Origin of the sequence: Bradyrhizobium sp. 192 (genome assembly GCF_023100965.1) — a bacterium.
GTDB lineage: Bacteria > Pseudomonadota > Alphaproteobacteria > Rhizobiales > Xanthobacteraceae > Bradyrhizobium > Bradyrhizobium symbiodeficiens.
Genome location: NZ_CP064690.1, coordinates 1,028,759 through 1,251,261 on the forward strand (window position 1 = coordinate 1,028,759; position 222,503 = coordinate 1,251,261).

Annotated in this window: 226 protein-coding genes, 2 tRNA genes, 1 other RNA gene, 1 pseudogene and 1 riboswitch (2 of these 231 running past the window's edge); of the genes and pseudogenes, 141 read left to right on the top strand and 89 right to left on the bottom strand. The window is 65.1% G+C overall.

Features of this window, described 5'->3' with window-relative positions; translation table 11 throughout:
• The 4 genes in view from IVB24_RS04755 to IVB24_RS04770 are tightly spaced (each overlapping or abutting the next) and all read left to right on the top strand, a layout consistent with a single transcriptional unit that may run on beyond the window.
• Positions 1-628, top strand: the 3' portion of a protein-coding gene (locus tag IVB24_RS04755; RefSeq protein WP_140481542.1) for a branched-chain amino acid ABC transporter permease. The gene continues 290 nt to the left of window position 1, outside the view; the window shows 628 of its 918 coding nt (coding positions 291-918); its start codon lies beyond the left edge, outside the window; its stop codon occupies positions 626-628.
• A complete protein-coding gene (locus IVB24_RS04760; RefSeq protein ID WP_247772201.1) occupies positions 625-1,569 on the top strand; it encodes a branched-chain amino acid ABC transporter permease in 945 nt (314 codons plus the stop codon). Before IVB24_RS04755 ends, IVB24_RS04760 begins: the two co-directional genes overlap by 4 nt.
• On the top strand, positions 1,562-2,329 hold the full coding sequence (locus IVB24_RS04765) for an ABC transporter ATP-binding protein (protein WP_247772202.1): 768 nt from the start codon (positions 1,562-1,564) through the stop codon (positions 2,327-2,329). The genes IVB24_RS04760 and IVB24_RS04765 overlap by 8 nt, the downstream gene beginning before the upstream one ends.
• Positions 2,322-3,035, top strand: coding sequence for an ABC transporter ATP-binding protein (locus tag IVB24_RS04770; RefSeq protein WP_094977030.1), 714 nt, complete (start codon positions 2,322-2,324; stop codon positions 3,033-3,035). The genes IVB24_RS04765 and IVB24_RS04770 overlap by 8 nt, the downstream gene beginning before the upstream one ends.
• Positions 3,036-3,155: 120 nt before the next feature.
• On the opposite strand, the gene IVB24_RS04775 is transcribed toward IVB24_RS04770, so the two are convergent.
• Entirely contained in the window at positions 3,156-3,491 is a 336-nt protein-coding gene (locus IVB24_RS04775; RefSeq protein WP_247772203.1) for a hypothetical protein, read from the bottom strand.
• Between the two features lie 431 nt (positions 3,492-3,922).
• Between IVB24_RS04775 and IVB24_RS04780 the strand changes: the two genes are divergently transcribed.
• On the top strand, positions 3,923-4,372 hold the full coding sequence (locus IVB24_RS04780; protein WP_247772204.1) for a MarR family winged helix-turn-helix transcriptional regulator: 450 nt from the start codon (positions 3,923-3,925) through the stop codon (positions 4,370-4,372).
• 99 nt (positions 4,373-4,471) lie between these two features.
• On the top strand, positions 4,472-5,818 hold the full coding sequence (locus tag IVB24_RS04785) for an MFS transporter (RefSeq protein ID WP_247772205.1): 1,347 nt from the start codon (positions 4,472-4,474) through the stop codon (positions 5,816-5,818).
• Between the two features lie 10 nt (positions 5,819-5,828).
• Here the strand turns inward: IVB24_RS04785 and IVB24_RS04790 are convergent, their stop codons facing one another.
• Together IVB24_RS04790 and IVB24_RS04795 are read right to left on the bottom strand one after the other, a co-directional pair.
• The gene (locus IVB24_RS04790; RefSeq protein ID WP_247772206.1) at positions 5,829-7,265 is read right to left on the bottom strand and encodes a glutamine synthetase family protein; all 1,437 of its coding nucleotides are present in this window, start codon (positions 7,263-7,265) and stop codon (positions 5,829-5,831) included.
• Between the two features lie 130 nt (positions 7,266-7,395).
• Positions 7,396-8,754 carry an aromatic ring-hydroxylating dioxygenase subunit alpha gene (locus IVB24_RS04795; RefSeq protein WP_247772207.1) on the bottom strand — a complete coding sequence of 453 codons (1,359 nt, stop codon included), beginning with the start codon at positions 8,752-8,754 and terminating at the stop codon, positions 7,396-7,398.
• 112 nt (positions 8,755-8,866) lie between these two features.
• Between IVB24_RS04795 and IVB24_RS04800 the strand changes: the two genes are divergently transcribed.
• Positions 8,867-9,652 carry an IclR family transcriptional regulator C-terminal domain-containing protein gene (locus IVB24_RS04800; protein ID WP_247772208.1) on the top strand — a complete coding sequence of 262 codons (786 nt, stop codon included), beginning with the start codon at positions 8,867-8,869 and terminating at the stop codon, positions 9,650-9,652.
• Positions 9,653-9,713: 61 nt separating this feature from the next.
• Positions 9,714-11,450, top strand: coding sequence for a YbaL family putative K(+) efflux transporter (gene ybaL / locus IVB24_RS04805; protein WP_247772209.1), 1,737 nt, complete (start codon positions 9,714-9,716; stop codon positions 11,448-11,450).
• Between the two features lie 17 nt (positions 11,451-11,467).
• On the opposite strand, the gene IVB24_RS04810 is transcribed toward ybaL, so the two are convergent.
• The 5 genes from IVB24_RS04810 to IVB24_RS04830 form a co-directional block, all read right to left on the bottom strand.
• Positions 11,468-12,148 (bottom strand): transglutaminase family protein, encoded by a 681-nt coding sequence (locus tag IVB24_RS04810; protein WP_247772210.1) that lies wholly within the window; start codon positions 12,146-12,148, stop codon positions 11,468-11,470.
• A gap of 107 nt (positions 12,149-12,255) precedes the next feature.
• Positions 12,256-12,690, bottom strand: a complete 435-nt coding sequence (locus tag IVB24_RS04815) for a VOC family protein (protein WP_247772211.1) — start codon at positions 12,688-12,690, stop codon at positions 12,256-12,258.
• Positions 12,691-12,764: 74 nt separating this feature from the next.
• Positions 12,765-13,598: a helix-turn-helix domain-containing protein gene (locus IVB24_RS04820; protein WP_166476456.1), complete on the bottom strand. Its 834-nt coding sequence runs from the start codon at positions 13,596-13,598 to the stop codon at positions 12,765-12,767.
• 72 nt (positions 13,599-13,670) lie between these two features.
• A complete protein-coding gene (locus IVB24_RS04825; RefSeq protein ID WP_247772212.1) occupies positions 13,671-14,063 on the bottom strand; it encodes a group II truncated hemoglobin in 393 nt (130 codons plus the stop codon).
• 2 nt (positions 14,064-14,065) lie between these two features.
• Positions 14,066-14,974, bottom strand: a complete 909-nt coding sequence (locus IVB24_RS04830; protein WP_094976343.1) for a helix-turn-helix transcriptional regulator — start codon at positions 14,972-14,974, stop codon at positions 14,066-14,068.
• A gap of 136 nt (positions 14,975-15,110) precedes the next feature.
• Here IVB24_RS04830 and IVB24_RS04835 point away from each other — a divergent pair, with 136 nt between their 5' ends.
• The 4 genes from IVB24_RS04835 (at position 15,111) to boxB (ending at position 21,010) form a co-directional block, all read left to right on the top strand.
• Positions 15,111-16,652 carry a benzoate-CoA ligase family protein gene (locus IVB24_RS04835; protein ID WP_247772213.1) on the top strand — a complete coding sequence of 514 codons (1,542 nt, stop codon included), beginning with the start codon at positions 15,111-15,113 and terminating at the stop codon, positions 16,650-16,652.
• A 125-nt stretch (positions 16,653-16,777) separates the two neighbouring features.
• Positions 16,778-17,596 carry an alpha/beta hydrolase gene (locus IVB24_RS04840; protein ID WP_247772214.1) on the top strand — a complete coding sequence of 273 codons (819 nt, stop codon included), beginning with the start codon at positions 16,778-16,780 and terminating at the stop codon, positions 17,594-17,596.
• 168 nt (positions 17,597-17,764) lie between these two features.
• On the top strand, positions 17,765-19,453 hold the full coding sequence (gene boxC / locus IVB24_RS04845; RefSeq protein ID WP_247772215.1) for a 2,3-epoxybenzoyl-CoA dihydrolase: 1,689 nt from the start codon (positions 17,765-17,767) through the stop codon (positions 19,451-19,453).
• A 120-nt stretch (positions 19,454-19,573) separates the two neighbouring features.
• Positions 19,574-21,010, top strand: coding sequence for a benzoyl-CoA 2,3-epoxidase subunit BoxB (gene boxB, locus IVB24_RS04850; protein WP_247774282.1), 1,437 nt, complete (start codon positions 19,574-19,576; stop codon positions 21,008-21,010).
• Between the two features lie 78 nt (positions 21,011-21,088).
• On the opposite strand, the gene IVB24_RS04855 is transcribed toward boxB, so the two are convergent.
• Both IVB24_RS04855 and IVB24_RS04860 read right to left on the bottom strand, forming a co-directional pair.
• The gene (locus tag IVB24_RS04855) at positions 21,089-21,889 is read right to left on the bottom strand and encodes an SDR family oxidoreductase (RefSeq protein WP_094976350.1); all 801 of its coding nucleotides are present in this window, start codon (positions 21,887-21,889) and stop codon (positions 21,089-21,091) included.
• Positions 21,890-22,072: 183 nt separating this feature from the next.
• Complete coding sequence (locus IVB24_RS04860) at positions 22,073-23,131, bottom strand: polysaccharide deacetylase family protein (RefSeq protein WP_247772216.1); 1,059 nt, start codon at positions 23,129-23,131, stop codon at positions 22,073-22,075.
• A 164-nt stretch (positions 23,132-23,295) separates the two neighbouring features.
• Here IVB24_RS04860 and IVB24_RS04865 point away from each other — a divergent pair, with 164 nt between their 5' ends.
• The 10 genes from IVB24_RS04865 to phoB all read left to right on the top strand — a co-directional run bounded on the left by IVB24_RS04865 (position 23,296) and on the right by phoB (position 33,231).
• The gene (locus IVB24_RS04865; RefSeq protein WP_166476451.1) at positions 23,296-24,690 is read left to right on the top strand and encodes an OmpA family protein; all 1,395 of its coding nucleotides are present in this window, start codon (positions 23,296-23,298) and stop codon (positions 24,688-24,690) included.
• Positions 24,691-24,692: 2 nt separating this feature from the next.
• Positions 24,693-24,995, top strand: a complete 303-nt coding sequence (locus IVB24_RS04870) for a hypothetical protein (protein ID WP_247772217.1) — start codon at positions 24,693-24,695, stop codon at positions 24,993-24,995.
• A gap of 436 nt (positions 24,996-25,431) precedes the next feature.
• Positions 25,432-26,484, top strand: coding sequence for a lysylphosphatidylglycerol synthase domain-containing protein (locus tag IVB24_RS04875; RefSeq protein ID WP_094976354.1), 1,053 nt, complete (start codon positions 25,432-25,434; stop codon positions 26,482-26,484).
• A 28-nt stretch (positions 26,485-26,512) separates the two neighbouring features.
• Positions 26,513-27,811 carry an ATP-binding protein gene (locus IVB24_RS04880; RefSeq protein ID WP_247772218.1) on the top strand — a complete coding sequence of 433 codons (1,299 nt, stop codon included), beginning with the start codon at positions 26,513-26,515 and terminating at the stop codon, positions 27,809-27,811.
• Positions 27,812-27,956: 145 nt separating this feature from the next.
• Positions 27,957-28,970, top strand: a complete 1,014-nt coding sequence (pstS, locus tag IVB24_RS04885) for a phosphate ABC transporter substrate-binding protein PstS (protein ID WP_094977032.1) — start codon at positions 27,957-27,959, stop codon at positions 28,968-28,970.
• A 138-nt stretch (positions 28,971-29,108) separates the two neighbouring features.
• Positions 29,109-30,098 carry a phosphate ABC transporter permease subunit PstC gene (gene pstC / locus IVB24_RS04890; protein ID WP_162308790.1) on the top strand — a complete coding sequence of 330 codons (990 nt, stop codon included), beginning with the start codon at positions 29,109-29,111 and terminating at the stop codon, positions 30,096-30,098.
• Between the two features lie 4 nt (positions 30,099-30,102).
• A complete protein-coding gene (gene pstA, locus IVB24_RS04895; RefSeq protein ID WP_094976357.1) occupies positions 30,103-30,954 on the top strand; it encodes a phosphate ABC transporter permease PstA in 852 nt (283 codons plus the stop codon).
• Positions 30,951-31,772 (top strand): phosphate ABC transporter ATP-binding protein PstB, encoded by an 822-nt coding sequence (pstB, locus tag IVB24_RS04900; RefSeq protein WP_140481525.1) that lies wholly within the window; start codon positions 30,951-30,953, stop codon positions 31,770-31,772. Before pstA ends, pstB begins: the two co-directional genes overlap by 4 nt.
• Positions 31,773-31,783: 11 nt before the next feature.
• A complete protein-coding gene (phoU, locus tag IVB24_RS04905; RefSeq protein WP_094976359.1) occupies positions 31,784-32,500 on the top strand; it encodes a phosphate signaling complex protein PhoU in 717 nt (238 codons plus the stop codon).
• A gap of 23 nt (positions 32,501-32,523) precedes the next feature.
• The gene (gene phoB, locus IVB24_RS04910; protein ID WP_247772219.1) at positions 32,524-33,231 is read left to right on the top strand and encodes a phosphate regulon transcriptional regulator PhoB; all 708 of its coding nucleotides are present in this window, start codon (positions 32,524-32,526) and stop codon (positions 33,229-33,231) included.
• 267 nt (positions 33,232-33,498) lie between these two features.
• Here the strand turns inward: phoB and IVB24_RS04915 are convergent, their stop codons facing one another.
• Positions 33,499-34,011 (bottom strand): GcrA family cell cycle regulator, encoded by a 513-nt coding sequence (locus IVB24_RS04915; RefSeq protein WP_094976361.1) that lies wholly within the window; start codon positions 34,009-34,011, stop codon positions 33,499-33,501.
• A gap of 454 nt (positions 34,012-34,465) precedes the next feature.
• On the opposite strand from IVB24_RS04915, the gene IVB24_RS04920 reads away from it, so the two are divergent.
• The 3 genes from IVB24_RS04920 (at position 34,466) to IVB24_RS04930 (ending at position 37,801) form a co-directional block, all read left to right on the top strand.
• Entirely contained in the window at positions 34,466-35,674 is a 1,209-nt protein-coding gene (locus IVB24_RS04920; RefSeq protein ID WP_247772220.1) for an aspartate aminotransferase family protein, read from the top strand.
• The gene (gene argF / locus IVB24_RS04925; protein WP_247772221.1) at positions 35,674-36,609 is read left to right on the top strand and encodes an ornithine carbamoyltransferase; all 936 of its coding nucleotides are present in this window, start codon (positions 35,674-35,676) and stop codon (positions 36,607-36,609) included. The genes IVB24_RS04920 and argF overlap by 1 nt, the downstream gene beginning before the upstream one ends.
• Before the next feature lie 172 nt (positions 36,610-36,781).
• Positions 36,782-37,801: an Hsp33 family molecular chaperone gene (locus IVB24_RS04930; protein WP_094976364.1), complete on the top strand. Its 1,020-nt coding sequence runs from the start codon at positions 36,782-36,784 to the stop codon at positions 37,799-37,801.
• Between the two features lie 1,185 nt (positions 37,802-38,986).
• Here IVB24_RS04930 and apaG read toward each other — a convergent pair.
• On the bottom strand, positions 38,987-39,379 hold the full coding sequence (gene apaG / locus IVB24_RS04935; protein WP_247774283.1) for a Co2+/Mg2+ efflux protein ApaG: 393 nt from the start codon (positions 39,377-39,379) through the stop codon (positions 38,987-38,989).
• 213 nt (positions 39,380-39,592) lie between these two features.
• Here apaG and IVB24_RS04940 point away from each other — a divergent pair, with 213 nt between their 5' ends.
• Genes IVB24_RS04940 through IVB24_RS04950 form a run of 3 tightly spaced genes read left to right on the top strand, consistent with a single transcriptional unit; the run spans position 39,593 to position 42,678 of the window.
• Complete coding sequence (locus IVB24_RS04940) at positions 39,593-40,903, top strand: OpgC domain-containing protein (RefSeq protein ID WP_166467829.1); 1,311 nt, start codon at positions 39,593-39,595, stop codon at positions 40,901-40,903.
• The gene (locus IVB24_RS04945) at positions 40,903-41,679 is read left to right on the top strand and encodes an SGNH/GDSL hydrolase family protein (protein WP_247772222.1); all 777 of its coding nucleotides are present in this window, start codon (positions 40,903-40,905) and stop codon (positions 41,677-41,679) included. The genes IVB24_RS04940 and IVB24_RS04945 overlap by 1 nt, the downstream gene beginning before the upstream one ends.
• 12 nt (positions 41,680-41,691) lie before the next feature.
• Positions 41,692-42,678 carry an SGNH/GDSL hydrolase family protein gene (locus IVB24_RS04950; RefSeq protein ID WP_247772223.1) on the top strand — a complete coding sequence of 329 codons (987 nt, stop codon included), beginning with the start codon at positions 41,692-41,694 and terminating at the stop codon, positions 42,676-42,678.
• A 126-nt stretch (positions 42,679-42,804) separates the two neighbouring features.
• Here the strand turns inward: IVB24_RS04950 and IVB24_RS04955 are convergent, their stop codons facing one another.
• Positions 42,805-43,992 (bottom strand): O-succinylhomoserine sulfhydrylase, encoded by a 1,188-nt coding sequence (locus tag IVB24_RS04955; protein WP_101635093.1) that lies wholly within the window; start codon positions 43,990-43,992, stop codon positions 42,805-42,807.
• A gap of 74 nt (positions 43,993-44,066) precedes the next feature.
• Positions 44,067-44,146: riboswitch (SAM riboswitch) on the bottom strand.
• 110 nt (positions 44,147-44,256) lie between these two features.
• Here IVB24_RS04955 and IVB24_RS04960 point away from each other — a divergent pair.
• The 4 genes from IVB24_RS04960 (at position 44,257) to IVB24_RS04975 (ending at position 48,635) form a co-directional block, all read left to right on the top strand.
• Positions 44,257-45,363 (top strand): 2'-deoxycytidine 5'-triphosphate deaminase, encoded by a 1,107-nt coding sequence (locus IVB24_RS04960; protein WP_162308789.1) that lies wholly within the window; start codon positions 44,257-44,259, stop codon positions 45,361-45,363.
• Between the two features lie 80 nt (positions 45,364-45,443).
• On the top strand, positions 45,444-45,860 hold the full coding sequence (locus tag IVB24_RS04965) for a PAS domain S-box protein (protein WP_247772224.1): 417 nt from the start codon (positions 45,444-45,446) through the stop codon (positions 45,858-45,860).
• Between the two features lie 107 nt (positions 45,861-45,967).
• The gene (locus IVB24_RS04970) at positions 45,968-47,020 is read left to right on the top strand and encodes a hypothetical protein (protein ID WP_247772225.1); all 1,053 of its coding nucleotides are present in this window, start codon (positions 45,968-45,970) and stop codon (positions 47,018-47,020) included.
• A gap of 169 nt (positions 47,021-47,189) precedes the next feature.
• Positions 47,190-48,635, top strand: coding sequence for an MATE family efflux transporter (locus IVB24_RS04975; protein ID WP_094976371.1), 1,446 nt, complete (start codon positions 47,190-47,192; stop codon positions 48,633-48,635).
• Here the strand turns inward: IVB24_RS04975 and IVB24_RS04980 are convergent.
• From IVB24_RS04980 to IVB24_RS05005, 6 genes are all read right to left on the bottom strand, one after another.
• Positions 48,632-49,126 (bottom strand): hypothetical protein, encoded by a 495-nt coding sequence (locus IVB24_RS04980; protein ID WP_247772226.1) that lies wholly within the window; start codon positions 49,124-49,126, stop codon positions 48,632-48,634. The genes IVB24_RS04975 and IVB24_RS04980 overlap by 4 nt on opposite strands.
• 128 nt (positions 49,127-49,254) lie before the next feature.
• The gene (locus IVB24_RS04985; RefSeq protein ID WP_166467835.1) at positions 49,255-49,656 is read right to left on the bottom strand and encodes an SRPBCC family protein; all 402 of its coding nucleotides are present in this window, start codon (positions 49,654-49,656) and stop codon (positions 49,255-49,257) included.
• Between the two features lie 138 nt (positions 49,657-49,794).
• Positions 49,795-50,154, bottom strand: a complete 360-nt coding sequence (locus tag IVB24_RS04990) for a VOC family protein (protein ID WP_162406858.1) — start codon at positions 50,152-50,154, stop codon at positions 49,795-49,797.
• Positions 50,155-50,258: 104 nt separating this feature from the next.
• Positions 50,259-50,618: a hypothetical protein gene (locus IVB24_RS04995; protein ID WP_140481513.1), complete on the bottom strand. Its 360-nt coding sequence runs from the start codon at positions 50,616-50,618 to the stop codon at positions 50,259-50,261.
• Positions 50,619-50,749: 131 nt separating this feature from the next.
• Positions 50,750-51,589: an AraC family transcriptional regulator gene (locus IVB24_RS05000; RefSeq protein WP_247772227.1), complete on the bottom strand. Its 840-nt coding sequence runs from the start codon at positions 51,587-51,589 to the stop codon at positions 50,750-50,752.
• Between the two features lie 9 nt (positions 51,590-51,598).
• Positions 51,599-52,177: a methylated-DNA--[protein]-cysteine S-methyltransferase gene (locus IVB24_RS05005; RefSeq protein WP_166467837.1), complete on the bottom strand. Its 579-nt coding sequence runs from the start codon at positions 52,175-52,177 to the stop codon at positions 51,599-51,601.
• A gap of 175 nt (positions 52,178-52,352) precedes the next feature.
• Between IVB24_RS05005 and IVB24_RS05010 the strand changes: the two genes are divergently transcribed.
• Positions 52,353-52,426, top strand: a tRNA-Gly gene (locus tag IVB24_RS05010).
• A gap of 133 nt (positions 52,427-52,559) precedes the next feature.
• On the opposite strand, the gene IVB24_RS05015 is transcribed toward IVB24_RS05010, so the two are convergent.
• Entirely contained in the window at positions 52,560-53,264 is a 705-nt protein-coding gene (locus tag IVB24_RS05015) for a PRC-barrel domain-containing protein (RefSeq protein WP_244621113.1), read from the bottom strand.
• A gap of 360 nt (positions 53,265-53,624) precedes the next feature.
• Here IVB24_RS05015 and IVB24_RS05020 point away from each other — a divergent pair, with 360 nt between their 5' ends.
• The 8 genes from IVB24_RS05020 (at position 53,625) to IVB24_RS05055 (ending at position 62,330) form a co-directional block, all read left to right on the top strand.
• The gene (locus IVB24_RS05020; RefSeq protein WP_247772228.1) at positions 53,625-54,665 is read left to right on the top strand and encodes a LacI family DNA-binding transcriptional regulator; all 1,041 of its coding nucleotides are present in this window, start codon (positions 53,625-53,627) and stop codon (positions 54,663-54,665) included.
• Between the two features lie 67 nt (positions 54,666-54,732).
• Positions 54,733-56,187, top strand: coding sequence for a xylulokinase (gene xylB, locus IVB24_RS05025; RefSeq protein ID WP_247772229.1), 1,455 nt, complete (start codon positions 54,733-54,735; stop codon positions 56,185-56,187).
• Positions 56,188-57,510, top strand: a complete 1,323-nt coding sequence (gene xylA / locus IVB24_RS05030) for a xylose isomerase (RefSeq protein ID WP_247772230.1) — start codon at positions 56,188-56,190, stop codon at positions 57,508-57,510.
• Positions 57,511-57,522: 12 nt separating this feature from the next.
• Positions 57,523-58,281: an ATP-binding cassette domain-containing protein gene (locus tag IVB24_RS05035; RefSeq protein ID WP_094976380.1), complete on the top strand. Its 759-nt coding sequence runs from the start codon at positions 57,523-57,525 to the stop codon at positions 58,279-58,281.
• Positions 58,281-59,363, top strand: a complete 1,083-nt coding sequence (locus IVB24_RS05040) for an ABC transporter permease (protein WP_247772231.1) — start codon at positions 58,281-58,283, stop codon at positions 59,361-59,363. Before IVB24_RS05035 ends, IVB24_RS05040 begins: the two co-directional genes overlap by 1 nt.
• Positions 59,364-59,457: 94 nt before the next feature.
• Positions 59,458-60,390 carry a sugar-binding protein gene (locus IVB24_RS05045; RefSeq protein WP_166476437.1) on the top strand — a complete coding sequence of 311 codons (933 nt, stop codon included), beginning with the start codon at positions 59,458-59,460 and terminating at the stop codon, positions 60,388-60,390.
• Positions 60,391-60,497: 107 nt separating this feature from the next.
• Complete coding sequence (locus IVB24_RS05050; RefSeq protein ID WP_247772232.1) at positions 60,498-61,475, top strand: aldo/keto reductase; 978 nt, start codon at positions 60,498-60,500, stop codon at positions 61,473-61,475.
• Positions 61,476-61,478: 3 nt separating this feature from the next.
• Complete coding sequence (locus IVB24_RS05055; protein ID WP_247772233.1) at positions 61,479-62,330, top strand: amidohydrolase family protein; 852 nt, start codon at positions 61,479-61,481, stop codon at positions 62,328-62,330.
• 21 nt (positions 62,331-62,351) lie between these two features.
• On the opposite strand, the gene IVB24_RS05060 is transcribed toward IVB24_RS05055, so the two are convergent.
• Both IVB24_RS05060 and IVB24_RS05065 read right to left on the bottom strand, forming a co-directional pair.
• Positions 62,352-63,581 carry an ABC transporter substrate-binding protein gene (locus IVB24_RS05060; protein ID WP_162308784.1) on the bottom strand — a complete coding sequence of 410 codons (1,230 nt, stop codon included), beginning with the start codon at positions 63,579-63,581 and terminating at the stop codon, positions 62,352-62,354.
• Between the two features lie 115 nt (positions 63,582-63,696).
• Positions 63,697-64,623: a methyltransferase domain-containing protein gene (locus IVB24_RS05065; protein WP_247772234.1), complete on the bottom strand. Its 927-nt coding sequence runs from the start codon at positions 64,621-64,623 to the stop codon at positions 63,697-63,699.
• 134 nt (positions 64,624-64,757) lie between these two features.
• Here IVB24_RS05065 and IVB24_RS05070 point away from each other — a divergent pair, with 134 nt between their 5' ends.
• The 5 genes from IVB24_RS05070 (at position 64,758) to IVB24_RS05090 (ending at position 70,148) form a co-directional block, all read left to right on the top strand.
• Positions 64,758-65,795: a ligase-associated DNA damage response exonuclease gene (locus IVB24_RS05070; RefSeq protein WP_247772235.1), complete on the top strand. Its 1,038-nt coding sequence runs from the start codon at positions 64,758-64,760 to the stop codon at positions 65,793-65,795.
• Complete coding sequence (locus tag IVB24_RS05075; protein WP_247772236.1) at positions 65,792-67,444, top strand: cisplatin damage response ATP-dependent DNA ligase; 1,653 nt, start codon at positions 65,792-65,794, stop codon at positions 67,442-67,444. The genes IVB24_RS05070 and IVB24_RS05075 overlap by 4 nt, the downstream gene beginning before the upstream one ends.
• A 314-nt stretch (positions 67,445-67,758) precedes the next feature.
• A complete protein-coding gene (locus tag IVB24_RS05080; protein ID WP_018320831.1) occupies positions 67,759-68,064 on the top strand; it encodes a DUF6460 domain-containing protein in 306 nt (101 codons plus the stop codon).
• Between the two features lie 21 nt (positions 68,065-68,085).
• Positions 68,086-68,820: an MBL fold metallo-hydrolase gene (locus tag IVB24_RS05085; protein ID WP_247772237.1), complete on the top strand. Its 735-nt coding sequence runs from the start codon at positions 68,086-68,088 to the stop codon at positions 68,818-68,820.
• Positions 68,821-68,822: 2 nt separating this feature from the next.
• Positions 68,823-70,148, top strand: a complete 1,326-nt coding sequence (locus IVB24_RS05090) for an MATE family efflux transporter (protein ID WP_247772238.1) — start codon at positions 68,823-68,825, stop codon at positions 70,146-70,148.
• Between the two features lie 91 nt (positions 70,149-70,239).
• Here IVB24_RS05090 and IVB24_RS05095 read toward each other — a convergent pair whose 3' ends face one another.
• Complete coding sequence (locus IVB24_RS05095; protein ID WP_247772239.1) at positions 70,240-71,337, bottom strand: quinone-dependent dihydroorotate dehydrogenase; 1,098 nt, start codon at positions 71,335-71,337, stop codon at positions 70,240-70,242.
• On the bottom strand, positions 71,334-71,678 hold the full coding sequence (locus tag IVB24_RS05100) for a DUF952 domain-containing protein (RefSeq protein ID WP_247772240.1): 345 nt from the start codon (positions 71,676-71,678) through the stop codon (positions 71,334-71,336). Before IVB24_RS05100 ends, IVB24_RS05095 begins: the two co-directional genes overlap by 4 nt.
• Positions 71,679-71,869: 191 nt before the next feature.
• Here IVB24_RS05100 and IVB24_RS05105 point away from each other — a divergent pair, with 191 nt between their 5' ends.
• Positions 71,870-72,523: a helix-turn-helix transcriptional regulator gene (locus tag IVB24_RS05105; protein ID WP_247772241.1), complete on the top strand. Its 654-nt coding sequence runs from the start codon at positions 71,870-71,872 to the stop codon at positions 72,521-72,523.
• 120 nt (positions 72,524-72,643) lie between these two features.
• A complete protein-coding gene (locus IVB24_RS05110) occupies positions 72,644-73,396 on the top strand; it encodes a carbonic anhydrase family protein (RefSeq protein ID WP_247772242.1) in 753 nt (250 codons plus the stop codon).
• Between the two features lie 111 nt (positions 73,397-73,507).
• Here IVB24_RS05110 and IVB24_RS05115 read toward each other — a convergent pair whose 3' ends face one another.
• From IVB24_RS05115 to IVB24_RS05135, 5 genes are all read right to left on the bottom strand, one after another.
• Positions 73,508-75,151 carry a lysine--tRNA ligase gene (locus IVB24_RS05115; protein WP_140481496.1) on the bottom strand — a complete coding sequence of 548 codons (1,644 nt, stop codon included), beginning with the start codon at positions 75,149-75,151 and terminating at the stop codon, positions 73,508-73,510.
• Positions 75,152-75,337: 186 nt separating this feature from the next.
• Positions 75,338-76,285 (bottom strand): transporter substrate-binding domain-containing protein, encoded by a 948-nt coding sequence (locus IVB24_RS05120; RefSeq protein WP_247772243.1) that lies wholly within the window; start codon positions 76,283-76,285, stop codon positions 75,338-75,340.
• Positions 76,286-76,489: 204 nt separating this feature from the next.
• Positions 76,490-77,080 (bottom strand): SCO family protein, encoded by a 591-nt coding sequence (locus IVB24_RS05125; protein WP_094976395.1) that lies wholly within the window; start codon positions 77,078-77,080, stop codon positions 76,490-76,492.
• A 24-nt stretch (positions 77,081-77,104) separates the two neighbouring features.
• A complete protein-coding gene (locus IVB24_RS05130; RefSeq protein WP_028140870.1) occupies positions 77,105-77,299 on the bottom strand; it encodes a hypothetical protein in 195 nt (64 codons plus the stop codon).
• A gap of 118 nt (positions 77,300-77,417) precedes the next feature.
• On the bottom strand, positions 77,418-77,936 hold the full coding sequence (locus IVB24_RS05135; protein WP_094976396.1) for a hypothetical protein: 519 nt from the start codon (positions 77,934-77,936) through the stop codon (positions 77,418-77,420).
• 262 nt (positions 77,937-78,198) lie between these two features.
• On the opposite strand from IVB24_RS05135, the gene IVB24_RS05140 reads away from it, so the two are divergent.
• The 6 genes from IVB24_RS05140 to IVB24_RS05165 all read left to right on the top strand — a co-directional run bounded on the left by IVB24_RS05140 (position 78,199) and on the right by IVB24_RS05165 (position 84,788).
• Positions 78,199-79,857, top strand: coding sequence for an FAD-binding dehydrogenase (locus tag IVB24_RS05140; protein ID WP_247772244.1), 1,659 nt, complete (start codon positions 78,199-78,201; stop codon positions 79,855-79,857).
• Positions 79,858-79,975: 118 nt separating this feature from the next.
• Positions 79,976-80,326 carry a RidA family protein gene (locus tag IVB24_RS05145; protein WP_094893138.1) on the top strand — a complete coding sequence of 117 codons (351 nt, stop codon included), beginning with the start codon at positions 79,976-79,978 and terminating at the stop codon, positions 80,324-80,326.
• A 156-nt stretch (positions 80,327-80,482) separates the two neighbouring features.
• On the top strand, positions 80,483-80,830 hold the full coding sequence (locus IVB24_RS05150) for a nuclear transport factor 2 family protein (RefSeq protein ID WP_247772245.1): 348 nt from the start codon (positions 80,483-80,485) through the stop codon (positions 80,828-80,830).
• 96 nt (positions 80,831-80,926) lie between these two features.
• Positions 80,927-83,524: a ligase-associated DNA damage response DEXH box helicase gene (locus IVB24_RS05155; RefSeq protein ID WP_247772246.1), complete on the top strand. Its 2,598-nt coding sequence runs from the start codon at positions 80,927-80,929 to the stop codon at positions 83,522-83,524.
• 42 nt (positions 83,525-83,566) lie between these two features.
• On the top strand, positions 83,567-84,238 hold the full coding sequence (pdeM, locus tag IVB24_RS05160; RefSeq protein ID WP_247772247.1) for a ligase-associated DNA damage response endonuclease PdeM: 672 nt from the start codon (positions 83,567-83,569) through the stop codon (positions 84,236-84,238).
• 118 nt (positions 84,239-84,356) lie between these two features.
• Positions 84,357-84,788 (top strand): hypothetical protein, encoded by a 432-nt coding sequence (locus IVB24_RS05165; protein WP_094976401.1) that lies wholly within the window; start codon positions 84,357-84,359, stop codon positions 84,786-84,788.
• A 156-nt stretch (positions 84,789-84,944) separates the two neighbouring features.
• On the opposite strand, the gene IVB24_RS05170 is transcribed toward IVB24_RS05165, so the two are convergent.
• Together IVB24_RS05170 and pyrE are read right to left on the bottom strand one after the other, a co-directional pair.
• Positions 84,945-85,715: a DUF2865 domain-containing protein gene (locus tag IVB24_RS05170; protein ID WP_247772248.1), complete on the bottom strand. Its 771-nt coding sequence runs from the start codon at positions 85,713-85,715 to the stop codon at positions 84,945-84,947.
• Between the two features lie 259 nt (positions 85,716-85,974).
• Positions 85,975-86,538 carry an orotate phosphoribosyltransferase gene (gene pyrE / locus IVB24_RS05175; protein WP_008136514.1) on the bottom strand — a complete coding sequence of 188 codons (564 nt, stop codon included), beginning with the start codon at positions 86,536-86,538 and terminating at the stop codon, positions 85,975-85,977.
• Positions 86,539-86,711: 173 nt separating this feature from the next.
• Here pyrE and IVB24_RS05180 point away from each other — a divergent pair, with 173 nt between their 5' ends.
• Positions 86,712-87,338: a glutathione S-transferase family protein gene (locus IVB24_RS05180; protein WP_247772249.1), complete on the top strand. Its 627-nt coding sequence runs from the start codon at positions 86,712-86,714 to the stop codon at positions 87,336-87,338.
• A gap of 50 nt (positions 87,339-87,388) precedes the next feature.
• On the opposite strand, the gene IVB24_RS05185 is transcribed toward IVB24_RS05180, so the two are convergent.
• The 3 genes from IVB24_RS05185 to IVB24_RS05195 all read right to left on the bottom strand — a co-directional run bounded on the left by IVB24_RS05185 (position 87,389) and on the right by IVB24_RS05195 (position 92,601).
• On the bottom strand, positions 87,389-88,024 hold the full coding sequence (locus tag IVB24_RS05185; protein ID WP_094976402.1) for a LysE family translocator: 636 nt from the start codon (positions 88,022-88,024) through the stop codon (positions 87,389-87,391).
• 220 nt (positions 88,025-88,244) lie between these two features.
• Positions 88,245-91,316, bottom strand: coding sequence for a DNA polymerase I (polA, locus tag IVB24_RS05190; RefSeq protein WP_247772250.1), 3,072 nt, complete (start codon positions 91,314-91,316; stop codon positions 88,245-88,247).
• A gap of 217 nt (positions 91,317-91,533) precedes the next feature.
• On the bottom strand, positions 91,534-92,601 hold the full coding sequence (locus tag IVB24_RS05195; protein WP_247772251.1) for an acyltransferase family protein: 1,068 nt from the start codon (positions 92,599-92,601) through the stop codon (positions 91,534-91,536).
• 194 nt (positions 92,602-92,795) lie between these two features.
• Between IVB24_RS05195 and IVB24_RS05200 the strand changes: the two genes are divergently transcribed.
• The 4 genes from IVB24_RS05200 (at position 92,796) to IVB24_RS05215 (ending at position 99,015) form a co-directional block, all read left to right on the top strand.
• A complete protein-coding gene (locus tag IVB24_RS05200) occupies positions 92,796-94,112 on the top strand; it encodes a UDP-glucose/GDP-mannose dehydrogenase family protein (protein ID WP_140481486.1) in 1,317 nt (438 codons plus the stop codon).
• A gap of 109 nt (positions 94,113-94,221) precedes the next feature.
• Positions 94,222-96,696, top strand: coding sequence for an ATP-dependent helicase HrpB (gene hrpB / locus IVB24_RS05205; RefSeq protein ID WP_247772252.1), 2,475 nt, complete (start codon positions 94,222-94,224; stop codon positions 96,694-96,696).
• A gap of 119 nt (positions 96,697-96,815) precedes the next feature.
• The gene (locus tag IVB24_RS05210) at positions 96,816-97,328 is read left to right on the top strand and encodes a TIGR02281 family clan AA aspartic protease (RefSeq protein ID WP_247772253.1); all 513 of its coding nucleotides are present in this window, start codon (positions 96,816-96,818) and stop codon (positions 97,326-97,328) included.
• Between the two features lie 187 nt (positions 97,329-97,515).
• On the top strand, positions 97,516-99,015 hold the full coding sequence (locus IVB24_RS05215) for a phosphomannomutase/phosphoglucomutase (protein WP_094976407.1): 1,500 nt from the start codon (positions 97,516-97,518) through the stop codon (positions 99,013-99,015).
• Positions 99,016-99,027: 12 nt separating this feature from the next.
• Here the strand turns inward: IVB24_RS05215 and IVB24_RS05220 are convergent, their stop codons facing one another.
• The 3 genes from IVB24_RS05220 to IVB24_RS05230 all read right to left on the bottom strand — a co-directional run bounded on the left by IVB24_RS05220 (position 99,028) and on the right by IVB24_RS05230 (position 100,484).
• Positions 99,028-99,867, bottom strand: a complete 840-nt coding sequence (locus tag IVB24_RS05220) for a sterol desaturase family protein (protein ID WP_140481484.1) — start codon at positions 99,865-99,867, stop codon at positions 99,028-99,030.
• A 9-nt stretch (positions 99,868-99,876) separates the two neighbouring features.
• The gene (locus IVB24_RS05225) at positions 99,877-100,188 is read right to left on the bottom strand and encodes a cysteine rich repeat-containing protein (protein WP_247772254.1); all 312 of its coding nucleotides are present in this window, start codon (positions 100,186-100,188) and stop codon (positions 99,877-99,879) included.
• Positions 100,189-100,262: 74 nt separating this feature from the next.
• Positions 100,263-100,484 carry a hypothetical protein gene (locus IVB24_RS05230; RefSeq protein WP_166467866.1) on the bottom strand — a complete coding sequence of 74 codons (222 nt, stop codon included), beginning with the start codon at positions 100,482-100,484 and terminating at the stop codon, positions 100,263-100,265.
• Between the two features lie 183 nt (positions 100,485-100,667).
• Here IVB24_RS05230 and IVB24_RS05235 point away from each other — a divergent pair, with 183 nt between their 5' ends.
• Both IVB24_RS05235 and IVB24_RS05240 read left to right on the top strand, forming a co-directional pair.
• Positions 100,668-101,390 carry a response regulator transcription factor gene (locus tag IVB24_RS05235; protein WP_094976409.1) on the top strand — a complete coding sequence of 241 codons (723 nt, stop codon included), beginning with the start codon at positions 100,668-100,670 and terminating at the stop codon, positions 101,388-101,390.
• Positions 101,390-102,739, top strand: a complete 1,350-nt coding sequence (locus IVB24_RS05240) for an ATP-binding protein (RefSeq protein ID WP_247772255.1) — start codon at positions 101,390-101,392, stop codon at positions 102,737-102,739. The genes IVB24_RS05235 and IVB24_RS05240 overlap by 1 nt, the downstream gene beginning before the upstream one ends.
• Positions 102,740-102,804: 65 nt before the next feature.
• Here the strand turns inward: IVB24_RS05240 and IVB24_RS05245 are convergent, their stop codons facing one another.
• From IVB24_RS05245 to IVB24_RS05285, 9 genes are all read right to left on the bottom strand, one after another.
• The gene (locus IVB24_RS05245) at positions 102,805-103,314 is read right to left on the bottom strand and encodes an Lrp/AsnC family transcriptional regulator (RefSeq protein ID WP_247772256.1); all 510 of its coding nucleotides are present in this window, start codon (positions 103,312-103,314) and stop codon (positions 102,805-102,807) included.
• Between the two features lie 97 nt (positions 103,315-103,411).
• On the bottom strand, positions 103,412-104,335 hold the full coding sequence (locus tag IVB24_RS05250; protein ID WP_247772257.1) for a sugar kinase: 924 nt from the start codon (positions 104,333-104,335) through the stop codon (positions 103,412-103,414).
• A gap of 6 nt (positions 104,336-104,341) precedes the next feature.
• Positions 104,342-105,280: an NAD(+) diphosphatase gene (gene nudC, locus IVB24_RS05255; protein ID WP_247772258.1), complete on the bottom strand. Its 939-nt coding sequence runs from the start codon at positions 105,278-105,280 to the stop codon at positions 104,342-104,344.
• Positions 105,281-105,290: 10 nt separating this feature from the next.
• Entirely contained in the window at positions 105,291-105,710 is a 420-nt protein-coding gene (locus IVB24_RS05260) for an HIT family protein (RefSeq protein WP_162406844.1), read from the bottom strand.
• A 256-nt stretch (positions 105,711-105,966) separates the two neighbouring features.
• The gene (locus IVB24_RS05265; RefSeq protein WP_247772259.1) at positions 105,967-107,094 is read right to left on the bottom strand and encodes a muconate cycloisomerase family protein; all 1,128 of its coding nucleotides are present in this window, start codon (positions 107,092-107,094) and stop codon (positions 105,967-105,969) included.
• Positions 107,091-107,846: an SDR family oxidoreductase gene (locus tag IVB24_RS05270; RefSeq protein WP_247772260.1), complete on the bottom strand. Its 756-nt coding sequence runs from the start codon at positions 107,844-107,846 to the stop codon at positions 107,091-107,093. The genes IVB24_RS05265 and IVB24_RS05270 overlap by 4 nt, the downstream gene beginning before the upstream one ends.
• Complete coding sequence (locus tag IVB24_RS05275; protein WP_094976417.1) at positions 107,846-108,640, bottom strand: amino acid ABC transporter ATP-binding protein; 795 nt, start codon at positions 108,638-108,640, stop codon at positions 107,846-107,848. Before IVB24_RS05275 ends, IVB24_RS05270 begins: the two co-directional genes overlap by 1 nt.
• On the bottom strand, positions 108,637-109,299 hold the full coding sequence (locus IVB24_RS05280) for an amino acid ABC transporter permease (RefSeq protein WP_247774284.1): 663 nt from the start codon (positions 109,297-109,299) through the stop codon (positions 108,637-108,639). The genes IVB24_RS05275 and IVB24_RS05280 overlap by 4 nt, the downstream gene beginning before the upstream one ends.
• 190 nt (positions 109,300-109,489) lie before the next feature.
• Positions 109,490-110,335 carry a transporter substrate-binding domain-containing protein gene (locus IVB24_RS05285; protein WP_094976419.1) on the bottom strand — a complete coding sequence of 282 codons (846 nt, stop codon included), beginning with the start codon at positions 110,333-110,335 and terminating at the stop codon, positions 109,490-109,492.
• 182 nt (positions 110,336-110,517) lie between these two features.
• On the opposite strand from IVB24_RS05285, the gene ffs reads away from it, so the two are divergent.
• The 5 genes from ffs (at position 110,518) to IVB24_RS05310 (ending at position 113,962) form a co-directional block, all read left to right on the top strand.
• Positions 110,518-110,614: signal recognition particle sRNA small type (gene ffs / locus IVB24_RS05290), an RNA gene on the top strand.
• A 94-nt stretch (positions 110,615-110,708) separates the two neighbouring features.
• Positions 110,709-112,544, top strand: a complete 1,836-nt coding sequence (locus tag IVB24_RS05295) for a DNA polymerase III subunit gamma/tau (protein ID WP_247772261.1) — start codon at positions 110,709-110,711, stop codon at positions 112,542-112,544.
• Positions 112,545-112,572: 28 nt separating this feature from the next.
• Positions 112,573-112,893: a YbaB/EbfC family nucleoid-associated protein gene (locus IVB24_RS05300; RefSeq protein WP_092226848.1), complete on the top strand. Its 321-nt coding sequence runs from the start codon at positions 112,573-112,575 to the stop codon at positions 112,891-112,893.
• 1 nt (position 112,894) lies between these two features.
• Entirely contained in the window at positions 112,895-113,497 is a 603-nt protein-coding gene (recR, locus tag IVB24_RS05305; protein WP_247772262.1) for a recombination mediator RecR, read from the top strand.
• A 27-nt stretch (positions 113,498-113,524) separates the two neighbouring features.
• Positions 113,525-113,962 (top strand): hypothetical protein, encoded by a 438-nt coding sequence (locus tag IVB24_RS05310; RefSeq protein ID WP_247772263.1) that lies wholly within the window; start codon positions 113,525-113,527, stop codon positions 113,960-113,962.
• Between the two features lie 121 nt (positions 113,963-114,083).
• Here the strand turns inward: IVB24_RS05310 and IVB24_RS05315 are convergent, their stop codons facing one another.
• From IVB24_RS05315 to rmuC, 3 genes are all read right to left on the bottom strand, one after another.
• Entirely contained in the window at positions 114,084-115,463 is a 1,380-nt protein-coding gene (locus IVB24_RS05315; RefSeq protein WP_247772264.1) for an MFS transporter, read from the bottom strand.
• 160 nt (positions 115,464-115,623) lie between these two features.
• Positions 115,624-115,926, bottom strand: a complete 303-nt coding sequence (locus IVB24_RS05320) for a GIY-YIG nuclease family protein (protein ID WP_140481472.1) — start codon at positions 115,924-115,926, stop codon at positions 115,624-115,626.
• Between the two features lie 132 nt (positions 115,927-116,058).
• Positions 116,059-117,258 carry a DNA recombination protein RmuC gene (gene rmuC, locus IVB24_RS05325; protein WP_247772265.1) on the bottom strand — a complete coding sequence of 400 codons (1,200 nt, stop codon included), beginning with the start codon at positions 117,256-117,258 and terminating at the stop codon, positions 116,059-116,061.
• A gap of 171 nt (positions 117,259-117,429) precedes the next feature.
• Here rmuC and def point away from each other — a divergent pair, with 171 nt between their 5' ends.
• The 5 genes from def (at position 117,430) to IVB24_RS05350 (ending at position 121,667) form a co-directional block, all read left to right on the top strand.
• The gene (def, locus tag IVB24_RS05330; RefSeq protein ID WP_247772266.1) at positions 117,430-117,954 is read left to right on the top strand and encodes a peptide deformylase; all 525 of its coding nucleotides are present in this window, start codon (positions 117,430-117,432) and stop codon (positions 117,952-117,954) included.
• Between the two features lie 139 nt (positions 117,955-118,093).
• Entirely contained in the window at positions 118,094-119,029 is a 936-nt protein-coding gene (gene fmt, locus IVB24_RS05335; RefSeq protein WP_247772267.1) for a methionyl-tRNA formyltransferase, read from the top strand.
• A 122-nt stretch (positions 119,030-119,151) separates the two neighbouring features.
• Complete coding sequence (locus IVB24_RS05340; RefSeq protein ID WP_247770902.1) at positions 119,152-120,519, top strand: IS30 family transposase; 1,368 nt, start codon at positions 119,152-119,154, stop codon at positions 120,517-120,519.
• A 52-nt stretch (positions 120,520-120,571) separates the two neighbouring features.
• Complete coding sequence (gene truA / locus IVB24_RS05345) at positions 120,572-121,309, top strand: tRNA pseudouridine(38-40) synthase TruA (RefSeq protein WP_247772268.1); 738 nt, start codon at positions 120,572-120,574, stop codon at positions 121,307-121,309.
• Positions 121,310-121,331: 22 nt separating this feature from the next.
• Positions 121,332-121,667 carry a GIY-YIG nuclease family protein gene (locus IVB24_RS05350; RefSeq protein WP_247772269.1) on the top strand — a complete coding sequence of 112 codons (336 nt, stop codon included), beginning with the start codon at positions 121,332-121,334 and terminating at the stop codon, positions 121,665-121,667.
• A 137-nt stretch (positions 121,668-121,804) separates the two neighbouring features.
• Here IVB24_RS05350 and dapE read toward each other — a convergent pair whose 3' ends face one another.
• The 11 genes from dapE to rpmH all read right to left on the bottom strand — a co-directional run bounded on the left by dapE (position 121,805) and on the right by rpmH (position 131,324).
• The gene (gene dapE, locus IVB24_RS05355) at positions 121,805-122,971 is read right to left on the bottom strand and encodes a succinyl-diaminopimelate desuccinylase (RefSeq protein WP_247772270.1); all 1,167 of its coding nucleotides are present in this window, start codon (positions 122,969-122,971) and stop codon (positions 121,805-121,807) included.
• Complete coding sequence (locus tag IVB24_RS05360; RefSeq protein ID WP_247772271.1) at positions 122,968-123,618, bottom strand: DUF805 domain-containing protein; 651 nt, start codon at positions 123,616-123,618, stop codon at positions 122,968-122,970. The genes dapE and IVB24_RS05360 overlap by 4 nt, the downstream gene beginning before the upstream one ends.
• A 264-nt stretch (positions 123,619-123,882) precedes the next feature.
• Positions 123,883-124,728: a 2,3,4,5-tetrahydropyridine-2,6-dicarboxylate N-succinyltransferase gene (dapD, locus tag IVB24_RS05365; RefSeq protein WP_094976430.1), complete on the bottom strand. Its 846-nt coding sequence runs from the start codon at positions 124,726-124,728 to the stop codon at positions 123,883-123,885.
• Between the two features lie 187 nt (positions 124,729-124,915).
• Positions 124,916-125,611, bottom strand: coding sequence for a pyrimidine 5'-nucleotidase (locus IVB24_RS05370; protein ID WP_247772272.1), 696 nt, complete (start codon positions 125,609-125,611; stop codon positions 124,916-124,918).
• Positions 125,612-125,624: 13 nt separating this feature from the next.
• Positions 125,625-126,611 carry a DUF1036 domain-containing protein gene (locus IVB24_RS05375; RefSeq protein WP_247774043.1) on the bottom strand — a complete coding sequence of 329 codons (987 nt, stop codon included), beginning with the start codon at positions 126,609-126,611 and terminating at the stop codon, positions 125,625-125,627.
• 161 nt (positions 126,612-126,772) lie between these two features.
• On the bottom strand, positions 126,773-127,660 hold the full coding sequence (gene argB / locus IVB24_RS05380) for an acetylglutamate kinase (protein WP_247772273.1): 888 nt from the start codon (positions 127,658-127,660) through the stop codon (positions 126,773-126,775).
• A gap of 80 nt (positions 127,661-127,740) precedes the next feature.
• A complete protein-coding gene (locus tag IVB24_RS05385; RefSeq protein WP_247772274.1) occupies positions 127,741-128,112 on the bottom strand; it encodes a DUF423 domain-containing protein in 372 nt (123 codons plus the stop codon).
• Positions 128,112-128,765, bottom strand: coding sequence for a ribosome biogenesis GTP-binding protein YihA/YsxC (gene yihA / locus IVB24_RS05390; RefSeq protein ID WP_094976435.1), 654 nt, complete (start codon positions 128,763-128,765; stop codon positions 128,112-128,114). Before yihA ends, IVB24_RS05385 begins: the two co-directional genes overlap by 1 nt.
• 136 nt (positions 128,766-128,901) lie before the next feature.
• Complete coding sequence (yidC, locus tag IVB24_RS05395; RefSeq protein WP_247772275.1) at positions 128,902-130,749, bottom strand: membrane protein insertase YidC; 1,848 nt, start codon at positions 130,747-130,749, stop codon at positions 128,902-128,904.
• Positions 130,750-130,765: 16 nt separating this feature from the next.
• Positions 130,766-131,161 (bottom strand): ribonuclease P protein component, encoded by a 396-nt coding sequence (rnpA, locus tag IVB24_RS05400; protein WP_106947749.1) that lies wholly within the window; start codon positions 131,159-131,161, stop codon positions 130,766-130,768.
• Positions 131,162-131,189: 28 nt separating this feature from the next.
• Positions 131,190-131,324 (bottom strand): 50S ribosomal protein L34, encoded by a 135-nt coding sequence (gene rpmH, locus IVB24_RS05405; RefSeq protein WP_008542748.1) that lies wholly within the window; start codon positions 131,322-131,324, stop codon positions 131,190-131,192.
• A gap of 423 nt (positions 131,325-131,747) precedes the next feature.
• On the opposite strand from rpmH, the gene IVB24_RS05410 reads away from it, so the two are divergent.
• The 4 genes from IVB24_RS05410 to IVB24_RS05425 all read left to right on the top strand — a co-directional run bounded on the left by IVB24_RS05410 (position 131,748) and on the right by IVB24_RS05425 (position 134,980).
• Positions 131,748-133,190, top strand: a complete 1,443-nt coding sequence (locus IVB24_RS05410; protein ID WP_162308945.1) for a HAMP domain-containing sensor histidine kinase — start codon at positions 131,748-131,750, stop codon at positions 133,188-133,190.
• 251 nt (positions 133,191-133,441) lie between these two features.
• Positions 133,442-133,518: transfer RNA gene (locus tag IVB24_RS05415), tRNA-Arg, on the top strand.
• A gap of 83 nt (positions 133,519-133,601) precedes the next feature.
• Entirely contained in the window at positions 133,602-133,958 is a 357-nt protein-coding gene (gene queD, locus IVB24_RS05420) for a 6-carboxytetrahydropterin synthase QueD (protein WP_247772276.1), read from the top strand.
• A gap of 119 nt (positions 133,959-134,077) precedes the next feature.
• Complete coding sequence (locus IVB24_RS05425; protein WP_247772277.1) at positions 134,078-134,980, top strand: hypothetical protein; 903 nt, start codon at positions 134,078-134,080, stop codon at positions 134,978-134,980.
• 58 nt (positions 134,981-135,038) lie between these two features.
• Here IVB24_RS05425 and IVB24_RS05430 read toward each other — a convergent pair whose 3' ends face one another.
• Both IVB24_RS05430 and IVB24_RS05435 read right to left on the bottom strand, forming a co-directional pair.
• Entirely contained in the window at positions 135,039-135,830 is a 792-nt protein-coding gene (locus tag IVB24_RS05430) for a phytanoyl-CoA dioxygenase family protein (RefSeq protein ID WP_247772278.1), read from the bottom strand.
• Between the two features lie 231 nt (positions 135,831-136,061).
• Complete coding sequence (locus tag IVB24_RS05435) at positions 136,062-136,439, bottom strand: BA14K family protein (protein WP_094976442.1); 378 nt, start codon at positions 136,437-136,439, stop codon at positions 136,062-136,064.
• 293 nt (positions 136,440-136,732) lie between these two features.
• Between IVB24_RS05435 and IVB24_RS05440 the strand changes: the two genes are divergently transcribed.
• The gene (locus IVB24_RS05440) at positions 136,733-137,398 is read left to right on the top strand and encodes a class I SAM-dependent methyltransferase (protein ID WP_140481460.1); all 666 of its coding nucleotides are present in this window, start codon (positions 136,733-136,735) and stop codon (positions 137,396-137,398) included.
• A gap of 13 nt (positions 137,399-137,411) precedes the next feature.
• The gene (locus IVB24_RS05445; protein WP_247772279.1) at positions 137,412-138,455 is read left to right on the top strand and encodes a zinc-binding dehydrogenase; all 1,044 of its coding nucleotides are present in this window, start codon (positions 137,412-137,414) and stop codon (positions 138,453-138,455) included.
• Between the two features lie 77 nt (positions 138,456-138,532).
• Here the strand turns inward: IVB24_RS05445 and IVB24_RS05450 are convergent.
• A pseudogene (locus IVB24_RS05450) lies at positions 138,533-138,916 on the bottom strand (L,D-transpeptidase); the annotation flags it as partial.
• 222 nt (positions 138,917-139,138) lie between these two features.
• Between IVB24_RS05450 and IVB24_RS05455 the strand changes: the two are divergent.
• The 4 genes from IVB24_RS05455 (at position 139,139) to IVB24_RS05470 (ending at position 141,608) form a co-directional block, all read left to right on the top strand.
• Positions 139,139-139,681: a YeeE/YedE thiosulfate transporter family protein gene (locus IVB24_RS05455; protein WP_162308944.1), complete on the top strand. Its 543-nt coding sequence runs from the start codon at positions 139,139-139,141 to the stop codon at positions 139,679-139,681.
• A 10-nt stretch (positions 139,682-139,691) separates the two neighbouring features.
• Positions 139,692-140,243, top strand: a complete 552-nt coding sequence (locus IVB24_RS05460) for a YeeE/YedE thiosulfate transporter family protein (RefSeq protein WP_247772280.1) — start codon at positions 139,692-139,694, stop codon at positions 140,241-140,243.
• Positions 140,244-140,734: 491 nt separating this feature from the next.
• Positions 140,735-141,193 (top strand): DUF2892 domain-containing protein, encoded by a 459-nt coding sequence (locus tag IVB24_RS05465; RefSeq protein ID WP_166476395.1) that lies wholly within the window; start codon positions 140,735-140,737, stop codon positions 141,191-141,193.
• 31 nt (positions 141,194-141,224) lie between these two features.
• Entirely contained in the window at positions 141,225-141,608 is a 384-nt protein-coding gene (locus tag IVB24_RS05470; protein ID WP_247772281.1) for a DUF302 domain-containing protein, read from the top strand.
• 122 nt (positions 141,609-141,730) lie between these two features.
• On the opposite strand, the gene IVB24_RS05475 is transcribed toward IVB24_RS05470, so the two are convergent.
• From IVB24_RS05475 to dsbD, 3 genes are all read right to left on the bottom strand, one after another.
• Positions 141,731-142,426, bottom strand: a complete 696-nt coding sequence (locus IVB24_RS05475) for a L,D-transpeptidase (protein ID WP_247772282.1) — start codon at positions 142,424-142,426, stop codon at positions 141,731-141,733.
• Positions 142,427-142,512: 86 nt separating this feature from the next.
• Positions 142,513-143,148: a DsbA family protein gene (locus IVB24_RS05480; protein WP_247774044.1), complete on the bottom strand. Its 636-nt coding sequence runs from the start codon at positions 143,146-143,148 to the stop codon at positions 142,513-142,515.
• A gap of 40 nt (positions 143,149-143,188) precedes the next feature.
• A complete protein-coding gene (gene dsbD / locus IVB24_RS05485; protein WP_247772283.1) occupies positions 143,189-145,015 on the bottom strand; it encodes a protein-disulfide reductase DsbD in 1,827 nt (608 codons plus the stop codon).
• Between the two features lie 103 nt (positions 145,016-145,118).
• On the opposite strand from dsbD, the gene IVB24_RS05490 reads away from it, so the two are divergent.
• Positions 145,119-145,781, top strand: a complete 663-nt coding sequence (locus tag IVB24_RS05490) for a response regulator (RefSeq protein WP_247774045.1) — start codon at positions 145,119-145,121, stop codon at positions 145,779-145,781.
• Positions 145,778-147,091 carry an ATP-binding protein gene (locus IVB24_RS05495; RefSeq protein ID WP_140481451.1) on the top strand — a complete coding sequence of 438 codons (1,314 nt, stop codon included), beginning with the start codon at positions 145,778-145,780 and terminating at the stop codon, positions 147,089-147,091. The genes IVB24_RS05490 and IVB24_RS05495 overlap by 4 nt, the downstream gene beginning before the upstream one ends.
• 40 nt (positions 147,092-147,131) lie before the next feature.
• On the opposite strand, the gene IVB24_RS05500 is transcribed toward IVB24_RS05495, so the two are convergent.
• On the bottom strand, positions 147,132-148,016 hold the full coding sequence (locus tag IVB24_RS05500) for an MBL fold metallo-hydrolase (RefSeq protein WP_247772284.1): 885 nt from the start codon (positions 148,014-148,016) through the stop codon (positions 147,132-147,134).
• Positions 148,017-148,110: 94 nt separating this feature from the next.
• On the opposite strand from IVB24_RS05500, the gene IVB24_RS05505 reads away from it, so the two are divergent.
• From IVB24_RS05505 to IVB24_RS05540, 8 genes are all read left to right on the top strand, one after another.
• Positions 148,111-148,443 carry a metalloregulator ArsR/SmtB family transcription factor gene (locus tag IVB24_RS05505; protein ID WP_166467894.1) on the top strand — a complete coding sequence of 111 codons (333 nt, stop codon included), beginning with the start codon at positions 148,111-148,113 and terminating at the stop codon, positions 148,441-148,443.
• Between the two features lie 20 nt (positions 148,444-148,463).
• Complete coding sequence (locus tag IVB24_RS05510; protein ID WP_094976456.1) at positions 148,464-148,790, top strand: rhodanese-like domain-containing protein; 327 nt, start codon at positions 148,464-148,466, stop codon at positions 148,788-148,790.
• A 148-nt stretch (positions 148,791-148,938) separates the two neighbouring features.
• The gene (locus IVB24_RS05515; RefSeq protein WP_094977046.1) at positions 148,939-149,718 is read left to right on the top strand and encodes a sulfite exporter TauE/SafE family protein; all 780 of its coding nucleotides are present in this window, start codon (positions 148,939-148,941) and stop codon (positions 149,716-149,718) included.
• Between the two features lie 219 nt (positions 149,719-149,937).
• Entirely contained in the window at positions 149,938-152,115 is a 2,178-nt protein-coding gene (locus IVB24_RS05520; protein WP_247772285.1) for a GumC family protein, read from the top strand.
• A 2-nt stretch (positions 152,116-152,117) separates the two neighbouring features.
• Positions 152,118-153,260, top strand: a complete 1,143-nt coding sequence (locus tag IVB24_RS05525) for a cellulase family glycosylhydrolase (protein ID WP_247772286.1) — start codon at positions 152,118-152,120, stop codon at positions 153,258-153,260.
• Positions 153,261-153,343: 83 nt separating this feature from the next.
• On the top strand, positions 153,344-154,903 hold the full coding sequence (locus IVB24_RS05530) for a hypothetical protein (RefSeq protein ID WP_247772287.1): 1,560 nt from the start codon (positions 153,344-153,346) through the stop codon (positions 154,901-154,903).
• Positions 154,904-154,990: 87 nt separating this feature from the next.
• Complete coding sequence (locus IVB24_RS05535; RefSeq protein WP_094976459.1) at positions 154,991-155,209, top strand: hypothetical protein; 219 nt, start codon at positions 154,991-154,993, stop codon at positions 155,207-155,209.
• 10 nt (positions 155,210-155,219) lie between these two features.
• Positions 155,220-155,678, top strand: a complete 459-nt coding sequence (locus IVB24_RS05540; RefSeq protein ID WP_166467897.1) for a hypothetical protein — start codon at positions 155,220-155,222, stop codon at positions 155,676-155,678.
• Between the two features lie 51 nt (positions 155,679-155,729).
• On the opposite strand, the gene IVB24_RS05545 is transcribed toward IVB24_RS05540, so the two are convergent.
• On the bottom strand, positions 155,730-156,158 hold the full coding sequence (locus tag IVB24_RS05545; RefSeq protein ID WP_094976461.1) for a hypothetical protein: 429 nt from the start codon (positions 156,156-156,158) through the stop codon (positions 155,730-155,732).
• 43 nt (positions 156,159-156,201) lie between these two features.
• On the opposite strand from IVB24_RS05545, the gene IVB24_RS05550 reads away from it, so the two are divergent.
• Positions 156,202-156,480: a hypothetical protein gene (locus IVB24_RS05550; protein WP_247772288.1), complete on the top strand. Its 279-nt coding sequence runs from the start codon at positions 156,202-156,204 to the stop codon at positions 156,478-156,480.
• 113 nt (positions 156,481-156,593) lie between these two features.
• Here the strand turns inward: IVB24_RS05550 and IVB24_RS05555 are convergent, their stop codons facing one another.
• A complete protein-coding gene (locus tag IVB24_RS05555; RefSeq protein WP_247772289.1) occupies positions 156,594-157,130 on the bottom strand; it encodes a hypothetical protein in 537 nt (178 codons plus the stop codon).
• Between the two features lie 695 nt (positions 157,131-157,825).
• The gene (locus IVB24_RS05560; RefSeq protein ID WP_247772290.1) at positions 157,826-158,170 is read right to left on the bottom strand and encodes a DUF1236 domain-containing protein; all 345 of its coding nucleotides are present in this window, start codon (positions 158,168-158,170) and stop codon (positions 157,826-157,828) included.
• A gap of 401 nt (positions 158,171-158,571) precedes the next feature.
• On the opposite strand from IVB24_RS05560, the gene IVB24_RS05565 reads away from it, so the two are divergent.
• Positions 158,572-158,775, top strand: a complete 204-nt coding sequence (locus IVB24_RS05565; RefSeq protein ID WP_094976465.1) for a hypothetical protein — start codon at positions 158,572-158,574, stop codon at positions 158,773-158,775.
• A gap of 70 nt (positions 158,776-158,845) precedes the next feature.
• Here IVB24_RS05565 and IVB24_RS05570 read toward each other — a convergent pair whose 3' ends face one another.
• From IVB24_RS05570 to IVB24_RS05580, 3 genes are all read right to left on the bottom strand, one after another.
• Positions 158,846-159,307, bottom strand: a complete 462-nt coding sequence (locus IVB24_RS05570) for a DUF2846 domain-containing protein (protein ID WP_247772291.1) — start codon at positions 159,305-159,307, stop codon at positions 158,846-158,848.
• A 100-nt stretch (positions 159,308-159,407) separates the two neighbouring features.
• Positions 159,408-160,430 carry an LLM class flavin-dependent oxidoreductase gene (locus tag IVB24_RS05575; protein WP_247772292.1) on the bottom strand — a complete coding sequence of 341 codons (1,023 nt, stop codon included), beginning with the start codon at positions 160,428-160,430 and terminating at the stop codon, positions 159,408-159,410.
• Positions 160,431-160,460: 30 nt separating this feature from the next.
• Positions 160,461-161,390, bottom strand: coding sequence for a LysR family transcriptional regulator (locus IVB24_RS05580; RefSeq protein WP_247772293.1), 930 nt, complete (start codon positions 161,388-161,390; stop codon positions 160,461-160,463).
• Between the two features lie 105 nt (positions 161,391-161,495).
• Between IVB24_RS05580 and styA the strand changes: the two genes are divergently transcribed.
• Both styA and styB read left to right on the top strand, forming a co-directional pair.
• Positions 161,496-162,746 carry a styrene monooxygenase subunit StyA gene (gene styA / locus IVB24_RS05585; protein ID WP_247772294.1) on the top strand — a complete coding sequence of 417 codons (1,251 nt, stop codon included), beginning with the start codon at positions 161,496-161,498 and terminating at the stop codon, positions 162,744-162,746.
• A 24-nt stretch (positions 162,747-162,770) separates the two neighbouring features.
• On the top strand, positions 162,771-163,256 hold the full coding sequence (styB, locus tag IVB24_RS05590) for a styrene monooxygenase NADH-dependent flavin reductase subunit StyB (protein WP_247772295.1): 486 nt from the start codon (positions 162,771-162,773) through the stop codon (positions 163,254-163,256).
• 97 nt (positions 163,257-163,353) lie between these two features.
• On the opposite strand, the gene IVB24_RS05595 is transcribed toward styB, so the two are convergent.
• Positions 163,354-164,046 carry a GntR family transcriptional regulator gene (locus IVB24_RS05595; protein ID WP_247772296.1) on the bottom strand — a complete coding sequence of 231 codons (693 nt, stop codon included), beginning with the start codon at positions 164,044-164,046 and terminating at the stop codon, positions 163,354-163,356.
• 66 nt (positions 164,047-164,112) lie between these two features.
• Between IVB24_RS05595 and IVB24_RS05600 the strand changes: the two genes are divergently transcribed.
• The 5 genes from IVB24_RS05600 (at position 164,113) to IVB24_RS05620 (ending at position 168,068) form a co-directional block, all read left to right on the top strand.
• Positions 164,113-165,300: a cytochrome P450 gene (locus IVB24_RS05600; protein ID WP_247774046.1), complete on the top strand. Its 1,188-nt coding sequence runs from the start codon at positions 164,113-164,115 to the stop codon at positions 165,298-165,300.
• A gap of 28 nt (positions 165,301-165,328) precedes the next feature.
• On the top strand, positions 165,329-165,793 hold the full coding sequence (locus IVB24_RS05605) for an SRPBCC family protein (protein WP_247772297.1): 465 nt from the start codon (positions 165,329-165,331) through the stop codon (positions 165,791-165,793).
• Between the two features lie 132 nt (positions 165,794-165,925).
• Entirely contained in the window at positions 165,926-167,539 is a 1,614-nt protein-coding gene (locus IVB24_RS05610; RefSeq protein ID WP_247772298.1) for an NAD(P)/FAD-dependent oxidoreductase, read from the top strand.
• 13 nt (positions 167,540-167,552) lie between these two features.
• A complete protein-coding gene (locus IVB24_RS05615) occupies positions 167,553-167,768 on the top strand; it encodes a ferredoxin (RefSeq protein WP_247772299.1) in 216 nt (71 codons plus the stop codon).
• Between the two features lie 84 nt (positions 167,769-167,852).
• Complete coding sequence (locus IVB24_RS05620; protein WP_247774047.1) at positions 167,853-168,068, top strand: flavin reductase; 216 nt, start codon at positions 167,853-167,855, stop codon at positions 168,066-168,068.
• Here IVB24_RS05620 and IVB24_RS05625 read toward each other — a convergent pair.
• From IVB24_RS05625 to IVB24_RS05635, 3 genes are all read right to left on the bottom strand, one after another.
• Entirely contained in the window at positions 168,026-168,709 is a 684-nt protein-coding gene (locus IVB24_RS05625; RefSeq protein WP_247772301.1) for a class I SAM-dependent methyltransferase, read from the bottom strand. The genes IVB24_RS05620 and IVB24_RS05625 overlap by 43 nt on opposite strands.
• Before the next feature lie 26 nt (positions 168,710-168,735).
• Positions 168,736-169,194, bottom strand: coding sequence for an Rrf2 family transcriptional regulator (locus tag IVB24_RS05630; RefSeq protein ID WP_094976472.1), 459 nt, complete (start codon positions 169,192-169,194; stop codon positions 168,736-168,738).
• 130 nt (positions 169,195-169,324) lie between these two features.
• Positions 169,325-170,263, bottom strand: coding sequence for an acetamidase/formamidase family protein (locus IVB24_RS05635; protein WP_094976473.1), 939 nt, complete (start codon positions 170,261-170,263; stop codon positions 169,325-169,327).
• 144 nt (positions 170,264-170,407) lie between these two features.
• Here IVB24_RS05635 and IVB24_RS05640 point away from each other — a divergent pair, with 144 nt between their 5' ends.
• The 5 genes from IVB24_RS05640 (at position 170,408) to IVB24_RS05660 (ending at position 174,807) form a co-directional block, all read left to right on the top strand.
• The gene (locus tag IVB24_RS05640) at positions 170,408-170,812 is read left to right on the top strand and encodes a transposase (RefSeq protein WP_247772302.1); all 405 of its coding nucleotides are present in this window, start codon (positions 170,408-170,410) and stop codon (positions 170,810-170,812) included.
• Positions 170,813-171,121: 309 nt separating this feature from the next.
• Entirely contained in the window at positions 171,122-172,168 is a 1,047-nt protein-coding gene (locus IVB24_RS05645; protein ID WP_247772303.1) for an ABC transporter substrate-binding protein, read from the top strand.
• Positions 172,165-172,992, top strand: a complete 828-nt coding sequence (locus IVB24_RS05650; protein ID WP_247772304.1) for an ABC transporter ATP-binding protein — start codon at positions 172,165-172,167, stop codon at positions 172,990-172,992. Before IVB24_RS05645 ends, IVB24_RS05650 begins: the two co-directional genes overlap by 4 nt.
• Positions 172,993-173,012: 20 nt before the next feature.
• Entirely contained in the window at positions 173,013-173,840 is an 828-nt protein-coding gene (locus IVB24_RS05655; RefSeq protein ID WP_247774048.1) for an ABC transporter permease, read from the top strand.
• Positions 173,841-173,883: 43 nt separating this feature from the next.
• The gene (locus IVB24_RS05660; RefSeq protein WP_247772305.1) at positions 173,884-174,807 is read left to right on the top strand and encodes an acetamidase/formamidase family protein; all 924 of its coding nucleotides are present in this window, start codon (positions 173,884-173,886) and stop codon (positions 174,805-174,807) included.
• Between the two features lie 201 nt (positions 174,808-175,008).
• Here the strand turns inward: IVB24_RS05660 and IVB24_RS05665 are convergent, their stop codons facing one another.
• On the bottom strand, positions 175,009-177,030 hold the full coding sequence (locus tag IVB24_RS05665) for a YgiQ family radical SAM protein (RefSeq protein WP_247772306.1): 2,022 nt from the start codon (positions 177,028-177,030) through the stop codon (positions 175,009-175,011).
• A gap of 221 nt (positions 177,031-177,251) precedes the next feature.
• On the opposite strand from IVB24_RS05665, the gene IVB24_RS05670 reads away from it, so the two are divergent.
• From IVB24_RS05670 to IVB24_RS05680, 3 genes are all read left to right on the top strand, one after another.
• Positions 177,252-177,437 (top strand): hypothetical protein, encoded by a 186-nt coding sequence (locus tag IVB24_RS05670; protein ID WP_244607482.1) that lies wholly within the window; start codon positions 177,252-177,254, stop codon positions 177,435-177,437.
• Between the two features lie 107 nt (positions 177,438-177,544).
• Positions 177,545-178,450, top strand: a complete 906-nt coding sequence (locus IVB24_RS05675) for a DMT family transporter (RefSeq protein ID WP_247772308.1) — start codon at positions 177,545-177,547, stop codon at positions 178,448-178,450.
• A gap of 119 nt (positions 178,451-178,569) precedes the next feature.
• A complete protein-coding gene (locus tag IVB24_RS05680) occupies positions 178,570-178,734 on the top strand; it encodes a hypothetical protein (protein ID WP_162859503.1) in 165 nt (54 codons plus the stop codon).
• A gap of 6 nt (positions 178,735-178,740) precedes the next feature.
• Here the strand turns inward: IVB24_RS05680 and IVB24_RS05685 are convergent, their stop codons facing one another.
• Both IVB24_RS05685 and IVB24_RS05690 read right to left on the bottom strand, forming a co-directional pair.
• Positions 178,741-179,436 (bottom strand): GntR family transcriptional regulator, encoded by a 696-nt coding sequence (locus IVB24_RS05685; RefSeq protein ID WP_247772310.1) that lies wholly within the window; start codon positions 179,434-179,436, stop codon positions 178,741-178,743.
• A gap of 8 nt (positions 179,437-179,444) precedes the next feature.
• Positions 179,445-180,857: an FAD-binding oxidoreductase gene (locus IVB24_RS05690; protein ID WP_247772311.1), complete on the bottom strand. Its 1,413-nt coding sequence runs from the start codon at positions 180,855-180,857 to the stop codon at positions 179,445-179,447.
• A gap of 179 nt (positions 180,858-181,036) precedes the next feature.
• On the opposite strand from IVB24_RS05690, the gene IVB24_RS05695 reads away from it, so the two are divergent.
• The 11 genes from IVB24_RS05695 (at position 181,037) to IVB24_RS05745 (ending at position 196,389) form a co-directional block, all read left to right on the top strand.
• The gene (locus IVB24_RS05695) at positions 181,037-181,921 is read left to right on the top strand and encodes a dihydrodipicolinate synthase family protein (RefSeq protein ID WP_247772312.1); all 885 of its coding nucleotides are present in this window, start codon (positions 181,037-181,039) and stop codon (positions 181,919-181,921) included.
• Positions 181,922-182,127: 206 nt separating this feature from the next.
• Positions 182,128-184,452: a TonB-dependent siderophore receptor gene (locus IVB24_RS05700; protein ID WP_247772314.1), complete on the top strand. Its 2,325-nt coding sequence runs from the start codon at positions 182,128-182,130 to the stop codon at positions 184,450-184,452.
• Positions 184,453-184,454: 2 nt separating this feature from the next.
• Positions 184,455-185,639 (top strand): PepSY-associated TM helix domain-containing protein, encoded by a 1,185-nt coding sequence (locus IVB24_RS05705; RefSeq protein WP_247772316.1) that lies wholly within the window; start codon positions 184,455-184,457, stop codon positions 185,637-185,639.
• Between the two features lie 165 nt (positions 185,640-185,804).
• Entirely contained in the window at positions 185,805-187,088 is a 1,284-nt protein-coding gene (locus tag IVB24_RS05710) for a DUF1963 domain-containing protein (protein ID WP_247772317.1), read from the top strand.
• 96 nt (positions 187,089-187,184) lie between these two features.
• On the top strand, positions 187,185-188,417 hold the full coding sequence (locus tag IVB24_RS05715) for a rhodanese-like domain-containing protein (RefSeq protein ID WP_247772318.1): 1,233 nt from the start codon (positions 187,185-187,187) through the stop codon (positions 188,415-188,417).
• 213 nt (positions 188,418-188,630) lie between these two features.
• A complete protein-coding gene (serA, locus tag IVB24_RS05720; protein ID WP_247772319.1) occupies positions 188,631-189,875 on the top strand; it encodes a phosphoglycerate dehydrogenase in 1,245 nt (414 codons plus the stop codon).
• Between the two features lie 179 nt (positions 189,876-190,054).
• Positions 190,055-191,716 (top strand): tannase/feruloyl esterase family alpha/beta hydrolase, encoded by a 1,662-nt coding sequence (locus IVB24_RS05725; protein ID WP_247772320.1) that lies wholly within the window; start codon positions 190,055-190,057, stop codon positions 191,714-191,716.
• Between the two features lie 48 nt (positions 191,717-191,764).
• On the top strand, positions 191,765-192,229 hold the full coding sequence (locus IVB24_RS05730; protein WP_247772321.1) for a MarR family winged helix-turn-helix transcriptional regulator: 465 nt from the start codon (positions 191,765-191,767) through the stop codon (positions 192,227-192,229).
• A 12-nt stretch (positions 192,230-192,241) separates the two neighbouring features.
• Entirely contained in the window at positions 192,242-193,012 is a 771-nt protein-coding gene (locus IVB24_RS05735; protein WP_247772323.1) for an enoyl-CoA hydratase, read from the top strand.
• Between the two features lie 125 nt (positions 193,013-193,137).
• Complete coding sequence (locus tag IVB24_RS05740) at positions 193,138-195,219, top strand: methyl-accepting chemotaxis protein (RefSeq protein WP_247772324.1); 2,082 nt, start codon at positions 193,138-193,140, stop codon at positions 195,217-195,219.
• A 231-nt stretch (positions 195,220-195,450) separates the two neighbouring features.
• A complete protein-coding gene (locus IVB24_RS05745; protein WP_247772325.1) occupies positions 195,451-196,389 on the top strand; it encodes a dihydrodipicolinate synthase family protein in 939 nt (312 codons plus the stop codon).
• Positions 196,390-196,525: 136 nt separating this feature from the next.
• On the opposite strand, the gene IVB24_RS05750 is transcribed toward IVB24_RS05745, so the two are convergent.
• From IVB24_RS05750 to IVB24_RS05760, 3 genes are read right to left on the bottom strand one after another with little or no spacing between them, the layout of a single operon-like run.
• Positions 196,526-197,224 (bottom strand): DUF1045 domain-containing protein, encoded by a 699-nt coding sequence (locus tag IVB24_RS05750; protein WP_247772327.1) that lies wholly within the window; start codon positions 197,222-197,224, stop codon positions 196,526-196,528.
• Positions 197,225-197,242: 18 nt separating this feature from the next.
• Positions 197,243-198,436, bottom strand: a complete 1,194-nt coding sequence (locus IVB24_RS05755) for an alpha-D-ribose 1-methylphosphonate 5-triphosphate diphosphatase (RefSeq protein ID WP_247772328.1) — start codon at positions 198,434-198,436, stop codon at positions 197,243-197,245.
• Complete coding sequence (locus IVB24_RS05760; protein ID WP_247772329.1) at positions 198,433-199,092, bottom strand: chloramphenicol acetyltransferase; 660 nt, start codon at positions 199,090-199,092, stop codon at positions 198,433-198,435. The genes IVB24_RS05755 and IVB24_RS05760 overlap by 4 nt, the downstream gene beginning before the upstream one ends.
• Positions 199,093-199,264: 172 nt before the next feature.
• Here IVB24_RS05760 and phnC point away from each other — a divergent pair, with 172 nt between their 5' ends.
• The 4 genes from phnC to phnE (IVB24_RS05780) all read left to right on the top strand — a co-directional run bounded on the left by phnC (position 199,265) and on the right by phnE (IVB24_RS05780) (position 202,869).
• The gene (gene phnC, locus IVB24_RS05765; RefSeq protein WP_247772330.1) at positions 199,265-200,074 is read left to right on the top strand and encodes a phosphonate ABC transporter ATP-binding protein; all 810 of its coding nucleotides are present in this window, start codon (positions 199,265-199,267) and stop codon (positions 200,072-200,074) included.
• A 65-nt stretch (positions 200,075-200,139) separates the two neighbouring features.
• The gene (gene phnD, locus IVB24_RS05770; RefSeq protein WP_094976496.1) at positions 200,140-201,069 is read left to right on the top strand and encodes a phosphonate ABC transporter substrate-binding protein; all 930 of its coding nucleotides are present in this window, start codon (positions 200,140-200,142) and stop codon (positions 201,067-201,069) included.
• Positions 201,070-201,139: 70 nt separating this feature from the next.
• Entirely contained in the window at positions 201,140-202,024 is an 885-nt protein-coding gene (gene phnE, locus IVB24_RS05775; RefSeq protein ID WP_140481418.1) for a phosphonate ABC transporter, permease protein PhnE, read from the top strand.
• The gene (gene phnE, locus IVB24_RS05780; RefSeq protein ID WP_247772332.1) at positions 202,021-202,869 is read left to right on the top strand and encodes a phosphonate ABC transporter, permease protein PhnE; all 849 of its coding nucleotides are present in this window, start codon (positions 202,021-202,023) and stop codon (positions 202,867-202,869) included. The genes phnE (IVB24_RS05775) and phnE (IVB24_RS05780) overlap by 4 nt, the downstream gene beginning before the upstream one ends.
• A gap of 126 nt (positions 202,870-202,995) precedes the next feature.
• Here phnE (IVB24_RS05780) and phnF read toward each other — a convergent pair whose 3' ends face one another.
• Positions 202,996-203,727 (bottom strand): phosphonate metabolism transcriptional regulator PhnF, encoded by a 732-nt coding sequence (gene phnF, locus IVB24_RS05785; RefSeq protein WP_247772334.1) that lies wholly within the window; start codon positions 203,725-203,727, stop codon positions 202,996-202,998.
• Positions 203,728-203,844: 117 nt separating this feature from the next.
• On the opposite strand from phnF, the gene phnG reads away from it, so the two are divergent.
• Genes phnG through IVB24_RS05830 form a run of 9 tightly spaced genes read left to right on the top strand, consistent with a single transcriptional unit; the run spans position 203,845 to position 210,818 of the window.
• The gene (gene phnG, locus IVB24_RS05790) at positions 203,845-204,309 is read left to right on the top strand and encodes a phosphonate C-P lyase system protein PhnG (RefSeq protein ID WP_247772335.1); all 465 of its coding nucleotides are present in this window, start codon (positions 203,845-203,847) and stop codon (positions 204,307-204,309) included.
• A 4-nt stretch (positions 204,310-204,313) separates the two neighbouring features.
• Positions 204,314-204,922: a phosphonate C-P lyase system protein PhnH gene (gene phnH / locus IVB24_RS05795; RefSeq protein WP_247772336.1), complete on the top strand. Its 609-nt coding sequence runs from the start codon at positions 204,314-204,316 to the stop codon at positions 204,920-204,922.
• 4 nt (positions 204,923-204,926) lie between these two features.
• The gene (locus IVB24_RS05800; protein ID WP_247772337.1) at positions 204,927-206,030 is read left to right on the top strand and encodes a carbon-phosphorus lyase complex subunit PhnI; all 1,104 of its coding nucleotides are present in this window, start codon (positions 204,927-204,929) and stop codon (positions 206,028-206,030) included.
• Positions 206,027-206,917, top strand: coding sequence for an alpha-D-ribose 1-methylphosphonate 5-phosphate C-P-lyase PhnJ (locus IVB24_RS05805; RefSeq protein WP_247772338.1), 891 nt, complete (start codon positions 206,027-206,029; stop codon positions 206,915-206,917). Before IVB24_RS05800 ends, IVB24_RS05805 begins: the two co-directional genes overlap by 4 nt.
• Positions 206,910-207,701: a phosphonate C-P lyase system protein PhnK gene (gene phnK / locus IVB24_RS05810; RefSeq protein WP_247772339.1), complete on the top strand. Its 792-nt coding sequence runs from the start codon at positions 206,910-206,912 to the stop codon at positions 207,699-207,701. Before IVB24_RS05805 ends, phnK begins: the two co-directional genes overlap by 8 nt.
• 22 nt (positions 207,702-207,723) lie before the next feature.
• Entirely contained in the window at positions 207,724-208,422 is a 699-nt protein-coding gene (gene phnL, locus IVB24_RS05815) for a phosphonate C-P lyase system protein PhnL (RefSeq protein ID WP_247774049.1), read from the top strand.
• 11 nt (positions 208,423-208,433) lie between these two features.
• Positions 208,434-209,591: an alpha-D-ribose 1-methylphosphonate 5-triphosphate diphosphatase gene (locus IVB24_RS05820; protein ID WP_247772340.1), complete on the top strand. Its 1,158-nt coding sequence runs from the start codon at positions 208,434-208,436 to the stop codon at positions 209,589-209,591.
• Positions 209,588-210,184: a phosphonate metabolism protein/1,5-bisphosphokinase (PRPP-forming) PhnN gene (gene phnN / locus IVB24_RS05825; protein ID WP_247772341.1), complete on the top strand. Its 597-nt coding sequence runs from the start codon at positions 209,588-209,590 to the stop codon at positions 210,182-210,184. Before IVB24_RS05820 ends, phnN begins: the two co-directional genes overlap by 4 nt.
• 22 nt (positions 210,185-210,206) lie before the next feature.
• On the top strand, positions 210,207-210,818 hold the full coding sequence (locus tag IVB24_RS05830; protein ID WP_247772343.1) for a pyridoxamine 5'-phosphate oxidase family protein: 612 nt from the start codon (positions 210,207-210,209) through the stop codon (positions 210,816-210,818).
• 140 nt (positions 210,819-210,958) lie between these two features.
• Here IVB24_RS05830 and IVB24_RS05835 read toward each other — a convergent pair whose 3' ends face one another.
• The 4 genes from IVB24_RS05835 to IVB24_RS05850 form a co-directional block, all read right to left on the bottom strand.
• On the bottom strand, positions 210,959-211,690 hold the full coding sequence (locus IVB24_RS05835) for a 3-oxoacyl-ACP reductase family protein (protein WP_247772344.1): 732 nt from the start codon (positions 211,688-211,690) through the stop codon (positions 210,959-210,961).
• 167 nt (positions 211,691-211,857) lie between these two features.
• Positions 211,858-212,640 carry an alpha/beta hydrolase gene (locus tag IVB24_RS05840; protein ID WP_247772345.1) on the bottom strand — a complete coding sequence of 261 codons (783 nt, stop codon included), beginning with the start codon at positions 212,638-212,640 and terminating at the stop codon, positions 211,858-211,860.
• 4 nt (positions 212,641-212,644) lie between these two features.
• Complete coding sequence (locus IVB24_RS05845) at positions 212,645-213,940, bottom strand: O-acetylhomoserine aminocarboxypropyltransferase (protein ID WP_247772346.1); 1,296 nt, start codon at positions 213,938-213,940, stop codon at positions 212,645-212,647.
• Positions 213,941-214,055: 115 nt separating this feature from the next.
• Positions 214,056-214,847: an IclR family transcriptional regulator gene (locus tag IVB24_RS05850; protein ID WP_247772348.1), complete on the bottom strand. Its 792-nt coding sequence runs from the start codon at positions 214,845-214,847 to the stop codon at positions 214,056-214,058.
• Positions 214,848-214,975: 128 nt separating this feature from the next.
• Between IVB24_RS05850 and IVB24_RS05855 the strand changes: the two genes are divergently transcribed.
• Genes IVB24_RS05855 through IVB24_RS05880 form a run of 6 tightly spaced genes read left to right on the top strand, consistent with a single transcriptional unit; the run spans position 214,976 to position 219,580 of the window.
• Positions 214,976-215,941, top strand: coding sequence for a tripartite tricarboxylate transporter substrate binding protein (locus IVB24_RS05855; protein ID WP_247772349.1), 966 nt, complete (start codon positions 214,976-214,978; stop codon positions 215,939-215,941).
• Between the two features lie 3 nt (positions 215,942-215,944).
• The gene (locus tag IVB24_RS05860) at positions 215,945-216,562 is read left to right on the top strand and encodes a flavin reductase family protein (RefSeq protein WP_247772350.1); all 618 of its coding nucleotides are present in this window, start codon (positions 215,945-215,947) and stop codon (positions 216,560-216,562) included.
• A gap of 44 nt (positions 216,563-216,606) precedes the next feature.
• Positions 216,607-217,467, top strand: coding sequence for a fumarylacetoacetate hydrolase family protein (locus IVB24_RS05865; protein WP_247772352.1), 861 nt, complete (start codon positions 216,607-216,609; stop codon positions 217,465-217,467).
• A 3-nt stretch (positions 217,468-217,470) separates the two neighbouring features.
• Positions 217,471-218,274 carry a 2-oxo-hept-4-ene-1,7-dioate hydratase gene (gene hpaH / locus IVB24_RS05870; protein WP_247772353.1) on the top strand — a complete coding sequence of 268 codons (804 nt, stop codon included), beginning with the start codon at positions 217,471-217,473 and terminating at the stop codon, positions 218,272-218,274.
• Between the two features lie 25 nt (positions 218,275-218,299).
• Entirely contained in the window at positions 218,300-218,692 is a 393-nt protein-coding gene (locus IVB24_RS05875) for a RidA family protein (RefSeq protein ID WP_247772354.1), read from the top strand.
• A gap of 12 nt (positions 218,693-218,704) precedes the next feature.
• Positions 218,705-219,580 (top strand): amidohydrolase family protein, encoded by an 876-nt coding sequence (locus IVB24_RS05880; protein ID WP_247772355.1) that lies wholly within the window; start codon positions 218,705-218,707, stop codon positions 219,578-219,580.
• Positions 219,581-219,750: 170 nt separating this feature from the next.
• Here IVB24_RS05880 and IVB24_RS05885 read toward each other — a convergent pair whose 3' ends face one another.
• Positions 219,751-220,758: an LLM class flavin-dependent oxidoreductase gene (locus tag IVB24_RS05885; RefSeq protein WP_247772356.1), complete on the bottom strand. Its 1,008-nt coding sequence runs from the start codon at positions 220,756-220,758 to the stop codon at positions 219,751-219,753.
• Between the two features lie 426 nt (positions 220,759-221,184).
• Between IVB24_RS05885 and IVB24_RS05890 the strand changes: the two genes are divergently transcribed.
• The 3 genes from IVB24_RS05890 to IVB24_RS05900 form a co-directional block, all read left to right on the top strand.
• Positions 221,185-221,688, top strand: a complete 504-nt coding sequence (locus IVB24_RS05890) for a Twin-arginine translocation pathway signal (RefSeq protein WP_247772357.1) — start codon at positions 221,185-221,187, stop codon at positions 221,686-221,688.
• A gap of 12 nt (positions 221,689-221,700) precedes the next feature.
• On the top strand, positions 221,701-222,339 hold the full coding sequence (locus IVB24_RS05895) for a ferric reductase-like transmembrane domain-containing protein (protein ID WP_094976519.1): 639 nt from the start codon (positions 221,701-221,703) through the stop codon (positions 222,337-222,339).
• Between the two features lie 148 nt (positions 222,340-222,487).
• Positions 222,488-222,503, top strand: partial view of a cyclic nucleotide-binding domain-containing protein gene (locus IVB24_RS05900; RefSeq protein ID WP_166467942.1) — the start only. It continues 461 nt past the right edge of the window; only the first 16 of its 477 coding nucleotides appear in the window; it begins with the start codon at positions 222,488-222,490; its stop codon lies off the right edge, out of view.

Here is a 222,503-nt window from a genome sequence, read left to right on the forward strand (position 1 = left end):
AACCTTCGGGCTGATCCTGTTCTTCAACGAAGCCGTGCGGTTGATCTGGGGTCCGGCCGGCCTTGCGCTGCCGCTGCCGGCCTGGCTCACGGTGCCGGTGCCGATCCTGCCCGGCATTCACTATCCGGCCTATCGGCTCGCCATCATCGTGGTGGCGCTGCTGGTGGCGCTGCTGCTCTATCTCGGGGTGATGCGCACGCGCATCGGCATGCTGATCCGCGCCGGCGCCTCCAACCGCGAGATGATCGGCGCGCTCGGCATCAACATCAAGCTGCTCTACACGCTGGTGTTCGGCCTCGGCGCCGCGCTCGCCGGCCTCGCCGGGCTGATGCAGGCGCCGATCCTCACCGTGCAGATCGGCATGGGCGAGAACATCCTGATCCTCGCCTTCGTCATCATCGTGATCGGAGGCATCGGCTCGATCCGCGGCGCGTTCCTCGCCGCGATCTTCGTCGGCATGATCGACACGCTCGGCCGCGCCTTTCTGCCCAATCTGCTGCGGCAGGTGCTGAGCGGCGCCGCCGCCTCCACCGCCGCACCCGCATTGTCCTCCATGCTGATCTATCTGCTGATGGCGGTCGTGCTGGTGGTGCGGCCGGAGGGGCTGTTTCCGGCCAACCGTCGATGAAGAGTTTGACTGTGAGCAAGGCCGTCACGGCCCTGATGCTGGCCGGCCTCGTGCTGCTGCCGCTCTATTCGCAACTCTCCGGCAACATCTTCATCCTGACGCTGTTCACCCGCATCGTCATCCTGGCGCTGGCGGCCGCGAGTCTCAATCTCATCATGGGTTTCGGCGGCATGATGAGTTTCGGCCACGCCGCCTATCTCGGCATCGGCGGCTACGCGGTCGGCATGCTGGCGCAGGAAGGTGTCGGCTCAGGCTTCATCCAGTTTCCGGTCGCGCTCGCGGCTTCCGCAATCTACGGCCTCGTGATCGGCGCACTCAGCTTGCGCACCCGCGGCGTCTATTTCATCATGATCACGCTTGCCTTCGCGCAGATGGCCTATTACGTCGCCTCCGGCCTTGCCCGCTACGGCGGCGATGACGGCCTGACCGTCTACAAGCGCAGCGACTTCTCCGGGCTGATCGACCTCTCCAACCGCACGCAGTTCTATTATCTCTGCCTCGCCTGCCTGCTCGGTGTCATCTTCCTGATCTGGCGCATCGTCAATTCGCGCTTCGGCCTCGTCGTGCAGGGCTTGCGCTCCAACGAGCAGCGCATGCAGGCGATCGGCTTTCCCGCCAAGCGCTATAAGCTCGTCTGCTTCGTCATTTCAGGGACGATGTGCGGCCTCGCCGGCGCGCTGCTCGCCAACAACACCGATTTCGTCAGCCCGGCCGTGATGTACTGGACGCGCTCCGGCGACCTCATGGTGATGGTGATCCTGGGCGGCATGGGCACGCTGTTCGGCCCGGTCGTGGGCGCGGTGGTGTATCTGCTGCTGGAAGAGTTCCTGTCGCAGCTCACCGAATACTGGGCGCTGATCATGGGCCCGCTGCTGCTGTTGATCGTGCTGTTCGGACGCGGCGGCATCATGGGCTTGCTGGGGAGGATCGGCCGTGGCTGAACCCCTGCTCCGCGTCGAAAAGCTGGTGCGCCGATTCGGCGGCATCATCGCGACGGATAATGTCTCGCTCGACGTCGCGGCCGGAGAGCTGCACGCCATCATCGGCCCGAACGGCGCCGGCAAGACCACGCTGATCAGCCAGCTCACCGGGCATCTTGAGCCGCATTCCGGTAGCGTCTCGTTGGGCGGTCGCGACATCACCTATCTGCCGGCCCATCGCCGCTGCGCGCTCGGTCTTGCGCGTTCGTTCCAGATCACCTCGCTGCTGCTCGACTTCACCGCCGCCGACAACGTCGCGCTGGCGGCGCAGGCTCATGCCGGCACCTCGTTCCGCTTCTTTGCCAATGCGCGCAAGGAGCGATCCCTGCGCGATACCGCGCACGCCGCGCTCGATCGCGTCGGCCTGCTGCATCGTGCCGATGTCGTGGTGAACAGGCTCAGCCATGGCGAGCGCCGTGAGCTCGAGCTTGCGGTGGCGCTGGCGAGCAAGCCGAAGCTGCTGTTGCTCGACGAGCCGATGGCTGGGCTGGGGGTCACCGAATCCCAGCGCATGGTGAAGCTGCTCCAGGAGCTGCGCAAGGAAGTCTCGATCGTGCTGGTCGAGCACGACATGCCGGCGGTGTTCGCGCTGGCCGACCGCATCACGGTGCTGGTCTATGGCCGCGTCATCGCCTCGGGCGATCCGGCCGCGATCCGTGCCAACGAGGACGTCAAGCGCGCCTATCTCGGCGACCAGCACGTGGTGACGCATCATGGCTGACACGCTGCTCGAAGTCGACGGCATCGAGACCTGCTACGGCCTCTCCCAGGTGCTGTTCGGCCTGTCGCTGTCGATCAAGCCGGGCGAGATGGTCTCGCTGATGGGCCGCAACGGCATGGGCAAGACCACGACCATCCGCTCCATCATGGGCCTGACGCCGGCCCGCGCCGGCAGCATTCGTTTCGCGGGCGCCGAGGTCAGGCAGCTTCCGTCCTACAGGATCGCAAAGCTCGGCGTCGGTCTGGTCCCTGAAGGACGCCAGATCTTTCCGAACCTCACCGTGCGCGAAAATCTGGTCGCGGCCGCCGCCGACCGCTTCGGCAGCCCCAATCCCTGGACGCTGGCCGCGATCTACGTGATGTTTCCGCGCCTCGCCGAACGCGCCGCCAACATGGGCAACCAGCTCTCCGGCGGCGAGCAGCAGATGCTGGCGATCGGCCGCGCGCTGATGACCAACCCGAAACTGCTGATCCTGGACGAGGCGACCGAAGGCCTCGCGCCGCTGATCCGCGAAGAGATCTGGCACTGCCTGTCGCTGCTCAAGAGTCGGGGCCAGTCGATCCTGGTCGTCGACAAGAACGTCGACCACCTCGCCCGCATCTGCGATCGCCACACCATCATCGAGCGCGGCAGGACGGTATGGAGCGGCACGTCGGACGAACTGATGGCCGAGCCGGATCTGCAGCATAAATATCTGGGGATCTGAGCCCCGCTCTCTCCCCGTCATTGCGAGGAGCGAAGCGACGAAGCAATCCAGAATCCCTCCACCGGTACACTTCTTGATTGCTGCTACGCTCGCAATGGCGGAGGCGAGAGCCGTGTCCTCTCACCAATAAATCCCATGCCGATGCAATTCGCGAATCACGCGTGCTTCGGTGGACGGTCGACGGTGCTTCGGCTTGGTTGTTTCCGTGGTGCGGGTAGTCGGCGCGGCGGCTGTTGCGGCCGGCGCTGCCGCCACAGTTGAAGCAGGTGCGGTGGTCGCCGTCTGGACATTCGCCGGCGGCTGGGTCGCCTGCGGCGCGACCGCGGCGGTCGTCGCCGGCTGCTCGGGCATCTGTTGGGTTGCATTGGTCGCCGCGAGGCTAAGGCTCCGCGAGCCGCCGGCATAAGCTTGCGTCGTGAGCACCGACAGCGCGGCGATCAGAAACAGCTTGCGCATGAAACTCTCCGTGGTCCGGTCAATCCGTCTTACACAATCCGCAATGATGGGCGACTAGCGCACCATGCGAACCATCTCGATCTCGATCAGAGTGGTTCTGCAGGACAGGCGATAAATCAGGCCGAGCAATTGACTCCACATGACCGACTCCTTTGTTGATCATCAGAGGCAACGATGGACCCGGTGTCTTTCCTGCGTTTTTCATGCGGTGAGGAAAATGGCTTCGTTCGGGACGCAATGATGTCGCCGGAACAGGCGGGACGAAGTGGCCTCACGAGGGTGTGAGGTTCAGCAAAATGCCCCGGGGCGCAAAGGCCGCGGCCACGCACAAGCTCTGTCAGTTGACGCAACGCAATAATCGGGATATCCATGTATAAATACAGGGATATCCCGATATCGGGAGGTTGCCCTGACCATGCGTGCGTTGCCAAATGATCGAGCCAAATCGCTGTAACTGTGGGGCTTTGCGCAAGGCGTCGCGCCGGATGTCGCAGTTCTACGACTCCGCGTTGGAGGCTTCGGGCCTCCGTTCGACGCAGTTTGCGATTCTGGCCGAGATCAACCGCCGGGGGGATGCCGCTCCCTCGATCGGCCAGCTCGCCGATGCGCTCGTCATGGACCAATCGACCGTCGGGCAGAACCTGCGCCCGTTGCAACGTGATGGGCTGGTCGTGCTGGAGCAGGATGAGGCCGATCGCCGGAGCCGGCGGGTGATGCTGACGCCGACGGGCTCCGCGCGCCTCGATGCTGCGCGGCCGCTCTGGCGTGAGGCGCAGGAGAAATTCGAGACCGAGTTCGGCGCAGCTGCGGCGGCCGAACTGCGGAACGTCCTGGCCGGCATTGCCCGGAATACGTCGCTGGTCGTCGAAGAAAAGGCTTGAGCAATGAACAGTGTCGAACGCGGCACCTTCGCACGTGCGGCGCCGCCTGATCTTTCGGTATCGCCCGCGCCTCGCCGCCCGTCGGCTTCCCCAAACACGGTGCTGGCGATCGTGTGCGTAGGCATTTGCCTGGCCAATCTCGACCTCTTCATCGTCAACGTCGCTCTCCCCAGCATCGGGCAAGACTTCAAGGACGCTTCGCTCGACGACATGTCGTGGGTCCTGAACGGCTACGCGATCGCATACGCGGCGTTGCTGGTGTTCTTCGGCCGGCTGGCCGAACGCCACCGCAGGAACCTCAGCTTTCTGCTCGGCGTCGGCCTCTTTACCGTTGCCTCCGCAGCCTGTGCCGCCGCTAACGGTGTCGCAATGCTGACCGCGTTTCGCATCGTCCAGGCGGCGGGTGCCGCGCTGATGACGCCGACCTCGCTCGGATTGCTGCTGGCGGTGTTTGCCCCGGAGAAGCGCGGCAGCGCGGTACGCACCTGGACGGCGATTGGTGGTCTGGCCGCGGCCCTCGGGCCCGTCGTCGGCGGCATGCTCGTGACCGTCAACTGGCGCTGGATCTTTTTCGTCAACGTCCCGATCGGTCTTGCTGCCATGGTGATCGGCTGGTGGAAGCTTCCAGAGATTGAGGGCCATGACGCGCCACGCCCCAAATTCCTTGATGCAGTGCTGGTAACGGGCGGCATCGGTGCGCTCGTCTTCGCCATCGTCAAGGTCAGCGACTGGGGTTTGCGCGCGCCGTCCATCGGCTACAGCTTTGCAGTCGCCGCGATCCTGCTGGCCGTATTTGTCTGGCGCTGCTTCCGCACCGAAAATCCATTCGTAGATCCGGCGCTGTTTCGTATTCGCCAGTTCACCGGGGCCGCCCTGGTGATGGCGCCTTACTCGGCCGCGTTTGGCGCGATGCTGCTGTCGGTGGCCCTGTGGGAACAGACCGCGTGGGGATGGTCGGCGTTGCAGACGGGACTCGCGATCGCACCGGGGCCGCTGATGGTGCCTATCACGTCGCTGCTGTTCGCAAACCGGCTGATCGCGCGTTTCGGCGCCGCGCCCGTTGTCACAGCCGGGATCGTCGTCTTCGCCGCCGGTCTGGTTGCTTGGGCAACCCTGATCGGTCCCGAGCCGAGCATGGCGTTCGTGATCATGGGCATGATTCCGACCGGCATCGGTGTCGGATTGACCTTCCCGACCTTGATGGGCGTCAGCGCCGCCGGACTGCCCCCGTCATCCTTCGCGACGGGCTCCGGCGTGATCAACATGATCCGCCAGGCCTCGCTTGCGGTGGGCGTCGCGATCTTCGTCGCCATCATCGGTACGCCCACATCGTTGCCGGAGCGCCTCGTCGCATTTCAGCGCGGATGGTGGGTAATGGTCGCGATCGTCGCGCTGGGCCTTCTGCCGACCTACTTCTACCTCAGGCAGAAGCCGAAGGCGGCATAACCGAGCTCGATCAAAACACCTCGAAATACTCGCGGTGCTCCCAGTCGGTCACCTCGGACAGGAAGCGGTCGATCTCGGCGTTCTTGATGTGGGTGTAATAATCCACGAACTCAGGCCCGAACTTTTCGCGGAAGAACGGATCGTCCGTCAGTGCGCTGACTGCATCGCGCAGTGATTTCGGCAGCAGCGGCGCCTTGGTCTCATAGGGCGTGTCGGCGGACGGGCCGGGATCGAGCTTGCGGTCGACGCCGTCGAGGCCCGAGAGGATCTGCGAGGCCATGTAGAGATAGGGATTGGCGGCGGGCTCGCCGATGCGGTTCTCCAGGCGCGTGGCGGCATCATTGGCGCCGCCGAGCACGCGGATCATCACGCCGCGATTGTCGCGGCCCCAGATCGCGCGGTCCGGCGCCAGCGAATAGGAACGGTAGCGCTTGTAGCCGTTGATGGTCGGGGTCGTGAACAATGTCGAGGCGCGGGCGTGGTCGAGCAGGCCCGCGAGCCAGGCGCGGCCGAACGCGCTGAGCGGTTCGCCGCCGTCTTTAGCCATGAACTGGTTTTCGCTGCTCGCGCGGGAGACGATCGACTGATGCAGGTGCCAGCCGCTGGCGAACACGTTCGGCAGCTTCGGCCGGCACATGAAGGTGGCGTGGTAGCCGTGCCGGCGCGCGATCTGCTTCACGGCAGAACGAAACAGCACCATGTTGTCGGCGGGTTCGATTCCCTTTCGCGGCGCGAAGGTGAACTCGCACTGGCTCGGCCCGAACTCGACCTCGACCGAGCGCAAGGGCAGCCCGAGCGCGATGATGTCGCGCCGTAAAATCTCCAGCACCGGCTCCATCTGATCGAAGCGCTGCTCGGTGAGATATTGATAGCCGTGGCTGAGCAGGCTCACCGAGGGCGGCGTGCCCGGCTGTCCCGCATCTTCGGGCCGCATATGCGGATCGTCGAGCTTGAAGATGTGGAATTCGACCTCGAGCCCCGCGACGAAATCGTGGCCGCGGCTGGTGAGCTCGTCGAGCGCCTTGCGATAGAGCGAGCGCGTCGCGAACGGCACCGGGCGGCCGTCGGCAAAATAAAGGTCGCACAGCACCCAGCCTGTGGTCGGCGCCCACGGCAAGACGCGAAACGTGGTGGGGTCAGCGACCATCAGCACGTCGGCCGCGCCCTCCATCTCCTTCATGCCGAAGCCGCCGCCCGCGGTGAACACCGGAAATACCGTGCGGTGCGAGGTGTCCTTGGCCAGCATGGTGGTGGTGATGGAGCAGCCGCTCTCCAGCGAAGCGATTGCCTCCGAGGCGATGATGGTCTTGCCGCGCAGGATGCCGTGCTGGTCGGGGAAGGCGAGGCGGATGACTTCGAGGTTCTTCTCCTCGACGAGACGGCGCATGCGCGACGCGGCATCCCTCTGCTCATCCGACCACAGCGCTTGACGCGCGACGAAACTCACCTGGTTGCTCCCTCAACTGCCGTAGGGTGGGCAAAGCGAAGCGTGCCCACCGCGTCTATCATCCGAACGAAAGCATGGTGGGCACGGCGCGTTGCGCCTTTGCCCACCCTACGGGCTCCGAGCAAGAACGTCACTCCGCCGCCGTCAGCCGGTGCACGTTGTCCGCGATCTCCTTCGGTACCGGTGCGGCCCAAGGAGCGCCACGGCGGCGCTTGACGTCGACCTCCATCCAGTAGAGCTCCCAGCCCTGGGTCGGCCCGATGCCGTCCATGGTCGCCGGTCCCTGGATGCTGCGTGCCCTGCTCTCGTCGAGGAACAGCATCGGCTTCTCGCCGCCGCCGACCTTCTCGATCTCCTGCCGCAGCAGGCGGCGATATTGCACGATCGCCTTGTCGCTCGAACCGAGATGCTCCTGGGTGCGGTCCTGGATCGCGCCCATCGATTCCACCGCCCATTGGTCGTGCACGTTGATGTCGTTGCCCATGCCGGTATAGGTCGCGGTCTGCTGCTCGTGCGGATCGAACCCGTAATCGTTGCTTCGGTTCTTGCGCGATTTGTAATCCGGCAGCTCGTAGAGTTCGAGCCGCTGGTCGCGCATCTTCTGCTTGTCGACGGGGTTCGAATAGCTGGTGAAGATCGCGTACCAGTAGCAATTCTCGTCGTCGATCGGGACGTGCCACTGCGTAATCGTCATCTCCGTGCTCATGGGAATGACGAACGCATGCGGAAACAGCTGGTTGGTCACGCGCACATGGGTCCGCTCCTCGTCGATCTCGCGCAGCGCGATCAGGCGCATGCCGTATTCGGTGTGCTCGACATTGATGATCGGCCGGTCGTATTCGCGCAGGATCTTCGTCATCGGCAGGTCGGAGCCGGCGGAGGCGCCGCGGAATTGCTTGCCGTAGGCGGTGGAGGTGTCCTCATCCTCGAAGAAGCGGTGCAGGTAGGAGGCGTGCGCGGGATCGATGCCGACTTCAAGGGCCTGCAGCCAGTTGCAGGCCATGTGGCCCTTGAACGCAAAGGTGTGCGTGCCAGGGGCGACGAAACAATCGATCTCCGGGAATGAAGGCGGCGCGCCCTCGCCGAGATAGGCCCAGAGGATGCCGCTCTTTTCGACCACGGGATAGGAACGCTGCCTGATGTTCTGGCAGAGCTTTGAGTCCTTCGGCTCGGCCGGCGTCTCGATGCATTGGCCGGTGGCGTCGAACAGCCAGCCATGGAAGGCGCAGCGCAGGCCGCCATGCTCGAGCCGTCCGAAGGCGAGATCGGCGCCGCGATGCGCGCAATGGCGATCAATCAGGCCGTAGCGTCCGGTCTCGTCGCGGAACAGCACCAGGTTCTCGCCGAGCAGCTTGACGGGACGGATCGGTCGCTCGCCTTGCAGCTCATCCACCAGCGCCGCCGGCTGCCAGTAGCTCCGCATCAGCCTGCCGCAGGGATCCCTGGGACCGGTGCGGGTGATCAGGTCGTTCTGCTCCTGGCTCATCATGGCGGGGGCATCCTTGTGCGGAATAGCGCTTGTTCGCCTATTGAACGAATGTGCGAATTATGACATGCGTTGAACCGGCAGCAAGCACTATTTTGCAGGATTGTCCCCCGACATGCCCAAGCTGAAGCGGAGCGAGAACGACGAGCGTGCGACGGATTTCGTCGAGAGCCTCGATCGCGGCCTGCGCCTGCTGCAATGCTTCGGCACCAATGCAGGTCCGATGACGCTGAGCGATCTCGCGCGCGCCGCCGATCTGCCGCGCGCGACGGCCCGGCGCATGCTGTTCACGCTGCAGCGCGGCGGCTACGTCTCCGGCGACGGCAAGCTGTTCTCGCTGACGCCGCATGTGCTGACGCTGGCGGCGTCCTATCTGCGCTCCAACCAGCTCGTGACTGTCCTGCAACCGGTGCTCGATCGTGTCGCGATCGCGGCAAACGAAATCTCCTCGCTCGCGGTACTCGATGGCGACGATGTCGTCTTCGTCGCCCGCAGCAGTCCGGCGCGGATGTTTTCCGGTGGACTCGAAATCGGCTACCGGCTGCCCGCCTTCTGCACCTCGGTCGGCCGCGCCATGCTCGGCCAGCTCAATGATGCCGATCTCACGGCGCGCCTGAATAAGATGACGCGCGAGGCGTTGACGCCGCAAACCGAGACCAATCCCAAGACGCTGCTCTCGCGCATCGTCGCCGACCGCGCCCAGGGCTATTCGCTGGTCGATCGCGAGGCCGAGCCGCATTTCCGCTCGATCTCGGTTCCGGTGCGTCGTTACGACAATGTGATCGTGGCCGCGATCAACATGGGAGCCCATGTCGACCGCGTGCAGGCGCAGGAATTGATCGAGCGTTTCCTGCCGCTGCTGCGCGATGGCGCGGCATCCGTGAGCTCGCAATTGTTGTGAGTTGCGACCCGCGCGCACAGGTCGCGGTGCGCCAGCGTGCTCGCTGTGTCACAAGGCAAAAATGCCGCATGAAACACCTCTCATCGCCACTATCGTCGTCGGACTCGGACTAGCCTTCGTATTCGGAACCATTGCTCAGCGGTTCCGCATCCCCCCGCTGGTCGGATATCTCATCGCCGGAGTCGCGGTCGGTCCGTTCACGCCCGGCTTCGTTGCCGACCAGGCACTTGCCACCGAGCTCGCCGAGCTCGGCATCATCCTGCTGATGTTCGGCGTCGGCCTGCATTTCTCGCTGCAGGATTTGCTTTCGGTGCGGAAGATCGCCGTGCCCGGCGCCGTCGTGCAGATCGCGGCTGCGACATTGATGGGACTGGGCCTTGCATGGCTGATGGGCTGGAGCATCCCGGCAGGGCTCGTGTTCGGCCTTGCGCTATCGGTGGCGAGCACCGTCGTACTGCTTCGCGCGCTTCAGGAGCGCCGTCTGATGGAGACCGACCGCGGACGCATCGCCGTCGGCTGGCTGATCGTCGAGGACCTCGCGATGGTGCTCGTGCTGGTGCTGTTCCCCGCGATCGCGAGCCTTCAGGGCGGCGCCGAGGGCATACCCGCATTCGAGCCGCTCGCGGCGCAGGCCGGCTTCGGGCTCGCCGGCATCGTGGTGCTGACCCTCGTCAAGATCGTCGTGTTCATCGGCCTGATGCTCGTCGTGGGCCGCCGGGTGATCCCGTGGATCCTGCACTACATCGCCCATACCGGCTCGCGCGAATTGTTCCGTCTCGCCGTGCTCGCGATCGCGCTGTGCGTCGCATTCGGCGCGACCAAGCTGTTCGACGTCTCGCTGGCGCTCGGCGCGTTCTTCGCCGGCATGATGCTGCGGGAATCGCCGCTCAGCGCGCGCGCCGCGCAGGAATCGTTGCCGCTGCGCGATGCCTTTGCCGTGCTGTTCTTCGTCTCGGTCGGCATGATGTTCGATCCGATGAGCGTGGTCCGCGAGCCATGGCCGCTGCTTGCCACCCTCGCGATCATCATGCTGGGCAAATCGCTCGCGGCCTATTTGATCGTGGTCGTGTTCCGCCACCCTGTCGCCACGGCGCTGACGATCTCGGCGAGCCTGTCGCAGATCGGCGAGTTCTCCTTCATCCTGGCCGAGCTCGGCGTCGCCTCGCAGATCCTGCCCAAGGAGGGCCGCGACCTGATCATGGCGGGCGCGATCCTCTCCATCATGCTCAACCCGCTGATGTTCGCCGCCGCCACCTGGCTTGCGCCGCGTCTCGACCCGCGGCGCGAAGAGCCTGCGGTGACAGCCGCGGTCACCGAGGTGATCCGAACCACGGAATTGACGGATCATACCATCGTGATCGGCTATGGCCGCGTCGGTGCGCTCGTCGGTGATGCGCTGAAGCAGCGGCAGCTGCCGTTCCTCGTGGCCGAGGTCGGAGAGAGCCTGCTGGCGAAGCTGAAGCAGAGCGGCATCGAGACCGTCACGGGCAACGCTGCTCAGCCCGAAGTTTTCGGCGCCACCAATCCGTCACGGGCACGGCATCTCGTGATCGCGATCCCCGAAGCGTTCGAGGCGGGACAGATCGTGCAGCAAGCGCGCGCGGCCAATCCGGATATCCGCATCATCGCGCGGGCGCACGCGGATGCCGAGGTCGACCATCTCAAGGGGCTTGGGGCTGATGTCGTCATCATGGGCGAGCGGGAAATCGCGCGCGGCATGATCGAGGAGCTGGAGAGGAGGGTTCCGGATGCTGTCCAGCAAGATCGCCGCACGCTCGCGGTCGGTTCGGTCGTCTGACCACGGGGCACTTCGCCCTATCGCCCTTCCGCCTCGCGCTCCATGTCGCGTCCCGACAGATCCTCGCCCTGCATGTTGGCGTAATCGCGCGCCATCTCGCGCATCAGGAATTTCGCTGGCACGTCGTGATAGGTGCCGCGGTCGTTGACATATTGCATGTAGGCGCGCCCCTCCCCGTCGAAGGGATGCAGCAGCGCATCGGTGTGGCCGTCGAAATCGAGCGGCGCCACGCCGACCTTGGCGCAGAGCGTGTCGTTGAAGGTCGGCGTCGCCTTGCGCCAGGCGCCGTCGACATGGACTTCCGTGAAACCGTGCCAGGTAAAGATGTCGGTACCCATGCTCTGCCGCAGCTTTTCTGTCGTGAGATGGTTCTTCACGTCGGCGAATCCGACGCGCGCGGGAATGCCGTGGACGCGGCAGGCGGCGGCATAGAGCGAAGCCTTGCCGACGCAATAGCCTTGCCCGGCGGCAAGCACGCTCGAGGCGCGAAAGGTCTCGGCGATGCGCATGCTCACATAGGGGTTGTAACGGATGCCGTCGCGCACCGCCTTGTAGAGCCGGCTGGCCTTCTCGCGCGCGCTCGCATCCGCGCGCACGGCGTCAGCCGCGAATTGCTCCACGGCGGGGTGATCGCTGTCGATGTACTCGCCAGGATCGGTGTAGAGGCGGCGGATGGTGTCGGGAAGGGTGTCGGTCATGTCCGGAGCTTAGGGCCTTTTCCTTTCGAACGACACTGAAACCCGAAGGTCGATTTGGTTCAGAGCTTTCGCAGATCGGTCATCCACCGGATCGATACCGCGCCCGCTCAATCCGGCAGTGGCGTGTCTCCAACCTTGGGCCAGTAGGTCCCAAAGCTCCAAAGGCCGCCCTCGGGGTCGCGCGCGGAGAAATCGCGGCTGCCATAGTCGGTGTTGTAAGGCTCCAGTTCGATGCGGGCGCCGGCTGTCTTGACCTTCTCATAAAGCGCGTCGGGATCGTCAACGGCAAGATAGACGGCGTCCGTCCGGCGGCCGTCGACCTCTCCCACGCGCTTGGCGTAAGCATCGTCTCGTTGCGCACCCAGCATCAGGATCGAGGATCCCAACGCCAACTCGGCGTGGGCGACGATGCCGTCGCGCCGGTAGACAACGCGCTCACTGAATCCCAGAACGTCTTTCAGCCAGGTGATCATTGCCTCGGCGTCGTTGCAGCGCATCGTATGGAACAGGCGTGGCGCTTCTCTGTCGACTTGCAAACTCATGAAACTCTCCGGATTGCGAACGACCGAACCTTAGCCGGACGCTTCTGCGGGGGCTTGAACAAATGGGACCTTGTCTATCCCGCGGCGGCGCGGGCCAGGCGCGAGTCGGTGCCCTGTATCCGCGCCGCCCACGCGGTCGGCGTCTCGCCGCTGAAGATCCGGAAGTCGCGGGCCAGATGGGCTTGGTCGGCATAGCCGGCATCGATGGCGATGGATGCCCACCCCGTGCCGGTTCGGCTGCGCGCAAGGCCGCAGGCCCTGTGAAAGCGCAGCATCTGGGCCAAGGTCTTGGGCGCGACGCCGATCTCCTGCTGAAAGCGGCGTGCGAGATGCTTGCGGCTCCAGCCGACCTCGGTGGCAAGTGCGCCGATCCTCGATGTTCCCCCGCTGCGGCACAGTGCATCGAGAGCCGCAGCGATCGCCGGGGACGGTTCGTGCACGGCGCGTCGGTGAACGAAATCCTCGACGATCGCGAAGCGTTGTGGCCATTCCCGGGCATCAGCCACCATCTCGGCGAGCCTGCGGCCCTCGCGACCTAGGACATCGCCGAGATCGATCATTTGGGCCGTCAGGTCGGCCACTGCTCCGCCATGGAAGCGAAATGCGCCGAGCGGCGTGAAATCGATCTGAACGCAGGCGGCGCGGCCGTCGGATTCGATCTGCACCGGTCCTGGAAAAAGACCGGCTACAAAGCTCGGCTGGGCATCCCCACTGTTGGGCTCGCGGCCGAGCGCAATCCGGAATGGCGTTCCCAGACTGATGAGGAGCGGCAGTGCGAGTGGCGCTGCGTGCCGAAACGAGGCCAGACCCAGACCATTCTCGCGGTAGAACGAGATGCCGGAGACGATATGAGCGAGGTGTGGAGAAGCCGGCCTGTTGACGACATCGGGAACCGACAAAGCGTCCATCGGATATCTCACTGCTTGCGGTACAGCATAGCGCCGCTGCGGCGTCCGACCAACAGTGAGTTTAGTCGGCGATTAGCGGTTGCGCATCCAGTCGGCGAGGCCCGAGATCGCGCGATCGAGGTCCTGCCGCGCGGCGGCATCAGTCACCGTCTCCTCCATCGCGCCGCGCATGCAGAGCATCCACGCGTCGCGCTCGGCATCGCCGATGGCGAAGCCGAGGTGTCGCTGCCGCAATCTCGGATGGCCTTTCTCCGGGGAATAGAGCTTGGGCCCGCCGGTCCATTCGGTGAGATAGCGCTTCAAGACGTCCCTGATCAGGCCGAGATCGTCCGCATGCATCGCGCGGATCACCTTGGCTTCCGGCAAAGTTTCCATGCGGTCGTAGAAGCGGTCGACGAGGGCGTCGATCGTGGCGCGGCCGCCGATCCGCTCGAACATGGAGGTGGTAACGTCGGTGTCGGACATCTCTACAGCGCCACGCTGCGCAGCCCGAAGCTGCGGGCTTCGTTCTGCAGCACCGGGCGCACCGCATCGATCAGCCGCGCTGCTGCGGCATCGACGGAAAGACCCGCCGTATCCACCACAGCCGTCGCCCGCGCGTACAGCGGCTCGCGGCTCAGCAAAATGTTGCGCAGTTCGGCCATCGCGGAGCGATCGTCGGCCATCGGGCGCAGATCGCCCTGGCGACGGACGCGGGCCATGTGCTCCTCGGGCTCGGCCTTCAGCCAGATCGTGTAGAACGAGCTAAGGATCTGGTCGAAGGTCAAGGGCTCGGAGACGATGCCGCCGCCGGTCGCCAGCACCATCAGTTCGTTGCGGGCGAGCAGTTGTTGCAGCGCCGCCTGCTCCATGCGGCGAAAACCTTCCTGGCCGTAGAGCGCGATGATCTCGGCGACCGAGAGCCCGTTCTGCTGCTCGACCTCCTTGTTGAGCTCGACGAAGCTCCAGCCGACCTTCTTCGCCAAAATCTTGCCGAGTGTGGATTTGCCGGCGCCGCGCAGGCCGATCAGCGCGATGCCGCAGAACGGCGCGCGCCGCGGCGCGGTGGCGCTGCCGCCGGCGAGCAGATCTTTCGCCTGCGCGATCTGGGCAGGCGTGGCCTTGCGCAGGAGATCGCGAAACATCTGCCAGTCCGGCGTCGGATCGGCGCTTGGCAACAGATCCTCGAGATGCGCGCCCATCGCGTCGGAGACGCGGCGCAACAGCACGATTGAGACATTGCCCTTGCCGCTTTCGAGCTGCGCGATGTAGCGCTCCGAAATCCCCGACACCTTGGCGAGCACTTTGCGCGACATGCCGCGCAGTGCGCGCATGGTGCGCACCCGCTGGCCGAGCTGTTCGAGGAAATGGGATTCGGCGTCGGGACTGTCGGTCATGGTCCTTCTTTGCGGATGTCCTCTTGAAGGAAGTCCTTCGGCGCGCTTTAATGAAACATAGTGCCTGCTGGCATTGACAGCAAGCCGCCGCGGTGTCTTTCTATGAATTATAATTCTAAATTCGGGGGAGAAGTCCGTGAGCGAGGGATCCTACAACGCGGTGACCTGGCTGCTCGACCGTAACGTCAGGGAAGGCCGGGGCAACAAGCTGGCCTTCGACGACACCGTCTCGCGGCTCACCTATGGCGAGCTCCAGCAACAGAGCTGCCGCGCCGCCAACATGCTGCGCCGGCTCGGCGTCCGCCGCGAGGAGCGCGTGGCGATGATCATGCTCGATACGGTCGATTTCCCGGTGGTGTTCCTGGGCGCGATCCGCGCCGGCATCGTGCCGGTGCCGCTCAACACGCTGCTGACCGCGGACCAGTACGCCTACATCCTCGCCGACTGCCGCGCCCGCGTGCTGTTCGTCTCCGAGGCGCTTTATCCCGTCATCAAGGACGTCGTCGGCCGCATGCCCGATCTCGAGCATGTCGTGGTCTCCGGTGCCAAGCAGAACGGTCACAAGCAGCTCGCCGAAGAGCTCGCCGGCGAGAGCGATCAGTTCGCCACCGCCGCGACGCATCCGGACGAGCCGGCGTTCTGGCTCTACTCGTCCGGCTCGACCGGCATGCCCAAGGGCGTGCGTCATATCCATTCCAATTTGCAGGCGACCGCCGACACCTACGCCAAGCAGGTGCTCGGCATCCGCGAGAGCGACGTGTGTCTCTCCGCGGCCAAGCTGTTCTTCGCCTACGGGCTCGGCAACGCGTTGACTTTTCCGATGTCGGTCGGCGCCAGCGTGATCCTCAACAGCGAGCGGCCGACGCCGGCGCGCATGTTCGACCTGATGAACCGCTACAAGCCGTCGATCTTCTACGGCGTGCCGACCCTGTTCGCCGCGATGCTCAATGACGAGGCGATGAAGGCCGAGCGCGGCGGCGGCGCCTTGCGCATCTGCACCTCGGCCGGCGAGGCGCTGCCGGAATCCGTCGGCAACAGCTGGAAGTCGCGCTTCAGCGTCGACATTCTCGACGGCGTCGGCTCGACCGAGCTGCTGCACATCTTCCTGTCGAACGCGCCCGGCGACATCAAATACGGCTGCTCCGGCAAGCCCGTGCCGGGCTATGCGGTGCGGCTGGTCAACGAGGCCGGCCAGGACGTCGCCGACGGCGAGGTCGGTGAGCTCCTGGTCGATGCGCCCTCGGCTGGCGAGGGCTACTGGAATCAGCGCCACAAGAGCCGCCGCACCTTCGAGGGCCCGTGGACCCGCACCGGCGACAAATATGTGCGCGACGCGGAAGGCCGCTACACCTTCTGCGGCCGCGCCGACGACATGTTCAAGGTCTCCGGCATCTGGGTCTCGCCCTTCGAGGTCGAGAGCGCGCTGATCATCCATCCGGCCGTGCTGGAAGCCGCCGTCGTGCCCGAGGCCGATCCCGAAGGACTGTTGAAGCCGAAGGCCTTCGTCGTGCTGCGCCCGGGCGCGACCACTGTGGATCTGCAGGAGATGCTGAAGGAGCACGTCAAGCAGAAGATCGGCCCGTGGAAATATCCGCGCTGGATCGACGTGGTGGAGTCCTTGCCGAAGACGGCGACCGGAAAGATCCAGCGGTTCAAGCTGCGGGAAGGGGCGCAATAGTTGGCCACGTGCAACAGGCCGTCCTGGCCGGGCTTGACCCGGCCATCCACGCAGCCGCGGTTGACGAAAGACGTGGATGCCCGGGTCAAGCCCGGGCATGACGGCGGAGAGACAAGAGCAATAGCATGACCAATCTCACACCTACCGGCTTCCTCACCATCGGCAGCGCCAGCCTCGAATACAAATGGCTTGCGCCCGCATCCGCTGACGCGCCGACCATCGTCATGCTGCACGAAGGTCTCGGCTGCGTCGGCCTCTGGGGCGATTTCCCGGAGAAGCTGCAACAAGCGACCGGCGCCGGCATCTTTGCCTATTCGCGCGCGGGTTACGGACAGTCCAACCCGGTTACGTTGCCGCGGCCGCTCGACTACATGCAGCGCGAGGCGCTGGACGTGCTGCCGAAGCTGCTCGACGCGATCGGCTTCAGGTGCGGCCTGCTGCTCGGCCATTCCGACGGCGCCTCGATCGCGACGATCTACGCCGGCGCGCATCAGGATCATCGCCTGCAGGGCCTCGTGCTCCTCGCCCCGCATTTCATCGTCGAGGACATCTCGGTGACATCCATTGCCGCCATCAAGACGGCATTCGAGACCACCGACCTGAAGGCAAAGCTCGCGCGCTGGCACAAGGACGTCGACAACGCCTTCTACGGCTGGAACGGCGCCTGGCTCGATCCGAAATTCCGCGATTGGGACATCTCGGAATATCTCGCCTATATCCGCGTTCCCATGATGGTCCTGCAGGGGGCAGGCGACCAATATGGGACACTGCGTCAGGCCGCGATCGCGCAGGATGAGTGCTACTGCCCGGTCGATCTGACTGTCATTCCAGGCGTGGGCCATTCCCCGCATCGTGAAGCGTCGGGAGCGACGCTCGAAGCGATCGAGCAATTCGCAAAATCGGCCCTGCGCGACGATCAGGGACTTCAGGGGCGCGCGGCGTGAGCTTGCGGGGCGCTTCAGAAAGGCGCCGCCGGCATTTAGCGCTCAACGCGGGCGGTGTACGGATTCATGAAACAAAGTGCATGTAATGTCCGTTGAGAACTGGACTTGCTCAAAAATATGCACTATTGTGCATCTAACGGTACAACCAAGACAGCATAGGGATGGCCCATGGCCGGGGAAGATCGGCGCCTCGCAGGCGGCGCGACATTCATCGATTTCCAGACCGAACCCTCGCGCTACAAGCACTGGAAGCTCGCGGTCGAGGGTGACGTCGCGACGCTGACCATGGATGTCGACGAGAACGGCGGCCTGTTCGAGGGCTACCTGCTCAAGCTCAATTCCTACGATCTCGGCGTCGACATCGAGCTGGCGGATGCGGTGCAGCGGCTGCGCTTCGAGCATCCTGAAGTGAAGGTCGTGCTGCTGCGCTCGGCCAAGAACCGCGTGTTCTGCGCCGGCGCCAACATCCGCATGCTCGCGGGCTCGACGCACGCGCACAAGGTGAACTTCTGCAAGTTCACCAACGAGACCCGCAACGGCATGGAGGATTCGTCGGAGAATTCCGGCCAGCGTTTCATCACTGTGGTGAACGGCTCCGCGGCCGGCGGCGGCTATGAGCTGGCGCTCGCGACCGACCACATCATCCTCGCCGACGACGGCTCGTCCGCCGTCGCGCTGCCTGAAGTGCCGCTGCTCGCGGTGCTGCCGGGCACCGGCGGTCTCACCCGCGTCGTCGACAAGCGCAAGGTGCGCCGCGACCATGCCGACTTCTTCTGCACCATCGAGGAGGGCGTGAAGGGCAAGCGCGCCGTGCAGTGGCGCCTGGTCGACGAGATCGTGCCGAACAGCAAGCTCGAAGGCAAGATCGCCGAGCGCGCCAAGGAGTTCGCGGCCGCCTCGAAGCGCAAGGGCAGCGGCAAGGGCATTACGCTCTCCCCACTCAAGCGCGTCATCGACGAGACAAGCATCCGCTACGGCTTCGTCACGGTCGACATCGATCGCACGGCCCGCATCGCCACCATCTCGATCAAGGCACCGGAGGTCGCGCCGCCCGCGGACATCGACGGCATGATGGCGCTGGGCGCGTCGTTCTGGCCGCTCCAGGTCGCGCGCGAGCTCGACGACGCCATCCTGCATCTGCGCATCAACGAGCTCGAGATCGCCATGCTGGTGTTCAAGAGCCATGGCGAGCGCGCCCATGTGCTCGCGCACGATGCCTTCCTCGAAGCCAACAAGGCGCATTGGCTCGTCAACGAGATCCGCCACTACTGGAAGCGCGTGCTCAAGCGCATCGACGTCACCTCGCGCACGCTGGTGACGCTGGTCGAGCCCGGCTCCTGCTTCGCCGGCACGCTCGCCGAGCTCGTCTTCGCCGCCGACCGCTCCTACATGCTGATCGGCACGCGCCAGGGCGACAACCGCCCGCCGCCGTCGATCGAGCTCTCCGCGATGAATTTCGGTCCCTATCCGATGAGTCATGGCCTGACGCGGCTGGAGTCGCGCTTCCAGGCCGATCCCGCCGATGTGGAGCGCGCGGAAGCGACGATGGGCACCGCGCTCGACGCCGAGCAGGCCGAGGAGCTCGGCCTCGTCACCTTCGCGCTCGACGACATCGACTGGGACGACGAGGTCCGCGTGTTCCTGGAGGAACGCGCCAGCTTCTCGCCCGACAGCCTTACCGGCATGGAAGCGAGCCTTCGCTTCGTCGGCCCCGAGACGATGGAATCGAAAATCTTCTCGCGCCTGACCGCGTGGCAGAACTGGATCTTCCAGCGCCCCAACGCAGTCGGCGAAGAAGGCGCGCTGCGCCGCTACGGCAGCGGCCAGAAGCCGAAATTCGATATGACGCGGGTTTAGTGAGTAGGGAGTGGCGAATAGCGAATAGGGAATTCCATTCGCTACTCGCCATTCGCCGGCGACGATCAACGACAGCGATCACGTAAGCCAGTCCCCCACGGGAGGTCCCCCATGAACATCATGAACGTCGACTACTCGACCAAGATTCCAAACAACGTCAATCTCGCTGAAGACCGCCAGGTGCTGAAGGCGCTCGAAGGCTGGCATCCCGGCTACATGGATTGGTGGAGCGACATGGGGCCGGAAGGCTTTCAGGAGTCGCTGGTGTATCTGCGCACCGCCTATTCGGTCGATCCGCGCGGCTGGGCCAAGTTCGACTATGTCCGCATGCCCGACTATCGCTGGGGCATCCTGCTTGCGCCGCAGGAAGAGAACCGCGTCGTGCCGTTCGGCGAGCATTATGGCGAGCCGGCCTGGCAGGAAGTCCCGGGCGAGCATCGCGCCATGCTGCGCCGCCTGATCGTGATCCAGGGCGACACCGAGCCGGCTTCGGTCGAGCAGCAGCGCCATCTCGGCAAGACCGCGCCCTCGCTCTACGACATGCGCAATCTGTTCCAGGTCAATGTCGAGGAGGGCCGTCATCTCTGGGCAATGGTCTACCTGCTGCAGAAATATTTCGGTCGCGACGGACGCGAAGAGGCTGACGATTTGCTGCGCCGCCGCTCCGGCGATGCCGACGCGCCGCGCATGCTGGGCGCCTTCAACGAGGCGACGCCGGACTGGCTGTCCTTCTTCATGTTCACTTATTTCACCGACCGCGACGGCAAGATGCAGCTGCACAGCCTCGCGCAATCCGGCTTCGATCCGCTGTCGCGCACCTGCCGCTTCATGCTGACGGAAGAAGCGCACCACATGTTCGTCGGCGAGACCGGCATCACCCGCGTCGTGCAGCGCACTTGCGATGCGATGCGCGAGGCCGGCATCACCGATCCCACCGACATCGCCAAGGTCCGCGCGCTCGGGGTGATTGATCTTCCGACCATCCAGAAGAAGCTGAACCTGCACTACACGCTGTCGCTCGACCTGTTCGGCTCGGAGGTCTCGACCAACGCGGCCAACGCCTTCAACGCCGGCATCAAGGGCCGCTATCACGAGACCCAGATCGAGGACGATCACCAGCTCAAGAACGCCACCTATCCGGTGCTGAAGTTCATCGATGGCGAGATCAAGCTGGTCGACGAGCCGGCGCTGACCGCGCTCAACATGCGCCTGCGCGACGATTACAGCCAGGATTGCGTCAAGGGCCTGCTGCGCTGGAACAAGGTGATCTCGACCGCGGGCTACGACTTCCAGCTCAAGCTGCCGAACGTCGCCTTCCACCGCCACATCGGCGAGTTCAAGAGCATCCACGCGACGCCCGATGGCCTCCTGATCGACGATGCCACCTGGACGAAGCGCAAGGACGATTGGCTGCCCTCGATCGCCGACGGCGACTTCATCACCTCGCTGATGCAGCCCGTCACGGAGAGCGGCAAGTTCGCCTCCTGGATCTCGCCGCCGAAAGTCGGCATCGACAACAAGCCCGGTGATTTCGAGTACGTGAAGATCGAGTCGTAAGGGCGCTGGCGAGTGGTGGTTGGCGAGTAGCGAGTAGGTGAGCCACTCGCCATTCGCTACTCACCATTCGCGCTCCGCCTACCCCGCGATCTCCAGCCCCGCATTGGCGTACACCACGCCGCCATCCACCGCGATGGTGTTGCCGACCACGTAATCGCCCGCGCGCGAGGCGAGGTAGATCGCTAGCCCCGCCATGTCCTCGTCGGTCCCGATCCGCCGCGCCGGAATGCGCTTGGCGACCTCGTCCGAATGGTCGCGCGCGGCCCGGTTCATGTCGGACTTGAACGCGCCCGGCGCGATCGCGGTGACGTTGATGTTGTCCTTGATCAATTTCGTCGCCATCCGCCGCGTCAGATGGATTACGGCGGCCTTGCTGGCGGCGTAGGAATAGGTCTCGCCCGGATTGACGAAGATGCCGTCGACCGAGGCGATGTTGATCACCTTCGCCGGCCGTTCGTGCGAGGCCGCCGCGCGCAGCGGCTTGGCCAGCGCCTTGGTCAGGAAGAACAGCGACTTGACGTTGAGGTCCATCACCTTGTCCCAGCCGCTTTCAGGGAATTCGTCGAACTCGGCGCCCCAGGCCGCACCCGCATTGTTGACGAGGATGTCGAGCTTCGGCTCCAGCTTGATGATCTCGGAAGCGAGCCTGTCGCAGCCCTCGACGGTGGAGATGTCGATCGGCAGCGCGATGCATTCGCCGTCATATTGCGCGGTGAGCTCCTTGGCCGTGGCCTCGCACGGGCCGGCCTTGCGCGCGGTGATGTAGACCTTTGCGGCGCCGGCGCTGAGAAATCCCGCCGCGATCATCTTGCCGATGCCGCGCGAGCCGCCGGTCACCAGCGCGACGCGGCCTTTGAGCGAGAACAGATCGTTGAACATGGTGCCTCCCTTTGGTTTGGCGATGTTTTGGGCGGGCGGGGGAGGGGAGTCAAGGAAGAGGCTGCCAGCTCCGCCCTCATCCTGAGGAGCGCGTCAGCGCGTCTCGAAGGATGCGGGCGGCCATCCTTCGAGACGCGCTCCTTTGGAGCGCTCCTCAGGATGAGGGCGGAGTGTGCGGATGGATCAAGCCGCCGCGATCCGGCGGAAGCCGTTCCACATCGCGGTCGCGGCGCCCGAGGTCAGCACCGGCAGGATCCGCGCGTCCTGGTAGTTGCCGTTGAGCGAGACGCGCGGCAGGGCCGTCATGTGGGCGGCATTGTCGGCGAACAGCATGCCGGGCCGCGTCGTCACCGCGGTCTTGAAGCCCGCCGTTGCAGCGAGGCCGAATTCGCGTACGCCTGCGGCCTCGCGGTCGCCATAGGGATAGGCGAGATGCAGCACCGGACGATCCAGCGCCTGCTCGATCCGCGCGCGGCTCGTGGCGATCTCCTGCGCGGCGATGTCTTCGGCGAGCTTGGCGAGGTTGCAATGGCTGACGCTATGCGCGCCGATCGTGACCAGCGGATCGGCGGCAAAGCTCTTCAACTCGGCCCAGGACAGGCAGAGGCTGTGGCACAGCGCTGCCATGTCGACGTGGTGCGTCGCGCAGAGCGCCTCGATCTCCCGCTTGAGATCGTGCTCGCCGGGCAGCGCGCGCAACCAGTCGTGCAGGCGGTCGAACGCTACCTGCTTGGCCACAGCCGTCGTCGCATCGAGCCGCAGCGCGGAATGGCCGATCGTGACGTCGATCTGCTCGGCCTTGGCGATCACGGCCTCCAGCGCCGCCCACCACAGCCGCCCAGTGCCTTCGGCAAAATCGCTCGCGACATAGACCGCCAGAGGCGCGTCAAATTCGCGCATCACGGGCAGCGCGTAGTCGAGATTGTCGCGATAGCCATCGTCGAGGGTGAAGGCAGCGAAGCGGCGGTCGAACCGGCCCTGCACCAGCCGCTCATGCAGCTCGTCCATGCTGACGATGTCGATGTCTCGCGAGCGCAGATGGCACAGCGTCGCGCGCAGGAATTCGGGGGTGACTTCGAGATGCCGGTTCGGCTGGAACGCGGCCTCACGGGCCGGCCGCACGTGGTGCAGCATGAAAATGGCGCCGACGCCCGACAAAAGTGGGCGCAGCAGGTGGTGCGCCCCGCTGAAATAGAGTGCTCCCAGCCCGGCGCGGATGACGTTGTTACGCAGTTGTTTCATGACCCGCTGGCAGACTCTGGCATTCCGCCCGCAACTTACGGAAGAACCCTTGAAGAAAAAGTTAGTCGGATTGTCGGGCCGGCGCCTTCGGAAGGGCACCATTTCCGGTTTGACAGCCTGCCAAGGGTTTGTTTTGTCTCCGGTTCCAGAGTTCGGGTCGTCGAATGCAGAAGCTTTTTAGGTGGGCCAGCAAATGGTGGCTGGGGCTGATCCCCCTGGCCGTCATGTGGGGATTTGCGGCCTGGAATAATACCTTACCGGTCGAGGCCGACCTGTCGGCCCGCAGCTCGGCTGCTCTGAAGGATACCGTTCTGGACAAGACCCGGATCGCGGTCGATGGCCGCGACGTCAGCCTGGCCGCGGACGCCTTCTCCGAGGAGGGGCGCCGGGACGCCGTGATGGCGGTCGAGACCGTCCCCGGCGTGCGCCTGGTCGACGACCGGACCCGCCTTGTTCCCGAGGCCAAACCCTTCGTCTGGAACGCCGAGCGCGACGTGGTGCGGGTGACGCTGTCGGGCTCCGCGCCCTTGCCGTCGATGAAGGGCCGGCTGACCGAGGTGGCCCGCAAGGAGGTCGGCGGCGCCGAGGTGGCCGATCAGATGGGGCTGGCGCGCGGTGCGCCGCCGCGGTTCGAGGCCGCCGCGACGCTGTTGCTGGACCAGATCGGCAAGCTGAAGGACGGCAAGATCACGATCACGGACACCAAGGTCAATCTCTCGGGCATGGCGCGCGATCTCGGTGGCCGCGAGGCGATCGCGGCGGCGCTGAAGAACCTGCCCGAAGGCTTTTCGATCGCCGCCAACGACGTCAAGGCGCCGCCCTATATCTTCCAGGCCTACAAGGATCCCGTCGCCGCGACCGTGACGCTGACCGGCTACGTGCCCGATAACACCATCCACGCGGCGATCGCCACCAGCGCCGCGCGAAAATTCTTCACCGAGAAGGTCGTCGACAATCTCAAGGCCAGCGTCGGCGCGCCCGGCTCCTTCAACACGGCCGTGATCGCCGCACTCGGCGCGCTGTCGCGGCTGTCGACAGGCACGCTCGTGGTCTCCGACCGCGAGGTGAAGCTGTCGGGCGACGCGCTTTATGAGGCGGCCGCCAACGACATCCGCGCCGGCCTCGGCAAGGACTTCCCGAAGAACTGGCAGTACAAGCCGGAGATCACCGTGAAGCCCGCGGCAGGCCCTGTCGACGGCACCGTGTGCCAGCAATTGTTCACGGACCTTCTGGCCAAGGGCAAGATCCGCTTCGCGGCCAAGCGCGCCGACATCGATCCGGATTCCGCCGCCATCCTCGATCATCTGATCGAGACGGCGCTGCGCTGCCCCACCACCAATGTCGAGGTTGCCGGACATACCGACGCCGACGGCGAGGGCGGCTTCAACCGGGCTCTCTCGGAGAAGCGTGCGCAGGCGGTAATCGACTATCTGGTCAAGGCCGGCCTGCCCGCCAGCCGCTTCACCGCAGTCGGCCACGGCAGCACGCAGCCGGTCGCCGGCAACGACACCGATGACGGCAAGGCGCAGAACCGCCGCATCGAATTTCTGGTGAGGTGACGATGCCCTATCTCGTCTCGTTCCATCTGGGCTGGTTGATCGGCTCGCTGCTGCTGGGCTTTTGCATGGGCTGGATCTCGGTGGTCCAGCGCGGTAACGGCACCTCGAAGGTGACGGCGCGCTGGCTGGCCGCGCTTGCTGCCGGCCTGGTCGCGGCCTCGTTCGCACACGTCGTCCCCGGCCGCTTCGGCTACTGGCTCGATCTCGGCCTGATCATGTTCGCCTGCTACCTCATCGGCTGCACCATCGGTGCCTGGCTTCGCGACCGCGTGGTCTCGCGCAGCCAGCCTGAGGCCGTTCGGTGATTTTGCTGTGCAACGCGGGCACTGAGATCATCGGCAAACCGTGACCAAACGCTCATGTCGCCCCTCTTTCAACAGGCGCGCGCGGCCCATAGATTGACGTCAGCTTAAGCCATGACGGAACATTGTGCGGCCGAAATCATCAAAACTTCATGGCGCCTGCGCAGGATCGCCATGGAGATTCGCGTCAAGCCTGCCGCCGAAGGCGCCAAACCGTGCACCAGGAGCCCGCAACCCTGCCTAAAATATTGAATGCACGTGTTTTTGTTCGAATTGGCGAATTCCACTCCGCCCCAAAACACGCTAGTGGAGGGGCAGGGGGCATGCGCGATGCCGGAGCCGGCGGCAAGGGATCGTCGAGTGCCGTTCGTTGAGTGCCTGTGCGTCGTCTGCCTGTTCGCCGGCCACCCTGGCCGCTGAAGCGTTGTTCGAGGTCTAGATGCTGGAAGCCATACGCAGAGCGGTGTCGTTTCTGCGCCAGAAGCAAATCCTGCATAAGCTTGGCGTTGTGATCAGCGTCGCGGTCATCGGCATCGCTTGCTATGTGCTCTACCACATGCTGCGAGGCATCGATTTCAACGAAGTCCTCGAAGCGATCAAGAGCACCGAGCCGAGCCAGATTGCGCTGGCGGCGCTGTTCGTCACCGCGGGCTATTTCACCCTGACCTTCTACGACCTGTTCGCCGTGCGCGCGATCGGCCATGCCCATGTGCCCTATCGCATCAACGCGCTCGCGGCCTTCACCAGCTATTCGATCGGCCACAATGTCGGTGCATCCGTCTTCACCGGCGGCGCGGTGCGCTATCGCATCTATTCGGCCTACGGCCTGAACGCGATCGACGTCGCCAAGATCTGCTTCCTCGCCGGCCTGACCTTCTGGCTCGGCAATGCCGCCGTGCTCGGCCTCGGCATCGCCTATCATCCCGAGGCCGCCGCCTCGATCGACCAATTGCCGCCTTGGCTCAACCGGACGCTGGCCCTGATGATCATCGTCGGGCTGGTCGGCTACGTGGTCTGGGTCTGGACCCAGCCGCGCGTGGTCGGCCGCGGGCCCTGGACCGTGCAGCTGCCGGGCGGCCCGCTGACGCTGCTGCAGATCGCGATCGGCATCATTGATCTCGGTTTCTGCGCGCTCGCGATGTACGTGCTGGTTCCGGACGAGCCCAATCTCGGCTTCGTGGTGGTCGCGGTAATCTTCGTCTCGGCCACCCTGCTCGGCTTCGCCAGCCACTCGCCCGGCGGGCTCGGGGTGTTCGACGCCGCCATGCTGGTCGGCCTCTGGCAGATGGACCGCGAGGAGCTGCTCGGCGGCATGCTGCTGTTCCGCGTCCTCTATTATCTCTCGCCCTTCGTCATCTCTGTAATCTTGCTGACGTTTCGCGAAGTTATCATCGGCGCACGATCGAAGCGCCTGCAGCAGGCGGCGCTCAAGCTCGACCCCGGCCCGGCGCCTAAAGCCGCTTACGTGAGAGAGCGAAGCGACAAGTCTTAGGACCGGTCCTCCAGGAGAAGTCCGCCCGATGGCGATCGACGCCCCATCTTCTCCCTCCGCGCAGCCCTGGTCCGACCGGCTGCGGCATTCGACCGTGATCCTGATCGCCGCGGCGCTGGCGCTGTCCGTCGTGGTCTCGCTCGGCGAAATGTCGGCGCTTCATGCCGCGATCGTGTTCCTCTGCATCGCCGCTGCGGCCTTGATCCCGTGGCAGCTGCACGATCCCGCCGCGTCCCGCGACGAGGTCAGGCGCATCAACCCGGTCGAGAGCGCGGCGGTGGCGGCGGTCGTCGCCGGCATGCCGGATCCGGCAGTGCTGCTCGACCGCGCCGGCCGCGTCATCCACCTCAACGCCGCCGCCGCCCAGCTCGCGCCGGCGCTGCGCCGGAACGAGCTCGCCCAGTTCGCGCTGCGCTCACCGGAGATCATCACGGCGTTGCGCGAAGCGATCGCGACCACCGAGGCGCGGCGCGCGACCTATCTCGACCACGTCCCGGTCGATCGCTGGATGGAGCTCATGATCACGCCGGTGCCGGTGCCGACCAGCTTCGGCGGTGCCGACAAATGCATGCTGATGACCTTCCACGACCAGACGCCGCTGCGCCGGGTCGAGGAGATGCGCGCCGACTTCGTCGCCAATGCCAGCCACGAGCTGCGCACGCCGCTGGCTGCCCTGTCGGGCTTCATCGACACGCTGCAGGGCCAGGCCAAGGACGATCCCAAGGCGCGCGAGCGCTTCCTCGGCATCATGCACAACCAGGCCACCCGAATGGCGCGCCTGATCGACGACCTCTTGTCGCTGTCGCGGGTCGAGTTGTCGGCCCATGTCCGGCCCGACACGCTCGTCGACCTGTTGCCGATCATCCGCCAGGTCGCCGACGGGCTCGAGCCGCTGGCGAGCGAGCGCCAGGTCGAGGTCGAGATCCAGCTGCCGGAGGGGCCGGTGATGATCGCGGGCGACCGCGAGGAGCTGCTCCGCCTGTTCGAGAATCTGATCGAGAACGCGCTCAAATACGGCGCCTCCGGCGGTCGCGTCATCGTGTCGCTAACATCTGGCGCGGCCACTGATGGAACTCAGGAAATCCGGATCATGGTGCGCGATTTCGGCCCCGGCATCGCGCCCGAGCACCTGCCGCGGCTGACCGAGCGGTTCTACCGGGTGGACGTCGGCGACAGCCGCTCGCAGGGCGGCACCGGGCTCGGATTATCGCTGGTGAAACATATTCTTAACCGCCATCGCGGCCGGCTTTTGATCGAGAGCGTGCCCAAGCAGGGCGCCACCTTCACCGCCTGTTTTCCCCAGGCGAGGGGTCCGGCGGCGAGCTGAAAAACAAGCGATTACAATCGCTTAAGTGTGTCATCCGACTGTCACGAAACCTTCGTAAAAGCACAGCCGACCGCTCCTAAAGGGGGCGGCATGGGGAGCGCGATCGGGCGCGGATGGCGCTTCGCTCCCCTGTATGGAGACCAGCATGAATTTCCTCAAAACGATCGTCGCTGCCGGCATGGTCGCCGCTTCGACGACAGCGGCCTTTGCTGCCGACATCACCGGTGCCGGTGCGACCTTCCCGTTCCCGATCTATTCGAAGTGGGCTGACGCCTACAAGAAGGAGACCGGCAACGGCCTGAACTACCAGTCGATCGGTTCCGGCGGCGGCATCAAGCAGATCCAGGCCAAGACCGTGACCTTCGGCGCGACCGACATGCCGCTCAAGGCCGAGCAGCTCGAGAAGGACGGCCTCGTCCAGTGGCCGATGGTGATGGGCGCCATCGTTGCCGTGGTCAACCTCGAGGGCGTGAAGCCCGGCGAGATGGTGTTCGACGGCGAGACGCTGGCCAACGTCTATCTCGGCAAGATCACCAAGTGGGACGATCCGGCCATCAAGAAGCTCAATCCGAACGTGAAGCTGCCGTCGGAGGCGATCACCGTGGTCCGCCGCTCGGACGGGTCGGGCACCACCTTCAACTTCACCAACTACCTCTCCAAGGCCAGCGCGGACTGGAAGAGCAAGGTCGGTGAGGGCACCGCGGTCGAGTGGCCGGTCGGCGTCGGCGCCAAGGGCAACGAAGGCGTGTCGGGCAACATCGGCCAGACCAAGAACTCGATCGGCTACGTCGAGTACGCCTATGCCAAGCAGAACAAGCTGACCTACACCGGTCTCGTCAACAAGGCCGGCAAGACCGTGCAGCCGACCGTCGAAGCGTTCCAGGCGGCCGCCTCCAACGCCGACTGGGCCAAGGCTCCTGGCTACTACGTCATCCTGACCGACCAGCCCGGCGAGAAGTCCTGGCCGATCACGGCGGCGACCTTCATCCTCATGCACAAGGACGCCACCGACAAGGCGGCCTCGCAGGAAGCCATCAAGTTCTTCCGCTGGGCCTTCACGAAGGGCGACAAGGCGGCCGAGGAGCTCGACTACATCCCGATGCCGGACACCGTCGTCAAGCAGATCGAGAAGACCTGGGCTGCCGATATCAAGAGCTAAGGGCTCCTGTCCCGGGCATCACTCCGGGAGTTCGAAAAACCTCCGCTCCGGATCGGCCTTGCGCCGCGTCCGGAGCGCAAGACCACAACAACCGGCAACAAGCGTATATAACGGGTACAGGGGATCGGCGTGGCAGAAATGGCCGTTCAGAGCGATATCATCGACGACGCCGGACCGTATGATCGCGCCAAGGCCTTGGGCGCGTTCAAGCTCGGCGACGTCACCTTCTACTGGATCACGCGGCTGTCCGCGATCTCGGTGCTGCTGATCCTTGGCGGCATCATCATCTCGCTGATCGTCGGCGCGTTCCCGGCGATGAAGGAATTCGGCTTCTCCTTCCTGTGGACGCAGCGCTGGGCGCCGTCGGCCGATCCGCCGGTGCTCGGCGCGCTCGGGCCGATGTACGGCACGCTCGTCACCTCCTTCATCGCGATGCTGATCGCCATTCCCGTCGGTCTCGGCATTGCGATCTTCCTCACCGAGCTCTGCCCGCAATGGCTGCGCCGCCCGATCGGCATGGCGATCGAGCTGCTGGCCGGCATTCCCTCGATCATCTACGGCATGTGGGGCTTCTTCGTGCTCGGCCCGTTTCTGGCCAACAGCTTCCAGCCCTTCATGATCAAAATATTCGACGGCGTCCCGGTGCTCGGCGCGATCTTCGCGGGTCCGCCGTCCTATCTCAGCACGTTCAACGCCGCGCTGATTCTCGCCATCATGGTGCTGCCCTTCATCACCTCGATCTCGGTCGACGTGTTCAAGACGGTGCCGCCGGTGCTGAAGGAGGCCGCCTACGGCGTCGGCTGCACCACCTGGGAGGTCGTCCGCAGCGTGGTGATCCCCTACACCCGCGTCGGCATCATCGGCGGCGTCATGCTGGCGCTGGGCCGCGCGCTCGGCGAGACCATGGCGGTGACCTTCATCATCGGCAACTCGTTCCGCATCTCCTCGTCGATCTTCGCGCCGGGCACCACGATCTCGGCGGCGATCGCATCCGAGTTCGCCGAGAGCGACGGCCTGCACCAGTCCGGCCTGATCCTGCTCGGCCTGTTGCTGTTCGTGCTGACGTTCTTCGTGCTGGCCGCCGCGCGGCTGATGCTGATGCGGCTGGACAAGAAGGCGGGGAAGTAAGGTCATGGCCCTCAATCCGATCTATTCGCGTCGTCGCCGCACCGACATCGTCATCCGCGGGCTCTGCTTCGCCGCGGCGGTCTTCGGCGTCACCTGGCTCGCGCTGATCCTGGTCACGCTGCTCTACAACGGCCTTGCCGGCCTCAATCTCGAGCTCTTCGTCGCGGATACGCCGCCTCCGGGTTCGACCGAAGGCGGCCTGCGCAACGCGATCGTCGGCTCGGTCATCATGACGGTGATCGGCGTCGGCATCGGCGCGCCGCTCGGCCTGTTCGCCGGCACCTACCTCGCCGAATACGGCCGCAACGACCGCCTGACCTCGGTGATCCGCTTCATCAACGACATCCTGCTCTCGGCGCCCTCGATCATCATCGGCCTGTTCATCTACGGCGCGGTGGTGGTGCCGATGCGTGGCTTCTCCGCGATCGCGGGCAGCCTGGCGCTCGCGGTCATCGTGATCCCGGTCGTGCTGCGCACCACCGAGGACATGCTGCTGCTGGTGCCGAATCCGCTGCGCGAGGCGGCCTCGGCGCTGGGCCTGCCGCGTTCGCTGGTGATCAAGCGGATCGCCTATCGTGCGGCCCGGTCCGGCCTCATCACCGGCGTGCTGCTCGCCACCGCCCGCGTCGCCGGCGAGACCGCGCCGCTGCTGTTCACCGCGCTGTCGAACCAGTTCTTCAGCCTCGGCCTGAACAAGACGATGGCCAACCTGCCCGTCACCATCAACAACTTCGTGCAGAGCCCCTACGCCTACTGGAAGCAGTTGGCGTGGAGCGGCGCTCTGCTCATCACCCTGACCGTGCTTGCCCTGAACATTGGCGCGCGCATCCTTGGCGCCGAGAGGACCGCAAAATGAGTGATCTTTCCGTATCGATGAGCGCGTCCGGTGGCCTGCCGCACGCGCCGGTGCTGCCCGAGGCGCCCGCCAAGGTGACGGTGCGCAACCTCAACTTCTATTACGGCGAGCACCACGCGCTGAAGAACATCAACCTGACGCTCGGCGCCAACCGCGTCACGGCGTTCATCGGGCCGTCGGGCTGCGGCAAGTCCACCCTGCTGCGCATCTTCAACCGGATGTACGACCTCTATCCGGGCCAGCGCGCCACCGGCCAGCTGATGCTGGACCAGACCAACATCCTCGACCCCAAGCTCGACCTCAATCTGCTGCGCGCCCGGGTCGGCATGGTGTTCCAGAAGCCGACGCCGTTTCCGATGACGATCTACGAGAACATCGCTTTCGGCATCCGCCTCTACGAGAAGATCTCGAAGTCCGAGATGGACGACCGCGTCGAGAAGGCGCTGCGCGGCGGCGCCCTCTGGAACGAGGTCAAGGACAAGCTCAACGCTTCCGGCCTGTCGCTCTCCGGCGGCCAGCAGCAGCGCCTGTGCATCGCCCGCACCGTCGCGGTGCGCCCCGAAGTCATCCTGTTCGACGAGCCCTGCTCGGCGCTCGACCCGATCTCGACCGCCAAGGTCGAGGAGCTGATCCAGGAACTGTCCGAGAACTACACGATCGCGATCGTCACCCACAACATGCAGCAGGCCGCGCGCGTCTCCGACAAGACCGCCTTCATGTATCTCGGCGAGCTGATCGAGTTCGACGACACCAGCAAGATCTTCACGTCGCCGACTGACCGGCGCACGCAGGATTACATCACCGGCCGGTTCGGCTGAGGAGACGCGACATGGGTACCGAACATACCGCCAAGGCCTTCGACACCGACCTCCAGGAACTCACACGCCTGGTCGCCGAGATGGGCGGCATCGCCGAGCGCATGATCGTCGATTCCGTCGATGCGCTGATCCGCCGCGACGTCGCGCTCGGCCAGCGCGTCGTCACCATCGACGCCGATCTCGACGCGCTGCAGAAGCGCATCGAGGAACGCGCGGTGCTCACCATCGCCCGCCGTCAGCCGATGGCGGTGGATTTGCGCGAGATCGTCGGCGCGATGCGCGTCGCGACCGACCTCGAGCGCATCGGCGACCTCGCCAAGAACATGGGCAAGCGCGTCGCCGCGCTCGAGACCGACTTCCATCCGCTGAAACTGTTCCGCGGCCTCGAGCACATGACCGACCTCGTGCAGCAGCAGGTCAAGTCGGTGCTGGACGCCTATGCCGCCCACGATCTTCCGGCGGCGATGGCGGTGTGGAAGGGCGACGAGGAGGTCGATGCGATCTGCACCTCGCTGTTCCGCGAGCTCCTCACCTACATGATGGAGGATCCCCGCAATATCTCGTTCTGTATCCACCTGATGTTCTGCGCCAAGAACATCGAGCGGATCGGCGACCACGCCACCAACATCGCCGAGACCGTGTTCTACATGATCGAGGGCCAGGCGATCACCGACAAGCGGCCGAAGGGCGACATGACCACCTTCGCCACGGCGATCCCGAATACCTGAAGACTTTAAGGAGCGACGACACCATGGGCGCACGCATTATGGTGGTTGAGGACGAGGAAGCTCTCACCGAGCTGCTTCGCTACAACCTCGAAGGCGACGGCTATGACGTCGAGACGGTCATGCGCGGCGACGACGCCGACACCCGCCTCAAGGAGCACGTCCCCGATTTGATCGTGCTCGACTGGATGCTGCCGGGCCTGTCGGGCATCGAGCTGTGCCGGCGCCTGCGCACCCGGCCCGACACCAAGCAGCTGCCGATCATCATGCTCACCGCGCGCGGCGAGGAGAGCGAGCGGGTGCGGGGGCTTGCGACCGGCGCCGACGATTACATCGTCAAGCCGTTCTCGGTGCCGGAGCTCCTGGCGCGCGTGAAGGGCCTGCTGCGGCGCGCCAGCCCCGAGCGGCTCGCCACCGTGCTGGCCTATGGCGACATTGAGCTCGACCGCGACAAGCGCCGCGTGGCGCGCTCGGGCCGGCCGATCGATCTCGGCCCGACCGAATATCGCCTGCTGGAGTTCTTCCTGGAGCATCCCGGCCGCGTGTTCTCGCGCGAGCAGCTGCTCGACAGCGTCTGGGGCCGCGACATCTACATCGACGAGCGCACCGTCGACGTTCATATCGGCCGCCTGCGCAAGCTGCTCAATCTCGGCCGCGAGCAGGACCCGATCCGCACCGTTCGCGGCGCCGGCTACGCGCTGGACGATCGCTTCGCGAAGGCCGAGCAGGCGTAGGGGGTTGTGGGCTGCCATTTGGCGAGTTGTAGCCGCAATCTCAGCCGTCATCCCGGGGCGCGCGCAGCGCGAGCCCGGGATCTCCGCGCGAGCGCTTGCGCTCGTCGCGATAACCACAGGACGTAGTTTGGCGAAGACTCGGAGTGACCATCTCGCGCAACAACTGCGCCCTGTGGTTATGGATCCCCGCGTTCGCGGGGATGACACCGAGATTGTTGGACCGTCGTCGCGTGACAGCGCCGTCCTTAGTCAGCTAAATCCGCAAGCTCACCGCGGCCCCGGCTTAGGTGCTGCGCGCCGGCGATCGGCCGCCGGCTGATACGCCACGCGCGAGTGCTGGGCGCAGTAGGGCAGGCCGGACAGCGCCTTGCCGCCGCAGAAGAAGAAGTCCGGGCTGGAGGGATCGCCGACCGGCCAATGGCAGGTCGCCTCGTTCAGCTCGAGCAGCGACAGCCGCTGGCTCATCGGCACCACGTTGTCGTAGGTGACCGGCTCGGCCTCCACCTCGACCTCGAAGGCCTGGGCCAGCGCGGTGTTGCCGCGCGCGATGGGGCGGGTCACCCGCATCATGTGCTGTGCGGGGCGCGCCTTGCGCGGCCGGGGCGCGGCCGATGACGGGCTCTTTGCGCGGCCGGACAGACCGAGCCTGTGCACTTTGCCGATCACGGCATTGCGGGTCACATTGCCGAGCTCAGCTGCGATCTGGCTGGCCGAAAGTCCGGCCTCCCAGAGCTTTTTCAGCTGCTCGACGCGATCATCGGACCAGGTCAAAACCGTCATTGCACCCTTTCCCTCGTCGCGCGGCTGCCGTCCTGGCGCCCATGCGGCGATTGCTAAGCTTCGAAAAACCCGTGCCGCCAGAATCCCTTAAGGCTCGCCGGGCGCGACTGACGCCCGAACGTTTACGCCGGTACATGAGGACTCTTGAGATCAGAACCGCTGCACGAGATGTCGTATCTGACAATCCAAACGCTACAATATGGCGTGACTCCCGCGCAAGAGTCCGCCGACTCGCTTCCACATGTTCCGTGGTGAAATCCCGCAAAATCGGCACCGCAAGACTACGGATTCTGCGTTTCCCGAGGCTTTCCGGGCGGCATTGACACCCGTCTTGCCAGGCATAAGATAGTCCCGCGTGCCGCCCTTAAAAGGCGGCACGTTTCGTTTTCCGGGCCGGTGGATGGTGCGTTGCGCAATGCACGCGTCACATCGTCCGCAACATTCAAGTGACATCATGACGAACAGCGCAGCGCCGCATTTGCTCCCCGTTTTCGCGAGAGCCGACCTCGGCTTCGAGCGCGGTGAAGGCTGCTGGCTGATCGCGACCAATGGCGATCGCTATCTCGATTTCACCTCGGGCGTGGCCGTGAATGCGCTCGGCCATTGCCATCCGCATCTTATCAAGGCGCTGCAGGAGCAGGCGACGAAGCTCTGGCACATGTCGAACCTGTTCCAGAGCCCGGATGGCGAGAAGCTCGCCAACCGGCTCTGCCAGGAGAGCTTTGCGGACTTCGTGTTCTTCGGCAATTCGGGGGCCGAAGCGCTGGAGGGCGTGATCAAGCTGGTGCGCCACCATCACTTCTCCAAGGGACATCCGGAGCGCTATCGCATCATCACTTTCGAAGGCGCCTTCCACGGCCGCACGCTGGCGACGCTGGCTGCGACCGGCTCGGCAAAATATCTCGAAGGCTTCGGTCCGCCGATGGAAGGCTTCGACCAGGTGCCGCATGGCGACATCGAGGCCGTCAAGAAGGCGATCGGTCCGCACACCGCCGGCATCCTGATCGAGCCGATCCAGGGCGAGGGCGGCGTGCGCTCGGCAACGCCTGGCTTCCTCAAGGCGCTGCGCCAGCTTTGCGACGAGAAGGGCCTGCTGCTCGCCTTCGACGAGGTGCAGACCGGCATGGGCCGCAGCGGCGATCTGTTCGCCTATCGGCGCACTGGCGTCACGCCGGACGTGATGTCGCTGGCCAAGGCGCTCGGCGGCGGCTTCCCGATCGGGGCCATTCTGGCGACCGCGGATGCGGCCGCCGGCATGGGGCCCGGCTCGCACGGCTCGACCTTCGGCGGCAATCCGCTGGCGATCTCCGCGGCCAACGCCGTGCTCGACGTCATGCTCGCGCCCGGCTTTTTCGACCACGTGCAGAGAATGTCGCTGCTGCTGAAGCAGAAGCTTGCCTCCGTGATCGACCGCTATCCCGACATCGTCAGCGAGGTGCGCGGCGAGGGCCTGCTGATCGGCATCAAGGCCGTGGTGCCCTCCGGCGATCTCGTCGCGGCGCTGCGTCATGAAAAGCTGCTCACCGTCGGGGCCGGCGACAATGTCGTGCGTTTCCTGCCGCCGCTGATCGTGACCGAAGCCGAGATCGAGGACAGCATCGGGCGGCTGGAGCGCGCCTGTTCCGCGATCTCGTCCAGCCAGACCAAGCGGGCGGCAAGCTGATGAGCAAGTCCCCCAACAAAACTCCGAAGCATTTCCTCGATATCAACGAGCTGCCGCTGTCGGAGCTCAAGCGCATGCTTGCGGCGTCCTCCGCCATGAAGGCGAAGCAGAAGGCGCATCAGCCGGTCAGGCCGCTCGAAGGCAAGACGCTGGCGATGATCTTCGAGCGCCCGTCGACCCGGACACGCGTGTCGTTCGACGTCGCCATGCGCCAGCTCGGCGGCGAGCCCATCATGCTCACCGGTGCCGAGATGCAGCTCGGCCGCGGCGAGACCATCGCCGACACCGCGCGCGTGCTGTCGCGCTATGTCGACGCCATCATGATCCGCATCCTCAATCACGACGCGCTGCTGGAGCTTGCGGCCAACGCCACCGTGCCTGTCATCAACGGCCTGACGCGGCGTTCGCACCCCTGCCAGGTGATGGCCGACCTCATGACCTATGAGGAGCATCGCGGCCCGATCGAGGGCAAGACGGTGGCCTGGACCGGCGACGACAACAACGTGCTGGCGTCCTGGGCGCATGCCGCCGAGCGCTTCAAGTTTCAGCTCAATGTCGCAACGCCGCCGGAACTCGCGCCGAAAAAGGCGATGCGCGACTTCATCAAGGCGACCGGCGCGCCGATCATGCTCGGCACCGATCCGGAGGCCGCCGTGCGCGGCGCCGACTGTGTCGTCACCGACACCTGGGTGTCGATGGGCGACAAGGAAGGCGAGCACCGCCACAACGTGCTCAAGCCCTATCAGGTCAACGGCAAGCTGATGTCGCTGGCCAAGCCCGACGCGCTGTTCATGCATTGCCTGCCCGCCCATCGCGGCGAGGAGGTCACCGATGACGTGATCGACGGTCCGCAATCGGTCGTGTTCGACGAGGCCGAAAACCGCCTGCACGCGCAGAAGGGCATTCTGGCCTGGTGCTTCGACGCGGTGAAGTAGCCCTTGATTGTAGCCCGGATGGAGCCCAGCGAAATCCGGGGCCGACGATGCGTCACGCGAATACCCCGGATTACGCGACGCTCCATCCGGGCTACGCAGCCCGTTGCTCCGGCGACGATTGAACGGGCGCGCGCCTCTTCCATTTTTGTCCACCGACCCCAGATAACGCCCCATGGTTTCCCAATCCCCCGAGATGAAAGCAGGCCCTGAAGGCCCGGTTCGCGCGCCATCAGCGGTTCCGATCGATGACGCCGTGTTGCCCTACGAGGTCGACGCGCTCGACGTGCGCGGGCGCCTGGTGCGGCTTGGCCCAGCGCTCGACGAGATCCTGACCAAGCACGATTATCCCGCGCCGGTCGGCAAGTTGCTCGGCGAGGCGATCGTGCTGACGACGCTGCTCGGCTCTGCGCTGAAATTCGAGGGACGCTTCATCCTGCAGGCGCAGACCGACGGTCCGGTGTCGTTCCTGGTGGTGGACTATCAGGCGCCCGATCGCCTGCGCGCCTATGCGCGCTTCGACGCCGCGCGCCTCGGCGATGCCCAAAAATCCGGAATGGATTCCGGCGCGCTGCTCGGTCACGGTCATCTCGCCATGACCATCGACCAGGGCCCCGACATGAGCCGCTACCAGGGCTTGGTTGCGCTCGACGGCGGCAGCCTGGAAGACGCCGCCCACGAATATTTCCTGCGCTCCGAGCAGATCCCGACCAAGGTGCGTCTCGCGGTCGGTGAGGAGTGGCGCTCGAACGACGGCGGCAAGCATCGCTGGCGCGCCGGCGGCATGCTGATGCAATTCTTGCCGAAGGCGCCGGAGCGCGCGCGGCAGGCCGATCTGCATCCCGGCGATGCCCCCGATGGCGTCGAGGTGCACAGCGTCGCGGAAGACGATGCCTGGGTCGAGGCGCGCTCGTTGATCGAGACCGTCGAGGACGTCGAGCTGATCGATCCCGAGCTCTCCGGCGAGCGGCTGCTGTTCCGCCTGTTCCACGAGCGCGGCGTGCGCGTGTTCAATCCGATGGTCCTCAAGGCGCAGTGCTCCTGCTCGCGCGATGCGGTCGCCTCGATGCTGAAGAGCTTCTCGCCCGACGACCGCGCGGCAATGGTGAAGGACGACAAGGTCGTCGTCACCTGCGAGTTCTGCAGCTCGGTGTACGATTTCACGCCGGCCGAGGCGGGCGTCGAGGACGCGTAGCGAGCGAGGCCGTAGCCCGGGTGAGCGCAGCGATACCCGGGACGTCACTCGCAGAGATCCCAGATGTCGCGGAGCCTGTCATCGGGCGGCGCTTCGCGCCGACCCGCTGGGAAAGCCGGGCCCGCGCCCGCCGCGCGGGGTAGCAGAGTTCGCAGTGCGCGTAGTCCCGTAGCCCGGATGAGCGAAGCGACATCCGGGGCCTCCGTGCCGGCTGCACCGCTCCCGGGTATCGCTCCGCTCACCCGGGCTACGGCACCGCGCCTGTGTCGCCCTCTGTCAATCCACGCACGCAAAAATATTCCACTTTACCGAAATTCGGTTTCGGCGTATGTGTCGCCCATCCCGGCTCACCCAAGAGGGGCGACTTGTCGTCGTCATGTTCGCGAGCCGGGCTTGCGGTGGACGCGGCAGCGTCGGCATGAGAGGTGCGGGCAGGGCGGGTAGTCCCTGTGAGCCCGTAACCGCGTGCGGACGACGGCGCTGCTAGGCTTCGTCTCGCTCGTAAGTTTCCGGCTCTGTCGACGGAGCTAGGGAATACTGCGGCGACATGGCGGGCCGTGCGTACGGCAAAACCGTGTGGTCCTGGCCGTCGTTGCCACGGTCAAGTCTTTCGCGAAGGTGCGAGCGAGCCCAACCGGGCAGACTGCATCGTTTAAATTCGCGGGGCGAGGGAGGCCAAAAGGAATGGTCGGCTCCCGGGAGATCACGGCATAAGCCGTCCAGCCATCGCGCAGGGAAGGCCGAGTGATCGGCGACACCTGTATGCTGCTGTGCGGTTCTTTTTGCGCGTGCATTTCGCGCAGCGGACCGCGGGTGCCAGCCGGCACCCGGCCTTCCCTGTGCCCTCTTGGATCAGAGGGTGGCGAGACGAAACAAAGCTCGGGCGAAACGCGCCGCGAGAACGCAAAGGCGCGTCTGCAAGCCGAGCTGCCTGCCACAAGCCGGATCTCGGAGGGTGGCCAAAGCGCAGCGTGCCCACGCTTTGTTGCTCATGGAGGGAGATGGTGGGCACGGCGCTGGCGCCTTTGCCCACCCTACGGCACTGCCGCTGGGATGTGCAGGGAAGCATCCCAATGACGACTTGGAGAGAGTTGCGCTACACTCCGCTCTCTTGCCCCATCCATCCGCATCGTGCCGTGTCGCGCTGGGTCCCGGTTCTGCGCCGGGACACGAGCGTGCAGCCCGCTAATTCAACACCCGCTTGTTATCCGGACTGTCCAGCGAGAACGCCGGCACGTCGATCTCGAAGCGCGCGCCGCTTTCGGTGACCATCTGGTAGCGGCCGGTCATGAAGCCGGAGGCGGTCGAGAGCGGGACGCCCGAGGTGTATTCGAAGCGCTCGCCGGGGGCGAGCGTCGGCTGCTCGCCGACCACGCCTTCGCCCCTGACCTCCTGCTGGCGGCCGGAGGCGTCGGTGATGATCCAGTGCCGCGTCTTGAGCTGCACGGTCTCCTCGCCCGAATTCGTGATGACGATGGTGTAGGACCAGAAATAGCGGGAACGGTCGACCGAGGACTGTTCCGGAACAAAGTTCGGCTCGACGGTTACTTCAATCTGGCGGGTCACGGCGCGGTACATGGCTGCTACCATACCGAAATCCGGCTCCGGAACCAAACCCTCGAGGCGGCTTTGGCGACATCGTCCCGCCAGAATTCGAAGGGAAGGACACCCCGAGGGAAATACCCCCGGAGGGGTCGAGCCCTCCTGTGACCCGGCCGCTTTGCGAGACGACGATCGGACCGGTACACTCCTCGAGACGTCGCGATTTGCCGAAGGGTATTTGGCCCCCCGATGATCATTGCCGACCAAGTGACGGGATCGACGACCGCGGGAACCGCCAAGCCTGCTGACGTCAGGCCTGCTGACGTCAAGCCTGCGGACAGCGTGGCTGCTGACGTCAAGCCCGCGCGGGCGAAGCCGCGCGCGAGGGCGCCGGCCATCACGCTGCCCGCCATCGGCGAGCGCGAGCTCCGGCTCGACCTGTTCCGCGGGCTGGCGCTGTGGCTGATCTTCATCGACCATCTGCCGCCGAGCCTGCTGACCTGGTTCACCATCCGCAATTACGGCTTCAGCGACGCCACCGAGATCTTCATCTTCATCTCCGGCTACACCGCCGCCTTCGTCTACGGGAGGGCGATGCTGGAGAGCGGCGTCGTCATCGCCACCGCGCGCATCCTGCGCCGGGTCTGGCAGATCTACGTCGCCCACGTCTTCCTGTTCACGATCTTCCTCGCCGAGATCTCCTACGTCGCGACCCGCTTCGAGAACCCGCTCTACACCGAAGAGATGGGGATCATGGATTTCCTCAAGCAGCCCGACGTCACCATCGTGCAGGCGCTGCTGCTGCGTTTCCGCCCCGTGAACATGGACGTGCTGCCGCTCTACATCGTGCTGATGCTGGCGCTGCCGCTGATCCTGTGGTCGATGAAATGGCGACCGGACGTCACGCTCGGCCTCTCGGTCGTGCTCTACGCGGTGACCTGGGAATACGATCTCTATTTGTCGGCCTATCCGAACGGCTTCTGGGCCTTCAATCCCTTCGCCTGGCAATTGCTGTTCGTGTTCGGGGCATGGTGCGCGCTCGGAGGTGCCCGTCGCATGTCGCGTATCCTGGCTTCGCCGGTGACGATGTGGATCGCGATCGCCTATCTCGTCGCGGCGTTCTACGTGACGCTGACCTGGTACGTGCCGCAGCTCTCCCAGTTCATGCCGAAGCGGGTCGAGCAATGGATGTATCCGATCGACAAGACCGACCTCGACGTGTTGCGCTTCACGCATTTCCTGGCGCTGGCCGCGCTCACCGTGCGCTTCCTGCCCCGGGACTGGCCGGGCTTGAAATCGCGCTGGCTGCGCCCATTGATTCTATGTGGCCAGCATTCCCTGGAGATATTCTGCCTCGGCGTCTTCCTGGCCTTCGCCGGCCATTTCATTCTCGCCGAAGTCTCCGGTGGGGCAGCCGTGCATGCGCTGATTAGTCTCTCCGGGGTCCTGATCATGTGGGGCGTGGCCTGGGTGATTTCGTGGTACAAGCGCGTGGCTGACAAGAGCGGTGCGAAAACCAAGAACGCCGTCGGCAGCGCCGATCTGGCGGGAGGGGGCTGATGAAGGCGAAGGTTCTCCTGAGCCTGGTCCTGCTATGCGGTAGCCTCGCCGCGCCTGTGGCGCGCGCGGGGGATGCCGCTGCGCCTGCCGCTGCGCCCGCGGCGTGCGAGGTGCCGTCCTATCTACTCAACAGCGAAAGCCAGCTTCCCAAGGTCGCCGAAGCCGTCAAGGCCGGTAAGCCACTCGAGATTTTGGTCATCGGCAGCCGCTCGACCACGATTCCGGCGTCGGAGAGCAGCTCCTATCCGGCACGCATGGAGGCGATCCTGAAGGAAAAGCTGCCGCCGTCGGAGGCGGTGCACGTCTCCGTAGAAATACAGAGCAAGAGGACGGCAGAGGAGGCCGCCTCGAACTTCGTTAAGCTGATGGAAGCAAAAACGCCTACTTTGGTGGTCTGGCAGACCGGGACCGTGGATGCCATCCGATCCATCGATCCCGACGAGTTTCGCAGCGCCGTCACCGACGGGGTTATTGCGCTGCAAAAGGCAGGGGCCGACGTCGTTCTGATGAATTTACAGTACAGCCCACGTACCGAGACGATGATCTCGGCCCAGCCATTCCTCGATAATATGCGCGTGGTGGCGCAGGAGCACGACATCCCGCTGTTTGATCGTTTCGCGATCATGCGGCAGTGGAATGAGCAGGGTCAGTTCGACCTGTTCAGCCCGTCCCGCGGGCCCGAGCTGGCGAAACAGGTCCATGATTGCCTCGGCCGGGCGTTGGCACAGTTCGTGATCGACGCTGCCCATCTGGAGCCGGCCCAGCAGCAAAATTGAGGTCTAGCGTTAATGAGTTCTCTCCGCCCTTTTTGCCTGACGTTACGGCTGGTCGCGCCTGCAGCCGCAGTGCTGTTGTTGCTGACGCCGGCCTCGCATGCGCAGACCCAGGCCGCGCAGGCGACGCCCGCACCGGCGCAGTCGTCTGATCCCGTGCCCGCTTCACCCTCCCAGACCACCGTTGCCGCAAGGTCACCCGAGCAGCGCGGCGTCACCTCACGCGCTATCGACAAAGTGAAAGAGGTCGCGAAGTCCGCCGCCGATATTTTCAGCCGCGTGCCATGCCTGCCGCCGAAGGGGGGTACGAAGGCGATGGGCTCGCTGCCGCATGTCGCGGGCAAGCTCGTCGCCGGCAAGCCCGTCGTCATCGTCGCGTTCGGCTCGTCGTCGACCGCGGGCTTCGGTGCGACCTCACCGGAGTTCAATTATCCGAACCGTCTTGCCGCACAGTTGCGCCGGCAATATCCGACCGCCGACATCACCGTCGTCAATGCCGGCGTCGGTGGCGAGGACGCGCCCGAGATGATGAAGCGCCTCCAGAGGGAGGTGATCGACGTGCACCCGGATCTCGTGATCTGGCAGGTCGGCACCAACGCCGTACTGCGCAATCTCGATCCCGGCGAGACCGCAAAGCTGGTCGAGGAGGGCATCGGCCGCATCCAGGCCGCCGGCGACGCCGACATCGTGCTGGTCGATCCGCAATATTCGCCAGCCGTCAACCAGCGCGCCGAAAGCGCCGGCAGGATGGTGAAGCTGCTCGGCAAGGTCGCCGAGCTCCGTCACGTCGGCATCTTCCCGCGCTTCGAGGTGATGCGCGAGTGGCACGAGAAGCAGGCCATTCCGGTCGAGGGCTTCGTCATCGCCGACGGCCTGCACATGAACGATTGGGGCTACGCCTGTTTCGCCCAGCTGCTCGGCGACGACATCATCCGCTCCGTCGGCCAGATCAAGCTGGGCGTGAACGTGCCGGCCGACGTGCGGACGTATCGGCCGATGTAAGACGGTGCCGCAGGGTGGGCAAAGGCGCGCCCTTCGCGCGCCGTGCCCACGATCTCGTCATTGTCATCGAGAATGGTGGGCACGGCGCAAGCGCGCCTTTGCCCACCCTACGAGACCTTCACCCCCTCACGCCTTCTCCAGCGCCGCGGTCAGATCCTCGATCAGATCATCGGCATGCTCCAGCCCCGCCGAGAAGCGAATGAAGCCTTCGCTGATGCCGAGCGCGGCGCGGTCCTCCGGCTTCAGGCGCTGATGCGTCGTGGTCGCCGGATGGGTGACGAGGCTCTTGGCGTCGCCGAGATTGTTCGAGATCTTCGCCAGCTTCAATTCATTGAGCACGCGGAACGCCGCCTGCTTGCCGCCCTTGACCTCGAAGCCGACCAGCGTCGAGCCGCCGCGCATCTGCTTCTTCACCAAGGCTGCCTGCGGATGATCGGCGCGGCCCGGGAAGACCAGCCGCGAGATCTTCGGATGGCTCGCCAGCACGTCGGCGATGCGCGCGGCAGTCTCGGTCTGCGCGCGCACGCGCACGCCCAGGGTCTCCAGGCCCTTGAGCAGGACCCAGGCGTTGAACGGCGAGATCGACGGGCCGGTCTGGCGCATGAAGTTGTGGATGTGCTCGGCGATGAAGGCCTCGGACGACAGGATGATGCCGCCGAGGCAGCGACCCTGGCCGTCGATATGCTTGGTCGCGGAATAGACCACGACGTCGGCGCCGAGCGCGAGCGGGCTCTGCCAGATCGGCGTCGCGAACACGTTGTCGACGACGAGCCGCGCGCCGGCCTTGTGCGCGATCTCGGCGATGGCAGGAATATCCAGCACGTCGAGCGTCGGGTTGGTGGGGCTCTCCAGGAAGAACGTCTTGGTGTTGGGCTTCACCGCGCGTTGCCATTCGTCGAGATTGGCTCCGTCGACCAGCGTGGTCTCGATGCCGTAACGCGGCAGCAGGTCCTGCACGACGTAGAGGCACGAGCCGAACAGCGCACGGGAGGCGACCAGATGATCGCCCGCCTTGAGCGGCGCCAGGATCGCGGTCGTCACCGCGGCCATGCCTGTTGCCGCCGAGCGGGCGGCCTCGGCGCCTTCGAGCTCGATCATGCGGCGCTCGAACATCGCGATGGTGGGATTGGAATAGCGCGAATAGATGAAGCCCGGATCCTCGCCCTTGAACCGCGCTTCGCATTGCTCGGCGGTGTCGTAGACATAGCCCTGGGTCAGGAACAGCGCCTCCGACGTCTCGCCAAATTGCGAGCGCAGGGTGCCGGAATGGACCAGGCGGGTTTCGGGACGGTAGTTGGTGGTCGACTTCGACATAGGTACCTCCGACATGACCGTCTCGTCGAAAACGGTCACAAAAAAACCGGCCTGGATATATCCACGGGCCGGGATCACAGAGGTCCCCGGCCTGTTTAGCGACTTATTTAACGTGGCTGCAAGCCGGCCGGCTCAAATCACCACGGGATAAGTGATGCTCATATTCCGCAATGCCCTTTCCGTCAAGGCGTCCATCGGATAGCCGTAAAAGACTTGTATTTCCGGCATGTCCGGATGCATCTGACCCCCGATGAGGACCCCCGGTTGACGTTCACGGTCGCGCCCGACGCCAATGGTATCCTGCCCGACCGCATGATCGCGGCGATGGCGGCGGCAGGCCTCATCCTGCCCGCCTATGATTTCGTCGAGAGCCAGATCCAGCCGGCGAGCCTCGATCTGCGTCTCGGCGACATCGCCTATCGCGTCCGCGCCAGCTTCCTGCCCGGTCCCGGTGCCACCGTCGCCGAGCGGATCGACGAATTGAAGCTGCACGAATTCAGCCTCGCCGACGGCGCCGTGCTTGAAACCAACTGCGTCTACATCGTGCCGCTGCTGGAGAGCCTCGCGCTGCCGCCTGAGATCGTCGCGGCCGCGAACCCGAAGAGCTCCACCGGCCGGCTCGACGTCTTCACCCGCGTGATCGCCGACGGCACCCGCCGCTTCGACATGATCGGCGCCGGCTATCACGGCCCGCTCTATGCCGAGATCAGCCCGAAGACGTTTCCGGTGCTGGTCAGCGAGGGCTCGCGTCTGAGCCAGGTGCGCTTCCGCACCGGCGACGCCATCCTCAACCCCGACGAGCTCGATGCCTTGCACGCCGCCGAGCGCCTCGTCGACGTCGACGATGCCGATCTCTCCGGCGGCGTCGCCGTCTCCGTCGATCTCTCCGGCGAAAGGGCAAACGGCTTCGTCGGCTACCGCGCCAAGCGCCACACCGGCGTCGTCGACGTCGATCGTCGCGCCGGGTATTCCGTCGAGGACTTCTGGGAGCCGATCTCGGCCCGTCCCGACGGCAGCCTGATCCTCGATCCCGGCGAGTTCTACATCCTGGCCTCGAAGGAAGCCGTGCAGGTGCCGCCCGACTACGCGGCGGAGATGGTGCCGTTCGATCCGCTGGTCGGCGAATTCCGCGTGCACTATGCCGGATTCTTTGATCCCGGCTTCGGCTATGCGGGTGCGGGCGGATTGGGATCGCGCGCCGTGCTGGAGGTACGTTCGCGCGAAGTGCCGTTCATCCTCGAGCACGGCCAGATCGTCGGCCGCCTCGTCTACGAGAAGATGCTGGCCCGTCCCGACGCGATGTACGGCCAGCGCATCGGCTCCAACTACCAGGCCCAGGGCCTCAAACTATCGAAGCATTTCCGGGTGTAGCGCGATCCTGTAGCCCGGAGGAGCCATCGGGCGGCGCTCCGCGCCGACCCGGTGGCTCCTCCGGGCTACAAGGTGGTGACATGACCAACCCATCCGAACTCGACGCAAAGATCGCCGAAGACGTCGCGGATGCGCTGATCTATTCGGATCGCTCCGGCACGATCATGCGGTGGAATCGTGCAGCGGCAGCTCTGTTCGGCTTCTCGGCCACGGAGGCGCTCGGCCAGAATCTCGATTTGATCATTCCCGAGCATCTGCGTGCCGCGCACTGGAAGGGCTTTGAAGCTGCGCTGGCCAGCGGCGCGATGAGGCTCGCGGGCAGGCCGACGCTGACCCGTGCGCAGCACAAGAGCGGACGCAAGCTCTACATCGAGATGACATTCGCACTGGTGCGGGATTCCGGCGGCGACGTGCTGGGATCGGTGGCGATGGCGCGTGACGTCACCGAACGGGTCGAGCGAGAGCGCGCAGCCAAGGCGCCGCCGCAAACTTCGTGATGCGGAATTGGCGGGCGGCCGCGCAGGGCGCTCTGCACGGGCGTCATGTTGCTTGCCGGAAGGCGCGGTGACACACTCGATCGCAACAACGATCGGGAGCGAAACCAATGACCGACGCAGCTGACGCCGCGCAGGAAGCCCAATGGAAGCGCTGGCGCGCGGTCGCCGATCTCTATCACGCTTACTTCACGGGCCTCATCCTCACCGTCGTCACGCGGCGCGGCACCGCGGACGCCGCGGAGTTCGTCTTCCGCGTGTTCCGCCGTCAGCAGCAGGAGCGCTTCCTGCCGGGCTTGCGGAAGCTCGGGATCGATCATCTGCCGCCGGCGGTGGCGGCCGCGCAATATCACTATCTCTCCAACTGGATCGGCGGCGTGCATGTCGAATACATGTATGAAAGCGACGCCAAGGCCTGGATCCGCTATCCGCCGCCGCGCTGGATCTGGAAAGGCACCGCGATCTGCGGCGTACCGGGCGAGGTGAGCCGCGCGATGCTGCGCGGATGGCACGCCAATAACGGCGTCGCGCTCGGCGATCTCAGGCTCGGCTTCGTTTGCACCAAGCAGAGCGTCGACGGCCAGGACGGATTGGAAGGCTATTATTGCCAATACGACCATCCGCTCGAGCCGGACCAGCGGCTCGTGTTCGCGCGCCACCTCGAAGCGCCGCTGTTCGATGCCAGGGCTGCGCCGGCGTTGCCGGTCGCGAGCTGGCCGAAGCCGCGCCTGGAAAAAGCCTATCGCAACTACGCGATGGAATATGTCCGCACCGCCGCGCCCGTCATGGTGCAGCTGTTCGGACCGGAGGATGCGAGCTATCTCCTGCACCTCACCGGCAAGCTGATCGGCATGCAATATTTCGACGAAGTGGCCGCCCCACTGGCGATGAGCCGCGGAGGCGCAAATGAATTCGCCGCGTTCCTGAATGCGCTGTTCGCCGCGCAGGATGACGTCGCCGAGACGACGCAATCCGAAGGCACGTTCGAACTCCGCCAGCAGAGCTGGAAGCTGATGGACGACGTCGCCGACTATCATCCAGCTTGCGCCAGGGTGCTGGAGGGATTGTTCGAAGGCCTGGCTGCGGGATGCGGGCGGCACATCGGCGTGCATATGCGCTCGACCACAGGAGGGTGGCCGCCGCTGGTCTGGACGATCGGGTAAATTCATCCCATCGAAATGCGCTGCCGCAGGGCGCGCCTGCAACTGGCGCAGGAGGAATCGCCCCGCGCCGTGCTAACAAGCCTCGCGTTGCGCGCCTCTGCGCGAAGAAAATAATTGGCACACCTACGCATTGCCGCGCCGCAAATGGCGTCCGTGCCCCGGAGAAGATATGTCCGACATCGCCGAAATCCCGGTCGATGAGCAAGAGCGTCCGCTGCCGCCGCCTCCGCCTCCGGTGCGAAGCGCGCTTGTCGACGGGCCGATCCTGCGCACGCTGCTCTCCCTCGCCTGGCCCAACGTGATCGCGCTCTCGGCCGGCACCTGTACGGTGATCGCGGAGACTTCCTATATCGGCCGGCTCGGCGTCGAGGCGCTGGCGGCGATGGCGCTGGTGTTTCCGACAGTGATCCTGACCATGACGATGTCGGGCGGCGCCATGGGCGGTGCGGTGGCTTCCGCCATTGCCCGCGCGCTCGGCGCCGGCGATCGCGAGCGCGCCGGCACGCTCGCCGCGCATGCGATCCTGATCGGCATCAGCTTCGGGCTCGTCTTCATGCTGGGCATGCTGATCTTCGGCCCGCGTCTGCTGGAAATGCTCGGCGGCCGCGGCGACGTGCTGACGCACGCGATTGCCTACACACAGGTGTTTTTCGGCGGCGCCGTGCTGCCTTGGCTGCTCAACACCATGGCCGGCGTGCTGCGCGGCACCGGCAACATGAAGCTGCCGTCGTTCCTGATCCTCAACTCGGCGGCCTGGCAGATCGTGCTGGGCGGCACGCTCGGCCTCGGGCTCGGGCCGGTGCCGCAGTTCGGCATGCGCGGCGTCGCGGCCGGCGCGCTGATCGCCTATTCCATGAATATCTGCATCATGGGCTGGTACCTGTTCTCCGGCCGCGCCCGGGTGACACCGAAGCTGCGCGGCTTGCGGATTCAATGGGCGATGTTTTTCGACATCCTGAAGGTCGGCGCCATCGCCTGCTTCTCGCCGCTGCAATCGGTGCTGACGATCTCGATCTTCACCCACATGCTGGCGCAATTCGGCACCGCGATCCTCGCCGGCTACGGCATCGGCGCGCGGCTGGAATTCCTGCTGACCTCGATCGCGTTCTCGTTCGGCATCGCCTGTGTGCCGATGGTGGGGATGGCGATCGGCGCAGGCAACATCGCGCGCGCACGGCGCGTCGCATGGATCGCCAGTGTTGCCGCCTTCGTGGCCGTCGGCGCGCCTGCGTGCCTCGTCGCGATGTTCCCCGATCTCTGGATCAACATCTTCACCGACAGCGTGGCCGTGCGCGCGGCGAGCCATCAATATCTCTCGACGGTCGGACCATTCTACGCCTTTTTCGGCATTGCCACGACGATGTATTTCTCCTCGCAAGGCGCGGCCAAGGTGATCGGGCCAGTGCTGGCGCAGACGGCGCGGCTGATCTACATCTCGGCGGCCGGCTGGTGGCTGTCGACACACGAAGCCACGGCGCAGAGCTATTTCTGGCTGGCCGCGAGCTCGATGGTCCTGCTCGGCCTGCTCTCATCCTCCAGCGTCGCGCTGACGCGCTGGGGACCGCGCGCGAGCAAGCCCGCGATCAGGCCGGCGCTTTCAGGCGCCGCCGATTAGCGATGCCTGTGGCGGCGATGGCCCCCGCCGCCCACATTGGCGAGCCGCATCAGTTGCGGGATCATCGCCATCATGTCGCCGCCACTGGCGCCGCCGATCATGCCCATGATGTCGCCGCCACCAACGCCGCCATATCCGGCCGGCATGGTGCCGCCACCCATCGCGGTGTAGCCGCCGTAATTGGGTGCGCCGAAGCCGCCGCCGAGCGTGCTACCGCCGAGGCCGCCGCCGCTCATCATGCCACCAAGCCCACCGCCGCCATTCTCCATCATGCGGCTCATCATCGGGCCCATGGTCTGCATCATCATGGCGAAGCGGCGCTTGCCCATCTTCGCCTTCATCATCTCCAGCATCGGCGCCATCTGGGTCATCATGTCCTCGCCGCCGGCACCTCCGCCGCCGAGGAACTGCGCCTTCGCCGGCGAGCTCGCGACTGAAAACAGCAGCAGCACGGCGGCCGCCTGGCAAATCACCTTGTCCGCACCTCTCATGGCATGCTCCTCGCGTGCGTGGCGCCGCCGGGAAAGCGGAGCCAACCGGACGCACGCCGCGACGGTTACGGCCGGCGAGGGCGCAGCTCTGTGAGAAAACTCACAGAGGTGCAGCGCGTCGACCGCGGCTAGGCGGCAGCCGGCGGAAACGCTTGATGTATCGCAACGACGGCCTCCCTGGTCTGTCCCTCGACATAGGCTGCAAGCTCGTTCGGCAGCATGTCGATGATCCACACCAGACGGCTTCTCCGCTCGCCGTCGGCGATCACCTGCACCGAGGCGCTGTAATGCTTCAGCCGCTCGTTGCTGATGGCATAGACGAGGCGCTGCCGCGCGTCGTCGCAATCGACCAGGATCTCGCGCGCCACCGAACCGTTGGCGAAGGTGACGATACGCGCATCGCCGTCGAGCGCGCAGGCGGTGACGAAGCCGGGCGCCAGCCGCTCATGCAGCGAGCCGAAATCGCGCACCGCGTCCCAGACGTCGCGCGCGGAGGCGTTGAGAGGAATGTCGTTGTGGATGGAGGCCATGGAGGTTCCTCAAATGCAGCATTGGTAGGGTGGGCAAAACGAAGCGTGCTCACCACATCTGTCACGATTGTTGGGAGATGGTGGGCACGGCGCGTTGCGCCTTTGCCCACCCTACGAGATCTCCTAAGCGGCTAGCGCTCACGCACAAACCGCCTCGACATTGTTGCCGTCGGGGTCGATCAAAAATGCCGCGTAATAAGTCGGGCTGTAATCCTTGCGCGGCCCGGCGCCGCCATTGTCGCGGCCGCCGCTCTTCAGGCCTTCGCTGTGGAACGCCTTGACCGCGTCATGATCTCCGGCGCGGAACGCAATGTGCGCGCCGTCGGCCTTGTGGCCCTTGTTCAGGTGCAGCCACAGCGCCGGCTCACCCTTCGGCCCGAAGCCGGCATAACCGTCGCCGCTGGAGCACAGGACGTAACCGAGCGGCGCCAGCACCGCGGTGTAGAAGCGCGTCGCGGCGTCGAGATCGGCAACGCGAAGCCCGATGTGGTCGTACATGGTCGTCTCCATCTGCAAAACGCGCCGAAAATGGCGCGCGCCGGAGACGACCCTAGCCGGGGTGAGGTGGGCCGCTCTTGGAGAATCTTGCGCCCGGCGCCCGCCTAGTTCGCCGGGGCCTCCGACTGCCACCGGATCACCCGTTTCAGGTGATAGACGTGAACCCACATGTTCGTTCCGATCACGCTGACCGTTGCGACGATCAGCGCCGTGAGCTTCTGAGGGTCGTGATGGGCGAGAACGAGCAGGAACGCCGACAGCGCCGCCGTGATGCCGAAGCTGAACCAGAGCCCGATGATACGCGGTGCAAACCAGGCCGGCTGACCGTCGGTGCCCCACTGCATCGGAATCCTGCGCGAGGTGATCTGGCGGCCATAATAGACGGCACAGCCGGCGATGAAGGCAAGTCCTACGGCAAGCGCAATCAATGTGGCCGCAATCACATCACTCGAGTCACTGTCCATCTGCCGATTCGCCGCCTTGAGCGGGCGTCGTTTCGCCCGCTGGTTGTACTATCGCGCGGCCTACCGCAAGCGCCAGTGCGACGCACCCGTCTGGTCAACAGACTGTTACCCGCAAACGCGGCCGACCTGTCTCAATTGAGGACGAGGCGCTCGGCGAAGATGCTGCGCTCTCCCTTCGAGGCCTGCCGGAACCTGGTTGGCGATACGCCGGCAGCGCGGTGGAAGGTGCGGACGAAGTTGGAGAGATCGCCGAAGCCGACGTCATAGGCGACATCGGTGACCGCGATGTCGTCATCCGTGAGAAGCCGCGCGGCGTGGCGCAGCCGCGAGCGCACCAGATATTGATGCGGGGTGACGCCGAGCACGCTCGAGAACAGCCGAAGGAAATGAAACGGGCTGAGGCCCGTCTGCTTTGCCGCCTGTTCGAGATCGACCTCTTGATGCGAGTTGTCGTCGATCCATAGCGCGGCCTCGACCGCGCGGCGGCGGTCGCGCGCATTGGGCGTGGCCGGCTTGCGCGCCTTGCCCGAGATCAATTCGATGAAGCGGCCGGCCAGGATCTGGCCGACCTCGTCGAGACCGATATCGCTGTTGCCATCTGCCGCCGTCTGGGCGAGCTCGCCCAGCACCATCAATTCGGGCAGCGGCGGCGTGGCGCCGACCTGCCAGGTCTCGCGCCGCCCGCCGAGGGCGTCGACCAGGTCCGCGCTGAGGAAGAACGACAGGCAGACATCGCCGCTGACATGCTCATGCGTGCAGGTGTATTCCTCGCCGGGCGCGCCGACCAGCATCGAGCCCGCCACCAGCTCGAAGAAGCCGGCGCGGCAATGGCAGCCAAAGCTGCCCGAGCGGACATAGGCGATGGAATGCCCGGTGCGGCATTCGGCAAACGGCGCGTCATCCGGCCCCGCATCGCAGCGAAACTCGGAGACGGTCATCGAGGGTGTATTCAGTAGCGTGGTTGCGTCCATGCCACCTATCTAGGTGGACGGCCTCGGCGGAGCAACGGGCAGCAGCACCTCGAACAGCGTCTTGCTGGCGACGGGATGGGCGCCCTCCAGCGCCAGCAGCCGCCGCTTGGAGATCACTCCGCCGAAAGGCGAGAGCCGGTCGGCGTAATTGCCGGCCTCCAGCAGGCGATGGCAGGGCACGATCAGCATGTAGGGATTCCTGGCGATCGCCTGCGCCACCGAATGAGCGGCGCCTGAGGCGCCCAGCGCTTTGGCGACTTCGTGATAGGTCCGCGTCTCCCCGCGCGGAATGGAGCAGGCGAACTCATAGACGCGCCGGTTGAAGCCGGGCACCCCGCCGGCATCCAGGCTGACCTCGGAAAAATCGGGATCGTCGCCCTGCAGCAGGCTCACGATGCCGTCGATCGCAAGCTCGGCATTGTCGGAGGGACGCTGCTCGCGCGCTTCGGGATGGACCGCAAAGATGCGGCGGCGGGTGTCGATCTCCCGCGCCTCCGGCAATTGCACCGCCACCACGCCGGTGCCGCTCCAGATGATGCCGCAGCGCCCGATCGCCGTGTCGAATATCGAATAGCCACGCCCCACCATGCACACGCCCCCACTCAGTGCACGTTTCTCCCCAGACACGAGATCATAACACCGCCACAATCCGGCGCACCCGGAATCTTACCGAAAACTTAAGGGAGCGTCAGGCCGGCCGCGCCAAACCGCTTGGCGGAAGGCGCCGTCTCGGCTAATCAGGACGGGCGCGAGCAGCGCATCCGCGGGCGTAGTTCAATGGTAGAACGGCAGCTTCCCAAGCTGCATACGAGGGTTCGATTCCCTTCGCCCGCTCCAAGCCGTTTCGTCCGCGTTAAGCCCATCATTCTCGAATTGCAGCGTCCTTGCTGGAGCGGACGAGAGGCCTTTGGTGGTCCGGAGCCTCTCGCGTGGCCGCGCATTGGAGCAGAGGAATGCCGGCCTGTGACGGTTAAATCACGCTTCCGGCCCAACGGCCGCTATATTTGAACTCCGCCGCCGCTTTGAGCTGGTCGGCCGTGGCATTCATGCCGGCGTGCCACTTGTTGTCCTTGTAGGTGACGTGGACGGCCGACGGGGACACCGCGACGTAATGTTCGCCCATCCCCAGGAAGCCGCCGACCGATAGGATGTAGGCATTGGCGCGACCGCTCTGATCGAGCGCGATGTCCTTGATGGTGCCGATATCCTTGTTGTCATTGTTGTAGACGTCGAGCCCAATGAGCTTGGATGCAAGATCGTCGCTTTGTTGGACGGTGACGTAGTCGCCCGCAGTGCTCGGGCGCGCCGCGTTCGAGCTGGTGTCCGCAGCGGTCTGGTGGATATCGCGGACGGTAATCATTTCGGCGAAGTGATCCGGCCCGATCGACATCCTCACCGGGTTTCCGTCGCTATCGACCGCCTGAACGTCGAACGACGTCGGGGCCAGCCTGATGTCCTTGTAGCCCGACTTTTGCAGCGTCTGCATCATGTCCTGTCGGACATTAGTCGGCTGCGCCGCGTTGTCGTTGTTGGAAGCAGCCCAGGCCGCTGAGCCCAGTGCGATCGTAGCCGCGGTAGCAAGTAAGACAGCAACACGCATCGTGCATTCTCCATCTCGTTCGAATGTCCATCCTGCCTTCGCAGAAACAACGTCACGGAAAATCACCGGTTGCATGAAACTTTGATTAGGTTGAGCTTGCAGGTCATGGCGAGCGGCACTCGATCTGCCGGGCTTTCGCGCGAGCGACATCGCGTTCTGGATCGGTCGGGGCGCGACGCGCTGGATGCGACCGTGACGCTGAAGTCGGCACCCATGGCGAGGTGACGTCGATGCGTACGCTTGGGAGCACGCGACGCAGCTTTCGCGGCGAGATGTTCCGCCATCATCGCGGAGGCGTGCGCGAGGTCTGAGATGGCTGAGTCTGTCCTGAAGATTGATGTGTTCGGCCGATGAGGTGGGGCGGAGCCGGGCCCGAGTTACTGAGACCCTCAAAATGAGTTGCGTACCTCAAAACACCTCTGCTAACCTTCAGCGATGGCCGAGACCCTCACCCCGACCGCGCTGACGCTCAAGGACATCGCCCGCGAGGCGGGCGTCAGCCTCGCGACCGTCGACCGCGTGCTGCACAACCGGCCGGGGGTGCGGCCGGATACGGTGCGGCGCGTCAAGGCGGCGATTGAACGCAACGCGTTCCAGCCGCACGTCGCCGCGGCCGAGCTGGCCCGCGGCCGCGCCCGCCGCTTTGCCTTCGTGATGCCGTCGGGGCCGAACCCGTTCATGCAGCAGATCGAGGCCTATCTCGGCGAGATGTCGGCCTGGCTCTCGGTTCGCCGCCTCAACGTCGAGATGGTCGCGACCGACGTGTTCGATCCGTCGGTGCTCGCAGCCTCCCTGGAGGCGCTGTCCGGCGACTGCGACGGCGTTGCGGTGGTGGCGCTGGATCATCCCGGCGTCCGCGCCGCGATCAACGATCTCGTCGATGCCGGCACCAAGGTGGTGACGCTGGTGTCCGACGTGCCGTCGTCGCGCCGCCACCATTATGTCGGCATCGACAACATTGCCGCGGGGCGCACCGCCGGCGCGCTGGTCGGGCGTTTGGCCGGCCAAAAGTCCGGCAAGGTCGCGATCGTCGCGGGCTCGCAGGGCCTGCGCGACCATGCCGAGCGCATCTTCGGCTTCAACCAGGTGATGGCGTCGGAATTTCCCGGGCTCAACGTGCTGCCGGTGCTCGAAGGACGCGACGAGGACGATCGTTCGGAACAGGTGCTGGCGCAGCTGTTGGGCAAGCATGCCAACATTGTCGGCCTTTATAACGTCGGCGCGGGCACGCAAGGCGTCGCCAAAGCGTTGAGCGAAGCTGCTCGCGACAAGGTGGTGTTCGTCGGTCATGACGTCACCGTACTGACCCGCCGGCTGCTGCTGCAGGGCGTGATGGATGCCGCGATCTCACAGAACCCCGGGCATGAAGCGCGTGCCGCCGTGCGCGTGCTGCTCGCGCTCGCTCGCGGCGAGCCGATCCTGCGCGAACAGGAGAAGATCAGGATCGACATCGTGATGCGGGACAATCTGCCCTAGGACGGGCCGCTCTGGCGGAGAACGCGACGTCAAGATCGCGCCTCGCAATGACCAAGGAGGAGACGACGTGTATCTCGGACTGGACATCGGCACGTCCGGCGTGAAAGCGGTGCTCGTGAGCGAAGCCGGCGCGATCCACGCGACGGCGGCGCGCGAGCTCGCGCTGTCGCACCCGGCGCCGCTGTGGTCCGAGCAGGATCCCGATGCCTGGGTCGAGGCCGCCATCGGTGCGGTCGACGATCTCGCGGCCCGCCATCCGCGCGAGGTGGCGCTGGTCCGCGGCATCGGCCTGTCGGGCCAGATGCATGGCGCAACGCTGCTCGACGAGGACGGACGGCCGCTGCGTCCGGCAATCCTCTGGAACGACGGCCGCTCGCAGGCCGAATGCGCCGTGCTGGAGCAGCGTTGCCCCTCGCTGCACGCGATCACCGGCAATCTGGCGATGCCCGGCTTCACCGCGCCCAAGCTGTTGTGGGTTGCGCGGCACGAGCCAAAAATCTCCGCGCGGATCGCAAAGGTGCTGCTGCCCAAGGCCTATGTGCGCTATCGCCTGACCGGCGAGATGATCGAGGACATGTCGGATGCGGCCGGCACGCTGTGGCTCGATGTCGGTCTGCGCCGCTGGTCGCCCCTGTTGCTGCACGCCACCGGCCTCGATCTCCACCACATGCCGCGCCTCGTCGAGGGAAGCGCCGTGAGCGCGGTGCTCATGCCGGAATTCACGCAGCGCTGGGGCATGGCGAAGGATGTCGTCGTCGGCGGTGGCGCCGGCGACAATGCCGCGAGCGCGATCGGGCTCGGCGCCATCGCGCCGGGCGATGCGTTCCTGTCGCTGGGAACGTCAGGCGTGGTGTTCCGCGTCACCGACCGGTTCGCGCCGGCGCCTCAAACGGCGGTGCATGCGTTCTGCCACGCACTTCCGGGCCTCTGGCACCAGATGGGCGTGATGCTCTCGGCGGCGGCTTCGCTGGCCTGGCTCGCCGGTGTGATGGAGACTCCGGCCGCAGCGCTGCTGGCGCCGCTCGGCGAGCGCGTCGATGGGCCGAGCCCGATCAAATTCCTGCCCTATCTCGACGGCGAGCGCACGCCGCACAACGATGCCGCCGCCAGCGGCGCCTTGGTCGGCCTGCGCGGCGCGACCGGGCGGACGCAGATCGTGCAGGCCGTCCTCGAAGGCGTCGCCTTTGCCGCGCGCGATAATCTGGCGGCACTGAGCGCCGCGAGCGGGCCTGTTGCCGAGCTCGATCTCGTCGGCGGCGGCTCGCGCTCGCCGCTGTGGGCGCAGATCTGCGCCGATGTGCTCGGCATTCCCGTTCACCGCGTCGAGGAGGGCGAGGTCGGGGCGGCGCTCGGTGCCTCCAGGCTCGGCCGGCTCGCCGCCACCGGTGAAGATCCCGCGGACGTCTGCACCCGCCCGCGGCGGCTCGCGAGCTTCACGCCCCGCGCATCCGTCAGGGAAGCCTATGACGAGGCCTATCGGAAATGGCGCGAGCTTTATCCCGCATTGAAGGAGCACCCTTAAGTGAACGCGCCAGCCAAATTCTTCGATGCAAGTGCACCCGTCGCCTTCGCCGGCAAGGAGGCGGGACAAGCCCCCGCGTTCCGCTGGTACGACAAGGACCGCCTCGTGCACGGCCGCAGGCTGGAGGATCATTTGCGCTTTGCGGTCTGCTATTGGCATTCGTTCTGCTGGCCGGGCGGCGACCCCTTCGGCGGCGAGACGTTCCTGAGACCGTGGCACCAGGGCGGTGACGCGATGGCGCAGGCGCGGGCCAAAGCCGACGTCGCCTTCGAGCTGTTCCGACTGCTCGATGTGCCCTTCTTCACCTTCCACGACGTCGATGCCGCGCCGGAAGGTAGTTCTCTTGCGGAATCTGTAGCGAACCTCAACACCATCGCCGATCTGTTCGAGCAGAAGATGGCCGCGGCAAAAGTGCGCCTGCTCTGGGGCACCGCCAATCTCTTCACGCATCGTCGCTACATGGCGGGCGCCGCGACCAATCCGGACCCGGAGATATTCACCTACGCGGCAGGCCAGGTCCGCGCCGCGCTGGAGGTGACGCACCGGCTCGGCGGCCAGAACTATGTGCTGTGGGGCGGGCGCGAGGGCTACGAGACCCTGCTCAACACCGATCTCAAGCGCGAACTCGACCAGCTCGGCCGCTTCATCTCGCTGGTCGTCGAGCACAAGCACAAAATAGGCTTCAAGGGGCCGATCCTGATCGAGCCGAAGCCGAAGGAGCCGACCAAGCACCAATATGATTTCGACGTCGCCACCTGCTACGGCTTCCTCGAACGCTACGACCTGCTCAAAGACGTCAAGCTCAACATCGAGCAGAACCACGCCATCCTTGCCGGCCACTCCTTCCACCATGAGGTCGCGCTCGCCGAGGCGCTCGGCGTGTTCGGCTCGCTCGACATCAACCGCGGCGACGATCTGCTCGGCTGGGATACCGACCAGTTCGCGATGAACGTCCCGGAGCTGGCGCTGGTGTTTCACGAAATGCTGAACCGTGGCGGCTTCACCTCCGGCGGGCTCAATTTCGACGCCAAGATCCGGCGGCAGTCGATCGACCCGGACGACCTGATCCATGCCCATGTCGGCTCGATGGATGCCTGCGCGCGGGCGTTCCTCGTCGCCGCCGACATGGTCGATGCCGGCGCGCTCACGGCGCCGCTGACTGAACGTTACCAGGGATGGGCCGGGCCTGAGGGCCGCGCCATTCTCGGCGGTCAGCGTTCGCTCGCCGATCTCGCCGACCGCGCGCTTCAGCCGAGCTTCGACCCGCAGCCGCGCTCGGGCCGGCAGGAATATCTGGAATCCCTGGTCAACCGCTATGTCTGAACGAGGTTGCTGATGGCAAACGCTGACGCGACACCGGTCCTCGAGCTGACCGGGATCGGCAAGGAGTTCGGCGCGATCCGCGCGCTGCACGGCGTCGATCTGCACGTCCTGCCGGGCGAGGTGGTCGGGCTGATGGGCGACAACGGCGCGGGCAAGTCGACGCTGGTCAAGATCATCGCCGGCAATTTCCGGCCCAGCCACGGCGAGATCCGCTTTGCCGGCAACGCGGTGCATTTCAGCCGGCCGGTCGATGCCCGCGCGGTCGGCATCGAGGTCGTCTACCAGGACCTCGCGCTATCGGACAATCTCACCGCGGCGGCCAACGTGTTCCTCGGCCGCGAGCTGAAGCGCAAATTCGGACCCATTGCTTTGCTCGACCACAAGGCGATGGCGGCGCGCGCGCTGGAACTGTTCGGCGAGCTGCGCTCGGAGACGCGCCCCGACGATCTCGTCAAGCAGATGTCGGGCGGCCAGCGCCAGGCCGTCGCGATCGCGCGGACGCGGCTCTCCAACGCGCGGCTGGTGATGATGGACGAGCCGACCGCCGCGATCTCGGTGCGCCAGGTCGAGCAGGTGCTCGGCCTGATCCACCGGCTCAAGGAGCAGGGCGTCGCCGTGATGCTGATCTCGCACCGCATGCCCGACGTGTTCGCGGTATGCGACCGCGTCATCGTCATGCGCCGTGGCGAGAAGCGGGCGGACAAACCGATCCACCAGACCTCGCCGGAGGAAGTCACCGCCCTCATCACCGGCGCGAAGGAGGCGGCGTGATGGCCATGCCCATGGAATCTCCCGTCATGTTCTCGAACGTCGGCAAGACGAAATGGTGGCAGCGCGGCATCTTCGCCTCGCAGACCGGCTACGTCCTGCTCGCGCTCGCAGTGCTGCTGGTGATCATGCACTTCGCCAGTCCCTATTTCTTCACCGAGGGCAACATGCAGAACGTGGCGAAGAACTTTTCCTTCATCGCCATCGCCACGCTGGGCGTCACCTTCGTCATCATCACCGGCGGCATCGATCTATCGGTGGGATCGATGATGTGCTTCTCCGCCATGATCACCTCGATGGTGATGACCGAACTGTCGGCGCCTGGCTCGCCGGTGGGGGCGATGTTCGTGCACATGGCGGCCGACGGCAAGACCGTCGTGGCCAACGTGCCCGGCCTGATCCTGCTGGTCTCGATCCTCGCCGGCCTCGGCGTCGCGCTGATCGCGGGTCTCGTCAATGGCTTCTGCATCGCGGTGCTCGGCCTGTCGCCCTTCGTCACCACGCTCGGCATGCTCTCGATCGTGCGCGGGCTCGGCTACGTCGTCTCCAACGGCCGCGGCAGCTTTCCGGGTGGGCCCGATGCGGATCGTTTCTATGCGCTCACCTCGGGCGACGTGCTCGGCGTGCCCGTGCCTTTCATCTATCTGATCGTCCTCGCGCTGGCGATGGCCGTGGTGCTGCACCACACCTCGTTTGGCCGCCACGTCTTCGCGCTCGGCGGCAACGAGAAGGCTGCGGAACTGACCGGCATCCCGGTCGTGCGGGTCAAGATCGAGGTCTACGTGCTCTGCGCGCTCGCCGCGGGCCTGCAAGGCATCATCATCTCCGGCTGGCTCGGATCGGCGCCGGCCAACATGGCGACGTCCTACGAGCTCAACGTGATCGCGGCGGCCGTGATCGGCGGCGCAAACCTCGCCGGCGGCATAGGCGGTCCGCTCGGGGCGATCGTCGGCTGCGTGCTGCTGGAAGTGATCCGCAACGGCCTCGTGCTGGCGCAGGTCTCCTCCTACTGGCAGCAGACGCTGGTCGGCGTGATCATCATCCTGGCGGTGCTGGTCGACCGCATCCGCTCGCGGATGACCTGAATTAATGTCGTTTCGGGAAGGCAAATAAAACGCTGCCTGTCCGCTTCCCGGTCGCTTTCGAGAGGATGGGCACCAAACAAGGGTGGAGGAGACGATGAGGAAATTTCTACTTGCCGGCATCGCGGTTGCGATGATGGCGACGCCGGCATTCGCCGCGAACTACCGCTTCGTGATCGTGCCCAAGGCGATGAACAATCCGTTCTTCGACTTCGCGCGCGACGGCTGCCTGAAGCGTGCCAAGGAGCTCGGCAACATCGAGTGCATCTACAAGGGGCCGGTCGAGCACGAGCCGGCGACGCAGGCGCAGATCATCCAGGATTTCGTCACCCAGAAGGTTGACGGCCTCGCCATCTCGGTCGCCGACGTCGCGGCCATGACCAAGTCGATCGAGGCGGCGAGCGCGGCCGGAATTCCCGTCATCACATTCGATGCCGATGCGCCGGGCTCCAAGCGCATCGCCTATATCGGCACCAACAACAAGGAGTTCGGCGTCGCGCTCGGCAAGCAGCTCGTGAAGATGCGGCCCGACGGCGGCAAATACGCCATGGTCTCGGGCGGCCCCGGCGCGAAGAACCTCGCCGAGCGTGTCGACGGCGTGCGCGAGGCGCTGAAGGGCTCGAAATGGACCGAGGTCGCGGGCTCCCCGACGTTCTGCAACGACGATCCCGCGCTCGCGGTGCAGCAGATGACGGATATGCGCACCGCAACGCCAGATCTCGCCGCCATCGTTCCGATCGGCGGCTGGCCGATGTTCGCGCCTGAAGGCTTCAAGGCGTTCGCTTCCAGGAGCAAGAAGGACATCGATTCCGGCAAGTTCACGCTTGTCGTCGCCGATACGCTGAAGATGCAGCTCGAGCTGTTGCGCGACGGCTATGCCAACGCGCTGGTCGGTCAACGCCCGTTCGAGATGGGCGAGAAGGCGATGGACACGCTGCTCGCCATCAAGAAGGGCGAGAAGGTTCCGGAAATCGTCTACACCGGCCTCGACCTCGTCACCAAGGACAACGTCGCGCAGATGTTGAAGTAGGAGCGCCGCCAGCCCCGCGCTCCTGCGAACCTCTCCCGCTTGCGGTTTCCGCGAGCGGGAGAGATGATTTGGACTGCTGGAATGAAGACTGCTGGAAGGCAATGGGAATGAAACGATCGCGGCTCGGCTCACTCGACGTCACCTCGATCGGGCTCGGTTCCGCCCCGCTCGGCGGATTGTTCGCCCCCGTCAGCGATGCCGATGCGGAGGCGACGGTCGCGCGCGCCTGGTCGCTCGGGGTGCGCTTCTTCGATACCGCGCCGCTCTACGGCTTCGGCCTCGCGGAGCGGCGGCTCGGCGCATTCCTGCGGCAGCAGAAGCGCGACTCCTACGTCATCTCGACCAAGGTCGGCCGTCTGCTGCGCGCACCGGATGACGGCGCCGCCGAGGACGAGCATTACAAGGGCACGCCGCGCGAGCGGCCGGTGTTCGATTTCAGCCATGACGGCGTGATGCGATCGGTGGAGGAAAGCCTGTCGCGCCTCGGCCTCGATCGCGTTGACGTGCTCCTGGTGCACGATCCCGACGATCACTATGACGAGGCCGTCGCCGGTGCCTTCCGCGCGCTGCAGCGCTTGCGCAGCGAGGGCACCGTCAAGGCGATCGGCGCCGGCATGAACCAGTCGGAGATGCCGGTTCGCTTCGCCGAGGCAGTGCCGGTCGACTGCTTCCTGCTCGCCGGGCGATACACGCTGCTCGACCAGGGCGCGCTGGACGCGCTGTTTCCGCTCTGCACGGCGAAAGGCATCGGCATCCTGCTCGGCGGCATCTACAACAGCGGCATTCTGGCCAATCCGCGTACGAGCGCGAAGTTCAACTATCAGGATGCCGATGCATCGCTGGTGGCCCATGCGCTGGAACTCGAGGCGCTTTGCCGCAAGCATGGCATCGAGCTGAAGGCCGCCGCACTTCAATTCTGCATGGCGCATCCAGCCGTGACGGTCGCCGTGATGGGCGCGCGCAACGCGGCGGAAGTCGCCGACAACATCGCGATGTCGGAGGCAACGGTGCCGGCGGACTTCTGGCGGGAACTGCGGGCGCGAAACCTGGTCGATGCCCGCGCGCCGTTGCCGGGTGGAGCATAAGCCATGATCATCGACGCCCACCAGCATTTCTGGGACCCGGCGCGGGCCGATTATCCCTGGATGGCGGCGGACGAACTCGTGCCGATCCGGCGTGCTTTCGGTCCGGTCGATCTTGCACCGCTGCTGAGAACGAACGGCATCGACGCCAGCATCGTGGTGCAATGCCGCAACGCACTGGAGGAGACCGAGGAATTTTTGCAGATAGCGCAGGAAAATCCCTTCGTTGTCGGCGTGGTCGGCTGGGTTGATCTGACGGATGCTTCGCTGGGCGACACGCTCGATCGGCTTCGCGCTTCACCCGGCGGCGGCAAGCTGGTTGGCATTCGCCACCAGGTCCACGACGAGGGCGATCCGGAGTGGCTGCTGCGCGAAGATGTGCAGCGCGGTCTCACCGCGGTCTTCGCGCACGATCTCGCCTACGATTTCCTGGTGCGCAGCCGCGAGCTGCCCGCCGCGATCGCAACCGCGCAAGCGTTTCCGCAGGCGCGCTTCGTGCTCGACCACGCCGCCAAGCCGCCGATCGCCGATGGTGGAAGCGAAATGTGGGCCGATCGCATCAAGGCGCTCGGGGCTTGCGGCAATGTCTGGTGCAAGATCTCGGGGCTTGCGACCGAGGCAGTCTGGAACGACTGGGATGCTGAGCGGCTGTTTCCGTTCGTCGCGCACGCCGCAAGCTGTTTCGGCGAGGACAGGCTGATCTTCGGCTCAGACTGGCCGGTGTGCCTGCTTGCGGGAAGCTATGGCGAGATCAAGCGCGCGCTGGAGGCCTGCCTGACGAAGCTTGGACCGCAGCTGCGGGCCAAGGCCTTTGGCGCGAATGCGACGCGGGCGTATCGGCTGGCGATCGCAGAATAGCGCTGCGGCGTGCGCCCTCGACTACTCCGACATCGGTTTGTCGGAGATGTCCCAGTCCTTGCCGGTGAAGGTGGAGATGAAGAGCGTCTTCATCGGCGTGTAGTTCTCGGGCGTGTAGCTGTAGGTGACGCCGTCGAGGAAATAGGGCGAGTGGAAACCGGCCAGCGTCGAGGCCTGCTTCAGCACGTTGGCGCGGGTGAGCTCGTCGCCGCAGCGGCGCAGGATCTCGCCCATGGTCACGGCCTGGCCGTAGCCGGCGAAAGCGATGGTGTTGTCCTGATCGATCGCAGGCGTGTACTTCTTGCGCAATTCCTCGAACGCCATGACGTCGGGATCCTTCTCCCATTTCGGCAGGCCGACCTCCTTGTTGTAGCGGATGGCGACGATACCGGCGGCGTTCTCGAGGCCCGCGGCATTGAGGATCGAGCGGCCGGTCGAGCCGGCGGAAAGAAGCTGCAGCGGCTTCCAGCCGAGCTCGGCGACCTTTCGGATCGACTGCGACGACGCCTTGCCGGTCGAGATGTTGTAGAAGACGTCGGCGCCCGACTTCGAGAGATTGATGAGCTGGGAATCGACCGTGGGATCGGTGAGATCGTAGGTCTGCTCCATGATCACCGATGCGGTGCCGCCGGCATCGGCCAGCACCTTCTTGAACGGACCGAGGAAGTCACGGCCGAAATCGTCGTTCTGGTAGAGGATGCCGACCTTGGCGTTCGGCTTCACGCTGACGACGTGGCGCGCCAGGATGCGCGCCTCAGTCGGATAGAGCGGCAGGCCCGCCATCGTCCATTTGAACTCTTTCGGGTTGTTCCACTTCGACGCGCCGGTGTTGAGCAGCAATTGCGGCACGCCCTTGGAGTTCAGGTATTTGTGCACGGCGGTCTGCGGCGCGGTGCCGAGCGAGCCGTACAGCGCGAGCACCTCTTCCTGCTCGACCAGGCGCCGCGTCGCCTCGACGCATTTCGGCGCGCTATAGGCGTCGTCCATGGTGAGGAACTTGACCTTGCGTCCGTTGATGCCGCCCTTCTCGTTCAGCATCTGGAAATAGGCTTCGCCGATGCGCCCCAACACGCCATAGAGCGAGCCGGGACCGGAATGCGGCACGGTCTGCCCGATCTTGATCTCGGTGTCGCTGGCGCCCGCATCGTACTTCTTGTCCGCGGCCCAGACGTAGGGCGCGGGCAAGGTGGATGCGGCGATGGTAGCGAGCGCGGCGGCGCTGAAATCGCGCCGCGATGGATTCTTCGACATTTTTGTTTTCTCCCTGGCGAGCGCATTGTGCTGGCATCGCCGCACGGCTCGCAAGTGGGAAGTCACCGCTTTGCGACGCAATGACGCTGAAATGTCAGGGAGTTAGCGCCTAGACTCAAGTTTTCTCGGCGACCACGACGAGGCCACGCACGGGCTCGTTGTTTTCGATGCGCGGCGAGGCCGTCTGCAATGTCAGGAGCTTCAGTCCGGCCCTGACGAGCGCGCTCCGCACATATTCCGCTGCATGGGCATAACGCAGGCCTTCGCCGAGAATGATGCCGCTGCCATCGTGGGTCTCGAGCGTGAAGGCGAGCACGCCGCCCGCTGCAAGCACGCGCCTTGCTTCCGTCAGCACCGGCGCGAGATCCGACAAATAGACGAACGCATCCGCCGCAACCATCAGGTTCGCGCTTGCATTGGGCTTGCCGCGCAAGCCATCGATCATGTCGGCGACTTCGAGCTCGGCATAAAGACCCGTCGCACGCGCCTCCTTGATCATGCCGGACGACAGGTCGATACCGGTGAAATGATCGACCTGCTTGGCGAAGGCGGCTGCCGCAAGGCCGGTGCCGCAGCCGAGATCGATGGCGCGCTTGAACAGAGCCGGCTTCCTGGCGGCGACGCGTGCGGCGATCACCGCCTTGAAGATCAGGGACGGCGCGCGGTATTCGAGGTCGTTGACCAGCGCATCCTCGAAATGCGGCGCATATTGATCGAACAGGGCCTGCACATAGGCCTTCGGCATCTCCGAGAGTTGCTCGCCGCCCAGCCGTATCAAATGCAAGCCGGCGCCGTGCTGGTCGTCCGGGTCGGACTCGCGCGCTTTCCGGAAGGCGGCGATGGCCTTGTCGCGCTCGCCGAGCTCCTCGCGGATTTCGCCGAGCGTGAACCAGGCCGAGGTGAAGTTCGGCGCGAGCTCGAGCGCCTGTTCCAGCAGGTCGGCGGCGGCGGGCAGGTCGCCCTTGAGCTGGAGGTCGCGGGCGAATTCGAAGCGGCGATCGGCGATCAGATCGCCGGAGGACAGGAACAGGCGAAGGGGCATTGAGGAACCGGTTCGTCATTGCCGGGCTTGACCCGGCAATCCATCAAAAAAGGAACTCTTTAGGACGATGGATGCGCGGGTCAAGCCCGCGCATGACGGCTTAATTTGGAGCGGCTCCTTCCTATATCACTCGCATGCGTCCACAAGACATCCTGCTGCCTGTCGCGAGCGGCCTGTGCTGCAAGCCCGGCGGCTTCCATATCGACCCTGTCCGTCCGGTCGAGCGGGCCGTGATCACCCACGGCCACTCCGACCATGCGCGCCCCGGCCATGGCGCGGTGCTGGCGACGCAGGAAACGCTGGACATGATGCGGCTGCGTTACGGCGAGAATTTTGCCGGCTCGACGCAAGCCATCCGCTATGGCGAGGAAATCCGGCTCGGCGACGTCAGCGTGAAGTTTCATCCCGCCGGACATGTGCTCGGTTCGGCACAGGTCGCGGTGACCTGCAAGGACACCTGCATCGTCGCCTCCGGCGACTACAAGGACGCGCCAGACCCGACCTGCACACCGTTCGAGCTGGTGCAATGCGACGTCTTCATCACCGAGGCGACGTTCGGGCTGCCGGTATTCCGGCATGGCGATGCCGCCGACGAGGTCAACAAGCTGCTCGCCTCGGTAGCGCTGTTTCCGGAGCGCGCGCATCTGGTCGGCGCCTATTCGCTCGGCAAGGCGCAGCGCGTGATCAAGCTGCTGCGGCAGGCGGGCTATGCCGCACCGGTCTATCTGCATGGCGCGATGGAGAAGATCACCGAGTATTATCAGAGCCGCGGCATCGATCTCGGCGAGCTCAGGCCGGTGAAGGGCGTGAAGAAGGCGGCGCTCGCCGGCACCATCACGCTGGCTCCGCCATCGGCGACCTCCGATCTCTGGACACGGCGCTTTCCTGATCCGGTCACGGCGTTCGCATCAGGATGGATGCGCGTGCGTGCCCGCGCGCGGCAGCGTGGCATCGAGCTGCCGCTGGTGATCTCCGACCACGCCGATTGGGACGGCCTCACCGCCACCATCGCCGCGACCGGCGCCGGCGAAATCTGGGTCACGCACGGCCAGGAAGACGCGCTGGTGCATTGGTGCCAAAGCAAAGGCCTGCAAGCGCGGCCACTCGATCTCGTCGGTTATGGCGACGAGGAGGAGAGCGAGACGCCGATCGCGGACGAGGCCGAGGCATGAACCGCTTCGCCGAATTGCTGGACCGTCTCGCCTACGAGCCCGGCCGCAACAACAAGCTGCGGCTGCTCACCGGCTATTTCCGTGAAGTCGGCGATCCCGACCGCGGCTACGCGCTGGCCGCGCTGACCGGCGCGCTCAGCTTCAAGCACGCCAAGCCGGCGCTGATCCGCGATCTCATTGCGGCGCGCACGGATGAGGTGCTGTTCGGGCTGAGTTACGATTATGTCGGCGATCTCTCGGAGACGGTGGCGCTGATGTGGCCGAAGGCCGTGGTGGTGCACAACAACCCACCACCCCCGACGCTGACCGAGGTCGTCACCACGCTGCGCACGCTCGGCAAGACCGAATTGCCGAAGCAGCTCGAGCGCTGGCTCGACGAGCTCGATGAGACCGGCCGCTGGGCGCTGCTGAAGCTCGTCACCGGCGCGCTTCGCATCGGCATCTCGGCACGGCTGGCGAAGACCGCGGCGGCCGCGCTCGGCGACAAGGATCCGCATGACGTCGAGCTGATCTGGCCCGGCCTTGCACCGCCCTATCTCGACCTGTTCGCCTGGCTGGAGGGCCGCGGCGACAAGCCGGTCAATCGCGATCCCGCGCCGTTCCGGCCCGTGATGCTGGCGCATGCGATCGAGGACAGCGATTTCGCCGCGCTCGATTCCGCCGACTACATCGCCGAATGGAAATGGGATGGCATCCGCGTGCAGGCCGTGGCCGGGCGCGACGAGAGCGGCCACATCACGGCCCGGCTCTATTCGCGCACCGGCGAGGACATTACCGGGAGTTTTCCCGATCTCGTACCGTCGCTGCGTCTGCCCGGCGCAATCGACGGCGAGCTTCTGATCCTGCGCGAGGGCCGTGTACAGAGCTTCAACGTCCTGCAACAGCGGCTCAACCGCAAGATCGTCTCGCCCAAGCTGATCAAGGAGTTTCCGATCCACCTGCGCGCCTACGATCTACTCGGCGACGACGAGAACGATCTGCGCGAGCTGCCGTTCGCAGAGCGGCGCGAGCGGTTGGAGACCTTCATCGGGAAGCTCGGCGATCCCCGCATCGATCTGTCGCCCGTCGTTCCCTTCGCAAGCTGGGAAGCGCTGACGGCCGCGCGGGCCGATCCCGCGAGTGCCGGCGCCGGCGAAGACGCGGACGCCGTCGAAGGCGTGATGCTGAAGCGGCGCGACGCGCCCTATCTCCCGGGGCGACCGAAGGGCCAGTGGTGGAAGTGGAAACGCGATCCGCACATCATCGACGCCGTGCTGATGTATGCGCAGCGCGGCCATGGCAAGCGATCGTCCTATTATTCCGACTACACGTTCGGCGTCTGGACCGCAGGCGAGGGCGGTGACGAGCTGGTGCCGGTCGGCAAGGCCTATTTCGGCTTCACCGACGAGGAGCTGTTGCAGATCGACCGCTTCGTCCGCCGCAACACCACGGAAAAGTTTGGCCCCGTCCGCCACGTCGTCCACGAGGGCGACAAGGGGCTGGTGCTGGAGGTGGCGTTCGAGGGCCTGCAGCGCTCGCCGCGCCACAAATCCGGCGTCGCCATGCGCTTCCCCCGCATCAGCCGCCTGCGCTGGGACAAGCCGCCGCGTGAGGCGGACCGGCTGGAAACGCTGGAGAGGATGCTGAAGGCGGAGGTGGTGGAGGTTTGAGGCGTGAAGGCGATGAGTCTCGATAGCCGCCACGATTGCGGTGCGCTCCCTCGCCCGCTTGCGGGAGAGGGTTGGGGAGAGGGCTGTTTCCGCATTGGGACAATCCCCAAGAGGAGATAGCCCTCTCCCGCGCCTTCGGCGCGACCTCTCCCGCAAGCGGGAGAGGTTTGGGAGCCTGCGGCGCCACCGACGCCACACTCCACATTCCTTCGCTGCCCTAATTAAACTCCCGTAACCCGATTGACCCCCCGTTGCGGGTTCCCCATTTGCCTCGCCGTGCCCTATAATGGGTCGAATCCGCCAAGGAGTTTGAGATGGTCCAAGACGTCAGAGATTTGCCGGCCGGCCGCAATGACGGGCTGAACCGCTTTCTCGGCGGCTCGCCGCTGGCGGTCGCGTTTCGCCTGGTCCTGCTCTCGATCCTGGTCGGCGTCGTGCTCGCCGCGATCGGCTTCGATCCCTGGAACATCCTCACCAGCATCCGCCTGTTGTTCCAGCGTCTGTGGGATCTCGGCTTCGACACCATCAACTGGCTGTGGCGCTACTTCCTGCTCGGCGCAGTCATCGTGATCCCGATCTGGCTGCTCTCGCGCGTGTTCGGCACGCCGCGCGGCCGGTGAGATTTTGAAGGTCCGCAGCCGATGCAACTCCGTTTCGTCGGCTGCGGCGACGCTTTCGGCTCCGGCGGCAGGCTCAACACCTGCTTCCATGTCTCGGGGCGCCAAGCCAACTTCCTGATCGATTGCGGCGCGTCGGCCCTGCCGGCCCTGAAGCGGCTCGAGATCGACCGCAACGACATCGATCTCATCCTGATCACGCATTTCCACGGCGACCACTTTGCCGGCCTGCCGTTCGTCCTGCTCGACGCCCAGTTCTCTCGGCGGACGCGGCCGCTGACGATCGCGGGCCCGCAAGGCATCGAGCGGCGGCTGCGTGAGGTGATGGAGGCGCTGTTCGAGCATTCCTCGAAGACGCAGCAGCGCTTCCAGCTCGACGTCGTCGAGCTCACGCCCGAGCAGAGCCGGACTTTCGGCGCCGTGACGGTGACGCCCTATCCGGTCGTGCACGGCGAATCCGGCGGCCCCTTCCTCGCCTACCGCGTCGAGGCCGAGGGCCGCACGCTCGCCTACAGCGCCGACACCGAATGGACGGAGACGCTCATTCCGCTGGCGCATGGCGCGGGTCTTTTCATTGCCGAAGCCTATATGTACGAGAAGGTGGTGAAGAACCATCTCAGCCTGAAGACCCTGGAACAGCATCTGCCGGCGATCGCTGCCAAGCGGCTCGTCCTCACCCATATGAGCGACGACATGCTGTCACGCCTCGAGACTCTGCCCCATATGGCGGCCGAGGACGGCATGGTCGTCGTGTTCTGACCATGCACGCGCCCGTCCATCCCAAAGTCGGCACCCGTCAAGTGTTCGCCATTGCCGGCCCGGCGATGGTCGCGAACCTGACCACGCCGCTGATCGGCATTGTCTCGACCACGGCGATCGGGCGGCTCGACGATGCCGCGCTGCTCGGCGGCGTCGCGATGGCCTCGGTGATCTTCGATTGCCTGTTCTGGCTGTTCGGCTTCCTGCGCATGAGCACGCTCGCCTTCACCGCGCAATCGCTGGGCGCGGGCGACACGCGCGAGCCGAGCGCGATCCTGGCGCGCGGCTTCATCGTTGCCGGCCTGATCGGCGCCACGCTGATCCTGCTGCAACTGCCGCTGGCTGCCGTGCTGTTCGACCTCATGGGCGGCAGCCAGGGTGTGACGCGGGCCGCGAAGACCTACTTCAAGATCCGGATCTGGTCGTCGCCTTTCGCGCTCGCCAATTACGTCATCCTAGGCTGGCTGATCGGCCAGGCCCGCGCCAATTCGGCCTTGTTGCTTCAGGTCGTCATCAACCTCGTCAACATGGCGGCGACGATCCTGCTGGTGCTGGTCTACGACACCGGCATCGCCGGTGCCGCGATCGCCGCGCTGTTGTCGGAAGCGATCGGCTTCGCCCTCGGCGTGCTCGTCTGCCGGCATTATGCCGATGGCGGCTTCGCCGTGCCGTATGCGACCCTGCTCGACCGCGACAAGCTGTTGCGGTTGCTGGCGGTGAACACCGACATCCTGATTCGCACGGCGGCGCTGATCGCCGTGTTCCTGTTCTTCACCGCCAAGGGCGCGCAGGCCGGCGACGTCACGCTGGCCGCCAACTCCGTGCTCAACAATTTCCTGCTGGTCAGCGCTTTCTTCCTCGACGGTCTCGCCAACGCCGCGCAACAGCTCTGCGGCCGCGCCGTTGGCGCGCGCGATGCAAAAGGCTTTGCGGATTCGACCCGGCTGGTGCTGCTATGGGGCCTCGGCTTCGCGCTGGTGGTGTCGGGGCTGTTCGCGTTGTTCGGGCCGGCTCTGATCGATGTCATGACGGCGAGTGACGACGTCCGCCGTGCCGCGCGCGAATTCCTGCCGTTCGTCGTGCTCGCACCCATTCCCGGCGTGTTCGCCTTCGGCTTCGACGGCATCTATATCGGCGCGACCTGGGCACGCGATATGCGCAATCTGATGCTGGCTTCGCTCGCCATCTTCTTCGCTGTTTGGTGGGCGCTGCAATCGCTCGGCAATGCCGGGCTGTGGTGCGCGCTGATGGCCTCCTACCTCTCGCGCGGTGGCTTGCAGGCCGCTAGGTATCCCGCGCAATTCAGGAAGACCTTTCCGAAATCGTAGCCCGGATGGAGCGCAGCGTAATCCGGGGTCTTCGTGCTCAAGGAGACATCCCGCATTGCGCTGCGCTCCACCCGGGCTACGGGAGACCGCCTCACATCCCCGGCCAGTCTTCCGCGGTGAGCGTCGCGGCATCGGCGCCGACGATCTCGGACAGCGAGTCCCGGCCCGTGCGCAGCAGCGTCGAGGTGAGGTCGCGCTTGATCTCGTCGACGAGGCCGAGGCCCTTGTAGATCAGGGACGAATAGAGCTGGATCAGGCTCGCGCCGGCGCGGATCTTGGTCAGCGCGGCACCGCCCGAATCGACGCCGCCGACGCCGATCAGCGGGAACGCGCCCTCGACGCGCACATAGGTCTCCGCGACCATCCGCGTCGACAGGCGGAACAGCGGTCGGCCGGACAGGCCGCCTTGCTCCTTGGCGCGCATCTCCTCCCGCAGCGTGCTCGGCCGCGCGATCGTCGTGTTCGACACGATCATGCCGTCGACCCGGCGCGAGCGCGCCACCTGCACGACGTCGTCGAGCTGTGCGAGGCTCAAATCCGGGGCGATCTTGAGCAGCACCGGCGTGTCGCCGGCCTTCTGCCTGACACGCTCGCGGGCGTCGATCACCCTGGCGAGGAGATCGTCGAGCAGGGCGCCTTCCTGCAGATTGCGCAGGCCCGGCGTGTTCGGCGAGGAGACGTTGACGGTGAAATAGCTCGCGACCGGCGCAAAGGTCTCGATCAGCTTGACGTAATCGGCGATGCGGTCCGGCGAATCCTTGTTGGCGCCGACATTGACGCCGACGATGCCGCCGTGCTGCGCGCGCGCGGCAAGCCGGCGCAGCGCGACGTCGGCGCCGTCATTATTGAAGCCCATGCGGTTGATGACGGCCTCGTCGCGCTCCAGACGAAACAGCCGCGGCCGCGGATTGCCGATTTGCGGCCTCGGCGTCACCGAGCCGATCTCGACGAAGCCGAAGCCGAGCCGCAGCAGTGCATCCGGCACCTCGGCGCTCTTGTCGAAGCCTGCGGCCATGCCGATCGGATTGGGGAAGTTGAGCCCGAAGGCGCGCATCGCGAGCTTGGGATCGTCGGCGCGCGGTGTGACCGGCGGCAGGAAGCGCAGGCCCCGAATCGCGAGGCGATGGGCGTCTTCCGGATCGAGCCAGCGCAGCACCGGCAGCGAAAAGGCGTCGAAAGCGCGGATCACGGCAGCAACTCCGGAGTGTCGTGGCCGCCGTCGGAGCGCATGTTGAGGTTCATCACCGACAGCACCGCGCCGACGTCGAGTTCGCCGTAGAGATGGGGAAACAGCTCGTCATTGCGCGAGCGCTCCCAGCGCAGATCGCTGCCGAGCACGTCGCCGTCCACCTCGACCAGGAACAGCGCGCGCTGGCCGAAATAATGCTTGCGCAAGGTCTCGGGAACCTGGGCAGCGGTGGAGAAGTGGATGAAGCCGTCGCGCGCATCGTCCGCGCTGCCCCGGTAGATGCCCTGCCGTTCCGCCTCGCGCCAGGCCGAGGCCGGACAGATTTTGTAGATCTTGACCACCGCTTGTGGAGCCCTTTGAATTTCCCGGGTTTTTCGTCTCTTGCGGGTCTTGAAACCCGGCCGCGACCGTAAAGGCCACACCTCTCGAACTCAAGCGCATGACGCGCCTGCCCTATCGCCTCTTGCGCGAAAAACGGAAAACCGGTTGATTTGAGGATAGTTTTCCTGAGTTGCGACGGGCTGGACCTTGCATGGTCAGACAGGCCAAAGCGCAGAGGATACTGACGCACGACCAGATCTGGGTCGCCCTGGATCGGCTGGCGGCGCGCGCCGGTCTGTCGCCGTCCGGTCTTGCCAAGCGCGCCGGGCTCGATCCCACCACTTTCAACAGGTCCAAGCGCGTCACCCCGGACGGCCGCGAGCGCTGGCCCTCGACCGAATCGATCGCAAAGGCGCTGGCCGCGGCCGACTCCTCGATCGAGAGCTTTGCACGGCTGATCGACGAGGACGCAGGCGACAGCCGCTCGGTACCGCTGCTCGGCTTCGCCCTGGCCGGTGCGAGCGGCGCTTTCGACGAGGCCGGCCTTCCCTCCGGCAAGGGCTGGACCGAGACCGCGCTTCCCACCGCAGAGGACAGCCACGCCTTTGCGCTGGAGATTTCCGGTGATGCGCTCGCGCCTGTGTATCGCAGCGGCGACATCGTCCTTGTCTCGCCCGGTACGCCGATCCGCAAAGGGGATCGTGTGGTGGTGAAGACCAGGAAGGGTGAGGTGCTCGTCGCGACGCTGAAGCGCCGCACTGCCAGGGCGCTGGACTTGCAGCCGCTCGAGGCGGCGCAGGCCGCGCGCACGATCGTGGCGAGCGACATTGGCTGGATCGCGCGCATCGTTTGGGCAAGCCAGTGATCGCGTCGCTCCCGGATCATGACACCGCCGGGCATCTCGCTCCGGCGAACTTGCGACTCAGCGCTGCTCTCGCCTAGGTTCCCTCGCATTGCCGATCAAATTTATCGCAGGGGACATAAGATGAATCGCCGTCATGCTCTGAAGGCTCTCGCGGGTCTTGCGCTCTGTCCGGTGTGCAAGCCGAGCTTCGCCGCCGAAGGCGCACATTGGAGCTATGAGGGCGTCGGCGGCCCGGCCAAATGGGGCGATCTTGATGCGGCAAACAAAACCTGCGCGGTCGGCCTGCAGCAATCGCCGATCGACATCGAGGGGACGATCAAGTCGCAATTGCCGGTTCTGAAGCTGAACTGGGGCAAGAGCGCCGACACCATCGTCAACAACGGGCACACGATCCAGCTCAATTTCGCCGAGGGCAGCACGTTGATGCTCGGCGACGTCAAGTACAAGCTGCTTCAGGTGCACTTCCACCGGCCGAGCGAGCACATGATCGGCGGCAAGAATTTTCCGATGGAGGCGCATTTCGTCCATCGCAACGAAGCCGGCGGCCTCGCCGTGGTCGGCGTGCTGATGGCCGAGGGCAGGCCGAACCCGACTTTCGGCAAGATCGTCAAGACCATGCCGGCGGCGGAAGGTCCCGCGGTGAAGGCGGATGCGGGCATCGATCCGCACGCCATGCTGCCAACGAAACTCAGCTATTTCCGCTATCCCGGATCGCTGACGACCCCGCCCTGTTCGGAAGTGGTCGAATGGCTGCTGCTGACCACGCCTATCCAGGTGTCGGCCAGCGATGTCACCGCGTTCGCAAAACTCTATCCGATGAACGCGCGCCCGGTGCAGAAGGACAACCGGCGTTACGTGCTGAAGTCGATCTGAGCGGGAGTCCCGTAGCCCGGATGAGCGCAGCGACATCCGGGACCGCTTGCGCGACATGCAAAGACCCCGGATCTCGCTGCGCTCATCCGGGCTACGCGTCCGCGACTTACCTCACGCGCTCCTTGCCAGCGCGCCGTCGATCATGTTGACCGCGTTCTGCACGCCGTACACCGCGACGAAGGAGCCGAAGCGCGGGCCCTTCTCCTGGCCGAGCAGCACCTGGTAGAGCATGTTGAACCAGTCCAGCGTTACGCCGGGACGTCCGTCCTTGCCCTTCTTGACCTGGTCGAGGAACGGCTCGCGGCGGCCGATCTCGTAGACGACGTTCTGGATGTCCTCTGGCGTGGCGTCCTGCGCAAGCTGTGACAGCGCATCGCGCAGATCCTGCAGCGCCGCCCGCTCGGTTTCGTTCGGCACGCGAAACTGCTTCGTCGGCGCGACGAAGTCGCGGTAATAATTGATGGCGTAGCCGACCATCGCATCGAGCTTCGGATGCGTCTGCGGGCTCACGCCCGGACGATAGCGGCCGATGAAACCCCACAGCGTCTCGGCGTTCTCCGCGTTCGACGACGACACCAGCGTCAGCAGGAGCTGGAAGGTGACGGGCATGTCGCCCTGCGGCGGCTTGCCGTTGTGGATGTGCCAGACCGGATTGCCGAGCTGCTGCTTGTCGTCCTGCCTGGCGAAGCCGTCGCTGAACTGCTGATAGTCGTCGACGTTGCGCGGGATGACGTCGAAATACAGCCGCTTCGCCGCCTTCGGTTCGCGATACATGAACAGCGACAGCGATTCCGGCGAGGCGTAGCGCAGCCATTCGTCGATGGTGAGGCCGTTGCCCTTCGACTTCGAGATCTTCTGGCCCTTCTCGTCGAGGAAGAGCTCGTAGTTGAAGCCTTCGGGCGGCGTGGCGCCGAGCGCCCTGGCGATCGCGCCGGAGAGCTTCACCGAATCGATCAGATCCTTGCCGGCCATCTCGTAGTCGACGCCGAGCGCGACCCAGCGCATCGCCCAATCGGCCTTCCACTGACACTTGACGTTGCCGCCGGTAACAGGCGTTTCGACTTCCTGGTTGGTGTCGGGGTCGAGATAGGTCACCGTGCCGGCGGCGACGTCGCGGCGGATCATCGGGACCTGCAGCACGACACCGGTGGTCTTGCTGATCGGCAGGAATGGCGAATAGGTGGCGCGGCGATCGGGTCCGAGCGTCGGCAGGATGATGGCCATCACCTGGTCGTAGACGGCAAGCATCTTAAGCAGCGTCGCGTCGAAGCGGCCGGACGTGTAGTAGTCGGTCGAGCTCGCGAATTCGTAGTCGAAGCCGAAATGATCCAGAAACGCGCGCAGGCGCGCGTTGTTGTGCGCGCCGAACGAGGGGTACTCGTTGGAGAACGGATCCGGCACCCGCGTCAGCGGCTTGCCGAGATGCGCGGTCAGCATCTCCTTGTTCGGCACGTTGTCCGGCACCTTCCGAAACCCGTCCATGTCGTCGGAGAACGCCAGGAGGCGCGTCTTGATCTTGTCCTCGGTCAGCACGCGGAAGGCATGGCGCACCATCGAGGTGCGCGCGACCTCGCCGAACGTGCCGATATGCGGCAGGCCTGACGGTCCGTAGCCGGTCTCGAACAGCACCTCGTCCTTCGGGCTTTTCTTCAGCCGCGCGACAATGGCCTTGGCCTGCTCGAACGGCCAGGCGTTGGATTGTTCGGCGAGCGTGCGCAGATCGCTCGGGCTCATGTTGGGATCGATAACGGACATCAAGGGGCCTCCGGGCCGCGGAAAATAGCGATTTCCCGGCAGAATGCAAAAGTTGGCGCGCAACGATCGCGGAATCGTAGGGTGGGCAAAGCGAAGCGTGCCCACGACTTCAAAAGACGTGGGCACGGCGCTTGCGCGCCTTTGCCCACCCTACGGCAGTTTGTTCGCCGTAAGCGTAGCGAAAGATCAGAACGGGCTCACCGAGAAATACCGCAGCCACAGATCGGTGTAGCGGCCTTTTTCCCAGACCCGGAACAGGGCCCAGTTCAGGGCCTGGCGCAGCACGTCGTTGCCCTTGCGCACGGCGATGCCGATGCCTTCGCCGAAGAAACGGCTCTCGACGAAGGGACCGCCGGAGAAGGCGCAGCAATCACCGGAATCGGTGCCGTTGATCCAGAACGCGAGCGAGATGGCATCACCGAAGATGAAATCGACCTCGCCCTTGCGCAAAGCGCTGCGGAGCGCGTCGTCGTTGGGATAGGGGTGCAGCTCGGCGTCGGTGAACATCGCCTTGAGATAGGCCTCGTGCGCGGAGCCGGCGATGACGCCGACCTTCTTGCCCTCGAGATATTCGGGTCGGATCTCCGGCATCACCGCATCCTTGCGCGAGGCGAAGCGCGCCGGCACCCGGTAATAGGGATCGGTGAAGTCGACGCGGGCGCGCAGCTGCGGGCTCACCGCCATCGAGGCGATGATGGCGTCGCCGCGGTTGGAGGAGAGCGCGTCGACCAGCGTCTCGAAGCGGCGCATCTGCACCGTGCAGGTGACCTTGATCTCCTCGCACAGGCTGCGTGCGAGATCGACGTTGAAGCCGGCCGGGTTGCCGTCGGCGCCGGTGAAATTGAACGGCGGATAGTCGGTCTCGGTCAGGAAGCGGATCACGGTCAGGCGCGACAGGTCCGGCCGCTCCGGCCGCCGCCGCGGGTCCCAGAAGCTCGGCACGGCCTGCGGGGCGGCCTGCGCGACCCGAGGTGCGGCTTGCTGCGTCTCCTGGGGCGCCGCCGGGGGCGGCTGCTTGGCTGGGGTCTGGGCCTTGGCGTCGGGCAACCCTGCGAGCAGGCAGGCACCGACCGCCAGCCCCGCCAGCAAGCTACGGCCAGATTTGGACGATTTCGCCTGTTGCGATGGAGCCATCGGCCGGAAATGAACTGATATCATTGGGATCGGAGGGCGTTATAGACCATCCCGGCGGGAACGCGAGTGCGGAATGTGGCGACGGTCGTCATGCCCGGGCTTGTCCCGGGCATTCACGTTCTCCGTCCCGCGGGCTTGGGCGTGGATGGCCGGGTCAAGCCCGGCCATGACGATGTGGAAGCAGGTGGGCTCGAACGGCAGCCCTCAGAGATACTTCTTCAAATCCGCCGCCGCCTCGTCCGGCGTCCGCTTCAGATTGAACGGGGAGACGAAGCGGCCGTCGCGGTCCATCAGGTAGATCAGCGCGGTGTGGTCCATGGTGTAGTCGCCGTCCTTGGTCGGGACCTTCTTGGCGTAGACCCGGTAGGAGGTGATGACCTTGGCGGTCTCGGCGGGATCGCCGCTGAGGCCTTCGAGGTGCGGATCGAAGCTCGACAGATAATCCTTCATGATCGCCGGCGTGTCGCGTTCGGGATCGACCGAGATGAAGACGGCATTGACCTTGTCGGCATCCTTGCCCAGCGCGCGCAGCACTTCCGAGATCTCGAACAGCGAGGTCGGGCAGACGTCGGGGCAATGGGTGTAGCCGAAGAAGATCAGGGTCGGCTTGCCCTTGAGGCTCTTGTCGGTGACCGCCTTGCCGTTCTGGTCGGTCAGCTGGAACGGGCCGCCGATCGCGGCCGGCTGCGCCACCTTGCTGACGCCGCCCATGGCCCAGAACATGATCAGGAGGCCGGCAACGAGGCTTGCGGCGAAGGCGGTCGCGATCACCAGCGGACGGGCGGCGGAACTCATGAGCGGAAAACTTCCTGTGGCGGATCAGAAGCAGGCAGCGAAGCCGGTCCTGATCATTTCGAAGAACATCTGCGTGCCGTAGTGGAACCACAGTGCCAGCGCGCCCAGCACCAGCAATCCGCCGATCCCCGCGCCCGCCAACAGCAGCACGAACGGCGTCCGGCCGGCAGTGGGCGAATTGTCCTGTAGCGGATGCGATGGGTGCAGCGGTTGAGCCATGAAACGATCGGTGCAACGATCGGGGCGAAGGCCCCGGTTCCCAGCCTCAGATAAGCCCTGGCCCGCCTGCGGGCAAGGCACCGCTGGCGGGCCGGAACGGTCCGTCAGGCCGAGAAGGTCAGCGCAGCTGGCCCCGGGCGGATTCGATCTGGTCAGATTGCGGGAGCGGCCGGCGCGACGGCTTGATGGCCGAGGCCTGCGCATCCAGGTAGCAGGGCTTGTACATGGCCTGGAGCTGCTTGCCCCTCAGGAACAGCATGTGCGGGGTCAAGCCGCCGCGCTGGTTGATCCAACGCTTCACCTGCGAAGGATACATCATATACAGCATCTGGGTCGCCTCGGTGTTGGTGACGGCGCGGCCGTTGCTGCCGAAATCCCAGGCGGCGTGGAAGCCGAGCGTCGCGCTCGAGGTCACGCAGATGCGGTCATGCGGAATGGCGCCGAGAACGATAGTGCAGGCCGAGGCGCAGAGGCCGTCGATGATGACGGTGTCACCTGACTGCCTGAGGTCCTGGTATTTGTCGACGTAGGTTCCGATCCGGCCACCGCGGTCGTCCGCGATCCGAACCACCGCGTGAGAAGCCCCCATGCAAGCGATGAGGAGAACTGCCGCCAGCAACCCCGTCAGAAACTTCATTGTCCCCGCCCCAGTCGAATTCGAATCTGCGTGTCAGGTGATGATGCGCGACTAGCGTCCGTCGTAACCGAGGTTTTGTCTAGGCAGGCCGGCTCGCTCAAAACAAATTCAAATCCAGTGTTGCGGCGGCGCTGCACTCGGCGGGTCTCGATCCCGAAGTGGAACAAGTTAATGATGTCTTACGCGCCACACCCTTGATCTCAGTTGCAGCCGCTGGCTTCAATCCGGGCAATACAGGGGAACTTCATGGAGGGGGAAGCACATGGCTGAAGAGACCGACGTCATCGTCGTCGGCGCGGGCCTGTCGGGACTGGTTGCCGCAACCGAGATTGCGGACGCAGGCAAGCGCGTGATCGTGGTCGACCAGGAGGGCGAGCAGTCGATCGGCGGGCAGGCGTTCTGGTCGTTCGGCGGCTTGTTCCTGGTCGATTCGCCGGAGCAGCGCCGGCTCGGCATCAAGGATTCCTTCGACCTGGCCATGCAGGACTGGATCGGTGCCGCCGGCTTCGACCGCGACGAGGATTTCTGGCCGCGGCAATGGGCGGAGGCCTATGTGGCGTTCGCGGCCGGCGAAAAGCGCGCCTGGCTGCGGGCGATGGGCCATCGCTTCTTTCCGGTGGTCGGCTGGGCCGAGCGCGGCGGCTATGACGCGATGGGCCACGGCAATTCAGTGCCGCGCTTTCACGTCACCTGGGGCACCGGCCCCGGCATCGTCGAGCCGTTCGAGCGTCGGGCGCGCGAGGCGATGAAGAGCGGCCGGCTGGTCTTCAGGTTCCGTCACCGCGTCGACGCGCTCTCCATCACCAACGGCACGGTGGATGGCGTCAGCGGTGCTGTCCTCGCCCCCGATACGATCGAACGCGGCAAGAGCACCTCGCGCAATGTCGTCGGCGAATTTGCGCTGAAGGCGCAGGCCGTGATCGTGGCGTCCGGCGGCATCGGCGGCAATCACGAACTGGTGCGGCAGAATTGGCCGAAGCGGCTGGGCGAGCCGCCGAAATTCATGATCTCGGGCGTGCCCGAACATGTCGATGGCCGCATGATCGGCATCACCCGGAAATCAGGTGCGCGGCTGATCAATCGCGACCGCATGTGGCACTACGTCGAGGGCATCCAGAACTGGAATCCGATCTGGCCGCGCCATGGCATCCGCATCCTGCCCGGCCCCTCCTCGATGTGGTTCGATGCCACGGGCACGCGATTGCCGGCGCCGCTATTCCCGGGCTCCGACACGCTCGGCCAGCTCCAGTACATCATGTCGACCGGCTATGATTATTCCTGGTTCATCCTGACCCAGAGCATCATCAAGAAGGAGTTTGCGCTGTCGGGCTCGGAGCAGAACCCGGACCTGACGGGCAAGAGCTGGCGCATGACCCTGCGCCGCGCCACCAACAAGGGGGCGCCGGCGCCGGTCGAAGCATTCAAAAGCCATGGTGTCGACTTCATCGTGCGCGACAAGATCGAGGACCTTGTCGCGGCCATGAACAAGCTTGCCGGCAGCGACCTCCTCAAGATCGAGCACATCAGGATGCAGATCGAGGCGCGCGACCGCGAGATCGCCAATCCTTACGTCAAGGATGCGCAGGTGATGAACATCCACAATGCGCGCCGCTATATCGGCGACAGGCTGATCCGCACTGCCTCCCCACACAGGATCCTGGATCCCGCGCAAGGGCCGCTGATCGCGGTCAAGCTCAACATCCTCACCCGCAAGACGCTGGGCGGCTTCGAGACCGATCTCGAATCCCGTGTGTTCGGCAGCGAGGGCAGTGTCATTCCCGGCCTCTATGCGGTCGGCGAAGCCGCCGGCTTCGGCGGCGGCGGCGTGCACGGCTATCGCTCGCTGGAGGGCACCTTCCTCGGCGGCTGCCTGTTCTCGGGCCGCAATGCGGGCCGGTCCGCCGCCAAGGCGGTGGGCTGAATTGTTCGGTCCGCTTCGATAAGCCGCGCATGCGTTGCCAGCGACGCATGCGCCGCCGGGGTGGCAGGGCGTGAGGCGCTGGGCTAGACAGGGGCGCCATTCCAGTAAGGAGCTACCAATGAGCATTCAGCGTTTCGAAACCGGCCCGCGCATGAGCCAGGTCGTCGTGCACGGCAACACCGTCTATCTCGCCGGTGTCGTCGCCAACAACGCGGCCGGCGAAAGCGTGACGAAGCAGACCCAGGACATCCTGAAGACCATCGACGGCCATCTCGCCAAGGCCGGCACCGACAAGTCGAAGCTGCTCTCGGCCACGATCTACATCACAGACATGAAGACGTTCGGCGAGATGAATGCGGTGTGGGACGCCTGGGTGTCGGCCGGCAATACTCCCGCCCGCGCCACCGTCGAGGCCAAGCTGGCGGCGCCGCAATACACCGTCGAGATCATGGTCACTGCCGCGAAGTAATCTTCACGGGCCAATTCGCATGCGAATGGAGCGCGATGACAACATCATCGCGCTCCATTTTTCTGCGCAATGATGACCTGCGAGGTAATCGATAAGCGCGCGGGATCCTTCGATAGTCGGGGACAGCCGAATACGGCGTCATCGAAGGAGAGTGGCATGACCGACCCCATCACCATCGCCCGAAGCTACATCGAGCTCTGGAACGAGCGCACCGCCGGCCGGCGCCGCGAGATGCTCGGCGAAAACTGGACGATTGATGCGAGCTATGTCGATCCCCTGATGAAGGGCGACGGCCGCGACGGCATAGAGGCGCTGATCGCAGGCGTGCAGCAGCGCTTTCCCGATTTCAAATTCCAGCTGATCGGCGAGCCCAACGGCTACGGCGACCACGTCCGCTTTTCCTGGGGACTTGGTCCCGACGGCGCCGACGGCCCGATCAAGGGCACTGATTTTGCCGTGCTGAAGGACGGCCGGATCCAAAGCGTGACCGGATTTCTGGATTAGGTGCCGGCCGGGGCGTGAGGCCGCTCGCCCTCCTCGCGCAGGTGGGGAGGGCAGCACCCCTCGACGAAGCCACGCTCACGGCTTACCTGTCATGCCGTGCCGCCCCGTATTCTCAAAACATCGGCCGAAACGCCTGCGCTGCTGCCCGACCGCTTCAACGCGTGGTTCGCAGCCCGCGGCTGGTCGCCGCGCGTGCATCAATTGGCGCTGCTGGAGAAGGCCCGTGAGGACCGCTCGGCGCTGCTGATCGCACCGACCGGCGCCGGCAAGACGCTGGCGGGATTTCTGCCGACCCTGGTAGAGCTTTCGCAACAGCCGATCGAACGGGAGGCCGGTGAGAAGAAAAGCCTCGTCTCCACCGGTCGCAGCGTGCAACGTTCCGGCGGCCTGCACACGCTCTACATCTCGCCGCTGAAGGCGCTTGCCGTCGACATCGCGCGCAATCTGGAGCGGCCGATTGCGGAGATGGCGCTGCCGATCAAGGTCGAGACCCGCACCGGCGACACGCCGGTGTCGCGGCGCCAACGGCAGCGGCGCTATCCGCCTGACGTATTGCTGACGACGCCCGAGCAGCTTGCGCTGCTGCTGTCCTCGGATGACGCGCCATTCCTGTTCTCCTCGTTGAAGCGCATCGTGCTCGACGAGCTGCATGCGCTGGTGACGTCCAAGCGCGGCGATCTGCTCTCGCTCGGGCTGGCGCGGCTGTGGCGGCTGGCGCCGCAGATGCGCGCGATCGGCCTGTCGGCGACGGTGGCCGAGCCGGATCAGCTCGCGCGCTTCCTGGTGCCGCAGCCCGACGGCAAGGAGGCCGCCGCCGACATCGTCATCGCCGGCGGCGCGGCCCCGCCCGAGGTCGAGATGCTCGACACGCGCGAGCGCCTGCCCTGGGCCGGCCACAGCGCGCGCCACGCGCTCCCCGAGATTTACGAGCTGATCAAGGCGAACAAGACCACGCTGGTCTTCGTCAACACCCGCAGCCAGGCCGAGATGCTGTTCCAGAATCTATGGAGCATGAACGACGACGGCCTTGCCATCGCGCTGCATCACGGCTCGCTCGACGTTGCCCAGCGCCGCAAGGTCGAGGACGCCATGTCGGCGGGCCGGCTGCGCGGCGTGGTCTGCACCTCCTCGCTCGATCTCGGCGTCGACTGGGGCGACGTCGATCTCGTCGTCAATATCGGCGCGCCCAAGGGCTCCTCGCGCCTGATGCAGCGGATCGGCCGCGCCAACCACCGCCTCGACGATGCCTCGCGCGCGGTGCTGGTGCCGGCCAACCGTTTCGAGGTGCTGGAGTGCCGCGTCGCCATCGATGCCATTGCCGAGAACGCGCAGGACACGCCGCCCTTGCGCAAAGGTGGCCTCGACGTGCTGGCGCAGCACGTGCTCGGTTGCGCCTGCGGCGAGCCGTTCCTCTCTGACGAACTCTATGCCGAAGTGCGCACCGCCGCGCCTTACGCAGACTTGTCGCGGCCGGATTTCGATGACGTCGTCGATTTCGTCGCCTCCGGCGGCTACGCGCTGAAGACCTATGAGCGCTTCGCCCGCATCAAGCAGGACAAGGAGGGTCGCTGGCGCGTCGCCAATCCCAAGGTGCGGCAGAGCTACCGGATGAATGTCGGCACCATCGTCGAGGACGACATGCTGAAGGTGCGGCTGGTGCGCTCGCGCGGCGGTGGCCAAGGAAAGGCAGGCGGCTCTACGGGCGTGATCGCGCGGGGCGGCCGGCTGCTCGGCGAGATCGAAGAGGCCTTCATCGAGGGCCTCTCGCCCGGCGATACCTTCGTGTTTTCAGGCGAGGTGGTGCGCTATGAGACCCTGGTCGAGGACCAGGTCTATGTCTCGCGCGCGCATGACAAGGACCCGAAAGTGCCGTCCTATATGGGCGGAAAATTCCCGCTCTCGACCTATCTCGCCGAACGCGTGCGCCGGCTGCTCGATGACGCGCGCGCATGGCGTGGCTTGCCGGAGCAGGTGCGCGACTGGCTGTCGCTGCAGAAGGACGTCAGCAGCGTGCCGGCGGTGCGCGAACTCCTGGTCGAAAGCTTTCCGCGCGCCAACAAGCACTACATCGTCTGCTATCCCTTCGAGGGACGTCTCGCGCATCAGACCCTCGGCATGCTGCTGACGCGCCGGCTGGAGCGCGCCCGCGCCCGGCCGCTCGGCTTCGTCGCCAACGAATATGCGGTGGCGATCTGGGCGCTCGGCGATCTCTCCTTCATGATCCGTGATGGCCGGATCGATCTCAACGCGCTGTTCGATCCTGATATGCTCGGCGACGATCTGGAAGCCTGGCTCGCCGAATCCGCCCTGATGAAGCGCACCTTCCGCAACTGCGCGATCATCTCCGGCCTGATCACACGCCGGCATACCGGCGAGGAGAAGAGCCGTCGTCAGGTGTTGTTCTCGACCGATCTCGTCTACGACGTGCTGCGCAAGCATCAGGCCGATCACGTCCTGTTGCGCGCCGCGCGCGCCGATGCCGCCACCGGCCTGCTCGATTTGCGCCGTCTCAGCGACATGCTGGTGCGCATCCACGGCCGGATCACGCACCGGGAACTCGACCGCGTCTCCCCGCTGGCCGTGCCCGTGATGCTGGAAATCGGTCGCGAGTCAGTTTATGGCGAAGCTGCAGACGAGCTTTTGGCCGAAGCCGCCGATGAGCTCGTCAAAGAGGCGATGGATAGAAGCGGGTAAGACGTGACGATTGGCGCGCAGGTTTCGGAAGATATCGACGACATGCGCGTGTCCACAGTTGCCATCAGCGACGTGACTTTTGCCGCCGATCTCTCCGGCGCGCTGTTCTGGGAAGAGCAGCGCCTGCTCGTCGTCTCTGATCTGCATCTGGAAAAAGGCTCGAGCTTCGCCGCCCGCGGCGTGCTCTTGCCGCCTTACGATACGCTGGCAACGCTGAGCCGTCTCGCTGCTGTCATCTCCCGCCATGATCCGCGCACCGTCATCGCACTCGGCGACAGCTTTCACGACCGCACCGCACATGAGCGGCTGTCGTCGGAAAATCGCGATGCGGTCGCAGCGCTCCAGACCGGCCGCGACTGGATCTGGATCTCGGGCAATCACGATCCGATGCTGCCGAGCGATCTCGGCGGCACCGTCGTCGACGAAGTCGCGATCGGCCCGATCACTTTCCGTCACGAGCCGACCGGTGCGCGCGGCGAGATCGCGGGCCATCTCCATCCCAAGGCGCGCGTCGCCGCGCGTGGCCGCTCGATGGAGCGCCGCTGCTTCGCCTCCGACGGGATGCGCGCGGTGATGCCGGCGTTCGGCGCTTATGCCGGCGGCCTCAGCATCCGAGACGTCGCATTTGCGAAGATCTTTCCGGCCAACGGCTTCGTCGCCCATCTGCTCGGCGACCGCCGCGTCCATGCGATCGCGGCCTCGCGCTGTTCCTGAGATTTCGGCACCGCCTCGGAACAAATTAAGAACACTTTAGTAAGTCTTTGATATATCATTGTGATTCGGCGCGTTGCCGGCACAATATCTAGCGTCTGTCAGACTTTGCGAGGACTACATGTCCACCATCGCCTTCGATCAATTTGCCCTCACCCGGATCGCCGATTTCGCGCGCTCGCTGTCGCGGCTGCATCAGGCCGCGCGGCGCCAGAGGATCGACGATGACCAGTTCGACCGCGAGTTCAACGCGGTGTGCCAGTCGATCTGGGGCTACACCATCGACGACGTCAGCGACGATCTGTTCTCGACCGAGGACCATCTGTTCCTGGACACGCTGGATGAGGCCCATGCGCGCATCTTCGCGGCCGAGCAGGGTTATGACCTCGTTGACGAAGCCGGCATGCTGACGGACTGGTGGGGCTTCTGCTGGATGATCCTGGCCGAGAAGCGCGGCTTGCTGACCCCGGACAACCGCGCCGCCGCGCGCGCGGCGATCGAGGAGAAATATCTGGCGGCGCCGAACGTGATCGGGGTGATTATCGGACGATAGTCTCATGCCCCGGGCGCAGTGCAGCACTCCCGAGCGATGCGAAGCATCGTCGGGTGTGGTGCGCTGCTGAACCGGGGCCCAGGCTCGCGGCGTTCTGTGTCCCGGCTCTGCGTCGCGTCATTGCATGCCGCGCCGCGTCCGGGACACGAGAGTGAGTCAATCCAGCCCCGCCCGCTTCGCCGGCTTTGCCGTCTTCGGCACCGTCACATCGGGCAGCGCCTCACGCACGATCTCCGGGGCGGGCGCATCTGCCGACACCGTCTCTGCCCGCACCGGGGCCACCTTCATCTCGCCGAGGCGGGCGCGGACCTGGGCGGTGAGGCCGGGATAGGACGCAACCGGGGTGAAGTCCGCGGCCTGGTCGTTGCCGACGCGGATGCCAGTATAGGCGACGAGCCCGTCGCTGGTCGCAATCACGTCGCCGGCCTTCAGCGAGGAGTCCAGCGCGAGATCGACCGGGGCAAGGCCGGCCGGCTCGCGGCCGTTGCAGGTGCAGTCCGAACGCAATGCCTTGCGGTAGGCGAAGGCGTTCTCGCTGTCGGCGTAACGCTCGCCGGTTTGCGACGCCGCACCGTCGATCGAGGAGCCGAAATAGACCTTGGTCGCGCTGGCAGGACAGAACGCTTGGCACATCTGCGCCGCCGAGGCGAGGCCGCGCATCAGCGGAAAATATTTGCCGTCGCAGCTGCGCACGCAGAAGGCCGGGCCGGAACCTCCGGCCGCCGCGCGCGTCGGCGGCACATATTGCGGCGTGGCGGCATTCTGCTGCCCGGCGAAGGGATCGGCGTAGGAACTCGCCTGCTGCGGCACCTCGCGTTGCGGCCGTTGCTGCTGCATCCCGCCGAAGAAGAAGTCGAACAGGCCTTCGGCCGAAACCGGGGCCGGCGCCGCCAGCAGCGGTGCTGCAAGGGTGGCGGCTACAAGCATCGCGCGTCGCCGCCGGCGCGCATGGGACAGGACTGTACGCAACGCTCACTCCACCCGACGCTACGGGACCGGCCGGGACCCCTTGGGGATCTCAGCACATGATTCACCATAGAGCGGGATGGTAAATGAGCGGTTGAGGGGCTGAATCACCGAGCTCGTCATGGCCGGGCTTGTCCCGGCCATCTACGATCTTTCGTGCGGCAAAGACGTGGATGCCCGGGTCAAGCCCGGGCATGACGGCAGAGAAAGATTTCCCGCCTCACGCCTTCAGGAATTCCGACGCCTTGTACAGCGAGCGGAACGGTAGGCCGGCCGCGCCGAACGTGTCGGTGGCGCCTTCTTCGCGGTCGACCATGGTCAGCACCAGCACCACCTCGGCGCCGGTCTCGCGCACCGATTCCACCGCCTTCATCGCCGAGCCGCCAGTGGTGGTGACGTCCTCGACGATCACGACCCGCTTGCCCTCCAGCGTCTCGCCTCTGGGAAGGCCTTCAATCGCGAGCTTGGCGCCGTGCTCCTTCGGCTTCTTGCGCACGAAGAACGCCGCGATCGGGTGGCCCTTGATCCAGGAGATCTGCGCCAGCGCGCCAGCGAGCGGCACCGCGCCCATCTCGAGGCCGCCGATGAAATCGAGATTGTCGTCCTTCAGCGCCTCATAGGTCAGCTCGGCGAGCAGGGTCGCCCCCTCCGGGTCGAGCATGGTCGGCTTGAGGTTGAAGTAGAAATCGCTCTTGCGGCCCGACGCGAGCGTCACCTCGCCGCGGCCGAATGAGCGCCGGCGGATGATTTCGAACAGGCGGGCGCGGGAGGCTGATTTCGACACGGCGGTCCCTCGGGAGCACTTTTGGAGGAGGCGGAATTTATCCGCGACGGCTGCGACATTCCAGAGGGGGCGTCCCTCGTCAACAGGGATCGGCCATCCCGGACCGCCGGTTGTGGGGGTGCGACGTTCTGGAGTAGGTGGGATGCCAAACCTGTTGGGGAAGGAAGCACGGCATGAGCATCGAGCTGCACACCTGGAACACGCCGAACGGCCGCAAGATTTCGGTCGCGCTGGAGGAAATGGGGCTGCCTTACAAGGTGATCCCGGTGAACATCACCAAGGGCGAGCAGATGGCGCCGGAGTTCCTGAAGCTGTCCCCGAACAACAAGATCCCGGCGCTCGTCGATTCTGAGGGCCCGGCCGGCAAGCCCGTCAGCATCTTCGAATCAGGCGCGATCCTGCTCTATCTCGGTGAAAAGACCGGCAAATTCCTGCCGAAATCGCTTGGGCAGCGTATTCCCGTCTACGAATGGCTGATGTGGCAGATGGGCGGCTTTGGCCCGATGCCGGGCCAGGTGCACCATTTCATCGCGCTCGAAAACGAGCAGGACCGCGCCTACGGTCTGAAGCGCTACATGGCGGAGACGCGCCGGCTCTACGGCGTGCTCGACCGCCGGCTGACTGACAGCGACTTCGTCGCCGGCGATCTCTCGATTGCCGATTTTGCCATCCTGGGCTGGGCCTGGCGCCACCCTCGCCACAAGGTTGAGCTGACCGACTTCCCCAACGTCAAGCGCTGGTACGAGGCGCTGATGGCAAGGCCGGCGGTGAAGCGGGGCATGGAAGCGAAGCTGGATTGATGGACGATGCTGTCATGCCCCGCCTTCGCGGGGCATGACAGCGTTGCGCCTCACACCTTCCGCGCTTCCACCGCCATCCGCACCGCAAGCCCGGCCAGCACCGTGCCCATCAGCCAGCGCTGCACCAGCATCCAGCTCGGCCGGTTCGCCAGGAACAGCGCGATCGATCCGGCCGCCAGCGCGATCATTGCATTGACGCTGACGCTGATCGCGATCTGGATCGCGCCCAGCACCACTGACTGCGTCAGCACGCTGCCGGCTGCGGGATCGATGAACTGCGGCAGCAGCGCCAGATACAGCATCGCGATCTTCGGGTTGAGCAGGTTGGTGACGAAACCCATCGCGAACAATTTGCGCGGACTGTCGATGGCAAGCTGCTTCACCTGGAACGGCGAACGTCCGCCCGGTTTCACCGCCTGCCAGGCGAGCCACAGCAGATAGCCCGCGCCGGCAAAGCGCAGTGCGTCATAGGCAAAGGGAATGGCGAGCAAGAGGGCCGTGATGCCGAACGCCGCGCACAGCATGTAGAACACGAAGCCGAGCGCAACTCCGCCCAGGGAGACGATGCCGGCTGCCGGTCCTTGCGTGATCGAGCGCGAGATCAAATAGATCATGTTCGGTCCCGGGGTGAGCACGAGACCGAAGGAGACGAGGGCAAAGCCGAGCAGGGCGGATGTGTGGGGCATGGGTGAGCCGGTGCGGGAGATGGCACGGTTCTAATATGCGAGGCGAGGCGCGGCCATCGCGCAATTGCTCGGAGGACAATTCAACTCACGTGTCCCGGACGCGGGGCAGCGTGAAACGGTGCGCCGCAGAGCCGGGATCTGGTGGCGCGGCGTGGGCCCCGGATCAGCAACGCACTACGCCGCGAAGGGCGGCGCTGCGCAGGATCCGGGGAAAGCAGCCTCAATGCGCTTCGTCCCAATTATTCGCCGCGCGCGCGTCGACATGCAGCGGCACCGAGAGCAGCACGGCCGGGAACGGCGCGTCCTGCATGACGTGCTGCACGACCGGCAACGTTGCTGCGACTTCGGCGTCCGGCACCTCGAAGATCAATTCGTCGTGCACCTGCAGCAGCATCTGCGCCGAGAGCTTCTTCTCGGCCAGCGCGTCCTCGACTCGCGTCATGGCGCGGCGGATGATGTCGGCCGCGGTGCCCTGCAGCCGCGCGTTGATCGCGGCGCGCTCGTTGAAGGCGCGCACCGAGGCGTTCGACGCCTTGATGTCCGGATAGTGCATCTTGCGGCCGAACAGCGTCGTGACGAAGCCGTTCTGCCGGCAGAAATCGCGCGTCTCGTCCATGTAGGCGCGGATGCCCGGGAAACGCTCGAAATATTTCTTGATGTAGGCGGAGGCTTCCTCGCGCGCGATGCCGAGCTGGTTGGCGAGCCCGAACGCCGAGATGCCGTAGATGATGCCGAAATTGATCGCCTTGGCGCGACGGCGGATTTCGCTAGGCATGCCTTTGATCGGCACGCCGAACATTTCCGACGCGGTCATGGCGTGAATGTCGAGACCGTCCTTGAATGCCTGCTTCAGCACGGGAATGTCGGCGATCTCGGCGAGCAGCCTGAGCTCGATCTGCGAATAGTCGGCGGAGACCAGCTTGTGCCCGGGCGTCGCGATGAAAGCGCGGCGGATCTTGCGGCCGTCCTCGGTACGAACCGGGATGTTCTGCAGATTCGGCTCGTTCGACGACAGCCGGCCCGTCGTGGTCGCGGCCAGCGCGTAGGTGGTGTGGACGCGATGGGTCTCCGGATTGACGTAGGTCGGCAGCGCGTCGGTATAGGTCGATTTCAGTTTCGAAACCTGGCGCCACTCCAGGATCTTCTTCGGGAGATCGTGGCCCTGCTCGGCGAGCTCGTCCAGCACTTGCGCGGTGGTCGACCATGCGCCGGTCTTGGTCTTGGTGCCGCCGGACAGTCCCATCTTGCCGAACAGGATGTCGCCGATCTGCTTGGGGCTGCCGACATTGACCGGCTCGCCGGCGATCTCCTGGATCTCGGCCTCGACCCGCGCCGCCGTCTGGGCGAAGTCGCCCGAGAGTCGCGACAGCACCTGGCGGTCGATCGAGATGCCGCGCCGCTCCATGCGCGCAAGCACAGCGACCAGCGGCCGCTCCAGCGTCTCGTAGACCGCGGTCATATGCTCGGCGACCAGGCGCGGCTTCAGCACGCGCCAGACGCGCAAGGCGACGTCGGCGCCTTCGGCCGACAGCGCCGCGGCCTTGTCGATCGGCACCTGGTCGAAGGTGATCTTGCCCTTGCCGCTGCCGAGCAGTTCGCTCTCCTTCAGCATGGCATGGCCGAACCAGCGCTCGGACAGCTGCTCGATCGCATGCGAGCCGCGGCCGGCGTCGAGCACATAGGAGATCAGCTGCGCATCGTCGGTGTTGCGCAAGGTGATGCCGTGCTGCGCCAGCATCACGGCGGTGAATTTGAGGTCGAAGCCGATCTTGAGAATGCCCGCCGATTCCAGCACGGGACGTAGCGCCTCGATCGCATCGGCATGCTTGACCTGATCGGGTGCAAGGCCGGCGTCGAACAGGCCGGCGCCGCCGCCAGCTTGCTTGTGCGCCAGCGGCACGTAGCAGGCCTCGTTCGGCGCCAGCGCCAGCGCGATCCCGCAGAAGTCGGCCTGCATCGGATCGATCGAGTTTCCGCGGATCTCGACCGCGACATGACCGGCATCGTGGATGCGCGCAATGAAGCCGTTGAGATCCTTGAGCGACTTGATCGTTTGATATTTGTCGCGATGGACTGGAAGCTTGCGCAGCGCCTCTTCGCGCGCGGCGGCCAGGGAGACCGGCGCGCCCTTCAGGCTGGCCCCCTTGTCGCCCTTGTCGCCGCCCGTCGCGATCGCCGCAGGCGCGCCGAAGAGATCGCCGGAAGTCTCGGACGATCTTGCCTTGGCGGCGCCGTCGCCGGACTTGGCGCCGCTGCTGTTGCTCGCATCGGCATCGACGTTGGCGGGGTCGATCTGGGAGTAATCGGCGACGCGGCGCGTCAGCGTGGTGAATTCCATCGCCTTCAGGAACGCAATCAGCTTGCGTGCGTCGGGCTCGTGGACGGCGAGGTCGTCGAGCGGTACGTCCAGCTTCACCTTGTCATCGAGCAGCACGAGCTTGCGCGAGATTCGCGCCTTCTCGGCATTCTCGATCAGCGCCTCGCGCCGCTTCGGCTGCTTGATCTCGGTGGCGCGGAACAGCAATTGGTCGAGGTCGCCATATTCGGTGATCAACTGCGCGGCGGTCTTGATGCCGATGCCGGGCACGCCGGGCACGTTGTCGGTGGAGTCGCCGGCCAGCGCCTGCACCTCGACCACCTTCTCCGGTGGCACGCCGAACTTCTCGATCACCTCGGGGATGCCGATGCGGCGATCCTTCATGGTGTCGTACATCATGATCTTGTCGTTCACGAGCTGCATCAGATCCTTGTCGGAGGACACGATGGTCGTGGTGGCGCCGCGTTCGCTTGCTTGCCGCGCATAGGTTGCGATCAGGTCGTCGGCCTCGAAGCCGCCTTGTTCCAGGCAGGGCAGGTCGAAGGCGCGTACGGCCTCGCGGATCAGCGCGAATTGCGGGATCAGGTCGTCCGGCGCCGGCGGCCGGTGCGCCTTGTACTCGGGGTAGATCGCATTGCGGAAGGTGACCTCGGATTTGTCGAACACGATGGCCAGATGCGTCGGCCGGTTGTCGGCGGGCATGTCGCGGAGCAGCTTCCAAAGCATGTTGCAGAAGCCGAGCACGGCGTTGACCTGCAAGCCGTCGGACTTGCGGTTGAGCGGCGGCAGCGCGTGGTAGGCGCGGAAGATGTAGCCGGAACCGTCGACCAGGAAAATGTGGTCGCCCCTGCCCGCCGCCTTTGCTGCAACCGGTTTGGCAGCAGCTGGCGCGGCAGCAGCCTCGGTATTGGCGGCTTTGGGCGCAGCAGCCTTGGTGTCAGCCTTGGCGGTGGTCTTCGAAGATGTTTTGGGCATGGCCGCAATGTATGAATTTTTGCGGGCTTTGACAGCCTTGGAAGGGTGATTTTTGGCTCGGTGGTGCCACTATCCCCCACTGTCATTCGCCACGTACCCCACTGTCATTCCCCGCGAAGGCGGGGAATCCAGTACGTCGCGGCCTATCGGTCAACAATGATCGTCTCTGGAAGACTGGGTCGCCCGGCCAAGCCGTGCGACGACAGTGAGCGCACGGCTACTCCGCCGCCTGCAACCGCACGCCGGCTTTCTTCGGCGCGATCCAGAACGCCTCCGGCCGTTCGAACAGGAAGCGCGCATTGAACAGCAGCGCCACCCGCCAGATCGCGAGCGCGCCGAGCACGCCGGCGACGGTGACGATCAGCGACACCGTGCCAATGTCGGGAATGATGCCGGTGCGCAGCAACAGCGTCCGCGTCGCCGCCATCGGCAGGAAGAAGGCGAGATAGATCACGATCGAATGCTCGCCGCAGAAGCGGAAAAAGTTCAGCCATTGCGCGCGCGCGAGCAGCGTGCCCATGGTGATGATGGCGCAGGCACCGGCAAAGCCGAGCACGAGCGAGACGATCTTCCACTCGCTGGCCCCCGACGCGACCAGGCCGGCATTGACCAGCGCCCAGGTCGCGAGCGCCGCAAGCGCAAGGACGGGATGTTTCCGCGCGCGATCCGACAACGCGAACACGTAAGGCGCGAACAGATAGCCCGAATAAAAATAGACGAAGCGCGCGCAAAACTCGTCGATCGCGGTCCAGCCGGTGGAGATGCGGGCCGTCTCCAGTGCGGCGGCGACGAGCCAGATCACGAGCGGCGGGAATTTGCGTGTCAGTTTTGTGACGACGAAGAAGACCGGCAGCAGATAGATGAACCACAGCGTGCCGAACGGCTCCACGAAGGATTCGAGATACAAGAGGCCAACGTGGTGCCAGCTCGTCTCTGCCGCGAAAGCGGGCGCCTTGAAACCGAACTGGATTGTCACCCAGACGACATAGAAATAGGCGAAATGCACCACCTTGCGGTCGAGATAGGTTCGCCAATCCCGGTCGATCACCAGCGGCAGGAACAGGCCAGAGATCAGGAAGAAGTCCGGCATCCGGAACGGCTTTGCGAAGGCCACGGCGACATGCATGAAACCGGTCTGGCCGGCGGCGAGCTCGACCCCCAGCACCGAGTGCATCATCACGACCATGATGATGCAAATGCCCTTGGCGTAGTCGACCCAGTCGATACGCGCGGCGGACGGCGCTTTGGTGCCTGCGCTCCCTGCGATTGTGCCTGATGGTGCCATGGTGTCTCTTTTCGAGGCGTGTTCCGCCCGTCCTGCCCGGGCGCGAGACAGTGTGGGGCCTTCACGGTTTCCGACTTCTTTACCGGTACAATTCTCGTGCCGCTTTTTTGTCCGCGGACTGTTCCTTCCCCTCGGGAAAATGCTAAACCGCCCAGCGTCGGGTTTCGTTAACCAATTCAAGACAGGGACTTTTCATGCGCATCGCGATGATCGGCACGGGCTATGTGGGACTGGTGTCCGGCGCCTGCTTTGCCGATTTCGGTCACGACGTCACCTGCGTCGACAAGGATGAGAAGAAGATCGCGGCGCTCCATCGCGGCGAAATCCCGATCTACGAGCCCGGCCTCGACGAACTGGTCGCGAACAACGTCAAGGCCAAGCGGCTCGACTTCACCACCGACCTGAAGAAGCCGGTCGCGGATGCCGATGCCGTTTTCATCGCGGTCGGCACGCCGTCCCGCCGCGGCGACGGCCATGCCGATCTCTCCTATGTCTACGCCGCAGCGAAAGAGATCGCGCAGTCGCTCACCGGCTTCACCGTCGTGGTGACGAAGTCGACCGTGCCTGTCGGCACCGGCGACGAGGTCGAGCGCATCATCCGCGAGACCAATCCCAACGCCGACGTCGTGGTTGCCTCCAATCCAGAGTTTTTGCGCGAAGGCGCGGCGATCCGCGACTTCAAGTTTCCCGATCGCGTCGTGGTCGGCACCTCCGACGAGCGCGGCCGCAAGGTGATGGGCGACATCTACCGCCCGCTGTCGCTGAACCAGGCCCCGCTGATGTTCACGGAGCGTCGGACCGCCGAGATGATCAAATACGCCGCGAACGCGTTTCTCGCGACCAAGATCACCTTCATCAACGAGATCGCCGACCTCTCCGAGAAGGCCGGCGCCAACGTGCAGGAGGTCGCGCGCGGCATTGGGCTGGACAACCGCATCGGCACCAAGTTCCTGCATGCCGGTCCCGGCTTCGGCGGCTCCTGCTTCCCGAAGGACACCAAGGCGCTGATCAAGATCGCGCAGGACTATGATGTCTCCCTGCGCATCGTCGAATCCGTGCTGGCGGTCAACGAGAACCGCAAGCGCGCGATGGCGCGCAAGGTGAGCCAGGCGCTCGGCGGCTCTCTGCGCGGCAAGACCATCGCCGTGCTCGGCCTGACCTTCAAGCCCGACACCGACGACATGCGCGATGCGCCGTCGATTCCGCTGGTGACGGGCCTGATCGACATGGGTGCCAAGGTCAAGGCATTCGATCCCGTCGGCATGGAGCAGGCCAAGGGGGAGTTGCCTGACATCACCTATTGCGAGGACGCCTATTCCTGCGCCGAAGGTGCCGATGCGCTCGTCATTGTCACCGAATGGGTGCAGTTCCGTGCGCTCGATCTCGACCGGCTGAAGACCGTGATGGCGCAGTCCGTCATCGTCGATTTGCGCAACATCTACCGCCCGGAGGACATGGAAGCCGCCGGCTTCACCTATGACAGCATTGGCCGGCCGCCCGTGCAGGGCTGATGGAAACCGTCATGGCCGGGCTTGTCCCGGCCATCCACGTCTTGTTCACTGCCAGATGAAAGAACGTGGATGCCCGGGACAAGCCCGGGCATGACGACGGGATGATTTGTTGCCTCGCAGTTTCGACACGCCCCTTCCGATCGATGCCGTGCTCGACGACCTCTCGCGCACGCTGGAGGCGCATAACGCGGCCGTGCTGGTGGCCCCGCCCGGGGCCGGCAAGACCACGCGCGTGCCGCTCGCGTTGCTCGACGCGCCCTGGGCGAAGAGCAAGAGGATCATCGTGCTGGAGCCGCGGCGTATTGCGGCGCGCGCCAGCGCCGATCGCATGGCCAAATCGCTTGGCGAACGCGCCGGCGAGACCGTCGGCTACCGCGTCCGGTTCGGCTCGAAGATCTCGCGCGCGACCCGCATCGAGGTGGTGACGGAGGGCATCTTCACCCGCCAGATCCTCGACGATCCCGAGTTGTCAGGCGTTGCCGCCGTCCTGTTCGACGAATTCCACGAGCGTTCGCTCGATGCGGACATGGGCCTCGCGCTGGCCCGTGACGCGCAAACCGGCCTGCGCGAAGACCTCCGCATCCTCGTGATGTCCGCCACGCTCGACGGCGCCCGGGTCGCAAGGTTGCTGGGCGATGCGCCCGTCATCGAAAGCGAAGGCCGCGCCTTCCCGGTCGAGACGCGCTATCTCGGTCGCAAGGCGGATGCGCCGATCGAGCGGCAGATGGCGGACGCCATTGCATCCGCGCTGCGCGCCGATGGCGGCTCGGTGCTGGCGTTCCTGCCGGGCGCTGCCGAAATCCGCCGCACCCAGAACTTCCTCGGCGAGCGCGTGCAGGACGCCAGCATCGAGATCGTGCCGCTGTTCGGCGCGCTCGACGCCGCCGTGCAGGACCGTGCGATTTCGCCTGCCCCCAAAGGCATGCGCAAGGTGGTGCTGGCAACTTCGATCGCGGAGACCTCGCTCACCATCGAAGGTGTGCGCATCGTGGTCGATTCCGGTCTTGCCCGCGTGCCGCGCTACGAGCCCGACATCGGCCTGACGCGCCTCGAGACCGTGCGCGCCTCGCGTGCGGCAGCCGACCAGCGCCGCGGTCGCGCCGGCCGCACCGAGCCGGGTATCTGCTACAGGCTCTGGGACGAGCCGCAGACGGCCTCGCTCTCGCCCTACACCCAGCCGGAAATTCTCAGCGCCGACCTGTCTTCGCTGGTGCTCGATCTCGCGCAATGGGGCGTCAGCGATCCCGCCTCGCTGTCATTCCTCGATCCGCCGCCCGCACCCGCCTGGAAAGAAGCCAAGAGCCTGCTCTCCGAGCTCAACGCACTCGACGGCGACGGTCGCATCACCGCGGAAGGAAAAAGCCTGCGTGCGCTGGCGCTGCCGCCGCGGCTCGCGCGCATGATCGTGGATTCGCATCGCGCAGGCGAGGGCGAAGCCGCCGCCGAGATCGCGGCCATCATCACGGAGCGCGGGCTTGGCGGCGACAGCGTCGATCTCGAGCACCGGCGCGACCAGTTCCGCCGCGACCGCTCGCCGCGCGCCGCCAGCGCGCGCGATCTGGCGCGGCGTTGGGCCTCGCAAGTGGCAGCTTCGGAGAAGGCGGGACCGCAGGATGATCTCTCGACCGGTTTGATGCTCGCCTATGCGTTCCCGGACCGCGTCGCGCGCAATCGCGGCAATGGCAGTTTCGTGCTTGCCAACGGCCGCGGCGCCGCGGTCGAGCAGACCTCCTCGCTCGCCCGCGCGCCCTATATCGCGATCGGCGAGATGACGGGCACGGCAGCGAGCGGACGTATCCTGCTCGCTGCGCAAATCACCCAGGACGAGATCGAGCGGCATTTCGCCGAGCATATCGAGGGCGCCGACGAGATTTCGTTCGACCGTGGTGCGATGGCGCTGCGCGCGCGGCGCAAGCGCGTGCTGCATGCGATCACGCTGTCCGAAGCGACACTGGCCGTGTCACCCACCGAGGACACCGCGCGCATTCTCGCCGACGGATTGATCGCCGCGGGCCTCGATCGGTTGCCCTGGTCGAAGGCCGCCAAACAATGGCGCGATCGCGTGATGTTCCTGCGCAAGGCCGAGGGCGACAGCTGGCCCGATCTCACGGACGACGGATTGATCGCGCGCCGCGACGACTGGCTGGTGCCGGCGCTCTACGACAAGATCGCGCTGAAGGACATCTCGCCCGGCGATCTCTCGGATGCACTGATGGCGCTGCTGCCGTGGGAGATGCGCGCGCGGCTCGAGCGCGAGGCACCGACGCATTTCGAGGCGCCGACCGGAAGCGTGCTCGCGATCGACTACGAGGCCGAGCAGGGGCCGACCATCGCGGTGCGGCTGCAGGAATTGTTCGGTCTCAACATCCATCCCTCGATCGCCGCCGGCAAGGTACCGCTGGTGCTGGAATTGCTGTCGCCGGCGCAGCGCCCGGTGCAGGTGACGCGCGATCTTCCCGGCTTCTGGCGCGGCAGCTACGCCGCGGTCCGTTCCGACCTGCGCGGCCGCTATCCGCGCCATCCCTGGCCGGACGATCCGGCCAGCGCAGTGCCGACCCGACGCGCCAAGCCGCGCGGCACCTGAAGTCGCATTAACCGTTCGCTCATCCTTTTCGTCAAAATAGCATCGCTCTGGCCGCAGCAACGCTCGCGGCCTGGCGTGTCGCGTGGTGAAATCGAGCTTTCCGGCTCGGAAGTGGTGTGATGCGTAACATTCTGATCATCGCAGCCGTCATGATCGGCCTCGGCACCTTCATGGCGCAGATGGCGGACAAGATGAGCTCGGCTTCCGCAACCGCGGTGCCGCGCGCCACGGTCGCCGTTGCGGCGACGGCGCCTGCCGGTGGGCGCAGCCTCGCCATTTCCCGCGATGGCCGCGGTCATTTCCAGACCGAGGGCCGGATCGACGGCCAGCGCATCGGCTTCATGCTCGACACCGGCGCCTCCGTGGTTGCGCTGAATGAGACTTCGGCGGCCCGCTTTGGCCTGCGTCCCTCGCGCAGCGATTACAATGCCACCGTCTCCACCGCCAACGGCACCATCAAGGCCGCGCGCACCCGCATCGCGATGCTCGAGGTCGGCGGTCTGGTCGTGCGCGACGTCGATGCCATGGTGCTGCCCGACGAGGCGCTGTCGGAGAACCTGCTCGGCCTCTCCTTCCTCTCCCGCCTGAAGCGCTTCGAGTACGCCAACGGCCAGATGGTGCTGGAGCAATAGGCCAAATCCTTCGCGATCAAACGCCGCCTATTTCAGGATAGCAATTCGCCTCGTATCGCCCCGGCGGTAACGTTTCTTCGTTACCAAACTGCCGCAATTATCGGCCATAAGCCTTCATTCCCGCCTTCCGCTGCGGCCCGGCATTCGCTAAGGCTGCCTCTGCCCCCCATTTCACGAGATCGTCTCAATGTTCCCGAAGCCGAAATCCGTATTGTTGCCAAACACCTACGCCTTCGAATCCGAGCCGATGGTGAAGCCGACGGGCTTTCGCGAATACGACGCGCGCTGGTTGTTCCAGAAGGAAATCAACCTGATGGGTGTGCAGGCGCTCGGCATGGGGCTGGGCGCGCTGATCGCCGAGCTCGGCGTCAGCCAGGAGATCGTCACCGGGCACGATTTCCGCGGCTATTCGGCCTCGATCAAATACGCGCTGATCTCCGGCCTGATGGCGGCGGGCTGCAAGGTGCATGATATCGGCCTTGCGGTGACGCCGATGGCCTATTTCGCGCAGTTTGATCTCGACGTGCCCTGCTGCGCGATGGTGACCGCCTCGCACAACGACAATGGCTGGACGGGCGTCAAGATGGGCGCCAACCGTCCGCTGACCTTCGGGCCCGAGGAGATGACGCGGCTGAAGGAGATCGTGCTCAATGCCGATTTCAAGAACAAGGCGGGCGGCTCCTATCAGTTCCACGAGAATTATCCGGCGCGCTACATCGCCGACCTCACCAATCGTCCGAAGCTGAAGCGCAAGCTCAAGGTCGTCGCGGCCTGCGGCAACGGCACCGCCGGCGCGTTCGCGCCGCAGGTGCTGGAGGCGATCGGCTGCGAGGTGATTCCGCTCGACACCGAGCTCGACCACACCTTCCCGAAATACAATCCGAACCCCGAAGACATGGAGATGCTGCACGCGATCCGCGACGCGGTGCTGCATCACAAGGCCGATGTCGGCCTCGGCTTTGACGGCGACGGCGACCGCTGCGGCGTCGTCGACAATACCGGCGAGGAGATTTTTGCCGACAAGGTCGGCGTGATGCTGGCGCGCGACATGTCGGCGATCCACAAAAACGCGCATTTCATCGTCGACGTGAAGTCGACCGGCCTGTTCGTCACCGACCCGGTGCTGCAGAAGCAGGGCGCCAAAACCGACTATTGGAAGACCGGCCATTCCTACATGAAGCGCCGCACCAACGAGACCGGCGCGCTGGCAGGTTTCGAGAAGTCCGGCCATTTCTTCTTCAACAAGCCGTATGGACGCGGCTATGACGACGGCTTGGTTTCGGCGCTCGCGATCTGCGACATGCTCGACCGCGCGCCGGGCAAGTCGATGGCCGACCTGAAGAATGCGCTGCCGAAGACCTGGTCGTCGCCGACCATGTCGCCGCATTGCGCCGACGAGACCAAATACGGCGTCATCGACCAGGTGGTGAAGCATTTCGAGGACTTGCAGGCCAGGGGCACGAAGATCGGCGGCCAGTCGATCCGCGATCTCGTCACCGTCAACGGCGTGCGCGTCACGGTCGAGGACGGCAGCTGGGGCCTTGTGCGCGCCTCCTCCAACAAACCTGAGCTCGTCGTCGTGGTCGAGAGCCCGGTCTCCGAGCAGCGCATGCACGACATGTTCGAGATGGTGAACAGCGTGCTGCGCACGCATCCCGAAGTCGGCGAGTACAATCAGAAGATCTAGGCGCCTGCGATCTCAATCGCCGGGCGGCCCGAACAGCGCGCGCAGCTTCGCGCCAGCGCCTCGGGCCTTCCAGGCGTCGCCCAGCATTGCGATCCATTCGCCCAGCGCGATCCGGATCGGATTGAAGGACGGCGTGCCTCCGACTAGGCCGAAACGAAGCGGCTGGTTGGCGGGCTGCTCCGCAAAGGTGCCGAACAGCCGGTCGAACACGATCAGGATGCCGCCATAATTCTTGTCGAGGCACGGCGCGTTGCAGGCGTGATGCACACGATGATGGCTCGGCGTGTTGAGCACCCATTCGAGCGGACCGAGCCGTGGTGCCAAGCCGCTGTGGATGAAGAACTGGTAGGACAGGTTGATCCCGAGCATCGCCACGATCGCGAGTGGGTGAAAGCCGATCAGCGCCAGCGGCAGGAAGAAGAGAAAGTTGCCGGAGATGTTGCCGGTCCAGCCGAGCCTGATCGCCGCCGTCAGGTTCAATCGTGTGGTCGAGTGGTGCACCGCGTGCGTCGCCCACATCCAGCGAATGCGATGCGAGGCGCGGTGCTGCCAGTAGTAGAGAAACTCGCTGCCCAGGAATAACCCCGCAAGCGCGAGCGGGCTGGTCTGCGCGAAGTCGAACAGACGGTGCTCGTACAGGAAGGCGAACGGCACGGCCAGAATTCCGGCTTCGACCGCGCGCAGCAAATTCTGCCCCAGCGCGACGCCGAACGACGCGACCGTTTCGCGCCAGTCGTGGGTCTCGCGATGCGCGAGCCGGCCGATGCCGTATTCGAGCAGCATCAGGCCGATCGCGGTGGCCAGGATCACGCGACGGAGCGTCGGGTCGAGCAGGATGGACGCGTAACCCATGGTGGCCTCCTACTTCGGCGCGACGCCGGCGCTGGCGGCGCCGGCCCTCAGCGCCTGCGCGCGAGGCAAAGTTTGCGCACAGGTCGAGGTGAGCTGGCCGGCGTGAGATTGCAGGCAGGCGAGGATGCGTCCTCCACCCGGCGTGACGTCGCTACAATGGCGGTCATAGTCTGCGCGGCAGGCCTGCATGACAGCACGTGCTTCGCTGCGCATCTGCGGCGTGATCTGCGTTTGCAACTGGCTCTGAGCAAACGCGGAGGTCGACGCGCCGAGGGCGACGATGGCCGCAACTTGGGGCAGGAAGCGGAAAATCGGTAGCACGATGCTGATCCTTTCTGATCTGGTGAGGCGGGTCGTCGCCGCGCAGGGCGAACGCGGCGACGACGTCGAAGAGCTCAGCGCGAGACCGTGCCGGTGCGGGTGTAGGTGTTGCCCGCCGGGCCGGTGCGGGTGACGTTGCGCGTGCAGCTTCCGTTGGCGCAGCCTCCCGTCGCGGTGACGGTGGAGGTGCCGCGCGGCCCGTTCGCCGTCGCCGACCGAGTCCAGGCATTGGCATCGGCCGCCGCCGCAACCGAGAGGCCGCCGATCACGAGCGAGGTGAGGAAGAACTTGGTCATGCTTGTCGTCTCCTTCTGGGGACTGCCGTAAGCGGCAGCCATGAGGCGGAGACTGGTCGGGCCGCGTCTGCGACGCATTGCCGGGACGAAACGATTGTTATGGCTTTGTCGGGCCGATGTAACACTGTGTAACAAGGCGGCCTGCGCCCTTGCTTGACGCGAGCCATTGCCCACAATGCGGCCATGATGACGCAAGCAGCCACGATTCTCATGGTGGAGGACGATCCGGAGATCAGCCGCCTCGTCGCCGATTTCATGCGGCGCGAGGGCTTCGAGGTCGCTTGCGTCGGCGACGGCAAGGCGATGGATGCCATGCTCCAACGCCTGCGGCCCGATCTCGTGATCCTCGATCTGATGCTGCCGGGTGAGGACGGGTTGTCGATCTGCCGCCGTTTGCGTGCCGACGATTCCATCCCGATCCTGATGCTCACGGCCAAGAGCGACGAGATCGATCGCGTGGTCGGCCTCGAGATGGGCGCCGACGACTACCTTGCAAAGCCGTTTGGTCCACGCGAACTGCTCGCGCGGGTACGCGCCATCCTTCGCCGCGCCAGCGGGGCGCCGGCCAAGCCGCTGGTGCGGCGCTTCGCGTTCGACCGGTTTGTCATCGATCTCGATTCGCGCAGTGTCGAGACGATTGAAGCCGAGACGCCGGAGCTGCAATTGACGAGCGCCGAGTTCGACCTGCTCGGCTGCTTCGTGCAGCGTCCGCGCCGGGTGCTCACGCGCGACCAGATTCTCGACTGGACGCGCGGGCGTTCGGCCGAGCCGTTCGATCGCACGGTGGACATGCTGATCTCGCGCCTGCGCAAGAAGCTCGATGGTGCCAGCCCGGGCTCCAACCTGATCACGACGGTGCGCAACGGCGGCTATCTGTTCACCGCAACCGTGAAGCAGGTGTCGTGATGCTGCGCGTGACGCTTGCCGCGCGGCTGGCCCTGATCGGGTTGATCGGATTCACGGTGGTGATGACCGTGATCTTGGCGATCTTCTACCGGACCACGGTGCAAGAGAACCAGCTGACGCGGCCTTCGCCCGCGCGCCTCGATGCGCTCGCGACACTGGTCGAGCGCACGGCGGCCGGCGAGCGGCAGTCCGTGCTCGATGCCGTGTCCTCACCGCAATTCAAGGTTCGAATCGCACCGGGTGGCGCGCCGGTCGGCGGCGAGACGCCGACGCAGCAGCAACAATTGCGTGAGACCTATGCCGCGGGTCTCGCAGGGCGCCCGGTCGAGATCGTGTCGCCGCCGGACCATCGCGCCAGCCGCTGGTTTCCCCGTATCGCGCGGCTGATGGCCAACGCGATCGAATTCCGCATCGGCCTGCGCAGCGGCGAGATGCTGATCGTCGACGCCTATACCCGCCTGCCGGTCACCCCGTTCGGCCTGCCGGTCGGCTTCGGCGCCGGCCTGTTCGGCTCGATCGTGGCGCTGCTGGCATTGCTGGTTATGCAGCGCGAGACGCGGCCGCTGGCGCAACTCGCCGCGGCGGTCGATCGCGTCGACTTGTCGGCCGATCCGCCGCCGCTTCCGGACGCACGGCGCAGTGCGCCGGAAATCCGCGCCGTCATCGCCGCGTTCAACCGCTTGCAGGGGCGGCTCGCCGAGATGCTGCGCGCACGCATGACGTTGGTGGGCGGCATTGCCCATGATGTCAGGACCTTCGCGACGCGGCTGCGGTTGCGGGTCGAGCACATTCCCGACGATGCCGAGCGCCAGCGGGCGGTTACCGATATCGACGACATGATCCGGCTGCTCGACGACGCGCTGTTGTCGACGCGGGCCGGCGCCGGCGGCCTGTCACAGGAAATGATCGAACTTGCTGCGCTGATTGCCGTCGAGGTGCACGACCGTCGCGCTCAGGGCGCGCCGGTCGACCTGGTCACGGATGCGCACGCGCGAAATGCGGTGGTGCTCGGCGACCGGCTGGCGCTGCGGCGCATCCTCGCCAACATCATCGACAACGCGCTCGCCTATGGCCATGCCGCGCATGTCAGGGCCGCGTTGAAGGACGGTGCCGTCGTCGTGTCGATCGAGGACGAGGGGCCGGGCATTCCCGACGATCATCGCCAGGCAGTGCTGGAGCCGTTCCTTCGCCTGGAGAAGTCCCGCAACCGTGCGACCGGCGGCGCGGGCCTTGGCCTCGCGGTGGTGCGCAGCCTGGTCGAGGCCCATGGCGGAACCATCGAGATCGCCGCCGCCTCCGGCGGAGGTACGCGCGTCAATGTCACGCTGCCGGTGTTTCAACCGGCTTAAAGCCTTTTCGAGCGAAGTGAATGCCGGTTCGCGTGAAGAAAACGCATCAAAACAAGAATTGGGCGTCAGGCCGCCACCACCGCCGGGATCGGCAGCGTGGTCACGGACTTGATCTTCTCCATCGCAAAGCGCGAGGTGACGTTCTTCAGCGGCACGGCGCTGATCAGCTTCTTGTAGAACACGTCATAGGCCTGCATGTCGGCGACCACGACGCGCAGCATGTAGTCGACGTCGCCGGCCATGCGATAGAACTCCATCACCTCGGGCATCGCGCTGACGGCTTCGGCGAATTTCTTCAGCCAGGCGTCGGAATGATCGGAGCTTTCCACCGACACGAACACGGAGATGCCGAGCCCGATCTTGTTCTGGTCGACGAGGGCCACCCGCTTGATGATCACGCCGTCGGCCTCCAGCCGCTGAATGCGCTTCCAGCAGGGGGTCGAGGACAGGCCGACGCGATCGCCGATCTCGGCGACGGACAGGGAGGCATCCTCCTGGAGCACCATCAGGATCTTGCGGTCGATGGCGTCGAGGCGGCGGCTGGTCTCGGGGATCTGGATGGCGGTGTCGTTCATTTGAAGAACTTTGTTCCAATTCTAGGGCTGATTTCACTGATATAGAGAAAATCTTTCCCCGGCAAGACCATAGTCTCGGCGCCTCCCTGGATTTGCTCTAGGGCCGTTCGCGCAAAAACCCTTCAATTTCAACGCGTTGGGGTGCAGCCATGCCGCCGCCATGGCGGGTGCATTTCAGTGCCGCGGCGGCCGAGGCGAATCGCAGCGCCCGGCGCACGTTCCCGCCCTCAGCGAGGCCAAGCGCGAAGGCGCCATGAAAGACGTCGCCGGCGCCGAGCGTATCGACCGCCTGGACAGGGAAGGCCGTAGTCTCCTCCAGCTCGCCTGCTTCGTTCAGCCAGATCGTACCAAGCGGACCGCGGGTCGCGGCAAGGAAGGCGGGCGTCAGCCTGGCCAGGCGTTGCAACGCCATGCCGTCGTCGGCGACGCCGGCGGTCTCCTGCACCTGCTCGCTGGCGAACAGCAGATGTGAGGCGGCGGTCAGCAGGCCGTCCTGCAACGACATCGCGCGATCGACACCGACGATGACGGCAATGCCGCGTCGCCGAGCCTCGGCGCAGAGGTCGCTGCAGAATGCACCGCAGCGGCTTTCGACGAGCACGGCGCGACAATCGGCCAGCAATTCGTCGGCATTGGGCAACTGCACGCCCCACAGGCCGGGATCGCGATAGATCGTGAGTGTCCGTTCGCCCGAGGGCTCGATCATGATCGCCGAAACCGGCGTGGTCACATCAGGCATGCGCACGATGTGGCTGGTGTCGATGCCCTCCTGCGCCATCTGCGCGAGGATGAAGCCGCTCGATGTCTCCCGCGCGTCGCCCATGGGGCCAGCGAACGAGACGCGGCCGCCGAGCCGCGCAATCGCGATCGCAGCATTGAGCGCGTTGCCGCCGCAGAGCTCGGCGAGGTGGCTGGCGTTGGCCTTGCTGCCGCGCGCCGGCACGGCCTCGACCCGAAAGGTGAGGTCGCGCACGGGAATGCCGATGCAGAGGATACGCGGCGCGATCCCGGATGCGGCCATCGGCGGTCAGCTCTTGTCGTGCACCCAGCGGCCGAGCAAATGATGGGCGATGGCGAAGGGATGCGGGCCTGCGAGCCCGTCCGGATGCGTCCGCGTCAGCATCAGGGCGGCCTCCTCGCGCGAGAACCAGCGCGCGTCCTCCAACTCCGAGTGATCGACGACGATGTCCTCGCTCACGGCCCGCGCGCTGCAGCCGATCATCAGCGAGGACGGATAGGGCCAGGGCTGCGTCATGTAATACTGCACGTCGGTGCAGCGAATGCCCGACTCTTCCAGGATCTCGCGGCGGACCGCGTCCTCGATGGTCTCGGCGGCCTCGACGAAGCCGGCGAGGCATGAATACATCCCTGCCGGAAACTGCTTCTGGCGGCCGAGCAGGCACTTGTCACCGGAGGCGACGTGCATGATCACGACTGGATCGGTGCGCGGAAAATGCTCGGCCTTGCAGGAAGGACACTCGCGCTTCCAGCCGCCTTCCTTCATCGCGCTGCGCGTGCCGCAATTGGCGCAATAGCCGTGGCGCTGGTGCCAGCCGACCATCGACTTCGCCATCGCGATCGCCGACAGCTCCTGGGGCGGGATCGCGCCCTGCATCGCCATGCCGCGCAGCTCGGTCACGGTGTAGTCCTCGCGGCCCACCAGCTTCTCGGCGGCCGCCTGTGACAGGCCCATGCCGAACATCGCGGCGCCGTCGCGCAAGCCTAAGAAGATCGTGCCGGGATTGGCGCCGCACTTCAGCGCCTCGTCGATCCCGAGCAGCGCGCGGGTCTTGTCGCCCTCGCGCTTCACCAGCAGCGAGTCACGGTAGACGACATAGGCGCGCGAGGTCGGCTTCTGCTCCATCGCGAACAGCTTCTCGTCGTCGCGGCGCAGATGCGCGGCACGATCGAGGATGTTGGTGACGAAGGCCGGTTGTCCCAGCGGAAAGGCGTCGAATGCTGACATTATCGTTCTTTCAACCCAACCAGATCTTGCGGCGAAGCGCGCTGATGAAATTCTGAACCTCCGCGGCGTCATGCGCCAAGGGCTGCATCACGCCCCAGACCGGCCGCGGCCAGGCGGCGTCGCTGGTGCGGCGGGCGATGATGTGGACGTGAAGCTGAGGCACCAGATTGCCGAGCGCCGCGATATTGAGCTTGTCGCATCGGGTGATCTCCTTCAGCGCGCGCGAGACGCGGGAGATCTCCGTCATCAGCTGCGCCTGCTGCACCTCGTCGAGGTCGATGATCTCGACGGCGTCAGTGCGCCGCGGCACCAGCAGCAGCCAGGGATAATGCGCGTCCTTGATGACCAGCACCTTCGACAGCGGCAAATCGCCGATGTCGATGGTGTCCTCTTTCAGGCGGGAGTGCAGCGACCAGGCGGGATCAGACATATGCGTTTCCGGATGGCCCGGTGGGTTCGGGCGTGTTTGGCCGGACCATACGATACCGACTCCGATAGGGGAAGGATTGGCGCTCCGCCGTTGCTGCATACGCGGTCGTCGTCCCGGACAAGCGCAGCGCAGATCCGGGACCCATAGCCCCAGGGAGTAGTTATTCCGCGAGCTGGCAACTCCGAGTCTTCGCCAAGCTCAATCCTGTGGCTATGGATTCCGGGCTCGCGCTGCGCGCGCCCCGGAATGACGGAAACTACGCCTCCGCCAGCACCCGCGCATTGGCGCGGACCGAGGCTTCGCTGACGCGAATACCGAGGCCGGGTCCATCGGGCACCACGACATGGCCGCTGCGGTTGGCGACGCGCTGTTCCAGCACGTCCTCGGTCAGCACGTGGTGCGGCATGTAGAATTCGCAGCCGAGCGAGATGCCCGGCGTCGCCGCGATCAGCTGCGTGCCGGCGGCAAGACCAATGCCGCCTTCCCACAGCGTGCCGCCATAGCCGGGCAGGCCGGCGATGTCGGCGATGGCCATGATCGCCTGCGCCTCGAACAGGCCGCCGGCCTTCATCAACTTGATCGAGACGGCGTCGGCCGCCTCGCGGCGCACCACCTCCATCATGTCGCGGCGGTCGAAGCAGCTTTCGTCGGCCAGCACGGGCGTTTCCAGCGCCGCGGTGAGCTGCGCCATCACGTCGAGAAATTTGCGCGGCACCGGCTGCTCGATGAAGGTCGGAGCGAATTGCTCGACATCGCGCAGGATCTTGATGGCACCGAACGGTGCGAGCGCCTGGTTGTAGTCGACGCGTAGATCGACCTGGTCGCCGAATTCCTTTCGGATCGCTTCGAGATGGTCGAGATCCTCGCGATGCGGTTTGACCCCGGTCTTGACCTTGTAGATGACATTGCCCTCAGGAACCATCTTTCGCATGCGCTCGAGATCGGCGGCAAAATCCGGATCGGCGATCGAGAAGGAGAGGGGAATCGTGTCCCGCACCCGGCCGCCGAGCAGGTCGGCGACCGACAGTCCCGATGATTTGCCGACGATGTCGAGCAACGCCATCTCGATGGCGACTTTTGCTTCGGCATGGCCAACCAGCGCGCGGTCGAGCTCGGCCATCAGCGCGCGGACGCGGCGCACAGGCTTGCCGAGCACGATGGGCCTTAAGTAAATATCGAGGGCGGAGAAAGCGGCTTCCGGCGTTCCCGTAAAGACCTCCCACGGTGCCGCTTCGCCCCAGCCGACCACGCCGTCGCTCGCGGTGAGCTCGATCAGCACGCGTTTCACCGTGCCCTTGACGTTTCCGACGCCCTGCAGGCGCGCCATCTTGATCGGGCTTTCGATCAGGAACAGCCGGAGACGTTCGACGGTCGCCTCGCTCATGTCAGGCCTCCATTGACGTGCCAGACCTGGCCGGTGACGTAGGATGCTTTTGGTGACGCCAGGAAGGCGATTATCTCGGCCACCTCGTTCGGCCGGCCGCGGCGGCCCATCGGGATCAGCGCTTCGGTCGCGGCGATCTGCTCGGGCGACAGCCGGCTCTCGCTCGGTTTGTCCTTGAGGATGAGGCCCGGCGCGACCGCATTGACGGTGATGCCGTCTTTCGCAAGTTCGACTGCGGTAAGCCGCACCAGCGCTTCCAGTGCGGCGCGGCTGGCAGCGGTGGCGGCAAAGGGAGCGAATTCGGGCCGGATCGCGTGCGCAACGAACGACGACACCGCAACGATCCGTGCGTCGCTCCCGGCACGCAGTAGCGGCAGTGCGGAATTGACCAGTCGCGTGAAGGCCAGCGCGGACTCGTCCATCGCCTGGCGAAACTGATCCGCCGGCGTGCCGATCGCGCTGCCGCGGCGGGCATGGCCGCCGACCAGGATCAATCCGTCGAGCCGGCTGAAGGCGGCTTTCGCGGCGGCGACGGCGTCGGTGGCCGCGCTCTCCTCGGCGAGATCGCCAAGGCAGCTTGCCGCCACGGCGCCTTTCGCTTCGGCATCCGCTGCGGTGGCTTGAAGGCCTTCTGTGTTGGCGCGCGTATGGAGCAGCAGCCCGACGCCTGGCGCCGCCAGCATTTTGGCGGTGGCGCGGCCGATGCCGCTGGCGGCACCGGTGACGAGATAGACGCGATTGATATGGGACATCACGATGCCGTTGTGGCCGGCGGCAGCGCGCCGGTGCGGTGGAAATGGCTGAGAAAGGCGCGTGTGGCGGCTTCTCTCGGGTTGTCGATCACCTGCCGCGCCGGGCCTTCCTCGACCACGATTCCGTCGCGCATGAAGATGAGGCGGTCGGCGACCTCGCGGGCGAACGCGATCTCGTGGGTCACGATCACCATGGTCATCCCCTCGGACGCCAGTTGCTGGATGACGGCGAGCACCTCGCCGACGAGCTCGGGGTCGAGTGCCGAGGTGGCCTCGTCGAACAGCATCACGTCGGGCTCCATCGCCAGCGCCCGCGCGATCGCGACGCGCTGCTTCTGGCCGCCGGACAGCGTCGCCGGATATTGATCCGCCTTCTCGGCAAGCCCAACCTTGACGAGCTGCGCGCGCGCGAGCTTCTCGGCGTCCGGCCTGGCCATGCGGCGAACCGTGACCGGTCCCTCCATCACGTTCTGCAGCGTCGTCATGTGCGGGAACAGGTTGAAGTGCTGAAACACCATGCCGGTGGTGGCGCGGAATCTTGCGAGTGTCTTTACGTCGGGCAGCTTCGCGCCTTCGCCGAACTGGAAGCGTGTATCGCCGACGCGAACGCTGCCACCATCCGGCGTCACCAGAAGATTAATGCAGCGGAGCAGTGTCGACTTGCCCGACCCCGACGGGCCGATCAAGGCCACGACGCCGCCCTTGGCGACGTCGAGGCTGATATTCTTCAGGACCTCGTTGCTGCCAAAGCTCTTGCGAAGGCTGCGGATCTCGATTTTCGACGTGTCGCTCATTCGCCGACCGCCAGTCGCCTCTCGCCGCGCCGGACGAGGATGGTGAGCGGAATCAGGATCGCCGCATAGGCGACCGCGACCGCCGTGTAGGTCTCCAGCGGCCGGTAGCTGTCATGGGCGGCGACCTGGCTTTGATAGACCAGGTCGGGCACCGCCAACACCGAGACCAGCGAAGTGTTCTTGAACTGGATGATCGACTGGTTCATCAGCGCCGGGATCATGCGCTTGATCGCCTGCGGCAGCACGATGCGTCGCATGCTCTGGCCGGGCGTCATGCCGAGTGCTGCGCCGGCTTCGGACTGACCCTTGTCGATCGAGACGATGCCGCCGCGGATGATCTCCGAATAGAACGAGCCGCCATAGAGCGAGAGCGCCAGCGCCGAGGCCGTGATCGGCGTCATCTCGACGCCGGCGAGGATCGGCAGCGCGTAATAGAACCAGATCAGCTGCACCAGGATCGGCGTGCAGCGGAACGCCTCGATGAAGGTGAGCGCGAGAAGACGCGCCGCCTTGAAGCGCGAGAGCGTGCCGAATGCCCCGAACAGGCCGAACAGCAGCCCTAGCACGACAATGACCACGGTGAAGCCGACGGTGACGCCAAGCCCGTTCAGAAACAGCCAGCGATAGCTCCAGAGGATGCCGAAGTCCCACTGATACATGCGTGCTTTCTTGCTCACCTCTCCCGCTTGCGGGAGAGGTCGTATCGCATCGAAGATGCGATACGGGTGAGGGCTCTTTCCTCTGGGGAAGTCTTGCCAGCTGAGACACCCTCTCCCCAACCCTCTCCCGCAAGCGGGAGAGGGGGCGAAGCGGTGCGTCTCAATCGAGCCCGGCTCAAACTGATCTTACTTACAACGAAACGCCCGGCGGAATGTCCGCCTCGGTCACGCCCACCAGCTCCATGTTGGTGATGATCGCGTTGCGGATAAAGCCGAGGCCCTTGTTGAAGTCGATCCAGGTGTTGACGTAGTCGCGCCAGGTCTTGTCGGTCTCGCGGCGGAAGCCGGCATTCGAGGTCGTCGCGAAGATCGGCGTCGGCAGCACGAGTTGGCCGAGCGAGGGGTTCTTCTTCAGCACGGTCAGCGACAGCATGGTGATCAGGCACTGCGCGTCGACGCGGCCGGTCTGCAGCGCGGCGGTGGCATCGTCCGCGGTCTTGAGCCGCGTGATCTGCGCCTTCGGCGTCAGGCGGCTGACGACCTGGTCGTGCGAGGAGCCCTGGTCGACCGCGATCTTGATGTCGGGCGAGTTCAGCTCGGCCCAGCTCTTCGGCTTGAAGTCCTTCTTGCAGAGGATGCCGAAGGCATTGTTGAAGACGGGGACCGAGAAATCGACCACCAGCGCGCGCTTCGGGGTCGGGTTCAGGCCGAAGAAGATATCGATCTTGTTGGCCTGCAGGTCGAGCACCGAATTGCCCCAAGTGGTCTCGGTGATCTCGAGCTCGGCCTCCATGTCGTCGGCGAGCCCCTTGGCGATGTCGATGTAGAATCCCTTCCACTGGCCGCTGGAGAGATCCTTCATGTAATAGGGCGCGCCGCCGCCGACCGCGCCGATCCGCATCTTCTTGGTCCGGCGGATGCGGGCGAAGGTCGATTCGTTCTGATCGGCGGTCTGGGCCACGGCCGGCGAAGCCAGCGCGGCCGCGGTCATGGCGCCAAGCCCGACAATCGATGCAACATCACGACGTGTAACCATTGGGATCAATCGCTTTTCTGGTTGGGATAGGTTCCGGCAGGTTCATATCAAGGTCGCACTTTCAGTGAAAGCACAGCCTATCGGCTGGGCAGATCGCGAATTGCCCGGATGCTAGGCAGGCGCCGTCGATCAAGGGCGATAGCCGCTTGCTTTCCGCCCCTTTTGGCCCCAAATAGGGACCGGGAGATTGGCGGTGGACGAGCCACTCGCCAACCGGGTCAGGTCCGGAAGGAAGCAGCCCTAACGAGGTCCGGATCGGGTCGCTCGTCAGTCTCCTACTTGTTTTTCGAGCGAACCAGCGCCGGCGGCACCAGCCGCCAGCGCGCTCCTTTCCGCAAAGCCGGCCAAGAGACATTTCATTGCGGATCGACCGATGACCGACGCTGGCGCCCCTTCCAATCCCGATAGCGCCGGCCCGGCCGGGAACGCGCCTTACCGGGTGCTGGCGCGCAAATACCGTCCTTCCAGTTTCGACGATCTGATCGGCCAGGAGGCCGTGGTCCGCACCGTCTCCAATGCCTTCGAGACCGGACGGATTCCGCAGGCCTGGATCCTCACCGGCGTCCGCGGCGTCGGCAAAACCACCACCGCGCGCATCCTGGCCCGTGCACTCAACTACGAGATGCCGGATGGCTCGGTGAAGGGCCCGACCATCCACATGCCGACGCTCGGCGTGCATTGCCAGGCGATCATGGAAAGCCGGCACATGGACGTGCTGGAGATGGACGCGGCCTCGCATACCGGCGTCGACGACGTCCGCCAGATCAATGACAGCGTGCGCTACGCGCCGGCCAGCGCGCGCTACAAGGTCTACATCATTGACGAAGTCCACATGCTGTCGACGGCGGCATTCAACGCCTTCCTGAAGACGCTGGAGGAGCCGCCGGAGCACGCCAAGTTCGTGTTCGCGACGACCGAGATCCGCAAGGTTCCGGTCACCGTGCTGTCGCGCTGCCAGCGTTTCGATCTGCGCCGGGTCGAGGCCGACGTGCTGATGAAGCATCTCGCCAATATCGCGGCGAAGGAAAGCGTCGAAATCGAGCCCGAAGCGCTCGGCATCATCGCGCGTGCCGCCGAAGGCTCGGTGCGCGATTCGCTGTCGCTGCTCGACCAGGCGATCGCGCATGCAGCGGGCACGGTGAAGGCCGACGCCGTCAGGCAGATGCTGGGCCTCGCCGACCGTACCCGCGTCATCGACCTGTTCGATTCGCTGGCGCGCGGCGACATCGCGGCCGCCTTCAAGGAGTTCCGCGACCAGTACGATGTCGGCGCCGATCCGATCGTCGTGCTCTCGGACCTCGCTGAATTCGTCAATTTCGTCACCCGCGTGAAGATCGTGCCCGCGACTGCCGACAACGTCGCCTATGGCGAGACCGAGCGGGTGCGCGCGAAGGATTTTGCCTCGAAGATCTCGATGCGCGTGCTGTCGCGGATGTGGCAGATGCTGCTGAAGGGCATCACCGAGGTGCAGGCGGCGACGCGGCCCGCCGCGGCGGCCGAGATGGTGCTGGTGCGCATCGCCTATGTCGCCGATTTGCCGACGCCGGACGAAGCGATCAGGATGCTGGAGCAGAACGGCGGCGGTTCGCCGGTCGCGAGCGGCGGCGGTGCCGGGCGCAGCAGCGCGTCGTCCGCGCCGGTTGCATCCGCATCGACAATGTCCGCAGCGCCGGTTCGCATGCCGACATCATCGCCATCAGCGTTTGGCGGTGGCGCCCGGCCGCAGATGGCGGCGCCCGCGCCGGATCCGCAAGGTGCCGCGCCGCAGCTGCGCATCACGAGCTTCACCCAGCTCGTCGCGCTGGCCGGGCAGAAGCGCGACATCATGACCAAGAGCGCGCTCGAAGGCGACATGCGCCTCGTCCGTTTCGAGGAGGGCCGGCTGGAGGTCGCGCTCGAGCCCAACGCCTCCAAGTCGATGATCTCGGAGCTTGCGAGGAAGTTCGAGCAGTGGACCGGCCGTCGCTGGACCATCGTCGTGTCTAACGAGCAGGGCCAGCCGACGCTGCGCGCGGTGAACCAAGCCGCCAAACAGGAGCATGCGCGGACCGCCGAGGCCGATCCGCGCGTGCGGGAGGTGCTGTCGCGTTTCCCCGGCGCAAAGGTTGTCGAGGTCCGCAGGCTTGCCCCGGAGACGCCGGAGGCCAATATAAACGCGGACTATGGCAGCGACGATCCGCCCGACGGTTCCGACGGCGACGATCTCTGAACCTAACTTTTTCCAAGGACGAGCACCGATGGCTGATTTTCTCGGCATGATGAAGCAGGCGGCGCAGCTGCAATCCAAGATGCAGGAGATGCAGGAATCTCTGGCCAACGTGGAAGTCGAGGGCATCTCCGGCGGCGGCCTCGTCGCCGTGCGCATGACCGCGAAGATGGACGTCAAGGGCATCAAGATTGATCCCTCGCTGATGAAGGCGGAAGAGCGCGAAGTGCTGGAAGATTTGCTCGTCACCGCGCTCGGTGATGCGCGCCGCAAGGCGGAGACCGCGATGCAGGAGAAGATGCAGTCGCTGACCGGCGGGCTCGGCCTGCCGCCGGGGTTGTTCGGCCAGTAATATGGGCGCGGTTGCAGGTCCCGAAATCGAGCGGCTGGTGCAGCTTCTCGCGCGGCTGCCGGGCCTCGGTCCGCGCTCGGCGCGGCGCGCGGCGCTGCATCTGATCAAGAAGCGTGAAGCGCTGATGATGCCGCTGGCTTCGGCCATGCAGGTCGCGCTGGACAAGGTCCAGGTCTGCAAGACCTGCGGCAACATCGACACGCAGAATCCCTGCACCGTCTGCACCGATCCGAAGCGCGATGACGCCATCATCGTCGTCGTCGCCGACGTCGCCGATCTCTGGGCGCTGGAGCGCGCCAATGCGACCCAGGGGCGCTATCACGTGCTGGGCGCGACATTGTCGCCGCTCGACGGTGTCGGCCCGCAGGATCTGACCATCGAAGCGCTGGTCGCGCGCGCGCATGATTCGCGGGTTCACGAAATCATTCTGGCGCTGAATGCGACGGTGGACGGCCAGACCACGGCGCATTACATCACCGACCTCTTGCAGGACGCCAATGTGAAGGTGACGCGGCTCGCCCACGGAGTTCCCGTCGGCGGCGAGCTTGATTATCTCGATGAAGGTACGCTATCGGCTGCGATGCGGCAGCGCACCCTGTTCTAGGCATCCACACTTTACGGAACGGACGATATGACGAAACTTTTCGCCACACGCTTGGCTTTGGCCGCGACGATGATGCTGCTGGCGAACCCGGCCATCTCCGCGCAGCAGGACGATGGAGCGCCGCTGCCGTCCAAGCCCGGCAAGCCGATCAATGCCGGCGAGGTGTTGTCCGGCGAGTTGAACGCGATGAAGGTGCGCGACGTCAAGAACACCGGCAAGCGGGTTGCAATGTATCAGATCACCTCCGAGCCGCGTCGCCTGCCGGCGCCGAACGGGCTGTGCAATCTCGAGACCGGGCCCGAGACCTTCCAGTTGGTCACCTCCAGCGACGCGCAGGCCGCGCAGCTGAAATCGTTCGTCGGCAAGGCGATCTCGGTCAAGGTCGACGAAGTCGCCTGCGCCAGCGATCCCGGCCAGATGAGCGAAGCCGTGATCACGAAGTGGAGCATCATCAAGAAGCAGTAGGGGGCGGCGCGTCGACGAGCTGCCGTAGGGTGGGCAAAGGCGCAACGCGCCGTGCCCACGACCTGCTTCGGTTCAATACGTAGTCGTGGGCACGCTTCGCTTTGCCCACCCTACAAGACCGTCATACCCGTACCGGCCCCAACGCCTCGAAATGCCCGCGCCGCTGCAGCCATGTCAGCAGCACCAGGCTCGGGATCGCCACCAGCACGCAGATCACGAAGAACATCGGCCAGCCGGTCGCGCTTGCGACATAGCCCGCACTCGACGACAGATAGGTCCGCCCCACCGCTGCGAGCGCGGTGAGCAACGCATATTGCGTCGCCGTGTGTAGCGGGTTCTGGCAGAGCGCCGAGAGGTAAGCCACGAAGATCACGGTGCCGATGGCGCTGGTGAAGTTCTCCGCGCAGATCGCGAGCGCCAGCGCCCATTGATTGGTGCCGACCATTGCGAGCCAGGCAAAGGACAGATTGGCCAGCGCCTGCACCACGCCGCCGATCCAGAGCGACATTGCCAGCGGATAGCGCCGCGCGACGAAGCCACCGGCAAACCCGCCGATCAGGGTCGCGGCGAGGCCGACGCCCTTCACGATCGCCGCATAATCGTTGCGGGTGAAGCCGAGGTCGATCACGAACGGCGCCGTCATCGTGCCCGAGAACGCATCGGTGAACTTGAACAGCACGACGAAGGCGAGCGCGGCGAGTGCGTCCTGGCGCGACAGGAATTCGGAGAACGCGCCGATCGCCGCGCTCAACACCCGCGCAAACGCGGTCTCGGTATGTGTCGCGGCTTCCGCCTGCGCGGATTGCGCCGGCTCGGTCGCGGCCAGCGCGGTGATCGTGCCGATCAGCACCATCGCGGCCATCACCACATAACCCCACATCCACGCCGACGTGCGGGATATGCCGGTGTCCTCGAAGCCCGAGACGATGAACAGTGCGCCCGCGGTCGAGACCAGCATGCCGATCCGGTAGGCCGCGACGTAAGCGGCCATGCCGGCCGCCTGCTCGCTCTCCGGCAGGCTCTCGACGCGGAAGGCGTCGACCACGATGTCCTGCGTCGACGACGTCGTCGCCACCAGCAGCGCGCCGAGCGCGACATAGAACGGCGAGCGCGCGGGGTCGGTCATCGCCAGCAGCAGGATCGCGACGATCAGCAGGGCTTGCGAAAACACCAGCCAGCCGCGCCGGCGTCCGAACGCGCGGGTGAACAGCGGCACATGCAGCGCATCCACCAGCGGTGCCCACAGGAATTTCAGCGTGTAGGGCGTGCCGACCAGCGCGAACAGCCCGATGGTCTTCAGATCGACCCCGGCCTCGCGCATCCACACCAGCAGCGTCGATCCCGACAGCGCCAGCGGCAGGCCGGAGGAGAAGCCGAGAAACAGCACGATCAGCACCCGCGGCTGCAGGTACACGGCAAGACTGTCGCGCCAGGAGGTCGCAGGAGCGGCGGTCGCGGCGGAGGAGGTCGCGGCGGAGGAGGTCGCGTCGGGTGAGGTCATGGGACGGTGTTAGCAGATTCTGGAGGCCGCTAGGAGGTGTAGCGGCCTTCTTCGCCGTCATCGTCCGCGAAGGCGGACGATCCAGTAACCACCAGCGTCTCGGTTCAATTACGACCGCCGCGGCATACTGGATGCCCCGCCTTCGCGGGGCGCGACAGTGTTACGGAGGTCCGGCTATCCCAGGATAAAGGTCGTCCCAGTTTGGATTGTCTTTCTCAATCAAACGGACCTTCCACGCCCTGTTCCACTTCTTGAGGCGCTTCTCTCTCTTGATCGCGTTCTCGGGATCGTCGAACTGCTCGAAATAGACTAACCTTGCGACATCATACTTTTCTGTAAAGCTCTCGATGGCCTTCGACTTATGTTCGGCCACGCGACGAATGAGATCATTGGTTACGCCAATATACAGTGTGCCGCCAATCTTGTTGGCGAGGATGTACACGTAGTAGTGACGTGTGCTCATCTGCCGTCTCTCTCCGCCGTCATCGTCCGCGAAGGCGGACGATCCAGTGAACACCAGCGTCACGGTTTAGTCGCGACCGCCGCGGCGTACTGGATGCCCCGCCTTCGCGGGGCATGACAGCGCATTGCAAAATCACTCTCCCGCTTGCAGCTTCCGCGGAAACAGCTCGGCCGGGCCTGTCGCCACCAGTTGCGGGCCTTCGGGCGCATCCGTCTTGCTGAAATCGAGCTCCTCGATCCGGCCCGCGCGCTTCTCGATCTTGTCGGCGGAGATCAGGATCTGGCGGACGTCCTCGTTCGCATCGGAAAAATGCTTCTGCAACTTGACCACCCGGTCGCGCAGACGTCCCAGATCGTCGCCGAGCTTGATGACTTCGGTCTGGATCTGGTCGGCGGCGTCGCGCATGCGCGCGTCCTTCATGATCTGCTGCATCACCTGGATCGCGAGCATCAGCAGCGAGGGTGACACCAGCACCACCCGGGCGCGATAGGCCTTCTGGATCACGTCGTCGAAGCCGTCATGGATCTCGGCGTAGACCGATTCCGACGGCACGAACATCAGTGCCATCTCCTGGGTCTCGCCGGTGATGAGGTATTTTTCGGCGATGTCGCTGACATGCTTCATCACGTCGCCGCGCAGCCGCTGGGTGGCGATCCGCTTCTCCTCGTCGGTGCGGGCGTCGTGCAGCGCCGTCATCGCCTCCAGCGGGAACTTCGCGTCGATGCAGAGCGGGCGCTGGTCGGGCAGGAACACGACGCAGTCCGGCCGCTTGCCGGTCGAGAGCGTGAACTGGAACTCGTAGGCGCCCTTTGGAAGACCGTCCTGGACGATCGCCTCCATCCGCGCCTGGCCGAAGGCGCCGCGCGACTGCTTGTTGGCGAGCACGTCGCGCAGGGTCGTCACTTGGGTGGTGAGATCGGTGAGGTTCTTGTGGGCGCTGTCGATGATGCCGAGCCGCTCGTGCAGCGCGCGCAGGCTTTCCATGGTGTTGCGGGTCGAATGCTCCATGGACTGGCCGACGCGGTGGGTGACCGAGTCCAGCCGCTCGTTGACCGCCCGCGCCATCTCGGCCTGGCGTCCCGCCAGCGTCTGGGTCATGGCGTCGACCCTTCCCGAGGATTCGCTCTGGGCGTGCAGCACCTGGCTCAGGCGCTCCTCGAGCTCGTCGGCCCGGATCGCGTGCGCCATCGCGAGTTCCGCGCCGCGCCGGCCCGAACGGGCGATCACGACGGCGATCGTCACCAGGAGGATGAGGACGAGGGCGCCGAAGCCGATCAGCGCATCGATCGTGCGCACCGGCCAGTCGCCGAGCGTGAAAATGATCTCGTTCATGCCGACCGTTCTAGCCGATTCGCCGGTCTCCGCGAACGAATAGCGAACGCTTGTGGTTAACCGGCCACTAATTTTTATGGTTAATGAAACCTGAAAATTTATGGTTAGCGAAGGGTTAACGGGGTTCCCGGCCGCATTGACCGCACCCGGCGCGGGGCTTAAATCGCGGCCATGGCCCTCAGAGAAATCATCATCCTGCCCGACAGGCAGCTGCGTCTGGTCTCCAAGCCGATCGAGAAGGTCACGACGGAGATCCGCAAGCTTGCCGACGACATGTTCGAGACCATGTACGACGCGCCCGGCATTGGGCTGGCCGCGATCCAGGTCGCGCAGCCGCTGCGGCTGATCACCATGGATCTCGCCAAGCGCGACGAGAACGGCGAGACCACGCCGCTGCCGCGCGTCTTCATCAACCCCGAGATCATCGCCTCGTCCGGGGAGTTGTCGGTCTACGAGGAGGGCTGCCTCTCGATCCCCGAATATTACGAGGAGGTCGAGCGCCCTGCGAAGGTGCGCGTGCGCTTCACCGATCTCGACGGCAAGGTGCACGAGGAGGACGCCGAAGGTCTCTACGCCACCTGCATCCAGCACGAGATCGACCATCTCAACGGCGTGCTGTTCGTCGACTATCTGTCGAAGCTCAAGCGCGACCGCGTCATCAAGAAGTTCGAGAAAGCCGCCAAGCGCGCGGAATGAGGAGGGCTCGGCCCTCTCGTCGTCATGGCCGGGCTTGACCCGGCCATCCAGGCCTTGCTTGCTTTGTCACCAAGACCGTGGATGCCCGGGACAAGCCCGGGCATGACGGAGAACCAGAACTCTCACTGAACGCAGCCACATGCCCCTCCGCCTCATCTTCATGGGCACGCCCGATTTCTCCGTGCCGACGCTGCTCGAGCTGGTCGCGCACGGCCACGAAATCGTCGCCGTCTACACCCGCGCGCCGAAGCCGGGCGGGCGGCGCGGCCTGCAATTGCAGCCGACGCCGGTCGAGGAGGCCGCGCGAAAACTCGGCATTCCCGTGCTGACGCCGAAGACGCTGAAAACCCAGGAAGCGCTCGACGAGTTCAGCGCGTTCGATGCAGATGCCGCCGTCGTCGTCGCCTACGGCATGATCCTGCCGCAGGCGATCCTCGATGCGCCAAAACTCGGCTGCTACAATCTCCACGCCTCGCTGCTGCCGCGCTGGCGCGGCGCCGCCCCCATCAACCGCGCGATCATGGAAGGCGATGCCGAGAGCGGCGTGATGGTGATGAAGATGGATGTCGGCCTCGACACCGGCGACGTCGCGATGGCCGAGCGCCTCGCAATCACCGACGACATGACCGCGGTCGATCTGCACGATCGGCTCTCCCGCCTCGGCGCCGACCTGATGGTGCGCGCGATGGCTGCGCTCGATCGCGGCGGGCACCAGCTCAAGAAGCAGAGCGAGGATGGCGTGACTTACGCCGCCAAGATCGACAAGGCCGAGGCTCGGATCGACTGGACCAGGCCGGCGCGCGCCGTGCTGCGCCACATTCACGGTCTGTCGCCGTTCCCCGGTGCATGGGCCGAACTCGCCGGCGTCAGCGAGAACGCGCGCGTCAAAATCCTGCGGTGTGAATTGGCGAAGGGCTCGGGCGCGCCGGGCGAGGTGCTCGATGACAAGCTCACCATCGCCTGCGGCGAGGGCGCCATCCGCATCATCGAGCTCCAGCGCGAGGGTAAGGGCCGGATGCAGGCCGCGGACTTCCTGCGCGGCGTGCCGTTGAAGGCGGGCGCCAAATTCACCTGACGCTGTCATACCCCGCGAAGGCGGGGTATCCAGTACGCCGAGACTTCTCGGCTGAATAGAGATGCCTCGGACTACTGGGCGGATTCAACCGTTCGTCGCAACAGTCTAACAAGGAGGTTGCGATGGAGAAGGGTGTGCGGGCAGGTCGTGCTCGAGAGGCGCTTCGAGAGGATTACAGACCGTTCTGGGCTGCGATTGCCTTGGGACGATCGAGCGGGGATGCTGCAGTTGAGGCCGGGGTGTCGCCGTCGGTCGGAGTACGCTGGTTCCGGAGGGCGGGCGGTATGCCGCCAACACATTTGTCGCGATCGTCCAAACCTCCGTCGGCGCGCTATCTGTCGTTTGCCGAACGTGAGGAGATTGCCATCTTGCGTGCGCAGGGGCATGGGGTGCGAGCCATCGCTCGTCAGCTCGGTCGGCCTCCATGCACGATCTCTCGTGAGCTCCGGCGCAATGTGGCGCGCCGCCGCGGCGCTCCAGAGTACCGAGCGACCACGGCCCAATGGCACGCTGATCGGTCCGCCCGACGGCCCAAGTTGGCGAAGTTGGCAATCAACCCGACCCTGCGGGATTATGTGCAGGACAGGCTTGCCGGTATGATCGCCAAGCCAGACGGGTTGCCCCTCGTTGGTCCGAAGGTCGTGTGGAAGGGACGCCGGGCCGTGCATCGGCAAAACCGACGCTGGGCGAGGGCATGGAGCCCGGAACAGATTTCTCGGCGTCTTCGGCTCGACTTTCCCGAGGATGAGACGATGCGCATCAGTCACGAAGCAATTTATCAGGCACTTTATGTGCAGGGTCGAGGAGCTTTGCGCCGCGAACTGACGGCCTGCTTGCGCACCGGGCGGGTCTTGCGGATGCCGAGGGCGCGCGCCTGCAAAGGCAGAAGCTTCATTCCTTCCGAGATCATGATCAGTCAACGTCCGGCGGAAGCCGCCGATCGAGCTGTGCCGGGTCACTGGGAAGGTGACCTCATCATGGGGCTTGGTAGTTCCGCGATCGGCACCTTGGTGGAGCGCACGACCCGTTTTACCATTCTGCTGCATCTGCCGCGCATGACCGGTCAGAAACAGGAAGCTCGCGTGAAGAACGGACCTGCACTCGCCGGACATGGCGCTGAGGCCGTGCGCGACGCCATCACCCGCGCAATCTTCACCATGCCCGAGCAACTGCGGCGGTCTCTAACTTGGGATCAAGGAGCTGAGCTGGCTCAGCACGCGCGTCTGAAGATTGATGCAGGCGTGCAGGTCTACTTCTGCGACCCCCATAGCCCGTGGCAGCGCGGCACCAACGAGAACACGAATGGGTTGTTGCGCCAGTACTTTCCAAAGGGGACGGATCTCAGCATGCATGATGCCGACGATCTCGAGGCCGTGGCTCTTGCACTTAACACCAGGCCCCGGAAAACCCTCGGCTGGAAAACACCGGCAGAAACCCTCGACGAACTGCTCCAAGTGAGCGATACACAGACTGTTGCGACGAACGGTTGAATCCGCCCTGGATCGCCCGGTCAAGCCGGGCGATGACACCACCCGGATTGAGATGCCCCGCTACAAGCTCACCATCGAATATGACGGCGCGCCGTTCTTCGGCTGGCAGGTGCAGGACACGCTGCCCTCGGTGCAGGGCGCGCTGGAGGCGGCCGTGAAGGCGATGACCGGCGCGGATTTGCGCGTGCACGGTGCCGGCCGCACCGATGCCGGCGTGCACGCGCGCGGCCAGGTCGCACATGTCGACATCAATAAGCCATTTCCACCGGGCCGGTTTCGCGACGGGTTGAATGCGCATCTGCGCCCGCACCCGGTCGCGGTGCTCGAGGCCGAGATCGTGCCTGACGCGTTCGAGGCGCGCTTCTCGGCGGTGAAGCGCCACTACCGCTATCGCGTCATCAATACCCGCGCCAATCTCGCCCTCGACATCGGCCACGCCTGGCGCGTGCCGCGCAAGCTCGATGCCGATGCGATGCACGCTGCGGCACAGCGTCTGCTCGGCAAGCACGATTTCACGACGTTTCGCGACACCGAGTGCCAGGCCAAATCGCCGGAGAAGACGCTCGATCAGCTTGACGTCGAGCGCGATGGCCGCGAGATCGTCATTGTCACCTCGGCGCGGTCGTTCCTGCACAGCCAGGTCCGCTCGATGGTGGGCTCCTTGGTCTGGGTCGGTGAAGGCCGCTGGACCGCCGACGATCTCTCCGCAGCGTTAGAGGCGCGCAACCGCGCAGCGTGCGGCATCGTCGCCCCGCCGGACGGGCTGTATCTGATGAAGGTGGATTATTAGCGCCTGATGCCGCGATATCGTCATGGCCGGGCTTGTCCCGGCCATCCACGTGCGTCAACATACAACCATGCATGGTGGATGGGTCTACATTCTTGCGAGCGCGCCTAACGGAATTCTGTACGTCGGCGTGACCAACGATCTCGTGCGTCGCGTCTACGAGCATCGCGAAGGATTGGTACCGGGCTTTACAAAGAAGTATCGGGTAAAGCTGCTCGTCTACTTCGAACGCTACGAAGACATCCAGACCGCTATACAACGCGAGCACAATATCAAGCACCGGTCACGGACGTGGAAGGTGAGGTTGATCCTGAGGGACAATCGCGAATGGAAGGATCTCTACGAGACGATTGTCCAGTAAGGTGTGCCCGAACTCGCGCCACACCGTCATGGCCGGGCTTGTCCCGGCCATCCACGATCTTTCTTGCTGGGACTTAAGTACGTGGATGCCCGGGACAAGCCCGGGCATGACGGCGGAATACTCGGCAATGACCGCGCTTACCCAAAATACCTTGTCAGTATCCCCCGATACACCTTCGTCAGCTTCTCCAGATCGGCCACCGGCACGCGCTCGTCGACCTGATGCATGGTCTGGCCGACCAGCCCAAACTCGATCACCGGGCAATAGCTCGAGATGAACCGCGCATCCGACGTGCCGCCACTCGTCGACAGCTCCGGCTTGCGCCCCGTCACCTCCTCGATCGCGGACACCGCGAGATCGGTGAATGGGCCGGGCTTGGTCACGAACACGTTGGAGTTCGAGGGCTCCCAGACGATGCGGGCCTTGATGCGGTTGCCGCAGGCCTTCGTCAGCCGCGTCTCGACCAGTTCGCGCAACGACGCCTGGGTGTGGTTGTCGTTGTAGCGGATGTTGAACTTGGCGCGGGCCTCGCCCGGGATGACGTTGTTGGCTTTGTTGCCGACGTCGACCGAGGTGAATTCGAGATTGGAGGCCTGGAATTGCGCGCTGCCATGGTCGAGCGGCTCGTCGGAGATCGCCACGATCAGCCTGGAGATGTCAGGCACCGGATTCGCCGCGCGATGCGGATAAGCGACGTGGCCCTGCACGCCATCGACGTACAGCGTGCCGGATTGCGAGCCGCGGCGGCCGACCTTGATGGTATCGCCGAGGGTCTCGACATTGGAAGGCTCGCCCAGCACGCAATGGTCGAATTTCTCGCCGCGCTCGGCGGCCCATTTCAACAGCTTGATGGTGCCGTTGATCGATACGTCTTCCTCGTCACCGGTGATCAGGAACGAGATCGAGCCCTTGCCGTCGCTGCGCGGTTGGCCGCCATTGGCGGCGAGATGCTCCAGGACAGCTGCGACCGAACAGGCGATGCCGCCCTTCATGTCGACCGCGCCGCGGCCATGCAGGACACCGTCCTTTACCTCTCCGGAGAACGCACCGACGCTCCAGGCGCTCTCGTCACCGGGCGGTACCACATCGGTATGGCCGGCGAAGGTGATGTGCGGACCCTCGCTGCCGATCCGCGCATAGAGATTGTCGACGTCGGCGGTGCCGGGTTCTGAGAACGTCACGCGGTGGCAAATGAAGCCGGCGGCGTTGAGGGCCTTTTCGAGTACCCCGAGCGCACCGGCATCTTCAGGGGTTACCGAAGGGCAGCGGATCAGATCGCGGGCAATGGAGAGAGCATCGGTCATGAGCCCCGCTTAACATGCATGCCGCCGGGTGGGCTAGCGTTGGGCGGGACAATTTCGATCTCGCGGCTCTGGTCCCAGCTTTTCGCAGAGGGAGAGACGGATGCGGAGCCGTCGCCGAAGTCAGCGCTCGGATCGGGGCCGAAGCGGTTGTGGCCCGCGGTGCCGGGCACGATGAACAGTTCGACGATTCCCCACAGCCATAGGGTCGAAGCGGTGAGGCTGAGCGACAGGGCCCAATGGGAGTCAGGCAGCAGATCCGAGAACTGACCGAACAGGCCCGGTGCGAAGAGGAATGGAATGATCCACCAGCCGCTCTTGTCGCGGTCGTGCAGCCGCTTGGTGGCCGTTGCCAGGAAGATCCATGTGAATAGCGACAGGCCTGATGCCTTCAGGATCAGGTCCTTGTGGCCGAGGGATGCCAGCGAGCGATAAATCCGGGGATCGACCAGCTTGAAGAGGTCGTCGAGGCCGAAGTCGAAATCGAGTTTGACCGATAGCTTTGACGATCCTTCGGCATTGAGGAAGTGAATGACCTGACCGATCACGCCGAGCAGGCCCACCAGCAGCGCGACGATCAGCAGCGCCTGCCACAGCAGGGCGCGGTTGATGCGGCCGTCGAAGCGGAAGAGATACCAGGTCCAGTCCATGCGAAAGGCTCCGGGCGGGAGCGGTCGCCCGGTGATTGGTCGCCATGGAGGGAGAGGGGGTTCGACGGGACACCAGACCCGTCATGCCCGCGTAGCGGCGAAGCCGTCGTCGCTGGAGGCGCGAGTGGCGCGATGCAAAGCATCGCGCCGGGAGCCTCGAAGGATGAGCGGCGGGGATATCGCAGCCACCCGGGCCGTCGCCCTTCGAGGGCCGCCGAAGAGGTGGCCACCTCAGGGTGACGGATTACGTTTTGTGGACCGGACTCAATCCCGCAGCAGCTCGTTGATGCTGGTCTTGGAGCGCGTGCGCTCGTCGACGCGCTTGACGATCACGGCGCAGGCGGTGCTCGGGCCGATCTGGCCATTCTTCATCGGCTTGCCGGGCAGCGCGCCGGGCACCACCACCGAATACTCAGGCACTTCGCCGATGAAGATCTCGCCGGTCTCGCGGTCGACGATCTTGGTCGAGGCGCCCAGGAACACGCCCATCGCCAGCACCGCGCCCTTGCGCACGATCACGCCTTCGGCAACTTCCGAGCGGGCGCCGATGAAGCAGTCATCCTCGATGATCACGGGCTCGGCCTGCAGCGGCTCGAGCACGCCGCCGATACCGACGCCGCCGGAGATGTGCACGCGCTTGCCGATCTGCGCGCAGGAGCCGACCGTCGACCAGGTGTCGATCATGGTGCTTTCATCGACATAGGCGCCGAGATTGACGAAGGACGGCATCAGCACGACGTTGCGGGCGATGAAGGCCGAGCGGCGCACGATGGAGCCGGGAACGGCGCGGAAACCGGCGTCGCGAAAGCGGTTCTCGCCCCAGCCGTCGAACTTCGAGGGCACCTTGTCCCACCAGGTCGCCTTGCCGGGGCCGCCGGGAATGGCGCCCATGTCGTTGAGGCGGAACGACAGCAGCACGGCCTTCTTCAGCCATTGATTGACCTTCCACTTGCCGCTGGCCTCGCGCTCGGCGACACGTGCCTCGCCCTTGTCCAGAATCTCCAGCGCCTGGTCCACGGCCTCGCGCACCTCGCCCTTGGTCGAGGTCGAAACGCCGTCGCGCGCGTCGAAAGCGTTGTTGATGGTGGATTCGAGGGCTGCAAGGGACATCGGGATTTCCTCTGGGGAAGGCAGGACTTGTCGCGGATTGGAGGCTTTTTCGGGATTTGGCGGGGGAGAGTCAAGCTAGGTTCGCTGTCATCACCCGCGAAAGCGGGTGATCCAGTACGCCGCAGCGGTCGTGATGAATCGAGACAGGAGTGATTACTGAATACCCCGCTTTCGCGGGGTATGACGGCTACCTGGGAGGCGACAACCCAGCCAAAAACCCCGTCAGATCATCCGTGACGTGATCGACATGGGCGGCGTCCCGGCCCTCCAGTTCCCAATCTTCCCGCACGACCTCTTTGGTCCCATCCGGCACCACCAGCACCGTGGTCATGCCGAGCTGGTGCGGGACGGTGAGGTTGCGGGCGAGATCCTCGAACATGGCGGCGCGTGTCGGATCGACCGCGTGGTCGGCGAGAAATTTTTGATACGTCTGCGCCGCCGGCTTCGGCTCGAATTGCGCGGCAATGATGTCGAACACGCCGTCGAAATGCGTTGCAAGGCCGAGCCGCGCCAGCACTGCATCGACATGGTCCACCGAGCCGTTGGTCAGGATCAGCTTGCGCCCCGACAATCTTGCGATGGCTTCGCCGAGCGCCGGATTCGGCTCCAGCGGCGAATGGTCGATCTTGTGGACGTAGGCGAGATAGTCGTTGGCGGACACGCCATGCAGGGTCATCATGCCGCGCATGGTGGTGCCGAAGCGCTGGTAATATTCCTTCTGGAGTCTTCGCGCTTCCACCGGCGTCACCTGCAGCCAGCTCGACACGAACTCGGTGATTCGCACATCGACCTGCTGCCACAGATTGACGTGATGCGGATACAGCGTGTTGTCGAGGTCGAACACCCAGGTGTCGACATGGGCAAAGGTGCGGGGTTGGCTCATCGCAAATCTTCCTTCACGGCACGGCGAAGCGCAGCGTCTTGCCGCCGCTCGACATATCCACCGCGCCAAAGCCGGTCGCCGCGAATCCGCGCGCGCCGCAATCGGTCTGCTCGGTGGTCTCGAACTTGGTCTCGCGCGTGCAGAGCTGCCTGTCACCGCCCCAGTTCAACGGCCGGTCCTTCAGCTTGACGGCGCGGTTGTCGGCGTCGACGGCCTCCGCGAAGCTGAAGATCTGCTTCGGCTGGCCGGTGACATCAGGGTGCAGGCACGTCTTGGGATCGATGCGATACCAGCCGCGGCTGGTCACGGCCTTGCCGTCGTCGGTCGCGATCGCCGCCATCACCTTGTGCGGCGTGTCGTTGCACCAGGTGAGGCCGGTCGCAGACGGCGTCTGCACCGCATCGACCATGGTCTTGAAGAAATTCGGCGAGCCCACGATGTCCGCGGACAAGCCGCGGCTCTTCAGGAACGCGGCCAGGGCGGCTTGCGTCTTCGGCCCGTCGACGCCGTCGATCGGCGCGGCATCGTAGCCCGCGATCACCAGGAGCCGCTGGATGCCGGCGAGGCGGGCCTGCTCGTCGTCATATTCGGAATCCTCGGCGAGATAGGCAATCAGGTTGCCGTCGGCACCCTGCGCCGGCGTCACTTGCGTAAAGGCGGCCTGGGTCTGGCCGCTGCGGCATTGCCGGGCCGCGGCGATGACGAAATTGTCCTGCGCCACGCACAGCATGTCGCTGCCGCTCTGCGGAATCGGGGAGGCGCCATAGACGCCGAGCGCACGGGCGTTGAGCAGGATGCGGTCGGCGGTCAGCGTGCCCTGCACCACCACGCGGCAGGTGGCGGGATCGACCCTGAACCAGCCCCGCGTCGCGGTCGCCGCCTTGTCGTCGATGCCGATCGCGGCCTCGACGACATAGGACATCCGGTTGCAGATCTTCAGATCGGCGAAGGCCGGCACCGAGGAGAAGACGAACGAGATGGCCGCGGCCGGCAGCGTCATCAGGAAGCGGGTGAGGGTGGAGCGACGACGTGGCCGAACTCTCGGCTCGTCATGGCCGGGCTTGTCCCGGCCATCCACGTGCAACCGCATGTACGGAGAAGCGTTGATGCCCGGGTCAGGCCCGGGCATGACGACCATCTTCCGTTTCTCGCGTTCGCCCATCACTTGTGGATCAGCGTTCCCGTGCCGGTGTTGGTGAACAGCTCGAGCAGCACGGCATGCTGCATCTTGCCGTCGATGATGACGACGCCCTCGACGCCCTGCTCCAGCGCATAGATGCAGGTCTCGACCTTCGGGATCATGCCGCCGGAAATGGTGCCGTCGGCGATCAGCTTGCGCGCGTCCTTCACCGAGAGCTGCGGGATCAGCTTCTTCGACTTGTCGAGCACGCCGGGCACGTCGGTGAGCAGCAACAGGCGCTTGGCCTTCAACGCGCCGGCAACCGCACCCGCAAAAGTGTCGGCATTGATGTTCAGCGTCTGGCCCTCCTTCGAGGTCGCGAGCGGCGCCAGCACCGGGATCAGCTCGTAGCCGATCAGCTGGTTGAGCAGCGTGAGGTCGACCTTCTCGGGGTCGCCGACGAAGCCGAGATCGATCGCCTTCTCGATGTTCGAGCCGGGATCGATGATGGTGCGCGTCGTCTTCGACGCCTTCACCATGTTGGCGTCCTTGCCCGAGAGACCCACGGCCTTGCCGCCGGCTTCGTTGATGTAGCCGACGATCTGCTTGTTGACGGAGCCGGCCAGCACCATCTCGACGATCTCGATGGTCGCGGCATCGGTAATGCGCAGGCCTGCCGCGAACTCCGATTGAATGCCGAGGCGCTTGAGCATGGTCGCGATCTGCGGCCCGCCGCCATGCACCACCACCGGATTGATCGCAGTCTGCTCCAAAAGCACGATGTCGCGGGCAAAATTCTTCGCGGTTTCCTCGTCGCCCATGGCGTGGCCGCCATATTTGATGACGATGGTTTCCTCGTCATACTGCTGCATGTGCGGCAGCGCTTCGGACAGGATGCGGGCCTGGTCGAGCGGGGAGATGTCGGTCATGTCGCGGATCTCGCTGGCGGGACTGGAGCGGCCTGCGTTCTATCCGATTGGCGGGGACAGCGCAAAGTGTGACTGTCGGGCTACGAGCTGCGCTTCGCCGCCAGCGCCGCCACACTCACCGCCAACCAGCCTGCAATCATCACCGTCCCGCCGGTCGGTGCCGCCATCGGAAACAGCGAGTGCCCGGCATATTGCCGCAAGGTGAGGTCGCCCGCGAACAGCGCGGCGCCGATCACGAAGCCGAATGCGCCGATGAGGCCAATTCCGCCGTGCAGAAGGCCGCGCGCGAGCAGCGCCGTGACGGCAAGTATGGCAGTTGCGTGAAACAGCAGCATCGCGCTGGCGGAGGCCAACCGGCTCGCGTCGGCGCCGTGAGCGGAGGCGGCGGCCAGCGCGACGCCGGCGGCGCCCATCAAGCCGGCAAGCCCGATCAGCAGGCGCTGCGCCATCATCACGAGGCCCGCTCTTCCAGCAGCTTCGCCATCGCGGCGCGCAGGCTCTCCATGCCGGTCGAGCTGCGTGACGAGGTCGCGAGCACGTTCGGGAACGCAGCCGGATGTTTGGCCAGTGCCGCCTCGGTCTCGGCGATGCGCGATTGCAGCTCGGAGGCCTTCACCTGGTCGGCCTTGGTCAGCACGATTTGGTAGCTGACAGCGGAGCGGTCGAGCGTCTTCAAGACCTCGAGGTCGACGTCCTTGAGCCCATGACGCGCGTCGATCAGCACGTAGACGCGCGCGAGCGAGGCGCGCCCCAGCAGGAATTTGTGGATCAGCTCGGTCCAGGACGCGACCTGGCTCTTCGGCGCCTTGGCGTAGCCATAGCCGGGCATGTCGACGAGCCGCAAATCGGTCTTGCCGGGGACCTCGAAGAAGATCAGCTCCTGGGTGCGGCCCGGCGTATGCGAGGTGCGCGCCAGCGCGTTGCGCCCCGTCAGCGCGTTGATCAGGCTGGACTTGCCGACATTGGAGCGCCCGGCAAAAGCGACCTCCAGCCCCGCCATCGGCGGCAGCGTCTGGATCGAAGGCGAGGCCCAGATGAACTGCCAGTCACGGGTGAAAAGTTTTCGCCCGGCTTCGATCAGCTTCGCATCGTTGTCGTCGGTCATGCGAAGGCTTTCTGTTGATCCCTCATGGTGAGGAGGCGCGTAAGCGCCGTCTCGAACCATGAAGGCCCCGGTGCCCGTGGCCATCCTTCGAGAAGCGGCCTTGCGGCCGCTCCTCAGGATGAGGGTCGAAGTATCGCTACGTCGCCTTGCGCGCGAACGTCGCCTTGAGATTGTCGAACAGCTCCACCTTCACGCCGTTGCGGCGCATGATGTAGCTCTGCTGGAGCACCGAGAGCGTGTTGTTCCAGGCCCAGTAGATCACGAGGCCCGCCGGGAAGCCCGCCAGCATGAAGGTGAAGATCAGCGGCATCCAGTTGAAGATCAGCTGCTGGGTCGGATCCGGCGGCGTCGGGTTCAGCTTCATCTGGAACCACATCGTGATGCCCATGATGATCGGCCAGATGCCGAGTGCGAGGTAATGGCCGAACACGGGCAGCGTGGTCGGATCGAACGGGATCAGCCCGAACAGCGTGAACAGATTGGTCGGATCGGGCGCGGAGAGATCCTTGATCCAGCCGAAGAACGGCGCGTGCCGCATCTCGATGGTGACGAACAGCACCTTGTAGAGCGAGAAGAACACCGGGATCTGGATCACGACGGGAAGACAACCGGCGACCGGATTGATCTTCTCCTTGCGGTAGATCTCCATCATCTCCTGCTGCTGCTTCACCTTGTCGTCGGGGTAGCGCTCTTTCAGCGCCGCAAGCTGCGGCTGGACCGACTTCATCTTCGCCATCGAAGCGTAGGACTTGTTCGCCAGCGGGAAGAACAGCAGCTTCACGATCACGGTCACGAGCAGGATCGAGATGCCGAAATTGCCGAAGAAGCGGAAGAAGAAGTCGAGGCCGAGGAACATCGGCTTGGTGATGAAGTAGAACCAGCCCCAGTCGATCAAGAGATCGAAATGGTTCAGCCCCAGCTCCTTGTTGTAGCCGCCGAGGCCGGCGAACGGGAACACGCCGACCACGCCGGCTTCCTTGGCGCCGGCGAACAGCCGCGCGTTCGCGGTCGCAGTGCCGCCGATCGCGACGGTGACGGGGTCGAGCAGATAGTCGGTCTGGTAGGTGTGGACGTTGCCGACCGGGTTCGAGGAGAAGCGCGCCTGAAGCGGGGCATTGGTGTCGGGCAGCAGCGCCGAGGCCCAGTACTTGTCGGTGATGCCGAGCCAGCCGTTGGTGGCCTTGAAGTCCACCTTCTTGGCTTCGTCGATCTTCTTGTAGGCATATTCCTGCAGGCCGTGATCGCCGAGATAGCCGATCAGGCCTTCATGCAGGATGTAATAGCCCGAGACCTGCGGCGCACCATGGCGCGAGATCAGCGCGAACGGATAGAGTGTAACCGGCGCATTGCCGACATTGCTCACCTCGTCCTTGATGGTGAAGAGATAATGATCGTCGATGGCGATGGTGCGGCGGAAGGTCAGGCCGTCGCCGTTTTCCCATTTCAGGACCACCGGCGTCGTCGGCGTCAGGCTCCCGCTGCCGTCCTGCTGCCAGACGGTCTGGGCATCGGGCATCTTCGCGGTCACACCCGTCGCCGCCACCCAGCCGAACTCGGCGTAATAGGGCTCCGCGGTACCGGAGGGCGAATAGAGGATGATCGGCGGCGATTTCGGGTCGACCGTTTCGCGGAATTGCACCAGCGCGATGTCGTCGATGCGGCCGCCCTTCAGCGAGAGGCTGCCGACGATGCGCGGCGTGTCGATCTTCACGCGCGGGCTGGCGGCAATCGCGGTGTCGCGGGCGACGACCGGCTGGGCCTGCGGGTTCACGCCCGGGGTCGACGGCTGCGCGGCGCCGCCGGCCGGCGTGGTGCCCGGCGTTGCGGATGCGGTCGGCTGCGGCGTGGTCTTCTGGAGCTCAGCCTGCGTCTGCTGCTGGGCGCGCTGCTTCTCCATCGCCGGCACGTTGTAGAAATACTGCCAGGCGATCAGGACGAGGCCCGACAGAATGACGGCGAGGATGGTATTGCGATTGTCGGTCATCACTGTTGTCTCGTCATCAATCTGGTTTGCGGCTGGCAGCTGGGACGGGGCCGGGCCCTACGCGTCTTGGGCCGCGTCCCTTGTGCGTATGCCGCGCGGGCTTCGTGAACGCTATGCGCAGATCGTCGAGCATGGTGGCGAAGTCGCGCGAGAGCGCGTCCCTTCGGCCGACCAGGACATAATCATGATGGGGCTGCATCGACACCGGATCGAGCCGCTTCACCAGTTCGCGAAGCCGGCGCCGGATACGATTGCGCACGGGGGCGTTGCCGTTCTTTTTGGTAACGGTGAAGCCGATCCGGATCGGACCGCCGTCGTCACGGAGACGGCTTTGCAGGACGAACGCGGGACTGTTCACCCGCGCGCCATTGGCAACGGCGAGGAAATCCGCCCGCTGCCTCAGCCGATCCATGATGAAATCCCGGGAAAGGGGGTCCGGCTCAGGCGCTCAGACGCTTGCGGCCGCGGGCGCGGCGGGCGGCGAGAACCTTGCGACCGCCGGCAGTGGCGAGACGAGCACGGAAACCGTGACGGCGCTTGCGCACCAGTTTGCTGGGTTGATAAGTCCGCTTCACGGGTTTTTCTCCGCTGACCGGGCAATTTGCCTGTAGAATTGAAGGTAAAGCCCGGAAGATGCGGCCCCAAACGAGCCATTTTCGGCCCCAAGAGAGCCGCTCCCGGCGTCACACCGGGTCATCTGCGGACAATTTGGCCGGCTTATAAGCGAGCGCCTTGTTTTCGTCAACGCCGCACAAGCGCGCGATTCCGGTGAATATCGCTGTTTGTGCGGGGTTTTTAACCCTTGAGGTGGCGATTCGCCGTATCAGCGCCTACATCCCACATTGGCGGATTAGCGATCCGTAATTTGACCGGGCCGGGGTCGGGCCGCATCTTCATACCCGCCAATCCTTCACCCGCCAGAGGCAGCGAGGGCGTATTTCGTGGCAGCGACAGACCTCCAGCCGATCCAGGATCAGGATCAGCAGGACCAGCCGGCGATGCGCTGTCGCGGGACGCGCGGGCTTGGGCTGTCTGGCAAGCTGCTGCTGCTCACCATTCCCCTGGTGATGATCGCGGCCAGCCTGCTTTATGTGCCGGCCATCGCCAACTTCTGGGTCAACCGGCTGAATGACCGCGTCGCCGCTGCCAACACGGCGGCGCTGGTGCTCGATGCGGCGCCGCTCGGCATGGTTCCCGATTCGCTGTCGCGCCAAATCCTGAAGAGCATCAATGCCCGCGCGGTCGCCATCAAGATGGGCCAGCAGCGCCGATTGCTCGCCAGCGACAATTTGCCGGCCGCCATCGAGCACGACATCGACCTGCGCGACATGACGGCGTGGGAGGCGATCACCGGCTCGTTCCGGATGATGCTGGAGACCGGCAACCAGGCCATCCGCATCGTCGGGCCCGGCGTCGGCAATGCCCAGTTCATGGAGATCGTCACCGACGAGCTGCCGCTGCGGCAGCAGATGTACCGGTTTTCGCGCAACGTCGTGGTGGTTGCGCTGATCATCGCGGCGCTGACCGCGGGCCTCGTCTATCTCGCGCTTCATTATCTCTTCGTGCGCCCGATGCGGCGGCTGACCGCGAGCCTGGTCGGCTTCCACGAAAACCCCGAAAGCTCGGCGCGGATCATCGTGCCGAGTCAGCGCAGCGACGAAATCGGGGTGGCCGAGCGGGAATTGTCGGACATGCAGCGCGATTTGATGTCGATGCTGCATCAGAAGAGCCGGCTCGCCGCCCTCGGCCTCGCCGTGTCCAAGATCAACCACGATCTGCGCAATCTGCTGGCCTCGGCCCAGCTGCTGTCGGATCAACTCGCCAGCGTGCCCGATCCGCGGGTGCAGCGCTTTGCGCCGAAGCTGGTACGCTCGCTCGAGCGCGCCATCGCCTTCTGCCAGTCGACGCTGTCCTACGGCCGTGCCCAGGAAGCCGCGCCGGACCGGCGCATGATCCTGATCGAGCCTGTGGTGCTGGAAGTGCGCGAGACGGCGGGCCTCGCCAGCGATGCCTCGATCGCCTGGGTCGCCGCGATCGATCGCGGGCTCGCGGTCGATGCCGATCCCGATCAGCTGTTCCGGGTGCTGCTCAACCTCGTCCGCAACGCCGCCCAGGCGCTCGAAAGTCACGCCTCCGGCGAGGGCGGGGTGCAGCAGATCCGGATCACGGGAAAACGCGAGGGCGCGGTCGCAATTCTCGAGGTCTCCGACACGGGCCCCGGCGTCCCCCCGAAGACCCGGGACCATCTGTTCGAGGCGTTCCAGACCTCCGGCCGCCCCGGCGGCAGCGGCCTTGGCCTTGCGATTGCCGCCGAGCTGGTTCGCGCCCATGGCGGCGACATCCACCTCGTCGAAGGCACCATCGGCGCCACCTTCCGCATCACCATCCCCGACCGCCCCGTGGAACTGCTCTCCGTCCGCAACGAGCGGCAGAGGGCGTAACGCTGATCGCCGTCATTCCGGGGCGGCGCAGCGCGCCGAACCCGGAATCCCGAGGTTTGGCGCGAGATTCCGGGTTCGATGCTCCGCATCGCCCCGGAATGACAACGGAAACCGCCATCTCCCCGCAAAATCTCCCCATCCCGGACCTTGCCAACCGCGGCAAGAGCGGTTAGTCAGAGCGCTCTTTCGCACCCCTCCGGCGCTGTCCGGAGGCTGCCTGCGGGCTTAGGCCCGCACTGTTCGCGAAAAACGCGCCCGTAGCTCAGCTGGATAGAGCATCAGACTACGAATCTGAGGGTCGGACGTTCGAATCGTTCCGGGCGCGCCATTCTTCGACGAAAGGTCAGGACACAGCAGCATCCGGTCGCCAGGCGGCCCGAGACCGGGTGGCCACGTCGTGTGAGGATCTGAATGAGAATATCGCAGGCGTTCAAGTTCGAGGCGGCGCACCGGCTGCCCAATGTGCCCGAGACCCATCGATGCCGCCGGCTGCATGGTCATTCCTACCGGGTCGAGGTTCAGCTGGACGGGCCGGTCGATCCGCACACCGGCTTCGTCGCTGATTTCTTCGACATCGAAAAATGCTTTGCCGACATCCTGGCCGCGCTGGACCATCACTGCCTCAACGAGGTCAAAGGCCTCGAGAACCCGACCGCCGAGAATATCGCGGTCTGGATCTGGGACCGGTTGAAGCCGGAAATTCCGCAGGTTTCGGCGGTTCGGGTCTACGAAACCGCGGATTGCTGGGCCGAATATAACGGGCAGTGACGACGGCCGCCGCTGATAGGGCCTCACCTTGCCAGGCTGGCCTGGCATCAGACGACGGGATCGGAGCGCGCATGCGCAAGTCGTTCCGGGCGTGCCATTTTTCGTAGTATGTCTCTCCCATGCGCACGATCGACCGTCTGTTCTCCTGCCTCGCTCTGATCCTTGCAATCGCAGCCGTCCCGGTGCTTCCCGCGCGCGCGGCCGAAGCCTGCCCGTTCATCAGCGCGAAGGAGCTTGCTGCTGCGATGCCGGCGCTCAAATGGTCGCTGATTTCAAATCAGGACGGCCGCGGCTGCATCTATCAGGCCGGACGCGGCGACACGATGATGCTGTCGGTGTTCCGCAATCCCGACAAGGACCGCGCCAGGGAATTGTACGCGACCTTCGTCAAGACGCTTGGTGAGCGCATGGCGCTCAACGCGGTCGCGGGGATCGGCAACGAAGGCCAGGGCGGTACGACCGCAGCAGGCGCGGAGCGCCAGGAGGCCGTGGTCGTCACCTTGTCGGGCGACTACATCCTGCAACTCACCGTCTATCCGGTCGGCCGGCGCGCCGACGATGCGCTGCTCGGGCCGATCACCGAAGCGGCGCGTGTTGCCATCGCCAATGTGAGCAGGAGCAGCGAGCGGTTCGGCAATTGCGAGTGGCTCACGGCCGCGGATTCAGACGGCTTTCTCGACAAGGGCACGCTGACGGTGCAGCGCACCGGCGCGGGCAGTTGCATGATGTTCGATCGCGAGGCCAACACCATGACCGTCGCGGTGATCGCGACCTCGCGCGACACTGCCATCGGCATGATGAAGCGCGCAGGTCCCTGCAAGCACGTGGCGATCCCCGAACTCGGCAGCGAAGCCTTCGGCGAGCATTCCTGCACCAAGGGCAACGGCAACGCCGTCAACATCTTCGTCTGGAAGAACGGCAGGCAGGCCTCGATCCTGTTCGCGCCGGTCAAGCCGCATCCGGAGTCCGGCTCGGTCGAGCGCCTGAAGGCGGTCGCCGCGCGTGTGTATCGAAAATTGTAACGGCGCCGGCCCGGCTTCAACCATCCGCCAGCGCCTCCGGACTTTCGACCCGCTGCGGCTAGCTCGTCAGCCCGCAAGCCTGCCGGATGGCAATCTGAACCGGCGAAGGGGGCAACGCCGGATCAAACTCGCCCTTCGGCAGCAGCGGAGGCTGTGCCATGAAGCGCGGCTGTTTCCCTCGGTGGGATTGCGCGGCATGAACGAGAAACGGATGGCACAGATAGACGCTGCCCGCCGCACCGGTCGCCAGTGTCATCTCGCAATCCATTGTCGAGGCGTAGCCCTCGGCCGAGAGCTGCCGGAGCGTCGCACCGGCATCGCCATAGGGCAGCAGCTCCCGCGCCATGGTGACATGCGAGCCTTTCCGGATCCGCGTGGGCGCATCGTCGGCACCGACATCCGAGAACAGGAAGAGCATCAGCAGCGCGCGACCGCTGCTCTTCACATTGACGCGCCACTCCATGAAATCCGGATTGGCGATGCCAAAGCTCATGTCCACATGCCAGCCATCATCACCGGGGGGGTCCGTTGACGGGAAGCGGATCGGAAAGGTTCCGAGGCCTTTCGGCGCGAGCCAGCGCCCTTCGCCGACGAGTTGATCGTAGGCCTTGTGCAGGGCTGGCGCGTTCGCGGCTTCAATGAAAGGGGGCGAAACCTTGGACCCTACCCTGACAACGGGTTGAGTCCAGTGTTCTGGTTGGTCTGGCGACAGACCAATATCCGCCCACAGCTCGTCCCTGCACTGTTTCGCAAGCTGGGTGCGGAAGGCATTCTCGATTTTAACGAAACCGTCGTCGATGAAGTTCTGGACCTGACGGGGCGTCAGGCCGACCTGTTCGGTCTTGGGCATTGCACATTTCTCCGTTCGGCTGCCGCATCGAGCGCAGCCGGTTGATCTGATTGGATGCGCCGGAAACGACGTCAGCCGTTCAGATCAGCGGGAAAAATGTGGACGTGAACATCATGTTGGGAACCGTATATCGCGGCGGAGCCCGGAATCAAGACGCGCTCGCTGTTTTCCGCAGGCCGAGCGTGGGCAGCTCTCGCGATCCGAGGAGGCTGCCGCACGCTCATGTGTTCGTCACGGGCAGGCGTGACGCAGGCCGTCATTGCCCAGATACGTCCCTGAGCCCGGATCGTAGGACCGAAAGCGCTGCGCGCAATAGGAGGCGGCGTTGGATTGCGCCTGGCTGTTGGCGATCGCGCCGCCGATGATGGCGCCGGCCGCGAGGCCGCCGAGTACGGCTGCACCGGTGCCACCGTGGCCGTGACGGTGCCCGTAATAGCCATGTCCATGTCGAGGCCCGTGTCCGTAGCCATGCCGGTACTGCACCTGCTGCAGGCCTTGGTCCGGGCCGGGATTTGCGATTGGCAGCGGCGCCGCGAGTACGGGTGAAACAGCCGTCGAGAGCATCGCTCCGGCGGCCGCCAGGGCGACGAACGTTCTGCGCATTGTCATATCGGGGCTCCATGCTGTTGGGGATGAAGGAGCAACGGCTGGCCGCCCGCTCCGTTCCCTTTGATTCACGGCGAGCGTCACAGCGTCGCAGAAAATGAAATGTTCGTAAGGATGTCGATCGACTGGCTTCGCCGGGGCCGACGCCACTGCTCGGGATGACCCTCGGGGTTCCCCATCATTGATCTGAAACAATGATGATCCCAACCACCAATGCTAGAAGGATTCGCAAGTCGCGATTCACGGCTCCCGGCCGGTCGTGACAATCGCAACGCGCGTTGGAATCCGAGGGCTGAATGGGACGACTGCTGAATATCGTGACGCCGCTGCATACGGCGACCAAGCGCGACTACATGGGGCGCATGAACGACGACAAGATCGGCTGCTCGCTGAAGGCGCGGGAATACGAGGCCGATTATTGGGACGGCGACCGCCGCTTCGGCTATGGCGGCTATCGCTTCATCGAGGGACGCTGGGCGCCGGTCGCCAAGGCGCTGATCGAGACCTATGGCCTGAAGGACGGCTCCAGCGTGCTCGACGTCGGCTGCGGCAAGGGTTTCCTGCTGTACGAGATGCAGAAGATCCTGCCGGGCCTGAAGGTCACAGGCTTCGATATCTCCAAGCACGGCCTTGCCAATTCGCATGAGCAGGTGCGACCCTATCTCTTCAACTATCGCGCCCAGGACATCTACCCCTATGGCGACGACAGTTTCGATCTCGTCATCTCGCTCGGCACCCTGCACAATCTCAGGCTCTACGAGCTCGAAGCGGCGCTCAAGGAGATCGAGCGGGTCGGAAAGAACAAATACGTCATGGTCGAGGGCTATCGGACCGTCGCCGAATTGCACAACCTCGAATGCTGGGCGCTGACCGCGGAATCCATCCTGCACACGTCGGAGTGGATCTGGCTCTACGGCAAGCTCGGCTACACCGGCGATTACGAGTTCATCTATTTCGAGTGACCGGGCGCGCCTCATGGACATCAAGACTGCCAAGGCGGCCATTCTCGTCGAATCGGGCAAGCCGCTAATCATCGACGAGTTCACCTTGCCGGATACGCTCGAGCATGGCCAGGTGCTCGCGCATGTGCACACCTCCAGCATCTGCGGCGCGCAGATCAACGAGATCGACGCCGTCAAAGGCGTCGACAAGTTCCTGCCCCACCTTCTCGGGCACGAAGCGCTGGCAACGATCGTCGAAACCGGGCCCGGCGTCGTCTCCTGCAAGCAGGGCGACACCGTCGTCATGCATTGGCGGCCGGGCAAGGGCATCCAGTCCAACACGCCGGCCTATTGCTGGCGCGGCAAGCGCCTCAATGCCGGTTGGGTCACCACCTTCAATGAATATGCCGTGGTGTCGGAGAACCGTGTCACGCCCGTTCCCGCCACGATCGACCGCACCAGCGCGCCGCTGCTCGGCTGCGCGGTGACGACCGCGCTCGGCGTCGTCAACAACGATGCGCAGATCGCCATCGGCGAAGCCGTCGTCGTGTTCGGCGTCGGCGGCGTCGGGTTGAACATCGTGCAATTCGCCGCGATGGTCGGCGCCTATCCCGTCATCGCGATCGACCGTCTCGACAACAAGCTGGCGATGGCGAAGGACTTTGGCGCCACTCACACCATCAACTCCGAAGCGGTCAAGGATGTGGCCGCGGAGGTTCGCGCCATCACCGGTGTTGAGGGGCCCGACAAGGTCGTCGAGACCACCGGCGTCAAGAATCTGATCGAGCTCGCCTACGAGATCACCGCAAGGAAAGGCCGCTGCATCCTCGTCGGCGTTCCCCGCGAGAAGGCCGAGATCTACACGCTGCCGCTCCATTTCGAGAAGGTGCTGAAGGGCTCGGAAGGCGGCCAATGCCAGCCGGCGCGCGACATTCCTCGCCTCGTGCGCCTGAGCGATGCCGGCAAGGTGAGCTACCGCGGAATCGTGACTCACGAGTTCGCGCTCGACGACGTCAACGACGCGCTCGACCTGATGCGCAGCGGCACCTCGGGCCGGATCCTGCTGAACATCAGCTGAGCGCGGCGTCGAGGATGCAAGGCTTCAACGGCAGGCGTATCCCGTAGGCTCGGAGGCCTTCCACCCGCGTTTGAAAATCATCCGTCGAACGCGGCGGTCTCGACGCCGCTCGCCGGGAGCACCACGACCTTGGCTCCGGAGGGCACGCGGCGGTACAGGTCAATGACGTCCTGGTTCATCATGCGAATGCAGCCGGAGGACATCGCCTGGCCGATCGACCATGGCTCGTTGGTGCCGTGAATCCTGTACAGCGTGTCCTTGCCGTTCTTGAACAGGTAGAGCGCGCGGGCGCCGAGCGGATTTTGCGTGCCGCCCTCCATGCCTCGGGCCCACTTGACGTACTTGTCCGGCTCGCGGCCGATCATGTCCTTCGTGGGCGTCCAACGCGGCCATTCGCGCTTCATCGCGACATTGGCGGTGCCCGACCAGGCCATGCCAGCCCTGCCGACGCCTACGCCGTAGCTCGTGCTCGGCGGCATTTGGGTGGGAGCAGGGCTTACTGACCTGCTCATCGACCGCGGTGGGATGCTGCAATCACGGCGGCCGCGTTCCGCAGCGTCGGGTACCTGACGCATTACTTTAGAACTTGCTAAATTGCTATTATTGAATATGTTCTTTGCCTACGGCCGATCGTTCCGGGAGTATGCGGCCGTCCTGCTGACGGGGAAACGCACATGACCACCATCACGGAAAGTTACGTTCGCGAAGCTCCGCGCGCCGCGCGGGTCGACTGGTCGCCCTATCTTATCGGCGCCGGGATCGGGCTCCTGAGCTGGATCGCCTTCGCGGTGTTCGGGGATCCGCTCGGCGTCACCACTGCCTATTCACGTATCGCCTCGTTATTCGCCTTGCCGGTGATTGGGCCCGAGGCGGTTGCACAGAACGCCTATTGGAAGAGCATGCCGCTGAAGTGGGACTATGGCGTCTGGTTTCTCCTCGGCATTCCGTTCGGCGCGTTCATCTCGGCCGTGATTTCGGGAACGTGGCGGCTCGAGCTTGTGCCCGAGGTCTGGAGGGAGCGGTTCGGGCCGTCGGTCACGAAACGATTTGTCGCCGCGTTCCTCGGCGGCGTGGTGATCATGTACGGAGCTCGGCTCGCTGGCGGCTGCACGAGCGGGCATGGCATTTCCGGCGGTCTGCAGCTGGCGGTATCTAGTTGGCTGTTCCTGGCCGTGATGTTTGCAACCGGGCTCGGCATTTCCGCGCTCATGTTCCGCAGAAACTGAGGGGGATGCCATGACCGCGATAATGACGATCCTTGGCCCGCTGCTGATGGGCGCAGCCTTTGGTTTCCTGTTGCAGCGCGGCAAGGTCACGAGCTGCAATGTGATCGAGAACCAGTTTCGCTTGCGCGACTTCGCCGTGCTGAAAGTGATGGGCACCGCGATCGTCGTCGGCGGCATTGGCGTGCTGCTCCTCGTCGACACCGGCAACACGAAATACTATGTGAAGGACGCCAACATGCTGGCGGTCGCCCTTGGCGCCGCCCTGTTTGGCGTAGGTATGGCGGTGTACGGCTACTGCCCCGGAACGGCGCTAGGTGCCATCGCTGCAGGCAGCGTCCATGCTTTGGTCGGTGCGCTCGGCATGATCGCAGGCGCCATCCTCTACGCGCTGAGTTTCGACTGGCTGAAGGCTCACGTGCTGAACGTCTGGACGCTGGGCAAGGTCCGTCTTCCGGATGTGACGGGCGTTCCTGATATCGCTTGGTTCGCTGCGCTTGCCGTCGGTGCCGGGCTGTTCTTCTGGTGGGTCGAGTCCACGGAGGCCAGGCGGAAGCGGAGCTAGGCCGCCTCGCCTGTTGGTCCGGGCGAAACAACGCTTATCGGCTGCGAGGCGCAAGACAGTCGGTGCACGGGCGAAAGCAGCCGCTCGACTCGCCGACCCAATACGACGTGATCTCGCTATCGAGCCTGACAGCCGCCACGCTCTCGGTCGCGAGCATTGCGTGATGCTGCGACCAAGCCGCGGCAGAAGGATCGAAGTTTCCGCCGAGAGCACCTGCGGCACCCTCGCCGAGTTCGACCAGCTCAGAAGATAAATAGGCGATGTCATAGGCGGACATGGGCATGAGCGCAGTCGCATCCGTGGCTTCCCGCTCGAACGGGATGCTTCAAGCAGCGGAGCTCTTGTGAAATCTTGGAAAGGGTGAGGGCTCCCACCTTCAGTTAGATCCGCTCCAGTCAGACTTACGCGCATCGGACAGACAGTCTGACTATTCGAAGCTAGGAACGAATTGGATCAGCCGGCGTAGTCGTTGCCAGCGTGTGGAGCAAATCATGACGACGACGCGAAACCGGGTACCTCTCCACTCTGCTGAGAGCGACAATCGTCGTATCAACCGAGAAATGCGGGCCAATGTCGCCTACTTCGCCGAGCACCGCCAAGAAATCGCCGGGCGATTGCAGGAAATCGATAGAGAGTGGGACATCGAAAGAGCAATCGAGGCGAATGCCGCAGTGATCGCCTTCGCCGGCGTCGCGCTTGCCGCGACCAACAATCGGCGCTGGCTGGTCCTGCCGGCGCTCGTCACCAGCTTTCTGTTCCAGCACGCCATCCAAGGATGGTGCCCTCCGGTTCCAGTTTTGAGGAAATTGGGCTTCCGAACTTCATATGAAATCGAGGAGGAACGCCGAGCCCTGATGGCGCTGCGAGGTGATTTCGGACAGAAGGCCGAAAGCGCGGATGCCGCCCTTCGGGCTTCCGTCGGCACCGCGGACGCACCCTTACCCGCGTAGCTCTGCCGCCCACTCAGTAGAGGAGTTCGGGATGTCCTACTACTTCGCGAAGAAGCTAGACGTTCCTTTTTCGGAAGCCGTCGAGCGAACTATAGCCGCGCTCAAGGCCCGGGGCTTCGGCGTTTTGACCAGGATCGACGTGCAGTCGACGTTGAAGGAAAAGATCGGCGCCGACTTCCGCCCCTATGTGATACTTGGTGCCTGCAACCCGAAGATGGCCCACGAGGCGCTGAAGGCCGAGGACAAGATCGGGACCATGCTTCCCTGCAACGTGGTCGTCCAGGAGGTCGATGGCGGAACGGAGGTCGCGGCAGTTGACCCCGTCGCCTCGATGCAGGCCATTCCGAACGCGTCCCTGGCGAGCATCGCTGAAAAGGTCCGCGACGAGTTGAAGGCGGTGATCGAAGCGATCTAAGGCCTCCGCCGTTGTTAGCGTCGCTTTGGTTCGACGCCTCCGGCCTCGCTAAGGCCTTGCCACGCACGCACGATACAGCCGCGGCCCATGTCCTCTGTTGGTCAACGGTCCGCATCGGAGAATCATCCGTCGGACGCGGCGGTCTCCACGCCGCTCGCCGGGAGCACCACGACCTTGGCTCCGGAGGGCACGCGGCGGTACAGGTCAATGACGTCCTGGTTCATCATGCGAATGCAGCCGGAGGACATCGCCTGGCCGATCGACCATGGCTCGTTGGTGCCGTGAATCCTGTACAGAGTGTCCTTGCCGTCCTTGAACAGATAAAGAGCACGCGCGCCGAGCGGATTCTGCGTGCCGCCCTCCATGCCTCGGGCCCACTTGACGTACTTGTCCGGCTCGCGGCCGATCATGTCCTTCGTGGGCGTCCAACGCGGCCATTCGCGCTTCATTGCGACATTGGCGGTGCCCGACCAGGCCATGCCAGCCCTGCCGACGCCTACGCCATAGCGCAGGGCCTTGCCGCCTTCCTGCACCAGATAGAGGAAGCGGTTCTTCGGATCCACGACAACGGTCCCGGCGGGCTGCCCGGTCGGATCGTCGACGAGTTGACGCATGTAGCGGGCCTTCAGGTCGCCCGTGGGAACAGCCGCAACGGTGTAGGCGCCATCTGAGACCGCGCCATATCGTGGCTCGGACGTCGGGGCATAAGTCGCGGCCGCGGCCTTGGGCATGATGTCCGAGTCGGAAACGCAGCCTGCCAGCGCCGCCGGCAGAAGCAGAGCCGCGGCACAGACGGCCCATTGCTTTCGAAGCGTCATGTTCATTCCCTCGGTACGGCCTGTCGGCGCGCGTGGGGCCAGTCTCGATCCGCAGCTTAAGCCAGGCTTAAGAGCGGCTCCGTTTCTCACTTCTGTGCTGCGCGGGCGCGCGCGTCGGCAGCGACGCGCTTGAAACCTTCGTAGTTCAGGGCCTGCGTCACGCGGTACTGACCGACGATGTAGGCGGGCGTGCCCATCAGCCCCAGCGAGTCGGCTTGGGCCAGGTTTCGCCGCAGGAGCTTGGTGATGTCGTCGCCGTGGGCCTGAAAATCGGCATCCAGACGATCCATATCGACCCCGGACTTCGCGATCGCTTCCCGCATCCGCTCGGCGGGTATCTTCGGCCCGGGAATTCCCATCATCGCGAGATGCGCGGCGTCGTAGCGGTTCTGGTACTTCGCGGCCAGCGCCCACTGCGCACCCTTGATGGAATCCGGCGTGAGGATCGGCCAATCCTTGTAGACGAGGCGAATCTTGCCGTCGGTCTTCACCAGCCGCTCGAGTTCGGGCTCCGCCTTTTTGCAGAAGGGACAGTTGTAATCGAAGAAGACCACGATCGTCAGATCGCCCTTCGGATTGCCCGCAATAGGCGCGGCCGGGTCGTAAAGAATGGCTTCGCGAGATATGTCCGCCTCGGTGGGAGCGTCGTCGGCGTGCGCTGGGCCGACCATGTAGCGGATGCCCGCGACGGCGAACATCTGGGCGAGCATGCGCCTGGAGATATGCTGAAGCATGTTGTCTTCCTTGTTCCGGGAGTTGAGGTCAGTCGGCCGAGGTGGCCGCCGTCAGTTTTCCGAGCAGGGCGTCGGCATCGACGGCACCGATGATCTTGACCGCGGGAGCGACATTTCCATGTGTGCCGAACAGCAGGATCGTTGGCGGCCCGACGATGTCGAAGCGCTTCATAAGGGCTCGGCTCGCCTTGTTGACGACGGTCACGTCAGCACGGACCATTCTGAAATCTTGCAGCTGCGCACGTACTTCAGGCGTGTGCAGGACGGCATCCATGACCCTGCATTCGACACACCACTCGGCGGAAAAATCGAGCAAGAGGGGCTTTCCGTCCGTGCGGGCAGCGGCGAGTTCGTCGTGCAGTGCGGCGACCGATCGAATCGTTCGGACTGGGGGTTCGGACGCGGTCTGGCGGGTCACGAACCGATCCAGAATGCGGGTCGCGTCGAGGCTGTCGTCGCCTGCCGATCTGATCATCAGGGCCGAACCGATGAGGAGCGCGATGCTCGCCAGGCCCATGGAAGCAAAGCGCCATCGGCCTTGCACCATCAGGAATTGGGTTCCGAAATAGACGGAGACGCCGGTCGCGAGCCCGCCCCAGAGCTGCAGCGTAGTCTGCTGCGACAGAACGCGAGAGAAGATCGAGATCGCGACGGCCAGCAGGATGAACCCGAAGGCATGCCTGACGCGGACGAGCCAGGGGCCAGGCTTCGGCAGGAAACGTGGGCCCAGCGCCCCGAAGACGAGAAGCGGCATTCCCATGCCGACGCCGAACGCGAAAAGCGCAGCCATGCCACGCACGACATCGCCGGTCCGCGCGACGTACAGCAGAGCGGTGGCGAGCGGAGGTGTCACGCAGGGGCCGGCGATCAGCGCCGCCCCAAATCCGAGAACGGCGGCGGCGGCCAACGGCCCGCGACTTCCGTCGGATGCCGCGCCCGATATCCGCTCGACGAAGGAGGTCGGCAGCTGGATCTCGAACAGGCCGAATATGGATAGCGACAGGATGACGAGAACGGCGCTCATTGCGCCGAGCGCGATCGGCGTCTGCAGCAGGATCTGCAGGTTCTCTCCGGATCCGGACCAGGCCGCGAACGCGCCCAGTGCCGCATAGGCCGAGGCCGACGCGCCGACGAACGCTGCCGCGAGAACGAGACCGCGACCGAACGAAAGATGTTCCTGCGATCGCGCCATCAGGCCGAAGAAGATCGGCACCAGCGGGAAAGTGCAGGGTGAGAACGACAACAGAACGCCGAAGCCGAAGAACGAGACCAGCATGCCGCCGAGCGTCACCCAGGAGGAGGTGTCCCGGTCAGGGGTTGGCGCGGCGTTCGTCGAAAGGCTATCGTCCGAGGCGCCCGCGACGTCCGGCGTGTCCACGAATTCTGACGAGGATCGGGATAAGGCCGAGCCGTTTTCGTCTCGATCCTTGATTGCCAGCGTCTGCAGGTCGATCGTCTTGGCGACGGGCGGGTAGCAGATTTGGTATTGCTCCGCACAGCCCTGATAAGTCACTGCGATCTCGCGCAGCCCTCGCAGATCGGCAGATGCGATCTGGGCTTTCGCGGAATTCCGATAGATCTCCTGCGGCCCGAAATCGGGATCTTCCTTCGGTTCTCCCTGGGTCGTTTGGACTGCGACAGGGGTCCCGGGGGGCATCGCGTTCTTGGCGACGATCATCGCGCGGTAGAGATAGCTGCCTGGCCCTATCGCCCAAGTGAGCGACAGCCCCGCGTCGTCGCGCGAAACCTTCAATTGGAACGCCTCGTCGGCGGAAGGCGGCGTTCCCGCCCCCGCCTGCGCGAGCGGTAACATGAGAATGAACAGTAAGATCGATAGTCGCTGAAAGCCCGGCATGTTCGGCGGTGGCCCTGCGTTTTGTGAGCGGATGCCGCGGCTTGGATAGGCTACCTTAAGCCAGCCTTAAGGCTGGCGACCGAGAGGAACCTCGGAGGTGCTGATGCGCATACTTGTGGTCGAAGACGATCCGATCCTGGCCGACGGTCTGCGAGCGGGTCTGTCGTTGACGGGTGCGACGGTCGACGCGGTTGAAACTTGCGAGGACGCCGACCACGCGCTCGCGGCGTCGCGCTACTCCGCGGTCGTGCTCGACATCATGCTGCCGGATGGAAGCGGTCTGGATCTGCTGCGCAGGCTCCGGGGTCGGCGGGACGCAACGCCCGTCCTGCTCCTCACCGCGCGGGACAGCGTCGGCGACAAGGTTTCGGGACTGGATTCTGGGGCCGACGACTATCTGGCGAAACCATTCGATCTCGATGAACTGGCAGCGCGCCTGCGCGCCATTGTCCGCCGGGAAGGCGGTCGTGCGGCTCCGGCCATGACCCAGGGCGCCATTGTGCTCTCGCCCGCTGATCTCTCGGTGACCGTCGCGGGCGAGCCGATCAACCTGTCGCGTCGCGAGTTCGCGATCCTGGCGGCTCTGATGGAGCGTCCGGAGCAGGTCCGTTCGCGCGCCGAACTTGAGGAGCGCCTTTATGGATGGCAAGAGGACGTCGAAAGCAACGCGATCGAGGTTCACATCCATAATCTCCGCAACAAGATCGGCAAAGACGCGATCCAGACGCTGCGCGGCGTAGGCTATCGGATGGGGACGGGCCGATGAGGTCCCTAAGACTGAGATTGTTCGCGACGCTGCTCGCAGCGACCGGGATCGTCTGGTTGGCGGCGGTCGTCTGGATCTACGTCGGAACCAGGGACGAAGTGGAGCATGTTCTCGACACGCGCCTGCAGGAGGCCGCGCGCATGGTGGCCTCTCTGGCATCCGGCTTCGATGCTCTTCCAGGAGCCTCGACATCCGCCGCGCTGCAGCCCCTCGGCAGCTACGAACGTCAACTGTCATGCCAGATCTGGTCTCTCGATGGCCGTATGCTCGCGAAATCGAGCGGCGCACCCGATCAGCAGCTCTCACCCGCCGCCTCAGGGTTCTCGGACCGGATCATCGACGGCGAACCCTGGCGCGTGTTCTCGGTTGAGGACGCCGATCACAATCTCCGCGTGATGGTGGGGGACCGTGTCGGGCTGCGGGAGCGGCTGGTGACCGACCTGATCAAGGGGCTGATGTGGCCCGCGCTGCTGATCGCGCCGCTGCTCGGCGCCGCGATCTGGGCGAGCGTGGGGCAGGGTCTTCGTCCATTGCGGCAGATGGCCCAGGACCTCGGCGCGCGCGAGCCGGACGACATGCGGCACGTCGAAACCGAACGTGCTCCGACCGAGGTCAGGCCGCTCGCGGTCGCCCTGAACGGGCTTCTCAGCAGAGTGGAAGCCGCGCGTCGGCATGAACGCGAAGTGACCGCCTTCGCGGCGCACGAACTGCGCACGCCGCTGGCAGGACTGAAGACGCAGGCCCAGGTGGCTTTGGCCGCCGACGACCCGAAGGTCGTGCGGGGGGCGCTCGAACAGATCGTGAGAGCCGTCGACAGGAGCTCGCGCCTGGTGCGCCAACTGCTGACGATCGCAAGGCTGGACTCCGAAACGGTCGATGCACCGTTGGCGCCGGTCGCGGTCGGTCCGATCCTCGAGGAGATCGTCGCCGCCACTCCAAGGCACGAACGGACGACGGTGACGATCGACGCCAGCGTCCGGGCCATGGTGCTGAATACGAACGCCGACTGCCTTCAACTCGCGCTGCGGAACCTGCACGAAAACGCGATGCAGTACACTAGCGAGGGACAGGTCGTCTGGATGGCCCGGGGCAATGCCATCGCCATCGAGGACGAAGGGCCGGGTATCCCCGCCGACGAACTCGATCAAATCGGAAAACGCTTCTTCCGGGGTAGACTGAGGAGCCCGATCGGAAGCGGGCTGGGCCTTGCCATCGTTAAGCTCGCGCTCGCAAAGGTCGGAGCGAAACTCACCATATCGAACCGCGAAGGTGGCAGCGGCACCCGGTCGGAGCTGACGTTCGACGTCTGATCAGCGACCGGTGCCGCGGCATGAACGATCGTCTGGGGCCCTACACGCAGGTCTGCGCGCCGCCCTTGAGTTTCACGGGGATCGTGAGATAGCGCACCCCGTTGGCTTCGGCCGGCGGGAATTTGCCGGCGCGGATGTTGACCTGAATGGAAGGCAGCAGCAGCTTCGGTGCCGACAGTTTCGTGTCGCGCGCCTGACGCATGGCCACGAATTCGTCTTCCGATACACCGTCTTTGGCGTGGACGTTGTTCTCGCGCTGCTTGCGTACCGTGGTTTCCCACGCGAACGTATCTCGGCCGGGGGCCTTGTAGTCGTGACACATGAACAGCCGTGTTTCCGGCGACAGCGCCAGCAGCCGCTTGATCGAACGGTAAAGCTTGTGAGCATCGCCGCCGGGGAAGTCGGCGCGCGCGGTGCCGTAGTCGGGCATGAACAAGGTGTCGCCGACGAACACCGCATCCTCGATCTTGTATGAGATGTCTGCCGGCGTGTGCCCCGGCGTATAGAGAACCTCGACCCCGAGTTCGCCGACCTTGAACCGCTCGCCGTCGCGGAACAGATGATCGAAATCGCTGCCGTCGGTCTTCAAGTCGGTAGCGTTGAAGATCGGCCGGAAGATGCGTTGGACGTCCTTGATGTGCTCCCCGATGCCGATCTTCGCGCCGGTCTTTGCCTTGATGAACGGCGCGCCCGAGAGATGGTCGGCATGCGCGTGCGTCTCCAGCACCCATTCGATGGTGTTGCCGGCATCTTCCGCAGCCTTCAGCATCGCTTCGACGGATCGCGTATCCGCCTCGCCCGAACTGTGGTCGTAGTCGAGCACCGGGTCGATGATGGCGGCCTTTTTGGTTGCGGGATCGGCGACCAGGTAGCTCACCGTGTTGGTCGGCTCGTCGAAGAATGATCGGATGATGGGTCGTGACATGTCTGGAACCTCCTGATGTCAGCGTCTGGCCGGTCTTGACGGATATATTAGCACTAGCTAAATAAGCAATATCTAAAATAAGAGAGATAGGCCGATGGCGCCCTCGACGTTCGATCCGGAAACTTTCGAAAAGCAGGCCGTCGAGGTTGCCGCCATCTTGCGGGCGCTCGCCAATGAACGCCGGTTGATGATCCTGTGCAGACTCGTTGAATGCGGCGAGGACAACGTCAGTTCCCTCGCTGAAGCCGTGGGCCTGTCGCAATCGGCCCTATCCCAACACCTCGCCAAGATGCGCGAGGAGGGTCTCGTCACTTTTCGGAGAGAAAGCCAGACGCTCTGGTATCGCATCGCCGATCCGCGCATCGAGCAGCTCTTCGCCACCCTCTACAGGCTGTTTTGCGCGCCTGTCAGAACGAAGAACAAATAGGACCACAGAAGGAGCCAAGAATGTCGCTACCCACCATCAATCCTGCACAAGCACGCCATCTCGTCGAAAAGGGCGCTATCCTCATCGACATCCGCGAACCGGATGAGCACGACCGCGAAAGGATCGTGGGCGCTCGAAACCTGCCCTTGTCGAAGCTCGACGAGGCCGATTTTGCGGCGCATCAGGGCAAGCAGGTCATTTTCCACTGCAAGAGCGGCGCCCGCACACAGATCAATGCGTCCCGCCTCGCGTCGAAACTGGACCGAAGCTGCGAAGCTTTCATCGTGGAAGGCGGGCTTGACGCATGGCGCAAGGCGGGGCTGCCGGTTGAAAGCGAGCGGCGTTGAGCCACGGGCTCAACGCCAAATGCAGATCGTGCCGGACTGATCGTCGCGGCGGTCGCCGCCCCGTTGCGTGGCCGTCTTGATGTGAGCGCCCCGGCATTGCCGGACTACCACGTGCCGTCGCTGCCTGATGGCAATTGAGGAATGCACGATGCTATCCCTGACCCAAGGCGCACTTGGTGTCGCCTCCGGTTCGCTGGTCGGCTTCTCGCTCGGGCTGGTCGGAGGCGGCGGGTCGATTCTGGCCGTCCCGCTTCTGATCTATCTGGTCGGGGTGGCGGATCCTCATGTCGCGATCGGGACCAGCGCCATCGCGGTTGCGGCGAACGCTGCCGCCAACCTGGCGAACCACGTCCGCGCCGGTAACGTGAAGTGGCGCTGCGCCTCGGTGTTCGCGCTCGCCGGCATAGCCGGCGCCTTTCTCGGCTCCACTGTCGGCAAGATCATTGATGGTCAGAATCTTCTCGCCTTGTTCGCCATCGTCATGATGGTCGTGGGCGCGCTGATGCTGAGGGGCCGTTCCGGCGAGGGGGAGCCGTCGGTGAGGCTCAATCGGGAAAATCTGCCGAAGCTTGTGGGCTTGGGCCTCGCCACAGGAGCCTTGTCCGGGTTCTTCGGGATCGGCGGTGGCTTCCTGATCGTGCCCGCTCTGATCGCCGCCACCGGCATGCCGATCTTGTACGCGGTGGGTTCCTCTCTCCTGGCGGTCACCGCGTTCGGGCTGACAACTGCGGCGAACTACGCCGTGTCCGGCCTTGTGGACTGGTCTCTCGCGGGGCTGTTCATCGTCGGCGGCCTTGTTGGAGGACTTCTCGGCGCCCGCTCCGCAACTTCCCTTGCTGGCCGCAAGGGCGCGTTGAACACCGTGTTTGCGGCGCTCATCTGCGCGGTCGCTGTCTACATGCTGCTCCGTAGCCTGGGCTGGATTTGATCGATCGGTGGTGATTTTTCCTCAAGGCCTCCTCGACGCGGGGCGCGTTGAAATCGGCCCGCACCGTCGGCGATCCCGGGCGCCGCGTCACCGCCGGCATGGCCGAGCCGGACATCCTGACGGCTTCGTGCCGCGGCCGTAACTGCCGGTTAACCATGGATATTTACGGTGTCGCAAGCCTCTGAACTATGACTGTCAGTTGATTTCGAGTCCAACCCCATGGCGTTCGGTAGCCGCCCATCTCCGCGAAGCATCGCCCCGACGGAGCCAGCGGCTTCGTGGGAAGCGCCGCGGGCTGCGCGCACGAATCCCGAGGGCGCCGGGCCGGCGCTGATCAAGGGATCGCTGACCGTCTCCGGAGCACTCGCTTTCCTGCGGGAGAACGGCCGGAGGATCCTGACGCTGGCGCTGGCGTTGTTCGCCCTCGGCATCATCGCCCTGATGGTTCTGCCGGTCCGCTACGCCGCAACGGCCCTGGTCGTGCTCGATCCCCGGGAGCTGCGTGTCACCACGGAGCAGGACGTCTTGCCGGGCATCGGCCAGGACGCCGCGGCGCTTCAGAGCCAGATCGAGATCGCCAAATCGGACGGCTTTCTCCGTCCCCTGATCGAGCAGCTCAAGATCGCCGATGACGATGACATCGCCGGCGGTCATACCGACATGACGCGCCTGCTCGAGAAGTTCCGCAACCGCCTCGAGATCACGCGGCGCGGGCTCACTTACGTCATCGCGATTTCCTTCACCTCGAACCGCCCCGAGCGGGCTGCCTACTACGCCAACGCCATCGCCGCGGCGTTCGTCGCCAGCCAGGGCCGTGTCCGTACCGAGGCCACGGACGAGGCCGCCGACTGGCTCAAGGACCGGCTGAAGGCGTTGAGCGAGCGCCTGCGCGCATCGGAAGACGCCGTCGCCGCCTTCAGGCTCGAGCACAAGATCCTTAATGCCGGCAAGGATTCGACCACCCAACAGTTGCGGGTGACCGATATCAATCAGCAGGTCTCCGCCGCCCGTCTTCGCACCGAGGAAGCCAAGGCGCGCTACGAGCAGGTGCAACGCGATCTCAAGGCCAACGTCGAAGGTCCCGTGAAGCAGGACCTCTTGAGCATGCTGCGCGCGCAACGCTCGACCCTGAATGACCAGATCGCGCAGAAGAAGGCGGTGTACGGCGAGCGCCATCCCGATCTCGCGATCTCCTACAGTCAGCTGGCCGATATCAACCGGCAGATCGAGGTCGAGCGGAAGAAGAACATCGACACTGCCAAGTCCGAATACGAAGCTCAGCGGGAGCAGCAGAACGCGCTGGAAAAGCAGCTCAAGGCGGTCGAGACGCAGATGCTGGTCGACGGCCAGGCGCTGGTGAAGCTGCAGGAGCTGCAGCGCGACGCCGATGCCAACAAGAACATCTACGAGCAGTTCCTGTCGCGGTTCAAGACGACCAACGAGCAGCGTCAGCTGCAGAGCTCCCAGAGCAAGATCGCCTCGCCCGCCATCCCGCCGTTGCGCTCGACCCGTCCGCCGCTCGCTCTGCTGCTGGCGGCGCTGGCGATCGGCTCGCTGCTGACATCGACTGCCGCCGTCGCGATGATGACGAGCATGTCCGGCGGGCCCGCGCCTGCCGAGGCTGCCGTGCACGCGGCTGAGGACCGCCAGGTCCAGGCTCGAGTCCCGCAGCAGGTCCAGCCTCAAGTCCAACCGCCGGTCGCCGCCGCTCTCCGGCCCGAGGCGATGCCGCGGCTCCCTGTCTGGGCCCGCATTCCCGATCTGGCGTCCGCATCCGCGTCCGGGACTGCGACCAGCACCGTCTGGCAACGACCGATCGCCACTCCAGCAGAGCTCGATCTCGGTCCGTATCTGCGGCCGCTGCTCGAGCGGATCGATCGCGTGCCCGTGCGTGGGTGCAAAGTCGCTCTCGTGCTGTCGGTCGGCAAGAGCGCCGGCGGCAACACCGTTGCGCGTTCGCTCAATCGCGCCGCCGTGAACAGGGGCATGATGAGCGTGCTGATCCGGTTGCAGGGCGAATTCGCAGGACACCAGCCGCCGGTGACCGAATGGAACGACGGCTCGACCACGGCTGGACTTCAATCGATCGACGAGCTTCTCAGCGCCGGCCGAAAGGCCGATGCGAGGCCCGAGGACGATATTCGTTCGGAGTTCGACCTGATCATCGTCCATGCCGGCAATCTCGCCTTGCAGCCCGACGCCATCGCGCTGGCCGCGCTTGCTGACCTGATCGTCCTGGTGGCGCGGGCCGGCGAGCTCGGGTCGGCAGCGATGCGCCGGGTGACCGCGGCGCTGTCGCAGTATGAGACCGTGCCGATGGGGCTCGTCGTCAATCATGCGCCGACGGGTTCGCAGGCGCCGCATCCCGAGGGCGGCGCATTGGGCCTTGCGGTTTGACGATGGCAGCCCCGCTGCGTCGCCGGCTGGTTGCTGCGATGCTTCTGTCGATCTCGTTTGGTCCGCCGGCCTTCGCCGACACTTGCGTACCCGTTCCGCAGACGGTCGCGCCCGCGAGGCTTGCCGCATTGTCCCGCGGCTTCAATGCGGACGGCTGGATCAATGGCGAGGTGCCAAGCCGCGAGTTGCTGCAGCAGTTGCGCCGCGCTGGAATGAGTCACGTCCGGCTGCCGGTGCCGGCCGAGCGTGTGATGCCGCGTTTCGGATCGAAGGTCGAACGCGACGAGACGCCGGTTGTGCTCGACAAGGCGCTCAAGCAGCTCACCGCGCTCGGCTATGCCATCTCTGTCGATCTTCATCCCGGCGAGCGCTTTAACCGCCTGCACAAGCAGGATCCGGACGCGGCGCTGCGCGAGATGCAGGAGGCCTGGAGCGGCCTCGCGGGAATCATGCACTCCTATCCAGCCGATCGAATCTTCGCCGAGCTGCTCAACGAGCCCGATATCGACGCCGACACATGGCAAAGGCAGGCCGAGACGCTCGCCGCCTTCGTCCGCAAATTGCTTCCCGCCAACACCCTCATCGTCGGTCCGGTCAACTGGCAACGCGCGGACTCCCTGCCGCGGTTTCGTCCGCTGGCGGATCCTGATGTCGTCTATGCGATCCACTTCTACGATCCCATGGTGTTCACCCATCAGGCCCATTGGGATGCACAGGATCCGCTGCACGACATCATCGATCTGCCTTATCCGATCAATGCCGACGATCCCAAGGTTCAGGCGATCCGCAGCGATCTGCAGGCGAGGGGCGCGGTCAAGGCGCTCGGCATGCTCGACGTCGCAATCGCCGCTGCCAGGGACAAGCCGGTGGCCGATCGCTGGCTCGCGCCCGCGCTCGCATGGCAGCAGCAGTTCAAGCGTCCGATCATCATCAACGAGTTCGGCGTGCTGAAAGCCGGCGCGCCGAGACAAAGCCGGTTGCGCTGGCTGGCCGAGGTCACCGCCTATGCCAGGGAGCATTGCTGGGGCTGGACGCATTGGGAGCTGGCGCAGGGTTTTGGTCTTGTCGATCGCAGCACCGGCAGGGCCGATCCCGACGTGATGCGGGCACTGCTCGGCGGTGCGAGCCGGCCCGGCCGGCGCTGACATCGCGCCGGTTCGCTATCGTTAACGAATCCTTACACAGCGGCCCGCTATCGTGCTCCCCGCGCGATGCCAAAGGACGATCGATGAGCGCCGGGGACTTGACCCAGGATCAGTGTGTGCAGGCGGTGACATCGCCGCCGGCCTGGCGCGAGCTGGCCGCGACGTTCTGCATCGCCACGGCCACGATCGGCTGTGCACCTATCCTGCATCTGGCCAATCCGGCTCTCGGCATCGTGGTCGAGGTTTTCGTCGGCATCGCCATCGTGCTGGCGGTCCCGACCTACGCGCCGGCCATCGCAATCTTCGTCCTGTTCTTCCAGAACCTGTTCGTCTCGATCCTGTCGCCGCTGGTTCCGCTGCCGTCCGATCTCGACTTCATCAAGGGCTACAATTTCCTCGTCTGCTCCGTGATGTGGCTGGCGACGTTCGGCCTTTACGTGCTGGGCCAGCGGAATCAATCGGCCGAGGTGAACCGGATCATGCGCTGGGGTGTCGTCACGCTCGCCGTGGTGTCGCTGTATTTCGCGATCGGCTTCGTCCAGGACGGACAGCCCGCGGCGGTCTATCTGCGCAATATCGTGCTGCCGCTGTTCCTGTTCCAGCTCTCGCTTCTGACCGCCGCGACCTATGAAGTGCGCATCACGCCGTTCCTGGTGACGCTCGCGGTCATCCTTCTGCTGTGCGGCTATGTCGAGCTCGTCTTCCGCGATCTCTGGCTGGCCATCACCAACGGCTATACGTTCTGGGGCTTCGACGAGCTCAAGGCGACCCATTCGGGTGTCTGGGAAGCCCAGATGCGCGCCACCGGCAACGTGCCGGTCGACCTCAAGGACCGCTTCAGCTTCGATTTCCTGAACACGCCCCTGCTCGAGGGGTTCGGCCTGTCGAAGATGCTGCGCATCAACGGTCCGAACATGCACCCGATCAGCTTCGCCTACGGGCTCGCCTTTCTCACCTTGTTCCTGTTTTCCGCCGGACGGCCGCTGCTGGCCCTCGCGGCGTTGCCGCTGCTGGTTTTCTGCAGCGTGAAGGGCGCGCTCATTACGGTCATCTTCGTGGCCGCGGCTTGGATCGGGACACGCCTGATAGGCGCCGTGGTGACGTTGTTGCTCGGCTTCCTCGGCATGATCGCCTTTGCGATTCTGGCGATCCGCCTCGGACTGCAGATCGGCGACTACCACGTCATCGGATTGATGGGCGGTTTGGACGGATTCGTGCAGAAGCCCTTCGGCCGGGGCCTCGGCATCGGGGGCAATCTGGCGGATAGCTATTTCTCCATCGACTGGAGCGCGGCGCAGGCCGCGGGGACGATCGACGGCGCGGTCGAGAGCGCGATCGGCGTTCTCCTGTATCAGATGGGCGTGGGCGCCTTCGTGCCGCTGGCCTTCTATTTCGCGATGGCACTCAAGGCTTGGCGCCTCTACGCTTCGTCAGGCTATCTGACGCAGGGACTCGCCGGCTTCGGCGTCATGGTCGTGCTGCTGAACGGATTGTTCCAGGAAGAGGCCTTGTTCGCGCCGCTCGCGCTGGGGCTCATGCTCTCGCTCACCGGCCTCGTCATCGGCAGTCATGCGAGAATGCAGGCAGTCGCGAGCGAGGGGACGGAAATCGAGCATGTCGCGCGATATCAGCCGGTGACCTAAGCCGCCGCTCCTGATTGCTGTCGCAGGAACTTCCGCTTTTTCCCGGCGTTGTTCGTGCTCGCCGCAAAAAGGGGCCGGTCCCGCCCGATGAAAAATTTTTCCAACGCCTCATTCTCTCCCGACGTGATCGCGATCATGACGGGCGCCCTGGAAGCCGCGGTCGCGAGCCTCCCTGAGCCCGTGCATTCCTCGCATGTCACCACACTCGCCGAATCCATCCTGCGTACCGCCGGTGCTGGCGAGCGCAACGCCGCTGATCTGCAGAGGATCGCCCTGATGGAGCTGCAATTGATTCCGCGCGCGTGAGGAACCGAACATGAGGACCACATTTGCCGCCATCGTCACGTTGCTCGCGACGCTCTCAGCTGCGCGTGCGGAAAGCTGGACGGCGTACCGCATCCCTGAAGCTGGAACATCGGTGGACATTCCCATGTCGCTGTTCACGGAGCTTGCGGGCAAGCCCGACGGCTTGGGTCAGCAATTTCGAACCGCCGATGGGCGGGCCGATCTTACCGTGCAGGCTGTTTCCAACAGCCAAGGTCTCTCGCCGTCTGCATTCCTGGCCAAGAAGGGGCCACCTTCCGGCATCATCTACAAGCGTGTGACCCCGAAATTCTTCGTCGTTTCCAGCATCAAGCGCGACAAGATCTGGTACGACCGCTGCAATTTCTCGCGAGGCTACGTGCACTGCGTGCTGATCAATTATCCCGCGGCCGAGAAGCGGCAATGGGACCGAGTCGTCACGCGGGTCAGCCACAGCCTGAGCGCTAACTGAACTGCTCAAGAAAAAGCTGCCCGAACAAGTCGGGCAGCAGGGGGCGTGAGGTTAGCGTGCGGTCGTCGAGGTGGTCGACATCGTCGGCTTCGAGCCCGGCACATGCGACATCGTCTTGGTCGTCGAGCCGACCTCTTCACCAGCCTTGACCTGGGTGCGCGTATGCGAGCGGCTGAACGTGCCGCCGTCATGAGCCTGCGCCCGGGCATTGGAGTTCATCACGGGGCCGTTGCCCTTGTTCGTGCTGACGCCGGTCTGCGCCTTGCCATCGACGGCAGCGGCACTTCCGCCGGCCGCGATCGACGAGCCGGTGCTGCCGTTCGCCGACGTCGACGTGCCGCCGGTGCCAACCGTCGAGGCAGAGGTGCCGCCCGCCGTAGCCGAGCCGCCGCTTCCGCCCGTGACGCTCTTCTGTGCGAGAGCCGGTGAGGTGGCGGCAAGCAGAGCTGCGATTGCCGCGGTCGCGAATGACGTTCTCATGTTGAACCCTCTTGATGAATCTTAGGGGGACGAGGTCGAAATCGTGCAGCCGTTGACAGTGATGGTGCTCGCGCTGGTCGAGCCAGGCCCGCCCGCGGTCGAGGACGAGCTGGATACGCTGCCGCCGCCCGCCTGCACGTGCACCGACGATCCGCCGGCCGAACTCGAGCTTGAGAGCGAACCGCTCGAGGCTGTCGAACCGGTCGTGCTTGAACCCGATGAGCCGACCGCGGTGATGCTGCCGTCGGCATGTTTTTCGACCGTGACCTTGCAGGTCTCGCCCGATGCCGTCTTGCCGGTCTTTTCCAGGGTGGTTGCCTGAGCAGCGCCGCTCATCAAGCTCAACGCTGCGATCGCAACGATTGATCTGTTCATGCGAATTCTCCTCTAACAAAGACGAAGGAGCGGCATCGCTGCCGCTCCTGGGTCAAGGCATCAATCCTTGTCCTTCTTCATCTCGCCCTTGTTGTGGCCCTTGCCCTTTTCCATGCCCATCTCGCTGGCATGATTCGCAGACGAGCCGGCCGCGCCTACCGTCGAGCCGCTCTTGCCGTCGCCAGCGGACGAGCCGCCGGTGCCAAGGGTCGATGCGGAATTGGAGCCGCTGCCGGCCGCCGAGCCGCCGGTGCCGACGCTGGACGAACTCTTGCCGCCGCCGGCCGATGAGCCACCGGTGCCGAGCGTCGAAGCCGAGCCGCTACCCGTTCCGCTGCCGGCCGCTGAGCCGCCTGTGCCGACGCTCGAGCTGCTGGTGCCGCCGCCCGCCGACGAGCCGCCAGTGCCGAGCGTCGAGGCCGAGCCGCTGCCCGATCCGCTGCCGGCCGAAGAGCCGCCGGTACCCACAGTCGAACTGCTGGTGCCGCCACCCGCCGACGATCCGCCGGTGCCGACGGTCGAACTCGATTGCGCAACGGCGAGCGCCGTGCCGGCGAGCAGCGCGGCCGCAGCCGCAGAAAGTTTCAGGATCCTCATGTCGTTCTCCCAGTTTTTCAAAAAACCAAATGCCAAATTCAGGCTCGGGATAAATTGGCAATTGCGCAAACGTTCCTGTGTCGGGAGACGTTGACTGCAGATTCTTGCTTGTGCTGAGTTCCGTTGCGCGATGGACCGCACCGCGGTCATTCATTCGTTGTTCATCCGGGCTGAACGCTTGCAGAAATGCACGCAGTGTGCTGCGACAGAGATCAATTCTCTCGGAACGCTCCGACGATCAGCTGACGGTCGTAGGGCCGACGTGAAGCGGCTGCACGCGCCGTTCGATTTGAGCGAAAGCTCGTTGCCCGAACGGCGCTCTGTGGAGATGCGGCTGTGTTCTGGATCTCCGGCTTCTGCGGTGCCGCTATCGCCAGCGCTTGGCCGGAGTCGTCTCGCCTCTCGGTGGCAAGCAGGGGCGAGGAGACCACGGTCGCGATCTGAGTGGACGTATCGAAGACGATCTTTTCAGGCCCAGGCGCTTGGGGAGTGGATGCGGATGATGCTGCGGTCGACGCCCGTGCCCGCAGACATATCGGCGAGCGGCGGCATAGAGCGATCGAGTGCGCATAGCAGCGCGACAACGAATGCGCCTGCAACCAGAAAATATCGAACGATGGGCATCGGATGCTACCGCGCATGAACAAGGTGCGATGACGCGGCGGGCCGCTCCTCCACGGCCCGCCGCAGCGGCGTTAGTCGACCTCCTGGACGACCATACGGGTCTCGGGGTCGACCAGCATCACGTGGCTGCCGGAATAGATGTAGCGGTACCGGGTGAGCGAAGGACCCCAGTCGCTCGGAACGGTCGCGAGCTCGACGTCGCGCGGCACCGGCGAGCCGATCACGATCTTCTCGCGTGTTTCGACGGGGCGGATCTTTTGTTCGGTGACGTAGGACCGGATCCTGGTGCGATATTCCGGCTCGATCTGCACCGCAGCGCCATGGCCGGCGCCGGTCGTGGTGACGACGGTGGTCTGCGCCATCGCGCTCGTCGACACGAGCAAGGCGGCCGCCGATATCAGTACGAATTTCTTCATCGCATTCTCCCTCGCCGCTACATGCGGCGCTGCATTGAACTTGCCATCCACCGGCCCGTTCCATCGGCGAAGGAACACTTGCCACTTTTTCCCGTTCAGTCTTCGGGAGCAACTGATAGGAGGAGAGGAAAATGCCCATCCTGATTCTTTGGGCTGTGCCGGCCATCCTGGTCGTCGGCGGCGGCATCTATCTCATTGGCCATATGCATTGAACGTGAAGGGCCCCGGTTTCTGCGAGAGTAGAATCGGGGCCGCGTCATCTGCTGCCTTTGAACGAGGCGAGGTTGCACCGACCGCTACGCCGGCGGCAGGCTTCTCGCGTTCGATGGCAGCGGCCCGCCTTCGTACACGTAAGCTCGCCTGTAATCTGCTTCACACGCAGACTGCGCCAATGACGCTAGATGAAGCATGGCCTCGCCGCCGCGTGGCCAACTTCGGAGCTGGCGATGATGGCTGCACTGGCAAAGGCAATATCCCGCGCGACGCGAACCAGTGTCGACGTCGAAACTCTGAAGGTGCTCGTGATTTTTGCAGGCGCCGGCCTGCTGCTCTCGCTCGTCGCCGCGATGATCTATCAGCAGGCCGCCAACGCTGCGTTGTGGTGACAGCGCAGCTGTCGGCGGAGCGCTCCCTTTCCCGCAAGCAGGAGAGGTGAACGAGCCGCGGCGCCTCAGATCACGCCTTGCCGCATGAGCTGTTGCTCTGATGCAGGCTGGCGACGTCGGCTCGGCCCTGGCCTTCCGTCACCTGAACCAACGTGATTGCACCGGGCGTGATGATTCCCATCTGGGGCTGGGCGGAGAGGTAGGTGGTGCTGCCGGCGCGCAGATCGAGGCTGACCTTCTCGCTTCCCTGTCCGAACAGATTGCTGCTCAGCGGAAGATTGTTGACCGCAACCTCGTGACGGCCCGGAGGCAGGTCGCAGGCCACGAAGCCGGCAGCCTGACTGCCTCCAACGAAGCGTCCATCGACCGAATAGCTTGGCTGGATTGCGAAACCGAGGGCGGATGAGCGATAGACCACCAGCCGCGCATTATTTGCCTTCACGTTATCTGTCAGGGCCGTGCTGCCCATCGGTCCTGACGCACACCCCGCAAGCAAGAAAGCCGCAACGAAAATCCCCGGACGCAAGCCCATTCCAACCCCCTGATTCCAGTCCAACAGTCCCCGGGAGATCATTGGCGAGGGTGGTGCGCGAAGTAAAGCACGACTTCTGGTTGTGCCGCGCCGGCTCCTCTCAGCGCCACCCCAGCGCCGGTGCCACGTGCTTCAGGATCGCCTCGATCGCATGCGCGCAGTAATCGACTCCGAGCTGGTTCGGGATCGTGAGCAGCAGAGTGTCCGCTTCCGCGATCGCCTCGTCCTGGCGCAGCTGCTCGATCAGCGCATCGGGCTCAGCGGCATAACTTCGGCCGAAGATCGCCCGGGTCTGCGGGTCGATGAAGCCGATCTGGTCCTCGCCCCCGCGCTCCCGGCCGACATAGGCGCGGTCGCGATCGTCGATCAGTGCAAAGATGCTACGGCTGACGGAGACGCGGGGTTCGCGGGCGTGGCCGGCCTCCTTCCAGGCGGCGCGATAGCTACGGATCTGCGCGGCCTGCTGCACGTGAAAAGCTTCGCCGGTCTCGTCGTTCTTCAGCGTCGAGCTCTGCAAATTCATGCCGAGCTTCGCCGCCCACACCGCGGTGGCATTCGAGCCGGCGCCCCACCAGATCCGCTCGCGCAGGCCTTGCGCGTGCGGCTCGAGACGCAGCAGCCCCGGCGGGTTCGGAAACATCGGCCGCGGATTGGGCTCGGCAAAACCTTCACCCCGAAGCAGGTTGAGAAACACCTCGGCGTGGCGCCGGCCCATGTCGGCATCGCTCTGGCCGTCGGCCGGGCCATAACCAAAGTAGCGCCAGCCGTCGATCACCTGCTCGGGCGAGCCGCGGCTGATGCCGAGCTGTAGCCTGCCGCCCGCGATGAGGTCGGCGCTGCCTGCGTCCTCCACCATGTAGAGCGGGTTCTCGTAGCGCATGTCGATCACGGCGGTGCCGATCTCGATCTTGCTCGTCCTCGCGCCGACCGCCGCGAGCAGCGGAAAGGGCGAGGCGAGCTGGCGCGCGAAATGGTGCACGCGGAAATAGGCGCCGTCCGCGCCGAGTTGCTCGGCCGCGACCGCAAGCTCGATCGATTGCAGCAGCGTGTCCGCCGCCGAGCGCGTCTGCGATTGCGGCGAGGGGGTCCAGTGTCCGAAGGAGAGGAATCCGATCTTTTTCATGGACGTCATTTAATGCCGGGTGAGACGGCGTCAACCACCTGCATGGATGCCGGTGCTTTCCGACGGGGCAACTGCAAAATGTTCGGCGCGTTCGACCAGGAGGTTTAGAAAGCTTCGCGCCCGTGGCGTCATCCAGTGCGTCTCCGGATAGACCGCGTGCAGCGGCAGCGCGGCGATGCCGTAGTCCGGAAGCACATGCTCGAGCTCGCCGCTGCGAAGACCGTCGGCGGCATTCCATTCGGGCAGAATGGCGATGCCGAGATGATGCATCGTTGCCTCCTGCATCGCGTCGGCATCGTCGACATGGATGGGACCGTTGATCGATGCGACGTGACGGCCGTGCTCGGATTCGAACGCCCATTGGTGCGCCGGCGACATCCTGGAATAGACGATGCATTGATGCGAGGCGAGATCGTCAGGCGTGCGCGGCAGCGGGCGGCCGTGCAGATAGGTGGGTGTCGCAACCAGATGGCGCTGCACGGTGCCGAGCCGGCGGGCGACCAGCGTGCTCGCCTCCAGATGTCCGATCCGCAAGGCAAGCTCGATGCCTTCTTCCACCAGGTTCACGAAACGCTCGCTGAAGCGGATGTCGACCCTCACTTCCGGATAATTCCGCACATATTCGGCGACGATCGGCATCATGTAGCGCCGGCCGAACGACGACGGCACGCCGATCCGGAGCGTGCCCGCGGGGCGGGGCGCGGCTTCTTCGACGCTCGACCGCGCCATGTCGAAACTGCCGAGAATCTGGCGCGCGAGCTCGTAGATCCGGTGCGCCTCGGCCGTCGGCTTGAGCGTGCGGGTCGTGCGCAAGAACAGCTGCGTGCCGAACTCGCTCTCCAGCATCGCGATGCGCTTGCTGATGGCGGGCTGGCCGATCCCGAGCTCCTTGGCCGCCGCCGAGAAGCTGCCACCCTCGATGGTGCGAACGAAGGCACGCAGGCAGTCGATCCGGTCCATGATCTATTCCGATCTGGAATAAATCATATCCCAGTTATTCCGTAGTGTGCAACACGGCCGACCGTTAGGCTTCCTCAAAACAAGCAATCAGGGGAGGAGACGACAATGGCACGCAACATCGGAATCGTCGGCGCCGGCATCGCCGGGCTGCATCTCGCGCTCTATCTGCAAAAGCACGGCGTGGAGGCCACTGTCATCACCGACCGGCCGCCCGAGGATTACCGCGATATCCGGCTCATCAACACGGTCGCACATCACCATGTGACGATCGCGCGCGAGGACTATCTCGGCGTCAATCACTGGACCGATCCGAAAGACCATTACTATTATCACGATCACGTCTTCAATTTCCCGCAGCCGCTGAGCTTTCGCGGTGACTTCTCGAAGCCGAGCCGGGCCGTCGACTACCGGATCTATCTGCCCGCGCTGATGAACGACTTCGTCAGCCGCGGCGGCAGGATCGAATACCGCCGCATCGAGGAGCGCGACATCCGCCCGCTGGTCGCCCGCTTCGACCTCCTGGTGGTATCGACCGGCAAGGGTCCGCTGGGCCAGCTCTTCACCTACCGTCCGGAGCATACGCCCTATTCGCAGCCGCAGCGGCGGCTGTGTGTCGGGCTTTACACCGGCGTGCGGCAGCCCGATCCCATGAACGTCACCCTCTCGGTATCTCCCGGCCATGGTGAGATGATCGTGATCCCGACCATCACCTTCGACGGCATCGCCAACGCGCTGCTGATGGAGAACGTGCCGGGCGGCGACATGGAGGAGTTGGCGACGCTCAGCTACGACGACAATCCGAAGCACTTCCTGAAGGTGCTGCTGGGCAAGCTGGAGAAGCATCACCCGACCACCTACGACCGCATCGATACCGCGCGCTTCGACCTCGCGCAGCCGCAGGATCTGTTGCAAGGTGGCGTCGTGCCGACGGTGCGCAACACGGTGGTCGAATTCGACGACGGCAAATGCGCGATCGCGCTCGGCGACGTCCATGCGATCGTCGATCCCATGATGGGTCAGGGCGCCAACGTCGCCTCCTATGCGGCCTTCGTGCTCGGCGAGGAGATCGTCAATTCCGACGCGTTCGACGCCCGCCTGTGCGAGAAGATCGATTTGAAGCGGCAGGACCGCGTGCTGGCGGCGTCGCGCTGGACCAACGTAATGCTGCAGCCGCCGACGGAAGCGCTGGGCATGCTGATCGGCGCGATGAGCCAGAACCCGGCGCTGGCGAACGAGTTCACCGAGAATTTCAACTATCCGGACCGGCAGTGGGACCGCATCTCGACGCCCTCGCGCATCCAGGCCTGGGTCGAACGCATGTCGGCCCCGCCTGAGCCGCTCAGGGCGATCGCGTGAGGATCGATGCGAGCGGAAACCAAGATGTCGCGTGCCGATCCGGCCTCGTTCCGCGAGGCCGCCTCGCGCTTTGCGACCGGGGTCGCGGTGCTGACAGCGCTCGACGAGCACGGCCGCGTCTGCGGCATGACCGTGAACAGCTTCGTCACCGTCAGCCTGTCGCCGCCGACCGTGCTGGTCTCGGTCATGCCCGGCCGCATGCACCGTGCGATCTCGGCGACCTCACGCTACTGCGTCAACGTCCTGCCTGATCACGGCCGCGACCTCTCGCGGCATTTCGCCAGCCAGCCGAACACCGGCGCCCGTCCGGATTACGACATCGTGGATGGCCTGCCGCGGCTGTCGGGATGCGTCGCCTGGTTCGCCTGCGAGGTCACGCGTCACGTCGATGTCAGCGACCACACGCTGATCATCGCCGAAGTCTCGGCCTGCGGCCATGGCGACACCTCGCCGCTGGTGTTCTTTTCCAGCCGGTATCATCGCGGGGCGGGAGCGCCGGTGGAGAGGTGAGGGGGAGTGCGTCGTTATCTTGGTCGCGCCGCCGCAGCGGCGCACGCCGAGTCCCGGTTGGGACATGTGTCGCTCTCGGAGAGTTGACGGTCCTCGATCACATGGGTCTCGATCGCAGCGCAAGTTGCTCCACATAGGCCAGCAGGCGCTCGGCGGCCGCCGCTGCCCGATCGGCATCGCCGTCGGCGATGGCTCTTGCGATGTCGACATGGCTCTCCACGCCCTCGCGAGGCAGCGTTCGGCCATGATGCATGAACCAGAACCTGCGGTTCTGCGTGCTGATCAGGCGCATCATCGAGGTGGCGGTCGCGTTGCCGCACGCCGCAAGGCAAAGCTGGTTGAATTCCAGGTCTAGCCGCGCGAAGGCGTCGAAATCGTTGCCGTCCAGCGCCGCAGCGATGTCGTCGGCGATCTCGGCGAAACGCTGGCGTTGTTCGGGCCTTGCACGTTGTGCTGCGCCGCGCGCGACGACGAGTTCGAGCGGCTTGCGGACTTCGATCACGCTCAGTTCGTCGTCGAAGCGGCAGTCCGATACGACGCAGCCCTTGCGCGGCATGATCTGGAGCAGGTGCTCGCGCGCCAGCCGTTGCATGGCCTCGCGAACGGGCGTGCGCCCGATGCCAAGACGCTCACACAAGTCGCTCTCGGAGACGAAGGCGCCCGGCCGCAACTCGAGCGTCGCAATCATCTGCTCGAGCTGCGTATAGGCCTGCTCGGTCAGGCTGGCGGAACTGGCCTCGGCCCGCTTGCGCGAGGCGGAGCGCCGAGATTGAGGTTGACGCGTCGTCATATATCATCTCATATATCAGTACATCAAGGTCGTGGAAATGACCATGTTCTGGGAGGAAGGGGAGGCATGGCGCGAGCTCCTGTGACCGATTGGACCAGCGATTGGGATCACCTTGATCCCGCTTGGGTCGGCAATCCCTATCCGATTTGGCAGAGCTTGCGCGATCGTTGTCCGGTTGCCCATACCGTGCGGTACAGCGGCGTTTATTTCCCGACCCGCTACGCCGATATTCGTGAGGTCGCCTATCATCCCGACCGCTTTTCGTCGCGACGGGTGGTCGTCCGCGAAGGCGAGTATCGGGTGAACGCGCCGCCGATCACCTCCGATCCGCCCGAACATCGGCCGATGCGCATGGCGTTGATCGCCCCGTTCACGCCCCAGGAGGTGGCGAAACTCGAACCCCAGACGCGACGGGTCTGCAACGAGCTGATCGATCGCATCCGCTCGCAGGACCGCTGCGACGGAGCGGTCGACTACGCCCAGCATATTCCGGTCCGGATCATCGCCCACATGCTGGGGATACCGGCCGAGGACGGCGATCAGTTCCGCTCCTGGATCACCATGGCGTTGCAGGAAGGCGTCACCAACCAGGCGGCGTTGAAGCAGGCCGAGCAGGAAATCGCGGACTATTTCGCGAGGCAGATCGCAGCGCGGCGCAGGGCGCCGGGGGATGACCTCGTCAGCTTCCTGATCGCCGCCCGCCGCCCGGACGGGCAGCCGTTCTCGGACGGCCAGGTCCTCGGCGCGTTGCGTCTGCTGCTGGTCGCGGGCATCGACACCACCTGGAGTGCCATCGGATCCTCGCTCTGGCATCTCGCCACCCATCCCGCCGACCGCGAGCGTCTGGTGCGAGAGCCCGCGCTGCTGGAAAGCGCGATCGAGGAGTTCCTGCGCGCCTATTCGCCGGTCACGATGGCGCGCGAGATCGTCGACGACACTGAACTCGGCGGCTGTCCGATGCGGAAGAGCGAAATGGTCATGGTGTCGTTCCCCGCAGCCAATCGCGATCCCGAGAAGTTCGCCGATCCCGACACCGTCCGGATCGACCGGGCGGAGAATCCGCATGTGGCCTTCGGGCTCGGCATTCATCGCTGCATCGGTTCGAACCTCGCGAGGATGGAGATGCGGATCGCGCTGGAGGAGTGGCTGAAGCGGGTTCCTGATTTCACCCTCGATCCGACGCGTCCGATGACGTGGTCCGAAGGCGCCGTGCGCGGCCCTCGCCTGCTTCCGCTCATTTTGGCGGCTCGTTGACCAACATTCCCCGACACCTGGAGGACCGATGCTCTTCGTCCGAAAACACGACATTCTCATCGATACTCCGCCGGAGGCGGTGTTCGACTATGTCTGCAATCCGCATTCCTGGCCGGAGTGGCTGGCCGCCTCGCACAAGATCGAAGGTCCGAACGAACCCTTGAAGCTCGGGCAGACCTTTCGCGAGGAATGGCAGATCCGCCGCGGCATGATCGAGCTGCGATGGACCGTGATCGAGAGCACGCGACCGAGCGTCTGGGCTTGCAAGGCCGATACCGACTTCATGGGCCCGATCGTCATTCGCTACACATTCGCCGGCGAAGACGGACGCACGCGCTACACGCGAGAACTCACCAATCCGAATCGTCCGTCGGAGCCGACCGTCGAACAGCTCGAGCGGATGGATGAGGAGGCCCTGATAGGACTCGGAAACATCAAGAAGCTGGTCGAACGACGCTTCGTGGCTCCCTACGTCAGTCCGTATCCGTGCTGAAGCGCACGCGGTCGCGATGACCTGCCGGACGGCTCGCGTGATTTGGCACGGTGGCGCACCGACTTTTCGTCGCACCACGCGACCGCCTGCGCGGCGGCCGTGACATTCGTTCATTGAAGTCTGGAGACCAGCATGCAGACCGTCGGCGCGCCCTATCGCAAGTCGTCCGGCATCGAGGGGCAATTCGATGCCCTGGTGATCGGATCAGGGATGGGAGGATTGAGCGCGGCCTCGCTGCTTGCCCAGAATGGCCGCCGGGTTCTCGTTCTGGAGCAGCACAATGTGATCGGCGGGCTGACCCAGAGCTACACGCGCAAGGGCTATCGCTGGAGCGTCGGTCTGCACTACATCGGCGATGTCGGCTCGCCGCAGACCACGACCTGGAAACTGTTCGACACGGTCACCGGCGGCGCGATCGAATGGGCACCGCTGCCGTCGATCTATAATCGCATGGTCATCGGCGAACGCCGCTACGACATTCCGGCGGGAGCTGCTGAATATGCCGCGGCGCTGAAGAGCTACTTCCCCGGGCAAGCGAGCGCGATCGATCGCTATCTCGATCTCGTTCGCGCCGTATCGAAGTCGTCCGCCGGCTATTTCGCACAGAAAGCGCTGCCTCAATCGCGCGCCGCCGACGCCTACGACCGCTTGTGCGGGACGTTCCACGACTATTCGGACCGGCTGACGATCGACGTTCTCCGCGAACTGACCGACGATCCGGAACTGATCGCCGTGATCTGCGCCAACTGGGGCGACTACAGCCTCGAACCGAGCAAGAGCTCGTTCGCCATGCACTGCATGCTGGCGAAGCATTATCTCAATGGCGGGCACTATCCGGTCGGCGGCGGGGCGGCTTTCGGCCGCGCAATCGTTCCGATCATCGAAGCGGCCGGCGGCGTGGTGCTGCACGGCGCCGAAGTGGCCGAGATCATGGTCGATCGCGGCAGGACCACGGGTGTTCGGCTGGCGTCGGGTGAAGTCGTGGCCTGTCCGCTGGTGATCAGCAATGCCGGCGTGCACAACACCTTCGGGCGGCTGCTGCCGGCCGACGTCCGGACCGAGGCGGGGCTCGACGGCGCCGTCGGGCAGGTGGTGGAGAGCTATACGGTCGTCGGCGCCAATATCGGGTTCAACCGCCCGGCGCAGGAGCTCGGCTTCGATGGCAGCAACATCTGGGCGCATCCGTCCAACGACTTCGAGGCCAATCTTGCCGCGCATCGCCGCGACTTCGCGGCGCCTTTCCCGTGGACGTTCACGACCTTTCCGTCGGCCAAGGACCCATCCTTCGACGCCGAATGTCCCGGCAAATCCACCGTCGAGATGTACGGCTACACCGACTTCAGGCATTTCGAAAAATGGGCGGGATCGCGGTGGATGAAACGGGGCGAGGACTATCTGGCACTCAAGAATGCGATCAAGGAGCGATTGCTCGCCGAATTGTTCCGGCACGTTCCGGCGGCAAGATCGGCTCTCGACTACGTCGAGATATCGACGCCGCTGAGTTACGAGACCTTCGTCAAGCGCGAGCGCGGCGGGTTCATGGGCATCGAAAGTTCGCCGCAGCGGTTTCGCCAGAGCTGGCTGAGAGCCGCGACACCGATCGATGGACTGTTTCTCTCCGGTCAGGACGTCACGACGGATGGCGTGATCGGGGCGCTGGTCGGCGGCGTGCTGGCAAGCTCCGCAGTTCTCGGTCGCGACCTGATGCGGGATATCCAGATTGGGTCCAGGCAGGCGGATCATTGAACAAGGACAAGACATGACCTCGATCTTCATTCACGTCGACCCCGAAAAATGTCAGGGACACGCGCGCTGCAAGGCACTCGCTCCCGAATTGTTCGAGCTTGATGAGTTCGGCAATGCCCGGGAGGCCCTGAGCGGCTGTGTTCCGCCGGAACTCGTCGACAAGGCTTATGTCGCCCAGGCCAACTGTCCGGAGGAAGCCATCGTCATTCGGTCTGCAAGCCGCCTTTGATCGCGGCATTTCGCCTGCCAGCCGAACACCGGCACGACGCCGGATTGCGACATCGTCGACCGCCTGTCGCGTCTTGCGGGATGCATCGCCTGGTTCGGCTGCGAGGTCACGCGTCACGTCGATGTCGGCGACCACACGCCGATCATCGCCGAAGTCTCGAGCTGCGACCATCGTGACACCAGGCCGCTGGTGCTCATTTCCAGCCGGTATCATCGCGGACGGGAGCGCCGGTGGAGAGGTGAGGCTCGCGTGATGCCTCACGCGTACGCCACCCAGCCGCGGAAGGCGAAGCCGGTGTAGAACAGCGCGGGGTCGGAGAAGCCGGCCTCGCGCAAGATCACCTCGTCCTGCGCGGGTGCGAGAATTTCCAGATGGTTGGTGACGGCGTTCCGCGCGGCCGCCGCCTGCTCGGGCTCGACGCCGGAGGCGGCCAAGAACGCCGAGTAGCGCGACAGCCACAGCGGGCGCTCTTCCTCGCCGTCGGGCGCGCTCAGATGCGCGACCACGAACGGTGCGCGCGGCTTGAGCCGGCGGTGGACCTCCGAGGCGATGCGCCGCCGCTCGGTGACATCGACGAAGTGCAGGGTCAGCAGGCAGGTGGCACCGTCGAACGGTCCCTCCGGCGCGTCATCGATATAGCCTTGATGGAGGCGTGCATTGGGTGCGAGCGGCCCCAGGGTCTGCCCGGCCAGCGCCAGCATCGCCGCGGACGGATCGACGCCGTCGAAGCGCCAGCCGGGATGCGCTTGCGCGAACGCCTTGAGCTCGAGGCCGCCACCCGCGCCGAGGACGAGCACCTGCCCATCGCCGGGGACGCTTTCGGCGAGCAGAATCGCCGTCATTGACTGCATGGCGTCATAGCCCGGCACGAAGCGCCGCGGCCCCTCGGTGTATCTCGCCACGAATTGTGGATCGGAGAATGCGGCTTGAATGTCGGTCATGATGTTGTCCCCGTGAATGGAGCCGTTCACGCGCGATGCGCGCTGATGTCGTGGATTTTTCGAGACCCGAGCCGCTTGCGAAGATCCTCGCCCAGCATCGCCAGCGTCACCTCGCCGAGCCGTTCCAGCAGCAGCGCCTCCGCATCGTCAAAGGCCTGATCGAGCGCGGCATTGACGGCCTGCTCGACCAGACAGCCGGGCGCCTCGGTCCGGTTGCCCATCGCCAGCAGCGGGGGATTGCCGAGCGCGGCATAGACGTCGCGCAACGTCACCTTCGACAGGTCGCAGGCGATCGTCCAGCCGCCGCCGTGCCCCTTCTCGGAGCGGACGTAGCCGATCTCCCGCAGACCCGCCATGATGCGGCGGATCACCACCGGGTTGGTGTCCATGGCCTTGGCCAGCGTCTCGGACGTGAACGGCCCGGGCTGCTGCGCCATGTGCAGGAGGACGTGGAGAACACCGGAAAGTCGGGAATCCCGTTTCATGTAACTTTATATGTTACATGATGGTTTGGAAGTCAAGTCGACGTCGTTGCCGAACGCGAGGGGCCAGCGCGTCGGCCGATGGGGAGCTGAGGTGGAGAGGTGTTGTGCTGTCTTGATCTCTTGCGTCGACCTAAAGCAGCGCTTTGGGTAGCAGCATGTGAATGCCCTTGTTGCCGTCGACGAGTTGGGTGACCCGCAGGTTGCCGGCCAGCGAGCACAGCATGTAGGCCTCGTTACGCGTGCGGTTGGTCCGCGCGCAGACGTGCTTGACCATTTCCCGGACGGCCTGCTTGGCGGCGTCATCGAGATCCTCGTCGAGCCCGATCGACATCAGATGCGTGGCGCTCTCGGCAAAGGGCCATTGGAGGCCCATGTCCTTGCGAACCGTCAAGCGGAAGGTCCCGGTGACGCCCGTCTCGAGGGCGGTGATGCAGACTTCGCCGTCGCCCTGCACGCCGTGGCCGTCACCGGCGAAGAACAATGCGCCCTCGTTGAACACCGGCAGATACAGCGTCGTGCCGGCCCGCAGCTCCTTGTTGTCCATGTTGCCGCCGAAGGCGCGCGGAACGGGCGACCCGCAGCGGCCCCAGCTTGGCGGCGGGGCCGTGGCAATGATGCCGAAAAAGGGCGCGAGCGGAATCTCGGTGCCCCATGGCATGATGCAGACCTCGCGCTCGCGGTCGATCACCGGATGGATCGTTTCATAATCCGTGAACTCGTCCGGCAGCGTTCCGAGCAGAGGAAGGATCGACACGAAGCCCCAATCCTGGCGAACTTTCACGTTGAGGATATCGACCTGGAGGGTGTCGCCGACATTGGCGCCGCGCACATAAACGGGGCCGGTGATGAAGTGAGGTCCCGGCCCCGGCTGCATCGTCTCGAGGGCAACTCGATAGTCCTCGGGGACCAGCGAGAGGTCGTCCGGCAGCGTCTCCTTGCCTCCTGCCGGGAAGCTGTGCAGCGTCACGCTGTCGCCGGAGTTGATTTCCAGCACAGGTCGTGTGCTGCAGTCCAGATAGCCCCAGACCATGTTTTCGGGCGTACTGGCTATCTCGTGGTGGCGTTGCATCGGATGAACTCCAGGCGTGGCGGGTGCTCTCTCGCGGGCGGGCGACCGTTCCGGGGGGCGCCACGGGCGCGACCGGCAAAATCGTCCTCGGATATTCTAGGCTGCGGCAATCCTTCGGCTATACTTGGCCTCAGGCCCTGCGCGGTGTTCCGTGCAAATGGCGGGCCGAGGGAGAGATCGATGAGGCGGTCCCGTTTCACTGAGAATGAGATTATTCATCTCCTTGCCGAGGCGAGCTCCGGGGTGTCGATTGCAGAAATCTGCAAGGCTGCCGGCATTACCGAGCGCACGTTCTATCGCTGGCGCCGCAGCTTCGGCAGCCTGGACGTCCGCGCCGTTCAGCAGATGAACGAGCTGAAGTCCGAGAATGTGCGTTTGCGCGGCCTCGTGAGCAATCTGTTCGAACAGTTGCGCAACGCGGATACTGAAAAGAAAGACGGCACAACGACGTCCGCGCCGCAGCAGGGCACTCGCGCCAGCCGGATCGCAGCGGAGAAGTGTGGCGGCGCGCTGACCGGCCGCTTCTCCTCAGTGCGCGTCAATCCGTAACCTGCGGAATCCGCTCGAGGGGAATGGAACCTGCAAACGCATTGCGGTTCTGCAAATTCTTTGTGCATCGATAATGTCAAAAATGACGGAATCGATCTCGGTCCGCCGCCGTTTCCCGCTGACCGATTGCATAACGAGCGGAAATGAGGCGCAACGAGATCAAGAATCCAGCGTTCGCGCCACCCGCGCGACATATTCATCGCCAGGTTCAAATCACGTGCAGAATGCGTCGCTTATTTCGCCTTGATGCGCGGAGGTCGGCGCCTAGTCTTTGAGCTGCCTTTCAGCAGCTCTGGAGAATTTTGCGCCATGACCAATCATGTTCGTCCTCCGGCCACGCCGAGTGGTCGTGTGCTCAACCGCCGCCGATTCCTCGCAGCCTCGTCGATGCTCGTTGCCGGCATCGGCGCCGCACCGCTCATGGGATCCCGTACCGCGTCCGCCGCCGGGCTCAAGACCGTTCGCTTCAGCGAGGCCGTGCACAATCTGGGCTACATCAACCTCTACGTCGGCATGCATGCCGGCATCTTCAAGAAGAACGGTCTCGACATGAAGGTGAGCGCCGCCGGCGGCGACACCCAGACTTTCGCGGCCGTGCTCGGCGGCTCCGCGGACTTCGCGATCGGCGATGCGACCATGGCGCAGATCTCACGCGAGAATGGCGGCCCCGGTGTCGTTGTGGGAACGGTCGTGCAGCGCGCACATTATTTCGGCGTCTCCAAGACGCTCAAGCCGATCACCGATCCGAAGGAGTTCAAGGGTCTCAAGATCGTCACCTCGCCGGAGCCCAACACCAACTTCAGCGTCACAAAGCGGATGCTGGAAAAAGCCGGGCTCAAGCTGGGTACCGACGCCACGATCGTTCCCGTCAATCCCGGGACCGAGATCGCGGCGATGCTGGCAGGGCAGGCCGACATGGCGGTCGCCTATCAGCCGAGTGTCGCCGCCGCGGAGGCGCAAGGCGCCAAGGTCGTGTTCGATTTCTCGAATTATGTCGGGCCGTTTTGCAACACCGGAATCATGGTGTTGCCCTCGACCATCCAGAAAGATCCTGAAATGGTGCAGGCGCTCGTCACCTCGTTCGAGGAGGCCTCGCGCAAGACTTACGCCGATCCGGCCTTGGCCAAGGAGGTTGCACGGAAAGAGTTTCCGGATCTGCCCGGCGAGGTCGTCGACAAAGCGATCGACGCGGAGCTGAAATATTTGATCCCGGCGCAGTCCGTGATCACCAAGCAGGATCAGTGGAAGAATCTCATGGACATGCAGATCTACCTCGGCAATGCCAAGGGATCGGTTTCGTTCGAGCAGATCATCGACAACTCGTTCGCTGAAAAGGCGATTGCAAGCCTGAAATGATCGCCGAGGCTGCCACATACGCGAACCCCGGTGAGGGTGGGGCCGTGGACGGCGCCGCCCTCCCGCTCGCGGTCGAGCATGTCGCCAAAGGCTACGATCTCGATGGCCAGGTCGTGCCTGTCATCGCCGATCTCAGCATGACGCTGCGCAAGGGCGAAATCGTCAGCATCGTCGGCCCTTCCGGCTGCGGCAAGACCACGCTGCTCAACACGCTGTGCGGCCTGCTGGCGCCCGATGCGGGCCGCATCCGCTGGCATGGCCGGCAGGTTTCCGGTCAGCCGCAAAACGTCGGCTACATGTTGCAGAAGGATCTGCTGCTGCCCTGGCGCACCGCGCTCGGCAACACCATGCTCGGCCTCGAGATCCGCGGCGTCGCTGCCGCAGAGGCGGAAGACCGCAGCCGGGCCATGCTCGATCAGCTCGGGCTGCACGGGTTCGCGGACCATTACCCCTCGACGCTGTCGGGCGGCATGCGGCAGCGCGTGGCGCTGGCGCGGACCCTTGTGAACGATCCGGACGTGTTGCTGCTGGACGAACCATTCGCCGCACTCGACTTCCAGACCAAGTTGCTGATCGAGAACGACATGGTGGATCTCGTGCGCAAGGGCGGGCGTTCGATGCTGCTCATCACCCATGACATCGAGGAAGCGGTGTCGCTGGCCGATCGCGTCGTCGTGCTGACGCGGCGTCCGACGCGGGTCAAGACGACCTACCGGATCGAGTTCGGTGCCGACCGCGGCGACATGATCTCGCTGCGCGAGAGGCCGGATTTCAGCCAATATGTCCGGCGCATCTGGGCCGATCTCGATATCGCGATCCAATGACGACAGGCATCGAGACCCGCATGGTGGACGCGTCGAAGCCTGCCGGAAGCGTTGCATCGCCACTGGCCCGCGCCAGATGGAAGAGACTGCGCGACGGCCTTGCCGTGCTCGCCACCCAAATGCTCGTCCTGGCTGCTCTTCTCGTCCTGTGGGAATACGCCACGCCGAAGGGCAGCCAAGCGGCCTTCATGTTCGGATCGCCGTCGGCCATCGCCGGCTTCCTTGTGCAGATGGCAAAGGACGGAAGCTTGTGGCGCGATGCAGGCGTCACCGGCATGGAGACGTTGCTCGGCTTCTTCATGGGCAATCTGGTCGGCACGCTGCTCGGTTTGTCGCTCTGGTATTCGCGCTTCGTTTCCCGCGTCGTCCAGCCATTCGTGATCGCGCTCGGATCGATCCCCATCATCGCGCTCGCCCCCATCGTGATCATCTGGTTCGGCACCGGACTGGTCTCGAAGGTCGCGATGTCCACCCTGTCGGTGGTGATCGTCGCGCTGGTGACGTCCTACAAGGGAGCGATCGGCGTCGACGGCGACCAGATCAATCTCATGAAGACGCTCGGCGCCTCGAAGTTCCAGATCTTCCGCAAGCTCGTCGTTCCGGCGTCGCTCACGGACATCTTCGCGGGGCTGAAGCTGACCGTCGGCTTTGCGCTGATCGGCGCCATCGTCGGAGAGTTCATGTCGTCATCGGAAGGGCTGGGCCACGCGATCTTCAAGGCCGGCTCACTCTATATCATCCCCAAGGTCTTCGCTGCGCTCGTCGTGACGATCGTCCTCGCGCTCGTCCTGACCTGGCTCGTCGGCAAGATCGAACGGCTGCTGATCCCGTGGCGGCGACAGGCCTGACTTCGAGCGACCATTCATATTCCGAGACGCCCAGGGAGAGACCATGTCCAAGCGCATCAGCAAGGCCGGCAACATCAAATACGCGCTGTCCGGTGACGACGAGTTCATCGCGAGCGTCGAGCCGGGCGAAACCTTCGTGGTGGAGTGTGCCATCAACGCCAATGACGGCACCATTCGTCACCTCGGGCAGCAGTTGACCGAGGCCGACGTGACGATGCCCTTCGTGAACGGCGCCACCGGTCCGATCGAGGTGCGCGGCGCAAAGCCGGGCGACATGCTGCGCCTCGACGTGGTGGACATGGAGCTCGACAAGCTCGGCTTCACCGCGCTGTGGCCCGGCATCGGCATGTTTCCCGATTGGGTCAGGCGCAAGGAGTTCGGCATCCAGACCCGCGTCGTCGAGGTCAAGGACGGCCTCGTTCACTGGAACGAGCATCTGAAGCTGCCCGTCAAGCCGATGATCGGCGTGGCCGGCGTTGCGCCGGTTCACGGCGCGGTTCTCACCGTCGACAACGGCCCACATGGCGGCAACATGGACGTTCAGGAGATCACCACCGGCAACAGCATCTTCTTCCGCGTCAACAAGGACGGTGCCCATCTTTTCCTGGGGGATTGCCATGCCATCCAGGGCGACGGCGAATGCAACGGCATGGGCGCAATCGAGATCGCGGCCAACCTCACCGTCAAGGTCTCGCTGGCCAAGGCCCCCGCGAGGCTGAATCACCCGCGCATCGAGACCGCGACCCACATCTGCACCCTCGGATGCGCCCGCCCGCTCGAGGACGCGATGCGGATCGCGTTCGAGGAGATGGTCTACTGGATGGAGGACGGTTGGAAGATTCCGGCGGCCGAAGGCTACATGCTGCTGGGCCAGATCGCGGAGGCCCGCTGCACGCAGGTCGTCAATCCGAAATACACGTATATCTGCAAGGTGGAGCGGAGCCTGCTGGAGCGGTATCACGGGTGAAACGGTCTCTCGGGCCTGAATGCCCGACGCTCCCGACAGGGGATGTCAAAGCCCGATATTGCAACGGATCGTCGTTTTTGCGGGCGACGTAACCCCTTGATTTCCCTCATGCCGGCTACTGTGCATTAGGGTTGTTTTCGATATTTTTGCTTGGCCGGTACAACGGAAACGCGCTGGCTCGGAAGCCGTCCGGCTTCCGCCCTACTTCATCACCCGCAATCCCTTGGTCGTGAACCGCTGCGTCTTGTCGCCCGGCCGTACCGGACGCCGTGTCCCCGCGGCCTTGCCGGTGCCGGGCGGCTGGTGCGCCGGCACGAGCTGGTGCGGCTGCGAGCCGATCAGGTCGCGGCGGCCCATCTCGATCAGGGCCTCGCGCAGCACGGGCCAATTGTCGGGGTCGTGATAGCGCAGGAAGGCCTTGTGCAGGCGGCGCTGGCGCAGGCCCTTGATGGCCTCGACCTTGTCGCTGCCGCCGCGGCGCACGCCGCGCAGCGGGTTGACGCCGGTGTGGTACATCGCGGTCGCGGTCGCCATCGGCGAGGGCAGGAAGGTCTGCACCTGGTCGGCGCGATAGCGGTTCTTCTTCAGCCACAGCGCGAGGTTCATCATGTCCTCGTCGGTCGTGCCCGGATGTGCCGCGATGAAATAGGGGATCAGATAATACTTCTTGCCCGCGCGCTCGGCCGCTTCGTCGAACATGCGCTTGAACTTGTTGTAGGCGCCGATGCCGGGCTTCATCATCTTGTCGAGCGGGCCGCGCTCGGTATGTTCGGGTGCGATCTTGAGGTAACCGCCGACGTGATGGGTGACGAGCTCCTTGATGTATTCCGGGCTCTCGACCGCCAAGTCGTAGCGCACGCCCGAGGCGACCATCACCTTCTTGATACCCTTGGTCTCGCGCACCTTGCGATAGAGCCGGATGAGGTCGTCATGCGAGGTGTTGAGGTTCGGGCAGATCTCCGGGAAGACGCAGGAGGGACGCCGGCACGCGGCCTCGACCTTCGGGTCCTTGCACGCCATCCGGTACATGTTGGCGGTGGGGCCGCCAATGTCCGAGATCACGCCGGTGAAGCCCGGCGTCTTGTCGCGGATGAGTTCGATCTCGCGCAGGATCGAACCTTCCGAGCGGTTCTGGATGATGCGGCCTTCGTGCTCGGTGATCGAGCAGAAGGTGCAGCCGCCGAAGCAGCCGCGCATGATCGTCACCGAGAACTTGATCATGTCCCACGCCGGGATCTTCGCATCGCCATAGGACGGATGCGGCGCGCGCGCGTAAGGCAGGTCGTAGACCGCGTCCATCTCGTCGCTGGTCAGCGGGATCGGCGGCGGGTTGAGCCAGAGATCGCGGTCGCCGTGGCGCTGCACCAGCGGCCGCGCATTGCCGGGATTGCTCTCCCGATGCAGCACGCGCGAGGCGCGGGCATAGGCTTCCTTGTCCTGCTCGACCTGCTCCAGTGCCGGCAGGCGGATCACGGTTAAGCCCTTCTGGCGCGTCGCGCCCTCGTCGGCCGAATCGAGATCGTCGGCGTGCAGCTCCTCATAGTCCTCAGGCACGCGGCGAAACAGCGCGACGCCTCTGATGTCGTCCAGCGCGCGCGGCGTTTCGCCGGCGGCGAGCCGCTGCGCGACTTCGACCACGGCGCGTTCGGCATTGCCGTAGAGCAGCAGGTCGGCCTTCGCATCGGCGAGCACCGAGCGGCGCACCTTGTCCGACCAATAGTCGTAATGCGCGATCCGGCGTAGCGAGGCCTCAATGCCGCCGAGCACGATCGGCACGTCCTTGAACGCCTCGCGGCAGCGCTGGGCGTAGACGACGGTGCAGCGGTCCGGCCGCTTGCCGCCTTCGCCGCCGGCCGTATAGGCGTCGTCGCTGCGGATGCGGCGGTCGGCGGTGTAGCGGTTCACCATGGAGTCCATGTTGCCGCCGGTGACGCCGAAGAACACTCTTGGTTTGCCCAGCACCTTGAAAGGCTCGGCCGAGTGCCAGTCCGGCTGCGAGATGATGCCGACGCGAAAGCCCTGCGCCTCCAGCAGCCGGCCGATGATGGCCATGCCGAAACTGGGATGGTCGACATAGGCATCCCCGGTCACCAGCACGATGTCGCAAGCGTCCCAGCCGAGCGCATCCATCTCGGTGCGGCTCATCGGGAGGAACGGCGCCGGCTTGCGTGGGCGCGCCTGAGCCATCAGGGGCTTTGCGGCGGTGATCATCTGGGTGTCCATGGCGCCTACGCATAGGACTCCGCGTCCCCGAATACAACCGACGGACGCGTGAAAGATCGAGGTTCCCGGACGGCAGTCCAGGCACGTTAACCGTTCAAGAGCGCGTGCCGCTTCGTCATCTCCCAGCGTAGCCCGGCTCGGTGCCACCAGGTGTGTGATGCCTTCCACAGTCCGGCCGGTGCCATCGCGTCATGCTCTCTCCCATCTGGAAGGAGAGCCCCATGTTTCTGATCGACGCGCTGCTGATCCTGGCGATGTTGTTTTTCCTGTTCCTGCCGATCACCGACCGCCGGACGGTGCGGATGAGGGTCTGCATGCTGTGCGCGCTGCTGGCGGTGTTCTCGGTCTCCGTCACCCGCACCCATGTCGGACCGGTGCAGTTGGCGGGCGTCGTCTCGACCCACTGACCACCGCAATCGTCGCATGCGGCGATCCGGGTTCTCACCGCAGTCGTCATGGAGTATTCGATCACGCGATGGGCAGGGAAACATCAGAGGGCGATCGTGAGGCGGTCGTGGCCACAACATCGTCCGCCGGTGCTTGGCTCGGCGTGTTTGCGCTGATCGGCTTCGTCCTGGTCGCAACGGCGCAGGCTTCCAATCAAGTTCTGGCGCGGGGGCTCGCAGGCTCCGTCCCGCCCTTCGCGCTCGCCTTCTTCCGCTGGAGCATCGTCGCAATTGGGCTCGCGCCGATCGCGCTCAGGGAGATCCGCGATGGCCGCGTGGCGCTTGGCCGAAATCTCTGGCCGATCCTCGCCGCCGGCTTCATGGGCATGTTCCTGTGCGGCGGTCCGGTCTACGCCGCCGGCGTCTCGACGACGGCGATCCACATCGCGCTGATCATGGCGCTGTCGCCGATCACGGTGCTGTTGATCTCGGCCATGCGCGGCATGGAGCATGTCGGTCCGCTGCAATGGCTCGGCACGGCGCTGGCGCTCGCCGGTGCGCTGCTCATCATCTCCGGCGGCCATCCGCAAACCCTGATCGAACTTCAGACCGCGGCGGGCGACGGCCTCGTCGTGATCGCGATGCTCGGCTGGTCCGGCTACACGCTGCTGCAATCGCGCGCCGCGCCAAAGGCCTCGCTGCTGGCACGCATCAGCCTGTTCTCGGGCGCCGGCGCCCTGTTCTCGCTGCCGCTCGCGGCCATAGAGATGTGGTCGACGCCGGGGCAGGTCTTCAGCACCAGGGCGTTGTCGGCCTATGTCTTCGCCGGGATCGTTCCCGGCCTGCTCGCTTATGCCGGCTTCGCCTGGCTCGGCGGCAAGTTCGGCTCGGTGCGAACCTCGCTCGTGCTCTATCTCGGGCCGATCGCAAGCGCGCTGCTGTCGTTCGCCATCCTCGGCGAACCGCCGAAGCTGATCCATCTTCTCGGCGGCCTGCTGATCCTGGGTGGCGTCTGGACCAGCCTGCGCCGCTAGTTCCATCCGCATGCGCGCCCGCAGGAACCATCCGCATGCGCAGACATTCTGATGGAGGCGTCGCCGCGAGCCCGGCTCGCGCGCGCTCTCAAATGTTCGCCTCTCGCGATGGGGGAGCTGTGAGTTCAGTCATTGAGAACCTGCTGTTGCGAAAGCAGAAGCTCGTGGAGCAGCTCGAAAAGGCGCCCTCGGTCGAGGACCGCGACAGGATCGAGCACCAGCTCGAGCAGATCAACACCGCGCTGGATTTTCTGGACAGGCCGGGACCGAGGGAAGGGCGGTAGGACCGCTCATTCCACGCCCCACGCCTCCACCTTCAAGGCCTCCACCTTCAAGGCCTTGGCGTAGACCACGCCCGAATTGGTGATATGCGTGGTCATCAATTCCTCGAAGGCGGCGAACTCGCCGCGCGCGAACAGTTCGAGCAGCCTGCGATGCTCGTCGAACGAGGTGCGGGTCCGCACGTCGATCGGCGAGGTCAGATTGGTGCGGAGCGCGGCGACGCGGCCGGAGGCCAGCTGATAGGATTCGGCGAGATAACGGTTGCCGCAATGGGCGAACAGCGCCTCGTGAAAGGCCGCATCGGCGCGGCCATAAGCGATGTTGTCCTTCGTATTGACCGCCGGCTCCATCGCCGCAATGGCCTCGCTGATCGCGGCGACCGCACCGTCGCGATCGTGACGGCAGGAAAGCTCCGCCGCTTTGGGCTCCAGCGCGATGCGGAAGGTGCAGAGCGCGTTGATGTCGTCCGCACTCGGCGTGAACACGAAACTCCCGACTTGCGGGCGGATCACCACGAGGCCTTGCGCCTGCAACTGGTTCATCGCCTCGCGCACCGGCGTACGGCTGACGCCGAAGGAATTCGCCACCATCTCCTCGGAGATGGCCGCTCCCAGCGCGAACTCGCCGTCGATGATCGCCTGGCGCAGCCGCTGCATCACGCGCTGCGACAGGGATTTCGGCGTATCGAGCTTGAGCGATCGCATCGGTGCCCTCAGACCACCTTGCCGGGATTGAGCAGATTGTCGGGATCGAGCGCGGCTTTCAGCGTCCGCATCAGCGCGATCTCGGCCTCGCTCCTGGCATGGCCCAGCCACCTCTTCTTAAGCGTGCCGATGCCGTGCTCGGCCGAGATGCTGCCGCCGAGCTCGCGGACGAGACCGTAGATGATGGTGTCCATCTCTTCCTTCGGCTGCTGCTCGACGGAGAGACCGGTGACCCAGGAGACCAGGTGCAGATTGCCATCGCCGATATGGCCGTAATAGACGCTCTCGCAGCCTTTGATGCCGGAGGCCAGCGCCGCCTTGCAGCGCGTGACGAATTCGTCCATCCGCGCCACCGCAAGGCCGATGTCGTAGGAGATGTGCGGCCCCAGCACCTGGCCGAACTCGGCGCAGATGTCGCGCACGCGCCAGAAGCTCTGCGTCTGCGCCAGCGATTGCGCCACCGCGGCGTCGGCCAGCAGCCCGCGCCCCATCAGCTCTTCGAGCCAGACCTGGAATCGCGGCGCGTCCAGACTCTCGTCGGTGCCCTGCGCCTCGACCAGCACGTAAAGGCCGTGACCTGCGGCGACCGGCGGCTTGACGCCGGCGCGAGCCGTGATCACCTCCCAATAGTCCGGCCACATCACCTCGAACGCCGACAGCAGCGGTCCGAGTCCGCTGCGCGCCGCCTCCAGCAGCGCGATCACCGCGGCGTAGTCCTTCAGCGCGCAGAGCGCGGCCATAGTCGAGCGCGGCTTCGGAAACAGCTTCAGCACGACGCGGGTGATGATGCCGAGCGTGCCTTCCGAGCCGATGAACAGATGCTTCAGATCGTAGCCGGCATTGTTCTTCATCAGCTTGTTGAGGCTCGTGATGATGGTGCCGTCCGGCAGCACGACTTCGAGACCGAGCACCAGCTCGCGCGTCATGCCGTAGCGGATCACGCGGTTGCCGCCGGCATTGGTCGAGAGATTGCCGCCGATGGCGCAGGAGCCGCGCGACCCGAGATCGAGCGGAAAGAAGAAGCCGACCTCGTCCGCGGCCTTCTGAATCGTCTCCAGCGGCGTGCCGGATTTCACCGTCATCGTCATCGAGGCGCGGTCGATCTCCTCGATGCCGCTCATGCGCTCCAGCGAGATCGCGACCCAGCCGGCTTCCGGCGATGCGCCACGGCACAGCCCGGTCAGCCCGCCCTGCGGCACGAACGGCAGATGCGCCTGCCGGCAGGTCGCAATCGCATCGGCCACGCCCTGCGCATCGACCGGGCGGATCACCGCAAGCGGGGTCTGCGGCAGGCTCGCGCTCCAGTCGTTGCAATTGCGGGCGGGCACGTCGGTGCCGATCAGGACGGCGGCTGCGCCAAGCTTGTCGCGCAGGGCGCCGAGCAATTGGTCGGGCCGCTTCATCGGGGTCACCATGTTCATGCGAGACCTCCCTAAATCTGGCTGCGCCCATGCGCGCCGTGACGGGGAAAAGGATTTGCCTCTTTCTTGTATGTAAGGTACAAGACCGAAAGTAAAGCAAAAACAAGGCTTGGGAAGCCCTTTGAGTTCCATTGGGAATCAGGGGCTTGGTCCGAGATAGCAGCTTGGAGGGTGGTGAGATGACTGAGGCAATTCGCGGGTTCTGGGTCGCATCAGCGACGCCGCTGACGGCCGACGGCAGCGTGGATTTCGCCAAGCTCGCGGCTCACGCCAAGCAGCTCTTCGGCAAGGGTGTCGACGGCGTCGTGCTGTTCGGCACCACCGGCGAAGGCACCTCGTTCAATGTGACCGAGCGCATTGCGACCATCGAAGCCGTGCTCGAGGCTGGTGTCGCGCCGGAACGCATCGGCGTCGGCGGCGGCTTCCCCGCCATTACCGACGGCATCGCACTCTCGCGCGCCGCGCTCGGTCTCGGCCTGCGTCACGTGCTGGTGCTGCCGCCTTACTTCGATCGCAGCGTCACACCTGAAGGCATCGAGGATGCCTTTGCCGCGATCATCGACGGCGTCGCCGACGATCGGCTGCGCGCCTATCTCTATCACATCCCGCAGATATCGGGCGTTGCGATCCCAACCGGCGTCGCCGTGAACCTGCGCAAGCGCTACGGCAAGGTGATCGCGGGCCTGAAAGATTCCAGCGGCGACTTCAAGCAGTTCCAGGCGTTCCGTGCCGCGGCTCCCGATCTGGCCATCACCGTCGGGAACGAAACCGACATCGCCCGCGCGATCGCCGCCGGTGGCGCCGGCACCATCTGCGGCATGGCCAACATCGCGCCGGAGCTGGTCAAGGCGATGATCGATGGCAAGGATGTCGAACCGCGCATGCAGGCTGCGGCCGACATCGTGCTGAAGACGCCGTCGTTCCTCGCGACCCTGAAGGCCATCATCGCGGCGCAGACCGGCGACCCCACGTGGTTGCGCGTGCGCCCGCCGCTCCGCGCATTGTCGGACGGCTCCGCGTTCAAGCGCAAGCTCGACGAGTTGATGGCTCCTGCCATCGCGTGAGACTGCACAACATCGCGACACGCCGCCGCGATTCGCGCGCTGCGTGTCGCCGCTGGCGCGCCGCCAATTAGAGATTGCCGTTCAATGTCGGTCTGTTCTTAGAACGGTTCCACACTAGAGCGATTCAAGCTCGGCTACGGTTCTCCTCGATCTCGCCGGCTGTTACACGCGCACACTTCGATGTCCTGACGTGAAGTGGATTGAAAGTGCGTGCCTCCGTGGATGGCCTGCGTATCGGCAGCCATCGTCATCGTGCCGGCGGGAGCCGTGCAGGTCTTCTCGTCGGTGTAGTCGTGCTGCTCACCGAATTTTCGTTCCACACGACGAGCGCACAGGCGCAGTCGGCGCTGCCGCCGGTGACGGTGGAGGCCCCGGCGCAGCGGTCCAGGCCAGCACGCGCATCGGAGCAATCGTCACGCCGCATGCAGGCCGCTCGCCGCCAAGCCGCCCGCAATCCTGCCCCCACGCCGCCAACGCTCTCGGAGCGCGCGGCCGCGGAAGCCGCCGCGCAGCAGGCCGCCAAGCTCGGTTACCGCGCGATGCCGAGTGCGACGACGCTGCGCAGCGGTGCCTCGCCCCTTGATACGTCGCAGGCCGTCAACGTCGTGCCTGAGCAGGTGCTGAAGGACCAGCTCCCGCGCAACATCGACGATGCGCTCGTCAACGTCTCCGGCGTCACCCAGACCAACACGCTTGCCGGCAGCCAGGACGCCGTGATCCGGCGCGGTTTCGGCGACAATCGCGACGGCTCGATCATGCGCAACGGCATGCCGCTGGTGCAGGGACGCAGCTTCAATCCCGCGGTCGAGAGCGTCGAGGTGCTGAAGGGACCGGCCTCGTTGCTCTACGGCATCATGGACCCCGGCGGCATCGTCAACACCATCAGCAAGCGGCCGGAGCTCTACCAGCACGGCTCGGTCACGCTGCTCGGCTCGGCCTTCAGCGCCTCAAAGACCGGCGCCGACGGCCTGCTCGACGTCACCGGTCCGATCGGCGACCAGGGCCTCGCCTATCGCTTCATCGGCTACGGCGTCAGCGAGGACTATTGGCGCAATTTCGGCCGGCACCGCGAGATGCTGATCGCGCCGTCGCTGGCCTGGTACGGCCAGGACACCACGGTCCAGCTCAACTACGAACACCGCGAGTTCATCTACCCGTTCGATCGCGGCACGGCGTTCAACCCGGTGACCAAGGCGCCGCTCGCGGTGCCGGCCACGCGCCGGCTGGATGAGCCCTTCAACAACACATGGGGTACGTCGGACCTGATTCAGGCCTCGGTCGAGCACCGCTTCAACCAGGATTGGAAGCTCTACGCCGGCTACAGCTACAACACCGAAACCTTCAGCGCCAACCAGCTCCGCATCACCGGCATCAACTTCACGACCGGCAACGAGACGCGCAGCAACGACGGCACGCGGGGCTCGCTCAGCAATGTCAGCTACGGAACGTCCTACATCTCGGGCGGCTTCTGGCTCGGCAACATGCGCAACGAACTGGTGTTCGGCGGCGACGGTCAGTACCGCACCATCTATCGAGACAGTCTGATCCGGCAGGCGACACCCGCCATCAACATCTACAATCCGGTCTATGGCCTGATCGGGCCCGGTACGACGGTGTCCAACAGCGACAGCGCCCAGACCGACAAGCTCGGCCAGTGGTCGCTGTTCGTCCAGGACACGCTGCATCTGACCGACCGGCTCGCGCTGGTCGGCGGCGTGCGTTACATGGACTACGACCAGATCGCGGGGCGCGGAAAGCCCTTCGTCACCAACACCAACGTGTCGCAGGACAAGGTGCTCCCGCTTGGCGGCGCCATCTTCAAGCTCACGGATCAGGTTTCGCTCTATGCGAGCTATACCCAATCGCTGAAGCCGAACTCGACCATTGCGCCGATCGGCGTCGTGATCGATTCCAACGTCGCGCCGGAAGAGGGCGTGTCGTACGAGACCGGCGTGAAGTTCGATCTGATCAAGCGCATCTCCGGGACGCTGGCGCTCTACGACCTCGACAAGAAGAACGTCCAGACGACGAAGACGAACAGTGCGGGCATCGTGGAGCTTCACACCGTTGGCCGTGCGCGCTCGCGCGGCGTCGAGCTGGACGTCACCGGCAGGCTGACCGACAATTGGGCCTTGATCGGCAGCTATGGCTACACGGATGCTCGCGTGACGGCGTCCGAGGATCCGACATTACTCGGCAGGAAGCTTCAGAACGTGGCCCTGAACACCGCCTCGCTCTATCTGGTCTACGACTTCGGCACGGCATTGCCCGGTCAGCTCCGGCTCGGCGGCGGCGCTCGTTACGTCGGCGACCGTCCCGGTGATTCCACCAACAACTTCTTCTTGCCGTCCTATGTGGTCGCCGACATCTTTGCGACCTACGAGACGAGATACCAGAACACGCCGGTGATCTACCAATTCAACGTCAAGAACCTGTTCGACACCGTCTACTATCCCTCCGCCGTCAACAATCTCAACGTCGCCATCGGCGATGCGCGGCGCGTCTCGCTGTCGGCCACGGTGAAGTTCTAGCCATGGCCGCGCGGCTGGGACACACCATTAAGGCGGTCCTGTTCCAGGTCCATTCCATCGCGGGCCTGGTTCTTGCGCTGCTGGTGTCCCTGATCGCGCTGACCGGCGCGATCATGAGTTTCGAGGATGAGATCGTCGATCATCTCAATGCCGGCATCATGCATGTGGCGTCACGCCAGACTCCGATGCTGATGCCGGACGAGTTGGTGGCGCGGCTGAAGGCATCCCAGGACCTCGGCAAAGTATCGGCCGTCACGCTCTCGAGCGATCCATCGGCGGCGGTCCACGTCCGCTTTGCGCGTGACGAGCAGGGCGGCCGGCCGACTTCGCTCTATGTCGATCCCTATGACGCCCGCGTGCTCGGCTCGCCGCGCGGCGAGGCGTTCTTCGCAACCGTGCGCCGGCTGCATCGCTGGCTGCTCATTCCCGGCGACGGCAAGGGCTGGGGGCGTCCGACCACCGGCACGATCGCGCTCGGCCTGATCGCGATGCTGGTGTCGGGACTCGTGCTGCGCTGGCCGCGCCGCTCCGGCAGCGTGAAGATGTGGCTGAAGCCGAATCTCGGGCTCAGCGGCCGCGGATTGCATCGGTCGCTGCACACCGTGATCGGCACATGGGTGCTGCCGGTCTATCTGACGATGACGCTCACCGGGCTGTTCTTCTCCTTCGAATGGTACAAGGACAGCGTCACATGGCTGCTGGCGCGTCCACACGTTGCCGCGGCGAAGATGCCGGCGAAGTTGCCGCGTGCGGCCCGCCGCGCCGAGCCGGCGCCGCCAGTCGGATTCGATCTGGCATGGACGACGTTCCAGCACGAGGAGGGCGATCGCTTCTCCAGGGCCTTGCTGACGCTGCCGGCGGGGCTGGGCACGGCGGTCCGGATCCGGTCGCGGGGCAAGGATTCGTTGCTGGAGACCACGCGCGATGAATTCCACATCGATGCCGTCACCGGCAAACTGGTCTCGGCGCAGCGCTATGCCGACAAGACTTTCGGCGAGACAATCATCGCGGCTATCTACGATATCCACCGCGGCGAAATCCTGGGGTGGCCGGGGAAGCTCGCCTTCATGATGGCCGCGATCCTGATGCCGTTGTTCTCGGTCACCGGCATCCTGCTCTATCTGTCGCGCCGCAGGCTGCGGCGTCCGGCGCAGAAGCCGCTCGGACGGCTCGTTCCGGGCGAATGAGCGGACGAGGCGGCCGCCGAGAGGCTTAAAAGCCGCTCGATCTCTTAAGCCGAAGCCGAGATACTCCAAGGCGTCCCATTGCGGCATAAGAAACTCTTGTCTGGGACGCTCTGGAATGGTTCGATCCTCTCCACACGCTCAGGTCGGTGGGAGACTTCTCCAGCAATGTCTGAACGAGACGAACTTGAAGAGACGGCGCTGCCTGCGGTGCTCGTTAGCCGCAGTGATCTGCCCGTGCCGCTGGTTCACCCGGCGCGAAGTTTTTTCGGGGGGCTTCCCAAATTGCCTCCGCATGTCGACTGGCCGACGGCAGTCGTCATGGCCTGTGAAACATTAGAGACAGTTGCGCTGACATTCGTGGCCCAGATTGACCTGGCTGAAGTGCCGGGTGCCGGCTGGTCGCCACTTCCGACGCGGGGCACGCTCTATTTCTTCTGTAGCTCTGTGTTCGTTGGCGAGAGACATCCACCCTGTCGCGTCCTGTATAGCCCGGCGGACGGCAATGCGTATCCCGACCGCGCGCCACCGCCGGATTTGATGCCGTTGGCGGGCAACGAAGGTGACCGCCAGGTGAAATGGCTCGACCCGAACCTCGATTTTCATTCCAAGGTCGAATTCAAATATCCGGTGTCCTTCCGGCCGTTCCGCGACTTCTATTTCCGCGAGGATGCCGTCGGAGGCGAGCTGATGATCAAGGAACTATGTAAGGCGCTGGGTCCAGGCGAGCCGCCGGAGAGTGATCTGCTTCAATTTCGAAGCGTGGCCGAGTACGAGAAGGACGAGGATTGGCCCTTCAACTGGCTGCTGGTCGCTTGCGTGGTTCGGTCCGTATTGTCTCATGTCCAGCGCGATCTAACGCTTGGATATTCCGGCAGGCCGCTCACCGACGAAGCGGCTGTGGAATTGAAGCGTCTTCGCGCCGGTGCAGTCGGGTGGCTCGAGCGCTGTCGGGCGCTGACCCCGATGGACGATGTCGATGCGGACACGAAGGCAGCCTTCAGGTCCTGGTGGTTCGACATCGTGCAGGCCTACAAGAAGATGAATGGGCAAGTCCGCACCTATGCGGGTGAAATCGCGGGAGACCTTGGCAATGCCATCAACCATACGATCCGCTGCATGGCGACGCATGATGTCGACGCTCCTGACGACGCGCCTTTGAGCTACGTTGCGAATCTCGCGCGGCAAAATCATTGGACGACGCCGACCGCAGAAGATGGGCAGCGCCGCCATTTCAGAACGGCGATCCATCAGATGCTGGGATATGGCAGCGGGCCGCAGGATGCGACGGAGGAGCACCTGGAGGAGATGTTGCTGCTTCAAATCCAGGGTGATCTTGCCTTTTTCAACTGGCACTCGGATATCGGCGGCGTGCTTCATTTCTGGATCGATCGCGATGCGCTTGCTCAACGCGACTTCTCGCGGGTCGTCGCCACATACGAATGCGATTAGCCTGACCTCCGCGCGTATCTCGTGTTCTCCAATATCGCTGGCCAACGCCGCCGCAATGGTTCAAAAGCTCACGGCTCTCTTCTCGAGGTCCATGCCATGAAGCTTCCGACCGTCACTCCCGCCGATATCCGCCGCGCACTGCTGCTGCGAGAGGAGATCGCGCTGCTCGATCTCAGATATGAGGCCGGCTTCGCGACGGGGCATCCGCTGTTCTCCGCCAACATGGCCGTGGACCGGATCGCGATCGAGGCCGAGACGAGGCTGCCGCGCAAGAACGTGCCGATCGTTCTCTATGATGACGGCGAGGGACTTGTCGCGACCGGCGCGGAGCGTCTTGCCGCGCTCGGCTATACCGATATCAGCGCGCTCGATGGCGGCCTGAAGGCATGGCGCGACGCGGGCTTTGAGGTCTTCGAGGACGTCAACTCCTACTCAAAGGCTTTTGGCGAACTCGTCGAGTCACGCCGGCACACGCCCTCGCTCAGCGCCGACGAGGTGGCCAAGCTCATCGCCGACAAGGCGAATATCGCAATCCTCGACGTTCGCCGCTTCGACGAATATGCCACCATGAACATTCCGGGCTCGGTCAGCGTGCCCGGCGCGGAGCTGGTGCTGCGGGCGGGGCGGGCCGCGCCCGATCCTGACACCACCATCATCGTCAATTGCGCCGGCCGCACCCGCTCGATCATCGGCACCCAGTCGTTGATCAATGCCGGCGTGCCCAACAAGGTGCGCGCGCTCCGCAACGGCACCATCGGCTGGACGCTGGCGCGGCACACGCTCGATCACGGCGCGGAGAGGCGCGGTGCGATCGGGTCGTTCGAGGGCGGTCCTGTCAATGCGCGCGATGTCGCCTATCGCGCCGGTGCTCGCCATATCGGCGCAAGCGAGATGGCTGCGCTGCTCGCGCAGACGGATCGCACGCTCTATCGCTTCGACGTGCGCGACGCCGAAGAATACGCGGCCGGCCACCTCCCGGGCTTTCGTCACTATCCCGGCGGCCAGCTGGTCCAGGAAACCGACATGGCCGCGCCCGTGCGCGGCGCGCGCATCGTGCTAGCCGACGACAAAGGCGTCCGCGCCGACATGACGGCGTCCTGGCTGGCGCAGATGGGCTGGGAAGTCTATGTGCTGGAAGGCGGTTATGACGGCGCGCTGGAGATCGGCCCGCCCCGTGTGCTGCCCAAGCCCGATCCCGCCCACCGCTACCGCCGGCCCTATGAAGGTACCGACATCGCGGAGAAGGCGATGCAGGCCTATCTCGATTGGGAGTATGGACTCGTGGAGCAACTCCGCCGCGACGGCACGCATGGGTTCTATGTGATTTAGTTGCGGGGCAAGCGCGCGTAAGGCCTGGGCACTGACCCATCACCGTCTCTCAGGATGACGGAATGGCTGTCGCGAGCGCGGAATGACGGGGCTGCTGGTGGGATGCCAAACGCACAAGCCCTCGCCATCTTCCCTCCGTATCCACCCCCTATTGTGCCGCGCACCGTCCACGGTCTATGTGCTGCGGCAAAGCTCATGATCTATGGAGACACCATGCCAGCCCCAGGCCAAAGCCCCGAGCGGAGTGCCAAGGCGCTGCTGCTCGAAGGCGTCAACGACAGCGCTGTCGACCTTTTCAAGGGCGCGGGCTTCACCAATGTCGAGCGGCTGACCAAGGCGCTGGACGGCGAGGATCTGCGGCGTGCGCTCAAGGGCGTGTCGCTGCTCGGCATCCGCTCGCGCACCCAGGTCACCGACGAGGTGCTGGAGGCCGCCGACCAGCTGCTCGCGGTCGGCTGCTTCAGCGTCGGCACCAATCAGGTCGATCTCATGGCCGCGCGCAAGCGCGGCATTCCCGTCTTCAACGCGCCATTCTCCAACACGCGCAGCGTCGCCGAGCTCGTGATCGGCGAGATCGTGATGCTGCTGCGGCGAATCTTTCCGCGCTCGGTGTCGGCCCATGACGGCGGCTGGGACAAATCGGCGACTGGCAGCCGCGAGGTGCGCGGCCGCACCCTCGGCATCGTCGGTTACGGCAATATCGGCTCGCAGCTCTCGACGCTGGCCGAAGCGATCGGCATGCGCGTGATCTATTTCGACCGCACCGACAAGCTCCGCCACGGCAACACCGAACCGGTCGAGAGGCTGGAAGAGCTCTTGGCGCAGAGCGACGTGGTCAGCCTGCACGTGCCGGAGACGCCGGAGACCGCGGGCATGATCGGCGAGAAGGAGCTCCGGGCGATGAAGCCTGGCTCGTTCCTGATCAACAACAGCCGTGGCACGGTGGTCGATCTCGACGCGCTCGCGCGCGCGTTGCGCGACGGTCATCTCGCCGGTGCGGCCGTCGACGTTTTTCCGGTCGAGCCGTCGTCGAATTCGGATCGCTTCAAGAGCCCGATGCAGGGCCTCGAGAATGTCATCCTAACCCCGCATATCGGCGGCTCGACCGAGGAGGCGCAGGAGCGCATCGGGGGCGAGGTCGCGCGCAAGCTGGTCGATTATTTCATCACGGGCTCGACCATGGGAGCGGTGAATTTCCCCGAAGTGCAGCTGCATCTGCGCCCCTCCGGCGCGCGCTTCAGCCATGTCCATCGCAACGTGCCGGGCATGCTGCGGCGGCTCAACGAGGTCTTCCTCCAGCGCGACATCAACATCGCCGCGCAATATCTGGAGACATCAGGCGATCTCGGCTATGTCGTGCTCGATGCCGATCTCGGCGGGCAGGATTCCGCGGCGCTGCTCCAGCAGATCCGCAGCCTCGACGGCACGATCGGCGCGCGGCTGGTGTTCGAGCATTAAAGCGTTTTCGAGCGAAGTGGATACCGGTTCGCGTCAAGAAAGCGCGTCAATCCAACAAACTGCAGCCCTGTTCCGATTCCATCGGGACAGGGCTGCAGCGCGTCGTTGACGGCCGGCAGCAGGTCGCATTGAATGCGGCCTTCGTTGATTGAACAAGAACATGGATCCGGGTGGAAACGATGACGCTGACGAGAGCGAAGCTGTGCGCATGGCTCGTGGGGACTGCGGCTGCGCTGAGCGCGAATTCCGCCCTGGCGCTCACTCTGGCGGAGGATGCAGAGACGGTCTGCAAGGGCCTTGTCGGTGGCGCCGATGCGGTGAAGATCGATGCCGCGACGTTGCAGGCACCATCGCCAATCGCCGTCGCCGAACGCGGGCCGACGCCGTCGGGGCGTATCACGCCGGCCCATCCCGGCTTCTGCAAGGTGCTCGGTCACATCGATCCGGTCGACCTCAAGGCGCCGCCGATCAAATTCCAGGTCAACCTTCCCGTCGAATGGAACGGACGTTCGCTGCAATATGGCGGCGGCGGCTTCAACGGCGTGCTGATCACCGGTCTCGGGCTGCCGCCGGCCTATCCCTTCGACAAGCCGTCGCCGCTGGTGCGCGGCTTCGTCACTTACGGCACCGACTCCGGCCACGAGACCAGGCAGGGCGAGCCGCCACAAGTCTTTGCGCTCAACGACGAGGCCTTCGAGAATTTTGCTCACCGCGCCTACAAGAAAGTGCGCGATGCCGCCGTTGGGTTGATGGAGCGCGCCTACGGCAAGAAACCTGAGAAGATGTATTTCATGGGTTCATCCGAGGGCGGCCGTGAAGGCCTGACCATGGCGCAGCGCTACCCCGATGATTTCGACGGCATCTTCGCCCGCGTGCCCGTCATCAATTGGGTTGGCTTGCAGCACGCCGGCACGCGTTCGGGACTTGCGACCATGGGCGCGGGCTGGATCAATCCGGCGCAGGTGAAGCTCGTCGGCGAGGCCGTGCGGGCGGCCTGTGACAAGGCCGACGGCTCCGACGATGCGCTGGTGCAGGACCCCGTCGGCTGCAAGGCGGCATTCAAGGTCGAGACGCTGCGCTGCGCGGCTGGCCAGAGCGGCGATCAGTGCCTCACCGATGCGCAGATCAAGGCGATCGACACCTTGCACGGAACCTACAAATTCCCGTTCGCGCTTGCCAATGGAGTCGACGATTATCCCGGCTGGGGCGTGTCGGGTGAGGACACGCCGGCGATCGGCCCGACCGGCGGCTGGGTCGCGTGGTGGCTCGGCACCGCGCCGCCGGCGCAGCCGCCTGCGCCCAACAACGGCATCGCCTGGATCTACGGCGCCGGCGGCATTCAATATGTCTTTGCGCGCGATCCCAAGCTCGACGTCACCACCTACAAGGTGGAGGAGCACAAGGCGCGGCTGCTCGAAGTGTCGAAGCTGATGGACTCGACCGATCCCGATCTCAGCCGCTTCCGCGCCCGCGGCGGCCGTCTGATCATGCTCGAGCACATGGCCGATTTCGCCCAGAGCCCCTATGCCGGCATCCGCTATTTCGAGAGCGTCGAGCGCAAGCTCGGCAAGGCCGAGACGGCGGAGTTCGCGCGGCTCTACACCGCGCCCGGCGTGGATCATGTCGGCTCCGGCGCGCCGGCCAATGTCGACATGCTGAGCGTGCTGGTCGACTGGGTCGAGAAGGGCAAGGCGCCCGGCGATCTCGAAGTCAGCGAGCAGAAGGTCGAGGCGCCCTCATTCGCAACGCTGCGCGCGATGCCGCTGTGCCGCTGGCCGGCCTGGCCGCATTACAAATCGGGACCGGTCGCGGAAGCGGCGAGCTTCTCCTGCGCGCCGTAGCGAGGTGGGCCGTTTGACAATGAGTTCGCGCCCGGCTATCTATTTCGCATGCGAAATAACGGCACCGGCGCGCCGCATCATCGGCTGATCTACCTGCTGAGCGTCGCGCAGCGCCGCTTGCAGCGCTGGATGGCGGCGCGGCCGGAGAACGAGGTGACGCCGGCGCAGGCCGGGCTGTTGTTCATCCTCGGCAGGCAGGACGGCGTCCTGATGGGCGAGGCGGGTGCGGCGCTCGATCTGGGGCCGGCCGGCATTTCCGGTCTCGTCGACCGCACCGAGGCCGCGAAGCTGATCGAGCGGCGGGCCGATCGCGAGGACGGACGCGCCTGGCGGATCTGGCTGACGCCGAAAGGGCTGACCGCGCTGGCGCAGGCGAAGGCCGGTGCTGCAGAGGTCAACGCCGCGCTGACGGACGGATTCACGGCCGCGGAGATCGACATCGTCGCGCGCTGGCTGACCAGCATTCAGAACAAGTTTCCAAGATCTTCAGAAGCAAGAAGTTCAGACGACTAGAAGGAGAGACCCATGACCGAGCACGTCCGGATCGAGAACAATGGCGGAATTTTCACCCTCACGCTGGCGCGCCCCGACAAGAAGAACGCGCTGACGGATGCGATGTACGGCAAGCTCGCCGACAGCATCGAATCCGCCGAGTTCGATCCGTCGGCCCGCGTGATCCTGATCCGCGGCGAGGGTGACATGTTCACCGCCGGCAACGACGTCGGCGAATTCGCCGCGGTCGCGGCCGGCAAGTCCGAGGGCAGCCGCAACGTCGTGCGCTTCATCCAATCGCTGGCCCGCTGCACCCGGCCGCTGGTCGCTGCCGTGCAGGGCCGCGCCGTCGGCGTCGGCACCACGATGCTGCTGCATTGCGACCTGGTCGTGCTCGCCGACAACGCGCAATTGTCGACGCCCTTCGTCAGCCTGGCGCTGGTGCCGGAGGCCGCGTCGAGCCTGCTGATGCCGGCGCGCATCGGCTACGCCCGCGCCTACGAAATGTTTGCGCTGGGCGAGACCGTGCCGGCGCAGGCCGCGCTGCAATGGGGCCTCGCCAACCGCGTGGTGCCGCTCGACAAGCTCGATGCCGAGGCGCTTGCGCTGGCGCAACGTCTTGCCCGCCAGCCGGCCGGTGCGCTCACGGCGACCAAGAAGCTGATGCGCAATGGCGAGGTGTTGCTCGCGCAGATGCAGGCGGAAGGCGAGCACTTTGCACAACGTTTGCGCACCGCCGAGGCGCGTGAGGCGTTTACGGCCTTTGCCGAGCGCCGTCCGCCCGATTTCACCAAGGTCGCGTAGAAGGCGACCGGCCGCTGCGGGAATGGGTGCAGGGGAGATCAACTCAATTCAATTAAAACCTTAACGGAACTTTGGCATGTCGCGGTGCAAGGTGGCCACTCTTTCAGAGTAGGCCCTTTGACCCCATGGCAATGTTTAAGAAATCGGTAAGCTCGCTTCTCCTGACGTTGATGGCCCTGCTGGCCATCGGCGCGCTGGCCTCGACGGCGTTCCAGATGGCGGGGGCGTTCGGCCGCTACAGCGACAGTCTCGAGACCGAGCGGCTTGCCGCGGCCGACAAGGCGATCTTCCATGGTGTGCTCGCGCTGCGCAACAATCGCGGCGACGCCCAGAGCGCGCTGCTCGGCGAGGACGATCCACGTGCCAAGCTCGGCGCCGCCGAGAAGGCCGAGCAGGGCGGCTACGAAGGCATCAGTGCCGCGCTCGCGACCGTGGACTTCGCGCGTCGCGACGAATTAGCCAATACGCTGAAGCAGCGCTGGAATGACGCGTCGCCGCAATTTCAGCTGTTCTACGACGAGGCCAAGCGTCCGCGCGCCGAGCGCAAGATCGAGCGGACCAGTTCCTGGTACGATGCCGTCACCAAGGTGATCGACACCGCGAACCTCGCCTCCACCGCGGTGTCGAACCGTGCCTGGATGAACGATCCCTATATCGCGCGCATGATTCAGGTGCGCCGCTTCGCCTGGCAGGTCCGCGATCGCTATGGCATTCATTGCTCGTCCCTCCGCTCGAATGTCAACGGCAGCAAGCCGCTCGACGACGCCCAGAAGCGGACGGTGGCGCAATGGGACGGCACCATCACCTCCGGCTGGGCAGGCATGGCCGAGTTGCTGGCTGCGCCCGACGCGCCGGCGGAACTGGTGACGGCAGCGACGGATGCCAAGGCCAAGACCGATGGCGTCCTCAAGCAGATCAACGAGCTCACCGGGAATTTCGACGGCAGCGGCAAGCCGGCGATGCCCCCCGCGGAATGGAACGCGCTGTGCCAGTCGCCCTTCGCGCCGATCGTGGCGGTCGCCAACAAGGCCCTCGACCAGTCGATCGCGCGTGCTGAGACCGTCCAGCAGAAGGCCCTCATCAACCTGATCGTGCAGTCGTTCGCGTTCCTGCTCGCGTTGGCCGTGACGGTGGCCGGCGTGTTCGTGGTGCGCAATCGCCTGATGCGTCCGGTTCGCGCCATTCTCGACGCCATTGCCCGCATCAGCGCGCGCGACTATGCGACGCCGGTGCCGCAATCCCGGCATCCCGACGAATTCGGCACCATGGCTGCGGCACTTGAAAGCCTGCGCGAGAGCGCGGCGACGGCCGAGCGCCTGGGCCGGGAGCGCGAATCGCAGCAGGCCTTGCAGCTGGCCCGCTCCGGGACCGTCGACGAAGCCTGCCGCAGTTTTGACGACACCGTGCAGGCGGTCATCCAGAGTGTCGTGGCCTCGACGCGGGAGCTCGATGCCACCGCCACAGGCGTGCGCTCGCTGGTCTCGCAATCGAGCAGCCAGACCTCCGCGGTCTCGTCCGCCGCCGAACAGGCCACCAACAATCTCGAGACCATTGCGGCTGCGACCGAAGAGCTCTCCGCTTCCGTCGGCGAGATCTCCGCGCAGGTGCAGTCCAGCGCCCGCGAAGCGCGCGAGGCGGTGTCGCAGGCCGAAAGGACCAACGCGACGGTCGAGATCCTCGACCAGACCGCAGGCCGCATCAGCGAAGTCGTGAAGATGATTCACGCCATCGCCGGTCAAACCAATCTTCTCGCACTGAACGCTACCATCGAGGCCGCACGCGCGGGCGAAGCCGGTCGCGGCTTTGCCGTGGTCGCCGGCGAGGTCAAGAGCCTTGCGGCGCAGACGGCGACCGCCACGGAGGAAATCTCGCGCCAGGTCGAGGAGATCCAGGGCGCGACGGGTCAGGCGGTCGCAGCCATCCGCTCGATCGGCGGTTCGATCAGCGGCATCGACGAGAAGATGACGGCGATCGCCGCCGCCGTCGAGGAGCAGCGCGCGGCCACCACCGAGATCTCGCGCAACTTCCAGCAGGCCGCACAGGGCACCCGCGAAGTCACCGACACCATCGGCAGCGTCGCCAGGCTCAATCAGGAAACCGGCAGCGCCGGCACGGTGTTGTCGGAATCCGTCAAGAAGATGTCGGCCGACGCCGATCGTCTCCGCGTCGCGGTCGAGGGCTTCCTGGGCGCGGTCAAGACCGCGTAGTTTAGCGGGCTCTCACCACGGGGGTCTGATGACTCGCCACGAGAAGAGACCTCATCCTGAGGGCCCGCCGTAGGCGGGCGTCTCGAAGGATGGCTGCGAGTGACCTTCCTCCCAGTTCTTCATCCAGCGTGGCGCGGCCATTGCCGCCGGTCCGCGCGGCGGCTACATCTGTGCCGCCTCGCGCCGTGAGCTCGGCGACAGACGCAAGACATATCAGGGATGGAGAGTTCGATGCCGGTCACCCCAGACAAGGCCCAGCGCCCCTATCGCGGCGTATTTCCGGTCGCGCCCACCATCTTCGACGAGCGCGGCGAGCTCGACCTCGAGGGCCAGCGCCGCTGCATCGATTTCATGATCGACGCCGGCTCGAACGGCCTCTGCATCCTCGCCAATTTCTCCGAACAGTTCGTGCTCACCGATGCGGAGCGGGAAACCGTGATGCACGCGGTGCTGGAGCATGTCGCGGGCCGGGTTCCCGTCATCGTCACCACTACGCATTTCAGTTCGGCCGTCTGCGCCGCGCGCAGTAAGCAGGCCGAAGCCGCGGGCGCCGCCATGGTGATGGTGATGCCGCCCTATCATGGCGCGACCTTCCGGGTTCCTGAGAAGGGCATCGTCGAGTTCTTCAAGGTGCTGTCGGGCGCCATCACCATTCCGATCATGATCCAGGATGCGCCGGTCGCGGGCACGCCGCTGTCGGTCGATCTGCTGGCGCGGCTGGCGCGCGACTTCGCTAACATCCGTTATTTCAAGATCGAGGTGCCCGGCGCGGCCTCAAAGCTCCGCAGCCTGATCGAGGCGGGCGGCAAGGACATCGAGGGCCCGTGGGACGGCGAGGAGGCGATCACGCTGCTGGCTGATCTCGATGCCGGCGCCACCGGCGCGATGACCGGCGGCGGCTATCCCGACGGCATCCGCCAGATCGTCGATCCCTATTTCGCCGGTGACCGCGAGAAAGCGAAGGCCGCCTACGAGCGCTGGCTGCCGCTGATCAATTACGAGAACCGTCAATGCGGCATGATCGCCTGCAAGGCGATGATGCAGGCCGGCGGCGTGATCAAGTCGGATGCGGTGAGGCATCCACTCCAGCCGCTGCATCCGGCGACGAAAGCGGGTCTGCTGGAGCTTGCGAAAGAGCGCGACGCGCTGGCGCTGCGGTGGGGGAAGTAGGGCTGCACACACCGCAGTCGTAGGGTGGGCAAAGCGAAGCGTGCCCACCAATCGTGTGCCGTCGAGAAGAGTGGTGGGCACGGCGCTTTGCGCCTTTGCCCACCCTATGAAGGCTGAGCATGACGCGCGATCTCGGCTAACTCACCAGTACCCACTCTCCGACAATGCGAAACCGCGCCTTCGCATCATCCTGCCGAAACAGCGCGATGCGGTCGATCGCCAGCGTCCCGATCCCCAGCGCTGCAAACCGTTCCCGCAGCATCGCCAAAATCGGCCCGCGCCGCTCCGCGTCCAGCCGTCCCGTCAGCGTCATGTGGAAGCGGAATTCTTCCATCAGGTAGGGGTAGCCCCAGCGGTCGAGATAGTCGCGCTGCCGCTCGCTCAGCTTTTCGGGCCTGCGCCGCGCACGATCTTCCGCAGACAGTGCGGCGCGAAACGAATCGAAATCGCGGACGCAATCTGCGGCGAGCTGCTGGAGCGCATCGACCGGCTCGGCCGGAATGACAGCGATGAAGCCGCTGATGGCATCGACAACAGGGCGGATCACGGGAAGCGGCCGCGCCTTGCCGGCGAATACCGTGCAGGCGGCTATCAGCTCCGCTTCGGTCCTGCCTGATACGAGCGCCATCGGCGCCTTCAGCGTGGCGTGAAAGCCGTATTTACGGGGATCGGCGCTGATGTCGCGCCAGTCCGGCGCGACATGCAGCGCACCATGCGGGAACGGCAATTCGTTGCCGGTGTAGGCATCATAGCCGAGCAGCTCGGCGCCGAAGCGGGACAGCGCGGCGTCGCTGCCGGCGGCAAAATAGACAGCGTAGCGGGGGAAACCTGTCATCGGCTCAGCATAACCACTTTAGGCCGCGACGACAGCCTCGCGCGGCGCTGCCACAGTACTCAGCAGCCGCGTCGCATCGGTGAGATGCACGAGCTTTCCGCCTGATATCACCGCAATCAGCCGCGGCCGCAGCTTCACGCTGTCGTCGACCAGCAGGATGTCGGCGCGGCGGCCTTCCGCGAGCACGCCGCGATCGGCAAGGCCGGTGGCGAGCGCCGGCCCGGCCGAGACCAGGCTCCAGGCCTCGGTCAACGGCAGCACGCCATCGGCGGCAAGCCGGAACGCGGCGAGCAGCTGCGCCGGATAATAATAATCCGACGCCAGCACCGAGCAGAGCCCCTTGGCGATCATGTCGGAGGCCTTGGTCCAGCCGGTGTGGCTGCCGCCGCGCACGACGTTCGGCGCACCGTAGACGATGGCATCGCCGTGGCTTGCGGCCGCCTGCGCGGTCTCCTCGTTGACCGGAAATTCCGCGATGCCGGCGCCGAGTTCGCGAAATTCCTGGCGCATCGCCGGCGTCGCATCGTCGTGCGAGAGCATCCGCACCTCGGCCGCGCGGGCCGCGGCGGCCAGCCGCGCAACCGAAGCCGGCACCTCCTGGGCGCGCGAGACCACGCGCTCGACCAGCCGGTCGAATGCCTCGGCTGACAGCCCGGTGCGCTCCACCATGCGGTTGCGCTTGCGCGGCTTGGCCATGTCGGCGACCGTACCATCCATATGGTCGTTGAAGGCGAACAGGTCGACGCGGCCTTCCGAGAGCCACAGGCTGATCTCGTCCTCGGCGTCGAGATTGTAGGTCTCGTGCCGCAGATGGAAGCGGGTGTCGGCGGCGAATTGCGGGCGCTGGCGCTCGATCGCTTCCATCAGGCCGCGCGCATTGTCACTGCTGCGCAGGCCCGGCTCCCAGGAGCAGGTGGTGGCGTGAAACACCGTGGTGATGCCATTGCTGATCGCCTGGCGGTCGCTGTCGGCGAGCGCGACGTCGATCGGAAAATCGACACCGGCGCGCGGCATCATCTGCCGTTCGAAGGCATCGCCATGCAGATCGACGATGCCGGGCAGCACCAGCAGGTTGCGCGAATCGATCGCCAGCCGCGCCCGGCCACGAGAGCCACCAATCTTTGCAATGTCCGTTCCGGAGACGAGGAGCGAGGTTTCGACGAGTTCGGCGCCGATCAGGGCCCGACCGCCTTCCAGGAAAATGTCTGTCACGCGACCGCGCTTCGTTTGCTGGTTGAGGGACTTGTCCGTGCTTCGTATGTCGCAAGAAAATCTTCAATCCCGAGCTTGCGGAAATCGGGCAGCGCTTCGCGCAATTTGTCGTGATCCCAGTCCCACCAGGCGAGCTTGGCGAGCCGTCCGGCGATCTCCTCCGAGAACCGCCGCCGCACGATGCGGGCTGGATTGCCGGCGACGATGGTGTAGGCCGGCACGTCCTTGGTGACGATGGCGCCGGCCGCGATCACCGCGCCGGTGCCGATGTTGCGACCCGGCAGCACGATCGCGCCATGGCCGATCCAGACGTCGTGGCCGATATGGACGTGATGCTGGCGCCGCCAGTCGAAGAAATCCGTATCGTCGCTCTCGCCTTCGAAATAGGCGCTGGAGCGATAGGTGAAATGCGCCTGGGTCGCGCGATGCATCGGATGATTGCCGGGATTGATGCGCGTCATCGCCGCGATCGAGCAGAACTTTCCGATGGTGGTGTAGGTGATTTGGGCGTCGTTCACGACATAGGAGTAATCGCCCATCGCGACATCGTGCAGGATCGTGCGCGCGCCGACCTCGGTATAGGCGCCGAGCCTGGTCTCGTGCAGCTTGGCGGAGGGGTCGATGGTCGGCTGGACCGAGAGGATTTTGGCGGCCATGTTGCATCCGAGGCGCGAGGGCGGGTGTTCCTCTTCGAGCGGCTTGATGACGATGTCATGACATGACGATGACAGGGGATGAGGTGTACAGGGTCGCGGCACTGCAATGCCGGTGTCACACAAGTGTCAAGCGCCGGCGTTAGCGGTGGGCCCAGTTAATCTGGAGCCCTGCATGCTGGTGGTGGAAGGTCTGACGTGTCGCTTCGGCGCGAAAGCCGCGGTCGACGACGCTTCGTTTGAGGTTTCCCCGGGTGGCTTCGTCGGTGTGATCGGGCGGTCCGGCGCCGGCAAGTCGACCCTGCTACGGACGATCAACCGGCTTGCGACGCCGTCGCAGGGCCGCATCCTGTTCCACGGCCTGGACGTCACCGCGCTGCGCGGCAAGGAATTGCGGCAGTGGCGGGCGCGCTCGGCCATGATCTTCCAGCAGTTCAACCTGGTCGGCCGGCTCGATGTCCTCACCAACGTCCTGATGGGACGACTTGCGACGATGCCGGCCTGGCGCTCGCTGTCGCAGCTCTGGCCGGAACAGGACAAGGCGCTGGCGATGTCGGCGCTGGAACAGTTCGACATCGCCTCGCTCGCGGCCCAGCGCGCCGACCAGCTCTCCGGCGGCCAACAGCAGCGCGTCGCGATCGCGCGTGCGCTGGTGCAGCAGCCCGACATCATCCTCGCCGACGAGCCGATCGCATCGCTCGATCCGCGCAACACCAAGATCGTGATGGATGCGCTGCTGCGCATCAACAAGCATTTCGGCATCACCGTGCTTTGCAACCTGCATTCGCTCGATCTCGCCCGCAGCTATTGCGACCGCCTGATCGGCATGGCGCAGGGCCGCGTGGTGTTCGACGGCGCGCCGGCCGAGTTGACCGATCATGTCGCGCGCGAGCTTTACGATCTCGAAGCCGCAGACGTCATGGGCGGCACGCCTGTACCGGCGCCCGAGGGCATTCCAGCGCTTGGAACGGCGGCCGCCGCCTGAGCGGCGCCTCATCTGTTTAGTTGCCAGTTTTGCGTCAACCGACCCCAACCGATGAAGAGGGAACCATGATCACTCGCAGACTAGTCCTTGCCGGCACTGCCGCGCTCGCCTTTGCCGGATCCGCTTCCGCCGAAGACTGGAAGACGAAATATCCGGAGATCACCTTCGCCGTGATCCCGGCCGAGAACGGCTCCGGCGTCACCGAGCGCTACGGGCCTTTCGTCAACTATCTGTCGAAGGAGCTCGGCATCAAGGTGACCCTGCGTGTCGCCAACGACTACGCGGCCGTCATCGAGGGCCAGCGCGCCGGCAACATCCATATCGGCTATTACGGCCCGGCCTCGTTCTCGCGCGCCCGCCTGACCGGCGTCAAAACCGACGCCTTTGTGATCGACGTCAACGCCGACGGCTCGAAGGGCTATTACTCGGTGTTCTACGTGCTGGCGAAGTCGCCGTACCAGAAGGTCGAAGAGCTCAAGGGCAAGAATCTCGGCCTGGTCGATCCGAATTCGACCTCAGGCAACAACATGCCGCGTTTCAAGCTGAACCAGATGGGCATCGATCCCGACGCCTATTTCTCCAAGGTCATCTTCACCGGCAGCCACGAGAATGCCGTGCTGGCCCTGGCCCAGGGCACGGTCGACGTCGCCGCGAATTGGTGGAATGCCGACGACGATTCCAACCTGACCCGCATGCTCAAGAAGGGCATGGTGAAGTCGGCCGACGGCACCGTGATGAAGAAGGAAGACTTCCGCATCATCGTGAAGTCCGACCTCATCATCAACTCGCCCTACGCCTACCTCAGCGACCTCCCGGACGACATGAAGGCGGCGATCAAGAAGGCCTTCCTCGAGGCGGCGCAGAAGGACCCCGAGGCGTTCAAGAAGCTCTCCGACGGCAAGAACAAGCCGTGGGAGCCGATCGCCAATGACGATTACAACAAGACCATCGAGCTGATTAAGTTCGTCGACAATCTGCGCAAGAAGGCGTCCTGATCACGTCAGGACGATGCACTGGAGCCGGGTCGATGGACCCGGCTCTTTTTCTTGATGGATCGCCCAACACATGACGCTCGCCGTTTCGATTCTCCCCGAACAGCAGCTCGCGGTGCTGAATGTGGCCTACCGCAAGGCGGTTGCCCGCAAGCGCCTGCGGCTTACGGCGGGTGCAGGGCTGTTTGTTGCTGCGCTGATCGTGGCCTCGATCGGCGCCGAAGTTAACCTGCGCACCCTCTTCACCTATTTCGGCAATTTCGTCAGCTATTTCGACCGTATTCTCACGCTCGACAACGGCCAGCGGGTCTGGACCAATTTTGGCGAGTGGTTCTGGGGGTGGCACAATTGGCTGAAGCTGCTCGCCGAGACCCTGCTGATCAGCTATGTCGGTACGCTGATCGGAGCGGTGTTCGCGTTCGCGCTCAATTTCTTCGCGGCCGAGAATACTTCGCCGGGACCCTGGCTGCGCTTCGTGGTGCGGCGGCTGCTCGAGTTTGCCCGTACCGTGCCGGGCATCGTATTCGCGCTGATCTTCGTGATCGCCTTTGGTCTCGGCCCGATGGCTGGCGTGCTCGCGATTGCGATCCACTCCACAGGCGCGCTCGGAAAGCTGTTTTCCGAGATCGTCGAGAATGCCGACATGAAGCCGGTCGAAGGCATCCGATCGACTGGCGCGAGCTGGCTCTCCTGCATGCGCTTTGCGATCCTGCCCCAGGTCTCGGCGGGCTACGTGAGCTACGCGCTGTTGCGTTTCGAGATCAATGTGCGCGAGGCCTCGGTGATGGGTTTCGTCGGTGCCGGCGGTATCGGACAGGAGCTCATCGTCGCGATCCGCAAGTTCTACTACTCCGATGTCAGTGCCATTCTCGTGACGATCATCGTCACGGTCTTCCTGATCGACATCACGACCGGCTGGGTGCGCGGCCGACTGTTCGGCAAGGAGGCGCGAACGTGAGCAAGCCGCCCGAAGTTGATGCCGCGCAGATGCGCGCGCGCTATCCCGATGTGTTCGAGCGGCCGGCTGCGGCGCAGCTCGCGACGCCGGCAATGATCGTCGCGGCGTTCGCGATTTTCATCTATGGCCTCGTCGACCTCGATTTTTCGCCGTCACGGCTCTTCAACGGCCTCAGCCAGCTCGGCTGGATCAGCATGATGATGATCCCGCCCGATCCCGGCTCCTCGCTGCCGCTATATCTGAAGGCGATGGGCGAAACGCTCTCGATTGCGCTGCTCGGCACCACGCTGGCTGCGCTGTTCGCGCTTCCGGTCAGCCTGTTTGCCGCGCGCAACGTGGTGCCGTCGGTCATCCTGCGTTTCCCGGTCCGCCGCTTCCTGGATTCGATCCGCGGCGTCGACACGCTGATCTGGGCGCTGGTGTGGATCAACGTCGTCGGGCTCGGCCCGTTCGCCGGCGTGCTCGCCATCGCGGTGTCGGATTTTGGCGCCTTCGGCAAGCTGTTCTCCGAGGCGATCGAGGGTGCCGACCAGAAGCAGGTCGAAGGCATCCGCGCTTCCGGCGGCAGCGCGCTGCACGAGATCCGTTTCGGCCTGCTGCCGCAGGTGCTGCCCGTCATCGCCGGCCAGGTGCTCTATTTCATCGAATCCAACACCCGCTCGGCCACCATCATCGGCATCGTCGGCGCCGGCGGCATCGGCCTTCAGCTCGCCGAGCAGATCCGCGTGCTGGAATGGCAGAAAGTGTCGTTCCTGATCCTGATGATTTTGGTCGCGGTGGCCGCGATCGATTTCATCTCGGGCAAGCTGCGCTTTGCGATCATTGGGCGCAGGGCGGTGGCTTAGTTGCAGCTGCCGTAGGGTGGGCAAAGCGAAGCGTGCCCACCACGTCAACTCAGCTATCGGGGAGAGATGGTGGGCACGGCGCAAGTGCGCCTTTGCCCACCCTACGAGTCCTGCGTGGTCGATTGCTCACCCGTTCTCCACCAAAAACTCCACGCGCTCCGCCGCGAACCGCGAATGCTTGGTCATCAGCGGCTTGCCCTCGAGATCATGGTCGGTCGCGTCGACCACCAGGATCGGCCGTCCGAGTGCCAGGTCGAGCCGGGCCGCGTCGGTAGCGTCGACGATGCCGGCCGTGATCCTCGTCGCGCCGCGGCGATAGTCGCGCACGCCGTAATGTTCCAGCAGCTTCGTCATCGAGCGCGTCGCCGCGAACACGGCGCCGGCGCCTGGAAACAATTCCGCCGACAGCCAGGTGGTGGAGACGCAGATCGGCGTGCGGTCGGCCAGCCTGATCGCCTCGATTCGCACCAGGGGCGCGCCGGTCTTCAAGCCGAGCTCGCGCGCCAGCTCACGGGTCGCGACATCGTCGGTCGCCTCGATCAACTGCCCGCGCGGCTCGCGGCCGCCGGCGCCGACGATCTCGGAGAATCGGGTGCGCGAACGCAGGGGATAGGCGAGCTTCTGCGCCTCGACATAGGTTCCGCTGCCGCGCTCGGCACGCACGAGGCCGCGCTCGGCAAGGGCTGCCAGCGCGCGCCGCACGGTGTGGCGGTTCACCCGATAGGTTTCGGCGATCTCCATCTCGCCCGGCAATTTGTCGCCGGCCGCGAAACGGCCGTCGGCGATGCCGCGCTCGATGCCGTCGGCAACGAGGCGCCATAGCGCGACGCCCGAGGAGGCGGTGTCCTGCATGCTCATGTCGCGGCAACCTACTCCAGAAATCACAGCTTTGTCACGAAACAGTCATGGCGCTCCCTTATGAAGTTGTCTATTATCATAGACAACTTCGATGCGGCAAGTTCGGTCGGAAAGTCGGTGGATCAGGTGACCCAGCACAACAACCAGCAAGCCCAGCGCCAGGCCGCCATGGCCGTGCTGGCGCACGCGGAGGCGGGCGAGATCGCCGCCCGCCTCCGCGACTTCGTCCTGCCGGCCCATCAGGATTTGCGCGCGCCGGAGAACGGCCTCGTCATGCTGCGCGGCAGGGTCGGCGGCGACGGCGCGCCGTTCAATCTCGGCGAAGCGACAGTGTCGCGCGCGGCGGTGCGGCTGGCGAGCGGCGAGGTCGGGTTCGGCTACACGCTCGGGCGCGACGGCGAGAAGGCGCGGCTGATCGCGCTGTGCGACGCGCTGGTGCAGTCCCGGGATTTTAGCGCGGCGGTGGAGCGGGACGTTATCGCCCCGTTGCGTGAGCAGCTTATGACGGGCCGCAAGCAGGCGGCGGCGGAGACCGCCGCGACGAAGGTTGATTTCTACACCATGGTGCGCGGTGAGGGGTGAGATCATGACCACGATTGCGGAATTGCCGCCCGGTTTCGTCGACAAGGTGCTGTCGGCGCAATCGACCTTTCGCTCGGTGATGGACGCGATGGCGCGGCCGGGCTCGGTCCAGCGCATTGTCCCGATGGCTGGAGCGCCCGATACGATGATGCGCGGCACCGCCGCGATCGCTTTGACGCTGTTCGATCACGACACGCCGCTCTGGCTCGACGCGCGGATGGCGGAGAGCCCGGAATTGGTGAAATGGCTGAAATTCCACACCGGCGCGCCGGTGGTGCAGGATTCCTCGATTGCGAGTTTTGCGCTGATCAGTGACGGCGGTGCGCTGCCGCAACTCGAACGCTTCGCGCTCGGCACCAGCGAATATCCGGACCGGTCCACCACATTGATCCTGCAGGTCGACAGCCTCGACGCAGGCCGCAGTTTCGAGCTGCGCGGCCCTGGCATCGACGGCGTCGCGATGCTCAATGCGTCGGTCAAGCCGTTCGATCTGTTCGAGCGCCTGCACGTCAACGAGGCGCTGTTTCCGCGCGGCATCGATGTGGTGCTGGTCGCCGATGACGCATTGGTCGCGATTCCCCGCACCACGCGCATCGCGAGCAAGGGAAGCTAGAAGCATGTATGTCGCAGTCAAAGGCGGCGAACGCGCCATCGAGAACGCCCATCGCCTGCTCGCAGACAAGCGGCGCGGCGACCAAAACGTTCCGGAAGTCACGCTCGACCAGATCTCGGAACAGCTTGGGCTGGCGGTGGACCGCGTCATGAGCGAAGGCTCGCTCTATGACCGCGAGCTCGCGGCGCTGGCGATCAAGCAGGCGCGCGGCGACCTGATCGAGGCGATCTTCCTGGTTCGCGCCTTCCGCGCCACCTTGCCCCGTTTCGGTGCGAGCGAGCCGGTGGACACCGGTGCGATGCGGGTGCAGCGGCGAGTGTCCTCGACCTTCAAGGACATTCCGGGCGGCCAGATCCTCGGGCCGACCTTCGATTACACCCACCGCCTGCTCGATCCCGCGCTCGCGCAAGGCTTCGTGCCGGAGGCGCCGGCAACGGCTGATGCGTCGACGGCGCCGACGCCGCGCGTGACCGATATTCTCGGCCGCGATGGGCTGATCGAATCTTCGCCGCAGGCCGAAGAGGGTGCCAGCGTCGGCGATCTCACTCGCGAGCCGCTGAATTTTCCGGCGGATCGGGATCTGCGGCTGCAAAACCTCGCGCGCGGAGACGAGGGTTTTCTGCTCGCGATGGGCTATTCCACCCAGCGCGGCTACGGCCGCAACCATCCCTTCGCCGGCGAGATACGCTTTGGCGAGGTCGAGGTGGAGTTCTTGGCGGAAGACGCCGGCTTCGCCGTGCCGCTCGGCTCGATCGAGCTCACCGAGTGCCAGATGGTCAACCAGTTCAAGGGCTCTGCGACCGAAGCGCCGTGCTTCACCCGCGGCTATGGCCTCGCCTTCGGGCAGAGCGAGCGCAAGACCATGTCGATGGCGCTGGTCGATCGCGCCCTGCGCGCCCGCGAACTCGGCGAAGAGGCACTGGCCCCGGCGCAGGATGAAGAATTCGTGATGTCGCATTCGGACAACGTCCAGGCCACCGGCTTTGTCGAGCATCTGAAGCTGCCGCATTACGTCGACTTCCAGTCCGAGCTCGGCCTGCTCCGCAAGCTGCGCAAGGAATTCACCGATGCCCAGGCGCCTGACGCCATGAAGGAGGCCGCGGAATGAACGCGCCTACCTACAACTTCGCCTATCTCGACGAGCAGACCAAGCGGATGATCCGCCGCGCCATCCTGAAGGCGATCGCGATCCCCGGCTATCAGGTGCCGTTCGCCAGCCGCGAAATGCCGATGCCCTATGGCTGGGGCACGGGCGGCGTGCAGGTCACCGCCGCGATCCTCGGGCCCGCCGACGTGCTGAAGGTGATCGATCAGGGCTCCGACGACACCACCAACGCGATCTCGATCCGCAAATTCTTCGCCAAGACCGCCGGGGTCGCCACCACCACGGCGACTGAAGATGCGACCTTGATCCAGACCCGTCACCGCATCCCCGAGACGGCGCTGAGCGAGAATCAGGTGCTGGTCTATCAGGTGCCGATCCCGGAGCCGCTGCGCTTCCTCGAGCCGCGCGAGACCGAGACGCGGCGCATGCACGCGCTGGCCGAATACGGCCTGATGCATGTGAAGCTCTATGAGGACATCGCCCGCTTCGGCCACATCGCGACGGCTTACGCCTATCCGGTGAAGGTGAACGCGCGCTACGTGATGGACCCGTCGCCGACGCCGAAATTCGACAATCCCAAGATGGACAACTGCCCGGCGCTGCAGCTGTTCGGTGCCGGCCGCGAGAAGCGCATCTATGCGATCCCGCCCTACACGAAAGTGGTGTCGCTCGATTTCGAGGATCACCCGTTCGAGCCCTACCGCTTCAACGCGCCCTGCGCGCTGTGCGCCGCGGAGAACTCCTATCTCGACGAGATCGTCACCGACGACAAGGGTAGCCGCATGTTCGTCTGCTCGGACACCGACTATTGCGAGGGCCGCCAGGCCGCCGGCCATCACGGCAGCGAGAGTGCCGCGCCGTACAAGGAGAAGGCGAGCTCACATGGCTGATCTGCTTGAAAACGACGAGCCGCTGCTGGTCGCGACCTCCCTCAGCAAATCCTTCGGTCGCATCGCCGCGTGCCGCGACGTGTCCTTCGCGCTCTATCCGGGCGAGGTGCTGGCGATCGTCGGTGAATCCGGCTCGGGCAAGTCGACGCTGCTGCAACTCCTGTCGGGCCAGCTCGCAGCCAGTGCCGGCCGCGTCTCCTACCGCATGCGCGACGGCGTCCTCCGCGATCTCGCGACGCTCGGCGAAGCCGAGCGGCGCTTCCTGTATCGTACCGACTGGGGCTTCGTGCATCAGGATCCCGCGCAGGGCCTGCGCATGGCGGTCTCGGCCGGCGCCAATGTCGGCGAACGGCTGATGGCGGTGGGCTGGAACCACTACGGTCGCATCCGCGACACCGCCTCCGACTGGCTCACCCGCGTCGAGATCGACACCGCGCGCATCGACGATGCGCCGCGGACCTATTCCGGCGGTATGCGCCAGCGGCTCCAGATCGCCCGCAACCTCGTCACCGAGCCGCGGCTGGTGTTCATGGACGAGCCGACCGGCGGGCTCGACGTCTCCGTGCAGGCACGCCTGCTCGATCTCCTGCGCAGCCTCGTCGCCGAGCTGCAGCTCGCCGTCATCATCGTCACCCACGACCTCGCAGTCGCGCGGCTGCTCTCGCACCGCGTGATGGTGATGAAGGGCGGCCGCGTCATCGAAACCGGTCTCACCGATCAGGTGCTCGACGATCCGCGCGAGCCCTATACGCAGCTCCTCGTCTCCTCGATTCTGCCGCCATGAGATTTTCCAGATGAGCCGCCCAATGACCGCCATGATCGACGTCGCCAACGCCAACAAGACCTTCACGATGCACCTGCAAGGCGGCATCGAACTGCCTGTCGTCAGCGGCGTGACCTTTCACGTCGACGCGGGCGAATGCGTCGTGCTGTCGGGCCCGTCAGGCGCGGGTAAATCGTCGATCCTGAAGATGATCTTCGGCAATTACCGCTGCGATAGCGGCCGCATCGGCATCCGCCACCGCGGCGCGCTGATCGATCTCGCCAGCGCCGAGCCGCGGCAGGTGCTCAACGTCCGCCGTTCTACCATCGGCTATGTCAGCCAGTTCCTGCGCGCCGTGCCGCGGGTGGCCACCATCGACGTCGTCGCCGAGCCGCTGATCGTGAACGGCATGCCACGCACCGAGGCGCAGGCGCGCGCCGGCGAGTTGCTGCACCGCCTCAATATCCCCGAGCGTCTGTGGCAGCTTCCGCCCGCGACCTTCTCGGGCGGCGAGCAGCAGCGCGTCAACATCGCGCGCGGCTTCATCTCGGACCTTCCGATCCTGCTGCTGGACGAGCCGACCGCTTCGCTCGACGCCGCAAACCGTGCGGTGGTGGTCGAGCTGGTGGCCGAGAAGAAACGCCAGGGCACAGCCATGGTCGCCATTGTCCATGACGACGAAATCCGCCATCTGATTGCCGACCGCATCGTCGACGTCACCAGCTTCGCCGCCGCGGCCTGAGGGATATGGAAATGAACGCCAAGCCGAAGGACATTGTGATCGCCAACGCCAGGATCGTGCTGGCCGATCGGGTGATCGAGCAGGGCTGGCTCGCTCTTGCCGACGGGCGCATCGCCGAGATCGGCGAGGGCGCTGCGCCTGCGGGCGCCGAGGATGCCGGCGGCGACCTCATCATGCCGGGCCTGATCGAGCTCCACACCGATCATCTCGAAGCCCATTACGTGCCGCGCCCGAAGGTGTTCTGGAATCCGGTCGCCGCCGTGATCTCCTATGACGGGCAGCTTGCGACGTCGGGCATCACCACCGTGTTCGACTCGCTCCGGGTCTGGCGCGAGGACGGCGCGGAGGAGGTCGACGGCCGCGCCGGCGTGCTCGCCGCCGCGATCACGACAGCGCGCGAGGCCAGCCTGCTGCGCGCCGATCACTTCCTGCATCTGCGCTGCGAAATCCCGATGCCGAGCGTGGTCGAGGAGGCGAAGGAACTGATCGACCGTCCCGATGTCAGGCTGATGTCGCTGATGGACCACACGCCGGGCCAGCGCCAGTTCCGCGACGAGGTCAAGCTGCGCGACTATTACCGGGGCAAGGGCGGCGGCAAGACCGATGCCGAGCTCGACGAACTGTTCGCAAAGCGCTTCGAATATCAGAAACTCTATGCCGCGACCAACATGCGCGAGATCGTGTCTCTGGCTCATTCGCATAATATTCCGCTGGCGAGCCATGACGACACCACCGAGGAGAACGTCGCCGACGCCGTGCGCGACCGCGTCTCGGTGGCGGAATTCCCGACCACGCTGGAGGCCGCGCGCGGCCTGCACGAGGCCGGCATCGACATCCTGATGGGTGCACCGAACGTGGTGCGCGGCGGCTCGCACTCCGGCAACATCGCCGCGGTCGATCTCGCCCGTGAAGGCCTGCTCGATATCCTGTCTTCGGACTACATTCCGTCGAGCCTCCTGATGGGCGCGCTGCAATTGCCCGAGCATGTCCCCGCGATCGGCCTTCCCGCGGCGATCCGCACCGTGACCAAGGCGCCCGCCGAGGCGGTGGGCCTCACCGACCGCGGCGAGGTCGCGATCGGCAAGCGCGCCGACCTCATTCGCGTGCATGTCGCAGGCCACGTCCCTGTGGTCCGCAGCGTCTGGCGCGAAGGAAGCCGCGTCGCATGAGCGAGACAGCGACCATGGCGGACGGGCGGGCCGGCGCGATCGGCCCCGGCCGGCTCGTGCTGGTGGTCGGTCCCAGCGGCGCCGGCAAGGACACGCTGCTGCGGCTGGCGCAGGCGGCCTGCGCTGACGATCACGACATTGTCTTTCCGCGCCGAATCGTGACGCGTGAACCCTCCGCCGACGAAGACAATGTCGCGCTCGGTCCCGACGAATTCCGCCGAGCCTGCGAGCATGGCGATTTCGCCGTGCATTGGGACGCGCACGGGCATTCCTATGCCCTGACGCTCGACATCAACGACGATATCCGCGCCGGCCGCACAGTCGTCGCCAACGTTTCGCGCACCGTGATCGGCGCGCTGCGCCAGACCTATGCTGACGTCGTGGTGGTCGCGATCACGGCGCCGCCGGATGTGCTGGCCGCGCGGCTGGCCGCAAGGGCGCGTCAAAGCGACGGCAACATCGCCGAACGCCTCACCCGCAGCGTCGACGACAGGTCGGCGCAGGCCGATGTCACCATCCTCAATGCCGGCAGCGCGGAGTATCACGCCCGCCAGCTGGTGCGCGTGATCAGGAACGAGGGCTGGCAGGATTAGCCACCACAGCAGGGAGAACGGAATGTCGGTGATTGAAACGATCGAACAGCTGGAGGCCATCTACGGCGCCACCAACGACGCCTCGACCGTGAAAGTCGCCGACCACGTCACCCCGCTTTATCGCATCTTCATCGAGAAGGCGCCGTTCGCCGCGCTCGCCACCGTCGGACCCGAAGGCATCGACTGCTCGCCGCGTGGGGACTTGCCCGGCTTCGTCCGGATCCATGATCCCAGGACGTTGATGCTGCCGGATCGCCGCGGCAACAACCGGGTCGATTCCCTGCGCAACATCGTGCGCGATCCCAGGGTGTCGCTGATGTTCCTGATTCCCGGCTCCGGCAACGCGGTTCGCGCCAACGGCCGCGCCCATCTCTCGGTCGATCCCGAGCTGTTGGCCTCGTTCAAGGTCGAGGGCAAGGCGCCGCGCAGCGTCATGGTGATGATCGTCGATGAAATCTACTTCCAATGCGCCCGCGCTATCGTCCGCTCCGATCTCTGGAATCCCGACAAGCGCATCGACCCCAGGACGCTGCCGACGCCCGGCCAGATCCTCGCCGAGATGAGTGACAACAAGGTCGGCGGCGCGGAATACGATCGCATCTGGCCCGAGCGCGCGGCGGCGACGATGTGGTGAACGTTTTACCTTCCACGAGTCCGGAGTCGTAGGGTGGGCAAAGGCGCACTTGCGCCGTGCCCACGAATTCTCACCGATTCCACACAGATCATGGGCACGCTTCGCTTTGCCCACCCCACGGCTCGCTCGTATACCGCCTCCTAATTGAACGCCATGCCCCCGCTCAGCGCGATCGTCTGCCCGGTCATGTAGGCATTGTCGACCAGCAGCATCACCGCTTTCGCCACTTCCTCTGCCGTACCGAAGCGGCCGAGCGGGATGCGGCTGACGAGTTGCGGCTGGCCTCTCATCATGTCGGTCTCGATCAGCGACGGCGCGACCGCGTTGACGGTAATGCCATCCTTCACGAGTCGCGCCGCATAGCCTCGCGTCAACCCCTCCATGCCGGCCTTGGATGCATTGTAATGCGGGCCGATCGAGCCGGCCCCGCGCGCAGCGCCCAACGAGATGTTGACGATGCGGCCCCACGCCCTTGCGCGCATCGACGGTATCACCGCTTGCGTGCACAGAAACGCGGACTTCAGATTGACCAGGATCGTTTGGTCGAAATCCTCCTCGGTGAGATCGTCGACGCCGCGTGTGATGGCGATGCCAGCATTGTTGACGAGGATGTCGATCGGCCCGAGCCCGCCTGTCACGCGCTCGACCATTCCGGCCACGGCATCGCGCTGCGAGACGTCGGCGGCGACGACGATGGCGCGGCCGCCCTGCTTGCCGATCTCGCCTGCCAGCTGCTCGGCCTGCCCGATCTGTTCACGGCAATTGATCGCCACGGCGGAACCGGCCTCGGCCAGCGCAAGACAAACGGCGGCGCCGATCCCGCGCGAGCCGCCGGTGACCAGCGCCGTGCGTCCTTTGAGACTGTCCGACATGAGAAGCTCCGATTGATCCATCGACGACCGCATCGTCGAATGGCAGCCACCCGCATTCAACTCACAAGGTCGCTATACGAAGTCAGCTCCGGCGGCGCTTCGGGGTGCGCTTGCCCTGGTCCACCTCATAGATGTCCGACCGCACGCTAGGGGGAGGATTGATCCCATCAGCCCTTCAATGCTGCCAGCAATTCATCCGGGCGCTCGGCCATGATCATGTGACCCGCGCCCTTCACGGTGACGGTCTTCGCATGCGGGATCGCGGCCGCGAGCGCCTTGCCCGCCTTCGCCGGCGTCATCATGTCGCGCTCGCCGAGGATGAGGGTCGTCGGCACCTTCACGCCCGCGGCGGCGCTCAGCGCATTCGCGTAGGCATTGCAGGCCGAGAGATCCCTGAACAGCACGCCCGGCTCGCAAGCCTTCAGCACAGCCTGGGCGCCACCGTGCATCCACAGGCCCGGCGCGAGGCTGCCGCCGAGCTCCGCGTTGAAGCCGAGGCCCCAGATCGAGACCATGTCGCTCGCATCCTGCGAGTTGGCCTCGGCGGCCTTCAGCAGGTCGGGGCCGACCGTCATGGTCGCGGCGGTGCCGATCAGGCTCAGTGCGGAGACCTTGTCGGGGTGACGTGCAGCCGTTTCCAGTGAGATCAGCGATCCCATGGAGTGGCCGATCAGGTGGGCTTTGGCTACACCGGCCGCGTCAAGCAATGCGGCCGTCCAGTCGGCCATATCCGCGATGCTTGCCAGCGAAGGCCCGGCCGATCGGCCGTGGCCGGGCAAATCAGGCGCCAGCACACCAAATCCGTGATGGGCGAACCAGCGCGTGTGCAGCGCCCAGGTCGAACGGTCGAAGCCGGCGCCGTGGAGGAAGACCACCGCGGGCAGGGACTTGTCGAATTCGCGGCCGCCGGTTGCGACAAACACCTCGGCGCCGTTGACGGAGAGCTTCATGGTCTCAAACCTTTTGCGAGATGCGCAGCGCCTGGGAGAGATCGTCGATGATGTCGGAGGCCGTCTCGATGCCGACCGACAGCCGCACCAGCTCCTCGCCGATGCCGGCCGCCTTGAGCTGCTCGGCGTCCATCTGCTGATGTGTGGTCGAGGCGGGGTGGATCACCAGCGTCTTGGCGTCGCCGACATTGGCAAGATGGCTGATCATGCGCAGGCTTTCGATGAACTTGCGTCCCGCGGGCCGTCCGCCCTTGATGCCGAAGGAGACGATCGAGCCGGCGCCGCGCGGCAGCAATCGCTTTGCCAGCTGATAGTCCGCGTGGTCCTCCAGCGAGGGATGCAGCACCCAGTCGACCGCCTTGTTCGACTTCAAGGCTTCCAGCACGAGGTGCGTATTTTGGATGTGGCGGTCCATGCGCACGCCCAGCGTCTCGACGCCCTGCAGCAGCTGGAACGCGTTGGTCGGCGACAGGCAGGCGCCGAAATCGCGCAGGCCCTCGGTGCGCGCGCGCATGATGAAGGCGGCGGTGCCGAACTGCTCGTCGAAGACGATGCCGTGATAGCCGCCATAGGGCTCGGTCAGCACGGCGAACTTGCCTGACGCGCGCCAGTCGAAGCGGCCGCCGTCGATGATCGCGCCGCCGATCGCGATGCCGTGGCCGCCGATCCATTTGGTTGCCGAATGCATCACGATGTCGGCGCCGAGTTCGATCGGCCGGCTGAGATAAGGCGTGGCAAAGGTGTTGTCGATCAGCAGCGGGATTTTCGCGTCATGGGCGATCGCCGCGACCTTGGGGATATCCAGTACTTCCAGCCCGGGATTGCCGATGGTCTCGCCGATCACGAGCTTGGTGTTGGGCTTGATCGCCGCGCGGAACGCGTCGAGGTCGCGCGGTTTGACGAAGCTGGTGGTGATGCCGAAGCGCGGCAGCGTGTGCGCCAGCAAATTGATGGTGCCGCCGTAGAGCGAGCTGGAGGCCACGATGTGATCGCCGGCATTGAGGAGCGTCGCGATGGCCAGATGCAGCGCGGCCATGCCGCTCGCGGTGCAGATCGCACCGACGCCGCCCTCCAGCGCGGCGAGCCGCTCCTCCAGCACGCCGGTGGTCGGGTTCGAGATGCGCGTATAGATGTGGCCGGCGCGTTCCAGGTTGAACAGCGCCGCGGCGTGATCGGAATCCTGGAACACGTAGGACGTGGTCTGGTAGATCGGCACCGCGCGGGCGCCGGTCGCGGGATCCGGATGCTGGCCCGCATGCAGGCTCAGGGTCTCGAAGGCAGGTGGTTTCGGCGCGGGCATGCTTGGCCTCGTGGGTCGGTCGACGATGGCGCCCTTGTGCCACAAAATGGCGTGCCAAGTCAGCCATTGACAGCGCCGGAGACGGTGCACTCCCTCGCCTCGCTCTTCGGGGAAGCTAGCCGCGAATGGCATGCTCGATGATCTGCGCCTCGCGCAGCAGGATCTCCGCGACCTCCTGCTCGCGCCTTGGCCCGAGCCTCGTCCGAACGGCGGAGACGGTCATCGCCGCGGCCGGCTGCCCATCCGGGGTCTTGATCCAGGTGGAGATCGACTTGGTGCCTTGCACGAGACCGATCTCCCGCATGCCATATCCCCGCCGCCGCGCCGCGGTGACCTGGCCGAGCACGGTGGCAGTGTCGGTCTGGTAGGCGGCCAGTCGCTTCTCGTTCGCTGCGACGATCTTTCGCGCCTCCGGCGCCGGCATCGCGGCGAGGATGGCGACGCCGGCGCTGGAGACGCCGAGCGGCCGGCGCGCGCCGACTTCGATCGACAGCACTTGGATCGGATAGATTCCGATCCTGCGATCGACGCACAGCGTGTCGTTTCCGGTGCGCACCGTCAGGAACAGCGTGTCGCCGATTTCGGTGGAGGCACGTTGCAGTGACGGATTGGCGGCGATCAGCAACCGCGACGGCCGCGGCCGTGCCAGCGCCAGCTCCGGCACCTGGTTGCCGATCGCGTAGCGGCCGGTCCGCTCGTGCCGCTCGACGATGCCTTCCTCGATCAGCACGTGGACGATGCGATGCACGGTCGGCCGGGTGAGGCCGGTTGCCCGGATCACCTCGGCCAATGGCACCCCGTCCTCGCGCCCTGCGGCAAGAATGCGCAGCACGGCGAGCGCGCGGCGGATCGCCTGCGCGCCCTGCCGCGGCTCCATCGCGTTGCGGGTGAATCTGGTTCTGTCCATAATATGGACAAGAACGCCACAATTCACTCGACAGGACAAGCGCGCATCTGGAGATTGCGCCCCGATCGCGTTGCCATGCGCATCACCGCATTCGACATAAAATTTGGAAGCGCTGCCGGGAGGTTAACATGAGATTAATCTGGATTGCCATAGCTGCCGCCACCGCGATGCTGGCAGGGCCCGCGTCCGGCCAGCAATGGCCGGCGCGCAGCGTCAAGCTGATCGTGCCTTATCCGGCCGGCGGCAATGTCGACAGCGCCGCGCGCATCGTCGCCGACAAGCTTCAGGAAAAGCTCGGCCAGCCCTTCATCATCGAGAACAAGGCCGGCGCCGGCGGCATGATCGCGGGCGAAGCCTTCGCGAAGTCGGCGCCCGACGGCTACACGCTGTTCGTCGGCGCCAACGGTCCGGTGCTGTTCGCGACCGAGATCAACAGGCGCGAAGCCTATAATTGGAAAAAGGACTTCATGCCGATCTCGACGATCTCGATGACGCCGCTGGTGCTCGAGGTCCATCCGTCGGTGCAGGCCAACACGTTCAAGGAATTCATCGACCTCGCCAAGCGCGAGCCCGGCAAGCTGACGATGGCCTCGCCCGGCCCCGGCACGACCAACCATCTGCTCAGCGAGCTGATGCAGGAGAACCTCGGCCTGCAATGGGTCACCGCGCATTACCGCGGCAACGCGCCTGCGATCAACGATCTGCTCGGCGGCCAGGTGCAGTTCGCGTTCGACCAGCTCACGGTCAGCCTCCAGCACATCAAGGCCGGTCTGTTTCGCGCGCTCGCGGTCACCAGCCCGCACCGCCTGAAGTCGCTGCCCGACGTGCCGACCTTCGCCGAGCTCGGCTACAAGGATTTCGACGGCCAGACCTTCACCGGCCTGTTCGCGCCGGCAGGCACGCCGGCGCCCGTCATCGACAAGCTGCACGAGACGCTGGCTGCGATCCTGAAGGACCCTGCCGTGGTCGACAAATTCGAGAAGCTCGGCGGCGAAGCCGTCGCGATGACGCCGGACGAATTCAAGGCCTATCTCGTGCGCGAGGACGCCAAGTGGATTCCGGTGGTGCGCAAGGCCAACATCAGGGCGGATTGATCGATGCGGATCGATCCGACCGAGCTCGGCGCCGAGCGCATCTATCGCCTGATGACCGGCATCGTGGTGCCGCGTCCGATCGCCTGGGTGACGAGCCTGTCGCGAAGCGGCGTGCTCAACCTCGCCCCGTTCAGCGCCTTCACTTTCGTCTCGCAGAAGCCGCCGATGCTGGCCATCAGCGTCGGCCGCAAGGGCACGGACTACAAGGACACCGCGCACAACATCCTCGATACCGAGGAATACGTCATCCACATCGCCGATACGCCGCTGATGCAGGCCTTGCACGACTCGTCAATCGAGCATCCGCCTGAAATCAGCGAGGTCGAGCATCTCGGGCTGGAGACGCTGCCCTGCGAGCGCATCAAGGTGTCGCGGCTCGCCGCAGCGCCCGTCGCCATGGAATGCCGTTTCCGGCAGTGCCTCGAATTCGGTGAAGCCAGGAGCCGGCTGATCGTCGGCGAGGTCGTGATGTTCCATCTGCGCGACGGCCTGGTGAACGACGGCAAGGTCGAGACCAAGGCGCTCGACCCGATCGCGCGCATCGGCGGTCCCCGTTACGCCAGCCTCGGCGAGATCGTGACGCTCAACACGGTCTACCAGACGCCCAAATCGAAAGACTGAGCGCGCCGCCGGCCGCGCTGCCCGACACAAATTGGAGAACGACCATGCGACTGCTGAGCTATCTCGTGGACGGAGAGCCGCGCTACGGCGCGGCCGTCGAAGCCGGTGTGGTCGATCTGACCCGGCGGATCGGCCGCGACTTCTCCGACGTGAAGGCGCTGATTGCGGCCAACGCGCTGTCCGATGCGCAGGAGGCGATCGCGGGCGCGAAGCCGGACTATGAAATCGACGATCTCGTCCTGCTGCCGCCGGTGCTGGCGCCCGAAAAGCTGTGGTGCATCGGCGTCAACTACGCCGAGCGCAACGCCGAATACAAGGACAGTTCGGACCTGCCCAAATATCCGAGCCTGTTCGTGCGCAGCATGTCCTCGATGACGGGCTCCGGCCAGCCGATCGAGAAGCCGAAGGTTTCGGATCAGCTCGACTATGAAGGCGAACTCGTCATCGTGATCGGCCAGGGCGGCCGCCACATCCCGCGCGAAAATGCATGGTCGCACATCTTCGGCATGACCTTGTGCAACGAGGGCACCGTCCGCGACTGGCTGCGCCACGGCAAGTTCAACGTCACCCAGGGCAAGAACTTCGATCGCTCCGGCAGCATCGGCCCATGGCTCGTCACGGCGAACGAGCTCGACCCGCGCGGCCCGCATGACATCGTCACGCGCGTCAACGGCGAGGTGCGGCAGCAGGACTCGACCGAGCGGCTGATGTTCCCGTTCGATTACCTGATCTCCTATCTCTCGACTTTCGCGACGCTGAAGCCCGGGGACATGATCGTGACCGGCACGCCGACGGGCGCGGGCGTTCGCTTCGATCCGCCGCGCTGGCTCAAGGTCGGCGACGTCGTCGAGGTCGAGTCGCGCCGGATCGGTGTGCTGCGCAACACCGTCGCGGCGGAGCAATAGACCATGCTCGATGCCGCCACGATTGAACGGCTTGCCGCGCGCCTGGACGAGGCCGAGCGCACCAAGACGCTGATCCCGATGTTCACGAAGGAGTATCCCGATTTCGCGATCGAGGATGCCTACGCCGTGCAGCGCGCCTGGACCAGGCTGCAGCTTGGCCGCGGCCGGATCATCAAGGGCCACAAGATCGGCCTGACCTCGAAGGCGATGCAGAACGCGGTCGGCATCTCCGAGCCCGACTACGGCGTGCTGTTCGCCGACATGTTCTATGCCGACGCGACGCCCATTCCTTTCGACCGTTTCCACGCGCCGCGCATCGAGGTCGAGCTCGCCTTCATGCTGAAGGCGCCGCTGGGCGGGCCCGATTGCACCATCTTCGACGTGCTCAACGCCACCGATTACGTCACGCCGGCGCTGGAGATCCTGGAGACGCGCATGCACCGCGTCGATCCCGAAACGGGCAAGACGCGCAAGGTGATGGACACGATCTCGGACAATGCGGCGAATGCCGCGCTGGTGCTCGGCGGCCGGCCGTTCCGCCCGATGGATGCGGATCTGCGCTGGATCGGCGCGCTCCTGTTCCGCAACGGCGAGGTCGAGGAGACCGGACTTGCCGCCGGCGTGCTCAATCATCCCGCCAACGGCATCGCCTGGCTCGCCAACCGCCTCGCGCCGCATGACGAGCATCTCGCCGCCGGCGAAGTGGTGCTGGCGGGATCGTTCACGCGGCCGGTCGACATCCGCCGCGGCGACACGTTTCATGCCGATTATGGCGCCTTCGGCTCCGTGTCGTGCCAGTTCGTCTGAAGCAACAACAAACAGGGAGCGCACCATGAGCGGTCAGTCGCGGCGCAAGAGCATCCATATCGGCGGCTTCAAGCACGCCAACCCGATCCCGAACGCCTGCCGCATCGGCAATCTCGTGATGTCCGGCGTCATCCTCGGCCGCGATGGCGCCGGCGCGATGCCGGAGAGCCTCGACGCCCAATGCGCCAATATGTTCGCGCACATGAAGGCGACGGTGGAAGCCGCCGGCGGCTCCACCGACGACATCATCAAGATGACCGTGTGGCTGAAGGACCGCGGCAATCGCGGGCCCATCAATGTCGAATGGCTGAAGATGTTTCCGGACGAGCATTCCCGGCCCGCGCGCCATGCGCTGCCGATGGACAACATGGACGGCGGCGCGCTGGTGCAGTGCGACTTCACCGCAATGATCGACTGAAGGAGCGTTTGCATGCCGACCTATCTGCCGTTCGATCCCAATCCGCGCCGCCCGGTCAAGGCGCCGCCGCCCAAAACCGTCGACAGCCAATTTCACGTGCTGGGTCCGATCGAGAAATATCCGGAGCGTCCCGGCGCCGCCTACCGGATGCCGACCGCGACCTGGGAAGCTGCGCTGCGCGTGCACAAGACGCTCGGCATCGAGCGCGGCATCATCGTGCAGACGACGACTTACGGCGCCGACCACGCCGTCGTGCTCGACGGCCTGGCCGCGATGGGTCCGAACTACCGCGGCTGCGCCAACGCGCTGGTGTTCGCGGAGGCGAACGACGCCTATCTCGCCAGGCTGCATGATGCCGGCGTGCGCGGCGCGCGCTTCAGCTTCCGCCAGGAGCTGGGAGCCGTGCTGTCGGACGCCGATTTCGCCCGCGCGATCGCCCGCATTCGCGAGCTCGGCTGGTACGTCAAGATCCAGCCGGAAAAAGACGGCATCATGTCGAGCGTCGCCAAATACGAGAATCTCGACGTCCCCGTGCTGATCGATCACATGGCGCGGCCTGATCCCGAGGCCGGCAAGAACGATCCGAACCTGCGCAAGATGCTCGAGCTGCTGGCCAAGGGCAATTTCTGGGTGATGCTGTCGCTCGGCGAGAAGACCTCGAAGGCCGGGCCTCCTTATGACGACGTGATCCCGATCGCGCGCGCCTATATCGAGGCGGCTCCTGATCGCTGCGTCTGGGCCAGCGACTGGCCGCATCCGGTCTCCGTCAAGCAGCCGCCGAACGATGCCGACCTGCTCGAACTGATGTACCGCTATGTCGCGGACCAGACGGAGCTGGAGAAGATCCTGGTGCACAATCCGGCCAAGCTGTTCGGGTTTCCGGACTAAAGTACTCGAGGGCTCGCCACGAACGCGGTCGCTCCCTCTCCCGCGTGCGGGAGAGGGTTGGGGTGAGGGCTCTCTCCTCTAGGAGGTTGTCCCATTGCGGAGAAACCCTCTCCCCAACCCTCCCCCGCACGCGGGGGAGGGGGCGCACCTCCGTCGGCGCGCGACCGCGTTCACACCACCGGCTGCTTCGCCAGCCGGTCGCGCACCCCGGCCGCGATCTCGAACGAGCGCAGCCGCGCTGCATGGTCGTAGATCTGGCCCGTGGTGATCAGCTCGTCCGCGCCGGTGTCCGCGATCAGCGCCTTCAGCTTCTGCTCGACCACATCAGGCGAGCCGACCGCGGAGCATGACAGCGACTGGCCGACCATGGCCTTCTCCGCCGGCGACCACAGCGCGTCCATGTCGTCCACCGGCGGCGGCAGCGGGCCCGGCGTGCCGCGTCGCAGATTGATGAACTGCTGCTGCAGCGAGGAGAACATCCGCTGCGCCTCCGCGTCGCTGTCGGCGGCGAACACATTGACGCCGACCATCGCATAGGGCTTGTCGAGTTGCGCAGAGGGCTCGAAGCGCGCGCGATATTCGCGCAGCGCCGGCATCATCATCTGCGGCGCGAAATGCGAGGCGAACGCGAACGGCAGCCCCAGCATCGCGGCGAGCTGCGCGCCGAAGGTGCTCGATCCCAAAATCCACAGCGGCACTTTCGTTCCCATGCCGGGCACGGCGCGGATCGTCTGGTTCGGCTGTACGTCGCCGAGCAGCGCCTGCAGCTCCAGCACGTCATGCGGAAAATTCTCCGATGCCGTCGCGAGGTCGCGCCGCATCGCCCGAGCGGTGAACTGGTCGGTGCCCGGCGCCCGCCCGAGCCCGAGATCGATCCGCCCGGGATAGAGCGAGTCCAGCGTGCCGAACTGCTCGGCGATGACCAGCGGCGAATGGTTCGGCAGCATGATCCCGCCGGAGCCGACGCGGATCGTCTTTGTTCCGCCCGCGATGTGCCCGATCACCACCGACGTCGCAGCGCTCGCGATTCCCGTCATGTTGTGATGCTCGGCCAGCCAGAACCGCTTGAATCCCCAGGCCTCGACGTGCCGGGCGAGATCGAGCGAATTGCGGAACGCCTGCGCCGCATCGCCGCCTTGGCGGATGGGCGCGAGGTCGAGCACGGAGAAGGGGATCATGGGCGGGGTACCGGTGAAAGGAGCTGTGCCACCACATGTAGTGTCCGCGCGCGGGATGGGTAGAGAGCGCTTGCGAAACCCATCATTGCCATCAAGCGACACCTGGATGGCATCCGCATTGCTCACTCCTCCAAGACGCCGTTCGAGCTGGGCCGAGCCTCGTTCACAACACTGTTATTGCGACCTATGGCGCCCGTCGCCTCAACTGGGCGTTTCACGCCCATTGTTGTAGTGTTGCGCAGCCATGACACGGCGGACTCGTGTCCCGGACGCGGTGCAGCGTGAAACGCGGCGCCGCAGAGCTGGGACCCATGCTGCCAATTGTGGGCCCCGGCCCTGCGGCGCATCACTGCGAGCCGCACCGCGTCCGGGGCACGAGAGGCCATCGCACGGGGCACAATCGCGCCGACGCCAGGAGGAACCGACATGACCATGGTCGTACTCAACCGCCGCAACCTGCTGGTCGCCGGCGGCTCCGTCCTGACAACCGGCGTTCTCGCAACCAGCATGCCGGGCCTGCTGCTTCCGGCCCGCGCGTCAGGCCTCGCACCGACCGAAACGATGTCGGGTGGCGCGAACAATTACCGCAAGGGTGCCGCGACCGTGGATCGCATCGGCAAGGGCGGCTTCTGGATGAGGGGCACCGTGCGCCGCGCCGGCGACGGGGCGCCGCTCGCCGGGCAACGCATCCAGATCTGGGCGCATACGGTCGAGGGCCAGGAGCACGAGCCGCAGAGCCATGGCGCCACGCTCACCGACAAGGACGGCAAGTTCCGGCTGGAGATGCCGCAGATCATTCCGATCTTCGGCCAGCCGCATGGCCATCTCGCCTATGACAGCGGCGAGTTCAAGACCGTGTTCCTGCGGCCGGTGATGCGGAGTGCCAAGGAAACCAGCCTCGAGGCGCATTTCGTCCTGCAGCCGGCCTGATCGGGCCGGCGAATGACGGGGTGGAGATCGGCGCGGGTGATCCTGATCTGGGTCGCCATTGCCCTGGCCATCGGCGTGCCGGTCGCACTGGCTGCGACAAGCGAACAGCTCGCGTGGCGCGGGCCGGTCTACATCCTCGCCGGCTTCGCCGGGATCGTCGCGCTCGGTCTCGTGCTGGTGCAGCCCATGCTGATCGGCGGCTACCTGCCGCCGTTGTCGGCCTATCGCGGACGGCGCGCCCATCGCTGGATCGGCGGCGTGCTGGTGCTGGCCGTGGTGATCCACGTCGCCGGACTCTGGATCACCAGCCCGCCCGACATGATCGACGCCCTGACCTACACTTCGCCGACGCCGTTCTCGCCCTTTGGCGTGACCGCGATGTGGGCGATCTTCATTGTTGCGCTGCTGGCGTCCCTGCGCCGGCGGTTGGAACTGCGGCCGCGAACCTGGCGCTTCATTCATATGCCGCTCGCGATCGTCATCGTCGCGGGCAGCGTGGTCCATTGCCTCCTGATTGAAGGAACGATGGAAACGATGTCGAAAGTGGCGTTGTGCGTCCTGGTCCTTGCGGTAACTGCAAAGGTCATGATTGACCTGCAGGTGTGGCGAAAGCGAAGGACGCTGCGCGGGGAGAGTGGCGCGCGGCAGTGACGCCGCGCCGGGATTCGTAGCCCGGATGAAACGAAGCGCAATCCGGGACGACTGCATCCGTGGTTGACAGCCCCGGATTATGCTTGCGCTCCATCCGGGCTACGCAGCTCCGCTTGCCGCAGTCGGTGACGCGGCGTAACCTCGCGCAATGACCGTCACGGCCC

Bases quoted from the DNA above. Each gene is read 5' to 3' on its own strand.
- IVB24_RS05465 (WP_166476395.1), top strand. From the start codon at position 140,735: ATGACGACGACGCGAAACCGGGTACCTCTCCACTCTGCTGAGAGCGAC.
- IVB24_RS04775 (WP_247772203.1), bottom strand. From the start codon at position 3,491: ATGCGCAAGCTGTTTCTGATCGCCGCGCTGTCGGTGCTCACGACGCAA.
- IVB24_RS05060 (WP_162308784.1), bottom strand. From the start codon at position 63,581: ATGTCGAAGAATCCATCGCGGCGCGATTTCAGCGCCGCCGCGCTCGCT.
- IVB24_RS04860 (WP_247772216.1), bottom strand. From the start codon at position 23,131: ATGAAACAACTGCGTAACAACGTCATCCGCGCCGGGCTGGGAGCACTC.
- IVB24_RS05320 (WP_140481472.1), bottom strand. From the start codon at position 115,926: ATGAGCACACGTCACTACTACGTGTACATCCTCGCCAACAAGATTGGC.
- nudC (WP_247772258.1), bottom strand. From the start codon at position 105,280: ATGTCAGCATTCGACGCCTTTCCGCTGGGACAACCGGCCTTCGTCACC.
- IVB24_RS04940 (WP_166467829.1), top strand. From the start codon at position 39,593: ATGATCATTGCCGACCAAGTGACGGGATCGACGACCGCGGGAACCGCC.
- IVB24_RS05490 (WP_247774045.1), top strand. From the start codon at position 145,119: ATGCGCATACTTGTGGTCGAAGACGATCCGATCCTGGCCGACGGTCTG.
- IVB24_RS05250 (WP_247772257.1), bottom strand. From the start codon at position 104,335: ATGGCCGCATCCGGGATCGCGCCGCGTATCCTCTGCATCGGCATTCCC.
- IVB24_RS05120 (WP_247772243.1), bottom strand. From the start codon at position 76,285: ATGGCTCCATCGCAACAGGCGAAATCGTCCAAATCTGGCCGTAGCTTG.
- IVB24_RS05645 (WP_247772303.1), top strand. From the start codon at position 171,122: ATGACCAATCATGTTCGTCCTCCGGCCACGCCGAGTGGTCGTGTGCTC.
- IVB24_RS05085 (WP_247772237.1), top strand. From the start codon at position 68,086: ATGCAACTCCGTTTCGTCGGCTGCGGCGACGCTTTCGGCTCCGGCGGC.
- IVB24_RS04820 (WP_166476456.1), bottom strand. From the start codon at position 13,598: ATGGACGCTTTGTCGGTTCCCGATGTCGTCAACAGGCCGGCTTCTCCA.
- recR (WP_247772262.1), top strand. From the start codon at position 112,895: ATGGGCGCGGTTGCAGGTCCCGAAATCGAGCGGCTGGTGCAGCTTCTC.
- argB (WP_247772273.1), bottom strand. From the start codon at position 127,660: ATGACCGACATCTCCCCGCTCGACCAGGCCCGCATCCTGTCCGAAGCG.
- yidC (WP_247772275.1), bottom strand. From the start codon at position 130,749: ATGACCGACAATCGCAATACCATCCTCGCCGTCATTCTGTCGGGCCTC.
- IVB24_RS05410 (WP_162308945.1), top strand. From the start codon at position 131,748: ATGCGCTGTCGCGGGACGCGCGGGCTTGGGCTGTCTGGCAAGCTGCTG.
- IVB24_RS05270 (WP_247772260.1), bottom strand. From the start codon at position 107,846: ATGTCCCATATCAATCGCGTCTATCTCGTCACCGGTGCCGCCAGCGGC.
- IVB24_RS04875 (WP_094976354.1), top strand. From the start codon at position 25,432: ATGCTGGAAGCCATACGCAGAGCGGTGTCGTTTCTGCGCCAGAAGCAA.
- styA (WP_247772294.1), top strand. From the start codon at position 161,496: ATGGCACGCAACATCGGAATCGTCGGCGCCGGCATCGCCGGGCTGCAT.
- ybaL (WP_247772209.1), top strand. From the start codon at position 9,714: ATGCCGCATGAAACACCTCTCATCGCCACTATCGTCGTCGGACTCGGA.
- pstA (WP_094976357.1), top strand. From the start codon at position 30,103: ATGGCCCTCAATCCGATCTATTCGCGTCGTCGCCGCACCGACATCGTC.
- IVB24_RS05690 (WP_247772311.1), bottom strand. From the start codon at position 180,857: ATGAACATGGTGACCCCGATGAAGCGGCCCGACCAATTGCTCGGCGCC.
- IVB24_RS05605 (WP_247772297.1), top strand. From the start codon at position 165,329: ATGCTCTTCGTCCGAAAACACGACATTCTCATCGATACTCCGCCGGAG.
- IVB24_RS05300 (WP_092226848.1), top strand. From the start codon at position 112,573: ATGGCTGATTTTCTCGGCATGATGAAGCAGGCGGCGCAGCTGCAATCC.
- phnC (WP_247772330.1), top strand. From the start codon at position 199,265: ATGCTGGTGGTGGAAGGTCTGACGTGTCGCTTCGGCGCGAAAGCCGCG.
- IVB24_RS05600 (WP_247774046.1), top strand. From the start codon at position 164,113: ATGGCGCGAGCTCCTGTGACCGATTGGACCAGCGATTGGGATCACCTT.
- IVB24_RS05265 (WP_247772259.1), bottom strand. From the start codon at position 107,094: ATGAGCGAGGCGACCGTCGAACGTCTCCGGCTGTTCCTGATCGAAAGC.
- IVB24_RS05805 (WP_247772338.1), top strand. From the start codon at position 206,027: ATGAACGCGCCTACCTACAACTTCGCCTATCTCGACGAGCAGACCAAG.
- IVB24_RS05820 (WP_247772340.1), top strand. From the start codon at position 208,434: ATGAACGCCAAGCCGAAGGACATTGTGATCGCCAACGCCAGGATCGTG.
- IVB24_RS05440 (WP_140481460.1), top strand. From the start codon at position 136,733: ATGGGACGACTGCTGAATATCGTGACGCCGCTGCATACGGCGACCAAG.
- IVB24_RS05080 (WP_018320831.1), top strand. From the start codon at position 67,759: ATGGTCCAAGACGTCAGAGATTTGCCGGCCGGCCGCAATGACGGGCTG.
- IVB24_RS05065 (WP_247772234.1), bottom strand. From the start codon at position 64,623: ATGCCCCTTCGCCTGTTCCTGTCCTCCGGCGATCTGATCGCCGATCGC.
- phnH (WP_247772336.1), top strand. From the start codon at position 204,314: ATGACCACGATTGCGGAATTGCCGCCCGGTTTCGTCGACAAGGTGCTG.
- IVB24_RS05105 (WP_247772241.1), top strand. From the start codon at position 71,870: ATGGTCAGACAGGCCAAAGCGCAGAGGATACTGACGCACGACCAGATC.
- phnF (WP_247772334.1), bottom strand. From the start codon at position 203,727: ATGAGCATGCAGGACACCGCCTCCTCGGGCGTCGCGCTATGGCGCCTC.
- IVB24_RS05310 (WP_247772263.1), top strand. From the start codon at position 113,525: ATGACGAAACTTTTCGCCACACGCTTGGCTTTGGCCGCGACGATGATG.
- IVB24_RS05460 (WP_247772280.1), top strand. From the start codon at position 139,692: ATGACCGCGATAATGACGATCCTTGGCCCGCTGCTGATGGGCGCAGCC.
- IVB24_RS05860 (WP_247772350.1), top strand. From the start codon at position 215,945: ATGCGGATCGATCCGACCGAGCTCGGCGCCGAGCGCATCTATCGCCTG.
- IVB24_RS05525 (WP_247772286.1), top strand. From the start codon at position 152,118: ATGGCAGCCCCGCTGCGTCGCCGGCTGGTTGCTGCGATGCTTCTGTCG.
- serA (WP_247772319.1), top strand. From the start codon at position 188,631: ATGCCAGCCCCAGGCCAAAGCCCCGAGCGGAGTGCCAAGGCGCTGCTG.
- IVB24_RS04880 (WP_247772218.1), top strand. From the start codon at position 26,513: ATGGCGATCGACGCCCCATCTTCTCCCTCCGCGCAGCCCTGGTCCGAC.
- IVB24_RS05840 (WP_247772345.1), bottom strand. From the start codon at position 212,640: ATGAAGCTCTCCGTCAACGGCGCCGAGGTGTTTGTCGCAACCGGCGGC.
- yihA (WP_094976435.1), bottom strand. From the start codon at position 128,765: ATGACCGACGACAACGATGCGAAGCTGATCGAAGCCGGGCGAAAACTT.
- IVB24_RS05835 (WP_247772344.1), bottom strand. From the start codon at position 211,690: ATGTCGGACAGTCTCAAAGGACGCACGGCGCTGGTCACCGGCGGCTCG.
- IVB24_RS05005 (WP_166467837.1), bottom strand. From the start codon at position 52,177: ATGGTGGGGCGTGGCTATTCGATATTCGACACGGCGATCGGGCGCTGC.
- phnD (WP_094976496.1), top strand. From the start codon at position 200,140: ATGATCACTCGCAGACTAGTCCTTGCCGGCACTGCCGCGCTCGCCTTT.
- IVB24_RS05710 (WP_247772317.1), top strand. From the start codon at position 185,805: ATGTCTGAACGAGACGAACTTGAAGAGACGGCGCTGCCTGCGGTGCTC.
- IVB24_RS05505 (WP_166467894.1), top strand. From the start codon at position 148,111: ATGGCGCCCTCGACGTTCGATCCGGAAACTTTCGAAAAGCAGGCCGTC.
- phoU (WP_094976359.1), top strand. From the start codon at position 31,784: ATGGGTACCGAACATACCGCCAAGGCCTTCGACACCGACCTCCAGGAA.
- IVB24_RS05875 (WP_247772354.1), top strand. From the start codon at position 218,300: ATGAGCGGTCAGTCGCGGCGCAAGAGCATCCATATCGGCGGCTTCAAG.
- IVB24_RS04975 (WP_094976371.1), top strand. From the start codon at position 47,190: ATGTCCGACATCGCCGAAATCCCGGTCGATGAGCAAGAGCGTCCGCTG.
- IVB24_RS04810 (WP_247772210.1), bottom strand. From the start codon at position 12,148: ATGACCGACACCCTTCCCGACACCATCCGCCGCCTCTACACCGATCCT.
- IVB24_RS05515 (WP_094977046.1), top strand. From the start codon at position 148,939: ATGCTATCCCTGACCCAAGGCGCACTTGGTGTCGCCTCCGGTTCGCTG.
- IVB24_RS05655 (WP_247774048.1), top strand. From the start codon at position 173,013: ATGGTGGACGCGTCGAAGCCTGCCGGAAGCGTTGCATCGCCACTGGCC.
- IVB24_RS05260 (WP_162406844.1), bottom strand. From the start codon at position 105,710: ATGTCTGATCCCGCCTGGTCGCTGCACTCCCGCCTGAAAGAGGACACC.
- truA (WP_247772268.1), top strand. From the start codon at position 120,572: ATGCCCCGCTACAAGCTCACCATCGAATATGACGGCGCGCCGTTCTTC.
- IVB24_RS05370 (WP_247772272.1), bottom strand. From the start codon at position 125,611: ATGAGCCAACCCCGCACCTTTGCCCATGTCGACACCTGGGTGTTCGAC.
- fmt (WP_247772267.1), top strand. From the start codon at position 118,094: ATGCCCCTCCGCCTCATCTTCATGGGCACGCCCGATTTCTCCGTGCCG.
- IVB24_RS05360 (WP_247772271.1), bottom strand. From the start codon at position 123,618: ATGGACTGGACCTGGTATCTCTTCCGCTTCGACGGCCGCATCAACCGC.
- IVB24_RS05150 (WP_247772245.1), top strand. From the start codon at position 80,483: ATGACCGACCCCATCACCATCGCCCGAAGCTACATCGAGCTCTGGAAC.
- IVB24_RS05075 (WP_247772236.1), top strand. From the start codon at position 65,792: ATGAACCGCTTCGCCGAATTGCTGGACCGTCTCGCCTACGAGCCCGGC.
- IVB24_RS05090 (WP_247772238.1), top strand. From the start codon at position 68,823: ATGCACGCGCCCGTCCATCCCAAAGTCGGCACCCGTCAAGTGTTCGCC.
- IVB24_RS05040 (WP_247772231.1), top strand. From the start codon at position 58,281: ATGGCCATGCCCATGGAATCTCCCGTCATGTTCTCGAACGTCGGCAAG.
- IVB24_RS05165 (WP_094976401.1), top strand. From the start codon at position 84,357: ATGTCCACCATCGCCTTCGATCAATTTGCCCTCACCCGGATCGCCGAT.
- IVB24_RS05650 (WP_247772304.1), top strand. From the start codon at position 172,165: ATGATCGCCGAGGCTGCCACATACGCGAACCCCGGTGAGGGTGGGGCC.
- IVB24_RS05510 (WP_094976456.1), top strand. From the start codon at position 148,464: ATGTCGCTACCCACCATCAATCCTGCACAAGCACGCCATCTCGTCGAA.
- IVB24_RS04965 (WP_247772224.1), top strand. From the start codon at position 45,444: ATGACCAACCCATCCGAACTCGACGCAAAGATCGCCGAAGACGTCGCG.
- IVB24_RS05670 (WP_244607482.1), top strand. From the start codon at position 177,252: ATGTTTCTGATCGACGCGCTGCTGATCCTGGCGATGTTGTTTTTCCTG.
- IVB24_RS05660 (WP_247772305.1), top strand. From the start codon at position 173,884: ATGTCCAAGCGCATCAGCAAGGCCGGCAACATCAAATACGCGCTGTCC.
- IVB24_RS05740 (WP_247772324.1), top strand. From the start codon at position 193,138: ATGGCAATGTTTAAGAAATCGGTAAGCTCGCTTCTCCTGACGTTGATG.
- IVB24_RS05595 (WP_247772296.1), bottom strand. From the start codon at position 164,046: ATGACGACGCGTCAACCTCAATCTCGGCGCTCCGCCTCGCGCAAGCGG.
- IVB24_RS05215 (WP_094976407.1), top strand. From the start codon at position 97,516: ATGTTCCCGAAGCCGAAATCCGTATTGTTGCCAAACACCTACGCCTTC.
- IVB24_RS05015 (WP_244621113.1), bottom strand. From the start codon at position 53,264: ATGCAACCGGTGATTTTCCGTGACGTTGTTTCTGCGAAGGCAGGATGG.
- IVB24_RS05865 (WP_247772352.1), top strand. From the start codon at position 216,607: ATGCGACTGCTGAGCTATCTCGTGGACGGAGAGCCGCGCTACGGCGCG.
- IVB24_RS05055 (WP_247772233.1), top strand. From the start codon at position 61,479: ATGATCATCGACGCCCACCAGCATTTCTGGGACCCGGCGCGGGCCGAT.
- IVB24_RS05295 (WP_247772261.1), top strand. From the start codon at position 110,709: ATGACCGACGCTGGCGCCCCTTCCAATCCCGATAGCGCCGGCCCGGCC.
- IVB24_RS05235 (WP_094976409.1), top strand. From the start codon at position 100,668: ATGATGACGCAAGCAGCCACGATTCTCATGGTGGAGGACGATCCGGAG.
- IVB24_RS05705 (WP_247772316.1), top strand. From the start codon at position 184,455: ATGGCCGCGCGGCTGGGACACACCATTAAGGCGGTCCTGTTCCAGGTC.
- IVB24_RS04830 (WP_094976343.1), bottom strand. From the start codon at position 14,974: ATGACCGACAGTCCCGACGCCGAATCCCATTTCCTCGAACAGCTCGGC.
- IVB24_RS05285 (WP_094976419.1), bottom strand. From the start codon at position 110,335: ATGGTTACACGTCGTGATGTTGCATCGATTGTCGGGCTTGGCGCCATG.
- IVB24_RS05435 (WP_094976442.1), bottom strand. From the start codon at position 136,439: ATGACAATGCGCAGAACGTTCGTCGCCCTGGCGGCCGCCGGAGCGATG.
- apaG (WP_247774283.1), bottom strand. From the start codon at position 39,379: ATGTACCGCGCCGTGACCCGCCAGATTGAAGTAACCGTCGAGCCGAAC.
- IVB24_RS05050 (WP_247772232.1), top strand. From the start codon at position 60,498: ATGAAACGATCGCGGCTCGGCTCACTCGACGTCACCTCGATCGGGCTC.
- styB (WP_247772295.1), top strand. From the start codon at position 162,771: ATGTCGCGTGCCGATCCGGCCTCGTTCCGCGAGGCCGCCTCGCGCTTT.
- IVB24_RS05425 (WP_247772277.1), top strand. From the start codon at position 134,078: ATGCGCACGATCGACCGTCTGTTCTCCTGCCTCGCTCTGATCCTTGCA.
- IVB24_RS05110 (WP_247772242.1), top strand. From the start codon at position 72,644: ATGAATCGCCGTCATGCTCTGAAGGCTCTCGCGGGTCTTGCGCTCTGT.
- IVB24_RS05145 (WP_094893138.1), top strand. From the start codon at position 79,976: ATGAGCATTCAGCGTTTCGAAACCGGCCCGCGCATGAGCCAGGTCGTC.
- IVB24_RS04990 (WP_162406858.1), bottom strand. From the start codon at position 50,154: ATGTACGACCACATCGGGCTTCGCGTTGCCGATCTCGACGCCGCGACG.
- IVB24_RS04865 (WP_166476451.1), top strand. From the start codon at position 23,296: ATGCAGAAGCTTTTTAGGTGGGCCAGCAAATGGTGGCTGGGGCTGATC.
- IVB24_RS04760 (WP_247772201.1), top strand. From the start codon at position 625: ATGAAGAGTTTGACTGTGAGCAAGGCCGTCACGGCCCTGATGCTGGCC.
- IVB24_RS05560 (WP_247772290.1), bottom strand. From the start codon at position 158,170: ATGAAGAAATTCGTACTGATATCGGCGGCCGCCTTGCTCGTGTCGACG.
- IVB24_RS04950 (WP_247772223.1), top strand. From the start codon at position 41,692: ATGAGTTCTCTCCGCCCTTTTTGCCTGACGTTACGGCTGGTCGCGCCT.
- IVB24_RS05545 (WP_094976461.1), bottom strand. From the start codon at position 156,158: ATGAGAACGTCATTCGCGACCGCGGCAATCGCAGCTCTGCTTGCCGCC.
- rnpA (WP_106947749.1), bottom strand. From the start codon at position 131,161: ATGGATCGGCTGAGGCAGCGGGCGGATTTCCTCGCCGTTGCCAATGGC.
- IVB24_RS05575 (WP_247772292.1), bottom strand. From the start codon at position 160,430: ATGAAAAAGATCGGATTCCTCTCCTTCGGACACTGGACCCCCTCGCCG.
- IVB24_RS05115 (WP_140481496.1), bottom strand. From the start codon at position 75,151: ATGTCCGTTATCGATCCCAACATGAGCCCGAGCGATCTGCGCACGCTC.
- IVB24_RS05570 (WP_247772291.1), bottom strand. From the start codon at position 159,307: ATGGGCTTGCGTCCGGGGATTTTCGTTGCGGCTTTCTTGCTTGCGGGG.
- IVB24_RS05340 (WP_247770902.1), top strand. From the start codon at position 119,152: ATGGAGAAGGGTGTGCGGGCAGGTCGTGCTCGAGAGGCGCTTCGAGAG.
- IVB24_RS04995 (WP_140481513.1), bottom strand. From the start codon at position 50,618: ATGGACAGTGACTCGAGTGATGTGATTGCGGCCACATTGATTGCGCTT.
- IVB24_RS05135 (WP_094976396.1), bottom strand. From the start codon at position 77,936: ATGAAGTTTCTGACGGGGTTGCTGGCGGCAGTTCTCCTCATCGCTTGC.
- IVB24_RS04780 (WP_247772204.1), top strand. From the start codon at position 3,923: ATGATCGAGCCAAATCGCTGTAACTGTGGGGCTTTGCGCAAGGCGTCG.
- IVB24_RS05070 (WP_247772235.1), top strand. From the start codon at position 64,758: ATGCGTCCACAAGACATCCTGCTGCCTGTCGCGAGCGGCCTGTGCTGC.
- IVB24_RS04915 (WP_094976361.1), bottom strand. From the start codon at position 34,011: ATGACGGTTTTGACCTGGTCCGATGATCGCGTCGAGCAGCTGAAAAAG.
- hpaH (WP_247772353.1), top strand. From the start codon at position 217,471: ATGCTCGATGCCGCCACGATTGAACGGCTTGCCGCGCGCCTGGACGAG.
- IVB24_RS04795 (WP_247772207.1), bottom strand. From the start codon at position 8,754: ATGATGAGCCAGGAGCAGAACGACCTGATCACCCGCACCGGTCCCAGG.
- IVB24_RS05880 (WP_247772355.1), top strand. From the start codon at position 218,705: ATGCCGACCTATCTGCCGTTCGATCCCAATCCGCGCCGCCCGGTCAAG.
- IVB24_RS04980 (WP_247772226.1), bottom strand. From the start codon at position 49,126: ATGAGAGGTGCGGACAAGGTGATTTGCCAGGCGGCCGCCGTGCTGCTG.
- phnL (WP_247774049.1), top strand. From the start codon at position 207,724: ATGACCGCCATGATCGACGTCGCCAACGCCAACAAGACCTTCACGATG.
- IVB24_RS05475 (WP_247772282.1), bottom strand. From the start codon at position 142,426: ATGACGCTTCGAAAGCAATGGGCCGTCTGTGCCGCGGCTCTGCTTCTG.
- dsbD (WP_247772283.1), bottom strand. From the start codon at position 145,015: ATGCCGGGCTTTCAGCGACTATCGATCTTACTGTTCATTCTCATGTTA.
- IVB24_RS05170 (WP_247772248.1), bottom strand. From the start codon at position 85,715: ATGCTTGTAGCCGCCACCCTTGCAGCACCGCTGCTGGCGGCGCCGGCC.
- IVB24_RS05725 (WP_247772320.1), top strand. From the start codon at position 190,055: ATGACGCTGACGAGAGCGAAGCTGTGCGCATGGCTCGTGGGGACTGCG.
- IVB24_RS05625 (WP_247772301.1), bottom strand. From the start codon at position 168,709: ATGACCGACATTCAAGCCGCATTCTCCGATCCACAATTCGTGGCGAGA.
- IVB24_RS05275 (WP_094976417.1), bottom strand. From the start codon at position 108,640: ATGAGCGACACGTCGAAAATCGAGATCCGCAGCCTTCGCAAGAGCTTT.
- IVB24_RS05735 (WP_247772323.1), top strand. From the start codon at position 192,242: ATGACCGAGCACGTCCGGATCGAGAACAATGGCGGAATTTTCACCCTC.
- IVB24_RS05530 (WP_247772287.1), top strand. From the start codon at position 153,344: ATGAGCGCCGGGGACTTGACCCAGGATCAGTGTGTGCAGGCGGTGACA.
- IVB24_RS05445 (WP_247772279.1), top strand. From the start codon at position 137,412: ATGGACATCAAGACTGCCAAGGCGGCCATTCTCGTCGAATCGGGCAAG.
- IVB24_RS04920 (WP_247772220.1), top strand. From the start codon at position 34,466: ATGACGAACAGCGCAGCGCCGCATTTGCTCCCCGTTTTCGCGAGAGCC.
- IVB24_RS05210 (WP_247772253.1), top strand. From the start codon at position 96,816: ATGCGTAACATTCTGATCATCGCAGCCGTCATGATCGGCCTCGGCACC.
- IVB24_RS05520 (WP_247772285.1), top strand. From the start codon at position 149,938: ATGGCGTTCGGTAGCCGCCCATCTCCGCGAAGCATCGCCCCGACGGAG.
- IVB24_RS05615 (WP_247772299.1), top strand. From the start codon at position 167,553: ATGACCTCGATCTTCATTCACGTCGACCCCGAAAAATGTCAGGGACAC.
- IVB24_RS05500 (WP_247772284.1), bottom strand. From the start codon at position 148,016: ATGTCACGACCCATCATCCGATCATTCTTCGACGAGCCGACCAACACG.
- IVB24_RS05540 (WP_166467897.1), top strand. From the start codon at position 155,220: ATGAGGACCACATTTGCCGCCATCGTCACGTTGCTCGCGACGCTCTCA.
- IVB24_RS05195 (WP_247772251.1), bottom strand. From the start codon at position 92,601: ATGGCACCATCAGGCACAATCGCAGGGAGCGCAGGCACCAAAGCGCCG.
- phnE (WP_140481418.1), top strand. From the start codon at position 201,140: ATGACGCTCGCCGTTTCGATTCTCCCCGAACAGCAGCTCGCGGTGCTG.
- pstC (WP_162308790.1), top strand. From the start codon at position 29,109: ATGGCCGTTCAGAGCGATATCATCGACGACGCCGGACCGTATGATCGC.
- IVB24_RS05000 (WP_247772227.1), bottom strand. From the start codon at position 51,589: ATGGACGCAACCACGCTACTGAATACACCCTCGATGACCGTCTCCGAG.
- IVB24_RS05885 (WP_247772356.1), bottom strand. From the start codon at position 220,758: ATGATCCCCTTCTCCGTGCTCGACCTCGCGCCCATCCGCCAAGGCGGC.
- IVB24_RS05020 (WP_247772228.1), top strand. From the start codon at position 53,625: ATGGCCGAGACCCTCACCCCGACCGCGCTGACGCTCAAGGACATCGCC.
- polA (WP_247772250.1), bottom strand. From the start codon at position 91,316: ATGCCCAAAACATCTTCGAAGACCACCGCCAAGGCTGACACCAAGGCT.
- IVB24_RS05845 (WP_247772346.1), bottom strand. From the start codon at position 213,940: ATGCCCGCGCCGAAACCACCTGCCTTCGAGACCCTGAGCCTGCATGCG.
- phoB (WP_247772219.1), top strand. From the start codon at position 32,524: ATGGGCGCACGCATTATGGTGGTTGAGGACGAGGAAGCTCTCACCGAG.
- IVB24_RS05745 (WP_247772325.1), top strand. From the start codon at position 195,451: ATGCCGGTCACCCCAGACAAGGCCCAGCGCCCCTATCGCGGCGTATTT.
- IVB24_RS05180 (WP_247772249.1), top strand. From the start codon at position 86,712: ATGAGCATCGAGCTGCACACCTGGAACACGCCGAACGGCCGCAAGATT.
- IVB24_RS05185 (WP_094976402.1), bottom strand. From the start codon at position 88,024: ATGCCCCACACATCCGCCCTGCTCGGCTTTGCCCTCGTCTCCTTCGGT.
- def (WP_247772266.1), top strand. From the start codon at position 117,430: ATGGCCCTCAGAGAAATCATCATCCTGCCCGACAGGCAGCTGCGTCTG.
- IVB24_RS05610 (WP_247772298.1), top strand. From the start codon at position 165,926: ATGCAGACCGTCGGCGCGCCCTATCGCAAGTCGTCCGGCATCGAGGGG.
- IVB24_RS05220 (WP_140481484.1), bottom strand. From the start codon at position 99,867: ATGGGTTACGCGTCCATCCTGCTCGACCCGACGCTCCGTCGCGTGATC.
- IVB24_RS05750 (WP_247772327.1), bottom strand. From the start codon at position 197,224: ATGACAGGTTTCCCCCGCTACGCTGTCTATTTTGCCGCCGGCAGCGAC.
- IVB24_RS05685 (WP_247772310.1), bottom strand. From the start codon at position 179,436: ATGCGATCGCTCAAGCTCGATACGCCGAAATCCCTGTCGCAGCGCGTG.
- IVB24_RS05580 (WP_247772293.1), bottom strand. From the start codon at position 161,390: ATGGACCGGATCGACTGCCTGCGTGCCTTCGTTCGCACCATCGAGGGT.
- IVB24_RS05695 (WP_247772312.1), top strand. From the start codon at position 181,037: ATGACTGAGGCAATTCGCGGGTTCTGGGTCGCATCAGCGACGCCGCTG.
- IVB24_RS05565 (WP_094976465.1), top strand. From the start codon at position 158,572: ATGAAGCATGGCCTCGCCGCCGCGTGGCCAACTTCGGAGCTGGCGATG.
- IVB24_RS05125 (WP_094976395.1), bottom strand. From the start codon at position 77,080: ATGAGTTCCGCCGCCCGTCCGCTGGTGATCGCGACCGCCTTCGCCGCA.
- queD (WP_247772276.1), top strand. From the start codon at position 133,602: ATGAGAATATCGCAGGCGTTCAAGTTCGAGGCGGCGCACCGGCTGCCC.
- IVB24_RS05045 (WP_166476437.1), top strand. From the start codon at position 59,458: ATGAGGAAATTTCTACTTGCCGGCATCGCGGTTGCGATGATGGCGACG.
- IVB24_RS05730 (WP_247772321.1), top strand. From the start codon at position 191,765: ATGCGAAATAACGGCACCGGCGCGCCGCATCATCGGCTGATCTACCTG.
- IVB24_RS05630 (WP_094976472.1), bottom strand. From the start codon at position 169,194: ATGAAACGGGATTCCCGACTTTCCGGTGTTCTCCACGTCCTCCTGCAC.
- IVB24_RS05350 (WP_247772269.1), top strand. From the start codon at position 121,332: ATGGCCGGGCTTGTCCCGGCCATCCACGTGCGTCAACATACAACCATG.
- pstB (WP_140481525.1), top strand. From the start codon at position 30,951: ATGAGTGATCTTTCCGTATCGATGAGCGCGTCCGGTGGCCTGCCGCAC.
- IVB24_RS05890 (WP_247772357.1), top strand. From the start codon at position 221,185: ATGACCATGGTCGTACTCAACCGCCGCAACCTGCTGGTCGCCGGCGGC.
- IVB24_RS05760 (WP_247772329.1), bottom strand. From the start codon at position 199,092: ATGGCCGCCAAAATCCTCTCGGTCCAGCCGACCATCGACCCCTCCGCC.
- IVB24_RS05850 (WP_247772348.1), bottom strand. From the start codon at position 214,847: ATGGACAGAACCAGATTCACCCGCAACGCGATGGAGCCGCGGCAGGGC.
- IVB24_RS05665 (WP_247772306.1), bottom strand. From the start codon at position 177,030: ATGGACACCCAGATGATCACCGCCGCAAAGCCCCTGATGGCTCAGGCG.
- IVB24_RS05635 (WP_094976473.1), bottom strand. From the start codon at position 170,263: ATGCAACGCCACCACGAGATAGCCAGTACGCCCGAAAACATGGTCTGG.
- IVB24_RS05895 (WP_094976519.1), top strand. From the start codon at position 221,701: ATGACGGGGTGGAGATCGGCGCGGGTGATCCTGATCTGGGTCGCCATT.
- IVB24_RS04955 (WP_101635093.1), bottom strand. From the start codon at position 43,992: ATGTCGAAGTCGACCACCAACTACCGTCCCGAAACCCGCCTGGTCCAT.
- IVB24_RS04770 (WP_094977030.1), top strand. From the start codon at position 2,322: ATGGCTGACACGCTGCTCGAAGTCGACGGCATCGAGACCTGCTACGGC.
- IVB24_RS05200 (WP_140481486.1), top strand. From the start codon at position 92,796: ATGCGCATCGCGATGATCGGCACGGGCTATGTGGGACTGGTGTCCGGC.
- argF (WP_247772221.1), top strand. From the start codon at position 35,674: ATGAGCAAGTCCCCCAACAAAACTCCGAAGCATTTCCTCGATATCAAC.
- dapE (WP_247772270.1), bottom strand. From the start codon at position 122,971: ATGACCGATGCTCTCTCCATTGCCCGCGATCTGATCCGCTGCCCTTCG.
- IVB24_RS05375 (WP_247774043.1), bottom strand. From the start codon at position 126,611: ATGACGCTGCCGGCCGCGGCCATCTCGTTCGTCTTCTCCTCGGTGCCG.
- IVB24_RS04800 (WP_247772208.1), top strand. From the start codon at position 8,867: ATGCCCAAGCTGAAGCGGAGCGAGAACGACGAGCGTGCGACGGATTTC.
- phnK (WP_247772339.1), top strand. From the start codon at position 206,910: ATGGCTGATCTGCTTGAAAACGACGAGCCGCTGCTGGTCGCGACCTCC.
- rmuC (WP_247772265.1), bottom strand. From the start codon at position 117,258: ATGAACGAGATCATTTTCACGCTCGGCGACTGGCCGGTGCGCACGATC.
- IVB24_RS05240 (WP_247772255.1), top strand. From the start codon at position 101,390: ATGCTGCGCGTGACGCTTGCCGCGCGGCTGGCCCTGATCGGGTTGATC.
- IVB24_RS05800 (WP_247772337.1), top strand. From the start codon at position 204,927: ATGTATGTCGCAGTCAAAGGCGGCGAACGCGCCATCGAGAACGCCCAT.
- boxC (WP_247772215.1), top strand. From the start codon at position 17,765: ATGGCCGGGGAAGATCGGCGCCTCGCAGGCGGCGCGACATTCATCGAT.
- IVB24_RS05230 (WP_166467866.1), bottom strand. From the start codon at position 100,484: ATGACCAAGTTCTTCCTCACCTCGCTCGTGATCGGCGGCCTCTCGGTT.
- boxB (WP_247774282.1), top strand. From the start codon at position 19,574: ATGAACGTCGACTACTCGACCAAGATTCCAAACAACGTCAATCTCGCT.
- IVB24_RS04970 (WP_247772225.1), top strand. From the start codon at position 45,968: ATGACCGACGCAGCTGACGCCGCGCAGGAAGCCCAATGGAAGCGCTGG.
- IVB24_RS05140 (WP_247772244.1), top strand. From the start codon at position 78,199: ATGGCTGAAGAGACCGACGTCATCGTCGTCGGCGCGGGCCTGTCGGGA.
- IVB24_RS05245 (WP_247772256.1), bottom strand. From the start codon at position 103,314: ATGAACGACACCGCCATCCAGATCCCCGAGACCAGCCGCCGCCTCGAC.
- IVB24_RS04815 (WP_247772211.1), bottom strand. From the start codon at position 12,690: ATGAGTTTGCAAGTCGACAGAGAAGCGCCACGCCTGTTCCATACGATG.
- dapD (WP_094976430.1), bottom strand. From the start codon at position 124,728: ATGTCCCTTGCAGCCCTCGAATCCACCATCAACAACGCTTTCGACGCG.
- IVB24_RS05470 (WP_247772281.1), top strand. From the start codon at position 141,225: ATGTCCTACTACTTCGCGAAGAAGCTAGACGTTCCTTTTTCGGAAGCC.
- phnN (WP_247772341.1), top strand. From the start codon at position 209,588: ATGAGCGAGACAGCGACCATGGCGGACGGGCGGGCCGGCGCGATCGGC.
- IVB24_RS05535 (WP_094976459.1), top strand. From the start codon at position 154,991: ATGAAAAATTTTTCCAACGCCTCATTCTCTCCCGACGTGATCGCGATC.
- pdeM (WP_247772247.1), top strand. From the start codon at position 83,567: ATGCGCGTGTCCACAGTTGCCATCAGCGACGTGACTTTTGCCGCCGAT.
- IVB24_RS05130 (WP_028140870.1), bottom strand. From the start codon at position 77,299: ATGGCTCAACCGCTGCACCCATCGCATCCGCTACAGGACAATTCGCCC.
- IVB24_RS05280 (WP_247774284.1), bottom strand. From the start codon at position 109,299: ATGTATCAGTGGGACTTCGGCATCCTCTGGAGCTATCGCTGGCTGTTT.
- IVB24_RS04930 (WP_094976364.1), top strand. From the start codon at position 36,782: ATGGTTTCCCAATCCCCCGAGATGAAAGCAGGCCCTGAAGGCCCGGTT.
- pstS (WP_094977032.1), top strand. From the start codon at position 27,957: ATGAATTTCCTCAAAACGATCGTCGCTGCCGGCATGGTCGCCGCTTCG.
- IVB24_RS05430 (WP_247772278.1), bottom strand. From the start codon at position 135,830: ATGCCCAAGACCGAACAGGTCGGCCTGACGCCCCGTCAGGTCCAGAAC.
- IVB24_RS04985 (WP_166467835.1), bottom strand. From the start codon at position 49,656: ATGGCCTCCATCCACAACGACATTCCTCTCAACGCCTCCGCGCGCGAC.
- IVB24_RS05555 (WP_247772289.1), bottom strand. From the start codon at position 157,130: ATGAGGATCCTGAAACTTTCTGCGGCTGCGGCCGCGCTGCTCGCCGGC.
- IVB24_RS05495 (WP_140481451.1), top strand. From the start codon at position 145,778: ATGAGGTCCCTAAGACTGAGATTGTTCGCGACGCTGCTCGCAGCGACC.
- IVB24_RS05855 (WP_247772349.1), top strand. From the start codon at position 214,976: ATGAGATTAATCTGGATTGCCATAGCTGCCGCCACCGCGATGCTGGCA.
- IVB24_RS04855 (WP_094976350.1), bottom strand. From the start codon at position 21,889: ATGTTCAACGATCTGTTCTCGCTCAAAGGCCGCGTCGCGCTGGTGACC.
- IVB24_RS04870 (WP_247772217.1), top strand. From the start codon at position 24,693: ATGCCCTATCTCGTCTCGTTCCATCTGGGCTGGTTGATCGGCTCGCTG.
- IVB24_RS05035 (WP_094976380.1), top strand. From the start codon at position 57,523: ATGGCAAACGCTGACGCGACACCGGTCCTCGAGCTGACCGGGATCGGC.
- IVB24_RS04825 (WP_247772212.1), bottom strand. From the start codon at position 14,063: ATGTCCGACACCGACGTTACCACCTCCATGTTCGAGCGGATCGGCGGC.
- IVB24_RS05385 (WP_247772274.1), bottom strand. From the start codon at position 128,112: ATGATGGCGCAGCGCCTGCTGATCGGGCTTGCCGGCTTGATGGGCGCC.
- IVB24_RS04840 (WP_247772214.1), top strand. From the start codon at position 16,778: ATGACCAATCTCACACCTACCGGCTTCCTCACCATCGGCAGCGCCAGC.
- IVB24_RS05315 (WP_247772264.1), bottom strand. From the start codon at position 115,463: ATGACCTCACCCGACGCGACCTCCTCCGCCGCGACCTCCTCCGCCGCG.
- IVB24_RS05715 (WP_247772318.1), top strand. From the start codon at position 187,185: ATGAAGCTTCCGACCGTCACTCCCGCCGATATCCGCCGCGCACTGCTG.
- IVB24_RS04945 (WP_247772222.1), top strand. From the start codon at position 40,903: ATGAAGGCGAAGGTTCTCCTGAGCCTGGTCCTGCTATGCGGTAGCCTC.
- IVB24_RS05830 (WP_247772343.1), top strand. From the start codon at position 210,207: ATGTCGGTGATTGAAACGATCGAACAGCTGGAGGCCATCTACGGCGCC.